Here is a 225668-nt window from a genome sequence, read left to right on the forward strand (position 1 = left end):
GGGGTGACGGCCGTTCTTCACCAGCCGTGATCCGCATACCAGACAGGTCGCCGAGTTCGACGGAAGATCCACGACTAGGCCGTGTTGCTAAAGGCTGAGTTCGGCTCTTATCTGGCTGCTGGGGCAGGATTGGGGCGTGAGTGTTTCGCTTCGCCCGTGGACCAGTGGGGATGCGTCCGCGCTGAGTGAGGCGTTTCGGAGTGCTTCCGATCTGGCGACTCAGTTCGGGGGCGCCGATCTGTCGACTCGGGCAGCTGCCGAGGCGTTCATCGACCAGTCCTTGCGCTTCGACGATTGCGTGAAGAACTGGGCTGTCGTCGAGGACGGTGTTGCGATCGGAAACGTCGGAGCGTCCGCGATCGAGTTTCGGCACGAGACCGCGTGGATGTACTACTGGCTTGCAGCCGAAGCGCGCGGTAAGAGATACGCGACAAGTGCGCTCATCGCGGTGGCCGAGTGGGCCTTCGAGAACGGGCTGTATCGGCTCGAGCTCGGGCACCGGGTGAATAACCCCGCGTCATGTCGAGTGGCGACTGCGTCGGGATTTCTCGCCGAAGGGGTCGAGCGGGAGAAGCTCCGCTACGGCAGTGTTCGCTACGACGTTGAGACGCATGCGCGGCTGGCGACCGACCCCGCCCCTGCACCGAATCTCGTGCTGTCGATCGCGGAGTGAGCGACGGCACCGCTGCTGAGCCAGTGGAGTGTCGCGGCGAGGCTGAGGCCGGCGTGGTAGTTGCGGGCGGTCTTGTCTGAGCGCATCGCGATCCCGCGCCATTGCTTGAGCTTGTTGAAGCACCGTTCGACGACGTTGCGGCCACGGTAGCGGGCCCGCTGCTGGTCGCCGAAGTCGATCGGGCGTCCGCGTCGCTTGCGGCGGTGGGCGATCTGATCGTCGCGCTCGGGGATCGTCGCGGCGATCCCGTGCTCGCGCAGCCAGGCGCGGTTCGCCTTCGACGGGTAACCCTTGTCCGCGAGCACCCGATCCGGCCTCGACCGCGGCCTGCCGCGAGCGCCCGGGACGCGGATCTCGCTCAGCGTTGCGGTCAGCATGCTGGTGTCCGCCGTCTGCCCGGGCGTGAGGATGAACGCGAGAGCACGTCCCTTCCCGTCGCAGACCAGGTGGTTCTTCGTCGTCAACCCACCGCGGGAGCGGCCGATCGCGTGATCCGTTGGCTCGTCACCGAATTTCTTGTAGTTCGATAGAGCCCTCTGTGACGCGGGGAAGGGTGGCACCGTGCTGATGCACGCGCACGATTGTGGAGTCGATCGACGCGATTCAGTCCAGGTCTCCGGACTGCTGCGCAAACGACTGCGTCCTCTCCAACGCCCGCGCCCACACGCCCTGCTCGGACCACCGATTGAAGTTCTTGTAAATCGTGTTCCAGTTCCCGAACCGCTCCGGAACGTCCCGCCACGGCGCACCAGTGCGAAACCGCCACGCCGTCGCCTCGACCACCGTGCGCCGATCCACCGGCGGCCGCCCCGTCGGCTTCGCAGCCGGGAACAGCGGGCCGATCACAGCCCACGCTTCATCCGAGATCACATCACGCGACACGCGTCCAAGACTCGCCCACGACGCACCAGCGGGGGTTTAGCAACACGCCCTAGTTAGATAGGCGATCTAGCTATGCAGATGGAACAAGCGGACGGCGCGGATCACGTCGCGGAGTGGCCGAGCGACTGGATGCGGGCGATCCTCGGCGTGCTGACGCTTCGCGCTCTGGAGCACGGGCCTTCGTACGGGTACGCGATCATCGCCGATCTCGAAGCCCACGGCATGGGCACGGTCAAGGGCGGCACGCTCTACCCGCTGCTCACCCGCTACGAATCGGCTGGGCTCGTCGCGGTCGAGTGGCGCCCTGGTGAAGCAGGGCCGGGGCGAAAGTACTTCTCGTTGAGAGACGCGGGACGCAGCGAACTCGAACGGGCACGCGCCGAATGGTCGCACTTCACCACCATCAGCAATAGCTATCTCACGGGAACACAAGCAAGGACGGACACACCATGAGCGCGACGATGACCGACAAGAGCTGGATTGACCTGTTCATCATCGAACTGCGCGTTCGTCGGGTATCTGGCACGGTGATCGGGGATGCCGTCGCCACGGTGAGAGAGCACCTCGCCGATTCCGGGCAGGGCGCAGATGAACCGCGTTTGACTCTGCAGCGCCGGTGAGTCACCGCCGCGTCGTGGAAGCCCGCCGCGCCAGAACAGGCAATAGGCGCCAGAACAGGCGCTTTGCCGCCGAAACGGCCTGTTCTGGCGCAGAGCCGGTGCGGGCCGTGAGGTGACCGCCGCGAACCGCTGGGGGAGGTGGTGTCAGGCCTGAGCTCTCCGGCCCTCGGCGCCGTCGAGGATGAGCGACAGTTTTCGGCTCAGCCAGTCCCGGGGCGGCATGAGAACGGCGTCGCGCATCGCCGCTCGTGCACGGTGCAGCGGCCCTGCATCATCGCCGCGGGGCTCCCACGACGACGCCATCTCGGCGCGCGAGGCCCCGGCTTCCGGCGTGTGGCCATCGAGTTTCTCCATGCCGAGCCGATGGTCGACGACGGTGTCGATGACGGTGTCGATGACGAGCATGGCATCGAGCATCGTGAATCCTTCGCGTTCGAGGTGCACGGCGAGGGCGAGGAGGATGTCCATGGTGCGTTCCGGCATGAGCCCCGGGGAGAGTGCCGTGACGACGCCAGGGTGCCCGGCGAGGGCATCCCACAGGCATTGCGCGTGGGCGAGGAGCACCACACGCCAGCTGCCCTCGACCGCTGGCCACGGGATCGTGTCGACCACGCGGTCCCAGGCGAGAGCGAGCATCGTCGGGCGGTCGGGGATGTGGCGGTAGACGGTCGCGGTGGTGACGCCGAGACGTTCCGCGACGAGCGGCACGGTGACATCGGCAAAGCCGATCTCGAGCACCGCGGTGAGGATGTCGTCGCGGGTGATCTTCGGGGGGCGTCCGATCAACGGTCCGCCGGTGGGCCGTCGCCGTTCGGTGGGCATGCTGTCAGTCCATCACAGTCACAAGCGCTTCGATAAGCGCCACCCCTCGCTCGCCTGACGCAGCCGCCAGAACGCGGCATAGGCGCCGCCCTGTGCGCGAAGCTGGTTGTGCGTGCCCCGTTCGACGACACGGCCGCCGTCCATGACGATGATCTGATCCGCCGCCGCGATGGGGGCGAGCCGGTGGGTGATCAGCAGGATGGTGCGTTCGCCGCGCAGCGCCATCAGGGTGCGCATCACGTGGGCCTCGGTCTCCGGATCCAGCGCGCTGGTCGGTTCGTCCAAGACGAGGATCGGGGCGGGGGAGAGCAACGCACGGGCGAGGGCGACGCGCTGCCGCTCCCCGCCGGAGAGCTGTCTTCCGCCGGCGCCGACGGCGGTGTCCCATCGGTCCGGCAGCGCGTCGAGCAGCGCAGCGAGGCCGGTTCTCTCGGCCACGTCGGCGAGTTCGTCGTCGGCGGCGGTGGGGCGGCCGACGATGACGTTCTCGCGGAGGGTGCCTGCGAACAGCACGCTCTCTTGGGAGACGAGCGCGACGTGCGAGGCGACGCGCTCTGCGTCCATCGTGCGCAGGTCGGCGCCGGAGATGGCGATGGTTCCGGCAGCCGGGTCGAGGTGGCGGGCGAAGAGGGCCGCGAGAGTGCTCTTGCCGCTGCCGGATCGGCCGACCACGGCGGTCAGGGAGCCCGCTTCGAGGCGGAGCGTGACGCCGTCGAGCACCGTCGACGTGTCGTAGCCGGCACGCACGTCTGTCGCGGCGAGAACCGGCGACGACGACGATGGCGACGGTGCGTGCGTCGCCGGTGGGGCGACCGGGAGCGGCTGCGCCGTCAGCAGCGCATCGATCTCGTCGAGGTGCCCGGTCGCCATCCGGATCGCTGCTCCGTATGTCCCCGCTTCCGCGAGGGGGCGCAGGGCGAGGAACACGGCGACCAGAGCGCCGACGGTCGCTGCCGTGCTCCCGCCCGGCTGTCCTGCGGCTGCTGCCGTGCCGGCGCCGACGAGAAGAACGATGAGGAAGGCGAGCTGCGTGATCGAGTGCGTCGAGGCGATCGCCGGGATGACGCTGCGCACCTGAGCGCGCTCGGCCCGGCGGTGCCGGTGGAACGCGGTGCTCAGCCGATCTCCATCATGTTGAGGGCCGCGTACTCATCGAGCACCACGATCTTCTGGGGGTCGACCGGCACGTTCTCCGTGGTCCCCGTCTCGTGGGTGACCGTGTACGTCTCGCCGGCGGGTTGTGTGTCGTCGGAAGAGCCGGGGTCGGCCGAGCATCCGGCGAGGAGGAGTGCCGAGACGCCGATGACAGCGAGAAGCCGGGGGGAACGGTGGCGCATGTGCTGTGGACCCTTCTGAGGGGCGCGACTTATGAGGCGCGCATATCGAAACAACTAAGGGATACCTTACCTCCATCGCGGGCGCGTGACGTATCCGCGCGGCGAGGCTCTCTCAGGCCGTCGCGCACCGACGAGATTGCACGGTTCGCCCGCGATGCCGACCCCGGGGATCGGTTCCGCCGGCTCGCGGGAGAGCCTCGTCAGCCGTAGCGCTGCCGGTAGCGTCGTTCGGCCGCAGGATGCAGGGGGACCGGGCTGGTGTCGATCAAGTTCGCCGGGGTCAGGTACTGGATACCCACGGACTCGGCGGTCGCGAGTTCTCTGCTGTCCTCGATGAGCGTGTCGACGAGCGTGCTGACGGTCGCGGCGGGAAGATCGGGGCGGACGACCAGAAGGTTCGGCATGCCGACGGTCGGTGTCGCCTCACGCACGCCGTACGTGCCCGGGGGGATCGCGGTCGAGATGTAGACGTGCGGGAACGCCGCGTTGAGCTCCGGCAGCGCGGCCCCGATATCGACCAGCGCCACGGGCACGCGTCGGGCGAGCTGATCGACCTCGGGGGTCGGAAGCCCACCAGACCAGAAGAAGGCCGCGATGCTTCCGTCGGTGAGCGCAGCGACCGAAGCGTCCAGCTCCAGCTCTGTTGCGATAACGGCCGCCGGCCCAGCGTCGAGACCTGCTGCGTGAAGGACGCGTCGCGTGGTGGCCGCCGCGCCAGAGCAGGAGGCTCCGATCGACACGGGGAGTCCCGCCAGGTCGGCGAGCGTCCTCACCTGACCTGTCGCGAGCGTCACGCACTGGAGGTAGTTCTGGTACACGCGGCCGATGGCGACCAGGCCCCGCTCTGTGGCGGTGACCGCATCGGCCTGGGCGATCGCGAGATCGGCGGTGCCGTCCGCGAGGAGCTCGAGATTCTCGATGCTGCCGTTCGTGGTGAGAAGCGTGAGCGTCACCCGCCGAGGTCGGAGGCTGTTGCGCAGGAGCTCACCGAACTGCAGGTAGTTGCCGCCGCGCGCACCGCAGCTCATGGTGACGGCCGGGGTCGCCGGAGCTCCGCAGCCGACGACGGAGAGGACCATCGTCGTGCCGACGCCGAGCAGAAGCCCCCGGCGGGTGAGGCCGTTCATGACGCGGCCCAGATGAGGCGAATGCGCAGGCCGCCCTGCACTGCGCGGTCGATCGTGACCTCGGCGTGGTTGGCGCGCGCGAGTTCGAGCACGATCGCGATGCCGAGGCCCGTTCCGGGGGCAGCGCTGTGGGCGGCGGAACGCCAGAACCGGGTCCCGACGGCGGCGAGGTCGGCCTCGGACAGCCCGGGGCCGGAGTCGGCGACCTCCATGACGACGCGGTGCGTGTCGCGCGCGAGGGAGAGCCATACCGTTGCCCCCGCACCGGCGTATTTGCGCGCGTTATCGAGGAGGATCTCGACGGCCGCTTCCAGGTCCCGTCGTCTGCAGGGCACCCGGACCCCATCAGCACCCGTCGCGACCAGGTGGACACCGGCGTCGCGAAGGGCATCGCGATGCGGCACGGACAGCGCTGCGGCCGACGTGCGGCACGCGCGGGCATCCGCGCCGGGGGATTCGTCGACGATCTCATTGGACCGTGCGGTCGCTCGGTGCTCCGCGTTGGCCAGCACGAGCATGCGATCCACGGTGTGCTCGAGCCGGTCGAGGTCCGATTCCACCGCGAGCAGGTCGGCGGCGTCGGCCGGATCGCGGGGGAGGGCATCGATGCGGAGACGGATCGCAGCGAGGGGGTTGCGGAGCTGGTGGGAGGCGTCGGCGACGAAGCCGCGTTGCTGTTCGAGAGCCTCCTGCACGGCGTCCGACATCCTCGCGAACGTGACGCCCAGGCGTCGCAGCTCCGGGGGCCCGGTCGGCATCGTCCGCCCGGGCTCTTGCCGGGTGGCGAGGGCGTTCGCCGCGGCGTCCAGTGCGAGCACCGGCCGCAGCACCCACCGTGTCCAGAACAGCGACGCCGCCAGGAGCGCGGCGAGCAGCGCCGCGCCGATCGCCGCGATCATGAGCCATCCGCGGGCGACGTCCGCCTTCGCCGCGGTCAGGTCGGCGGCGAGCACCACCACTCCGGCGGTGGGAGCCCCCTCGATCGCGAACGGCTCGGCGACGAGGGCGGTGTCGTCGCTCCAGGGCAGCACGGTCGGCACAGACCACTGCGGAACGGCGCGGGCCGCCGCGCGGATCAGGGGGACGACCGCGCCGTCGATGGTGAGACCTCCCGCCTCGGCGATCACGTTCTCTGTGCCGTCGAGGACCACGACCACGGCCTCCCCGTAGGTTTCGTTGAACCGCTGGAGATAGCTCTCCAGCGGCCCGCGGTCGTCCTGAGCCAGAGCCTCACGCGCATGCTGCACGATCAGGTCCATCGAGCTGGCGCGCTGGATGACCAGCTGCTGCGTCCGCGAGGTGGCCAGCGCGCCGCCGACGGGCACGAGGATCGCACAGACGGCGAGCAGACCGAACAGCAGGAGCGGCACGAGCACGCGCGTCCTCACCGGTCGTGCTCCAGCCGGTAGCCGAAGCCGCGGATCGTGGTGATCGTCACGGCTGGCACCTTCTGCCGGACCTGGCCGAGGTGCACGTCGAACGAGCGCGAGGTGGCCGCATACGCATCACCCCAGACCTCGTCGAGGATCTGCTGACGACTCACCGCACGGCCGACGCGCTGGGCGAGAACGGCCAGGAGGTCGAATTCGAGCGGCGTCAGTGCGATCTCCTCGCCGCCTTCGAGCACACGACGCGCATCGAGCTCCACTCGGATGTCGCCGATCTGAACGCTCGGCGTCGGCGTCTGCGGTGTGTACCGGCGAGCGACCGCGCCCAGGCGAGCCAGCAGCTCATGCAGGCGCACGGGCTTGACGAGGTAGTCGTCGGCGCCCAGCTGCAACGCCCGCACGGTGGAACGCTCGTCGCCCCGCGCCGTCACGACGATCACCGGCACGTCGCTGACGACGCGAAGCTGCCGGAGCACGTCGAGGCCGTCCATGTCCACCAGGCCAAGGTCCAGCAGGATGAGCTCGGCGTCCCGGTGGCGGAGCAGCACATCGCTGCCCCGAGCGACCCTGGTGCAGGCGTGCCCGGCCCGGGTGAGCGCGGACGCCAGCGCGGATGCCACCGAGCCGTCATCCTCCGCGATCAGCACCCGCATGAGTGACATCGTGTCACAGCGGCCTGATCTCTGGCCGGATGGGCGTGATCCGCGGGGCCACGGTCGGATGTGACAGGCGTGTGTAAAGGGGATGTAAGGTTTCGGCCCGTCGTGTCTCCGGGCCGTCAGGATGACCAACGGGCGCCCTCGACGATGCGGAACGCACGCGCATGCCGGGTCCGCCTCCCCTCGACAACGATCGGATCCTCCATGTCAACGACGACCACAATCCCGACGAGCCTGCGGCGTTCCGTCTCGAACACGCTGAAAGGCTCCGCCGGCAATCTCGTGGAATGGTACGACGTCTACGTCTACTCCGTGTTCGCGACCTACTTCGAGTCCCAGTTCTTCGACGCGGACGACAAGAACTCCACCATCTACATCTGGGCGATCTTCGCCGTCACCTTCCTGATGCGCCCGATCGGGTCGTGGTTCTTCGGACGGTTCGCGGACCGGCATGGCCGTCGCCTGGCGCTGACCGTCTCCGTGACGCTCATGGCGGCGTGCTCCCTGATCGTCGCGTTCGCCCCGACGGCGGAGAGCATCGGCGTCGGCGCCGTGGTGATCCTGGTGTTCGCGCGGCTGCTGCAGGGGTTCGCCACCGGCGGTGAGTACGGCACCAGCGCGACCTACATGTCCGAGGCGGCGCTGCCCGGACGTCGCGGATTCTTGTCCTCGTTCCACTACGTCACGCTGGTGGGCGGACACGTGCTCGCGCAGCTGACCCTGCTGATCATGGTCCTGACGCTCTCCCACGAGGCGATCGCCGACTGGGGATGGCGCGTCGCGTTCGGCATCGGCGGCGTCGCCGCCGTCGTGGTGTTCTGGCTGCGTCGCACGATGGACGAATCGCTCCAGACGACGGTCATCGAGGCCGCGAAGTCGGGCCGTTCCCGGCAGTCGGGCTCGATGCGCGAGCTCTTCGTCCACCAGTGGCGCCCGCTGCTGCTGTGCTTCCTGGTCACGATGGGTGGCACGGTCGCGTTCTACACGTATTCCGTCGTCGGCCCCAACATCATCAAGAGCGGGTTCGCGGGAGACGATGTCATCACCGGCACGATCATCAACCTCGTCGCGCTGACCACCCTGATGCTTCTGCAGCCGGTCGGCGGATGGCTCGCAGACATCGTCGGCCGCAAAACCCTCCTCGTCTTCTTCGGGGTCGGCGGTGTCCTGTACACCTGGTTCCTGCTGACGGCCCTGCCCCAGCAGGACAACGCGATCGGCGCGTTCGCCATCCTCGTCGCCGGCTTCGTGATCCTCACCGGGTACACCTCGATCAACGCCGTCGTGAAAGCCCAGCTCTTCCCCACGCACATCCGCGCCCTGGGCCTCGGTTTCGGTTACGCGCTCGCGAACTCGGTCTTCGGAGGAACAGCGCCGCTGCTGTACGCCGGTGCCATCGAGAGCGATCAGGTCGCGCTGTTCATCGGCTACGTCACCGCCGTCATCGCGGTCTCTCTCGTGGTGTACATCGTGTTCCTGCGGAACAACGCACCGAACTGGCTCGACGATGAGCTCGTCATGCAGGAGCGTGCTGAGGCGCGTGAGTCCCGGAGCTCTCGGGAGCGGTCGGCGGTCTGAGGAGCCACGCAGACGACGTCTGCGTCACCGCGGAGACCGCGTTCCCCGCGGTGCCCCCCACGCAGGGACACCGCGGGGAACGCGATCGGGTTGTCCTCCGCCTCGTCGCGGCCCTGGGTGGGCGTGGCGTCGGGGCGCCGTCGGAACCTGCGCCTGCACGCGCCCGATCTCGCCGGGAGGCCCGGTCGGCCGCGATCATCCGGCGGGGAGGGTGATCACGTCGTCGCCGCGGATGGCGGTGCGCGTCCAGCCTGTGCCGTCGCGCTGGTACACGATTCTGACGTGCCGTCGATCGGGGGAGCCCTGCCAGAACTCCACCCTGGCCGGCTGCACGCGCCAGAGCTGCCAGCCGTGCGGTGATGTATCAGCGCGGGCCGCGGCGCCGCGCGCGGCGTGATCGGCTTCGCTGTCGGCCCGGCTCGCCTCGATCACCTGCCCGCGAACGCGGACCGCGCGGACGATGGGCTGCCACCAGAAGTTCAGGGCCGCAGCAGGGCAGGCCGACAGCTGGGCGGCCTTTCGGCTGGAGGACGGACCCGCCACGGCCCAGCCGCGCTCGTCGACATCCTTGACGATGAGGGTGCGGGCGTCCGGAACCCCCTCGGCATCGACGGTTGCGAGCGTTGTCGCGTGCGGCTCCGGAACCCCGGATGCGATTGCCGTATCGAGCCAGAGATGGAACAGTGTCACCGGGTCATCCGGCAGGCGGGCCAGGTCCAGATCGGGTGCAACGCCGGTGAGGGCGGGGATGGCGCGGAGGCGGGCCGCGGACGCGCTGGTCATGGGTCCAGCCTGCCGCATCGCCGTCGAACCTCGGCCAGTGCACGGCGGAACCCATCGCCTGCACGACGAGATCGCCCGGCACGACCGGCCCGACGTCAGCTCGGCGCGCCGGACGGCGGTGGACGATTCTGGTCGTGTGCGCTCTCGCGGTGTTCCTCGTCGGGCTGGACACCACGATCGTCACCGTCGGGCTCGACCAGATCGGCCGCGGAATCGGCGTGGGCGCCGGGACGCTGCACTAAGCGACTGAGGCTGGACCCACTTTCTGGACATTGTGCCAAATTTGCCTGTTTCTGCGCGCGGACTCTGCAACTTGGGACGGGAATCGGCACGGGGTTTCGCACCAAGGGCCTGGCGGGTTAAACCTTCGAATGACACCGCGGTGCCATATGTCTCCCAAGCAGCGCCGCTCGATCAAGGAAGACACCATGAAACAGTTCGTTGCCTCAGGGGCACGCCAGGTCACGATCCTCACGATTGCGGTACTCGCTGCGGTTGCACTCGCCGTCGGGGTCCTTGTTGCCACGAACGTTGCCCGCGGTACGCAACCGACAGCGTTGGCCGCCACGGGATTCCAGTCACCGATCTCAGCGACCGCTGCAAGCCCCGGCGAGAAGATCTCCCAACTCACCTCGAACACGCAGCTCACCGAGGATCCGAAGACCCAGGAGCTTTTTGCTCTCCCGAATGTGGACGAGTCCACGGCAACGCTCAGTGGCAAGGGGCTGGACATCGATGGCGCGTACACGCGTGAGACCGCGAACGGATCGTTGATCCTCCACGTTCCCTTCGATGCGGCATCAAGCATTCTCGAGATCTCGGGCTCCACCGTAATGTTCGCCCCGAACAGCACGATCGCTTCGACCGGCGAGGTCGTGTACGAGCAGTCCAGCGAGGAATCGGGCCGCGTTGCGCTCTGGCAGGACGGCGAGTTGCTCACAACCCAGATCACCACCGCACCGGCAGAAGAAAACACGGGAGGCGCTATCAGATCGACCGCGGGTACATGCGTGGCGAAAGCCATGGAGGCGTGACAGGATTACGTCCCGTGAGCACCATCCGAAAGGCCCCGCTGAGAATTCGCGTCACTCTCGTTGCGATGATCCTCGTCGCCATGTGTTTGCCTCTCATCGCCCACATTGAACCGCTTCATGAGTACACCTGGTTGCTGTGGCTTGGCATGTTCGCACTACTCATCGCAGCGCTCGTGGTGGCGGTTCGTGACCTTCAACATCGACGAGCTATCGTTCAGAAGAAGTAGACGCCGAACCCACGACAGGATCTGAACCGGGGCCGGATTTTCCCGTCACCCGGAGGCGGAGGGGAGCCTGCACCAGAAATGGTTCAGGCTCCCCTTCTCGTCCCATTAGCCACCATTGCGGTGGGTGTATCCGGAGAAGTCAGCAAGTCCGCGAGCGGACTGTTCAGTCGATGGCGGGGTCCCGTCGCCGATGAGGTCGGCCAGGATCTCGCTAGACGCTATGAGTGGTTGAGCCGGGGGCCTTCGCTCGCGTAGACCGTGGGTTGCGGGCCGATCACACCCCAGATCTCATCAGAGATCTCCGTACGCGCCCTGCCTCAAGCAACGCCCGCATGCCACACATCAGCCTTTGGCAACACACCCTAGTGCAGCTCCACTCCGCGGGTCTCGGCGATCCGCGTCACGGTGAACGCAGAGACCAGCAGCAGCAGCACCGCGTAGCACGAGAACACGGTTGTCCCCGCGTCGCCGAACCAGCTGTTGAAACCCGCCTGGAGGAAGGCGGCGGTGCCGCCGAACGCCGCCACGGCGATCGCGTACGGCACCGCGACGCCCGTCGTGCGGATTCCGGTGGGAAACATCTCGGCGAACACCGCGGGCAGGATCGAGGCGGCGGCGCCGATGAAGATCAGCATCGACACCATGGCGACGAAGAGCTGCCAGGTCTCACCCTGCACAAGCCAGGTCAGGGGGAACTGCAGGATGGCAGCACCGACGCAGGCGATCAGCAGCACCGGCTTGCGACCGATGCGGTCCGACACCCAGCCCCAGAACGGCAGGATCGCGATGAAGCAGACGTTCGCCGCGACGCCGACCCACAGCGCGCTCGCCGGCTCCATGCCCAGGTGGGCGATCGCATAGGCCGGGGTGGACACGGACCAGACGTAGTAGCACACCGTCAGGCCCACGTTCAGGCCGATCACCTTGATTGCCTGTCTCCGGCTGCGCCAGACCTCCACCAGCAGCGGCGTTCGCGCGTGCGGAAGGGTCAGCGACTGCGTGTCGGTGAACTGCTTCGTCTCGCGGAGCCGCAGCCGCATGATCAGCGTGTAAAGCCCGAGCGCGCCGCCGATGAAGAACGGGATCCGCCAGCCCCAGGCGTCCATCTGCCCCGCGTCGAGCGCGACCGCCAGGATCGCGCCGAGCAGCGTGCCGAAGACGATGCCGCTTGTGCCGGACACGTAGATCAGCGAGCTGTAGAGGCCACGCTTGCGCGCAGGGGCGATCTCCGCGATGTAGGTCTGGGCGGCGGGCATCTCGCCGCCGTGGGCGAGGCCTTGAATGATGCGCGCGGTGACCAGCACGACGGAAGCCCATACTCCGACCGTCTCGAAGGTGGGGGCGATCGCGATGAGGAACGAACCCACCGAGGCGAACGCCACCGCGAGCGTCAGCGCGCTCTTGCGCCCGACCCTGTCGCCGAGGGCGCCGAACAGCAGCGCGCCGATCGGCCGGGCGGCGAACCCGACCGCGAACACGGCCAATGTCGCGAGGAAGGAACTCGCCGGGTCCTCGCGCGAGAACAGCTGAGTGGAGATGAACGAGGCGAACGTCGCGTAGATGGCCCAGTCGAACCACTCGACGGCGTTGCCGGCGCTGATCCCGAACAGGGTGGATCTCTGCCGAGTCGGTGGGGCCGGCGGAGTGTCGCTCCGCGCGGTGCTGCCGGGCGTCTGATTGGTCATGATCGGGGGCCTTCCTGCGCGTGGGACGACGCGGCGGGCGCGTCTGCGGGGAGCGTGCGCCCGCACTCCAGGCGCTGCATCGCGAGGGCCGCGTAGAGGGCGGCGCCCCGGGGGAGGGCGGCGTCGGAGAACAACACGTCCGGGGCGTGGTTGAACGATGCCTCGTCCGGTGCCAGGCCCTCCGCGAGCGCGGAGAGGAACAGGTAGGCGCCCGGCACGATGTCGAGCACCTGCGAGAAGTCCTCCGACGCCCCGAGCGGCTGCGTCATCTCGGTGTATCCGGCTGCGCCGAAGTGGTCGAGAACGGTCGCCACGGCGAACGCGGTCTCTCGCGGATCGTTCGTGGTGACCGGGTACTCCGGGCGGATCTCCACGCTGACGTCGAGCCCGTGGGCCTCCGCGATGCCGGCGATCAGGCGTGGAGCGGCGTGGGAGAGACGTTCTCTCGCTGCTGCGCTGAACGACCGGACGGTGGCCTCGATCCGCGCGGTCGGCGGAATGATGTTCCGCGCCGTGCCCGCGTGCAGCACGCCGACCGACACCACGACCGGGTCGAAGGCGCTGAACTCCCTGGTCACCATGGTCTGCAGAGCGGTGACCGCGGCCGCGGCCGCGGGGACGGGATCCTTCGCGCGCGCCGGAGTCGAGCCATGCCCACCGGCTCCGAGGAAGGTCGCCACGAGCGCGTCCGATGCGCTCAGGACGGGGCCGGGACGGGTCAGGAAGAGCCCGGTCGGTCCCACGTTGCTGAGCACGTGCAGCGCGTACGCGGCGTCGACGCGTCGCCCGGCGGCGTCCAGCACGCCTTCACGGAGCATATGTCCTGCCCCGTCGTAACCCTCTTCCCCGGGTTGGAACATGAAGACCACATCCCCGGCGAGCTCGTCGCGCCGCTCCGCCAGGAGCCGCGCCGCCCCGGCCAGCATCGCGGTGTGCAGGTCGTGCCCGCACGCGTGCATTGCGCCGGGGAGCTCCGAGGCGAAGGGGAGCCCGGGGGTCTCGGTCAGCGGAAGGCCGTCCATGTCCGCCCGGAGCAGGACGATCGGCCGGTCGGCCACGGGCAGTCCGGCGATGTCCGGCCGGGTCGAGCGGAGCACGGCGGTGACGGAGGAGAGCGCCTGGCCGGTGGAGATCTCGACCGGCAGCGGTTCGAGCCAGTCCAGAACCAGACGCTGGGTGCGGGGCAGGTCGAGCCCGATTTCCGGATGGCGGTGGATGGCGTGGCGTAGTGCGGACATCTCGTCCGTGAGGCGATTCGCCCCGTCACGGATCGAAAGGGAATCTGAGCGCATGTGACCTCCGTGTGACAGCGCGGGAGGGGCAGTGCAGCGCGGCGCACCCGCCGCAATCGACGACGACCGGGGCGGGTGCGACCGCTCTGACTTTCCCCCGTCCTTATCCTGAGATTCCCGCGCTTCTCGGCGCAAAAGACCGCGAATAATTGCGTAGTGCCACGTATGGAACGATAATTTCTGCATGGTTGACGCCTCGGTGAGCAGCATCGACCTGGATCTCGTTCACGCGCTCCAGATCGCTCCGCGCGCGAGCTGGGCAGACCTGGGGCGCGCTCTTAACTATCACCCGGCCACGCTGTCGCAGCGCTGGTCGCGGCTGCGGGAGCTCGGGCGGGCGTGGAGCCTGGGGCATCTCAGCGGCACGTACGGCCGGCAGTGCGCGGCCTACGTCGACATCGAAGCCGATCCGGCGACCCTCGAACGCACCCGGATCGAACTGTGTGCTCTGCCGGACGTCCGGTCCGTCATCTCGGGAACACGCCGGGCCGACTTCCTGCTGACCTGCATCGCCACCAGCTGGGAGGAGATGGCGACGCACGTGCTGCCGGCGATCAGCGGCGTCACCGGGGTGTGGCGGATGCACACCTCTCTGATGCTGCATCTGCACGCCGCGGGAGAGGATTGGCGGATCGACCAGCTCGATCCGCAGCGCCAGGCCAGGGTGCAGGCGCTGGTGCCCACACCGACATCGGAGAGCATCAGACGCACGCCCGCGCTGGACGCGCTCGTCGCGGTGCTCGAGGCCGACGGCAGAGCCCCGGTGAGCGCGATCGCCGAGCGCATCGGGTTTCATCCGTCCACCGCGGCCAGGGTGCTCAACGGTGCCCTCCGGGCCGGCTATGTGGCGGTCCGCTGCGAGGTCGCCCCCTACTGGGCCGGCTATCCGCTCACCGTTCTCTGGCGGGTCAGGCTCCCGCACGGCGCAGAGGCTGCGGCGCTGACGGCGCTCCGCTCTTTCCGCACCCTCCGGCTCTGCTCGTCGGTGACGGGGGAGGCGAACTTCCTCTTCATGATGCAGCTGCACTCGACACCGCAGATCGTCGAGATCGAGCGGCGTCTCCTCGAAGCGGTTCCCGAGGCTCGCGTTCTCGAGACCGCCGCCGGAATCACTCATCACAAACGCATGGGATGGATCCTCGATGCAGAGGGGCGCCCCACCGGGATGACGGCATCGCCAGCGCTCGGCCCGGAACCGCGGACGGCCCCCTGACAGCGGCACGCGATCCCGGGTGGGGCGCGGTGCGGGCAAGCGTTGCGCTGACCCTGCCGCGCGGCGGAATCGGACGCTTCCGGTGGGATACTGGGTCACGATGAGGGTCCACGAGACAGTGCTGCAGTGGGTGACGGATGAGCTGGTGAGCGGCCGTCTGCACATCGGCGACCACCTGCCGGGGGAGCGGACGCTGGCGGAGACCCTCGGTGTGTCTCGGAACTCCTTGCGGGAGGCGTTGCGCGTGCTGGAAGCACTCGGCACGCTGCACACGTCCACCGGGACGGGTCCCCGTTCCGGCACGATCGTCACGGCGGCCCCGGAGCAGGCGCTGAGCCTTGCGCTGAGCCTGCAACTGGCCACGCGGCAGGTCGAGCCCGAGCATCTCCTCCAGGTGCGCCTGCTGCTGGAGTCCTGGGCGGCCGGTCATTCGGACGCCGACCGGGTGGACTGGGCCCAGCCCGAACGTGTGCTGGACCGGATGGACGATGAGAACCTCGACGTGGAGGATTTCCTGCGCCTGGATGCGGAGTTCCATGTCCTGGCGTCCCGCGCGGCGGACAATCCGCTCATCAGCACGCTGATGGATGCGATGCGCATCGCGATCTTCGATCACACCCTGGTGCGGGCGCAACGCCTGCCCGACTGGTCCCGCACCGCGGCGCGGCTCCGCCGCGAGCATCGGGAGATCCTCGAGGCCCTGCGTGCGGGCCGGGGAGCCGAGGCGGCAGATCTTCTCGAAGCCCATATCCGGGGCTACTACCTCGAGACCGGTGACGAGTCGCCGCTCGACCACGCCGGCTGAGGGCGCTCGCATCGGCGACCCCCGGAGGGGGAGGCGTCCGTGCTGCCCCGGGTGTTGACGCTCGGGAAGGGCATGCGATAACTTCTTGTGGTCCGACCATGTGGTTGGACCACAGTTCCCGGTGGTCTCGCCCCGCGAACGATGCGCTTCGTCGCATCGCGGACCGGAGCAGGCCCGGTGTTCTCAAAGGGGAGAAAGAAGATGATGACGACGACGAATCAAGCGCCGGTGACGGGAGAGCCGCTCGCGGGCGACCAGCCTCCGCGCGGCCGGCTGAACTACCGGGTGCTCCTGGGGAGCCTCAGCGGCAGCACCATCGAATGGTTCGACTTCCTCGTCTACGGCACGGTGGCCGCCCTGGTGTTCAACCGGACGTTCTTCGTGACCGACAGCGAGTTCCTCTCGATGATGTTCGCGATGGCGTCGTTCGCGCTCACCTTCTTCTTCCGACCCGTCGGCGGTGTGATCTTCGCGCACATCGGCGATCGGATCGGCCGGAAGAAGACGCTGTTCATCACGCTCATGCTGATGGGCGGTGGCACGGTCGCCATCGGCCTGACCCCCGATTACAACGCGATCGGCATCGCGGCGCCCATCCTGCTGATCGTCTTCCGGATCCTCCAGGGCATCGGGATCGGGGGAGAGTGGGGTGGTGCGCTGCTGCTGGCATATGAGTACGCGCCCCGGAACCGTCGCGGCCTGTACGGCGCCGTTCCGCAGATGGGCATCAGCCTGGGCATGCTGCTCGCCGCCGGTGTGGTGTCGCTGCTCACGCTCATGCCGGAGGACCAGTTCATGGCCTGGGGCTGGCGCATCCCGTTCGTGGCGAGCGTCATCCTGGTGATGATCGGGCTGTGGATCCGGTCGCGCCTCGACGAGACCCCCGATTTCAAGAGGGTCAAGGAGTCGGGCGCCGTCGTGCGGCTGCCGATCGCCGAGGTCTTCCAGAAGCACTGGCGGGCGGTGCTGGTCTCCATCGGAGCGAAGGCGGCGGAGACCGGTCCGTTCTACATCTTCGGCACCTACATCATCGCCTACGCGACCAACTTCCTCGGCGCCCGCAACAACGTCGTCCTCACGGCGGTGGCGGTGGCGGCGCTCGTGGCGACCATCTGGATGCCGATCTTCGGCCGTATCTCGGACTCCGTCCCGCGGGCACTGCTGTACCGCGCGGTGACCATCGCCACGATCCTCTACGCCTTCCCGTACTACCTGCTGCTGAACACCGGCACGACCCTGGCGATCTTCCTGGCAACCGTGATCGGGTTCGGCCTGCTGTGGGGCAGCGTGAACGCCATCCTCGGCACCCTCATCGCCGAGAGCTTCAGCCCCGAGATCCGCTACTCCGGCGCAACGCTGGGGTACCAGCTGGGTGCCGCGATCTTCGGTGGAACGGCGCCGCTGATCGCGACCGCCCTCAACGAGGCCAGCGGCGGCGAGTGGTGGCCGATCTCGCTCTACATCATCTTCTGCGCATCCCTCGGGCTGATCGCATCGTTCTTCGTCAAGCACGTCGCCCACCGCGAGTCCTGACACCACCCCGGGCAAGGAGAATCACATCATGGTGAAACGGCAGCTCCCCAATCCACGCGACCTGTTCGAACTGATGAAGTTCCAGGCGCCCACCCTCGATTTCAAGAAGCGCCGTCTGGAGTCGGCGCTGACCATCGAAGACCTGCGGCGCATCGCCAAACGCCGCACGCCGACGGCGGCCTTCGACTACACGGACGGTGCGGCGGAGGGCGAGCTCTCGCTCGCACGTGCACGCCAGGCCTTCGACGACGTGGAGTTCCATCCGTCGATCCTGCGCGACGTCTCCGAGGTCGACACGTCGGTCACGGTGTTCGGCGGCCCGTCTGCGCTGCCGTTCGGCATCGCGCCGACCGGGTTCACCCGGCTGATGCAGACGGAAGGCGAGATCGCCGGAGCAGGCGCGGCGGGGGCGGCGGGCATCCCCTTCACGCTCTCGACCCTCGGCACCACGAGCATCGAGGACGTCACGGCGGCGAACCCGACCGGGCGGAACTGGTTCCAGCTCTACGTGATGCGCGAGCGTGACATCTCCTACGCCCTGGTCGAGCGCGCGGCGCGGGCCGGCTTCGACACCCTGTTCTTCACCGTGGACACCCCCGTGGCGGGGGCGCGGTTGCGAGACAAGCGCAATGGCTTCTCGATTCCGCCGCAGCTGACACTGGGGACGGTGCTGAACGCCCTGCCCCGGCCCTGGTGGTGGTGGGACTTCCTGACGACCCCGCCGCTGGAATTCGCCTCCCTCTCGTCCACCGGCGGCACCGTCGGTGAGCTGCTCGACTCGGCGATGGATCCCACGATCAGCTTCGAGGACCTGGCGATCATCCGCGAGCTGTTCCCCGGCAAGCTCGTCGTCAAGGGCGTGCAGAACGTCGAGGACGCTCAGCGCCTCGCCGGTCTCGGCGTCGACGGGATCGTGCTGTCCAACCACGGCGGACGCCAGCTTGATCGCGCCCCGATCCCGTTCCACCTCCTGCCGGAGGTCGTCCGCGAGGTGGGGAGCGATGTCGAGATCGCCATCGACACCGGCATCATGAACGGCGCAGACATCGTCGCGTCGATCGCGCTCGGTGCCCGGTTCACCCTCATCGGCCGTGCCTACCTCTACGGCCTCATGGCCGGGGGGAGGGCGGGCGTCGATCGCGCGATCGCGATCCTCGCCGACCAGATCGTCCGCACCATGAAACTCATCCAGGTCTCCTCGACGCAGGAGCTCGAGCCGCGCCACGTCACCCAGCTGGAACGCCTGGTGCCCCGGGCCGCTGCGGCCTCGACCGGTCGCGTCCCGTCGTGACCGCGCGCGTGGCGGCCCAGGTCCTGCGCCGTCACGCGCGACCCCGGCCTCACACCGCGTAGGCCTCCGCGACCGCCGGGTGATCGCCCGGACCGGACATCCGCGCCGTGTCCAGCGCCGCCCGGGGATCCCGCGCTACATAGGCCTCGGGGAGGCCGAGCTCGCGTCCGATCGCCTTGATCAGCCCGCTGCGGGTGGCGTACCCGGAGACGTGCGCGGCGACCGTCAGGTCATCACCCACCTGAAGCCGGCCGATCGCGATGTTGAGGCGGCTTCGCACCCGCCAGCGGCTGAACGACAGTCCCGTCTCCTGCTGGAAGACCCGCTGCACGTGTCGCACGCTCGTACCCTGGGCGCCGGCGATCTCATCGAGGGAGAGCTCGCTGGTCGCCGCTCGGGCGACGGCGCGCGCCACCGGGTGGGCCGGCAATGGCAGAGAGAAGTACGGGCGGACCATCGATTGCAACGTGCGGTCCAGGGCGAGCCGGAACGGACGCACCTGCTCCTCTGTCGCCGGTGCCGCCGCGAGCGCCGTGGTCATGATCTCGGTGAGCTCCGGGACCACGCCCAGGCGCAGTACCCGCTCGACCGGGGTCGTGGCGGGGGAGAGGAAGGGGCCGAGCACGACGCTGCTGGGGGCATAGCGCGCGGAGTGCGGCACCTCTGGTGCGAGCCACAGGTTCTCCTTGGCACGCAACCGCATCGGCGTCCCGTCGACGACGAGGTCGGCCGCGCCGGTCACGACGTGGATCAGGTGAGGGACGGCGTGGCTGTGCATGTCGTGCCCGATGAAACGGATCGAGTTCTCGGGGACCACCGCCGTCAGGTCCTTCGACGCTGTTCTCACCCGGCCCCCATTCCATGTCGTCTCCGGCGCGTTCGGATGTCGCCTGCGGAGCACCACGGACGTTCGTGGCGCTTAGGGTCACCTTATCTTCCTCTTCCGGCCGTCTGCCGTGAGAGAGCTCCACGACAGAAAGAAGTTCCATGCGTTCGCGCCTTCGTGCCCCGTTCCTCGCCGCTCTCGTCGCCGGCGCCGTCATCACTATGAGCGGATGCGCTTCTGAGCCCGCGCCGGAGCAGGCGACCGGGCAGGAGACCGAGGCGGCGGCGACGACCAGGGTCGTCGAGACCGAGCAGGGCGAGGTGACCGTGCCCACCGACCCGCAGCGGGTCGTGGTGCTCAACTACGCTCTGGCCGGGTATCTCTACGACCTCGACATCCCGGTGGTCGGCACGACCTCCGAGGACTTCGACCATGATGCAGCCTTCTCCGAGCTGTGGGGAGACGCGCCCGCGGAAGACGGGACGGAGCTCCTCAGCTGGGGCATGGACGGATTCGACTATGAGGAGATCCTCGAGCTAGAGCCGGACCTCATCATCGCGGGCGGACTCGGACTGCCCAACGGCCTGGCCGTGAAGGGATACGACCAGCTGAGCCAGATCGCCCCCACGGTGATCGTCGGCAAGACCCTCGCAACATGGCAGGATCAGTTCTCCTTCCTCGCCGAGGACGTGCTGGACCGTTCCGCTGATTACGACGCGTTCGTCGCCGCATACGACAAGCGTCTCGCCGAGGTGAAGGAAGCCATCACGGTGCCGGCGTCGCCGGTGGCGACGCTGACGATCACCGCGGACGGCACGCCGTTCGTGCTCTTCGAGGACCAGGGCATCGCCCAGACCCTGAGCGAGCTGGGCTTCGCGGCCGCCCCGGTCGTCGCCGACAACAACCTGCAGCCCTACACCGAGGGCGGCGACATGGCTGAGCTGTCGACGGAGCAGGTCGGCCAGATGCTCGCCAGCGTCCCCGGCCTGTTCATCACCGGCTTCAACGCGGACACCACAGACGTCGCGACGCTCTCCGCCCAGCCGGTGTGGGCTGCGCTGTCGGCGTTCACCGCCGGGCATGCCTGGGATCTTCCCTACTGGGCTGTGCGCAGCGACTACGACGAGGCCATGGCTCTGCTGGACGTCATCGAGAACCTGTTCTCCTGATCCGGACCCCGCGTACACGATGGCTCATCACCGTGTCGTCGCCCACCCGCTCGTCCTGCGCCAGGTGCAGGTCGAGCGGGTGCGCGACGTGACCCCCCGGATGCGACGCATCACCCTCACCGGTCCGCAGCTCGGCGCGTTTCATGCGAACGGCGTCGATCTTCCGGCATTCGCCACGCCCGGCTTCGACGACCACGTCAAGCTGATCTTCGCCTCAGACGGCGACATCGCCGGCGCGCTCCCTGTGCAGCTGGAGAACGGCATCGAATGGCAGGCGTCCGCCACGCGACTCGGACGCGACTACACGCCCCGCCGCTTCGACCCGGATGCGGGCGAGCTCGACCTCGACTTCGTACGACACGGCGAGGGGCCGGCAGCGCACTGGGCGCAGCATGCCCGCCCCGGCGATGACCTCTGGTTCGTCGGCCCGAAGTCGTCCACCCTGATTCCGGACACCTGCGACGGGGTGCTGCTCGTCGGCGATGAGACCGCGCTCCCCGCAATCGGACGATTCTTCGATGAGCGCCCGGTGGATGCCCCGGCGCGCGCGGTGATCGTGGTGGCGGATCCCTCGGCGCGGCAGAGCCTGGCCGTGCGGGACGGCGACGTCGTGGAGTGGGTGGTGGCCGACCCGCGGGACGAACAGGCACTCGCTGCGGCCGTCACCGCCGTCGAGCCCTGCGCGGATGAGCTGTATGTGTGGGCCGGTGCGGAGAGCCGTGCGCTGCTGCCCGTGCGCCGTCACGTCGCCCGCGTGCTCGGGGTGCCGAAGAGCCACAGTGACATCACGGGCTATTGGCACACGAGCGATCCCGCGACAGCGACGGCGGCACCGGGGCCGGCGGCAGCGGCGGGCGATGATTCTCCGGTGAGCTGGTTCGCGATCCGTGCGGCGTTGCAGATCGGCCTCGTCGATGCCCTCGATGAGGGCCCGGCCACGCTGGACGACCTCGCGCGCCGCGTCGGCGCCGACCGGGCCGCGGTGACCGTGCTGACCGATGCGCTGACCGCCAGGGGGCTGCTGACGCGCGATGAGGCCGGCCGCATCGCGCTGGGTGCGGCGGGGGAGGAGCTCGTCGCCGACGAGCACGCCAGAGAACGCTACGACGGCTTCCATGCCGAGCAGATCCTGACTCTCGCCGCGCTGCCGGCCGCCGTGGTCCGCGGCTCCTCCGCCTGGACGGCCGCCAACGGCCGCAGCCTCCGGGAGCACGTCGTCAGCGTGCCGGACGCCTACGAAGAGCTGATCGACGACGGTGCTGTTCTCGGTCAGCTCGTCACCGCGCTGCATCGCCGGGGTGTCTGGGAGCGCGGTCGACGCATCGGCGTGACCGGTCCTGGCGCTCTTCCGGTCGCCGACGCCCTGCGGGCGGGGACCGCGGCGGTCATGACGATCGTGGAGGACGCCCTGCCGCTGGGCCAGCTGCGCGATGCCGCGGGCGCGGCAAGCCCGCACGACTTCGTCGCGTCCTGGGGGTCGCAGGACGTCTCGGTGACGGCGCTCGCGCTGGCGCACCGTACCGATGCGGAGGCCGTCGCGCTGCTGACGGCGATGCGCGCCGCAGCCCCCCGCGCGGTGCTCATCGAGCGTTTCGCGCCGGATGCGCTCGATCCGACGGCCATGGCTCACGGCGCGCTGCTGCACCTGGCTGCGACGGGATCCGGCTATCCAACGGCAGAGCATCTCGCCGGCCTCGCCCGGCACGCCGGGTGGCGGATCGGCGCCCGGCAGGGGCTCGGGTGGGGCATCGAATGCGTCGAGCTGCATCCGCTCGACCGCAGCACATGACCGTGACGACGTCGTCGCGCACGCAGCAGCCGGTCGCTGCGACGGCCGCGCGGCGTCGCACCGCGCGGCGTCTGGTGTGGCTCGCCGTCGCGGTGATCGCGCTCGTGGTGAGCGCGGCTGCCAGCATCGCGGTCGGCTCCGCGCCGCTGCCGCTGTCGACGGTCTGGTCTGCGCTCACCGCCGGCGACGGCAGCATCGATCACCTCACGGTGCTCACTCTGCGCATCCCGCGCACGGCCCTGGGCATCCTCGTCGGACTGGCCCTCGCCGTCGCGGGAGCACTGATCCAGGCACTCACGCGCAACCCGCTGGCTGACCCCGGCATCCTCGGCGTCAACGCCGGCGCCGGTTTCGCGATCGTGCTGGGCGTGGCAGCGCTGGGCGTCACCCGCATCGACCAGTACCTCTGGTTCGGGTTCGTGGGGGCCGTCCTGGCCTCGCTGGCGGTGTATGTGATCGCCATGCGCGGACCGGGCGGGGCGTCGCCCGTGCGCCTGACGCTCGTCGGCGTCGCCCTGAGCGCTGTCCTCATGGGCGCTTCGCAGACCCTCGCCCTGATCAACCCGAAGACCTTCGATCGGATGCGATTCTGGGGCGCTGGCTCGATCGCCGATCGGCCGGAAGGCACCGTCGAGACGATCTGGCCGTTCATCGCCGTCGGCGTGCTGCTCGCCTTCGCGTGTCTGCGCGGGCTGAATGCGCTCGCCCTGGGTGATGAGCTGGCCAGGGCCGTCGGCGGACGCGTGCTCCTCACCCGGGCGATCGGTGTGGCGGCGGTCACCCTGCTGTGCGGTGCGGCGACGGCCGCCGCCGGACCCATCGCCTTCGTCGGGCTGATGATCCCGCACGCCGTCCGCTTCGTCACCGGCCCGGACATGCGGTGGATCGTGCCGTTCGCGCTCGTGCTGGGTCCGGTGCTGGTGCTCGTGTCCGACGTCATCGGCCGGCTGGTGATCTGGCCGGCGGAGCTGCAGGTGGGTGTCGTCACCGCGTTCCTCGGGGCGCCGGTGCTCATCGCGCTCGTCCGGAGGAAGGGGGCGAGCGCGCCATGAGCCGCCCGATCGTCATCGATGTCGGCGGCTTCACGCGCCGCACCACCCGCCGCGCCATCGTGGTGAACGGCGTGCTCCTTGTCCTGGTGGCGGTGTGCTTCCTCGGGGCGCTCATGCTCGGCGACCGGGCGCTCTCCCTGGGGCAGGTGCTCGGGGCCTTCGCTCCGGACGCTCCGGGGCTGGATCGGATGGTGGTCGTGGAATGGCGCGCCCCTCGTGCCACCGCCGCTGTGCTGTTCGGCGCCGCCCTCGGTGTCAGTGGGGCGATCTTCCAGTCGCTCACCCGCAACCCGCTGGGAAGCCCCGACATCATCGGGTTGAACACCGGTGCCTATACCGGGGTGATGACGGTGCTGCTCCTCGGCGGCGCGAGCTATCTTGCCCAGGCCACCGGTGCGCTCATCGGCGGGCTCGGCGCTGCGGCGATCGTCTATCTCCTGGCGTTCCGCGGCGGCCTGGGCGGTTTCCGCCTGATCATCGTCGGCATCGCCGTCTCGGCGATGCTCTCCGCGGTGAACACCTGGCTGACGGTGAAAGCAGACCTCGGGGTGGCCCTGCAAGCCGCCGCGTGGGGAGCGGGGACCCTGAACGGGGTGACCTGGCCGATCGTCGGCACCAGCGCGCTGGTGATGGCCGGGCTGGCGCTCGTGCTCCCGCAGACCGGCCGGTCGCTGCGGCAGCTCGAGCTCGGCGACGACGCGGCGGCCGCACTCGGGGTGCCGGTCGAGCGGAGCAAGGTGATCGCCGCGGTCGTCGGTGTCGCGCTGACGGCGCTGGTGACCGCCACGTGCGGGCCGATCGCGTTCATCGCGCTCGCCGCACCGCAGATCGCGCGTCGCCTCACCGGGCGGGGGAGCGTGGCAGACCCCCTCGGGGCGGCGCTCGTCGGCGCCGTGCTGCTGTCCGTCTCCGACGTGATCGCCCAGCATGCGCTGCCGGGCATCCTGCTTCCTGTGGGAGCCGTCACGGTGTGCATCGGCGGTGCGTATCTCGTCTGGCTCCTGATCTCGGAGAGCCGTCGCACATGAGAGGAACCACACGTTGATGACCACGTCTCGCGATGCGCGGCCGGAACTGGCCGGGAGCGGCCTGATCGCCGGATACGGCCTGGGGAAAGTGCTCGACGGCGTCGACGTGCAGATTCCGTCTGGCTCGTTCACGGCGATCATCGGCCCGAACGCCTGCGGCAAGTCCACGCTGTTGCGCGTGCTCGCGCGGCTGCTGCGTCCGGACGGCGGCACCGTGCTCTTGGATGGCACCGATATCCATGCACTGCCGACGAAGAAGGTCGCGCAGCGGGTGGGGCTGCTGCCGCAGTCGCCCCTCGCTCCCGACGGCATCACGGTGACGGATCTCGTCACGCGCGGGCGCCATCCGCATCAGACCGTTTTCGCTCAGTGGAGCCGAGATGACCGCCGGGCTGTCGCCGAGGCCATGGCGGCGACCGGCGTCTCCCCGCTCGCCGAGCGATACGTCGACGCTCTCTCCGGGGGCCAGCGCCAGCGGGTGTGGATCGCCCTGGCCCTGGCGCAGGAGACGCCGATCCTGCTGCTCGATGAGCCGACCACCTACCTCGACATCGCGCATCAGATCGAGATCCTCGATCTGATCGCCCGCCTGCGTGACGGCGACCGTACGGTCGTCGCGGTGCTGCATGACCTGAACCATGCGGCCCGGTACGCCGACCACCTCATCGCGATGCGTGACGGCCGGATCATGGCGCAGGGACGACCGACCGAGGTGCTCACCGCCGAGACCGTCGAGCAGGTGTTCGGTCTGCGCGCCAGGATCATCGCAGACCCGGACACCGGCTCACCGGTCATCCTGCCGCGTTCGCCGCGCGATGCGGGGGCGGAGGCGGTGCGCTGAGCGCAGCAGGGCGGAGCTCTTCGGCAGCGCGCATGACCACGGTGACCCCGTGCCAAGGCACGCGACCTCGGCGTTCGGAGAGACGGCGACGGCGCGGCGGCCCAGGGGCCCAGGGGAGCCGTTAGCGAGGAGCCGCCGTGCCGTAAGCCGTGCGGAGTGCATCGTCGACGGTCTGCTGCCACTCCCGCGCTGCCGGTGAGAGGGCGGTGATGCCCGGTGAGCCGTGCACGTGTCCGGGCATCACGTGAAGCTCGACGGCGCTGCCTGCCGCCTCCAGCCGGCGGGCGAGCAGCTCACCGCCGGAGCGGAGGAGGTCGTGTTCGGCGAGCATCAGCAGGGTCGGCGGGTACCCGCTCAGGTCCGCGGCGTCCGCGATGAAGGCATCCGCGTCCCTGGCCGGTGCGTAGATCTCCAGCAGGTGCGGGTATTCCGCGAGCTGGGCCGCGGTCTCGGGGTTGTCGGCGGCCTGTCGCTCGAGCTCGGAGACCGACACGGCCGGGACTTCGAGGGCAACGTGGTGCGGTGCTGCCGCACGGTCGCGTGCGAGCACGAGCGCAGCGCTCGCGGCCAGCGATGCGCCGGCGGAGTTCCCGCCGATGCCGAGCCGCCCGGCATCGATGTCCAGCTCCCCGGCGGCGCCCGCCAGGAACTGCATCGCCGCGACGGCCTGGTCGCGTGCCGCCGGGTAGGGATGCTCTGGCGCCAATGCGTATTCGAGGGAGACGATCCGAATGCCCGTCTGCGTGGCGCGACGGGAGAGGACGGCATCGTTGACCTGCTCGTGGGGTGAACCGAACACGAACCCGCCGCCGTGCAGGAACAGCTGGGTCGGCAGCGGGCCACCGGCGCCCCGCCGCGTGTAGACCCGCGCGGCGGTGTCGCCGAGTGCCGTGGGGATCGTGAGCTCGCCGATCTCGGCGTCCGGGTCGACGGGCAAAGAGCCCCGCTCTGCGAGCTCGTCTGCGACCTTCCTGGCGTAGGCGCGTTGTTCCGACAGCGGCGCCGTTGGCCCTGGCGCACCGTCGGCCACGCGGAGCGCTGCGGCCTGCTCCAGCCAGGAGGTGATCCCGGAGTCGAGCGAAAGCGGATCTGTCATGGGATCTCCCGCGTTCTCGAAGAGCTTTGATCGAATGTCTTCGACGCTAGCCGTCGACGCCGGAGGGGGCAACCCCCGAAGCAGCGCCTTCCGCCGGGCGTCGTGCCTCTGCGATCGTCTGCCAGCGGCGCGGCGGCTGGTGCAGACGGCGCAGCTCGGTGACGATCGCGTCGTGGGCGAGGGCCGCGCTGGGCACGAACCGGGCATGTCCTGCCCCGAAGTGCGTCTGGCCGATCAGGCGCATGCATGCGGTGGGCACGCCCGCCCGCATCAGGGCGTGCGCGTACGCCTCGCCGTCGCCGCGCAGCGGGTCGAACTCCGCCGTGAGGATGAGCGCGTCGGGAAGGTCGTGCAGGTCGGCGAAGAGGGGGGAGGCGAGCGGAGACGTATGCAGCGCCGGGTCAGCGTATGTCTCATGCAGTGAGCGCAGCACCGGCTCGGTGAGGAGACCGGGAACGTGGGCGATGGCGTGCGTATCGAGGGAGGCGGCGGTGAGATCGGTCGCGGGGAACTCGAGAATCTGCAGGCGGATCCGGGAACCCCCGCGGTCGCGGCGCATGATCGTCGCCGCCGCGGCGAGGTTGCCTCCGGCCGATGCTCCGCCGATCGCGACGCGATCGGCGGAGCCACCCAGCTCGGACGCGTGGGCCACGACCCAGTCCAGCAGGGCGCAGGCCTGTTCCGGCTGGGTGGGGAAGCGTGATTCGGGGGCCAGGGAGTAGGAGCCGAGGACGACGATGCAGTTCGCCTCATGGGCGATGCGGGAGCCGCGGGCGATGTGGACAGGATCATCGATCGAGCCCATCTGGAAGGCGCCGCCGAAGAACAGCAGGAAGACCGGCAGCCCGGCCGGTGCGGAGGAACGCTCTGCCGCCGGCCAGAGCACGCGTGCTCTGGCCGGGGGGTGGCCGGCGACGGGGACGTCGATGATCGCGGCGGCGGTCGGAGGCGCGGGATCACCCCACAGGGCGAAGAAGCGTTCCGCGTTCGCCGCGGACACACGACGGCGCCCGGCTGGATCATCCGGAAGCGTCTCCTCCGGGCGGGTGGCCACCTCGACGGCCTGCAGGCGGGGGTCTGGCTCGCGATGCATCGGATCTCCTTCGATCGAATAGCTTCGATGGAGACCAGCATAGGGTCGTCTTTCTGGCGGCGGAGTCCGCACCGGGCGGGAACGGCGGAAAGCGGGTGGCCCGTTCGATCGTGCCGTGCCGCGCCGTGCCGTGCCGTGCCGCGCCGGGCCGCGCGGCGCCGGAGAGGAGGAGCTCCCCGACGCCGCGCGGCGGAATTACGCCGGTCGCCGCGGCTCGGCCGACCGGAGCCTCTGGCGCGCCGTGCGACGCGCGGCCTGCTCGTCCGGATCGGGAACCGGACTGGCCAGGAGCAGGCACTGTGTGTAGGGATGCTCCGGCGCTGCGGTGACCTTCGCCGCATCTCCCTGTTCCACGATCTGGCCGCGATACATCACCGCGACACGGTGGCTGATATGGCGCACCACGTCGAGGTCGTGGGAGATGAACAGATAGGACACGTGGGTGTCGCGCTGGATCTCCAGGAAGAGATCGAGCACGCGCGCCTGCGTGGTCAGGTCCAGCGCCGACACGGGTTCGTCGCAGACGATCAGGCGCGGGGAGAGCGCCAGCGCGCGGGCGATGGCCACGCGCTGGCGCTGTCCGCCGGAGAACTCGCGGGGCAGGCGACGGGCCGCGTCGGCCGGGAGATGGACCCTGTCGAGCAGCTCGCGGACCCGCCGCTCGGCGTCCGCTCTGCTGATCCCCTGCGCGCGCAGGGGCTCGGCCAGCGTGTCGCCGATCTCCAGCGCAGGGTTGAGCGAGGTGTAGGGATCCTGGAACACCACCTGGATGTCTCGGCTCAACCGCCGTCGCTGCTCACGTCCCGCATACGAGATGTCCTGGCCGTCGAACGTGATCGTTCCGCCGCTGACCGGCGCCAGCCCGAGAACCGCCCGGCCGAGGGTCGTCTTGCCGGAGCCGGACTCGCCGACCAGACCGACCGTCTCGCCCGCGGACACCGCGATTGACACGTCGGTGAGCGCGCGGAACGGCTTCGCGCGCAGGCTCGTGCCCGGATAGGTGACGTCGAGCGCGTCGACGGTGAGAAGGGCATCGGGTGCGGGCATCAGCTGTGCTCCTCGCGGGTATGGTCCGATCCGCTGCGCGCCGGGTCGTCCGAGGTGAGCATCGTCATCGGCTCCTTGCCGCGCAGCATCGAACCGAGGAGGGCCTGCGTGTAGGCGTGGCGGGGCGCGCGGAGGATGTCGCGCACCGGCCCCTGCTCGACCAGCCGGCCGGTCTGCATGACCGCCACCCGATCGCAGAGGTCGGCGACGACGCCGAAGTTGTGCGTCACGATGATGACCGCAGCCCCGAGGCGGCTCTGCAGATCGCGGATGAGATCCAGCACCTCGGCCTGCACGGTCACATCCAGCGCCGTGGTCGGCTCGTCGGCGATGATGAGGTCCGGTTCACAGCTGATCGCACCGGCGATCAGGACGCGCTGCGCCATTCCGCCGGAGATCTCGTGCGGGTACGCATCCATCGTCCGTGCCGGGTCCGGGATGCCGACGGCCTCGAGGAGAGCGATCGCGCGGCGGCGCGCTTCGCCGCGTCCGATGCCGAGCACCTTCGTCATCGGGCGGATCAACTGAGCGCCGACGGTGAAGGCCGCGTCGAGGTTCGACATGGGCTCCTGCGGGATGTAGGCGATGCGCTTGCCGCGCAGCGGCGCAAGGACGGCCTGATCGATCCGCGCCGTCGCACGGTCGATCGTCGGGCGGCCGTCGATCACGATCGAGCCTGCGACGATCTGCGCTTCGGGAGGGAGCAGTCCGAGCACGGAGAACGCCGTCTGGGACTTCCCCGATCCGGACTCTCCGACGATGCCGAGGACCTCTCCGCGGTCGACGTGAAAGGAGACGTCCTCGACCACGCGCGCGACGCTCCCGTCCGGGCGCGGATAACCGACGGCCAGCCCGGAGACGGTCACGATCCGATCGGGGCCCGGCTCACCGGCGTCCTCCGTGACGAGAGGTTCGGAGACGACCGACACGGACGTGGTCGACTGCGGCGCGACGGGGCGGTTTCGCGCGGCCCGCCGCGGCTTCACCTTCTCTGCGTCCTCCAGCGCATCACGGATCGCGTTGCCGAGAAGCACCAGCGCGCCGATCGTGAGGCCGATCGCGAGCGCGGGCCACACCATCAGGAGGGGCGCGTTGTAGATGTTCGCGAACCCCACCGCCAGCAGCGCGCCCCACGTCGGGACGGTCGGATCGCCGAGGCCCAGGAACTCCAGGCCGGACTGGATCCCGATGGCGACACCGGTGATCGCGGCGGTCTGGATGATGATCGGCGCGCGGACCACCGAGAGGATATGGCGGCCGATGATCGCGACGTCGCCGAGCCCGGAGACGCGGGCGGCGTCGACGTAGAGCTCATCGCGAACGGAGCGCACCGCGGTGCGGGTGAGTCGGAAGTATGCCGGGCTGATGATGACGCCGAAGACGATCATCGACACCCACACGCTCGGGCCGAGTGCTGCCCGGGTCGTCAGCAGCATCACGATGGCGGGCAGGCTCATCAGGATGGAGACGACCCAGTTGGCCGCCGAGTCGAAGAACCGGCCGTAGTAGCCGGCGAGGAGCCCGGCGGGCAGTCCGATCGCGATCGCCACCGCGGCGCAGAGGAGCGCGGAGAGCAGCGTGATCCGTGTGGCGAAGACGAGTCGGGAGAACACGTCGCGACCCGCAGGATCGGTGCCGAGCAGGTTGTGGCCGTCCGCCGGGGCGAGGGTCTTGGTGATATCGGCGTAGTTCGGGTCGAGCGGCGCGATCAGCGGGGCCAGCAGAGCCGTGGCGATCACGAGCACGAGGATGGCCAACGCCACCACGCCGAGCGGGTTGCGCAGCAGGCGGCGCAACGGGTGGGAGCGCGCCGGACGATCGACTCCGGACGCACCGGGCAGGGTCTGGGCCGCGGCCTGGCTCATGCGACACGCACCTTCGGGTTGAGCCAGCCGTTCGCGAGATCGACCAGCAGATTGACGATGACGACGATGACGACCGTGTACATCACGACCCCCATCACGACGGGGATGTCTCCCTGGACCGTCGAGGAGATCGCGATGGCCCCCATGCCGGGGAGCGCGAAGATCTGCTCGATGATCACGGTGCCGCCGAGCATGCCGATGAACTGCAGGCTCAGAACGGTGAGGCCGGCCGGAGCGGCGGAGCGCAGCACGTTCTTGAAGAGGATCTCGCCCTCGCCGATGCCGCGACTGCGCAGGGTCCGGACATAGTCGCGCTCGCGCTGGGCGATGATGGCCGAGCGGATCTGCTGCGCACCGGCAGTGACGGCACCGACCGCGAGGGCGATCACCGGCAGCGTGAGAGAGGCGACCCAGGCCGCACTGCCTCCGCCCGGCCCGATCGTCGACGTCGCCGGGAACCAGCCGAGCCCGATGGCGAACACCGTCACCAGCAGGATCGCCAGGACGAAACCGGGGATCGCGTCACCGATCACCGCCCCGGCCTGGATGACGCGATCCACCCAGCCCCGCCGGACGGCTGCGGCCATCCCGAGAAGGGTGGCGCACACGGCGGTGATGAGGATCGCGCAGACGACCAGCGCGAGCGTCACCGGCAGACGCGTGAGCAGCGTCGAGGTCACGGCCTGGCCGGTGAACCACGACGACCCGAGATCGCCGGTGAACACGTCGCGGAGCCAGCCCAGGTACCGGAGCGGAAGCGGCTGGTCGAGACCGAGCTGCTGCTCCTTGAGGGCGATCTGCTCGCTCGAGGCCGCTTCGCCGAGGATGTTGCGCGCGATGCTGGTGGAGGAGAAGTACAGCAGGCCGTACGTCAGCATCGAGATCACGAACACGATCACGATCCCGGCGCCGAGCCTGCGCATGATGAAGGAAAACACCCGATCCCGTTTCTCTCTGTGGCCACGGTGACGGACGGGGCGGCACGCGGCCGCCCCGTCGTCTGCCTTAGTCCGCCGGGGAGAACCCGCTCAGCGAGGGGACGCTGTTCTGCGCCTGCATGACGACCGCGGTGGCGGCGTCGTGCGCGAAGATGTTCTGCGGGCGCAGCACGGGGGCGAACCACGCCTCGTCGACGAGCCACTGTCCGATGGTCTGGAAGGCGGCATCCTGCTCGGCCGGGTCGACGGCGTCGCGCGCCTCGGCGATGAGAGCGGTCAGCTGCGGATCCTCGACGCCGAACATGTTCCACGGAGCGGTCGGAGCCACCCAGGTCTGGATGTCCTGCCAGGCTGTCGCGGAACCGAGCATGAACACGAACATCGGGTACTTCGCGGACAGCAGGTCGGCGATCGCCGAGTTCGCCGGCAGCAGCTCGGTCGACACCCGGATCCCGATGTCGGCGAGTTGCTGCGTGTAGAACGCCATCAGCGGCTCCGTGCCGGGGAAGGTCGGCATCGTCACGTCGAATCCGTCGGCGTAGCCGGCCTCGGCCATCAGTTCCCTGGCGCGTTCCGGGTCGTAGCCGTAAGCCTCGTCGCGGGCGGGGGAGAAGGCCTGGCTCTGCGGGTTGAACACCTGGCTGGTCTTCTCGCCGTAGCCGCCGTAGATGCTGCTGGCGATGATGGCCTCGCGGTCGAAGGCGAGGTTGATCGCCTGCCGCACCCGCTTGTCGGCCAGGGCGGGGACGATCGTGCCCGCCCGGTCGGCGATGACGATGCCGGCCCAGTTGATCGAGAGCGTCTCGATGCCCAGTCCTGCGGCCTGCGCCTCAGCCGCGGTCTGCGGGTTGATCAGGGCGCCGTTGATCTGGCCGCTCTTGAGCGCGTTCAGGCGGGGCGTGACATCGGCGTAGGGACGGACGACGACGGTGTCGTAGGGGAACGCGTCGGCGTTCCAGTAGTCGGCGTTGCGGGTGTAGGAGTAGCTCGTTCCGGGAACGGAGCCGGCGGCGTCGAAGACATAGGGTCCGGACCCGACCGGGTTGGCGGCGAGGTCGCCGCGTTCGATCGCCGCCGGGGAGGCCATCGCCCCGCCGACCACGGCGAGGTAGCTCAGCTGGGCCGGGTTGGGCGCGCTCAGGTGAAGCTCGACCTCGGTCGGCGCGGTGACGACGACCTCGTCGATCGAGGCGACCATGAACTGGTTCTGCCCTGCGCCGGCCTTGATGTGCTCGATGTTGGCCTTGACCGCTTCGCCGTCGAACTTCTCGCCGTCGGTGAAGGTGATGTCGTCACGGAGCTCGAGCGTGAGCACGGTGTTGTCGTCGTTGTACGCCCACGCTGTCGCCATGTTGGCCTCGACCTCGGCGTCGGGCGTGAGCTTCAGCAGGGTGTCGTAGACCGGCTGCCAGTACTGGACGCGGTTGCCGATCTCGAGCTCTGCGGTGTCGAAGGAGTTGTTGTCGAGCTGGGCGCCCTGGACGAGCGTCGCGCCGGCGCCTTCGTCTGCGCCGGGACCCGGCGTCCCGGCGGCGCAGCCCGCGAGGAGGACCACGGCCGCGACAAGCGCGGCCAACGTTGAGATACGAGCCATCATGCTCCCTTGGATGATGTGGGCTGTGTTCGGCCGCTGTGCGACCGTGCGCAAACACTACCAACCGGCAGGTAGGGTATGCAAGAGATCCGTTCCGTCCCGCCGAGAACGGGTCAGCACCGGGGATCATGACCCAGCGCACCCGGGCACGAGGAGCGCGCCGGAGGCGGTGGGCACGCCGGCACGTCGCGCCGCGGCGCGACCAAGCGCCCGCGGCGATCAGCACCCGGGCCGTGCGAGACGATGCGATCGCGCCGGCGGGCGCAGCGTCGCCGGGGCGACTACTCCCGGAGGGAGTCGCGCAGATGTGCGCCCATCGCGTCGATGTACTCCGCGATCATCTCCCGCATGTCGAAGGATTCCTCGTTCAGCAGCAGCTGGATCTGCAGACCGTCGAGCACGGCCATCGTGAGGGACACGGCGCGACGAACGCGCTCGGGATCGGCGTTCGGAAACTCCTCCTCGAGCGTGGTCTGCGCCCCGCCCATGACCGCGGCGTACCGGGCCTGGAGGGTGTCCAGCGCGGGGTGCGTCTCGGTGAACGCCTCCGCGACCATGATCGTGAAGAACCGCGGCCAGGAGCGGTCGCGCTGGTTCTCCTCCACGGTGCGCTGGATCGTGGTGAAGAACGGGGTGTCGCTGGAGGTCGTCTGCCCGGCTCTGCGCAGCGCAGCGCGCTCGGCGAGAACAGCGCCAAGCAGCGCCTGCTTGGAGGGGAAGTGGTGGAGGAGCCCGGCCTTGGTGATGCCGGCGCGCTGGGCGATCGCGTTCAGCGACGACGACCGGAAGCCCTTGGTGGTGAACTCGGCCAGCGCTGCATCGAGGATCGCGTTGCGGCTCGCCTGCCCCTGGTCGGTCGTGCTGCCCAGCCTCACGGTGCCCCCTCCTGATTCGTCCGGTGCTGCTCGAACACAGTAGCAACGCGATGCCGGAGGGCGCTGAACCCGGCGGTCATGATCGGACCACGATCTCCTCGCTCGGGGCGAAGCCGATCCGCCACGCCTTGACCGTGACGCTGTGATCCGCCGGGACCTCGACCGGTTCCCGATAGAGGTGCCAGGAACGGCCGTCGCGCTCGATTCCGAGCATGTCGAACCATGCAGCGTACTCGGGAGGCACCGGGGCCTCCTCCGGCATCGTGTCGAGGGTCCAGCCGATCACGGCGCCGGGAGTGTCGCACGCGATCGCGAGGGAGCGCCCCTCCCGCACGACCTGTGGTGCTGCCGTGGTTCGCGGCTGCCCACCGGGCCGCCACTGCTCCAGCAGGTCTTCCTCCGGCACGAGTCCCAGGTCGCCGACCTCGTGCTGCCAGCCGTCGAGCGCCGCCGACATCCGCTCCGCGATCTCCGCGTACGCCGGGTCCTCAGCCAGATTGACCTGCTCGTGCGGATCGCGCTCGATGTCGTAGAGCTCGCGCGGAGGCTTGGTGGCGCTGACGAGGCTCCGCTGCAGCGGAGTGAGGGCCGCCGGTGTTCGGCCAGCGCCGATCTCTGCGGCCTCCTGCTTGCGGATCCTGCGCAGCTCGCCCCAGGTGGCGTAGTGGTCAGGGTAGTAGCAGTACTGCATCGGCGATCGGTCCGGGTGGTAGTTGCGGATGTACCGGTAACGGTGGTCGCGCACGGTGCGCGTGGTGTCCTCCTGCTCGTCCATGCGGTCGCGGCCGCCGAACACGTAGGTGTGCGGCTCCTCGCGCAGGCGGTGCTCGTCGTCCAGGAGGGTGGTTCCGTGCATATGCTCCGGCACCGCGAGACCGCACGCGGCCAGGGTCGTCGGCGCCAGGTCCATGAGGCTGACCACGTCGCGAGAGACGGTGCCGGGGGCGATCACGCCCGGCCACCGGATGAGCAGCGGCTCGCGCAGCCCGGACTCCGTCGCCCAGCGCTTGGCTCTCGGCATGCCCACGCCGTGGTCGCTCCAGAACACCACGATCGTGGAGTCCGCCAGCCCGTCCTCGTCGAGCTGATCGAGGATCCCGCCCACCCAGTGGTCCATCTCCGTGATCAGATCGAGGTAGCGCGCCCATGCCGTGCGGAACACCTCGGTGTCGGGGTAGTACGGCGGCACCGTGACCGCGTCCGGGTCGTGCCGGTCGGCCGCGGCGACGTGCGCGGTGGCCTGCGCGAACTCGTCGTCGGGGAGGTAGATCTGCGACTCGTGCGTGATGCTGCCGTGGAACTGCGCGAAGAACGGCATGTCGGGGTCCGGCCGGTTGCGCCAGTGCGCGGTCGGGCTGATGTCGTCGAACGTGGTCGGCGGAACCGCCATCTGGAAGTCGGTGAAGAAGTTGTTCACCGTGTAGTAGCCGGCATCACGGAAGTAGTCCGGGAGCAGCCGCACCTCCTCGGGGGGCACGGCACGCGAGCGCATGTGCATCGTGCCGATCGCGGTGGGGTAGCAGCCGGTGATGATCGAGGACCGCGACGGCGCGCAGACCGGAGCGGTCGCGAAGGCCTGGTCGAAGCGCACGCCCTCGCTCGCGAGGCGGTCGAGGTTCGGTGTCACGGCTTCCTCCGCCCCGGGCCAGACACCCCCATAGCAGCCCAGGTGCGGGTTGATGTCGTGGGTCGAGATCCAGAGCACGTTGTACGGCGTCATTGCGGCCTCCGAGTCGGTCGGGAGATCGGCGGGCGCCGGCGCCCGCGCAGAACTTCTTCCGTCATCATAGGCTACCAACCGGACGGTTATGTATGTCTCCCTGACGCGGCATGGTGGCCGCACCGCGGCGGCCCCGTCGTGCGCGCATCACAGCACCCGGCGCTGCGGCTACCATGAGCACATGCCGGCCGCGGGGAACCCGACGATCTACAGCGTCGCCGCGCGTGCCGGTGTGAGCATCTCGACGGTCTCGCTCGCGATCAACCACCCGCACCGCGTCAGCGCCGAGACCCGTCGACGCGTCGCGGAGGCCGCGGAGGCCGTGGGCTATCGCTCGCGAACGCGGGAGAGCTCCCGCAGAGGGGGATTGCGAACCATCGTCGTCGCAGCCCCGTTCTCGTCGTACCCGAGCTACTATCGTCGCCTCGACGGCGTTCTGGAACGCTGCTCCGTCGACGGAGTCCAGGTCGTGGTCCACGACCTCCCCGCGGCCAACACGCAGCCAGCGCCGCTCCTGGACGCGCTGCCCGTTCGCGACGACCTGGATGGCGTGATCGTGATGGGCGTACCCCTGGGTGCCGAGGTGCAGGACGCCCTGCGTCGGTCCGGACGGCCCGTCGTCGTCGTCGACGCCGAGAGCGTATCGTTGCCGAGCATCGTCTCGGACGACGAGCACGGCGGCAGCCTGCTCGGCGAGCACCTCGTCGCGCAGGGGCACCGCCAGGTGCTCTTCGCCCACGAGGGGCAGATCTCCTTCTCCTATGTCTCGGCGGGGATGCGGCGTCACGCCGGGCTGACCAGCGCGCTGCACGCCGCCGGGGGTGAGGTCGTCGAACACGTCGCCGACGCCGGGATCATCGAACGCCTGCGCCGGTCTCCGGTGACCGCGGTGGCCTGCAGCAACGACGCCGTGGCCGGCCGGATCCATCGGTCATTGCTGGCTGCGGGGATCCAGCCAGGTCGGGACATCGCGCTGACCGGCTACGACGGGTCCGACCTCGCCGAGGCGCTCGACCTCACGACCGTGAGCCAGCCTCTCGCCGACTCCGGGCGCACCGCGGGCGACCTCCTCATCGGGATGCTCTCCGGCACGGCTCCCGTTGTCCGCAGCATCACGATCGCCGGGACGCTCCTCGTCCGCGGCTCGACCTCACAACCCCTTCCCGCGGTCGTCGACCCCGCCTCCGGCGTGTAAAACGCTTTACATCGAACGCTTCACACGGCTGTTCCGCCGCTGCTTTACTGCCAGCTGATCGGGATCGTCCGATCGTTGCCCAGCGGCGCAACCCGAAGCCGTAACGACAAGGAGGTCGTCATGCCCCGTAGCGATCGTCGACGACGCACACTGGCATTCACCGCAGCGGTCACGGCCGCGATGATAGCGCTGGCCGGATGCGCGTCATCCGCCCAGGACAACACCGCAGGCGACGCGGACGGGAGCCGGGGAGGGACGCTGCGCATCGCGCTCGCCGCCCCGCCGACCAGCCTCGATCCGGCGAACATGGAGCAATCGACGAGCGCGTTCGCCCAGCCGGCCTACGACGCCCTCATCCGGGTCGCGGAGGACGGCACGCTCGAACCCGGTCTCGCCACGGAGTGGGGATTCGTGGACGAGGAGAACCGCGTCTTCGAGATCACCGTTCGCGATGGCGTGACGTTCTCGGACGGCTCGGTGCTGGACGCTGATGCACTGGTGGCGAGCCTGAAGCACTTCGACGAGGGCAGCAGCAACGTCGCGACGCTCATCAACGGGGGTGAATACACCGCGGTCGACGAGGATACGGTGCGCATCACCTGGGACGAGCCCCACCCGCTCGCGCCCCAGGCCCTCACGCAGCGCTGGGTGGCGGGAATGGTGGTCTCGGCACAAGCGCTCGAGAACGACCCGGAGGCCCTGGCCACTCAGACCGCCGGGGCCGGCCCGTACGTGCTCGATGCGTCGCAGACCGTGGCCGGATCGCGATATACCTACATCGCACGCGATGACTACTGGGACCCGGAGGCACAGCACTGGGATCAGGTGGTCATCACCGTGGTCGACAACGCCGAGCAGCGCCTCAACGCGATCCGCGCCGGGGAGTTCGACTACGCCGTCGGAGACCTGACGACCGCGACTGCCGCGGCCGACGCTGGCCTGCAGGTGCTCTCGTCGCCGACCATCTTCTATGGGCTCAGCCTGCTCGACCGCGACGGAACGCTGGGAACCCCGCTCGGAGACGTCCGGGTGCGGCAGGCGATCAACTATGCGATCGATCGCGAAGCCATCTCCGACGCACTGCTGGGCGACTTCGGGTTCCCGACCGAGCAGACGGTCGTGCCGGGCGAGCCCGGCTATGTGTCGGACCTCGAGGGCCACTACGCGATCGACCGCGACCGGGCGAAGCAGCTGCTGGCCGAGGCCGGGTACCCGGACGGCTTCAGCGTCACGCTCGTGTCGGCCACGGTGGAAGCGGCGGCGCTCATCTCGCAGGTCATCGCTGAACAGCTCTCCGACGTGGGGATCGCCGTCACGATCGATGCTCGATCCGGCGCGGACTACTTCACGGCGATGACCTCCGGGCAGTTCCCGATGGCCGTCGTCGGCTACGGCTCGCAGCCGATGCCGATGGAGTACGACGGGCTGTTCGGCCCCCAGGCGGTGTTCAACCCGCTCGGGACGCAGAGCGACACGATCGACGCCGAGCTGCAGGCGGCTCTCGTCGCCACGCCGGAGGACGCGGTCTCCCACTTCGAGACCATCCAGCGGGAGCTGGTGGAGGACGCCTGGTTCGCGCCCGTGGTCTTCGCGCCGGTGTTCTACTACGCCGGCGACGCGATCGCGCCGCTGCAGGTGAGCGCGGGACGGCCGCAGACGCCGCTCATCGACCTGCGTCCTGCTCTGTGAACGACGTCCGGGACGGGTGGGCCATCGCGCCCGTCCGCCCCGGACACAAAGAAAGGGAGCTACCGTGGCTCGAAGACTCGTGCGCTGGTTCATCACGAGCATCCTGCTGTTCTTCGTGATCTCGATGCTGACGTTCGTCCTGATCTCCCTCACCCCGGGGGATGCGGCGCGGGCCATCGTCGGCCCGACCGCATCCGTCGAGCGCTACGAACAGGTACGCAGTCAGCTGGGCCTGGACCTGCCGGTGCTCGAGCAGTACGGACGGTGGCTGACCGGCCTGCTGCACGGCGATCTCGGCAGGTCCGTCGTCAGCGGTGTGCCTGTCACGCAGATCCTGGCCGACCGGATCGAGCCGACTCTCGCCCTCATGCTCGGGGCCTTCGTGTGCGCATCCGTGCTGGGTATCCTCCTGGGCGTCCTCGGCGCTTCGCGGCCCGGGGTCATCGGAAAGGCCGCAGACATCGGCAGCGTGCTGGGTATGGCCGTGCCGAGCTTCTGGATCGGGCTCGTCCTGTCTGCCGTCTTCGCTGTGCAGCTGCGGCTGCTGCCGACCAGCGGCTACACCCCGTTGGTCGACGGCGTCGGCCCCTGGATGCAGCACATGCTGCTGCCGATCATCACCCTCACGCTGGGCGGCACGGCCCTCCTGGCCAAGCAGACCCGTGACGCCGTCGCCGAGCAGCTCGCGATGCCGCACATCATGCTGCTGCGCGCGCACGGCGTGAGCGAGCGGCGACTGCTCTGGGGGCATGCCCTGCGCGGCGCCGCGGTGCCGATCGTCACGATCCTCGGCATGAAGATGGTCGGCCTGACCTCGGGCACCGTCCTCGTGGAGAGCGTGTTCGTCATCCCCGGCTTCGCCGGATACGCGGTCAACGCGACGCTGCTGCACGACCTGCCCGTCGTGCAGGCGATCACCCTGGTTTTCACGATCGTCATCATCGTCACCAACCTCCTGGTCGAGCTGGCATACGGCCGACTCAACGTGAAGGAATCGTCATGACCGACGCACCGGCCATCGCCGCTCCGCCGCAGGACTCCCCGGCGAGGCCGGCGCGCGATCTGCGCGTGATGACGCCGCTCTGGCGACGGCTGCTGCGGCGCCCGCAGTTCGTCATCTGCCTGCTCATCCTGCTGGTGATCGTGACCGCCCTGGTCGCCGCGCCGCTCATCGCACCGTACTCGCCGTTCGCGCAAGACCTCACGAATGTCCTGCAGGGTCCCTCGGCCGCTCACCCGCTGGGAACGGATGGCCTCGGCCGGGACGTCCTCTCGCGTCTCCTGCACGGCGGCGGCTCGACGCTGCTCGGCGTCGTGCAGGCGCTCAGCGTGTTCCTCGTGCTGGGTACCGGGCTCGGCCTGGTCGCGGGAATGTCTCGTGGCTGGGTCGATGGCGTGATCGTCCGGGGAGCGGAGCTGCTCATGAGCGTCCCCAGCTTCATCATCCTGCTGGTGATGCTCTCCATCGTCCCGGGGAACATGACCTTCGCCATGCTGGCCATCGGCATCCTCACCTCTCCGCTGCTTCTGCGCGTCGTGCGAGCCACCACGATGGCCGTCCGGGAGGAGCTGTACATCAGCGGGGCGCGCGTGATGGGCCTGTCGGAGACGCAGATCACCCTCCGCCACGTCCTCCCGCGCCTGGCGGGGCCCATCATCGTCCAGGCGACGATCTTCGCCGGCGCGGTGATCATGACCGAGACCGGGCTCGGATACCTGGGGTTCGGTGTCGCCCTGCCGAACCCCAGCTGGGGGAACATGGTGCAGACCGCGAGCGAGAACATCACCCGCGCGCCCTGGCTGCTCGTTCCCACCGGCGGCACGATCATCATCACGGTGGTGGCCCTGACCCTCATCGGCGACGCTCTGCGGGACGCCGTGGCCGAGCAGTGGACCGGTGGTGGCGGGGTCCGTCGCCGGGCGCGGAAAGCGGTGCACCGGACCGAGCAGGGGCGGCGCACATCGCAGCCCGCGTCGGCCGCGTCATCGTCGTCGACGGCGGTGCTCACCGTCGACGGCCTCACCATGGTGCTCGACAGCACCGACGGGCCGGTGCCCATCGTCGAGGACGTCGCGTTCGCGCTGCACACGGGGGAGCGGCTCTGCCTGGTGGGCGAGTCCGGTTCTGGCAAGTCCGTGACAGCGCTGGCGATCCTCGGCCTCGCGCGCGGACTGCGACGCGCCGGCGGGCGCATCACCATCGCCGGCGTCGATCTGGACGACCGCAGACCGGAGGAACTGCGCCGGCTGCGCGCCGAGACCCTGGGATACATCACGCAGGATCCGCAGCCCTCGCTGGATCCGAACAAGCGCGTCGGGGATCTGCTCGCCCAGCTGGTCAGGCTCCACCAGAACGTGTCCAGGGCGCGTGCCAGGCAGATCGCTCTCGAGCTCCTGGAGCGCGTGCGCATCGATGACCCCGCGGCGGTCGCACGTCGTTACCCCCATCAGCTCTCCGGGGGAATGGCGCAGCGCGTCGTGATCGCCGCGGCGCTCAGCGCTCGGCCGCGGGTTCTGGTGGCGGACGAGCCGACCACCGCGCTCGATGTGACCGTGCAGGCAGAGATCCTCGCCCTGCTGCACGATCTCTGCGACGCCGACGACGAGATGGCGCTCCTTCTGATCACCCATGACTGGGGCGTCGTCGCCGACATCGCGGATCGGGTGATGGTCATGCGCGACGGGCGTATCGTCGAATCCGCCCCGGTGGAGACGGTCTTCACCGCGCCAGAGCACCCGCACACCCTGTCGATGCTGGAGAGCGATCCAGCGCGGCAGCCGGCGGCCCCGCTGCGTGGCAAAACGCCCGCCGTGCTCACGGTGCGGAACCTGTGCATCGACTACCGATCGCGCGACGGAGCGGGCAAGGCCGCGGTGACGCGCGTGGTCCACGGCATCGATCTCGACGTCGGACGGGGGCGGACGCTCGGCCTCATCGGCCAGTCCGGATCGGGAAAGTCCAGCGTCGGCAATGCGATCGTCGGCCTGGTCGAGCCGGCGTCCGGCAGCATCCGCCTCGGCGAGGAGGAGCTGGTCGGCACCAGCCGTGCGCGTCGCCGCGCCCTGGCGCGCGAGGTGCAGATCGTGTTCCAGGATCCGTTCGGCTCACTCAACCCGGTGCGGACGATCGGTTCCACGCTGTCCGAACCGCTGGTGCGCGCGCACGGGATGAGCGCTCGCGCGGCGTCGTCCGCTGTGCGGACCGCGCTCGAGCGCGTGGGGCTGCCCGCGAGCGCCGCCGACCGCTTCCCTGCACAGTTCTCCGGCGGGCAACGTCAGCGCATCGCGATCGCGCGCGCGGTCGTGCTCGAGCCGCGACTGATCGTCTGCGATGAGCCGGTCAGTGCGCTGGACCTGGCCGTTCAAGCCCAGGTGCTCGAGCTGCTGGCCTCCCTGCAGCGCGATCTGGGCGTGGGCTACCTGTTCATCTCGCATGATCTCTCCGTGGTGCGCACCTTCTGCGACGACATCGCCGTGATGCACCTGGGGCGCATCGTCGAGAGCGGAACGACGGCCGCTGTGCTGAGCAACCCGGAGCACGCCTACACGCGTTCGCTGCTCGACGCCGTGCCGCTGCCAGATCCCACGGTGCAACGCGGCCGGTCCCGCGCTGTCGTACGGTACGTCGTATGAGCAGGGGAGTGACCATCCACGACGTCGCGCGCGCCGCCGAGGTGTCGATCGCGACCGTCTCCAACGCGATGAACCGGCCCACCAGGGTCGCCGCCCAGACGCGCACACGGGTCCTGGAGGCCGCCGACCGACTGGGATACATCCCGCATGCGATCGCAGCACACCGCGCACGCACCCGTCGCGAGCGTATCGGCATCATCGCGCCCTTCACCACGCACCCGTCCTACGCCGATCGCACCCGCGGCATGCTCCCGGTGCTCGATGCCGACCATATCGAGGCGATCATCTACGATCACCCCTCAGCGAGCAGGTCTCCGTCCCCGCGGCTGGTGACGCTGCCGATCGCAGTCGAGCTCGATGGACTCATGATCATGGGCGTGCCGGTAGACGTCGGCCTCGCGGATCGGCTGCGGACGCGCGAGCTGCCGACGGTGCTCGTCGACTCACGGCATCCGCAGTTCACCAGCGTGGTGCTCGACGAGGACGTCGGCGCCAGAGCGGCCGCTCGGCATCTCACCGAGTGCGGTTATGAACGGTTCGTCTACATCACAGAAGGGCAGCGATCCAACGACTACATCTCCCCGGCGATGCGACGCGCGAACGCGTTCGTCAAAGAGCTCACCGAGGCCGGGGTGCCGGCCGACCGGATTCAGCTCATGACAGCGCGTGCGGGCGACGTCGCGGCAGGACGGGCGGCCGCGGGGGCCATCGCCGCACTCGCCTCGCGGGACAGGGTAGGGGTGCTCGCCGGGCACGACACGCTCGCGGCCGGCGTGGTCGCCGGCCTGCGCGAACACTTCGTCGCTGTGCCGGACCGGGTCGGCGTGGTCGGCTGGGACGGCGGGCCCCTGATCGAGGCGCTCGGGCTGACCTCCGTCCATCAGCCGCTCGTGGAGTCCGGGCGGATCGGGGCGACCCGGCTGCTCGCCCTGATGCGGGATCCGCAACAGCCGGTGGAACGGGTCATGCTCACCCCCACGCTCGTGCGCGGGACGACCACGTGAATCTGCCCTCCGAGCTGCGTGCCCTCGTCGATGCGGTCGTCGCCGACGCCGGCGGCGCTCCGCTGCCCGAGCCGCCGTACACGCCACGACCGGGTCAGGCGCGCCAGGCCTGGTTGCGCGAGCTGGAACGGGCGCGCCAGGAGCACGACGCGCTCGCGCTCCGACGACGCGCGGTGCTCGACGCGCACGCGGCCGCAGAGCGTCGGGACGATGAGCGCCGGAACGACCACGAAACGCTGCGCCGGGAACGGACCCTGGTCAGCTATCCCGTGCCGACCGGACTCCAGCTGCACGACCTGGTGCCCGCGCTGGAGGGCCGTGTGCCGCTGGGCCCCCCGGCCGCCTGCGGCGAGCCGACGACCGAGGTGACGCTGCGGATCACCTCCGGCGTGCGCTGCGGCACGGCTGCCCCCGCCGTCCTCCTGCTGCACGGTGGCGCGTTCTGGATGGGGGGCGGAGAGCTGAGCAGCGCGCTGGACCGGGTGCTCATCGGTCGCCTCGTCGATCGTCTCGGCGCGGTGGTCATCGACGTGGACTACCGGCTCGCCCCGGAGCATCCGTTCCCTGCGCCGGTGGTCGATGCGCTGATGGCGATCGATCTGGTCCGATCCCGGGCGACCGAGCTGGGCATCGACCCCGCCCGGATCGGGGTCGTCGGCACCTCTTCCGGAGGGAGCGCCGCGGTGAACGCGGTGCGGGCCGACGCGATGCGCGCGGGGGACCCGCCGCTCGCCGCGCTCGGGCTCGTCGTCCCATCGCTCGATCTCTCCCGGGGTCCGTTCCGCGGGGATCCGCAGGCGTGGGGGAGTCGCCTGCGGCAGATCGGCACGTATCTCGGTGATGTCGTCGGCCTCGACGATCCGTGGGCATCGCCTGCTCGTGCGCGTGTGCTTCCGGGAATGCCGCCGGTCTTCGCTGTCGTCGCAGCGTACGACGAGGTGGCGCGCGGAGCGGAGATGTTCTGCGATGCGGTGGCGGCCGGCGGCGGCCAGGCGGCCTACCGGCGCTATCCGATGACGCACACCATCGCGCCGCACCGGGTCGAGGCCGAGGCGCTGCGGGATCTGGTCGCGTTCCTCGGGCGCGCGCTCGCCTGATGATCATCGGCTCGGCAGTGGTGCTGCGCTCTCATGCGGTGATCGCGAAGCGCCCCCGTTCCACCTCGTGAGCAAGCGGCAGCCCGGCAGTGAGGCGGCGCAGTTCATCGAGCACAGATTCGGAGAGCCGGCGCAGTTCGGTTCCGAGGGAGCCGGCGATATGAGGCGTCAGCAGGACGCGATCGGACCGGAAGAGGGGGTGATCCGCGTCGAGAATCCACGGCACCGTGACATCGAGCACGGCGTAGAGCTCTTGGTGCAGGAGCCTCGCGGTGAGCGCATCCTGGTCGACGATATCTCCGCGTGCGGTGTTGATCAGGGTGCTGCCGTGGCGCATGAGGCCGACGCGGTGCGCGTTGAGCAGGTTCTCGGTGGAGGGGAGAGAAGGAGCGTGAAGGGAGACGACATCGGAGGTAGCGAGGAGCTCATCCAGATCGAGCGGTTCGACACCCAGGACGGCCGCCTCCGCGTGATCCAGGAACGGATCGTAAACGACCACCTCAAGTGCGTACGATCGCAGGAGCTCGATGACCTTGCGGCCGATGGTCGAGGCCCCGACGATTCCCACGCGTTTGCGGTAGTTACCCATTCCCGGCACCGCGGCTTCGACATCGAAACTGCTTCGCAGCGAACGGTAGCGTGAGGCGATGGGCAACACGCCCTTGTTGGCGAGGACGATCATCGCGACGGTGTACTCCGCCACCGGAATCGCGTTCGCCGTGGTCGCAGAGCTGATGCGGATGCCCCGGTCCAGCACGTGCTCCGTCACGTAGGCCTTCACCGAACCTGCTGAATGCAGGATCGCCTCCAGACGTGGAGTGGCGGCAAGCGCAGCCGCGTCCATGCGCGGAGCGCCCCAGCCGGTGATCAGGACATCGACCGAGGCGAGCACGTCGTGTGCGGCGTCCGACTCGTACTCGTGGAGGAAACCGGCGATATCGGCGACCTCCGCGAACGCCGCTTTCCGTTCGGCCGGGAACATCCGCGGCAGAACGGACTCCGACATGACGAACGCGACTCGCTTGCGGCCGGTCACTTGACACTCCCGGCCGTCAGCCCCGAGCGCCAGAAACGTTGCAGCATCACGAACGCGATCAGCAGCGGAACGACCGAGACGAAGGACCCCACGATGACGAGGGTTGCGAATCCCGGATTCTGCTGTACCTGACTCTGCCAGAGGAATATGCCGACGCTGACGGGGAACAGGTCACGGTTCTGCAGCATGATGAGGGGGAGCATGAAGTTGTTCCAGATGGCCACGAACTGGAACAACGCGATCGTCACGAACCCCGGAGCCAGCATCGGGAAACCGACCGAGACGAAGGTGCGCACCGCGCCGGCGCCGTCGACGCGCGCCGCCTCCAACGTCTCGTTGGGGATGTAGCCGGCGCTGAACACCCTGGCGAGGTAGACGCTGAACGGGTTGCAGAGCGTCGGGATGACGACGGCCCAGAACGTATTGGTGATTCCGGCGGCCGCGGCAAGCAGATAGAGCGGGATCACCGTGGCTGTGTTGGGGATGAGGACGCCGACGAGCACCGCCCCGTACCATGCACCCTTGCCACGGAACGCGAACTTGTCGAACGCGTACCCCGCCATGAGCGCGATGAAGCCACCGACGACAGCGCCGATCCCGGCATACAGAATGCTGTTTGCCAACCAGCGGACGAAGAGCCCGCCATCCTGTGCCAACAGCTGTCGGAGGTTCGACAGGAACGCGTCCCCGAAGCTGAACACGTTGCCCGAGTAGAGGCCTTTCGTGTCTTTTGTCGCTGCAAACACGAGCCACAGGAGGGGCAGAATCATATAGGCCGTGCCGACGAGGAGCAGGCCGTTGACGCTCGCAATCGCGGGCAGTCTGCGGAGATTGTGCTTGCGGGCGCGCTGCCCGTCGAGCGTCAGGCGGGGCCCGGACGCCGCGACGGTGCCTGGGGACGCCTCGAGTGCGGTGTCCATCAGGTGCGCTCCCTGGCGGTGAATCGAGTGACAGCCCACGACAGGAGACCGGCAAGGAGGGCCAGGATGATCGAGGCGGCCGCCGCCTGCGGCAAGTTGTTGCGGTTGAAGGCGGCATGGTATGCCCACATGTTCGGCACCCACGTCTCCGTGACAGCGGTCGTCGCCGACGACAGTATCTTCGGCTCCGCAAACAACTGCAGCGAACCGATGACGGTGAAGAGCAGGGCGACGCCCAGCGCAGGCCACACCAGCGGTGTCTTGATCGAGAATGCGGTGCGGATCTCACCGGCGCCGTCGACCCGAGCGGCCTCCAGAATCTCGCGCGGCACCGTCTGCAGCGCGGTGAACAGGATGATGACGTTGTACCCCGCCCACTCCCACACCGCGATGTTCACCATCGAAGGCAGCACCAGCTGCACCGAGAGGAAATCGATCGCTATCCCGCCGGAAGCGAGACCCTTGACGATCGGGCTCACCGCGGGCGTATAGAGGTAGGCCCAGATCAGAGCTGCGATCACCCCGGGCACGGCGTGGGGAAGGAAGAGGAGGAGCTGGAACGCACGCTGCGCGTAGCTCACACTCGCGTCGAGCAGCAGCGCGAGCAGCAGTGCAGTCAGGAGCAGTGTCGGCACGTAGAGCAGGCAGTACGCGGCGAGCCTGCCGAAGCCCTCCAGGAACGCTCGATCCGACATCACGTCGAGGTAGTTGCTGACCCCGACGAACTCGATCGTCGCATCGCCGAATCCGAGCCCGCCACGGCGTTCTGCGAAGAGACTCATGCCGATCGCATAGACGATCGGTGCGATCATCGTGATCGCGAAGATGGACAGGAACGGGATGAGGAAGATCGCTGCTGAACGACCGCCGGTGCCGGGTATGCTTCGGCGACTCAGCGGTGGTTCGCTGGCGCGTATGCGCAGAGCCATATTCTGGACCCTTCCGTGGAGTGCCGGCGGCGGTGCGACCGACTCTGCTGACGATCGTCGGGTGGCTATTCGGAGATCTCGAGGCCGAGCGAGGCCAGCGCGTCGACGGTGGCGTTCTGCGTTCGCTCCAACGCTGCGGTGAGCGTGGATGCCGTCGTCACGGTCTCCTTCAGCGCGGACCCCGTGGTTTCGTAGCTCGGGCCCCAAGCCCACGGACCGAGGTGCTCGGACGCCTCGTCGAAGACGGCATAGATGTCGTTGGCGTAGTAGTCGACGGGCGCGACGGAGGCTGCGACGTCGCTCAGCCCGGGGAAGGCGGGGTATGCGGTGCCGACGGCGCCGCGGGCTTCCACGGCCTCTGGGGACGTCGTCAGCCACTGGAGGAATACCGCCGCAGCGGCTGCGTTCGCGGAGTTCTTGGTGACGACGAAGCTCGTCCCGCCGCTGAGCGCTCCCTTTGGTGTCCCATCCCATGACGGCGGGACCGCCGCGATCCATTTGCCGGCCTGGCCTGCTCCTTCGGTCCGCGTCTTCAGCGCGGACGCACTCCACGAGCCGCCGACCCAGCTGTTGATGACGCCATTCGCGAGGTCGGCGGTCCACTCGTCGCTCAATCCGAGCTGCGCCTTCACCAGGCCTTCGTCGATGAGGCGCTGCCAGTAGTCGGCGACGGCCATCGACTCGGCGCCGTTGATGTCGATTTTCCAGCGATCGCCATCGATGCTGAACCATTCGGCCCCGGCTTGCCATGACAGCGGAGCCAGCTGAGGTTCGTTGGTGAAGAAAGCGGTGAGATAGGAATCAGGGTCGACGGCCTTGACCGCGCGCGCAGCCTCCTCGAACTCGGCCCAGGTGGTGGGAACATCGACGCCCGCGGTATCGAGCACATCCTGCCGATACCAGACCACGAGTGGCGGCGCGTCGTAGGGGAGTGCGTAGGTGGCATCCGCGAAGGACACCAGCTCTCGCACCTGCGGGTCATATGCCTCGAGGATGTCGCCCGCGACGAAGCCGTCGACCGGGAGGAGCTGATCTGAGGCGACGAAGCCAGGAAGGCGGTCGTATTCGATGCCAGCCACATCCGGGCCGGTTCCCGATGTGATCGCGGCCGACAGTTTGGTGTAGCCGCCGTTCTGGCCGTTCGGAATCTCTTCGAATGTCACCGTGATCGCGTCCTGACTCTCGTTGAACGCCGCCGCTACCTCCGCCATGCCGCTCAGAGACGACCAGAAGGTGATTTCCCCGGTCGGCGCGCTCGAGGGTGGAGAGGGCTCGGAAGCTGCCGGGGCGCAACCGGCCACGAGGGCGCCGGTTGCGAGGACGGCTGCGGCGAAGCGGCGCTGAGACATGATCGGTTCTCCTTTGAATCTGCAATCGTGCGTCCCGATCATCCGACCGCGGTTGTCGGCTCGGCAACCCCCAGGAGCTCAAACGAACAAGAACGCACATCACGCCAGGCGCACGGTCGAGTCCCGCACGACCAGGGTGGGCAGGAGCAGCATGCGGACCATCCGGTGCGAGGCGCCCGCGGGCTCGCGCAGCCGATCGACACAGAGCCGCAGGGCGGCGTGCCCGAGTTCGTGCTTGGCGGGCGCCACCGCCGTGAGCGGTACGCGCGCGAGCGCAGCGACCTCATCGTCGTAGGCGACGACCGCGAACTGTTCGGGAATTCGCAGGCCGCGCTCGAGCGCGCGGTCGGTGAAAGCCATCGCATCGGCGTCACCCAGGAGAACGGCGGCGGTCACGTCGGCTGCGATGCAGTCGCTGAGAAGGTCCTCCAGCTCAGGCCCGGTCACGCTTTCACCGATCGGTGGCGTGGACAGGACGCGGCGCAAGGAATGCGCGTCGATGCCGAGTTGTCCCGTCGCTCGCTCGAACCCCTCGCGCAGGCTCGTCGCCGTTGCCGCGGGCCGGGTGGCGAGCGCGATGCGGCGATGACCCTGCGCACTCAGATGCTGCACGGCAAGGGCGGCTCCGTATGCGTGGTCGGAGCGGACCCAGTCCAGCCCGCCTGCGCTGTCGTCCTCGACGGCGCGCTCGACGAACACGATCGGGATCCGTGCGGATTCGAGGAGCGCCCGCAGAGGCGAGGCTGCGGTGATCGCGTCGTGCGGGGTGATCATGAGCGCATCGATGCCGCCGGAGATGAGCCGTCGCGCCTGTCGCAACTCTTCCTCGGGTGAATAGTTCGTCGCACCAACCACGAGACGGCAGTTGAACTCGTTGGCAGCGCGATTTGCGCCGCGGATGATGTCAGGGAAGTAGTAGCCGGTGGTGGGCACGATCATCCCGATCGTCGCGACCGGACGCGAGGACCGGACGGATCGGTCGGGGGAAATGGCTGTTCCGGTCTCCTGTTGTTGCGCGACGGCGACCGACACGGCGCCGCCGTGTACCCGGATGAGGAGCCCCCGACGCTGCATCTCGTCCAGGTCGCGCCGCAACGTCATGGCGGAGACCCCCAGTCGTCCCGCGAGTGATGCGCTCGACAAAGCTCCCCGCATCTCGAGCTCCCGCAGGATCGCATCCCGTCGTGCCGCCCCCACCATGCTGCCTCCTTGGTCGCCTGATACCGAGCCGGAGCGCCGGAGCGCTCACCTGTCGCGCGCGATGGCCGACAGGGTACCCAAGCCTGCGCCGAGACGGTCAGCGGTCACTGTCGGGTGCCAGCCAGCGCACGAGTTCGCGCAGGAGCTCGCGATGCCCATCAGATTCGAACGACCCCGGGTCGTGCCCCAGTACGTCGACGGCGATGCGCGATCTCCCGAAGCGTCGTACCCACGCGGTCGGCTCTACGCCGTCGGGGCCGTCGTGCTCGGCGACGACCTGTCGATCGCCGATGAACTGCAGTCCGCAGTAGCGCTCATCATGAACCTCGAAGCTGTCGAAGCTGTCGAAGCGGACCGCGGTGGCACCGGGAGCCGGGCGGATCCGTGCCGGACCGGCGTCAGGGTGGAACGAAGCGCCGGGGATCCAGAGACCTCCGATGGCGGCACCCCACTCCGGGTATCCGCGCAGCGACCCTACCGCAGCGTGCATCGCCAGGATCGCGATGCCACGGTCGATCGCGGCCGCGAGACCCCGGACCGAGGCGATCGGCGGCCGTGCAGGGGCGGAGCTGCGCCAGGGATCGCCGGCGTTGACGACGAGAAGATCTGCGCCGTCGAGGCCTCGTGTCGCACGATCGACGTCGTCGTCGATCGAGACCGTGAACCCGTCCGCCATGAGGAGCGCGCCGATAGCCAGGCTGGTCTCGTCGAACCGGTGCCACGGGTCGCCGTAGGGGCCGGTGCCGCTCGCGATCACGACCTGGCCCCGCGGTTTGTTCGGAGGCACCTCGTGGGCGGTGCTGGGTTCGACAGGAAATCCCATGAAGGGAGGATAGCGCTTTCCGTCAGCCCTTCGACCGATGACCCCGGAGGTGCCGTGCACACGGAGGGCGTCCGGGCTGACGTGCGGGTGGCTGTGTGGCACGAGGTTGCGGAAAGCGAACTCCGATGTCACGATGGCTCGACCGGAAAGCGCTTACCCACCTTCCATCGTCCACCGGGACGATTTCATGACCAGGGAGATACACGATGTCAGAGTCAACGACCCTCGTCGCGGCACCCGCCGCGAAGCCCATCCGACCCCCGCATCTCGCCGTCCGTGAGGTCGGGATCATCATGAACGGCGTCTCCGGGCGGATGGGGTACCGTCAGCACCTGGTTCGTTCGATCCTCGCGATTCGCGACCAGGGCGGGATCGAGCTCCGCGACGGTGCGAAGATCACCGTCCGGCCGCTTCTCGTCGGCCGCGACGCCGTGAAGCTCGCGGAGATCGCCGCGCGACACGGCATCGAGGACTACACGACCGACCTCGATGGGGCTCTCGCCGACCCGCGCTGGGAGATCTATGCAGACTTCCTCGTTACGAAGGCTCGCGCTTCGGCGCTGCGCAGGGCGATCGCCGCGGGCAAGGCCATATACACCGAGAAGCCCACGGCCGAGTCTGTCCACGAGGCCGTCGAGCTCGCCCGGCTCGCCGCTGTCTCCGGCGTGAAAACGGGCGTCGTGCACGACAAGCTCTATCTTCCGGGCCTGCAGAAGCTCAAGCGCCTGATCGACTCCGGATTCTTCGGCCGAGTCCTGTCGGTGCGTGGCGAGTTCGGCTACTGGGTGTTCGACGGCGACGGTCAGCCTGCGCAGCGCCCGTCGTGGAACTACCGAGTCGAGAATGGCGGCGGAATCATCGTCGACATGTTCCCGCACTGGAACTATGTGCTGGAGAACCTGTTCGGCAGAGTCCGAACCGTCTACGCGCAGGCCGCTGTGCACGTCACCGACCGCTGGGATGAGAACGGCGAGCCCTATGTCGCGACGGCTGAAGACGCCGCGTACGGCGTTTTCGAGCTCGATAGCGGTGTCATCGCACAGATCAACTCGAGTTGGACGGTTCGGGTCAACCGGGATGAGCTCGTGGAGTTCCACGTCGACGGCACGCACGGCTCAGCAGTGGTCGGCCTGTTCCACGCCAAGATTCAGCACCGTGCTGCGACGCCCAAGCGGGTGTGGAACCCCGATCTGGCAGACGACCACGACTACGACGCGGACTGGGCACAGGTGCCGGCCAACGACGTGTACCGCAACGGTTTCAGGCAGCAGTGGGAGGAGTTCCTGGTCTCCTACGTCGAGGGCACCGAGTACCCCTTCGACCTTCTCGCGGGGGCGCGTGGGGTGCTTCTCGCGCAGGCGGGGCTGCAGTCGAGTCGCGAGGGTCGCAAGGTCGAGCTGCCCGCGCTGGCGCCGGGGTGATCCGAATGCTGCAGGACACCGCTGGCCCGACGCTCACGCTTCTGCGTGCCGACGGCTCCGTAACGACCGCGCCGCTGAACGAGGCGCCTCCGTATGCGAAGCCCGCGGGGCCGTTGCGGACGCGGGTCGCCTATGCGGCTGCGCATGTCGTGCCTCGTGCATGGGCGGACAACACCCCAGGGCGGCCGGCCGAAATCGACTGGGACGCCACGCTCGACTTCCGTCGCCATGTTTATTCGTGGGGGCTGGGCGTGGCCGATGCGATGGACACTGCTCAACGCAACATGGGTCTGGATCCAGCCGCGACGCGTGACCTCATCGCGCGGTCGGCGCGTGTAGCGCGGGAGGAGGGCGGCTCGGTGGTCGTCGGCGTGAATACCGACCACGTCGACGCGGATGTCCTGAGCCTCGCAGAGGTGGCCGACGCCTATAAAGAGCAGCTGCACTTCGCCGAGGACCAGGGCGCCGACACTGTCCTCATGGCGTCGCGGCACCTCGCCAGGTCGGCTGAATCGAAGACGGACTACCTTCGCGTCTACGGCGCTGTGCTCCAGGCGGCTTCGACTCCCGTCGTGCTGCACTGGCTCGGTCCGGTGTTTGACCCGCAGCTTGCGGGGTACTTCGGGAGTTCCGCATGGGCGACGGCGTCCGAAGTCCTCCTGCGCATCATCGCTGAAAACCCGGGGAAGGTCGCCGGAGTCAAGATGAGCCTGCTGGACGCGGCAGCGGAAGTAGCCGTGCGTGAGCGCCTCCCCGGCGGCGTGCGCATGTTCACCGGTGACGACTTCAACTATGTCGGGCTCATTGGCGGCGACGCACTCGCACCGTCTGTCGGGGAACGGCAACGCGGTGAACCGCGCCACGAGGCATCGACGCTGGCACAGGACTCGCATCCGGCCCTTTCGACGAAGGACGCCGGGCACTCCGACGCGTTGCTCGGCGCGTTCGCGGCGCTGGCGCCGACCGCGTCGGCGGCGATCCAAGCGCTCGATGATGGGGACCCTGCAGCCTACCTGTCGATTCTCGGTCCGACGGTGGACCTCAGCAGGCAGGTGTTCGCTGAGCCGACGTTCTATTACAAGACGGGCATCGCGTTCCTGTCGTGGCTGAACGGACACCAGCAGGCGTTCCAGATGGTGGGCGGTCTGCACTCCGCGAGGAGCCTGCCGCACCTGTCGTGCATCGTCGAGTTTGCGAACCGCGCCCATGCACTGGAGCAGCCAGAGGTCGCCAGGGAACGATGGCACGGGATGCTGCGATTGAACGGGGTGGACGCATGACGACCAACGTCGATCGGGCGGACCCGCGACTGTCAATCAACCAGGCCACGGTCAAGCGAGCAGACCTCGCGACCGCGCTTCGTGTCACGGCGGAGGCCGGCGTGCAGGCGATCGGCCTGTGGCGTGAGCCGGTGCACAGCGTCGGACTCGCGACCGCCGCGAGGATGCTGACCGATTCGGGCCTGCGTGTGACGACGCACTGCCGCGCGGGCTTCTTCACGATGTCCGAAGGGCCGGCACGGCGGGCATCGATCGATGACAGCCGTCGCGCGATCGAGGAGACCGCGACGCTCGCGGCGGCGGGAGCGCCCGGGTCGACGTCCGTCCTCGTTCTCGTCGCAGGTGGACTCCCGGACAGCTCCCGCGACATCGCAGGAGCACGGAAACGTGTGCGTGACGCGATCGGCGACCTTGCGCCGGATGCCGCGGCCGCCGGCGTCACGCTCGCGATCGAGCCGTTGCATCCGATGTACGCGACCGACCGGTGTGTCGTCTCCACGCTCGGTCAAGCGCTCGACATCGCCGCTCCATTCGCCCCTGCCGTCGTCGGCGTCGCTCTCGACACATTTCATGTCTTCTGGGATCCCGACGTTCTTGCCCAGATCGCGCGTGCGGGTCGGGAAGGCCGTATTGCCACCTATCAGGTCTGTGACTGGAGAACGCCGCTGCCCGCTGACGTCCTGCTCAGTCGGCACTATCCGGGTGCCGGCGTCATCGACCTCGGGACGCTGACACGCGCCGTGGTCGCGACCGGTTACGACCGAGACATTGAGGTCGAGATCTTCAACGAGCGGATCTGGGCGACCGACCCGCTCGAGGCCGTGCGTTGCGCGGCAGCTGGGTTCCGTGCGGCTGTCTCGCCCCACCTGGGAGCGCCGTAGACTCTCGTCGATGATCGAGTCGACCGTGGTGCCCCGCGCTGACCGTGCAATGCCGACCCTGCACGATGTTGCGCGCGCCGCCGGTGTCTCGCTTGCGACGGCATCCCGTGTGCTCAACGGCTCCACGCGGAACGTCGCAGAGTCCTACCGGGCGCGGGTCGAGATGGCCGCACTCGAACTGGGGTACACCGCCAACCTCTCGGCGCAGGCGACGGCGAAGGGGACAGCGGCGGTCGTCGCGCTTCTGGTCGCCGACATCGCGGACCCGTACTTCGGTCTCTTGGCATCCGGCGTCGCGCGCGGCGCGGACGAAGCCGGAATCGTGGTCACGATCGCGATGACCGGACGCGACACCGATCGCGAGGCACGTCTTGTCCGTGCGCTTCGCGGCCAGCGTCCGCGGGCGATCATCCTCGCGGCTTCGCGCAGCGCGGAATCGTCGGCGCCGGAGTTGCAAAGAGAGCTCGATGCGATTTCGGCGATGGGCGGTCGCGTCGTCGCAGTCGGAGCGGGCGCGGGCACCGCGCGTTCCGTGCTGATTGACAACTACGGGGGAGCACGTGCCCTGGGGGCGGCGATCGCCGAGCGGGGCTACCGTCAGGCCGTCGCGATCGGGGCGCCAGAGGGGGTCCGCACCTCGGACGAACGCATTGCGGGGTTCTCGACTGGTTTCGAGTCGGGCGGAGGGGTCCTCACGCGCGTCCACCGGAGCGGATTCACACGGGATGCTGGCCTCGCCGCGATGCGTGAGATTCTCGCGAGCGGCATCGCGCCGGGAACCGTCGTCTTCGGTATCAGCGACGTCGTCGCTATCGGTGCTCTCAGTGCACTGCGCGAAGCGGGCCGGGAGCCAGGCGCCGATATCGCTCTTGCAGGCTTCGATGACATCCCGCTCAGCCGCGACGTGACGCCAGCGCTCACGACCGTGCGCATTCCGCTCGAAGACGTCGGTTCCGCGGCGTTCCGCGCCGCGGTCGACGAGTCTTGGCAGCCCGACGAGGGCACGGTCGCGCTCGATGTCCTGTTGCGCGAGAGCACTCCGCCGCGCTGAGTGGCGCGGCGCGCCGGGCGGCGCCGGTGCTGTTCTACGGCATGACGAGCACGACCTTGGTGCCGGTCTCCGCGTGGCGGGCCTGGGCGAGGGCCGTCGCATAGTCGTCGAGCCGATACTCGACGGCGCGCGGTGGCCGGAGGCGTCCCGCCGCGACATCGCCCAGGGCGGCGGCGAGGGCGTCGCGGTATGCCGCACGCCGCGTCGCCACGATGAACGGTGCAGAGCACACGCGTTCGCTCACGGCCGACCGCCGGCGCAGCAGCGTGCCGACGAAGCCGGACGCCGTCGCGCGGCGCGGGTGCGCGGAGCCGCCGTCGAACGCGATGCGGACGATGCGCCCGCCCCGCGCGACGACACGGCGGAGGGCGCGGTCTCCGGTGTGGTCGATCGCCCCCGTGACGCCCCCGCTCGTCGCGGCGACGAGGGCTGCGGGCCAGTCCGGGTCTCGATAGTCGAAGACCGTCGCGCCGAGGCTCTCCGCGCGCGTCCGGGTGCGAGCAGAGGCCGTGCCGAAGACCTCGAGACCACGGGCGGCGGCGAGCTGAACGGCCCACGAGCCGACCGCACCGCCTGCGCCCTGGACGAGGACGTGACGGCCGCCGGGGATCAGGGTGTCCAGCGCGAATCGCGCGGTCACGGCGTCAAGCGGGACCGTGGCCGCGACCGCAGCGTCGAGCCCATCCGGCAGCGGGACCAGAAGCGATGGGGCGACGCGGATGTGCGTGGCATGGGCACCCATCCGCGGGAGGACGCCGGCCACCCGCTGGCCGTCCGCCGGCCCCGCGTGCTCCGAACCGGGATGCGCGATGACGCCGACGAAGTCGTAGCCGGGTGTGAATCCCGGCGCGGGCTGCATGAGATAGTCCCCGCGCACCGCCGCGGCATCGGTGCTCCCGATGGACGTGTGCGTCACGCGCACGAGCACGCCACCCCGCATCGTGCGCTCGCCTCCGGTGCGGGCGTGCAGGGTGGGAGTCGCTCCGAACCGGGCGACGCGCAGGGCCTCTGGGCGGTCGCCTCCGGCAGATGGGTGACATATCATGTTTCTAAGCCTACAAGAGGTAGATGATATGTCACACGATTCTTCGGACGCCGCGGTCCTGGCGTTCGCGTTCGAGCTCAAGAGCCTCACGACCGAGCTCAATGCCACCCTCTCGGCCTGCTTCCGTCCCCTCGGGATCACGTGCGTCCAGGCGGAGGCCATCATGGCTCTGGATGATCTGGGCCCGGCTACGCTCACGGAGCTTTCCCGTCACCTCGTGGCGGAGTCCGGACACCCGAGCCGTCTGGTGTCGCGGCTCGCCGATGAGGGCCTCGTCGCCCGATCGCCGTCGCCCGTCGATGGTCGTGCTGTGATGCTCGACCTCACCGTTCGCGGGCGGGAGCTCGCCGCACGGGCGCGTGAGGCCCGCGCGCCTCTTGTCGCGGAGTTCGCCCGGGCCTACGGTGCTCGCCTCGACGCCGCGACGACCCTCGTGCGCGATATCCGCGGTGCGCTCGCTCGCCGCTGACGCATGCCGGAGAGAAGCCGGCTGACCAGCGGGTCACGATCATCGTCCGGCCCGCGACCGTTCGTAGAGAGCGAGCGCGGCGGCGACCGAGACGTTCAGCGACTCGACGCCCGGGGCCATCGGCACCGTGAATCGGTGTGCGGCGAGCCCATCGAGCCCCGGCGAGACGCCGTGGCGCTCCGCTCCCAGCATGATCGCCATCCTCCCGCGCGGCACGCTGATGTCGCTGAGCGGCGATGAGGCGTCTGCGCTGAGGCTGGCGAGCGGGACGCGTGTTCGCCGGAGGAAGCTCCTGAGCTCATCGGGACGGGCCGTCACGACGGGAACCGTGAAGACGAGACCGCGGCTGGCCCGGATGAGACGACGGTCGAAGACATGGGGCAGGCCGCTGTCAACGAGGATGACACCGGATGCTGCGAAAGCGCATGCCGAGCGGACGATCGCCCCGATGTTCCCCGGCAGGCGAACGCCGTCGAGCACCACGAGATCGCCGGGCGATGCGGCCAGCGCCGGCCACGGCGTCGTCTTCGGTGCGCGGGCGAGCGCGAACATCCGGGACTGCTTGTCGTCGCCGAAGAGCGTCCGGCGGGCGGCGCCGCCGAGCACGTGAAGGTCCACGTTCGGCACGGCGGCACGCAGTCGGGCGGCCGCCGCGGTCCGCTCCGCGGCGTAGAGCGCCAGGATGCGCACGCCGGCGTGCTGTGCCGTGAGAATGTTCTCCGCGTCGTCGATCAGGATCGTCCGTGGCCGTGCGGCGCGGGTGCGCAGCACGTCGGAGACGCGGGCCGCAGCGGGATGGCGTGGATCGTCGATGACCATCAGGCCCGCTGGCGGTGCCGTGTGTGCGTCGATCAGGTTCCCGGTCATGAAACCAGCGTCTGGCCTGACGTCGCGTGAGGGTCAAGTCGACGGCGCAGGCCACGCCGCTGCCGCCGGGTCGACACCGTGGGTGCGAGCAGCGGCGTCGATCGCGTCCCGCAGCCACGCGCTGAGTGCGGGCTCGACCACGTCGATCGTGTCGCGGAAACGGTCGTCCTCGACGAACAGGCGCCCCAGCACGACGTGCATCGACGGGGTGCAGGTATACAGGTTCCCGATCAGTGCGCGATGCCGCTCGGCCAGTGCGCATCCGGCCGCACCCGATGGCGGCACGCCGGAGCGCATCGCGATCGCCATCTCCGTGTACAGCGTCTGGCCTTGCTGCTGGAGCTTCTCGCGATCAGCGGCCGTCAGGGCCGCGGCGTTGCGCTCGTACTCCCGCCACTGATCCGAACCGCCCCAGCGCTGGTGAGCTTCGTCGGCCCACTCCGGCCGCCACCATCGTCCGAACAGCTCCGCCTGTTCCTGCAGTGTGAGCGCGGCGCCGGCCTCTCGCCGGGCAAGGACCTGAGCGACTGCTTCTGCGGTGCGCTGCAGGCCGGCGATTCGGTCCTCCAGGAGGCGGTGCTGTCGCCGGAGGTGCTGCACCTCGTCCACGCGCGGGTCGTCCAGGAGCTCTGCGATCACGGCGAGCGGAAACCCGAGCTCGCGGTAGACGAGTACGCGGTGAATGCGGTCGACGTCCTCCGGGCGGTAACAGCGATATCCGGCCGGTGTGCGCGTCGTCGCGCTCACCAGGCCGATCTCATCCCAGTGGTGCAGGGTGCGGATGCTGACCCCGACCAGACGTGCGACGGCCCCGACTGTCAGGGTCTCGCGATGGGTCTGCTCCGACATCGTGTCTTCCTTCCCGCGGTCGTCTCATTGTCGCCTCTGCGCGGCGCGGTAACACCACCCGGATCTCTGCCGATCTCGGCATCGCCGGCCGGTGTGGCAGCACGCCGTCGAGGTCCCGCCCTAGCTCAGCGCCCTCGGGGCGAGCTCGGCGAGCCGGAGGCGCGCAGCCACGATCGCGCGGATGATCCCTGGCTTGCCGCGGGGGTGTTGCGGCAGCACGGCGGGAGTCAGGGCGGCACGTGTTCGCACGGCCTCGCTGAGAAGCCGCATCGCGGCGATCGCCAGTTCGGGAAGCGTGTCGAGTGCGCTATGCCCGTGGTCCTCGACTGCCAGGAGCACGGCGCCGGGAATACGGGCGGTGATCTCTTCCGCCGTCGTTCTCGGTGTCCGCAGGTCGCGGTCGCCGCTGATCACCACGGTCGGCCAGGTGAACGCCGAGATCTGTCCGGGGAGATCGAACGGCTCTCCCTGATACGCGGAGAACAGAGGGGCGGCAGCGCGGAAACCGGCTGTGGTATCCAGGGGGCCGACGTCATTCGCCGGCGCGTAGTCGAGCTCGCGGAACGCGATCTCTCCCACCAGATCGAATTCCATCAGGAAGGGGTGGGTCTTCATGATCTCCCGCGATCCAAGTGCCTGGACCCAGGCCCAGAACCGGCGCCCCTTCCCGCGCTCCAGCAGGCGGAGTGCCCGGTCGACGAAGGCTGCGCCGCCGAACTCGAAGAGGAACTGCAGCGGAAAGCCGGCGTCGTCGGCGACGATCATGCCGCTTTCGGCGAGCCCGCGGACCTGCCTCGCCTGGTCGTGCGTGCCCGCCGTCCCGGTCCAGAATCTCGCGCGCAGAACGTCGGTCGCGGAGTCCCCGGCGTGCGCGCCCAGCATCGCAGAGTCGAGCACCATACCGGCGACACGACTCGGATGACGCACGCCGAAGCCCTGGGCGAGATAGCTGCCGTAGGACGTGCCGTAGACGATGGCGTGGTCGATGCCCTCCGCGTCGAGCACCGCGGCGGCATCGTCGATCGCGGAGTCGATCGAGATCGCCGCTCGGGGAAGATCCCTCCCGTCGGACGTGGTGCGGGACAGCCCGATGCCGCGATGCTCGACCATGATGATGTCCAGGCCGGCCTTCGAGACCATCGATCGGAGCCGCCGGTAGGGCAGCACGGAAGCCAGGCCGGGGCCGCCCGGGAACACCAGAACGGGGGTGCGGGTGCGCGGCCCCGTGCGCGTATAGGCGAGATCGAAGCCACGCCCGTCCGGGAGCTCACGGCGCAGGCGTGTCACGCCGGGCAGGCGCAGCAGTCGCGCCGTGCGGCGTGGTATCCGGGCGTCCGAGGTGGCGGTGTCGATCATGGCGTGACCCCCGAGATCATGTCGTTCCTTCGCGGACCAGCGACCGGGCGGCGCGATCCACGAGCGCGCGGGCAGACTCGACGGTCATCCGCGCGCCCGGCGTGATGATCTCCAGACAGACGCCGGAGATGAGGGCGCTCAGCAGGAGGACGGAATCGTCGACCCGATCGCGTCGCACGGACCCTTCGTCGGCCAAACGCTCAATCCAGGATGTGAGCCGGCGATGCGAGAGCTCCGCGGTTGCCGCGAGGAGACTGGTTGCCATGCTGTCGGCATCCGGCGGCAGGGCGTGCCGGTACATCGCGAACCACATCTCGAGGAGATGCTGGGCGGTGACCCCGTCGGGCAGGAACTGCAGGACACACTGCGACAGACGGTCGCCAGGGTCCTGGGAGGATTCTGCGATGTCGAAGTCCTCGATGGTGTCTTCCATCACCTGCTGCACGACGGCGGCGTGAAGAGCGGCCTGCGTGGGGAAGTAGTGACGTAGAGTCCCCATCCCGATGCCGGCCTCCGCGGCCACCGCACGCACGGTCACGGCGTCCAGACCGGCCTGTGTGGCGAGCTGCGCGGCGGCTCCGACGATCGACTCGCGCCTCTCCGTCCTGGCCATGCCAGCACATTAGCACAGTGTGCTAATGCCGCTGTGCGACAGCGGAGACGCGGCGGGCGATGCGTTCGGGACGCACGTCGCGCCGAGATTAGGATCGTGCGACATGGACCCAAACTTTCCGGTGCGCCGTTTCGTGGAAGCCGACGCGGCGCCTCTCACGCGGCTGCTACATCTCGCCTATGCCGAGCTCGCGGACCGAGGCCTGAATTACACCGCGGCCGACCAGAGCGAGGCGACCACACGGGCTCGTGCGCAGGCCGGATGCTGCTGGGTCGTCGAGCACGACGACCAGATCGTCGCCACGCTCACGATCTCGTTTCCCCCCTCGCCGGCCCTGCGCGAACTCACCGCGACAGCGCGGGCGCCCCGCCGGGCGTGGCTCAATCAGGTGGGGGTCTTGCCCTCCCTTCGCCGGAGAGGGCTCGCGGCCGCTCTCTGGGGGGTCGGGCGGAGATGGGCGGTCGCGCAGGGGGCGACATCGGTCGGCGTCGATACCGCTGTCCCCGCTGAGCATCTCGTCGGGCTTTACCGCTCGTGGGGATTCCAGGCGCAGGACACCATCCACTGGCCGGGAAAGACCTACGACAGCGTCGTGATGGTGCGCCCCGGGAGCGAGGGGGACGCATGACAGACGGAAGCGCCGGCGACGCGGACTACGGCGTGATCGGAGCCGGCTATGCCCGGTACCGCCGTCCGGACCCCCGTTTCCAGGCCGCGATCGAGCAGGCTTTCGGCGCTGCTCGGACGATCATCAACGTGGGTGCGGGAGCCGGCTCCTACGAACCGGAGGGCCGCGCGGTGACGCCGATCGAGCCGAGCGCTGCGATGCGGGCGCAGCGGCCGGCGCATCGGGCCGTCGCCGTGGATGCGACCGCCGAGGCCCTGCCCTTCGCGAACGACGTCTTCGATGCAGCCCTGGCCTCGTTCACCGTGCACCAGTGGTCCGACCTCGACGCCGGGCTGCGCGAGATCCGCCGGGTGACGGCTGGCCCGGTCGTGGTTCTCACCTGCGACCCCGACGCGCTCTCCCTCTCGTGGCTCGCGGCGTACGCGCCGGAGGTGATCGCCACGGAGGCGCGCAGATACCCGCCGATCTGGCGCATCGCCGCCGGGCTGGGAGGTGAGGTCGAAGTCATCTCGCTGCCGATTCCGCAGGACTGCACCGATGGCTTCTCCGAGGCCTACTTCGGTCGCCCTGAGTCGCTCCTCGACCCGGGGGCCCGTCGTGCGAACTCGGCCTGGAGCTTCGTCGACGCCGCTGTCGAAAGACGGTTCGACACGACCCTGCGTGATGACCTCGCATCGGGGGAGTGGGATGCCGCGTACGGGCACCTCCGCACCGCCGACAGCTTCGACGGCTCCCTGCGCCTCATCGTCTCCCGCCCTGAGGGTGCCGGCTGGGCGGCGTTCCGGGCGGCAGTCGGCGGTGGGTGGTCGGATCCGGTCCTCGGCGACGAAGGCATCTGTGACGAACCGGTCGCCGGCGCCGTCCTACCGGAAACGGCATGATGGCCGTCACCGGAAGAGGAGTGGAGTTCATGATCGGTAAGAAGGATGTTCAGAAGGCCGCCAAGACGACCGCGTGGAACCCGGTGCAGGTCCTGGCGAACTGGGGTGTCCGCAGCGGGCACGCCTACACCGCCGGGTTCGTGTCGATCGGGATCGCCCTGCTCTCGTGGCTGGCCTCGCGCGGCAAGAACGACAGCAAGTCGCAGTCCGACCGCTGGGGGATCTTCATCGGCCAGTGGGCGCCGACGTTCTTCGGGCTGGGCATCGCGCTGAAGCTCGAGAAGGACTGAGTCGGTCCTCTGCCGGGTGGCGCTGCCCCCGGGGCAGCGCCACCCGGCAGAGGAGTGTCCGCCAGGATGTCCGGCGACCGTCTCGGCGATGCGGCCTGCCCGCTCCCTCGCGGCACGGTGCCGGCGCTTCCCGAGCGCTAGCTCCTCTTCCGCCGGGCGACGACGATGTCGAAGATGCTCCCGGCGCCGAGGCCGATGGCCAGGCCCAGGGCGATATGCGGGGCATCCCCGCCCAGCATCGCGCCGACCGCGAGTCCGAGGATGAGGCCGGTGCCGGATCCGAGTCCGGGCGGGATCGTCCTGCTGTTCTTTTCTGTCATGCCCACCACGCTATGAGCCGGTGCGGCGGGAGACATCCACCCTGCGGCGGACGTGCGGCCGGCGAGGTCCGTCGAGCGGCGGTCATCCCGATGCCCGGTCCCTGTCGCGTCCGCGCATCAGGGCTCGCTGTTGAAGCTCACCCATTCGGACCAGGTGAGAGCGGAGCCGCGCTGGCTCGCCGCTCCGACGGCCACCTGCCGGAGGCCGGCCAGATACAGGTCGAGCTGCCGCAGGTGCAGCGCGGTGGCGTTCTGCGGAGGAATGGCGAGGTGCGGGCGCAGCTGGGCGATGGCCATCATGATCTCCGCCGCCGTGTAGTCGTCGGGAATCACGCCGCGCCCGCGATCGGCCGCGATCAGGGCATCGAGGGCGTGGTGGAGGCGGTCGGCGGCGGCGTCGATGTCCGGCGTGGTCGGCAGGCGGCGGCCGAAGGTCGTGGCCAGAGGGTTGGCCGCCTCCTCGATGTGGCGGGTCAGGAATCGTGCGACCGCGGACTCGGTGTCTTCCTCGACGACCTCGTGGGCGATGCGGGTCACGTCCTCCAGTGCGAGGAGCCGCAGCGCGTGCACGAGGTCTTCCTTGCAGGCGTACCGGCGGTAGACGGACGCGATGCCGACGCCGGCGCGTTTGGCGATCGCGGAGGTGGGGGCGTCGAAGCCCTGCTCAGCGAAAACGTCGCGCGCGGCCTCCAGGACGGCGCGGTCATTCACCCTGGCCTCTTTGGCGCGGCCGCGGTCGGAGGGGGCGCTGGCGGGGTTCACGATCTCAGGGTAGCGAGGAAACCGGAAAGGACATAGATTGATCGGAGCGGAGCATTCCGCTCCGATCAAGAAGGAAGCCCATGACGTCCTCTGCCACCCTGACCGAGCCCGCTGTTCGCACCGGACGCGGCATTCTGCCCGCACTCGTGTGCGCGGTGCTGTCGTACTCCCTCATGCAGACCCTGCTCGTGCCCGCTCTGCCGGAGATCATTGCGGGCCTCGACCTCGATGTGACCGGCGGCGGGTGGGTGCTCACGTCCTATCTCGTCAGCGGAGCCATCGCAGCGCCGATTCTCGGCGCACTCGGCGATCGCTTCGGGCACCGTCGGCTGCTGCTCGTCTCGATGATGGTCTTCGTCGCGGGCAGCGCGCTGTGCTTCTTCAGCGTCACCTACCCGGTGTTCCTGCTCGGCCGCGTCCTGCAGGGGGCATCGACGGCGTCGTTCCCGCTCGCCCTCGCGATCGTGCGGCGGCATCTGCCGGCGACCGCCCAGCCCTCCGCCGTCGGCTGGCTGGGCGGTACGCTCGGTCTGGGCGCCGGTGCCGCCCTGGTGATCGGCGGCTTCATCGCCGAGATCTTCGGGTGGCGGTGGCTGTTCGCCGTCGGCGTGCTCCTCGGCGGGATCAGCATCGCCCTGGTGGCGATCTGGGTGCCCCGCTCGGAGCGCGCGGAGGGGCCGCACGGCCGGCCGGACTGGCCCGGGGCATCGTTGCTGGCGATCGGCCTGCTGTCCCTGCTGCTGGCGGTGGCGCAGGGCTCGTCGTGGGGCTGGGGGAGCCCGGCGGTGCTCGGGCTGGCGGTTCTGGCCGTCGCCGCGCTCGTGAGCCTGTGGCTCGTGGAGCAGCGGACCGTGAACCCGCTCGTCGACGTGCGTGTGCTCGCGCGACCGGCCGTCGCGGCGGTGAATCTGCTGACGCTGATCCTGGGCTTCATCCCGTATCTGTTCTATGTCGGGCTGCCGGTGCTGTTCCAGGCCGCGCAACCCCACGGCTTCGAGATGGACGTCGCCCAGACCGGGTTCGCGATGCTGCCCTCGGCGATCCTCGTCTTCGTGGGCGGCCGGCTCGCCCCGGTGCTGCTCGCGCGCATGCGGCCCGCGGTCGTCGCCGCCCTCGCGCTGCTGGCGATGGGGGTGGGGAGCGTCGGCGCTGCGCTGCTGCCCGGATCGCTGCCGGCACTGATCGTGTTCTTCGCGATGATGGGGATGGGCAACGGCCTCGGCTTCACCCTGGCCGCCGACCTCGTCTCTCGCCTCGTGCCCCGCGATGAGATCGCCGCAGCGGTCGGCGTCAATTGCGTGATGCGCACGGTGGGGTCGTCCTTCGGTGCCCCGATCACGATGCTCGTCCTGGGCGTCGGAGTCTCGCCCGGATCATTCCCGCTGCTGTTCACCGTCGCTGCCGTCGCATCGGTCGCGGGCGTCACACTCAGCGCCGCCATCCGCGAGCGGCCACGGGGTGCGGTCATTTCTCAGAAATGACCGCACCCCGTGGCCGCTCGCGGATGGGTGAGGGGTGGAGCGCGGTGATCTCCTCGCGCACGATATCGAGGGCCCATTCGACGTCGTCCGGGGCGGTGTGCAGCAGGTGGAAGGCGAGGCCGTCCACGAGCGCGTGGAGGCGGCGGGCCTTCTTCATGGTGGCCTCGTCGCGCTCGGGGCTCTGGGTGAGGAGCTCCACGAGCCCGGTGCAGGCCTCGCGAAGCTGGCGATGGGCGTGGTCGCGCACCTCGATGAGCGCCGGCTCGGCAGGACACTCGCCGAAGAGGGCGAAATTGACCTCGAGCTCGGCCCTGCTGTCGGCCTCGAGGGGGAGGAGCTGGGCGATGACCTCGAAGGCGTATGCGGCCAGGTCTTCACCGCGGGGAATGCTCCGCACGCGCTCGGTGGCGCGGCGGACCATGAGCTCTGCGGAGAAGACCAGCAGCTCCGCCCGTGTCGGGAAGATGTAGCGCAGCGAGCCCACCACGAGTCCTGCCTGCTCTGCCACGGTGCGCACGGACACCGCGCCGACGCCCTTGTCGAGCACCACCTGCCACACCGCCTCCGCCAGCTGCTCTCGGCGGGCCTCTTTGTCGATGCTCCTGCTCACGCGATCACAGTAGCACGGTCGTGCTACTGTGATCGCGTAGTACAACCGTGCTAGAAAAAGGCGACAGGGGAGGACGACGGATGCCGCACAGACGGATCACACGACAGGCGCTGCTTCTCGCAACGGTGACGGCGGGGCTTCTCGCGCTGTCCGGCTGCGGGGTCGTGCAGCACACCCTGGAGGGTTTCACCGATTCCCCCGCCGGAGAGCCCTCGGAGTCCACGGACGAGGCAGGGCTCGTGGTCGAGATCCGCTTCGACAGCGATGCGGCCACGATCGCCGCAGTGGACGTCGAGCTGGAGACATCATCGGACGCGGAGAGCGTGCGCGAGGACGCCCTGACCCTCCCGGTGAGTCTGGAGTTCCACGTCGCCACGGACACGTTCCTGCCGCTGCGCAGCGTGACTGCCTCTGCCGAAGCGGCGGAGGGAGCGAGCTTCATCAGCTGCGAGATCCTGGTCGACGGCAAGACGGTCGCCTCGGAGCGCGGCACCGGGAGCGCTGCGCGGGTGGACTGCGAACGACGCCTCCGCACGGGGCCGTCCTGATGGACACGGCCTCCCTCGGGGCGCTCGCCCTGCTCGCTCTCGTCGACGCCGGCAGCTTCGGCACCCTCCTGATCCCGATCTGGCTGCTCGCGGCTCCGGGCCGGCTGCGCGTCGGCCGGGTCCTCGCCTACCTGGGCACCGTCACGGCCGCGTACTTCCTGCTCGGCGTCGTCCTGCTGCTGGGGGCCGGTGCTCTCGCCGAGGCCTATCGCGACGCGGTCGCCTCGGAGGGCTTCCTGATCGCGCAGCTCGCGGCCGGCGTTCTGCTGCTCGTCGTGAGCCAGCTGATGGACACCAAGAAGGCCAGGGCGAACGCCGCCCGCCGGGCAGCCGCCGGCGGTGGCAGGCTGCTGAGCTGGCGGGGCAGGATCCTGCGCGGCGAGGATGGTGCCGGGTCGCTCACCGCCCTGATGGGGCTCGCGCTCACCGCGGTCGCGATCGAGGCGGCATCGATGCTGCCGTACCTCGCCGGGATCGGGATCATCACCGCCCGCGGACCAGGCTTCCCTGCATCGACGGTGATCCTGCTCGGCTACTGCCTGGTCATGATCGCCCCGGCGCTCGTGCTTCTCGTGCTGCGGATCCTCGCCGCGTCGGCCCTGGAGCGGCCGCTGCAACGCATGGACGCGTGGCTGACCCGGTACGCGCAGGCGACGACCGCGTGGGTGATCGGCATCATCGGCTTCATCCTCGCCGCGCGCGCTCTGTTCGCGCTGGGATGGTTCGGACTCGGGGGCTGAGGCCTGCGCCCGGCCGACGGATTCCCGTATCGCGCATCCGGAAGTTTTTTGTGACATCCGGTGATCGAGCCCCGTCTCATGTGTAGAGCGTTCTTCTTCGCTCGTTCCATGGTGCAGCTCGAACGGCTGCGTGATTATGCGGAGGTAGTTCTGATGGCTACGGATGAGACGAACACGGCTGTTGCGTCCGAGGGTGGCGCCGCCACCTCGCGGAGCGCGAACTCCGCCCCGGCGCATGCATCGCGGGTGGACCGTGTCTCTTCGGCTTCGCGCCCCAGCGGCGACGACGCCCACTCGGCAGGACGCACCACGATCGCCGAGGGCGTCGTGGCGAAGGTCGCCGGCATCGCGGCACGCGAGGTTCCCGGCGTGCACGCGCTCGGCGGCGGCGGAGCCCGTGCTCTGGGCGCGATCCGCGACGCGGTGAACGCCACCGACCTCACTCAGGGTGTCAAGGTCGAGGTCGGCGAGACCCAGGCCGCTGCGGACATCACCATCGTGGTCGAGTACCCGGCCCCGATCCAGGAGGTCGCTGAGAACGTGCGCAGCTCGGTCGCCAACGCGATCTCCCGTCTGGTCGGCCTGCAGGTCGTCGAGGTGAACATCGACGTGAACGATGTGCACCTGCCCAGCGACGACTCTGACGACGACTCCGAGTCCCGCGTCTCATGAGTGCGACGCTGGCCGGAGCGCTGGTCGGCGCCGTGCTGGCCTTCGCCGGGCTGATCTTCGGCTTCTGGGGCTTCCTGCTCGTCGTGCTCCTCATGGCGATCGGTGCCCTGGCCGGGCGGATGATGTCCGGAGAGCTGGACATCCGAGCGGTGGCAGCGGCGTTCACGGGTCGGCGAACCTCGTCATGAGCTCCGTGACCGTTGCAACCCCGGCGAACGCGACGCTCGGAGCCGTGTCACGACACCCCGGCGCCGTCCGGGTGCGTGAGCGCGTCATCGACAAGGTCGTTCGGGAGGCTTCGGCGGTCGCGATCGGTGTCCCTCGAGGTGATGTCGACGTCGAGGTGTCGGAATGGGGCGGGGGCCTCGCCGTGCGCGTCGCGGCGAGGCTGCCGATCCCCGACCTCGCCGACGTCGAGGCGATCCGCGCCGAGGTGCCGATCGTCGAGCGCATCCGTCGTCTCCAGTCCGCGCTCGCCGCGGAGTACGCACGCCTGACCGGGCGAGAGATCCGTCGGGTGTCTTTCACCGTGACGGGCGCGATCATTCCGGAACGGAAGAGGGTGAGTTAGATGACCAGCGCCGTGCTGAAGCGCGTGGTGCGTCGGGAGACGCATTCGCCGCGAACGGTGGCGACGGTGATCGTGCTGATCGTCGTCGCCGCGGCCGCCGTGTACGTCGGCATCGAGGTCGTCCTGCACCTCCTCGGCCTGAGCCCCCTCCTGGTGGGACCGGGGGTCGCGCTCGCGTGGATCCGCGACCTCCCCGAGTCGGGAGCGCAGGCGCCGATCGTGGCGGCCGGCGTCGTTGCCGCGATCGTCGGAATCGTCCTGGTGTGGCTGGCGCTCGCGCCCGGGCTGCGCCCCAAGCACCAGCTCGCGATCGGACAGCACGCGGTGATCGCCGACAACGGCGTGATCGCCTCGTCGATCGCCGAGCACGTCCGGCGTGAGCTCGATCTTCCCCGTGGGGGAGTGGTGGTCGGTGTGGGGCACCGTGGTGCCGACGTCACCGTTCGCCCGGAGCCGGGCCAGACCGTTGCCAAGAGCGACGTCCGCGCCATCGCGGAGGCCGAGGCCGCCCGCTATGACCTCTCGCCGCGCCTGAAGGTGCGTGCTCGCGTCCTGCGGGCCGCCGATATGGAGGAGCCATCGTGAATGCCACGAACCGGGGCGTCAACCGCGTCATCCTCTTCCTCGTCGGCATTGTCCTGCTGGCCGCGGGCGGCGCCGTCGTGACCGCTGCGGTATGGCCGGTCGCCGGAGACATCTGGCGTACCGGGATGTCGACGGCGGTGGACTGGATGATCGAGGCCGACACGGTCACCCGCGTCTCCGAGGCCACAATGCTGAGCTGGTTCACGATCGCCCTGCTGGCGGTGCTGCTGCTGATCGTCGTGATCGTCGTGGTCGTCATCGCCCGGCTCGGTGGCGGGCGGACCAGTGCCGTGATCCGGGAGGATCCCGGCCAGGGCGCTCAGGGGGCCGTGACGATCCGTCAGGCGTTCGCGTCGGACGCGATCACCCACTCTCTCGCCGGCCGCGATGAGATCCTCTCGTCGCGGGTGAACGCCCGCCGGGTGGGGGATGCCGAGGTGCTGCACGTGAGCGTCACCCCGCGGCAGAACACGTCCCCCGCCGAAGTCGCCGAGACGGTGTCGCAGTTGGTGGACAGTCTCGCGACCCTGACCGGCAGAGAGACACTCACGCTCGTGTCGATCCACTCCGGGATCCGTTCGCGGCTCGCGGCGGATCGGGCACGGGTGAGCTGACCCCCTCGGGGGCATGACGAAAGGAGCAGAGCGATGCGGAAGAACCTTCTGATGCTCGCGGTGATCGTTCTCGCTGGGTACCTGGTCGGCGTGGAGTCGGCGAAGTCGCGCGGCAAGAACTACGAGGATCTGCGGCACCAGCTCGAGCGGCTCTGGACGAGCCCCGAAGCCAGGAAGTCGCGCAGACGAATGGCGAAGAAGACCCGCAAGTCGATCGAGAAGGCTCGCAAGAGCCTCATCGGCAGCTGACGCGGATCGCACCGATACCTCAAGCGAGCCGCCCGCAACCCGTCCGGGCGGCCCACCACGAAGAAAGGAACACACCATGAGTGCTGGAGACAAGATCAAGGCCGCAGCCGACAAGGTCGCCGGTCAGGTCAAGGAGACCGTCGGCAAGGTCGTCGACAACGACAAGCTCGTCGCCGAAGGCAAGGCCGACCAGGCCAAGGGCCACGTCAAGGACACGGTCGAGGACGTCAAGGACGTCTTCAAGAAGTAAGAGCGCACAGTGCCGGGGCGGGGGTCCCGCCCCGGCAGCTCATCCCCATTCCCCTCGTTCGGAAGGACTGATCCCATGGGTTTCTTCAGTTTTCTGCTTCTCGGTCTGATCGCGGGCGCGCTCGCGAAGCTCATCCTGCCCGGAAAGCAGGGCGGCGGCTGGTTCGTCACCCTGTTGCTGGGTGTCGTGGGCGCCATGCTCGGCGGCTGGCTCGGCGGCATCCTGTTCAACGTCAACCTGGAAGGCTTCTTCCACTTCTCGACCTGGGCCCTCGCGATCGGCGGGTCGGTTCTGGTGTTGCTCATCTACGGCCTGATCACCGGCCGCCGCGCAAAGGAATAACGAAACCCCACAAGGGTCTGCGGGATCCGATGCCCGCGGGAGATGATGAGAGGGAGCGGGCGGCGGCGACCTCGCCGCCCGCCGGCCCTCACCGGAGAGGTGCCCTTCACGAGAGGGGAAACGAAGGATGAGCAGCGGAGGCAACAGTCGCCCGATGGAGGGCGCGGACGATCGGATCGTCGCCGGGCGCGCAGCCGACGGCGACACCGCGGCGTTCGCCGTCCTGGTACGCAGGTATACGCCGATGATGCGTGCGTATGCCCGTCGCATCCTGCCCGGCACCGCAGACATCGACGATGTCGTGCAGGACGCGTTCATCACAGCCTGGGATCAGCTGCCGCAGCTGGCCGATCCCAGCAAGGTGAAGAGCTGGCTGATGCGGATCACCAGTCGCAAGGCGATCGACCGTATTCGCGCCTCGCGCGTGCACGCCGATGTGACCGAGGTGCCGATCGTCGCCCCGGAACGGATAGCGCCCCCACGGCAGGCGGAAGCACGTGCCAGCCTCGCTGCATTGAGCGATGCTCTCCGGCAGCTTCCCGACGCCCAGCGCGAGTGCTGGGTGTTGCGGGAACTCGGCGAATACAGCTATGAAGAGATCGCGGACGAACTGGACATCCCGACCTCGACCGTCCGCGGGCTGCTCGCGCGGGCGCGCAAGGACATCATTGTTCGGATGGAGCAGTGGCGATGAACGAACATGACACCCTCGATCCCCGAGGCTTCGGACTGGAGCCGGAGGACCTGGACGGGCACACCGTCGAGGAGCTCTCCGACTACCTCGACGCGGGGCGCACCCCGCTGAACCCTGCGATCGAGCAGTCGGCCGGATGCCAGCTCGCGCTCGACGCGCTCGCGCGCCTGCGTGCACTCACCCCGGAGCTTCTCGCCGCGGACGCCGCCGCCGAAGCGGAGCCGGATGACAGCTGGGTGCAGAGCATCCTGGCCGGCATCGCCCTCGACGCACGCGCCGGCCGGCGCATCCCGATCACCGTTCCCGAGCCGGACACGGATCTGGGCATCACCGAGGGCGCGGTGCGCGGTCTCATCCGATCGGCCGAGGACGCCATCCCCGGTCTGCTGGTGGGCCGATGCCGGTTCCGCGGCGACGTGACCGTGCCCGGTGAGCCCATCGGCATCGACATCGACATCAGCGTCGCCTACGGCGACACGATCCCCGATGTCGCCGAGCGTCTGCGAGCGGAGATCGGTGCGCGTCTCGTGGCGCAGACGACGCTGAACGTCAGCGCGATCGACATCGAGGTGCACGACCTCCGGCAGCTTCCTGGCCCTGCGGAGGACGGCCGGTGACCGGGCGGCAGGACGCGGAGCTGGCCGCCGGGATAGAGGCCGCCGTGCGCGCGGTTCCTGGCGTCGCCGCGGTGTTCCCGGCGGGCGGTGTGGTCGCGCGCGTGATGGACGCGGGTGCTCGGCTCCTCGGGGCGGAGGACGCTCGCCCGCCCCGGATCCGGGTGGACCGGTCTCCGAGCGGAATCCGCGTCGAGATCCTGATCGGCGTCGATGCCACCGCGGGGGCGGTGCAGACCAGTCACGGGGTGCATGCAGCAGCCGCCGCCTTCTGCGCGGCGCAGGGTGCTCCGGCACGCGACATCGTCGTCACCGTCGCCCACGTCGAGGGTGCGCGGCAGAGCGACTCCTGACGGCCGCGGTCAGCCTCGCGCCGGCACGGGTTCGCTCGCTGTCCGGGCGGCGAGCACGGCGCTCATGTGCGTGGTGGCCCAGTCCTCCAGGGCACGCAGGGGCTCGCGGAGCGTGATGCCCAGGGCGGTGAGCTCGTACTCGACCCGCGGCGGGACCTCGGCGAAGACGGTCCGGGTGATCAGGCCGTCGCGTTCGAGGGCGCGCAGCGTCTGGGTGAGCATCTTCTGCGATACGCCGTCGACCCGGCGCGCGATCTCGGAGAACCGGAGCGCGCCGCCGTCCAGGGCTCCGATCACCAGAACCGTCCAGCGGTCGCCGATGCGATCGAGCAGCTGTCGCGTCGGGCAGTCCTGCACATAGGGGTCCCACTCCTGCACGATCGTTCCTCCGCACACTAGACCTGGTTACCCCCAGGTGCCTACTTCCCTAGGGTTTGCAACTCTCTTAGAGTAAGTATTGCAGAGGGGGAGGGACCGCCTCCACCATCGTGAATCGAGAAGGAGCACGCACATGACTCGCATCACCGTTCTGGGGGGGACCGGCTACGCCGGAAGCAACATCGTCGCGGCCGCCGCGCAGCGCGGCCACCAGGTCGTCTCGTACAGCAGGACGCTGCCGGAGACCACCGTCGAAGGCGTCGAGTACCGCACCGGCGACGTCTCGGACGACAGCGTGCTCACCGCTGCCCTGGACGGCACCGACGTCGTGATCTCGGCGCTCTCGCCGCGCGGGGCGCTGGAGGCGCCCGGTGCGCTGCGCACGATCGAGAAGAAGGTCGCCGATGCCGCAGCCGAGCGCGGCGTGCGTTTCGGCGTCGTGGGCGGGGCCGGCTCGCTCCTGGTCGCCGAGGGCGGCCCGCGGCTGGTCGAGACCGCCGACTTCCCGGACGCGTTCCAGGCGGAGGCGTCCGAGCTCGCGGGCGTTCTCGACGACCTCCGGGCCAGCGCCGATGCGCTCGACTGGTTCTTCGTGAGCCCCGCCGCGAGCTTCGGCGCGTGGGCGCCCGGCGAGGCCACCGGCTCCTACCGCGTCGGCGGCGACGTGCTGCTCACCGACGAGAGCGGTGAGTCCCGCATCTCCGGCGCAGACTTCGCTCTCGCGGTCGTGCAGGAGGTCGAGCAGCCCGCCCACCGCCGAGCACGCTTCACGGTCGCCTACTGAGCGGCCGCCCGCGAGCGGTCGCACGGGCCCGCTCCGGGACGGTGCTCGCCTGAGCGCACACCGTCCCGGAGCGGCCCGGCCGGAGCGGGCCGCCGACTCTGCCATCAGTCCGGCGCGAAGATCTCCGGGTGGGCGGCGATGAACTCGGCCTGCTCCGACGCCGACAGACCGACGACGCTCAGCACAACGCGAACGACGGTCGCATCCGCCTCGGCATCGCTCGTGGACGGGGGCATGCCGTGCAGGGCCGCGCGCGCGGTCTCCTCGATGAGGACCGCGAGCAGCTCGATCGGCATATCGCTGCGGAACGCGCCAGAAGCCACACCGGTGCCGGTGAGCTCGCGCACGCGGCGCCGCAGCGGTTCGAGGGCCACCGCGGTGTCCGCCAGGTGAGCGTCGTCGAGAGCGATGCTGGCGGAGGCCCGCACCGCAGACGCCTCCCGCCACAGGCGGGTCGCCATGCGGCTCAGTGCGACCAGCGGGTCGGGGTCGTCGGTGGCCTCCGCGATCGTGTTGAAGCGCTGTGCCCCCACGGCGATCACCTCACGCAGCAGGCTGTCCCGGTCGGCGAAGTGACCGTAGAGCGCGCGGCGGCTCAGACCCGCTGCGTGCGCGATCGAGTCGAGGGATGCGTGGGCGTTCTCGCCGAGCGCCGCCTGCGCCGCCTGCAGCAGAGCCTCACGATTGGCGAGGGCGTCTCGTCGACGTCCCCGCGGGGTCGCCGTGGTCACATCACATCCTTTCCGCGAACGCTACATCAGCTTCGTCGACTCGAGGGCCTCGACGAGTTTGCGGTTGTACGTCATCATCGGCCGGCGCAGCACCAGCCCGAGCAGCAGCGTCGGCACGATGAACAGGGCGAGGGCGCCCAGGGCGCGCCAGAAGTCCGCCTGGTAGACGCCGGCGATCGCCGAGCGGACCATCTCGACGGCGTAGGTCGCGGGAAGGAACGGGCTGATGTTCTGGAACCACTCCGGCAGCAGCTGCAGCGGGTATGCGCCGCCGGAGCCCGAGATCTGGATCACCAGGAGAAGCACGGCGAGCGCCTTCCCCGCGTTGCCGAAGGCCACCACCGCGGTATAGACGATCAGCGTGAAGACGGTCGAGGTCGCCCATCCGGCCAGGATCAGCAGGAGGGGATGGGCTGGCTCGATCTGCACGAACAGGATGAGACCGACGGTCAGGAGCGTGCTCTGCGCCAGGCCGACGAGAGCGAAGATCCCGTACCGGCCCAGGTACTTCTGCGTCGGGGTGAGCTCTTCGCGGTCGGGAAGGGCATCGGCGCTCACGTCCGCTCGGATCGTGACGGTCATCAGCAGCGCACCCACCCAGAGGGCGAGGATCATGTAGAGCGGTGCCATCGCGGCGCCGAACCCGATGACGGGGAACACGGCGATTCGGTCGACGCGCACCGGCTCGGCCAGCGAGGTGGCCAGCACTCCGGGCTCTGCGCCGATCACCGCGCTGATGTCGCCGGTGTCCGCCGCCGTGGCCAGTGCCTGCTGGACATCGGTGAACCGGCCGGCCATCGTGCGCAGCGAATCCGACAGCTGGCTCGTGGCGCCTTGCGCGCGGGAGAGGGTGGTGATCAGCGAGTCCGCGCCGCCCGAGAGACCGAAGGAGGCGTCTGCCAGGTCTGACCGGATGCCGCCCAGATCGGAGCCGAGCTGGGCCAGAGCGCCGGACAGGGCATCCAGGTGCGTCCGCAGTCCGTCGTCGTAGGCGCGCTGGGCGTCGGCGATCGCCTGCTTGGCCGCCGCGATCGAGTCCGTGATCTCCTGGTGCGAGCTCTGCGTGGCATCGTTGCCCGCGGCGACGTCCGCCGCGGCCTTGCGCAGCCTGTCCTCGAGCACCTGCTGGCGCGCGATCGCCTCGTCCAGGCGCGAGATCACGGTGTCCAGACCCGCCTGGGCCGGCTCCGGCAGTCCCGGTCTGACCTCGGTCTCCAGGGTGTCTCTGACCGCCGCATACTGGTCGATCTGCTGCTGCACCCGGTCGGCGAGCGTCGTGATCGCCTGCACCTGGCCGTCGCGCAGCGCCCCGGCCTCCGTGTACAGCTCGTCGATACGCTGCCCGACGGCGTCGTAGCTGCCGGATGTCGCGGCGAGAGCGTCCGACAGGGACTGGGCGGCCGTCTCGAGCGTCGATTGCAGCGAGCCGACCGCCGCGATGCCGCCGCCCAGAGCCCCCGATGTCTCCTCGAACGCATCTCCGGCGGCGCTGACGAGCGATGACGCGCTCTGCACCAGCGGCACGCTGGCGGCGATGAGGGATGTCAGGGTGTCTGCGGTCTGCGCTCCGGAGCGCAGCTGGTCGGCGACGCTGCCGACCCTGGCCTCGACCCGGGTGAGCGCCGCCTTCGTGTCGTCGTCGGTCAGGTAATCCGACATCGAGGCGATCAGGCCGAAGGCCACGTCGCCGAGCGTCTGGGCGAACTCCTCGCTGATCGCGGACGAGACGCCCTCCGCGCCCTGGCCGGTGATCTTCGGTGCCAGCGCGTTCTTCTTCTCATTGGTGTACAGGGCGATGTGGGTGCGCTCAGCGCCGTCGGCGTAGAAGGTGAGCATGTCGGCGCTGAACGACTCCGGCAGCACGATGGCGGCGTAGTACTCGCCGGACCGGGTGCCGTCGATCGCGTCGTGCTCGCTGGTCACCACCCAGTCGAGATCCTCGTTTCCGCGCAGTTCGGAGAGCACCTGCTCTCCGACGTTGATGCGGATGGGCATGAGGTCGCTCAGGTACCCGACATCGGTGCTGGCCACGGCGATCTTCAGGTTCTTGGTGTTCGCGAAGGGGTCCCAGCTCGCGATCACGTTGAACCAGGTGAACAGCGAGGGGATGCAGACCAGGCCGAACACGACGATGCAGGCCATCACGTTCTGCGTCGCGTGGCGGATGTCGCGGAGGGTCAGATGAAGGATGTTCTTCACGCGCGGTGCTCTCCTTCATCGGTCTGGGTGTCTTCGTCGCTCGCCCGGTCTGTATCGGTCTGCTCACCGGCGTCCTCGTGTTCGTCGCCCGGTGCTGTCTCGCGGGGATCCGACCGTCCGTCGTCCGGGGGAGCAGGGGGTTCTTCGCCGGTCGTCTGCGCGTCCTCCTGATCGACGGTCACGCCGACGGGCTCCGTCTCCGCCGTCGCGGCCGCGCCGTCGTCCGACGCGCTCTCATCGAGTCCTGGCGGGGTGTCGAACCATGCCGTGACGGCAGCGTCCGCGTCGGCCCCGGACAGTGGTGCGTCCGGATCCGCATCGTCGAGCGCCGGAAGGAGCGCCGTTGCGGCCTCGCCCGTGTCGAGCGATGCGGCCGGCAGCCGTCCGTGCGCAGCGAGGGGAGACGCGCCAGAGACGACCTCGTCGCCCGACAGCGCCGCCCGGCCGCCGGATCGGCCGGCGAGGGCGAGATAGCGCAGATCGTCCTCATCGAGCGATGCGACCTCCTGGCTGTTCTCGAAGCTGTGCTTGATGTACTCGATGGTGACGAGGAACCCGATCACGACCAGCAGCCACAGGGTCCACAACCCGAGCAGCATCGCCTTCGCGCCCGGCAGGGCCCACGCGACGACGGCGAGCACGGCGAGCCCGGCGACGCCGGCGAGGACCGTCGCTCTCAGCAGCGCCGGATAGTGACGCGTGAACGGCTGGGCGCGTCTGGCGAGGTCCTCCCGGAACTCGTGCCGGTCGGAGAGCGCGCGGATCAGGTCGGTCAGCCGGTATCCGCTTCCGACGACCTGCACCTTCTCTCCGATGAGCAGATCCGTCGCGGCGACCTGCTTGTTGAAGAGGAGGTTGAAGTCGGCCAGCCGGCGGCGCATCACGAGCCCGATCAGGAACGACAGCGCGACGAAAACGGCCAGCGCACCGAGGAATCGCCAGTAGTGGCCGCCGTAGAAGCCGGCGATGGTCTCCCGCATCGCGTCGATCCCGTAGGAGAACGGCAGGAGAGGGTAGATCGTGCGGAAGAACCCGGGCATCAGCTCGATCGGATACAGACCGGAGGCTCCCGGGATCTGCATGATCACCAGCAGAATGCACAGGCCACGGCCGACGTGGCCGAAGGCGACGCACAGGGCGTAGATGATGCTGACGTAGGTGAGCGCGATCAGGACCCCGGTGCCGACGAAGGCCAGTGCGCTGACGGTCTGCACGCCGATCACGAGGTTTCCGATGCACACGATGAGGGCCTGGCCCACGGCGAGGGCGGCGAACAGGAAGAACCGTCCGAAATATGCCTCCCGGACGGTGACGTCCTCGACGCCCTCGGTGTCGACCTCCACGCGGAAGATCACCATCAGCACGAACGCGCCGATCCACAGCGACAGATTCGTGAAGAGGGCGGCCATCGCCGATCCGTAGGAGTCGACGGGGAACACCAGGTGTTCATCGACCTCGACGGGGGAGGAGATGAATCGCGCGATCTGCGTGGCATCGAGCTCGGTCAGCGATCCGATCAGGCCCCACTCCGACGCGGCGCTCAGGGCGAGGACGTCGGTGCGAGACGTCCGCACGCCGTTCTCCATCGCCGCCAGGTCGCGGTCGAACTGTGTCAGAGCGTCGGAGGTCGCGATCAGCTGGGTGTCCAGCGCGGCGAGCAGCTGATCTGCCTGGGCAAGCACGCCCTGCTGGGTGCTCAGCGCGGCGGAGAACGAGCCGACGCTCGCGCCCAGCTGCGACATCGCGCTGTTCAGCGACGGCAGAGTCCTGGTGAGGATGTCGCGGGTGGCCGACGCGGCGTCGCGGGTCTCCTGCATCGCGCTGTCGATCGCCGCTGCGGTCGCCTGCACCGCGTCGATGGTGCTCGCCGTGGTGTCTTTGAGGGCCTGCAGGTCGGCCAGCAGCTGCTGGTCTGTGGCGTTGCGTTCCTCCAGCGCGGTGATGACGGCGGTCAGCTGCTGTCTCGTCGCCTCATCGAGGGCGCTGTCGTCGAGAAGGCTCTGCAGCCGGGCCGCGGCGGCGGCGTTGGCTTCCAGCACACTGGAGACGTCGTCGATGCCGGCGTCGATGCGCACGCCGGCCTGATCGAGGGCCTGAGAGAGACGGGTGATCGACACGGTGGCCTTCGACGAGGCATCGGCGAGCAGCGTCGTCCCGGTCACGAACGCCGAGGTGGCGGCATCGGTGAACGCGATCACATGCGTCTGCGTCTCGTCGAGGATCGCCTGGGTCTCGTCGAGGGCGATCTTCACGTCGTCGAGGGTCGTGTCGACCTGCCCGAGCACGACGCGGGCGGACGAGAGCGTGTCGCGCGACGACGCGATGCCGGTCTGCACGCCCGCGAGGTTCGCGCGCGCTGCCGCGAGCGTCTGCGCCGTCTGGTCGAAGGCGTTGAGGCTGTCGTCCTTGGCGTTCAGCAGCCGCAGCTCCGCGGAGTCGCCGACGTCCTTGAGGGCCGTCGTCGCGGCGCTGGCCACCTGCTCCTTGAAGGCCGTGGTGATCTGCTTGTCGAGCTCAGACGCTCCGACATCGGTGATCTTCGGTGCGATCGCGCCCGATTTCTCGTTGACGTAGTACTGCAGGGCTGGCTGGGTGAACTCCCCGCTGGTGATGCTGAGCAGATCCGTGCTGAACTCTGCGGGGATCACGATGGCGGCGTAGACATCGCCCCGGCGGAGCGCGTCCTGCGCTTCGTCCTCCGCCATGAACACCCACCCGAGCTGGTCGTTGTCCTGGAGCTGATCCGCGACCTCTCCGCCGATGTTGATCGATCCGGTGAGCTCGGAGGTCGCCCCTTCGTCGAGGTCGACGACGGCGACGCGGATGTTGGCGGTGCTCGCGTACGGGTCCCAGAAGGCGTTGATGTTGAACCACGCGTACAGCGCCGGGGTGATGAGCACCCCCACCACGATGATCCAGGCTTTGGGCACGCGTGCGAGGCGCCGGACGTCGCGCCGGAAGATCCGCCAGCTCTGATTCACAGAACGATCGTACTCAATACCTTCACACGAACGTGCAAGTTCGCTGGACGTCGTCCCGCCCCTCGGCGCCCGGGGGCGGCCGGTGCGACGGCGGGCCGCGGTGACGCCCGCTCAGGGGGTGCTGTCGCCGAGCGGCCGGTCGGCGGTGCCGCGGCGGCGCCGGCGTTCGATGTCGCGGATCAGGCGGCGGCAGCGGCGTTCGAGCACGCGCGTCGCGATCCAGAAGGTGCGGAACGCCGGATTGGTGGTCTGGCGGTGGTGATAGCGGTAGTACACCTGCTGGCAGATGCCGGCCAGCCGGAAGAGCCCGAAGACCTCGTAGAAAGCCCAGTCCGCCTCGGTGAGGACCACGCCGTCGCTGCGCTGGACGTAGCGGTCGACCACCTCGCGGCGCGTCATCATTCCCGGCAGGTGCGTCGGCTGGCGGCGGAAGGCCTGAAAGAGCCTGTCGTCGTCGGACTGGACCCAGTACGCCAGGGCGCTGCCGAGATCCATCAGCGGATCGCCCACGGTCGCGAGCTCCCAGTCCAGGAGAGCGATCGGGCGGGTGGGGTCGGCCGGATCCAGCACGATGTTGTCGAACCGGAAGTCGTTGTGGATCAGCACCTGCCCGCGGTCCTCCGGCTGGTTGGCGCGCAACCACGCGATCACCCTCCGGAACGAGCCGACGTTCCACGTCCGCGCCGCGGTGTAGCGCGTCGCCCACCCTTCCACCTGGCGGCGGACGTAGCCCTCTCCCTTGCCGAGGGTCTCCAGCGGCGTGCCTGCGATGTCGACGCCGTGCAGGTCGACCAGCATGTCGACGACCCGGTGGCACAGCGTCGCGACGGAGGCCGGATCCTGCGGCACCTCGGGGGGCATCCGCTTGCGTGCGATGGGACCGGCGACGCGCTCCATCACATAGAAGGTGGCGCCGAGCACCGTCTCGTCCTCGCACAGGGCCACGGTCGCGGGCACGAACGGGACATGGGGACGCAGCATCTCCTGGATGCGGTGCTCGCGTGCCATGTCGTGCGCACCGCGGGCCTTGGTCCCCGCGGGCGGGCGACGCAGGATCAGATCGGGTCCGTCCGGGTAGCGCAGCAGGTAGGTGAGGTTGGAGGCGCCGCCGGAGAACTGGCGGACCTCCGGCTGCCCGGTCAGCTGCGAGCGCCAGGGCTCCGCCGCGTGCGTCGCAAGCCACGCCGTCAGTGCCGGCACGTCAAAGGAGTCCTCCGTGCGGACGGCGCTCGTGTCGCGGTCCGCGGCGGGGCGAGACGATGTCATGCCATCCTCCGCACGATCGACAGCGGGAGCACCTTCATCGCAGCGGCCATCGGCACCCACGGCCATGCCGGCACATAGGCTCTGGTGCGCCGCTTCTCGATGGCCCTCACCATGGCGCTCACCCCGGTGTCGGTATCGACGAGGAATCGGGTGCGATCGCGGACGTGCGCGTTCATCTCGGAGGCGATGTATCCCGGGTAGATGACCGAGACGTCGATCCCGGAGAGCGCCTCGGCGCGGATACCCTCCGCGATCGCCGCCACCCCGGCCTTGCTCGCGGCGTAGGTGGTCATCGCCCGGCGCATGCCGCGGATCGCCGACATCGACGAGATCAGCACCAGGTGGCCGCGGCTGCGTGCCCGGAAGAGCTCCATCGCCGCGTCGGCCTGCGCCAGGACGCCGAGGAAATTGGTCTCGGCGGTCGTCTTGTTCTTCTCCCACCCTCCGGTGCCGAGGGCCGCGCCGACGCCGGTCCCGGCGTTGGCGATCACCCGGTCGATACCGCCCAGGCGTGCATCGAGGTCGCTGATCGTGGTGTGCACGGCGGCGCCGTCGGTCACGTCGAGCGTAGCGACCTCGATCTGCCGGCCGGGGTGGGCGGCGATGATCTCCGCACGCAGCTCGTTCAGGCGGTCCTCCCGTCGCGCTGCCAGGCCGAGGTCATACCCCAGGGCGGCGAACTGGCGGGCCATGCCGGCGCCGAGCCCTGAGCTGGCCCCGCTGATGAAGATCGCTCCCCGGCGGCCAGCGGCCGGGCTCATCGCGATGCTCCGTACCGGCCGAGCTCGAGCCGGGCGACCGTGTTGAGGTGCACCTCGTCCGGTCCGTCAGCCAGCCGGATCGCGCGCGCGGCGGTCCAGGCGTCCGCGAGGGGGAAATCCTGGCTGAGGCCGGCTCCGCCGTGCAGCTGCATCGCGAAGTCGATCACCTGCTGCGCCATGTTCGGCACCGCGACCTTGATCTGCGCCACCTCCGAGAGGGCATTCCTGGCACCGCCCTGGTCCAGCTTCCAGGCGGCGTTGAGCACCAGGAGACGAGCGGAGTCGATGGCGATGCGTGCCTGGGCGATGCGTTCGCGGTTGCCGCCCAGGTCGACGAGCGGCTTGCCGAACGCCGTGCGCGCGAGCCCGCGGCGGCACGCGAGCTCGAGAGCCCGCTCGGCGAGCCCGATCAAGCGCATGGCGTGGTGCACGCGTCCGGGACCGAGCCGGCCCTGCGCGATCTCGAACGCGCGTCCCGGCCCGCCGATGATGCTCTCCACCGGCACCCGGACGTCGGTGAACGAGACCTCGCCGTGTCCGTACGGCTCGTCCTGGAAGCCCATCGTGTCGAGCATCCGCTCGACCCGCACACCCGGTGCATCGCGCGGCACCAGCACCATCGAGTGGCGCTGATGCTTGGCGGCCTCCGGGTCGGTGACGCCCATCACGATGAGCACGCGGCAGTCCGGATGCCCGATGCCCGTGGACCACCACTTCCGCCCGTTGAGAACCACGTCGTCGCCGTCGACCACCGCGGACAGCTCCATGGTGGTGGCGTCGGAGGACGCCACACCGGGCTCGGTCATGCAGAAGGCGCTGCGGATCTCGCCGGCCAGCAGCGGGTCCAACCACGTGTCGCGCTGCTGGGCGGAGCCGTACTTCAGCAGCACCTCGGCGTTGCCGGTGTCCGGGGCGTTGCAGTTGAAGACGTAGGGCGCGATGAGCGAGCGGCCCATCGCCTCGGCGACGGGTGCGTAGTCCACGTTGCTCAGACCAGCCGCCCCGCGTGTGCCGTAGCGCTCGGCATAGGGGCCCTCGTGCCCGGCCGGCAGGAACAGGTTCCACAGCCCGGCAGTCCTGGCCCGCTCGCGAAGCTCGCCCAGGACGGGGAGCGGGGTCCACGGATCGCCGCCGTCGCGCCGGATCTGAGCCAGCTCCCGACGGTAGGAGGGCTCGACGGGGTCGACGTGGTCGGTGATGAACGCGCTGACCGCTGCAGTCAGCTCCGCCGCGCGGGGAGAGGGGGAGAAGTCCATGCCTCGACGCTAACCGCGAGACCCCCGCTATCCTTGACATATTGCGCCACAAGATTGATCTATCGCGTCATGGGGGTCGGGATGGCTTGGGTTCGCTCCGCGGGTCTCCGCGGCGTCCGCGCTGTCATCGCAGACCTCGGCGGCGACGCCGACCGCCTCGCGGTGCGATGCGGTCTGCCCGAAGGCGCGCTCGACGACGACGAGCTCCTGGTCCAGGACACCGCGATCGCGGCGATCCTCGAGACCGCAGCGCGGGAGCTCGGCTGCCCGGACCTCGGGCTACGGGTGGCCCTGCGTCAGGACCTCAGCCTCCTGGGTCCGCTCGGACTCCTGCTGCTGAACTCTCCGTCCGTGGCGGACTTCGTCGCCTACACCTCGAAATACCTCTTCGTCCACGCCCGCAACCTGGGCCTGGCGCTCGTGCCGGATCCGCGGGGCGTGCGCGGCGTGGTCGGACTGCGCTACGGCTACCCGCCGGGCGTCGAAGCGCCGCCGCAGAGCATGGAGATGGGCCTGCTCTTCATGCATCGTGCGCTCACCGACCTCGTCGGGCCGCGCTATGGGCTGCGCAGCATTGAGGTCCCTCACGAACCAGTGGCGCCCCTGGCGCGCTACGACGACCTGTTCGGCGCCCCGGTGAACTTCCGCCAGCCCGCCGCGGTGCTGCGGGTGCCGCACGCCTTCCTGCAGCGTCCCCTGGGCGATGGCGACCAGATCGTGCGCCAGCTGGCTCTCGCGCATCTGGAATCCCGCGTGCCGGAGATCCGGCGCCCGGTGACGGGCAGGACCCGGGCGGTCCTGACGCAGTCGCTCGGCACCGGGGAGACCACGGTGGCGGCCGTCGCCGGCTTCCTGGCGATGTCGCCGCGCACGCTCCAGCGCCACCTCGCCACGGAGGGGACCACGTTCGCCGCGGTGCTGGACGCGGTCCGCCGCGAGCGTGCAGCCAGCCTCCTGATCCGCACGGAGCTGCCGATCGCGCAGATCGCCTCGGTCGTCGGACTCTCCGACGCGGCCACGCTCAGCAGGTACGCGCGGCGCTGGTGGAGCACGACGGCACAGCGGGTGCGGACCGCGAGAGCGATCGAAGCGCCGGCCGCTGCCGGTCCCGGAAGCGCGTCCTGACCACGCCGCGCCGGGCCTATTCGGCGGAGCCGTGCTCCCACGCCGCCCACAGCCGCGCATACACCCCGCCGAGGGCGAGCAGCTCGTCATGTGCGCCGGACTCGGTGATGCGGCCGCGTTCCATGACCACGATCCGGTCACATGCGGCGGCCTGGGACAAGCGGTGCGCGATGACCAGCCCGGTGCGTCCATCGAGCGCCGCGTCTGCTGCGGCGTCCAGCATCCCGGCGTGCGCTGATCCTGCCTCCGCGGTCGCCTCATCGAAGATGGCCAGATGCGGGTCGGCGAGGACGACCCGCGCCAGGGCGATCTGCTGGGCCTGCGCGGCGGTCAGCTCGCGCTTGCCCGTGCCCACCTCGGTGTCCAGCCCAGCAGGGAGCACCTCCACCAGGGACGCCGCGCCGGTCAGGGCGAGCGCCGCGTGCACCTGCTCGTCTGTCGCGCCCGGGGCCGCGAGGGTCAGGTTCTCCCGCAGCGTGCCGGCGAAGACATGCGCCTCCTGCGTGATCACCGCGGTGCGCTCCGGCCGGTGCACGATGCCGGCCGTGGGCTGGTGGATGCCGGCGATCACCGCGGCGAGCGTCGTCTTGCCGGCACCGGAGGCGCCGACCACCGCGACGCGCTGCCCGCTTCCCACGGTGAGCGACACACGATCCAGGGCCGGAGGAGCATCCGCGGCGTAGTGGTGCGACACCCCGTCGACGTGCGCTGCGACCGCGGGGTCCGCCGGTGCGGCGACCGGGGGCGCCGTCGGCGGCGGCATCGTGATCACGCCGACCATCCGGTTCAGCGAGGCCAGGACCGACTGCAGGATGTCCACCACGATCAGGAGCTGGTTGATGGGGCCGAACAGCCGCAGGAACAGCAGCATCGCCGCGGTGGCAGCGCCGACCGTCGAGTATCCGGCCCCGATGAGCCAGAAACCGGCCAGGAGGATCCCCGCCATGCCGATGAACTCGGCGAGGTTGAGCCGGCCAGAGAACATGTTCTGCACGGTGTTGGCGCGCAGCGACGGGGCGACGACCCGCCAGGACGAGCCCAGCACCCGATGGTGGTGCTGCTCGCCGATCCCGAGCCCCAGGATCGTGGCGTGCCCGCGCTGGGACTCCACCAGCTGCTGGGCGCGACCGCTCATCGCGGCGCGCTCCGCGCGATACACCCGGGGCCCCGTCGCGAGATACCAGCGCACCGTGACGATGTAGAGCGGGATCAGGGCGAGCAGCGCGAGACCGTACCAGGGGTCGAGCGCCGTCACGCCGGCGAGGGTCACGAGGATCGTGAACACCACGGTGGTGAACGCCGGGATGATCTGCGGGGCGGCATCGGCGACCTGGGCGACGTCGTCGCTCGATCGGGAGACGAGGTCTCCCGTGCCCGCACGTTCCACGACCCCCTGGGGCAGGTGCATGCCCCGTTCGACCAGGCGTTCGCGCAGCTCGGCGAGCATCGCGTGATAGCTGCGCCCGGCGAGGACCACCGTGATCGCCACCCCGACCGCGCCCACCAGGGCGGAGACGGCCATCAGGGCGAAAGTCCGCACGACCGTGCCGAGGTCGGCGGTGCCCGACTGGGCCGCGTCGACGAGGAACCCGATGGCGGCGGGCGGGACGAGCCCGGCCGCGGCGCTGGCGATGCCCAGCACCACCACGAGCATGAGCTTGAGCCGGTGTCCGCGACTGAGCCGGACGATCTCCTGCCAGCTCTCCCGGCCGGACGCAACAGGGAGGGGCGTGGTGGTTGCGGTGTCGATCATGCGCGGCCCCCCTCGTGCGGCGTGCGCAGATCGACCACCCGGTCGCACGCCGCCAGCAGAGCGGGGGACGAGGCGACGAGAAGCGTCGAGCGGCCAGCGCGGATATCGTGCAGGCGAGCGGCGATGGCCTGCTCGGTGACCGAGTCCACCGCGGTGGTCGGATCGTGCAGCACCAGTACGGGGGCGTCCGCCGCGAGCGCGCGGGCGAGGGCCAGGCGCTGCCGCTGGCCGCCGGAGAGACGGTTGCCCATCTCGCCGATGGAGGCATCGATGCCTCCGGCGGCGCGGACGAAGTCGTCGCACGCCGCGGCGGTGAGAGCGGCGTCGATGAGCGGGGAAACGGTGTCGCCGGGAGAGAGGCTCTCGGCGATCGAACCGCTGAACAGCATCGCGTGATGGGGGGAGACCGCCACGGTGGCGCGATAGGCGGCGAGATCGCGCACCGGCGCCCCGTCAACGCCGACGACGACGTCGCCGGGGGTCTGCGGGTTCAGCAGGGCATCGACGATCGCCGCGCCGGTGCGCTCATCGGCGCGGATGCCGACCATCTCGCCCGGTGCCACCTGCACGCCATCTCCCGTGCCGAGCGAGACGGTCATGGTCGGCACCCCGGCGAGAGGGGTGCCGCCCTCCGGCTCCGCGGCGGGGGCGTTCTGCAGCGCCTCCAGCACCCGGCCGCTCGACGCGACAGCGGATGCCCAGGCCGGCACCGCGTTCATCGCCAGCATACGCATCGGGGCGAGGAGCGCCTGCGAGAGCCCGACCGCCGCGATCAGCCCGCCGATGCTGAGCTGCCCGGAGATCGCGAACCACCCGGCGGCCGCCGCGACCGCGGCGATGAAGACGCCGGCGATGGTGTTGCTGCTCACCAGGAACCGGCCGAGCGCGCCGACGTTCCGGTAGGCGCCCGCGAGGGTGTCGCGGCTGGCTTCGCGGTAGCGGCGGGAGGCCTCGCCTTCGGCGCGCACCCCCTTGATGACCCGATAGCCGGCCACGAGATCGGTCGCACGGCCGACGGTGTCGGCGAGCAGACCCTGATAGGCGCGGCTGGAACGCGCCAGCCGGCTGCTCAGTAACCCCATGACCCACACGACCAGCGGTGCTCCGATGAGCACAGCGAGGCCGAGCGGCCAGTGGATGACGAGCAGCGAGACCGCGATGAACAGCACGCCGGCGAACTCGGCCACCGGGTAGATCGTCAGGGCGACGGCCGCGGTGCGCATCACATCGTTCGTCATGAGCGACACGACCCGGCCGTCAGGGTTCTCCGCGCCGGGGCCGTCTGCGTGCAGGACGGCGCGCGACACCGTCACGCGCAGCCGATGCTGGACGAGCTCGGTGGCATGCGCAGACAGCTGCGACATGAAGCGGAACGACAGCGACAGCAGCAGGAACACCGCGCCGAGCACGATCACCCACAGCACGAGCCGCCCGGCGTCGCCGGTGGCGAGCGCCTGGTCGATCGCGACACCCATCACCACCGGGACGAGGGCCTCGCCGACCTGCCACCCGACGCCGAGGATCGCCGCGGGGATCGAGAAGCGCTTGAGGGACAGGATGACGTGGAGAAGGAACCGGCGGGGCGTCGTCGACTCGTCGACGCGGAACGGCTCCACCAGGGGAGGGGCGGCAGGCGCCTGCCAGAGCACCGGCATCCACCGGGTCAGGGGGCCTCTGCCGAGATCGGCGGGATCTGCGGCGCCGAGCGCGGTCATCCAGTTTCCTTCCCGGAGGGGGCGGGGTGGCGTGCGGTTCCCCGTGGCGCGACGCCGCCAGAGGTTAGGGTGCCCTTATCCGCACGGGAATGGCTAGCGTATCGCGGAGAAGAGGCGCGAGCGCCCGTCTGACGGTGCTCGCGTGTCGGGCCCGCCGTCAGCCGTCGTCCCGCCACGCGGGGGCGTCGGCTCCCCAGGGCGTGCGCGGCCGGTATATCGCCGGAGCACCGTGGAAGGCCAGCGCAGGAGCTGCGGAGGTCACCGTCACCGGTCGGGCGTGTGCGTCGAGCGACATCTCCTCGAACGTGACCGGCAGATCCTCCGGTGTCGCCGACGTCGCGTCTCCTGGTCCCGCGTCCAGCAGCTCCTGCGCCACGCGGGCGAGGGCGACCGCCACTCGTCCGGAGCCGCCGACGGTGCGCTGCTCGCGCAGCTGCACGGCGATCCCGGCGGCCAGGAGGTGGCCGGCGGAGTGATCCAGCGCCTGGACGGGGAGCGCACCCGGTGGCGCCGCCTCATCCGAGCGCTCTGCGAGCCCGATGCCGCTGGCCGCCTGCACCAGGCTGTCGAAACCGCGCCGATGAGCCCACGGGCCCGTCGTCCCCCAGGCCGAGATCTCGGCGACGATCAGGCCAGGATGTGCGGCGTGCAGATCCCCGGCGCTCAGTCCGAGGCGGTGGATGGCGTCCGGACGGTAACCGAGCACGACGACATCCGCGTGGGCCAGGAGCCGGTCGAACGCGGCGCGATCGGCCCGGGATGCAAGATCGAGCAGCGTCGAGCGCTTGCCCTGGCCGGTGTCCAGATGCTGCCAGGCGATCTCCGGGAGCCGGGGGGAGTCCATGCGCAACACGTCCGCTCCGGCGTGCGCGAGATCGCGGGTGGCGACGGGGCCGGCGATCACCCGGGTGAGGTCGAGCACCCGGATCCCGCTGAGCGGTGCGGGGGCGTGCGTCGGCCAGGCGCGCGGAGCGGCGCCGGGCAGGCGATGACGGGCGACGAGGGGCAGGCGCGCGACGGCCTCCGCCTGCGGGTGCCTCTGCCACTGACCGTGCTGGCGTACGGCGAACGCGAGAGCGCCGGCGTCATGCGCGCTGTCTTCGAGGTGTGCCGCATCCCATCCGGCGATCGCGCGCGCGATCTCCGCGCTTTCTGCGGCGGGTCCGAGGCCCAGGAGTCCGGCGAGGCGTCTCGCATGATGCGGATAGTTGCCGTGCGTGCGGACCCATCCGTCCGATGCGCGCCAGAACCCGGACAGGGGTGCCCAGAGCCGCGGGGCCTCGTCGTCGATGCGGAAGAGGCGGTCGCTGCCGTACGACGCCGCGACATGAACCGGGGAGACGCCGACGGGGTGCTCGGCTGGTGCTCCTGTCCGCGCGGCCGCGACGAGATCGACGGCGAGAGAGGCCACGGCGACGCTGTCACCGGCCAGCTCGCCCACTCGCAGCGCCGAGCGCCAGCCGGGTACCGGCCCGGCCGGGCGGACGCGTGCGGTCTCCGCGGGGGTCAGTCCGAGGTCGGCCGCTGCGCGACGGCCGGCGGCATGCAGGCCGGCGGCATGGTCGGGGTGCATGACCTCTCCTCGCTGGTGTCGGCGGAAGATGAAGAGGGCGTCGGTGTGCCCGGGGCTCGCGGTGGTCCGGAGTGGCGGGGCCTCAGCGGCCGATCTCGCTGCTGAGCGCGGTGGGCGGCATCTCCGAGCGGTGCTCGATGTCGACGCGGCGGCGACCGCAGCCGATGCAGCGGACGTACCGTAGGCGGCCCTCGGAGGTCCAGTGTGCGGACTCGGTCTCCCAGGCGTGTTCGTGGACCGGTGGCGGAGCGGCCTGCACCGGTGCGCTGGTTCGTGTGAAGGTGGTCATGACTCCACGGTGATGTAATGGCCTTATGCATCTCAACCCTTACGGCGAATACGCGGTCCTGATGGCGGCATCGCTCGCGAACGATTGGCCGGACGACCGCGACGCGGTCGTGGCGCGTACGCGTGAGCTCGGCATGACGATGGCTTTCGCCGAGGCGCCGGACGATCATGCCGGCGCGCGGGCTGTGATCGACCGTTGGCTGACCGTGGTCGATGCCGAGGATCCACGGGAGCGGGCCCGGTTGCTCAACGTGCACATGGCGGATGCCGCGGCCTATCCGCGTCTGGTCGATCACGACGACGAGGGCTGGCATCTGCACTACCGCGACGACGATGACCGCTTTCTGCCCCATGTGCTCGCGGCGGTCATCAGTGTGGGCACGGCGCTGCATCTCACGACCAGGGGTATGCAGCGGCTGCGCCGCTGCGCTGCGGGCGACACCCCGGGCGACCCCTGCCGCGCGGTCGTGGTCGATGTCACGCGCAACGGCCGGCAACGCTACTGCTCCGTGCGGTGCGCGAATCGCGCCGCCGTGCGCCGACACCGCTCACGCACGGCCGCCCGCTGAGGCGGCCGTCGCTCAGGCCACGTGGCGGCGGGCGAGGAGCGCGATGGTCAGCGCGGCGACATCGGTGGGGTGCGCGACGGAACGGCCGGTCATCGTCTCCAGGCGTCGCAGGCGGTAGAGCACGGTGTTGCGATGGCAGTGCAGTCGCTGCGCTGCGCGCGTGCTCGACGCGCCGGCGTCGATCCAGGCGCCCAGCGTGTCGAGCAGGACATCGCGATCGCCGGGGGTGAGGTCGTCGAGACCGCCGAGGATGCGGTCGGCCGCTTCGCGTGCGGCCTGGGGCTGTGAGACGACCAGGGTCTCGACAGGACGCTGCCCGAACCCGGAGATCCCGTTGTCGCCGGGTGTGATGCAGCGCATCGCGAGCGCCGCCTGCCGGGTGGCCTCCGGGGCCTGCTCGAACAGGGAGAACTCCTCGCTCACCCCGATCCGGCCGGTGATGCCGGTGGGCCACGGTACGGGCATCGGCGCCGAGGCGGAGAGGGCGATCAGCCCCATACGGATCCCGCCGCGGTCGGCCCAGTGCGCACGCCACGACGCCGGAACGAGCTGCTGCACGGCCTCGAGCGGCATGTCTGTGGCGGCGGCCACGACGAAACGGGCCGGTTCGGTGATGCCGAGCACGAACGCGGCATGCTCGCGGCGCTCGGGCGCTGCCACGCCGTCGAGCAGGTCGAACAGTGCGGCGATCCGAGACCGCTCGTCCCAGCGCCCACGAGCATCCGTCACGCGTCGATGCGCCTCGGCGGCCGCGGTGGACAGGTGATCGAGGATCGCCCACGCCTGGGCGCCGAAGTCGTAGAAGCGCTCCCCGGAGTCCTCCTGGCCGCCCAGCAGGTCGCCCGCTTCCCGCCACAGCAGCAGCCCGGCGATCCGATACGCGTGCATGACGCCGGCGAGCGGGATGCCGGCCTCCGCCTTGATGCGCCCGGCCTCCTGCGCGGGCCCCAGGTCGAGCGGTGCGCCCGATACGGCGCCCAGGAGTGCTGCCACGTTGTCGTGGACGATGTTCTCCAGCACGCTCCGCGGAAGCGCGCTCTCCGCGTAAGCGTGCTCGCCGAGCAGGATGCTCTCGGTGATCGTCGCCGAGAGCGCGCGGGCATCGAGTGCGGGCGGCAGAGCGACATCGGAGGGCGTCGGAGGCAGCGGGGAGAACATGACCCGACCCTAGGTCCGCTTTGTGCACTGGCACAAGAGGTCCGGGGGAGATGTGGGCCGTTGCCTATGTCATTCGCCTCAACTGTGGGGCAGAGTTGGTGCAGCGCACGATTTCGTGCGCGCCATCGTCAAAGGAGACACATGGCAACCCCCGTCGCACCCCCCTCGACACCCCGTGACCACGATCGTCTCGATGCGGCGGTCGAAGACCTCACCGCCGGAGCCCGCCGATGGGCGTCCCTCCCGCTGGCCGGCCGAGCGGACCTGATCGAGCAGACGCACGCCGCGATCGCCCGGGTCGCCGAACGCTGGACCCGCACCGCAATCGACATCAAGGGCATCTCCCCGGACTCGCCCCTCGTCGGTGAGGAGTGGACCTCGGGCCCCTACGCCGCTCTCGCCGGGTTCGGCACGGTGGCGGCCTCCCTCGCCGCTCTCGCCGCAGGACGATCGCCGATCGACGGGATCGCCCCGCGTCGCGCCCCGAACGGGCGCCTGGCGTGGCGGACGCTCCCGCACGACGCGCGCGAGGCGATCCTGTTCCACGGGTACGCCGCGGAGGTGTGGACCAGGCCGGGCGCCTCCGCGTCCGACGTCCGCCGCGACATCGGCGCCGGTGCGGAGCGCGTCGGCCACGACGGCGGCGTCTCGCTGGTGCTGGGTGCGGGCAACATCACCTCGATCGGCCCGCTCGACGTGCTCTCCGAGCTGGTCTTCCATCAGCGCGCGAGCATCCTCAAGATCAACCCCACCTTCGCCACCCTCCTCACCGTGTACCGAGCAGCGCTTGCCCCCCTCATCGACGCGGACCTGGTGCGTGTCGTCCAGGGCGGCGCCGCGGAGGGGGAGTACCTGTGCCAGCACGACGGCATCTCCCATGTGCATATCACCGGGAGCATCCGCACCCATGACGCGATCGTCTGGGGCACCGGACCAGAAGCAGACGCCCGCCGCAGCGCCGGAGAGCCGCTGCTGGACAAGCCGATCACGAGCGAGCTCGGCGGAGTCTCTCCTATCATCGTCGTGCCGGGGCGCTGGAGCAGAGCCGACCTGCGTTACCAGGCGGAGAACGTCGCGACGATGCGGCTGCACAACGCCGGCCACAACTGCATCGCCGGGCAGATGGTCGTGCTCGATGCCGACTGGCCGCAGCGCGACGAGTTCGTGCGCGAACTGCGGGCCGCTCTGGACCGCATCCCGGCGCGCGCGCCGTGGTACCCCGGCAGCGCAGCACGGCTGGAGGCCGCCGAAGCGGAGAACGCCGGTGCGGAATCCTGCGCTTCCGGCGAGCGGATGCTGGTCGTCACGCCGAACGAGGGGGAGCCGATCGAGCAGACCGAGTACTTCGCCCCGGTTCTCGGCGTCATCCGTCTCTCCGGCGGTCCGGAGCAGTCGTTCCTCGACCGGGCGATCGACTACGCCAATGATCGTCTGGCCGGCACGCTCGGCGCCAACATCATCATCGCCCCCGCCCAGCGCCGGGCGCTGGGGGGTGCCTTCGACGTCGCGCTGTCGCGGCTGCGGTACGGCTCGATCGGGGTGAACGCGTGGACAGGTCTGGCCTTCCTCACCCCGACCGCCACGTGGGGCGCTTTCCCGGGACACACTCTGGCCGACGCGCAGAGCGGCATCGGGATCGTGCACAACGGACTGCTCCTTCCCCATGTCGAGCGCACCGTCGTCTTCGGCCCGTTCCGCCCCTTCCCCCGTTCTGTGCTGCGCGGCGAGTTCGCCCTGTTCCCGAAGCCGCCGTGGTTCGTCACCGCGCGCAGCGCCGCCGCGACCGGACGCCGCCTCGCGGCGTACGCCGCGCGTCCGAGCTGGGGCAAGCTCCCCGGCATCTTCGCGGCGGCCTTCCGCGCATGATCGCGGCGCCGCTTCGCCCTCTCGACCCGGAACGGAACCCCTCATGAGCGAGACATTCGACTACATCATCGTCGGCGCAGGATCCGCCGGCTCTGCCCTGGCCAACCGGCTCTCCGCCGATCCGGCCGTCTCGGTGCTGCTGCTGGAGGCGGGCGGTGAGCCGCGCAGCGCGAACATCTCGATCCCGGCCGCTTTCTCTCAGCTGTTCAAGTCCGAGTACGACTGGAACTACGAGACCGTGCCTCAGCCGGGGCTCGACGGACGAACCGTCTACTGGCCCCGCGGCAAGGTGCTCGGCGGTTCCTCCGCCCTGAACGCGATGATGTGGATCCCCGGCTTCGCGGCCGATTACGACGCGTGGGGTGCGGCGGCAGGGCCGGAATGGAGCTGGGACGCTCTGGCCCCCCTGTTCGTCGACAACCGGATCAGCGTCTCGGAGCAGCGCGATCCGCGCCCTCTCACCGCCACCTTCCTGGAGGCGGTGCGCCAGGCGGGGCGCGTCGTGGAGAAGCCGAACGGTCCGCGTCCGGACGGATTCGCCCAGACGATGGTCACGCAGGACAAGGGTGCGCGGCACAGTGCGGCGAAGGCCTACCTCGACCCGGTGCGCTCGCGCCCCAACCTCACCGTCCGCACCGGCGCGCACGCCACCCGGGTGCTCTTCGACGGGCGGACCGCGACCGGTGTGGAATACCGGGCGGACGGCGCGATGCGCACCGCGACGGCCAGACGGGAGGTGGTGCTCAGCGGCGGCGCGATCAACACCCCGCAGCTGCTCATGCTCTCGGGCATCGGAGACCCCGCTCAGCTGCAGGAGCACGGGATCGACGTGCTCGTGGCGGCGCCGGAGGTCGGCGCCAACATGCGCGACCACCTGGTGTGCGGGTTTGTGAAGGAGGTGCCGGGCGGCACACTGAAGGACGCCACCGGCCTCGGCCAGGTGGCCCGTTACCTGCTGCGTCGCACCGGGATGCTCACCTCCAACGTGGCGGAGGCCTACGGTTTCGTGCGGTCAGACGACGCGCTCGAGCTGCCGGACATCGAGCTGATCTTCGCCCCGGTCGCCTACGTCGAGGAGGGTCTCAACGGTATTCCCGCGCACGGGATCACACTCGGCCCCATCCTGCTCCGGCCGGAGAGCCGCGGTTCGATCCGCCTGACGTCGGCCGACCCCTTCGCGAAGGCGATCGTCGATCCGCGTTATCTCAGCGATGCCGACGGCCGGGATCGTGCGGCGATGCTGAGCGGTCTCCGGATCGCCCAGCAGATCCTCGCGACGCCCGCGCTGCGCGCCGCGACCCTGGACGCCTACGTCGCCCCGCGCGGCGGAGAACGCCTGAGCGAGGAGGACCTGCTGACGACGGCGCTCGAGACCCTCTCGCACACCCTCTACCACCCCACGTCGACGGCCCGCATGGGCGCGGACGACGCCTCGGTCGTCGACCCGCAGCTGCGGGTGCGCGGCGTGGACCGGCTGCGCGTGGCCGACGCCTCGGTCATGCCGGAGATCATCCGGGGCCACACCCACGCGCCGGCGGTCGTGATCGGCGAACGCGCCGCGCAGCTCATCCAGGCCGGCTGACCTGCGGTCCATCCTGAAACCATCGTCACGAACTGCCACGAAAAGGAAGAAGACACCGATGCCCAACCTCTCCGCTCTTCTCGAGGACGCCGCCCGTGAGTACCCCGACCGCACCGCGATCGTCTTCGGCGATACCCGGCTGTCCTACCCGCAGGTCAACGGGGCTGCGAACCAGGTCGCGAACCTCCTCGCATCGCGCGGAATCGGACCGGGCGACACCGTCGCCCTGAGCTGCCCGAACCTGCCGTACTTCACGATCGTCTACTTCGGCATCCTCAAGGCCGGCGCCACCGTCGTCCCGCTCAATGTGCTCCTCAAGGGGCGCGAGGTGGCCTACCACCTGGCGGATTCGCAGGCGAAGGCGTACTTCGCCTTCCAGGGCACGCCGGACCTGCCGATCGGCGCAGAGGCATACGCCGGTTTCGAGGCGACAGAGGGGTGTGAGAACTTCTTCATCATCACCGCAGACCCCACCGCACCATCACCGTTCGAGGGCGTCGAGACCCTCGGCGAGGCGCTCGCCGGGCAGTCTCCGGTGTTCGAGACCGTCGATGTCGACGACGACGACACCGCGGTGATCCTCTACACCTCCGGCACCACCGGACAGCCGAAGGGCGCCGAGCTGCGGCATCGCAACATGCGTGACAACGCGGTGATCAGCGGCGACCTGTTCCGTGCAGAGTCGTCCGCCCCCGACACCTACCTCGCCGTTCTGCCGCTGTTCCATTCGTTCGGCCAGACCGTGGTGCAGAACGGCGCGTTCGCCTTCGGCGGGACCGTGGTGATGCTGCCCCGCTTCGAGGCGGCGGCGACCATCGGGCTGATGCTGCGTGAGCGGGTGACGTTCTTCGCCGGCGTGCCCACGATGTACTGGGGCCTCCTGAACGCCCTCACCCCCGAGACTCCGGTGCAGGAGCTGGCCCAGAACCTCCGCGTCGCGGTTTCCGGTGGATCGGCGCTTCCGGTCGAGGTGCACCGGCATTTCGAGGAGCGCTTCGGCGTGACGATCCTCGAGGGGTACGGCCTGTCCGAGACCTCTCCGGTGGCGTCCTTCTCCGTCATCGGTGAGGCGCCGCGGCCGGGGTCGATCGGCGTCGGGATCCCGGGCGTCGAGATGAAGCTCGTCGACGAGGACGGCGCAGAGGTCTCGGACGAGCTGGACGAGGACGGCCGCACCGCGATCGGCGAGATCGCCATCAAGGGGCACAACGTCATGAAGGGCTATTTCAACCGGGAGGAGGCCACCGCGAAGACCATCGACGCCGACGGCTGGCTGCTCTCCGGCGACCTCGCGCGGAAGGACGCCGACGGCTGGTACTACATCGTCGACCGCGCCAAGGACATGATCATCCGCAACAGCTACAACGTCTACCCGCGTGAGATCGAGGAAGTGCTCATGACGCACCCTGCGGTCAGCCTGGCAGCGGTCATCGGCGTGCCGGACGAGAGTCACGGCGAGGAGATCAAGGCGTTTGTGATTCCCCGGCCGGGTGCAGAGGTCACCGCGGACGAGCTCGTCGCGTGGGGCAAAGAGCAGTTCGCGGCGTACAAGTACCCGCGGATCGTGGAGATCGTCGAGAGCCTTCCGATGACGTCGACCGGGAAGATCCTCAAGCGCGAGCTGTCCTAGCCCGCGGGATCCCGTGTCGCCTTGTGCGCTTCGCTCGGAGGAAAGCCGTGGCTTCCTCCGAGCGGAGCGCACTTGTGGGTGCGACGTGCGCCGTTCCCTGGCTGGGCCGCAGCGGTCAGTCCGCCTCGGCCACATGCAGGCACGCCTCAAGGACGACCCAGGCGAGCATCGCGCACTTGACGCGCATCACGTACTTCCCGACGCCCTGGAACGCGGCGGCATCCCCCAGGCTCTCCGGCGGTTCTTCCGCCCCGCCCCCGCGCAGCATCGCACGGAACTGGGCGATCAGCTCCCGCGCTTCGGCGACGGGTACGCCGCGGACGAGATCCGACATCACCGAGGCAGAGGCCATCGAGATGTTGCAGCCATCGCCGCTCCACACCAGGTCGGTGATGACGCCGTCATCGAGACGGATCCCCGCGGTCACCTCGTCGCCGCAGGTCGGGTTCACCTCATGATGGTGAACCGGCAGCGCGAGCGGGTCGCCCGTGCCGTGCGGGCGACGGGCGTGGTCGAGCAGGACCTCGCGGTACAGGCTTTCCAGCTCAGCGCTCATCCGGCATGCCCCGCGACGCCGAAGAAGCCGCGGACCTCGCCGAGAGCCTCCCGGAAAGCCGTGACGTCGGCCTCCGTCGTGTAGACACCGGCGCTGGCCCGTGCGGTCGCGCGGGCGCCGAGCCGGGCGTGCAGCGGCTGCGCGCAATGGTGACCGGTGCGCAGCGTCACGCCGCGGTCGTCCATGAACTGGCCGACGTCATGCGCGTGCACCCCGTCGACGGTGAAGCTGACCAGTGGGCCGCGCGGCGCCCCGGCTGCGGGGCCGATCACGCGGACACCGGGAACGCTCCGGGCGGCTTCGGCGAGCAGCATGCCCATCCGGTCGGCATGGGCGGCGACGGCATCCATGCCGATCCCGGTGAGGAAATCGACCGCTGCTCCGGCGGCCACCACCTGGGTGACCGGTTGCGTGCCCGGCTCGAAGCGCTGCGGGGCGGGCAGGAACTCCGCCGATTCCATGGTGACCGTGGTGATCGCCGACCCTCCGGTGCGTGCGGGAGGCATGCGGTCGAGCAGTTCCGTGCGACCGTAGAGCACACCGAGACCGGTGGGGCCAAGCATCTTGTGCAGCGAGAACGCGGCGAAGTCGACACCGAGCGCGGCGACGTCGACCGGCATGTGCGGAACGGACTGGCACGCGTCGAGCACCGTGAGCGCGCCGGCGCGGCGGGCGCGATCCGCCAGCTCGGCGACCGGCGCGATCGCCCCGGTGACGTTGGACACGTGGGCGAACGCGAAGACCCTGGTGCGCTCGGTGAGCGCCGCCGTCGCATCATCGAGCGTCCACAGTCCGTCGTCGTCGACCGGGACCCACCGCAGGGTGGCACCGGTGCGGCGCGCCAGCCGCTGCCAGGGGATGAGGTTGGCGTGATGCTCGGCCTCGGTCACGAGGATCTCGTCCCCGGGACGCAGGGCGAGATCGTCCGGACCGAATCCCGTGGAGGCCTCCCCGAGACTCAGCGCGATCGTGTTCAGGGCGTCCGTGGCCCCCGCGGTCCACACGATCGCGCGCGGGTCGGCGCCCACGAGCGCGGCCATCCGCTCCCTGGCCTGTTCGAAGGCGGTCGTCGCCGAGCCGACGGCGATGCTCGAACCGCGATGCACGGCCGCATAGTCGGTCTCGATGAAGCGTCGCTCGGCGTCGATCACCACCGCCGGGCGCTGCGCGGTCGCGGCGGTGTCGAGGTAGACCGACCCCGGGGCGCCACGGAGGCGGGGGAAGAGCGCACGGATCTCGTCCGCTGCGGCTCCGGGGCGGGGGTTCGCGGTCATCATGCTCCGGGGTAGGGGAAAAGGCCTCTTCGAGCCTACCGGCGCGGGCCGACGGCTGGTCCGCGGATCGGGGGCTCAGCAGGAGCCGCGGACGGCGAGCTGCACGTGCGCCCAGCGCACCTCGCGCTCATCGGTGAGGGTGAGCAGCTCGGCGACCTCGCCGCCGTCGCAGCGGCGCAACTCGACGACCGCCGTGGTCTTCCCGGCGTGGCGGATCGTCCACGTGCCACCGGCGATCTCCCATCGGTCCACCGCCGCCGGGGGCTGGGCCAGGGGGCTCTTTCGCGTCCAGCCCACCTCGGCGCCCCGATCGTAGAAGTGCCGGTAGGCGTACAGCAGCGGGTGCCAGGCGGCCGGATCGAGGTGTTCCGTCCCTGCGACGGTGATCGCCTCGTCTGCATGCACGCGCACGACCTCGGCCTCGACCATCGCGTATCCACCGCCGACCCCAGAGGTGATGCGACGCACCCTGGCCTCGATCTGCAGCGGCGCCTCTGCCACGCGCGGCACATCGACCAGGTCCGAGGCGGCCGGGGTCAGGCCGGCGCGGGCGAACTTGTGCTGCTCGAACTCATACTGCCCTGCCTTGTCGGCGGGAACAGGATGGCGGCCGGTCACACCGGCGAGGCGCTCGACGTGCGCCCACTGCTCCGCGGCGGGGAAGTTCACCGTGAGCTGCGGATGCCGACGCGCGTTCTCCAGCGACTGCCCGCTCTCCTCGAGGCCGAGGACGAGCATCCGCCCCAGCGCGAAGTGGCTGGACGCGGGGGCGAGGTTTGCGGTGCCGTCGGGGTTGCGCGTCGCGACCAGATAGACCGGGGTGCCGACGTACAGCACGCTCGGCTCGATCACCCGGTGCGAATCGGCGCTGCCCATGGCCCCACGGTAGCGCTCATGGCGACGACGCCGGAACCGTGTGACATGTGCCGGCGCACCGGGGACGACCGCGGTCAAATCCGTAACCGATTCGTCATTCCCCCGTGACCCGGTGCGGGCTACCGTCAGAGGGTGCCCCACGACGACGCGAACATCGCCGCCTCCGCTCACCCCACCGGTGCCACCCACCCGCTCGCCATCGCCCCGGTCACGCCGCCGGCGAGCACGGTCGACGGGTTCGTCCGGGAGTTCCTGCACAATCTGAACTTCGATCGCGGCATCGCGCTCTCCGATGCAACGCCCAACGACTGCTACACCGCGCTCGCCGACACGGTGCGCGACTACCTCATGGCGCGCTGGCTGGAGGATCAGCGCCGACAGCGCGAGGCCCAGGCGAAGGGCGTGTGCTACCTCTCCGCCGAGTATCTCCTCGGCCGTCAGCTCGACAACAACCTCCTCGCCACCGGCCTGACCGACATCGCGACGGAGGCCCTCGCGGCCTGCGGCATCGACATCGACGAGCTGCGCCGCCTCGAGGTCGAGCCGGGGCTCGGCAACGGGGGTCTCGGCCGTCTCGCGGCGTGCTTCATCGACTCGCTCGCGACGATGGGCGTGCCCAACATCGGCTACGGCATCCGCTATGAGTACGGCATCTTCCGGCAGACGTTCGTCGCCGGCCAGCAGGTGGAGCAGCCGGACGCCTGGCTGACGATGGGCAGCCCGTGGGAGCTTCCGCGCCCGGAGGACGCCCAGACCGTTCACTTCGGCGGCCACACCGAGAGCGACGACGACGGCGGGGTCGTGCGCACCCGATGGGTGCCGGCCTGGGAGGTCCAGGCTGTTCCGTACAACTACATGGTTCCCGGCTACCGCAACGGACGGGTCAATACGCTGCGCCTGTGGAGCGCGCGGGCGACGAGCGAGTTCGATCTGCGCATCTTCAACGCCGGCGACTACGCCGAGGCGGTGCGGGCGCGCACCTTCGCCGAGAACATCTCCAAGGTGCTCTACCCGGAGGACTCCACCCCGCAGGGCAAGGAGCTGCGGCTGCAGCAGCAGTACTTCTTCGTCGCCGCCTCGATCGGCGACTTCCTCGACTCCGTCCTGCCGGAGGACTTCGATCTCACGCGGCTTCCCGAGCGGGTGATCTTCCAGCTCAACGACACCCACCCGGTCATCGGCGTGCCGGAGATGATGCGCGTGCTCGTCGACATCAAGGGCCTGACCTGGGACGCCGCCTGGGCGATCACGCGGCAGTGCTTCGCGTACACGTGTCACACGCTGCTGCCGGAGGCGCTCGAGGTGTGGTCGGTCGATCTGCTCGGGCGTCTGCTGCCGCGGCACCTGGAGATCATCTACCGGATCAACGAGGAGTTCCTCGCCGAGGTGCGCGAGCGCTTCGGCGATGAGGACGGCTCGATCCAGCATCGGATGTCGATCGTGGCAGACGGCGCGGTGCGCATGGCCTACCTCGCCACCGTCGCCGGCGCCAAGGTCAACGGCGTCGCGGAGCTGCACTCGCAGCTGCTGCGCCAGAAGGTGCTGCCGGACTTCGACGTCTTCTTCCCCGGCAAGTTCACCAACGTCACCAATGGCGTCACGCCACGGCGGTTCGTCAAGCTGGCGAACCCCGCCCTGTCCGCGCTGATCACGGAAGCTCTGGGCACGGGCTGGCTGACCGATCTCGAGCGTCTGCGCGAACTGGAGGCGCACGCGGAGGACCCGGAGTTCCGCGCGCGCTTCGCGGAGGTCAAGGCAGGCAACAAGGCCCGCCTGGGTGAGGTGCTGCGTCGCCGCGACGGTCTGGAGGTCGGCGAGGGACACCTCCTCGACGTGATGGTCAAGCGCCTGCACGAGTACAAGCGGCAGACGCTCAAGCTGCTGCACATCGTCACCGAGTACGACCGGATCATCTCGGGGGAGAGCCCTGCCTCCGCGATCACGCCGCGGACGTTCCTGTTCGGCGCGAAGGCAGCACCCGGCTATGACATGGCCAAACGCATCATCCACCTCATCAACGCGGTCGGCACCGTGGTCAACGACGATCCACGGGTCGAGGGGCGGCTGCGCGTGCTGTTCCCGCCCAACTACAACGTCACGCTCGCAGAGCGCGTGATCCCGGCCGCCGACCTGTCGGAGCAGATCTCGCTCGCCGGGAAGGAGGCCTCCGGCACCGGCAACATGAAGTTCGCCCTCAACGGTGCACTCACCATCGGCACAGACGACGGCGCCAACGTCGAGATCCGCGAGCTCGTGGGCGACGACAACTTCTTGCTGTTCGGGATGAGCGAGCCAGAGGTCGAGGCGCGATGGGCGGAGGGGTACCGCCCGCGGGCGTGCTACGACGGAGACGAGCGGCTGCGGCGCGCGCTCGACCTGATCTCCTCCGGCCACTTCTCCGGGGGAGACGGCCGGGTGTTCGAGCCCGTGGTGGGCAATCTCCTCTATGACGACCGCTTCATGGCGCTCGCCGACTATGCCTCGTACATCGATGCGCAGGCCAGGGTGGACGCCGCGTACGCCGATCAGGAGGCGTGGACGCGCTCGGCGATCCTCAATGTGGCGCGCTGCGGTTTCTTCTCCTCCGACCGGTCGATGCGCGACTACATCGACCGCATCTGGCACACCCCGCCGCTCCTCTGACCGCTCGCTGTGTCGAGTCCACCCCCTGCGCGTGCACGGCGAGGGCGGGTGCGGTGACTGCAGCGGGCGGAGGAGCGATCACGGCGCGGATGCCGATGCGGTGCGGCGTGGCCTGAACCGATGCGGAGGAATGCGCTTTGGGTCCGCGCTGTGCTGCCGTGCTTGACTCGGCGCATGGCGGGGGCGGACATCGTGTGGGCGGCGACCGGTGTTCTGGGAATCGTGGTCGTGGTGATGGCCATCCTCTTGCGCCGCAGCAGATCGCGAGCCCGCGCCGATGCGGCGGCAGCCGCCGACGCGCACCGTGACGAGCTCGTGGCGCTCGATGCAGCGCGCCACGCAGACCGGATCGCCCACGATCGGGAGCGGGACGAGTGGGCGAGGGCCGTCGGACGCACCGAGACGCTCGCGGAGAGCTACCGCCGCTTTGCCGCCCAGGGGATCGGGTGGGAGCTTGCCACCCGGCGGATGATCCTGGCGGCCTGCGAGCGGGCCGGCGTCAGCGGCGTGCTGGCGACCAACGTGATGTTCGTGCCGGAGGATGCGCCGGAGGATCGCCCATACGCCACCCAGATCGATCATGTGCTCCTGACGGACCGAGCGGCGCTCATCATCGAGAACAAGAACTGGCGGGGCGTCGTGTTCGACGGTGTGCTCCCCAGTGCCGTGCATCCGTCCTTCGGTGCTCTGATACCGGACGACCGGGTGAACACCCGGGCGCCGTTCGCGATCCGCGTCGCGTTCGACGCCGCGACCGGGCAGCTCGATCTCCTGCACTGCGCGGAGCGTCAGGCGCCGCGCACGCAGGTGCGTCGCCAGGCTCAGCGGCTCGCCGACCACATCGCTGCCCGGCGGGGTTCGTCGTGCTGGATCTCCACCTGCGTGCTGTACTCGCACCCGGATGCGCGCGTGCATGCCCTCGATCGTCCCCAGGGCGGCCGGTCCGCGGAGACGACGGTCGTGCACGGCGAACGCGGGCTCGTCCCGGTCCTCGCCCGGCTGCGGGGTGCACCCGAGGCGGGTACTCGGTCGCCGGCCGGCGAGATCGCCCCGTTGCTGGCGGCGCTCGGCGCAGACCTCCAGGGCGTCGGCTCGTTCGCGGGCACATGGACGTCGGGTCTTCCGGACGCACCGGCGGCGGGAGACCCCGTGTCCGCCGAGGGGAGAGGGGCCGCCGAGGAGACCCCGCTCCGCTGACGAGCGGCCGTGGTCGTGCGCCCGCCGCCTCGATCATCTCCGCGACAGCGTCAGCCGGGCAGGCCGCCCACCCAGAGCCCGAGCGCGGCGAGTGCGGTTGCGGCCACGAGCACGCCGAGGCCGTTGGCGGCGGCCGCGGCCCAGCGGCGCTCCTGGAGGAGGCGGACCGTCTCGACGCTCGCCGAGGAGAAGGTGGTGTATCCGCCGAGGAATCCCGTGCCGAGCACGAGCTGCCATGCGGGCGGCAGGAGCAGCGACCCGGACAGCCCGACCAGCAGGCCCAGGGCGAAGGATCCGGTGAGATTGATGATGATGGTGCCCCAGGGGAGGCGTTGTCCGAAGCCGGCACGGAGCACACCGTCGAGCACGAGACGGCACACTGCCCCGAGACCGCCGGCGACGGCGATGAGAAGGACCAGCAGGAACGTCGGCATCTCAGCCCTCCTCCGTCGGCGGCGTCGGGCGGCGTGCCGCGGCGACAGCGAAGCCGACCGCCGTCGTGACCGCGCCGACGAGGACGGTTGCCGTGCCGTAGAGGAGGCCGACACCGGGTGCCGGGGAAGACAGCAGCAGCGCGGTGTCAGCGGCCAGCGCGCTGTACGTCGTGAAGCCGCCGAGCGCGCCCGTTCCCAGGAGCAGCCGGAGCGACTGGCGCCGGCCCGCATCCGGGCCGCTGCGGGCGAGGCCCTCGAGCAGCAGGCCGAGCAGGAACGCCCCGATGATGTTTATTCCGAAGATGGCATATGGCACGCCGTTCACCGGGGGGAAGGTGAGGCTGAGCAGCTCGCGCGCCGCCGTGCCGAGGGTTCCGCCCACGCAGACGAGGCACAGGGATGCGGGCCTCAGGTGCACGGGCCGGCTGGTCGCGGCGGCTCTCCGCTGGTTCATGCGCATCATCTCCTACCTCAGGGCGCGCTCGCGCCGACCGGGTAGGGACCGTTGTCGGAGACTCCGGACGGAGAACCGAGGTTGGATGCGGCGAGCCCCACCGCCGCGACGTATGACGTCATCAGCATCATCGCACACTCCCGTGAGCGTCGGCCGGTTCCGCTCCGCTCCGGGAGGACATCGCACGGGTCGTCGCTTCGACCCGGTGCTCTGCGCGCGTGCGCCCCCGGGAGCTCAGGCGCCGGGCGGCAAGACCGGGGCCGCGATCATCCGGGTGGCCCGGCGCGAAGGCCAGGATCATGAGCGTGGAGGTCATGAGCGCCACACCGGCCCAGCCGGAGACGGTCAACCGTTCCCCGACGACGAGCACCGCGAGGACGGTGGCGACGGCGGGCTCCGTGAGCGTGATGGTGGTGGCGGTGCTGGCAGGAACTCGCGCCAAGCCGTATCCGAACAGCACATAGCCGAGGAACATCGGCACGAGCGCCATGTACGCGGCGACAGCGAGCTCGGGGGCACCCGCGATCAGGGGCGCCCCGGTGGCCAGCAGTACCGGTATCAGCAGGAGTCCGCCGCAGCCGAACACCGCCCCCATCGCCGCGCCCCGGGGGACGCCAGAGGTCATCAGGCGGCGGGCGGCCCAGGAGTACGCCGCGTAGGTCGCCCCGGCGATCAGGCCCAGCGCGATACCGGCGACGGTGGCGCCGGCCGGGCGATCGGCGCGTTCCAGCCCGGAGAGGCACAGGAGCACGCTGCCGACAGCGCCGACCACCGCGGAGAGCACCCACCATCGGCTGAGAGCTCGTCTGTCGACCACACGCTCGAGGAGCCCGGAGAACAGCGGCGCGGAGGCCAGCGACACGACCGAGCCGATCGCGACACCGGCCAGGTGCATCGCGCTGTAGAAGGCCAGCGGGTACACCGCGACGGCCAGGGCGCCGCCGATCACGGCGCCGCGGTGCGCCCGCAGCGCGCCCCGGGCCGCGCGCAGCTCGGGGAGAGCGATCAGGGCCTGCAGCAGACCGCCGATGCCGAGCGCCGCGGCACCGATCGCGAGCGGACCGGCATTCGGGGCGAAGGTCGCCGCCGTGCCGGTCGTGCCCCAGAGGAGGGAGGTCAGGGCGATCGCGGCGACCCCGACGAGGCGAGACCGCCCCGCGTCGCTCATGCCGTGCCCAGCAGTGTCGCGGCGATCCTCCGAGCGTGGACCAGACGGCGGGGGTCCGCCTCCAGGCCCGCGCGGCTCATCGCGCCCTCGAGGAGCAGGGAGAGATGGGGGGCGAGGTCGGCGGCACCCTCCTGGCCGCTGCTGGCGAGCTCGGCGCGCATGATCTCCTCGATCTCCTCCTTGTGCCGGCGCACGGCCTCCCGCCCGGGACTGCCGACCGGAAGCTCGGCGGCGGCGTTGAGCAGACCGCAGCCGCGGAATCCGAGTCCGGCCGCCGCCCGCGCGTGGTCGAGGTACGCGTCGAACACGGCCAGCACGCGGCCGGACGGGGTCTGCGGGGCCGCGGCGAGCCGTCCCCGGTAGAGCGTGAGCCACTCCGCGTGGCGGGCCTCGATGACGGCGAGCACGAGGTCGTCCTTCGAGGCGAAGTTGTTGTAGAGGCTCATCTTCGCGACGCCCGCTTCTGCGGTGATCGTGTCGATGCCGGTCGCCCCGATGCCGTGCGCGTAGAAGAGACGCCCTGCGGAGTCGAGGAGACGATCGCGGGCCGGCGCCCGCCGCGTACGGTCGGTCATAAGGTAGACCAGTCTACCTAGCCGACGCGGGCGTAGGATCGCTCTGCGTTGCGGCGCCCGCCGGATCGCAGCACGACGCGACGGAGGCGGCGGATGACGGAATGGTCGCGGCAGACCCTGCTGGCCCAGGCGATGGGGCGTATCGACGAGACGACGCGCGCGGTGACTCCGCCGATCCACATCACGTCCACCTATGTCCGCGACGAGGACAACCGTTATCGCTCCGGCAACATGTACGGTCGTCCCGACAACGAGACCGTCCGTGAGGCGGAGAATGTGATCCGGATGCTGGAGGGGGGCAGCAGCGCGATGCTGCTCGGATCGGGGATGTCCGCGGCGATCGCGGTGTTCCTCTCCCAGCGCCCCGGAGACCACATCGTCGTCCCGGACGTCATGTACTGGGGGCTGCGAGACTGGCTGTTCCGCGAGGGGCTGGCGTGGGGCCTGCGCATCGACGCGGTCGACACGAGCGACCTCGACGCGCTCCGCGCCGCGGTTCGGCCGGGGGAGACGACCCTGGTCTGGATCGAGACGCCGTCGAACCCGCTGTGGACGGTGACCGACATCGCCGCAGCCGCCGAGATCGCCCACGCGGCAGGAGCCCGCCTGGCCGTCGATTCGACGGTCGCCACGCCCCTGCTCACCCAGCCGCTCTCGCTCGGCGCAGACATCGTGATGCACTCGGCCTCGAAGTACCTCAACGGCCACTCCGACGTCATCGCCGGCGCCCTGTGCACCGCGCGGGAGGACGAGCTCTGGGAGCGTATCCGCCGGGCTCGCGCCACGATGGGTCTCATCCTCGGCCCGCTCGAGGCGTATCTGCTGCTGCGCGGAATGCGCACCCTCCACCTGCGGGTGCCGGTCGCGAGTGCCGCGGCGATGCGGATCGCCGAGCACTTCACCGCCGACCCGCGCGTCGTCGAGGTCCTGTATCCGGGCCTGACCGCTCACCCGGGCCATGAGGTCGCCGCGCGTCAGATGAGCGGCGGGTTCGGTGGAATGCTGTCCATCCGCGTGGCCGGCGGCGAGGAGGCGGCCATCCGCGCCGCCGCCAACGTCAGGCTGTGGAAGCGGGCGACCTCGCTCGGCGGGGTCGAGTCGCTCATCGAGCACCGCTCGTCGGTCGAGGGGCCGAGCACTCCGTGTCCGCCGGATCTGCTGCGGCTGTCTGTCGGGACGGAGAGCGTGGCCGATCTCATCGCCGACCTGGAGGCGGCCCTCCGCTGACCGGACTCCGGCACATTCGGCGCACGGCGCCGAAAACCCTGGCTTGCGAGGTCCGGGTGCCGAATGTGCCTGAGTTGGGCAATGACCGCCGCGACCGCGTCAGTCCAGGCAGCGCACGCGCACGGAGAGGCAGGTCACGCAGCCCTCGAGCTTCTCGTACTCCGAGATCGCGACCTCCGTCACGCCGTAGCCGAGGTCACGCAGCAGCTCCGCGGTGCGCGGTGCGGAAGCGGAGATGAGCAGCTCGCTGTCGCTGAGACACAGCACAGCCGCACCGTCCGGCTCCGGAACGGGGAGGAAGTGCGTGAAGATGTCGGGGTTGTCGACGTACTCCGGGTAGCCGATCACCGTGCCGTCGGGAAGGGCGGTGACCGCCGTCTTCAGATGCAGCACCACGCTCACCGGCACGGCGATCACGCGGGCGCCGAGCGGGGCGAGGATCCGGCGCAGCTGGCGAACGCCCTCCGCGTTCGTGCGTCCACCGCGTCCGACGTAGACGGTGTCGCCGATCTTCATGACATCGCCGCCGTCGAGGGTGCCTGGCGCCTGGATCTCGACGACCGGGCAGCCGAGCGCCTCCACGACCCGGCGTGTGCCGGCCGGCTCCGGCTTGCGCGTGTCATCCCCCGGGCGGGTGATCACCGCGACATTGCGGTACATCACGACGGAGTCCTCGACGAAGACCGCGTCGGGGCAGTCGTCGGCCGGGTCGACCTCGAGGGTGGTCCAGCCGTGCGCCTGGAGGGCGTCGACATAGGCCTGCCACTGCTCGCGGGCACGGTCGAGATCCACAGGCTCGCGCTCGATGTGCTCGACGAGGCCCTCGTTCAGGCGCGGGCCGGGCTGACGGACGAGGGCGATCCGAGACATGGAGTGCTCCTTGAAGAGGACACGCGGCGGCCGCTGCGTGGAGATGAACGGGAGAGCTCCAGCGTAGTCGCGCAGATGCCGCCATCTCCCGCTCTCCGGGCGTACACCTGATGGCAACCCGGCCTCAGCAGGGTGAGACGCGTCTGATGTCCTCGAACCCCAGGAGCCCATCCCATGAGTCCGCATCCGCGCCCCCGGCGCGTGCTGATCGGCGCGGTCGCCCTGTGCGCGATCGTCGCCCCCGTCGGCCTCGCCTCGCCGGCGGTCGCCGCGCCCGCCGGCGCCGATCTCGTCGTCATCAACGAGGTCATCCAGAACAACCCCGCGATCGACGACACGGTCGAGCTGATGAACACCGGCACGGAGCCGGTCGACGTCTCGGGGTGGATCCTCGCCGACGACAAGGACCGCGACCCGGCCCTGACGATCCCGGCCGGAACGGTCATCGAGGCGGCCGGTTTCCTGGCGATCCCGGTCGACGTCGCCGGCGACGACGCCGGCTTCGGCCTGGGCCGTGCCGACGAGGCTCGGCTGCTGCTTCCCGACCGCACGCTGGTTGATCGCTTCGCGTGGACGGAGCACGCCGTCACCTCCTACGGGCGCAACCCCGACGGGACAGGCGCTTTCGCGGTCACGAGTGAGGCGACCCCCGGCGCGCCGAACGTTTTCGCCGCCCCGGGGCAGGACACCGTGGTCATCAACGAGGTGGAGTCGAACAAGGGCATCCCGGGCGACTGGGTGGAGCTGTTCAACACCGGCTCAGCCGACGTCGATCTGGGCGGCTGGGTGCTGCGCGACGACAAGGACGCCAACGCGTATGCGATCCCGGCGGGCACGGTCGTCCCGGCCGGCGGTTTCGTCGTGCTGGAGGAGGCGCAGTTCGGGTTCGGGCTCGGCAGCGCAGACGAGGCGCGCCTGTTCCTCCCCGATGGCGTCACCCTCGTCGATGCGACGAGCTGGGCCGCGCACGCGCCCGAGACCTGGGGGCGCTGCCCGGATGGCGTCGGGGCCTTCCGGGAGACCGCGTCGGCGACCCAGGGCGCGCCCAACGACTGCGACCCGGCCGACGTGCCGGCCGTGGTGATCAACGAGGTCGAGTCCAACGGCGGCACGCCGGGCGACTGGGTGGAGCTGCTCAACACCGGTGCGGAGCCGGTCGATCTCTCCGGGTGGATCGTGCGCGACAGCGACATCCTGCATGTGTCGGTGATCCCTGCGGGCACCGTCATCGCTCCCGGTGCCTTCCATCTCGTCGAGGAGGCGGATCTCGGCTATGGGCTGGGAACCGAGGACGCCGCCCGGCTGTTCCTCCCCGATGGCGTCACCGTCGTCGACGAGACGTCGTGGGTCGGGCATGCGGCGACCACCTGGGGGCGCTGCCCGGACGGCACCGGCGATTTCGCCGTCACGACAGCGTCGACGAAGGGCGCACCGAACGACTGCGGCGTCGCCGTGCGCATCAACGAGGTCGAGTCCGACGGGGATCCTGCCGGCGATTGGGTGGAGCTGGCCAACGCCGGCCTGGTCGAGGTCGACGTCTCGGGCTTCACGCTGCGCGACAGTGCGCGCGACGGCGCTGTCGTGCTGCCCGCCGGCACGGTGATCCCCGCGGGCGGGTATCACCGGGTCTTCACCGCGCCCGTGTTCGGCTTGGGCTCGACCGACCTCGTCGAGCTGCGGGATGCCGCCGGAGCCGTGCTCGATGAGACGGCCTGGTCTGGTCACGCGGCCACCACGTGGGGGCGCTGCCCCGATCTGACCGGTCCCTTCGGGGAGACGCGCGAGGGCACCCCGGGGGCAGCGAACGCCTGCGACGGCGACGTCGTGGCGGGGCCGTGGCCGGGGGTGCAGGAGGTCGCTGTGGCCGATGAGGCCGGCTTCTTCGGCGGGGACATGAGCGGGCTCGCGTTCGATCCGTCGTCTGTTCCCGGGGCGGCGTCGGTCTGGGCGGTGCGCAACGGCGACGGTGCGCTGTTCCGGCTGGACTTCTCCGACGGTCGTGTGGCGACAGCTCCGGGCGAGGAGGGCGGCGTGATCCTGCGCTTCCCGGGCGGCTCAGGAACGGTCGACGCCGAGGCGGTGACCACGCTCGGCGGTGATGTGGTGTACGTCGGATCCGAGCGCAACACCGGTGCCGGAGATCGGGGGAGTCGCCCGTCGGTGCTCCGCTACGAGGTGGGCGCTGTGGCGGGTGAGGTCACCGCATCCCAGGAGTGGAACCTCACGGCGTTCTATCCGGGCATCGGAGCGAACGCCGGGATCGAGGGACTCGCGTTGATCCCGGATGCCGCGCTGGTCGCTGGCGGGCTCGTCGACGCCGCCACGGGAGCGGCATACGATCCTGCCCGCTACGGCCCGCACGGCGGCGGCGTGTTCTTCGTCGGTGTCGAGGCGACCGGCGTCGTCGCCGGCTATGTCCTCGAAGAGGACGGGCGGATCACCCGCGTCAGTGAATTCGAGACGGTCTTCCCGGGGATCATGGAGCTCGAGTGGGAGCCGGCCACGGGGGAGCTGTGGGCGTACTGCGACGAGGTGTGCGAGGGTCGGAGCGAGACCTTTGCGCTGGCCGGGCGCGGCTCGTTCGTCGCGCAGGCGGTGTTCGAGCGTCCCTCCGGCATGGCGAACATCGCCAATGAGGGCTTGGCCTTCGCCCCGCAGTCGTTCTGCGTCGACGGCAGCAAGCCGGCCCTCTGGGCGGACGACGCCGAGACCGATGGCCACGCGATCCGCGTCGGTGCGATCGACTGTGACGGGGGCGGCTCGACGGGACCGGGGACGGACCCCGGCACGGACCCCGGTACCAACCCCGGCACGGACCCCGGCACGGAGCCGGGGACGGAACCCGGGACAGACCCCGGCACGGAGCCGGGAACGGAGCCGGGAACGGAGCCGGGTGCCGGTCCGGGGACCGACCCCGGCACCGGTACCGGTGACGGCACGGGGCCCGGTGACGGCACGGTGCCCGGTGACGGCACGGTGCCCGGCAGCGGGACCAGCGGGGGATCGGGCAGCAGTCCGGGCGGCACGCTGGCCGTGACCGGCGGCGAGCTCGCCGCACCGCTCGGGTTCGCGGCCCTGGGCATCGCGCTCATCGGCCTGGGGACCGCGGTCATCCTGCGTCGTCGGGAGGCGTGAGCGCAGCCCCGATGGCCACACCGTCCCCCGTGTCATCCGGTTCGTCCGGCGGACACGGGGGACACGTGTAACACGCCGGTAACGCGGACGCGCCACCATGCGCTCATGGGTGCACTCTTCGAGGGGTATGAGAGCCCCCGCACCGGTCGTGGGCGACCGGCGTGGGACGAGATGTTCGCGGCGGGGTCCGGGGCGGCAGTCCGTGAGCCCTACCGAGACATGTATCCGGCGCTCGCACGCATGTCCGACGCCGAGCTTCGGGCGCGCACCGATGCGCTGGCGAACTCCTACCTCGCGCAGGGGGTCACGTTCGATCACGCCGGTGAGGAGCGCCCGTTCCCGCTCGACGTGGTGCCGCGGGTGGTCACCGCCGCGGAGTGGGGATACGTCGCCTCCGGCGTCTCGCAGCGGGTGCGTGCGCTCGAGGCGTTCCTCGCCGACGTCTACGGCTCCCAGCGCGCGATCCGGGACGGGGTGATCCCCGCGGCGCTCATCAGCTCGTCCGCCCACTTCCATCGGCAGGCCGCCGGCGTGCCGATGCCCAACGGCGTACGCATTCACGTCGCGGGTATCGACGTCATCCGCGACGAGGGCGGCGACTGGCGCGTGCTCGAGGACAACGTCCGTGTCCCCAGCGGTGTCAGCTATGTCCTGGCGAACCGGCGGGTGATGGCGCAGACCCTGCCGGAACTGTTCACGAGGATGCGGGTGCGTCCGGTCGTGGACTATCCGGGCAGGCTCCTCCAGGCCCTGCGCGCCGCCGCGCCGGAGGGCGTGGACGATCCGACCGTCGTCGTGCTCACCCCCGGCGTCTACAACTCCGCATACTACGAGCACACGCTGCTGGCGCGGATGATGGGGGTGGAGCTCGTCGAGGGGCGGGATCTGTTCTGCTCGAACGGTCGTGTCTGGATGCGCACCACCGCCGGGCCGACCCGGGTGGATGTGATCTATCGCCGCGTGGACGACGAGTTCCTCGACCCGCAGCAGTTCCGTCCCGACTCCGTGCTCGGCGCCCCCGGGCTCATGCTCGCGGCGCGGCTCGGGCATGTCACGATCGCGAACGCGGTGGGCAACGGTGTGGCGGACGACAAGCTGGTCTACACGTACGTTCCCGACCTGATCCGCTACTTCCTGGGGGAGGAGCCGATCCTCCCCAACGTCGACACCTGGCGCCTCGAGGAGCCGGAGGCCCTGGCGGAGGTGCTCGACCGGCTCGACGAGCTCGTGGTCAAGCCCGTCGACGGGTCCGGCGGGAAGGGGCTGGTGGTCGGCCCCGCTGCCTCCGCCGAGGCCCTCGCGCAGCTGCGCACCGCCTTGCGCGCAGACCCCCGCGGCTGGATCGCCCAGCCGGTCGTGCAGCTCTCCACGATCCCGACGCTCGTCGACGAGGGCTTCCGGCCGCGCCATGCCGATCTGCGGCCGTTCGCGGTCAACGACGGCGATGACGTCTGGGTGCTCCCCGGCGGGCTCACCCGCGTCGCGCTCCCGGAGGGGCAGCTGGTGGTGAACTCGAGCCAGGGCGGCGGGTCCAAAGACACCTGGGTGCTCGACGATCGCGTCACCACCGGCGCGCTGCCGGCACCGACCGCCGTCGCCGGTGGGGTCGCGGACGGCGCTGCAGAGGAGGTCTCCCTCGCGACGGGCGCGATCGCGGTGATCGCGCCCGCGCCCCGCGCCGACCGCGGCCCGGCCTTCCGCTCCTCGCCGCAGGACGAAGACCTCCGGGCTCGTCAGCAGCAGCAGCAACAGCAACAACAGGCACGGACCCGAGAGGCTGCGGTTGTCGTGCCGGAAGGAGCGGGCGCATGCTGAGCCGCATCGCCGAGGCCCTGTTCTGGATCGGGCGCTATCTGGAGCGGGGCGACGGAACGGCACGCATCCTCGACGTGCACCTGCACCTGCTGCTTGAAGACCCTTGGGTCGACGAGGACACGGCCTGCCGTGCGCTGCTGTCCATCATGGGCACGAGCGCCGACGCCGGGGCAGAGCTCAGCCGTGAGGACGTCGTGTCGATGCTCGCCGTCGACCGTGAGCACCCGGCCTCGATCGCTCACTCGGTCGTCGCGGTGCGGGAGAACGCGCGTCGCGCTCGCGAGATCATCTCGAGCGAGCTGTGGGAGACGCTGAACGAGACGCGGGCGGCCATACCGCGCTCGATCGCCTCGGACAAGACCCACCGCTTCTTCCGCTGGGTGCGCGATCGGTCTGCCCTCGCCTTCGGGGTGATCGAGTCGGCGACGATCCGCGATGAGGCGTGGCAGTTCCTCTCCCTCGGCCGCGCGATCGAGCGGGCCGATATGACAGCCAGGCTCCTGGCCACCCGATCGCTCGGCGACGGCGGTCCCAACGCGAGCACGCTCCTGCGCAGCTGCGGCGGGTATGAAGCGCATCTGCGCAGTCATCCCGGAATCCCCACGGCCGATTCCGCCGCGTCGTTCCTGCTGGTGGACCGCCTCTTCCCGCGCTCGGTGCTGTTCAGCGTGCTGCGCGCGGAGGAGTGCCTGCGCGCGATCGATCCGTCCGTCTCACCGCACGGCGCGCCCGATGCCGCGCAGCGGGCACTCGGACGGATCCGCGCGGAGCTGGAATACCGGCCGACGGCGGAGATCGTGCGCAGCCTCACCGCAAGCATGGAAGAGGTCCAGATCGGCGTCTCACAGGCGAGTGATGCGATCCGCGAACGCTACTTCCCCGCCATCGCCATGCCCGTCTGGATGGAGGAAGCGCTGTGAGCCGTCTGCACATCGTCCACCGCACGGGCTTCTCCTACGAAGAACCGGCGACCGCGTCCTACAACGAGGCGCGCATGCTGCCCCAGTCCCAGGGTCCCCAGCTCGTGCTGCAGGCCGGGCTGGAGATCTCCCCGACCGCGGCGCAGCATTCGTACGTGGACTACTGGGGAACGCGGGTGTCGACGTTCGAGGTTCTCATCCCGCATCGCCGGCTCGCCGTCACGGCGACGAGCACGGTCGACGTGCGACCGGTCGCCCGTGCCGCCGCCCCCGTCGCATGGCACGAGCTGCGCGCTCGCACGGCCCGCTCCGTCGAGCTCGTCGAGTGTCTGGCCCAGACGCGGGCGACGCTGCCGGACGGCGATCTCTCCGACCTTGCGGCGCGCCTGGTCTCCGAGGGCGGGGACATCGACGCCACGGCCCTGTCGATCTGCCGGGCCGTTGGCGAGGCGATGGCGTACATGCAGGGCGTCACCGGCGTGCACACCACCGCGCGGGACGCCTGGCAGGTGCGTACGGGCGTCTGCCAGGACATCGTGCACGTCGCCCTCGGCGCCCTGCGTGCGGCGGGCATACCCGCCCGCTACGTCTCCGGCTACCTGCACCCGGACCCTGCCGCCGGGATCGGGGTCGCCGTGACGGGGGAGTCGCACGCGTGGATCGAATGGTTCGCGGGGGACTGGCGCGGATACGACCCCACCAACCTCGTCGAGATCGGCGAGTCCCATGTGCGTGTCGGGCACGGTCGTGACTACGCCGACGTCGCGCCGCTGCGGGGCGTCTACGCGGGGTCGAGCGGATCCCGGCTGTTCGTATCGGTCGAGCTCACGCGGCTGATCTGACGGGCGGCTCAACAGCAACCGGATGCGGGCGTTTGTTGCAATGCGTGTCGGGCGGGATGGTCTCCGCGGCGGGCCGGCAATACCGTTGCGGAGAACCATTCCCGTGCATGAGCAGAGGAGACAGACCGTGACCAGCCTGCGCCCCGCCCTTCCGCCCCTCGAGGTGCGTGAGCGTGCGGCGTGCATGTGCGGCCACGGCGATGTGTGCTCGTCCTATGCTCCCGGGCACGCGCTGCACCTGATCCAGGCGCGCATGGCCGCGGCCACGCCGGCCGCGTGGGCTGACGCGATCGTCGAGTCTGCCGATGCCGGGAGCGGCGTGATCGTGCTGCGCACCCTCGATGGCGATGCCGTGTCGATCTGGCACGCCGGCAGCGCAGCCCTCGAGGCACCGCAGGGCACCCCGGTGGCCGTGCACCGTCGTTACGGCGTCCTCGCGGTCGGGCGCGTGCGCTTCAACGTCGCGCTCGGCTGAGGCCTCCGCGGGGCACAGCGACGCGGCGGCGTCAGGCGGCCGCCATCATCATCGACTTCATCGACATGCACGCGTCCATGCAGTCCTGGCAGGCCTGAGCGCACATCCGGCACACGTCGCTGTGCTCGGCGTGCGCCATGCACTCGTCCATGCACATCTGGCACATCGCCATGCAGGCGTCCAGCATCGACATCATCACGGCGGGCGTCATCCCCTGCATGCGCAGCATCGAGCGCATCATCGTGCCGCACATGTCGGCGCAGTTCATGCAGGCCGGGCCGCACGACATCATCTGCGTCGAGCACACGGTGCACGCCTGCTCGCAGGCCATGCAGGCGTCCATACAGGCCTGCATGACCGCCATGTCCATCGACTCCATGCCGGGCATCGACATCATGTCTGCCGACATCGCATCCATCATCTGGTTCATCTCGCACCTCGTCTTCTCGGGGATCGACGCGGGCGATGTGCCCGCCTGATGCCAGGCTAGACCCCGGTGCCCGGCGCGCGACAGGGGGCAGGGCAGGGGAATTTCGACTGCCGGGTCTCCCTTCCGCCCGGCCGCTGGCACTGTCCTCCGCAGTGTCGGGAGTCCTAGCATGGGGGCATGGTGAGGACGATCAGCATCGAGGGGCCCGCCGTGATCCCCGCCGGGCATCGCATCGGGGTCTCAGAACGCGACGGAGCCGACAGCCCGGCCGACGGCGGGATCGTCACCGGCGTGATCGATCTCGAGACCGGGGTGTGGTTCGATGCCCATCCGGCCGATGCCGCCGTGCGCCGCTGGGTGGGGCACGTCACCGGATGCACGCTCATCACCCGGGAGGGGCGGACACGGACGGAGCTGATCGTCGAGCCGGTCGCAGAGCCTGCGGGGGTCGTCGTGTCGGAGCGGGCCATCTCGTCGTCCGACTACGCGGCGACGCCGGGAGGCGAGGCCGCGAGCGAGGCGTTGTCCGCCGCCGACGCCGCGGCCATCGCCGCGCAGCGCCAGGCGGCCTGGTGGGGCGGGGGAGAACGTACCCCGGGCCCGCCGCCCGAGCGCTTCTGGTGACCGGCGACGGCCCGCGATCACCGGAAATCCCGTGACGACACCGCGATGCCGACCCGGAGATCCTCGAAGGCGTCCGCGATGATGTTCGCCACGCCCTCGGGAGAGCGCTCCAGGATGCCGCGGACGATGAGTGCAGGACCGTCACGGACGATGCGCCGATAGCGGCTCCACACCCCGGTCGAGCACACGACGTTCATCACACCGTGCTCGTCCTCCAGGTTCAGGAAGGTGATCCCGGATGCCGTCGCAGGACGCTGCCGGTGCGTCACCAGGCCGGCGACCTCGACCCGGCGCCCCGCTTCATGCGTCGCCAGGTCTGTCGAGGGCAGCACGCCGCGAGCATCGAGCACCGTGCGGAAGTGCGCGATCGGATGATCGTCGACGCTGACACCGGTCGCCCAGAGATCTGCGGTGAGCTGCTCATAAGAGCTCTGGTCCGGGAACAGCGGTGGCTGCACCGCGATCGCGGTGCCCGGGAGGTAACGGGCGCGGTCGGTGGCCGCGGCCCCGGCCGTCCAGATCGCCTCGCGCCGGGTCACCCCGAGGCATGAGAGCGCTCCGGCCGTGCTGAGCGACTCCAGATGGGCAGCGGTCACGTCGGTGCGGCGCACCAGATCGTGCATATCGCGGTAGGGGCCGTCCCGCCGTCGCTCCGCCACGATTCGCGCAGCCGTCTCCTGGCCGATCCCGCGGATGCCGGCGAGCCCCATGCGCACGGCGAAGCCGCCGTCCCGCCGATGCTCCGAGCTCAGCGGACCGCCGGCGGGCGCGGCATCCGCGTCGATCGCTTCCAGGGCCTCGGTCGTCTCGGACGCATGCAGGTCTGGCCGACGCACCACCACGCCGTGCCGACGGGCATCGGCGGTGAGCGTCGCCGGAGAATAGAAGCCCATCGGCTGAGAACGCAGCAGTCCGGCGAGGAAAGCCGCCGGGTAGTGCAGCTTCAGCCAGGAGCTGGCATACACGAGAGACGCGAAGGCCAGGGAGTGCGATTCGGCGAAACCGAAGTGCGAGAACGCCTGGATCTGCGCGTAGATCCGATCCGAGGCCTCCGCCGAGAGGCCGTGACCGGCCATTCCTCGATAGAGCTTCTCGCGGATGCTCTCGATGCGCTCCAGCCCGCGCTTGGAGCCCATCGCCCGGCGCAGCACATCGGCCTCCTCCGCGGTGCAGTCACCGAGGGCGGTGGCCATCTTGATCAGCTGCTCCTGGAACACCGGTATGCCGTATGTGCGCTTGAGGATCGGCTCCACCAGCGGGTGGGGATAGGTCACCGGTTCCTTCCCGGTCTTGCGCCGCACGAAGGGGTGCACGGCGCCACCCTGGATGGGGCCGGGGCGGATGAGGGCGATCTGGATCGCGAGATCGTAGAAGCACCGCGGCTGCAGCCGGGGGAGCAGCCCCATCTGCGCGCGAGACTCGACCTGGAACACCCCGATCGAGTCCGCCCGGCACAGCATGTCGTAGACCGCGCTCTCCCCCTGCGGGATGCTGTCCAGATCCCAGCTCTCGCCGAGGGCCTCGGCAACGATGTCGAAACAGTTGCGCAGCGCCGAGAGCATCCCCAACCCCAGCAGGTCGAACTTGACCAGGCCCATCCAAGCCGCGTCGTCCTTGTCCCACTGGATGACGGTGCGACCCGGCATCCGCGCGTGCTCGACCGGTACGACCTCGCCGACGGGCCGGGCGGTCAGCACCATGCCGCCCGAGTGGATGCCCAGGTGCCGCGGCGCCCTCATCAGCTCCTCGGCGTAGGACACCACGACGGCGGGGATGTCGTGGTCGGCGGTCTGGCCCAGGTCATGCCGCTCGATCTGGCGAGACCAGGCGTCCTGCTGTCCGGGGGAGTAGCCGAGCGCCCGCGCCATGTCGCGCACGGCGTTCTTGGGCCGGTACTGGATCAGGGTCGCCACCTGGGCGGCGTTCTCCCTGCCGTACTTCTCGAACACCCACTGGATGATCTCCTCACGACGATCGGACTCGAAGTCGACGTCGATGTCCGGCTCCTCGTCCCGGGTGGTGGCCAGAAACCGCTCGAACGGCAGGTCGTGGTAGATCGCGTCGACCGCGGTGATTCCCAGCAGATAGCAGACCGCGCTCGCCGCGGCAGATCCGCGCCCCTGGCACAGGATGCCGCGCCGGCGCGATTCCTGCACGATGTCGTACACGATGAGGAAGTACCCGGGGAAGTCCTTCTCCTCGATCACCCGCAGCTCGCGTGCGATGCGATCGCGGCCCTGCGCGGTGAGGCCGGGGTAGCGGCGGGGTGCCGCCTCCCAGACGAGATGGCGCAGATGCTCCATCGGCGTGCATCCGTCGTCCGCCGCGTAGCGGGGAAGATCGGGACGGGCGCGGCGCAGGGGGAAAGCGCAGGTGTCGGCGATCGCGACGCTGCGTGCCACAGCACCCGGATAGCGCCGGAACCGTGCGGCCATCTCCGCCCCGGACCGCAGGTGCGCGCCGTCGTGCGCCGGCAGCCAGCCGTCGAGCTCCGCCATGCTGCGCGTGGCACGAACGGCGGCGACCGCCTCGGCCAGACGCGCCTTCTCCGGGACGGCGTAGTGCACATTGCCCGTCGCCACGGTCGGCAGGCTGTGTGCGGCAGCCAGGGCAGCGAGGGCGTCGTTGCGGCGGGTGTCCTGGGGGTCGCCGTGATCGGTGAGCTCGACCACGACCTGGTCGCGTCCGAACAGGTCGATGAGCCGCCGCAACGGGGTCGCCGCGTCGCCGCGGGCGAGGCCCTGGCGAACGGCGCCCTTGCGGCATCCGGTGAGGACAACCCAGTGCCCTTCCGCGCGTGCGGCCAGGTCGTCGAGGTCATAGACGGGGCGGCCTTTCTCACCGCCGCGCAGGTGTGCGGCGGTGAGCGCGCCAGAGAGCCGGTGATAGCCCTCCTCGCCGCGGGCGAGGAGGAGCAGATGCTCGCCAGCGGGGTCCGGGACGCCGTTCTGCGGCCCGGGCAGCCCCAAGGACAGCTCGGCGCCGAAGACGGTGGCGGTCTGCGCGCTCTCGGCCGCCTCGGCGAAGCGCGCCGCCCCGTAGAGGCCGTCGTGATCGGTCAGCGCGAGAGCGTGCAGACCCAGGCGTGCGGCCTCCGCGACCAGGTCTGCGGGGGAGGAGGCGCCGTCGAGGAAGGACAGGGACGAGTGCGCGTGCAGCTCGGCATAGGGCACCGTGTCGGGAGGCGCCTCCACGGCGGCCGGGGCGTCGGCGCGGTCGGTCCGGGGTGACGCGGGCTCCTCCGCCGACCCCGTGCTCCGGCGCGGCGGACGGCCGCTGAGCGTGCGCTCCAGCTCGTGCCACGGCATCGCCGGATTGTGCCAGCCCATCAGCCGTACCGCCCCTCGGCCTGCCAGCGTTCATCCTCGAAGAGCACGAGCCAGGCGCGGTCGTTCTCGTCCACGAGCTGGAAACGGTGTCCGTGCCGGGCCCGCAGCGGGTCCCACGCGTGCTCGTGGAGGGGCCACGGACCGGCCCAGGCTCGGATGGCACGAGGCGGGGCGCCGGGCAGCTCGAGCTGCGCCGGCACAGCCGACAGCGCGGCCCTGGCGTCGACGTGCACCGTCCGGCCAGCGGCATCGGCGACGCGTAGCGGTCTCGGCGGCCGGAACACCTCGCTCGGCAACGGGGCGGGCAGGCTCGCGGGCCAGGGTGCCGCTGGGTCCTGTTCCGGCACGGCACGCTCACCCCAGGGAGTGAGCATCTCTCGATCGGTGAGCCGGCGGCCGCCGGAGCGCGACGCGGTGAGCACACCGCGGTGCCCCAGCAGCGTCTGCACCCGGGACAGGGCATGGTGCAGGCGATCGTCGTCGCCCTGGCCGAACAGCGCCTGACGGTGCTGCCGTGCGGGCTCGAGCCCCTCGGGCGCGATGCGCACCGCGACGATCCCCGCGGAACCGTCGGCCGCACCCTCCGCGCCCCGTTCCTCGGTCATGCCCTCCAGTTGCCAGCGCACCCGGTCGACGACATCGCTGGCCTCGAAGAAGGTCGGATGCAACCAGGTGCGCGTCCCGGTGCGCCCCCGGTCATCGGTGAGCTCGATGCGCATCTGCGTGGTCACCAGAAGAGCCTCGCCCAGCATCGCCATGATCTCGTCGACGGTCTGCCGCACGGCGAAGGCCACCTGATCCGCCTGCCAGAGCGGATCGGCGAACTCGATCCGTCTGGCGGGCTCCTCGGGGAGCATCGTCGCCGGAGGCAGGGGAGCCCTGAGACCACGGGCGAGGGCCTGCAGATGCGCGCCGCGCTCTCCGAAACGATCGCGGACGTCCTCGGGGCGCAGCGCTGCGAAGTCGCCCAGGGTGCGCACTCCGAGGCGCACGAGGAGAGGGACGAGGTCGGCGTCGTCGAGCACACGCACCGGGAGCCGGGAGAGGAAGGCCTCGGTCTCGCCGGGAGGGATGATCGTGCACGACGAAGCAGCGCCGGAGGGCGCAGGACCGTGCCGTGCCGCCTGCTCTGCGGCGAAGAGCCCGTCCGAGACACCGGCGCGCGCATCGTCCCAGCCCTGTGCGCTGAGCACGTCGAGCAGGTGCCGGGCGGCGCTCTCCTCCCCGCCGTAGAAACGGCAGACGCCGCGGGCGCGCAGCGACACCAGCCCCGGCCGGAGGACGGCCCCTCCTGGGGCATGATCCTCGAGCACGCGCAGCACCGGGCGGAAGGCCCGCTCGTCGCGATCGGCGTCGGCGGACAGCAGCGTGAGGGTCGGGATGAGGCCCTGCGCGACCCGGCGATGCTGGCCGCGGCGCACGCCCTGATCGCGCGCGGAGGCCGTGCAGGCGACGACGATGCCCCTGTGCAGGAGCGCGGCGGGCGGATGCGGCGGTGCGGACAGCGCGGCGCGCAGAGGCCAGTCGGGGAACCAGAGCACGAGACAGCGCTCCGACCGGTGCGCTGCGTCGCTCAGCCGGTCCGTGTCCACGCCGGCCCTCTCTCTCGAGCGGTGGGGTTGAGCGCGCGCAGGACGGGGGCCGACGCGCCCTCCTCCGTGGCCGGAAGCTCTTCGACAGCACCGGACGGGCCGGGCAGGCGCACGGTGACCCGGCGGGGAGCACCGGCTCTGGCGCCGGTGAAGCCCACGACGGTCGTACAGCCGTCGATCAGCCCGGAACCGTTCTGCAGTCCCTCCCAGCGGCGGGAGAGCACCCGGAGCTCTCCTTCGCTCTGCGGCCACGGCGTGGTCACCAGGAGCGTGCACCCCCGGTCGCGCAGACGTGCCTGCAGCCGGGATATCGCGGCATCGCCGGCGTGCTGTGCGGAGTGCACGGCGATGAGCGGCACCGCCTCGGCGAGTGCGCCGAGCACCGTCATCCAGCGCGGACCGGGATCCGGCACAAGGGCCAGCCGGTCGAGCCGCACCCCGTGCGCCGCCGCGGCCTCCGTGCCCAGCGTGGGGAAGCCCACGGCCGCGCACCAGGAGCCGGATGAGGACGCGGCGGCCAGAAGAGCAAGCACCAGATCGGCTGAGGGTGCGAGAGAGTAGGTGGTGCCGCGACGGAGCCCGCCGCCGGGGAAGAGCGGCGCCAGGGGGGAGAGCACGGGCAGGAGCGCGGTCTCCGCGCGCCGCCGCTGCATCCGTCCGATCTCACGCTGCAGGCGCAGCACCTCCGCGGCCCGGGCTGCGGAGGGCCGAGGAGGGGCATCGGAGAACGCGGTGAGAGCCATGGCTTTCCTCGAAGATAGTTTCGAATATCACGGGATGTATTCACGATGATAGTTCGTACATCCGACATCGTCACGTCGTCCGGGGATGTGTGATCCGCGTGCTCCGAACGCGTGATCTCTCCACAGATCGACGCAGACGCCCGCCCGCGGCCGGCCGGCGCTCTAGCCTGGCCGCATGGCGATGGGCATCCACGCGGCGATCGTCGCGATCGCGCACGTCGGCCTGCTGGCGGTCGCCGTTGCTCTCATCGAGATCGACATCCGCGAGCACCGTCTGCCGAACCGCATCGTCCTGCCCGCGCTGGCGGGGGTGCTGGTGCTCGTCGGGATCGAGGCGGCGGTGCGCGCGGATCCGGAGACGCCCGGGCGAACGGTCGGCGGCATGGTCGTCCTGAGCGCTCTCTACGCGATGCCGTGGCTGCTCGGCAGCGACGGCATGGGCGGGGGAGACGTCAAGCTCGCCGCTCTCGTGGGTGCCGTCCTGGGGTGGCACAGCTGGCGGGCCCTGCTGATCGGCGGAGCGGCGGCCTTCCTGCTCGGTGCCCTGTTCGCGGTCGCGCTCATGCTCGTGCGCCGCGCCGATCGGACCACGCGCATTCCCTTCGGTCCCTGGATGATCCTCGGCGCGGTGCTCGGCGTCGCGGCTTCCTGAGCGCGCCGGGCTATGGTGGTCCCATGGCAATCGCGCGACTCCATGGCGGACCGCTGGACGGTCAGGTCCTTCCCCTTTCCGACACCTCTGCGGACAGCATGATCGTGCCCTACGGCGCAACGCAGATCATCTACCGGCGGCAGGGAGACCCGACCAACACCGGCCCGTCCGACGGCCCGACGCAGGTGGCCTTCTGGTTCATCGAGTCCAGCGACGACATCGTCCCCACCGACGACTGAGAAGGTCCGGATACCCCTGTGAGCATCGATGACGCGTCCGCGTGGCAGTCGATCGAGATCGAGCGCAAGTACGACGCGGACGCCGATACCGCGACCCCGCGGTGGGATGCGGTCCCCGGGATCGATGAGGTCGAACCCCTCGGCGTGTTCGCTCTGGACGCGCAGTACTTCGACACGGCCGACCTGCAGCTGGCTCAGGCGCGCGTCGGCTTGCGTCGCCGGACCGGAGGTCCTGACGCTGGTTGGCATCTGAAGGGTCCCCGGCAGGGCGACGGGCGCCTCGAGACCGGTTGGCCCCTCGACGACGGCGAGGGGACCCCCCCGGCGGTCCTCGACGCGATCGCGACCTGGACGACCGATCCGCTGGTCCCGCTGGCCCGGGTTGAGAACACGCGTACGGCCTCGCTGCTGCGCGGTCCGAGCGGTGTGGTCGCCGAGTTCGTGGACGATCGTGTCCGGGGCACCGATCTGCGCACCGGCACCGTGCGGGTCTGGCGCGAGTGGGAGATCGAGCTCAAAGCCGGCGCGCCGACCGGATGGGCCGCGCAGGGTGCTTTCTTCGCGGCCGTCGAGGCCGCCGTTCTCGTCGCCGGCGGCCGGCTGCCCTCATCGGCGTCCAAGCTCGGCCGCACGCTCGGGCTCTGACGGTCGGCCCCGCCCGCCCGATCCGCGGACTCCGTCCCGTTCTGCGGGCGGATGACCGAAGTCTGCCCGCAGAACGGGACAAGCTCCGCAGATCGGGCGGGCCCGCAGATCGGGCGGGGCGGGTGCCGGCCCAGACGGTTGAGGCCCCCTCCGGGCGGAGGGGGCCTCAACCGTCATGGATCAGAAGTTGATCATGTGTCCCGCGAGGCCGTGGAAGCCCTCCTGCAGGGCCTCGGACAGCGTCGGGTGCGTGTGCACGTTGCGCGCGAGCTCGAGTGCCGTGAGGTCCCACTTCTGGGCCAGGGTGAGCTCGGGCAGGAGCTCGGACACATCGGGGCCGATCATGTGCGCGCCGATGAGCTCCAGGTGCTCGGCGTCGGCGATCAGCTTGACGAAGCCGACCGGCTCGCCCAGGCCGTGCGCCTTGCCGTTGGCCATGAAGGGGAAGGTCGCGACCTTGATCTCGCGGCCCTCGTCCTTGGCCTGCTGCTCGGTGAGTCCGAAGGAGGCGACCTGTGGGGAGCAGAACGTCGCGCGCGGCATCATGCGGTAGTCGCCCAGGGTCATGGTCTCTGCCCCGGCGATGGTCTCGGCCGCCACGACGGCCTGGGCCTCTGCGACGTGCGCCAACTGCAGCTTGGCGGTGACGTCGCCGATGGCGTAGACGCCCTCGACATTCGTGCGCATGTGGTCGTCGATGTCGATCGCCCCGCGCTCGGTGAGCTTGACGCCGGTGTTCTCCAGGCCATAGCCGGTGACGTTGGGTGCGAAGCCGATCGACATGAGCACCTTGTCCGCCTCGATGGAGCCGGTCTGGCCGTCCTTGGCGGTGTAGGTGACGGTGACGGACGAGCCGTTGTCGACGACGCTCTCGACCTTGGTCGAGGTGAGGATGTCGACCCCGAGCTTCTTGTACTGCTTCGCGATCTCCTTCGACACGTCGGCGTCCTCGTTGGGGAGCGCGCGGTCGAGGAACTCGATGATGGTGACCTTCACCCCGTAGTTCGTCAGGACGTAGGCGAACTCCATGCCGATGGCACCGGCGCCGACGATCACGATCGAGTCGGGGAGCTCTCGGCTGAGGATCTGCTCCTCATACGTCACGACGTTCTCGCTGAGCGTCACGCCCGGCAGCAGGCGCACCGTCGAACCGGTGGCGATGATGACGTTGTCGAAGGTCACGGTCTCGGTCGTGCCGTCCGCCTTCGTGACCTGGATGGTGTGGGCGTCGACGAAGGTGCCGCGGCCGTCGTACTCGGCGACCTTGTTCTTCTTCATCAGGAAGTGGATGCCCTTGACGCGTCCGTCTGCGACCTCGCGGCTGCGATCCCACGCCTTGCCGAAATCGAGCGTGAAGTCGCCGGAGATCCCGAAGAAGTCCTTCTTGTGGGTCAGCGTGTGCGCGATCTCGGCATTCTTGAGGAGCGCCTTGGAGGGGATGCACCCGACGTTCAGGCACACACCGCCCCAGTACTTCTCTTCGATGATCGCGGTCGAGAGGCCCAGCTGGGCGCTGCGGACAGCGGCAACGTAGCCACCGGGGCCCGCGCCGAGGATGACGACGTCGTAATGAGTCATGCTGACAGCCTAGTGCTCTCGCCCGGTCGCGGACGAGGGACGACGCACGCCGGAGAGGTCATTCCCCGCCAGGAATCCGACGGGTCTGAAGGCGTTCGTCATCCGTTAGTCTTAGGGGAGGAGGGTGACCGTGGCAGAGACAGACAACAACGACGCACTGCGCCGCGATGCCGGTGCGGATTCCGGCGTCACGCAGACGTTCGGGCACGATTCCGATCTGTCCTTCATCCCGTTCGGCGTCGAGCTGACGGATGCGGAGCAGGCGGCGATCGCGGCTCTGCCCGCCGGTACCGCCCTCCTTCTGGTGCGTTCCGGTGCTCTGGCCGGCGCGCGCTACCTCCTCGACGCCGATCTGACCACGGTCGGGCGGCACCCGGAGGCCGACATCTTCTTCGACGACGTGACGGTGTCGCGTCGGCACGCCGAGATCTCCCGTGCGGGGTCCGCGTTCGAGATCACCGATCTCCGCTCGCTCAACGGCACCTATGTCAACGGGGAGCGCGTGGACCGCAGCGAGCTGCGCAACGGCTACGAGCTGCGGATCGGGAAGTTCCGCCTCAACGTCTTCGCCTCGCCTGCTGACCTCGCCGCGGAGCGGTGATGGGGGCGGCCTCCGCCCGCGAACGATCCGCCGGCTCCGGGCTGCTCGGCATCGGCCAGGTGCTCGCCCGGCTCACGCCGGAGTTCCCGGAGTGCTCGGCCAGCAAGCTGCGCTTCCTGGAGGACAAGGGGCTCGTGACCCCGATGCGCACCGACTCCGGCTACCGTAAGTTCTCCGCCGCCGATGTCGACCGACTGCGCCTGATCCTCACCCTGCAGCGCGACCACTATCTGCCGCTCAACGTGATCCGCGAGCACCTCGCAGATCTCGACGCGGGCCGCGACCCGTCCACGGGGATCCCGGCCATCCCCGTGTCGATCGCGCCTCCGGCGCGCCGGCTGAAGCGCGAAGAGCTGCTGGCGGCGGCCGGGGCGGCGCCGCAGCTGCTCAACGATGCCATCAGCACCGGGCTCATCGCCCCCGCAGAGGCCTACACCGAGCAGACGCTCGGCCTGTTGCGCGGGCTCGTCGCGCTCGAGCGCCACGGCATCGAGCCGCGTCACGTCCGCGCCCTGCGGCAGAGCGCGGAGCGTGATGTGGCGCTGATCGAGTCTGCTCTGTCGACTCTGCTGCGCCGCACAGACGCCGTCTCGCGGGGAAAGGCCGCCGAAGCCGCGCCAGAGCTGGCATCGCGCCTCGACGAGGTGCGGGTGATCTTCGTCCGCGAAGGGCTTGCGCGGCTGCTGTCATAACGAACCGGTTTCGAAAGATGCGCCGCGCCGGGCGTGTGTCATTGCTGGTGCCCCTTGGCTGCTCTACCGTGGATGAGACAACGACCTGAGGAGGGGCATGAACGCCGACGAGCTTCGCGGTGAACCGCAGTTCACGAGCGACCTTCTCTTCACGGACGGTCTGCCGGCCATGGACGACGAGGTGGGCTATCGCGGTGCGGTCGCCGCCCGCGCTGCCGGCATCACCTACCGTCAGCTCGATTACTGGGCGCGCACCGAGCTGGTCGAGCCGACCGTGCGCGGCGCGAGCGGTTCGGGCTCCCAGCGCCTCTACGGCTTCCGCGACATCCTCGTGCTCAAGCTCGTCAAGGAGCTGCTGAACACCGGTATCTCGCTCCAGCAGATCCGCACGGCCGTCGGGCAGCTGCGGGCGGCCGGCATCCGTGACCTCTCCGGCACGACCCTCATGAGCGATGGTGCGTCGGTGTACCTGTGCACGAGCAATGACGAGGTCATCGACCTCCTGAGCCGCGGCCAGGGCGTGTTCGGCATCGCGGTCGGCAAGGTGCTGCGCGATGTGGAGTCGACGCTGGTCGAGTTCGACGCCACCTCTCCCGACCCGGTCGACGACCTCGCCGCGCACCGGGCGAAGAAGCGCACGGCCTGACCGCCGCGGCCGCGCGAGCGCGGCCTCGCCCGATCCGTTGAGGAGATCCGTTGAGGATCTGCGCGGTCCTGCGCCGCTCTCAGCTGCGGGCTTCTGCGGCGACGGGGATACGGCCGGTGCGGATGATGCGGTCGAGCAGCAGATCGAAGTCGGCAGCGAGCTCCTGCGCGGAGTCGCCGGGCCAGATGTGCAGCGGCTTGGCGGCACCCTGGGCCTGCTGCAGCGAGGTGCGCTCCGGCAGCTGAGGGGACAGCACGAGCGGGCCGAACATGTCGCGCAGCTCCTTGATACGGAACTGGTGCTCGATGGACTGCGGGCGGACGCGGTTGACGACGATGCCCAGCGGCTGCAGTCGGGAGGACAGACCGCGGCGGATCTCCTCGATGGCACGCAGCGCACGGTCGGCTGCCGCCACGGAGAACAGCCCCGGCTCTGTGACGACGAGCACCCGGTCGCTCGCGGCCCACGCGGTGCGCGTCAGAGCGTTGAGCGATGGCGGACAGTCGATGAGGACGAGGTCGTACTCGTTCTCGAGGATGGCCAGGGCCTCTTCGAGCTTCCAGACGTCGCGGATCGTGGGGTGCGGGCCGTCGAAGTTGATCGCAGACGGGCTGCCGATCATCACGTCGATCGTGCCGGGGTGCGCCTTTGCCCACCCGCTGGACGTGATCGCCTGACGGATCGTCTTCTCTTTCGGGTTCTCGAGCACGTCGGCGATGTTCAGCCGGCCGGCGACCTGGATGTCCAGGCCGGTGGAGACGTCGGACTGGGGGTCGAGGTCGACGACGAGCGTCCGGACGCCCCTGGCGAAGGCCGCGGAGGCCAGGCCGAGAGTCACGGTCGTCTTGCCGACGCCTCCCTTGAGGGAGCTGACGCTGAGTACGTGCACAAGCACAAGGTTACCGTCCCCTAGGCTGGGGGCACACTCAGCCTCAGCACAGGCGTGCAATCGCGCGCCTGCCTCCCCGGAAGAGGAGCGCATGTTCACCAAGATCCTGGTTGCCAATCGCGGCGAGATCGCCATTCGCGCTTTCCGTGCCGCCTTCGAGGTCGGAGCCCGCACCGTCGCCGTGTTCCCCTATGAGGATCGCGGTTCGCTGCACCGACTGAAGGCGGACGAAGCATACGAGATCGGCGAGCGCGGACACCCCGTCCGGGCCTATCTCGACGTCGACGAGATCATCCGCATCGCCGTCGAGAGCGGTGCGGACGCCATCTACCCCGGATACGGCTTCCTCTCTGAGAACCCGAACCTGGCGGCGAAGGCCGCAGAGCACGGCATCGTGTTCATCGGGCCGCCGGCATCGGTGCTGGAGATGGCGGGCAACAAGGTCGAGGCCAAGCGTCACGCGATCGAGGCCGGGGTGCCGGTGCTGCGCTCGACCGAGGCATCCGACGACGTCGACGCCCTCGTCGCGCAGGCCGACGAGATCGGCTTCCCGCTGTTCGCGAAGGCGGTCGCCGGCGGCGGCGGCCGTGGCATGCGCCGCGTCGAGACGCGCGAGGAGCTCGCTCCCGCTCTCGCCGAGGCCATGCGGGAGGCGGGAAGCGCCTTCGGCGACCCGCGGATGTTCCTCGAGCAGGCGGTGCTGCGTCCCCGTCACATCGAGGTGCAGATCCTTGCGGACAAGACCGGTGAGACCGTGCACCTGTTCGAGCGTGACTGCTCGGTGCAGCGTCGTCACCAGAAGGTCGTCGAGATCGCGCCGGCGCCGAACCTCGATGACGAGACCCGCGGAGAGCTGCACCGGCACGCGGTCGCCTTCGCACGCTCGATCGGCTACGAGAACGCCGGCACGGTCGAGTTCCTTCTGGAGACGGCGGGGCCGCGCGCCGGCGAAATCGTCTTCATCGAGATGAACCCGCGCATCCAGGTCGAGCACACCGTGACCGAGGAGGTCACCGACGTCGACCTCGTCCGTACCCAGATGCGCATCGCGGCGGGGGAGACGCTGGCCGAGCTCGGGCTGGAACAGGATCAGATCCACCTGCGTGGTGCTGCGCTGCAGTGCCGCATCACCACGGAGGACCCGACGCAGGGCTTCCGTCCGGACACCGGGCGGATCACGACGTACCGCTCTCCGGGCGGCGCCGGCATCCGCCTCGACGGCGGCACGGTGCACCAGGGAGCGCAGATCAGCCCCCACTTCGACTCGATGCTGTCGAAGCTCACGTGCCGCGGCCGTGACTTCGCCGCCGCGGTGTCGCGTGCGCGCCGTGCACTGGCCGAGTTCCGCATCCGCGGCGTCGCCACCAACATCTCCTTCCTGCAGGCGCTCCTTGATGACCCGGCCTTCGTCGCGGGAGACCTCAGCACGTCGTTCATCGACGAGCGCCCGGAGCTCCTCGCCGGGCGGCCGTCGAAGGACCGCGGCACGAAGATCCTGAACTGGCTCGTCGACGCGACCGTCAACAAGCCCAACGGTCCGCGACCGGTGACCATCGAGCCGCGCGCCAAGCTGCCCAGGATCGACCTGCTCGCGACGCCGCCGGCCGGCAGCCGCCAGCTGCTCGTGGAGCAGGGCCCTGAGGCCTTCGCCCGCTCCCTGCGCGAGCGCTCCTCGCTCGCGGTCACCGACACCACCTTCCGCGACGCGCACCAATCGCTCCTGGCGACCCGCGTGCGTACCCGCGACCTGGTGGCCGTCGCCCCGTACATCGCGCGGATGACGCCGCAGCTGCTGTCCGTGGAGGCCTGGGGCGGCGCGACCTACGACGTCGCGCTGCGCTTCCTCGGCGAAGACCCGTGGGAGCGTCTCGACAAGCTGCGCACGGCGCTGCCGAACGTGGCCATTCAGATGCTGCTGCGCGGCCGCAACACGGTCGGCTACACGCCGTACCCCACGGAGGTCACGGAGGCGTTCGTGCGGGAGGCGGCCGAGAGCGGCATCGACATCTTCCGTATCTTCGACGCCCTCAACGACGTCGAGCAGATGCGTCCCGCGATCGATGCGGTGCGCGCGACAGGGACCGCCGTCGCGGAGGTCGCGCTGTGCTACACGGGCGACATGCTGAACCCGGCAGAAGACCTCTACACGCTCGACTACTATCTGCGCCTCGCTGAGCAGATCGTCGACGCGGGCGCGCACGTCCTGGCCATCAAGGACATGGCCGGCCTGCTGCGTCCCGCCGCCGCGGCCAGACTCGTCTCCGCGCTGCGGGAGCGGTTCGATCTCCCCGTGCACCTGCACACGCACGACACCCCGGGGGGACAGCTCGCGACCCTCCTCGCCGCGAGCGCCGCCGGTGTCGACGCCGTCGATGCGGCGTCCGCGCCCATGGCGGGCACCACCAGCCAGCCGCCGCTGTCCGCGCTCGTCGCTGCACTGGCCAACACGGATCGGGACACCGGGATCGACCTGGACGCGGTGCTCGACCTCGAACCCTACTGGGACGCCGTCCGCCGCCAGTACGCGCCTTTCGAGTCCGGTCTTCCCGGCCCCACCGGCCGCGTCTACCGGCACGAGATCCCGGGCGGTCAGTTGTCGAACCTGCGTCAGCAGGCGATGGCGCTCGGCCTGGCTGACGATTTCGAGCTGATCGAGGACATGTACGCCGCGGCGAACGCGATCCTCGGTCGTGTGCCGAAGGTCACACCGTCGTCGAAGGTCGTGGGCGATCTCGCGCTGCACCTCACCGCGGTACGTGCCGATCCGGCCGATTTCGAGGCGAACCCCGAGAAATACGATGTCCCGGACTCGGTGATCGGCTTCATGGCCGGGGAGCTCGGCGACCTGCCGGGCGGATGGCCGGAGCCGTTCCGTTCGAAGGTGCTCGCCGGCCGCGAGGTGCGGCTGGGCGACACGGCGATCTCCGATGCGGATGCCGCGGCCCTCGCGGCGAGCAGCGCGGAGCGCCGCGATGCGCTCAATCGCCTGCTGTTCCCGGCGCCGACCACCGAGTTCCACCGGGTTCGCGAGCAGTACGGCGATCTGTCGGTGCTCGAGACCGGTGACTACCTGTACGGCCTCACCTGGGGCGACGAGCACCTGGTGGAGATCGAGCGCGGTGTGCAGCTCTATGTCGGTCTGGAAGCCATCGGCGACGTGGACGACAAGGGCATGCGCACGGTCATGACCACGCTGAACGGCCAGCTGCGGCCGGTCATGGTGCGCGACCGTTCGGTCGGCGTCGAGACTCACGAGGTGGAGAAGGCCGATACGTCCAAGCCCGGGCAGGTCGCGGCGCCGTTCTCCGGCGTGGTGACGCTCAAGGCAGAGGTGGGCACGGTCGTCGCCGCCGGGGAACCGGTGGCCTCGATCGAGGCGATGAAGATGGAAGCGGCCATCACCGCACCCGTCGACGGCGTTGTGGAGCGCCTCGCCATCGCCGCCACCCAGCAGGTGGAAGCCGGCGATCTGCTCCTGGTGATCAAGCCGGCCGGCTGACCGGGGCGGCGTCCGGTTGGCCGTATCGCCGCGCGCGCATTAGCCTGGTCGGCGGCCCTCTTCTGAGGGAAAGCCGCGGAAGCGACGAGCAGAAAGACGCATGTGACCCCCAAGGACACGCTGGGAATGGCCGACGGCGACGCCGCCGATGAGGCGTTGGCTCCACTGCTGGAGCCGGCGCCTCTCGAGACGACGTCGATCGACCTGCTGGGTCTGGCGACGGCGCAGGTGCAGGTGACGATGCCTGTCGCCGACGACGATCTCGACGAAGACGATGGCGTCGTCGACGACGAGCCGCTCTCCTATGAGCCGCTCGCCGTCGCCGACGTGCCGGACCTCGGCACGACCGAGGATGCGGACGCAGACGAGGAGTTCTCCGCGGAGGACGTCGTCGCTGGGCACCTCATCGAGGTGAGCGCGGACGATGAGGCTCCGGCGCCGGTCTCCGAGGAGATCGTGATCGAGCACTCCGGTGCCATCGATCTCCCGCCTTTCCCCGTAGAGGATCTCCCGCCTTTCCCCGGGGAGAGCGAGGACGCGGAAGCCGCCGAGGAGGCGGTCGTCGCCGAGGCCGAGATCGTCGAGGACGCGGAGGCCCATCATGATGAGGGCGTTGCCGACGGCGCCGCCGCGGAGCACGACGAGATCCTCCAGCCAGAGCCAGAGCCAGAGCCAGAGCCGGAGCCAGAAGATGGGGACGACGATCTCGGCGACGATGAGATCGACGACCACGAGGCTGACGATCGTCTCCGCGACGACGACCCGGGAGACGCGGTCGTCGAGCCGGCCGTCTCGTATCCGGTGAACGACGATCTCGATGACGCCGTCGTCGTGATCGAGATCCCCGAGTCCGCTGCGCCGGTCGCCGCGTCATCCTCCGCTGAGTCCGACGAGTCCGCCGCTCCGATCGCTGAGGCGAGCAGCGAGGAGCCGACAACAGACGAGGCCGACGACGAGGCTGCGTCCATCGCACCGGTCGAGGTCGGCGCCGACGGGCCCGCTGGCCCCGGTGAGGAGACCGCCGAGGGAGCCGCGGCGGATGCCGCAGCATCCGCCGCCGTCGAGCACGCCGACCCCTTCGCCGTCTTCACGCGCCCGGAGGAACCCTTCACGCGCGCGGACGAACCGGACGTGGCCGCGGAGCGTCACGACGCTCCGCTCGACGCCGCAGAGACGGCCGGCACGTCCGACCACGTCGCTGCCCAGCCCAGACACGACCAGACCGACGAGACAGCACCGGTGGAGCGCTCTCAGCCGACGGCAGCGGAGCTCTTCCAAGCGATTCTCGAAGGCACGGCCTTCAACGCGGCGCCCGCAGAGCCGGAGCCGGAACCGGAACCTTTTCCCGAGCCGCAGCCGATTCCCGAGCCCACGCCCGAGCCGCAGCCCGAGCCCGTCGCCCCGGCCACCCGTTCGGCACGGAACACCCAGATCCCGGAGGAGGCCCCTGTGGCTCGTGAGGAGACCCCGGCACCGTTCACCGCGAAGCGCCTCGGAGACCTGAGCGAGCAGGGCGGCCAGGAGAGCGCTGAGCTGCTCACGGCCGATCGCCTCCTCGACCCGCAGCGGATCGGCAAACCGGAGCCAGAGGGCACGTGGCCGCACTTCCTCTACCGCATCTCTGGCGGCATGCTGAACATCGGCGACAGCCGCCGGGTTCGCCGCGAGAAGGAGCTGACCGGCCGCATCCGCACCCCGTTGCAGGGTCACGCCAGCTTCGTGCCGGTGCTCTCGCGCAAGGGCGGCGTGGGCAAGACCACGATCACGACGTTGCTCGGGATGGCTCTGGCCGACGCGCGGGACGATCGCGTGATCGCGATCGACGCCAACCCCGATCGCGGCACCCTGGGCGAGCGCATCGAACGTCAGAGCGAGCGGACGGTGCGCGATGTGGCACGGATGCACGAACAGATCGCGAGCTATCACGATGTGTCTGAGCTCGTCGCCCGTGACGTCACGCGCCTCGATGTGCTGGGGTCGGACGCCGACCCGCACGTGTCGGCGGCCTTCGGCGACGCCGACTATGAGAACGTCGCGCGTGTGGCGGGGCACTATTATTCGCTGGTCCTCACCGACACCGGAACCGGCATCGTCCATGCTGTCATGACGGCGACCCTTGAGCACGCCGACCGGGTCGTGATCGTCGCCGGCCTCAGCCTGGACGAGGCGCGCCTGGCCTCGGAGACGTTGAGCTGGCTGGAGAACAACGGCTACGCCGATCTCGCGCGCGACGCGGTCGTCGTGCTCAATCAGACCACCCGCACGGCGCCACCGGTGCGGGTGGAGGAGATCGAGGCGCACTTCCGCACGCGCGTCACGCACGTGCAACGCATCCCCTTCGACCCCCAGCTGGCCGCCGGCGGTGCCGTTGACTTCGCCAACCTGCAGCCGGAGACCCGTGAGGCCGCTCGCACGCTTGCCGCGCTGGTCGTGGAGTCGCTGCGCGAACGGAGCCGCTGATGACGGTTCGGGAGATCCGGGTCTTCGGAGACCCGGTGCTGCGCACGGTGTGCGCACGGATCGAGCAGATCGACGACGGCGTCCGCGCTCTCGTCGCCGATCTGCTGGACTCCGTGGCGCTGCCGGGACGCGCCGGGGTGGCTGCCCCCCAGATCGGCGTTCCGCTGCGCGCCTTCAGCTACAACATCGACGGCCGTATCGGCTATGTGCTCAACCCCGTGCTCACCGAGGTGCGGGGCGACCCGGTTCCGACGGGGGAGGGATGTCTCTCCGTGCCGGGTCTGTGGCACCCGGCGCTGCGCCACCCGTGGGCGCGCGTCGAGGGCATCGACCTCGACGGTCGTCCGCTGGTGCTTGAGGGCGACGGAATCCTGGCGCAGGCGCTGCAGCACGAGACCGACCACCTCGACGGCAAGCTCTATCTCACGCGCCTCGATCCCGAGACGCGCAAGCAGGCCATGCGTGAGGTGCGGGAGAGCTCCTGGTTCTGAGCCTCGACACTCTCCGCCCTCCGGATACGGATTCGCCCCCGCAGCCATCGGCTGCGGGGGCGAATCCGTATCCGGAGCCGGCGGGCGTCAGCCCACCGGGACGGTGGTGGTTCCGGTCGGCTGGTCGTAGATCGCGGCCACGTCGTCGGCGAAGTCCGTCATGATCACGTGGCGCTTGATCGAGAGCTTCGGCGTCAGGTGCCCGCTGGCCTCGGTCCACTCCGTCGGCAGGATCCGGAAGGTGCGGATCGACTCGGCACGGGACACTCGCGTGTTCGCCGCGTCGATGGCCCGCTGCACCTCGGCCTTGACGGCATCGTTCTGGGCGGCCTCGGCCAGGGACATCTGGGGGTCGAGCCCCTGGTTCGACAGCCAGGTCGGCAGCATCTCGGGGTCGAGCGTGATGAGGGCCGAGATGAACGGCTTCTTGTCACCGACCACCACGACCTGCCCGACGATGGGGTTGGCCCGGATGGGATCCTCGAGAGCGGCGGGCGCGACGTTCTTGCCGCCGGCGGTGACGATGATCTCTTTCTTCCGACCGGTGATGGTCAGGAACCCCTCGGAATCGAAGGACCCGATGTCGCCGGTCTTGAACCAGCCGTCGTTGAACGCTTCCGCGGTCGCCTCCGGGTTGTTCCAGTACTCCTTGAAGACGTTGATGCCGCGGACCTCGACCTCGCCGTCCTCGGCGAGACGCACGCCGACGCCGGGCAGCGCGGGGCCGACCGTGCCGATCTTCGACTTGTCCCCGCGGTTCACCGTCGCCGGTGCCGTGGTCTCGGTCAGGCCATAGCCCTCGAGGATGACGACACCGAGACTGTGGAAGAAGTGTCCGAGGCGCGGGCCCAGCGGCGCGGAACCCGAGACCGCGTAGGCGATGTTTCCGCCCATGGCCGCGCGCAGCTTGCTGAAGACGAGCTTGTCGAACAGAGCGAATCGGAGCTTGAGGCCCAGCGGGACCTTCTTGCCCTCCTCGACCAGCTGCGAGTGCTCGATGGCCGCCGCCGCGGCGGCGCGGAAGATCTTGCCCTTGCCGCCGGCTTCGGCCTTCTGCTCTGCGGAGTTGTAGACCTTCTCGAAGACGCGGGGCACGGCGAGCAAGAAGGTGGGCTTGAAGGACCCGAGCGCGGGGAGCAGCTGGCTCGTGTCCGGCTGGTGTCCGGTGCGAACACCGGAGTGCAGCGTCAGGATCGAGATGAACCGAGCGAAGACGTGCGCGGTGGTGATGAACAGCAGCGTCGAGGCGCCAGGGGTCTCCACGACGTCCTTGAGCGCCACAGCGGAGTTGCGGGCGAGTTCGACGAAGTTGCTGTGCGTGAGCACGCAGCCCTTCATGGTCCCGGAGGAGCCGGACGTGTAGATGATGGTCGCGAGATCCGACCCGACGGCGAGCTTCCGCCGTCGCTCGATCTCCGCGTCGTCGACATCGGCGCCCTGCTGGGCGAGCTGGTCGAGCGCGCCGAGGTGCATCTGCCACACGTCGCGGACCAGGGGGAGGTCGCCTCGGACCTCATCGAGACGGGCGAAGTGATCGGCCGACTCCACGATCACGCACGTCGCCCCGGAGTCCGACAGGATGTGGCGGATCTGTGCCGGCGAGCTGGTCTCATAGATCGGCACCATGACGGCTCCGGCGTAGAACAGCGCGAAGTCGACCAGGGTCCACTCATAGGTGGTCTTGGCGAGGAAGCCGACCTTCTCGCCGGGGGAGATGCCGGCGGCGACGAAGCCCTTGGCGAGTGCGATCACCTGCTTCTCGAACTCGCGCGCACTGATGTCACGCCATCCCTCGCCCTGCGGAACCGAGAACAGAGCCAGGTTCGGGGTGAGGCGGACACGCTCGACCAGGAGATCGGCGATGTTCGCGTCAGGGTCTGAGGGAACGACGGCGGGCACTTCGAACTGGACCACGGCAACTCCTTTGGTACCGGAACGGGCGATACTTCTGGAAAGTCTAGGGCACGCGGGGCCGTGGACCACCGGAAATTACTGAAATCGAGTCGCACAATCTCGGAAACTCGGTTTCACGGTGACCGGCGGGTGGCGACTCGGCGATCCCGCGGTGGTCCCGCGGACGTCGCCGGGCGGCGGTAGGATTTGCCCGGTGTTCTACTGGCTGATGAAGTACATCGTGCTCGGTCCGGTGATCAAGGCGGTCTTCCGCCCCTGGATCGTGGGGCGCCGCAATGTGCCCACGACGGGCGCTGCGATCCTCGCCAGCAATCATCTGTCTTTCGCCGACTCCATCTTCCTTCCGCTGCTGATCGATCGGCCGGTGTCCTTCCTCGCCAAGAGCGACTACTTCACCGGCCGCGGTATCAAAGGGTGGGCGACGCGCGTGTTCATGAAGGCGACCGGTCAGCTGCCGATCGACCGCTCCGGCGGCAAAGCGTCTGAGGCGTCGCTCAACACCGGGCTGCAGGTGCTCGGCCGCGGCGACCTGCTCGGGATCTACCCGGAGGGCACGCGCAGCCCGGACGGCAAGCTCTATCGCGGCCGGACCGGCATCGCCCGGATGGCGCTCGAGTCCAAGGTTCCGGTGATCCCGGTCGTGATGGTCGACACCGACACGATGATGCCGATCGGACAGCGTGTCCCGCGGGTGGTGCGCGTGGGCGTGGTGATCGGCGAGCCCCTCGATTTCTCCCGCTACGAGGGCATGGAGAACGACCGATACATCCTTCGATCCGTCACAGACGAGATCATGGTCGCGTTGCAGCGGCTCGGTGAGCAGCAGTACGACGACATCTACGCCTCGACGGTCAAAGACCGCATCGCGAGCAGCTGACCCCGCGGCTCCGCTGGGTCCCCGGCGCGTGCGTTCCCGCCCTCCGGGGACAACTAGAATGGGGGGATGTCCACCTCCCTCGATGTGCTCGACACCTGGCGCGACCTCCCGATCAAGCAGCAGCCGCAGTGGCCAGACGCTGAAGAGGTCGCGGCCGTCTCGGCGCAGATCGCGTCGCTGCCGCCGCTCGTGTTCGCCGGAGAGGTCGACAACCTCCGCGACCGGCTTGCCCGTGCCGCGTCCGGGCGGGCTTTCCTGCTTCAGGGCGGCGATTGTGCTGAGACGTTCGCCGGCGCCACTGCTGATCAGATCCGCAACCGCATCAAGACGGTGCTGCAGATGGCTGTGGTGCTCACCTATGGCGCGTCGATGCCGGTGGTGAAGATGGGTCGTATGGCGGGGCAGTTCGCCAAGCCGCGATCGAGCGATTCCGAGACCCGTGGCGAGGTCACGCTGCCGGCGTACCGCGGCGACATCGTCAACGGCTACGACTTCACCGAGGGTTCGCGCCGGGCGGACCCGCAGCGCCTGCTGCAGGGGTACCACACCGCGTCCTCGACGCTGAACCTGATCCGCGCGTTCACGCAGGGCGGCTTCGCCGACCTGCGCGAGGTGCACTCGTGGAACAAGGGCTTCGCGCAGAACCCGGCCAACCAGCGCTACGAGCGCATGGCGGCCGAGATCGACCGTGCGATCAAGTTCATGGAGGCTGCCGGGGCCGACTTCGACGAGCTGCAGCGCGTCGAGTTCTACACCGGGCATGAGGGTCTGCTGATGGACTACGAGCGCCCGATGACGCGCATCGACTCGCGCACCGAGACGCCGTACAACACCTCGGCGCACTTCCTCTGGATCGGTGAGCGCACGCGGGAGCTCGACGGGGCGCACATCGAGTACTTCTCGAAGATCCGCAACCCCATCGGCGTCAAGCTGGGGCCCACGACGACGCCGGAGACGGCGATCGAGCTGATCGACAAGCTCGACCCCGAGCGGGAGCCCGGTCGTCTCACCTTCATCACGCGCATGGGTGCCGGCAAGATCCGCGACGCCCTCCCGCCGCTGCTGGAGGCGGTCCGCGACGCGGGCGCGACCCCGCTGTGGGTCACCGACCCGATGCACGGCAACGGCATCACGTCCGCCACCGGCTACAAGACCCGCCGCTTCGACGACGTGGTGGATGAGGTGCGAGGCTTCTTCGAGGCGCATCGCGCGGCCGGGACCTTCCCCGGCGGCATCCACGTCGAGCTCACCGGCGACGACGTGACCGAATGCCTCGGCGGCTCGGAGCGCATCGACGAGGAGGGCCTGGCCACGCGGTACGAGTCGCTGTGCGACCCGCGCCTGAACCACATGCAGAGCCTCGAACTCGCCTTCCTCGTCGCGGAGGAGCTGGAGAAGCGCTGAGCGCGACGAAACGCTGATGCCCGGAGCCGCTGGCTCCGGGCATCAGCGTTTCCGCGTGTGCCGTCGCCCGTACGCGCGCTGCCGGAGGGACGAGCTGAATGCCCGGGGCCGGCGCCCTCGCACGGGTCAGCTCAGCCGGAAGAAGACCTGCTCAACCGAAAGCCGTGATGATCAGGTTCACCCGAGACCCGGGCAGCACGAGGGAGCCGACCTCCGGATCGGTGTGGCTGACGTTGGTCAGGCCATTGGGGAACGGCTCCCACAGCAGCGAGTAGGACACCGAGAAACCGAGCGCCTCCAGCTGGGCGACCGCCTCGTCGCGATGCAGTCCCGTGACGTCGGGGATCGCGATCGGCTCCGGGCCGTCGGACACGATCAGCGTCGTCGAGTCGCCCGGCCGCCAGTTTCCGCCGCCCTCCCGATCGGTCATCCCGATGACCCGCCCCTTGTCGACCTCGTCGCTGTACTGGAGGATCGACTCGGTGGTGACGCTGATCTGCTTGCCCGCGAGCGCCGCCGCAGCGTCGACGGCGGTCATATCGTGCACATCGGGCAGCGAGCCGAGCGAGACCATGAGCGCGACGGTGTCGTTCTCGAACAGCGAGCACCCTTCGGCGCAGTCGTAGGAGTCGGCCCCCTCAGCCTGGGGAATGGCTGTCGCGTTGATCACGATGCCGTCCTCCGCGCCCGAGTAGAGACGCAGCGCATCGCCGATCTTCACGTTGTGCTCGGTGAGATACGCGGTCGCCTCCTCCTCGGTCATGCCGAGGAGGCTGTCGATGTCGTGCTGGGCGGGCCCGGTGGACACCAGGACGGTCACCTCGGTGCCTTTGTCGCGGCGATCGCCGGGCCCGGGGTCTGTGCTGATGACGATGCCGGGTTCGACGTCGATCGAGCTCGCCTCGCCCCGCACGGGTACGAACCCCTCGGCCTCCAGAACGGCGGCGGCGTCGTCGAAGGTGCTTCCCTGCACGTCGGGGACCGCGACCAGCGAACCGGGACCAGAACCGAACCACCAGCCTGCTCCGCCCGCGAGGGCGGCGAGCAGCAGCACGAGCAGGACCAGCACGCCGCCGCGGGTCTTGCGCTGTGCTGCGCGGCGGCGCAGCAGCATCGCGTTGTCCGCGGGCGGTTCGTGAACGGGGGCGGCGGTCGCCGTCATACCCGTGCTCGGGAGCACCTTGGTGAGGTCGGCGGAGTCCGAGCGCTGATAGGAGGCGGTGGCGGTGTGCGGCGTGGCCTGCGGGACCACCCCGAGTTCCTTCTCGATCTCGCGCAGGCGGTCGAGCATCTCCTGGGCATCGCGCGGGCGATCGTCCGGGGTCTTCTCCGTGGCCCACAGCACGAGCTCGTCCAGCTGCTCCGGCACGCCGGGGTTGCGGGCGCTCGGGCGGGGGACGGAGTCCGTGGCGTGCTGGAAGGCGATCTGCATCGGCTGCTCGCCGCGGTAGGGCTGCTCCCCGACGAGCATCTCGTAGAGCATGATGCCGAGCGCGTAGATGTCGCTGCGGGCGTCTGCGGTGCCACGGGTGACCAGCTCCGGCGCGAGATAGGCGATGGTGCCCATCAGCTGGGCTCCGCTGGCGGTGTTCGCCGATGTGGCGCGGGCCAGGCCGAAGTCGCCGATCTTGATGCGGCCGTCCTCGGCGAGGAGCACGTTCTCCGGCTTCACGTCGCGGTGCACGATGCTCGCGCGGTGCGCCGCCGCGAGACCGGAGAGCACTGCATCCATGATCGAGATGGTCTGCGGCACCGTCAGGCGGCGCTGCTCCCGCAGCAGCTCGCGCAGCGTGATGCCGGGCAGGTACTCCATCACGAGGTAGGCCAGCTCGCCGTCCTGCCCCTGATCGAAGACGTTGACCACGTGCGGATCGGACAGTCGGGCCGCCGCCCGCGCCTCCTGGATGAACCGGCTCTGGAACACCGAGTCGTCGCTGAGGTGCCCGTGCATGACCTTCAGGGCGATGCGGCGCTCGAGCCGCAGGTCGGTCGCGACGTAGACCGTGGCCATGCCGCCGCGGGCGATCCGGGCACGCACCCGGTAGCGGCCGTCGACGAGCCGCCCGATGAGCGGGTCGGTCTGCTGGCTGATGGTCACGGGGAAAGTCTAGGGATCGCAGGGTGAAAGCCGGGTGAACGGCTCGCCAGCGGGCGGGACTGATGCGATAGTGGACATGTGACCTCGTCTGTGACCGAAACCTCCTGGCTGACCATTCCCGACCTCGTCGAGGCGCTGGGGGAGCCGCTCGGACGTGTCCGCCGGCTCATCGACGACAAGCACCTCATCGGCTCGCGTCGCAACGGACCGTTCGCCGTTCCGGCGATTTTCCTTGAGGACAGCCGGCCCTTGCCGTCGTTGCGGGGCACCGTGATCGCGCTCCAGGACGCCGGATTCACCGACGACGAGGCGATCGACTGGCTCCTCGCGCCGGAGGAGACGATCGGCCGTTCTCCGATCGAGGCATTGCTCGACGGCCACAAGAGCGAGGTGCGGCGCGTCGCGCGCACGCTCGCCTGAGCACCGCTCCGCGGGCGGCGCTGCGGTGGCGTCCTGGGCGGTTCCTGGGAATACCGGGGAAGAATCGCCACGTCGGTTTCATAGGCTGCTGGTATGAGCACCTTCTGGAAACGATCCATCGCAACCACGACCATTGTCCTCGTCGCCGGCCTGGGCCTGACGGCGTGCACGTCCGCGGACACCGCGACCGACACCACCGGTTCGCAGACGCAGACCGAGAACCCCGCCGCGACCGGCGGCACGATGACCGCCGATGACTTCGCGCAGCGCATCAACGACGCACAGTACGCAGCAGGTACGACGCACTTCGTCCAGACCATGGAGATGTCGGGGCAGAAGGTCGAGACTACCGGTGACATGGTCATCGACAAGGACCCCGCGAAGATGCGCATGTCGATGAGCATGCCCGGCGGGATGGAACTGCGCTTCGTCGACGGTGACATCTACCTCAACATGGGCGAGCTGACCGGCGGCAAGTTCTTCCAGGCACCGGAGGACAGCAACTCGCCGCTCGTCGAGCAGCTGAGCGCGTCGGCTTCGCAGGCGAACATCGGCGAGCAGATGGAGACCCTCAAGGCCGCTCTGAAGGACTTCAAGGCGGAGGAGGGCGCCGAGACGATCGACGGCGTCGAGACCACCAAGTACACGCTCGTGCTGGACACCGCGAAGCTGCTGGAGGGCCAGGAGATCCCGGAGGGCTCTGGCCTCGGCGACACGATCGAGTACGTCCTCTTCGTGGGCCCGGATGACCTCCCGCGTCGCTGGGTCAGCGACATGGGCGCCTCCGCGGTGACCATGGAGTTCAGCAAGTGGGGCGAGGCCGTCTCGATCGAGGCGCCCGCGGCCGACGAGATCACCGACCAGGCACCCGGCATGTGACATCGACCTGAGTCACGACGAGGGCCCCGGAGCGACGCTCCGGGGCCCTCGTCGTGCCCTGGCTCTGCCCGTCCAGCCCGCCGCCCGGCGGACGGGATCCCCAACTCAGGCAGAACAGGCGTGACGGCGCCGTGGGCGCCGGAATCTGGGGCGGAAGGTGGGTTCTGCCTGAGTTCGGGAACGACGATGCCCCGCGCGCCGGAGCGCACGGGGCATCGGGGACGGGGGAGCGGAGCTCAGCCGAAGCGGCCGGAGACGTAGTCCTCCGTGGCCTTCACGCTCGGGTTGGTGAAGATCGTGCCCGTCTCATCGAACTCGATCAGCTTGCCGGGCTTGCCGGTGCCGGCGATGTTGAAGAACGCGGTCTTGTCCGAGACGCGAGAGGCCTGCTGCATGTTGTGCGTCACGATCACGATGGTGTACTCGCTCTTCAGCTCCGCGATGAGCTCCTCGATCGCGTAGGTCGAGATCGGGTCGAGCGCAGAGCAGGGCTCGTCCATCAGGAGCACGTCGGGGGAGACCGCGATAGCCCTGGCGATGCACAGACGCTGCTGCTGGCCGCCGGAGAGGCCGGAGCCCGGCTTGTCGAGGCGGTCCTTGACCTCGTTCCACAGGTTCGCGCCCTGCAGGGAGCGCTCTACCAGCGCATCGGCGTCGGACTTCGAGATGCGCTTGTTGTTCAGGCGCACGCCCGCCAGCACGTTCTCGCGGATCGACATGGTGGGGAAGGGGTTCGGCCGCTGGAAGACCATGCCCACCTGGCGGCGGACGGTCACCGGGTCGACGCCCTGGCCGTACAGGTCCTCGCCGTCGAGCAGGACCTGGCCCTGCACGGTCGCTCCGGGGATGACCTCGTGCATGCGGTTCAGAGTGCGCAGGAAGGTGGACTTGCCGCAGCCGGAGGGGCCGATGAAAGCCGTCACGCTGCGGGGCTCGATGGCCATCGAGACGTCTTCCACGGCGAGGAAGTCGCCGTACTTGACGTTCAGGTTCTTGACGTCGATGCTCTTGGACACGTTGTTCCTCTTTGATTCTTGCGGAGCTCAGCGGGCGGTCTCAGCGGCCCTTGGCCGGAGCGAAGACCTTGGCGATGATGCGGGCGATGAGGTTCAGCACCATCACGATGATGATGAGGGTCAGGGCGGACGCCCACGCGCGGTCGACATACGCCTCGGCGGGGATGCCCTGGTTGGCGAACTGCGTGTAGGTGAACACCGGCAGCGTCTGCATCTGGCCGTTGAACAGGTTGTAGTTCATGCTCGATGTGAAGCCGGCCGTGATCAGCAGCGGAGCGGTCTCACCGATCACGCGGGCGATCGCGAGCATGACGCCCGTGGTGATGCCGGCGATCGAGGTGGGCAGGACCACCTTGACGATCGTGAGCCACTTCGGCACGCCCAGCGCGTACGAGGCCTCGCGCAGCTCGTTCGGTACGAGGCGGAGCATCTCCTCGCTCGAGCGGACCACCACGGGGATCATCAGCACCGCGAGCGCGACCGCACCCATGATGCCCATGCGCACACCGGGGCCGAGGAACAGCGCGAACAGGGCGTAGGCGAACAGACCGGCCACGATCGAGGGGATGCCGGTCATGACGTCCACGAGGAAGGTGATGCCGCGTGCGATGCGCCCGTCGTTGCCGTACTCCACCAGGTAGATGGAGGTGAACAGCCCGATCGGGATCGAGATGACCGCCGCGGCGAGCGTGATCAGCACGGTGCCGGTGATCGCGTGCATCGCCCCGCCGCCCTCGCCGACGACGTTGCGCATCGAGAAGCTGAAGAACTCGGCGTCCATCCGGGAGATGCCGAACCCGATCACGGTGATGGTCACCGAGATCAGCGGGATGAGCGCGATCAGGAACGCGCTGGCCACGATCGCCGTGATGAAGCGGTCCATGGCCTTGCGGCCGCCCTCGACGATGCGCGAGAGGATCACGATGAGCGCGATGTAGACGACCGCGCTGAGCACGATCCATCCGGCGACGTTGAACGCGCCGGACTCGATCGCGAGGAGCCCGAAGACCGCGGCGACCGCGACGATCGAACCGGCCAGGAGCGCCCAGGGCGCCCACTTCGGCAGGCGTCCGCTGGTCAGCCGCGTGGACGCGGCGCGTCCGGGGGCATCGATGGCAGTGGCGGTGGTCATCTCAGTTCGCCCCCGAGAACTCTTTGCGACGGTTCACGATCATGCGGGCGACCGCGTTCACGGCGAAGGTCACCACGAACAGGATCAGACCGGTCGCGATCAGGATGTTGATGTTGATGTCGTACGACTCGGGGAACTTCAGCGCGATGTTCGCCGCGATCGTCGAGGGGTTCGTCGAGGTCAGCAGCTGGAGGCTGATGATGCCGGACGCGGAGAGCACCATGGCGACGGCCATGGTCTCACCCAGCGCGCGGCCCAGACCCAGCATCGAGGCGGACACGATGCCGCTGCGGCCGAAGGGGAGAACCGCCATGCGGATCATCTCCCAGCGGGTGGCACCGAGCGCGAGGGCGGCTTCCTCATGGAGAGCGGGCGTCTGCAGGAAGATTTCGCGGCAGATGGCGGTGATGACGGGAAGGATCATGACGGCGAGGACCATCGCCGCGGTGAGAATGGTGCGGCCGGTGGTGGACACCACGCCGCCGAACAGCGGGAACCAGCCCAGGTTGGCATTGAGCCACACGTAGACCGGTTGCACTGCAGGAGCCAGCACGAGGATGCCCCAGAGGCCGTAGACCACCGAGGGGACCGCGGCGAGCAGGTCGACGACGTATCCGAGTGCGGCGGCCAGACGGCGCGGCGCGAAGTGCGAGATGAACAGCGCCACCCCGAGCGAGAGCGGAACGGCGATGAGGAGCGCGAGAGCCGCGGCCCAGATGGTTCCGAAGAGGAGGGGGCCGACGTACTCCCAGAAGTTCCCGGTGAGCAGCGACGCGGATTCCGCTGTCGCGCCGAAGGCCGGGATGGACTGGACGATGAGGAAGATCGCCACGGCCGCGAGCGTGCCGAGGATCATGAGGCCGGCGAACAGAGCGGTTCCGGAGAACCAGATGTCGCCAGGACGGCGGACGGCCGGCGGCGCAGATGTGGAGGTGGTCATGCTGTCCTGATCGTCGAGGTTGACTCGGAGGCTGGGGCCGCCCGGACCAGGTCCGGACGGCCCCGGAGCATCACTTGATGACGGCGATCGCCGCGTCGATCTGCGTGCGCAGAGCGTCGGAGATCGGGGCGCTGCCTGCGGCCTCGGCGGCGGCCTTCTGGCCGTCGACGCTGGCTGCCTCGGCGAAGAAGGCCTTCACCAGCTCGCCCTGGGCGGCGTCGGTGTACTCCGCGCAGCCGATCAGGTAGCTGACGAGGATGATCGGGTAGGCGCCCGCCTCGGTGGTGGTGCGGTCGATCTTGAACGCGAGGTCGGTCGCGGCGCGGCCGTCCTCGAGCGAGGAGGCGTCGAGCGTCGCGGCAGCGGCCTCGGGCGAGTACGGCACGAACTCTTCGCCGACCTTGATCGCGACGGTGCCGAGCTTGCCGGCGCGCGATGCGTCGGCGTAGCCGATGGTGCCCTGGCCGCCCTCGACGGCAGAGATCACGCCGGAGGTGCCGTTGGCGGCCTCGCCGCCCTGGATCGGCCACTCCTCGACGGAGCCGTCGGTCCACACGTCACCGGCGGCCTGCGAGAGGTAGTCGGTGAAGTTGCCGGTGGTGCCGGACTTGTCCGAGCGGTGGACCGGGGTGATGGCCAGGTCGGGCAGGGTCGCGTCGGGGTTGAGCGCCGCGATGGCGGGGTCGTTCCACTTCGCGACCGTGCCGGTGAAGATGCCCGCGAGCGTGGCGGCATCCAGGTTCAGCGACTCGACGCCGTCGAGGTTGAAGACCACGGCGATCGGCGAGATGTAGGTCGGGATCTCGACGAGGTCGGAGCCCTCCGCGCAGGAGGCGAAGCCGCCCTCGGCGATCTCGTCGAGCTTGAACGCCCGGTCGGAGCCGGCGAACTGCACGCCGCCCTTGAGGAACGACTCGCGGCCGGCGCCGGAGCCCGACGCGGCGTAGTTGACGGTCAGGCCGTCATTGGCGGTCTGGATGCCGGCGGTCCAGGCCTGGACGGCGACCTCCTGCGACGACGCGCCTTCGCCGGCGAGGGTGCCGGTCAGCGCGGGGGTGGAGGCGGCGGGGGACTCGCCGGCCGGGGTCTCGGCCGGAGCCGACTCGTTTGCGGCACACCCGACGAGGGCGACCGACGCGAGAGCGCCGACGGCGCCCAGAGCTGCGATGCGGTTGAGCTTCACTGTGACGTTCCTTCTTCTTGGTGTGTTCAGCCCGGGGCAGGGCCGTGGCTGACGCTAGGGGGCGTGTGTGAATCGACGGCTGTGGCGCGGTGAACGCCAGGTGAACGGGCCGGTCAGGGCTCCGGGATCTCGGTGATCTCGACCACGTCGACGACCTCGACGACGGCGACGGGGGTGTCGGCCTCCGCGGCGATCTCCTCGAAGGTGTCCTCGCCGCTCCAGTCGCCGGTGGCCAGGTAGACGACCTTCTTCGCGACCGAGACGGCGTGGTCCGCGAAGCGCTCGTGGTACCGGCTGGCCAGGGTGGCGTCGACGGAGGCCTGCGCCTCGCCCTTCCAGTTGTCGCTGAGGACCTTCTCGAACACGCTGGCGTGCAGCTCGTCGATGAGGTCGTCGTCGTTGCGGATCTCATCCGCCACGCGCAGATCCTGGGTCTGCAGGAGGGTGGCGAGCTTGCGCGCGACCGACACATCGAGCTCGCCCATGCGGGTGAACGTCGACTTGAGGCCCTTGGGGATCGCGCGCTCCGGGAAGCGGTAGCGGGCGAGCTGGGCGATGTGCTCTGCCATGTCTCCCATGCGCTCGAGCGACGCGCTCACGCGCAGCGCCGTGACGACGATCCGCAGGTCGGAGGCGACCGGCTGCTGGCGTGCGAGCAGCTCGATCGCGAGCTCGTCGAGGGCGAGAGCGCGCTCGTCGATCAGCGTGTCGTCCGCGATCACCTGCTCCGCCACGGTGATGTTGCTGGTGGCGAACGCCTCGGTGGCACGTTCGATCGCGACGGCGACGAGATCGGCGATCTCGACGAGCCTGGTGTTGACTTCTTCGAGGGAGCGGTGGAACTCCTGGCGCATGGCGGCTGCCTTTCCTTGCGGTGCGCGCCGGTCGGCCGCGCGTGAACCACGGGCATTCTCCGGATCGAAGGTTAACGATTGGTGCCCCCGGTGTGAACTCTGCGGCGGCGGCGGCTTCCGTGGCAGGTGAACGGCAGGTGCTGACCCTACGCTGGAGGGCATGACCGCTTCGTCGCTCACCGTCCCGGCTCTCCTGCTGGGCATCGTGATCGGAGGCGTCGTCATCCTCCTGATCGTGTTCGCGATCCGGGTGCGTGCGCGCCATGAAGAGATGGTGCGCGGCGATGTCTCTCCGGAGCTCGAGGCGATCCTGTCCGGGGTCGAGGAGCCGGCCGCGATCGTCGACACCTCACTGTTCGTGCGCAGCGCGTCGAGCCAGGCCGCCGGCGTCGGCGTATCGGGCGGGCGCATGCTCGCCCAGCCGGAACTGCGCGAGCTGGTGCGCGATGCACTCGACGAGGGGGGGTCGGTGAGCAGGCCGCTGCGCATCCGCCGCAACCGGATCTCGGGGGAGACGCTCAGCGTTCAGGCGCGCGCGACCCTGGTCGGCCCTCGGCTGGTGTTCCTGGTGGTGCACGACCTCAGCGAACAGGAACGCGTCGAGCAGATGCGCCGGGACTTCGTGGCGAACACCTCGCACGAGCTCAAGACACCGGTCGGCGCGGTGATGGTGCTGGCTGAGGCGATCGAGGTGGCATCGGACGACCCGGAACAGGTGCGCTCCTTCGCCGATCGCCTTCTCGTCGAAGCGCGCCGGCTCAACGATCTGACCGGCCGCATCATGGATCTGTCGCGCCTGCAGGCCAGCGACGACTTCGCCGGTCTTGAGCCGGTCGCCATCGACGAGGTCATCACGACCGCGGTCGAGGCGCACGTCGTGCAGGCACAGGCCGCGCAGGTGGAGCTGGTGCGCAGCGACCTCAGCGGGGTGATGGTCGACGGTGACCGGAGGATCCTGGTCGACGCCGTCGGAAACCTCATCGCCAACGCGATCGCATATTCGCCCGCCGGCTCGAAGGTCGGTGTCGGGGTCACGCTCGACGACGACGTGGTCGAGATCGCCGTGTCCGATCAGGGCATCGGGCTGAGCCCGGAGGACCAGGAGCGGGTGTTCGAGCGCTTCTACCGCTCGGACGAGGCTCGCTCCCGTCGCACCGGAGGAACCGGGCTGGGGCTGTCGATCGTCAAGCACGCCGCGCACCGCCACGGCGGAGACGTGCGGGTATGGTCGCGGCAGGGCAAGGGGTCCACCTTCGCGATCCTGCTGCCGGTGGCCGCGATCGACGAGGGCATGCCGGTGCGGCGCAGCCGCAAGAAGGCCAAGCAGCTCCTCGCCGATACGGGGGCGTCGAGCCTGGTGAAGAAGAAGCCCTCCGGAAAGAAGGGCACGGACAAGAACAAGAAGAAGCCAGCGGCGGCGACCGCCGGCGCCGCGAAGAAGAACAAGAAGAAGGGCGGTGGCACGGCATGACGCACGTGCTCCTGGTCGAGGACGAGCCGGCTCTGGCCGAGCCCCTGGCATATCTGTTGCGGCGGGAGGGGTTCGAGGTCGACGTCGCCGATGACGGCAACACCGCGCTGGAGGTGTTCCGGCGCGGCGGGATCGATCTGATCCTGCTCGACCTCATGCTCCCCGGCGTGAGCGGCACGGAGGTCTGCCGGCAGATCCGCGCGGAGTCCGCCGTGCCGATCATCATGCTCACCGCCAAGGACAGCGAGGTCGACATCGTCGTGGGGCTCGAGATCGGGGCGGACGACTACGTCACCAAGCCCTATTCGCCGCGCGAGCTGCTCGCCCGCATGCGGGCGCTGCTGCGGCGCAGTGCGGGCAGCGAGGTCGAGGAGCGTGTGCTCGTCGGCGGCCGGGTGCGTGTCGATCTCGACCGGCACAGCGTCGAGGTCGACGGTGCGGAGATCAGCATGCCGCTGCGCGAGTTCGAGCTGCTCGAGCTCCTGATGCGCAACGCCGGCCGCGTGCTCACCCGCGGTCAGCTGATCGATCGGGTCTGGGGGAGCGACTACTTCGGCGACACCAAGACGCTCGACGTGCACATCAAGCGCATCCGCTCGCGCATCGAGGAGAACCCGTCAGCTCCGGCCATGCTGGTGACCGTGCGCGGGCTCGGGTATCGCTTCGAGGGGTGAGCCGGCGCGGTCACCCGATGAGGGCCGACGGCGTGAAGGCGACGGGGAAGGGAACAGCGACCTCGAAGCGTTCGGCTCCGCTGGCGCGAGCGACCTCGCGATAGGCGCCGTCGACGAGCTGCCACGCCACGATGGCCAGCTCGTCCGGATCGGCGACCCAGTAGTGCGCGCATCTGGCGCGCTGGAGACGATCCTTCTTCAACAGCAGATCGATGCCACGCGTGGAGGGTGACAACACCTCGATGGCGAGGAGGGGAACGGCGGGCAGGCTCGCCTCTGCGAAGGCCTCGCGCGGCGCCACGACCACGTCGGGCTGGATGACCGTGTCATCGGCGAGCACCACATCGAGGGGCGCGAAGAACACCTTCAGCCCGCCCGGCGCGGCGGAGTGGAGGATCACGAACAGGTTCGCGACGACCTCCTGATGGCGCACGCGGGGCGACGGGGTCACGATGAGGGTGCCGTCGATCAACTCGTACCGGTGGTCGTCATTGGGCAGAACGGCCAGATCGGCGTAGGTCAGCGACCGCCCAGCGGGCAGGAATCCGCGGGTCTCGGTGGCCATGACAGTCATGCTAGCCAGTGCGTTCGCGCAGCTGGCCCCGGTTGTGCGCGCTGCTCCGGCACGCGGCGGGAGCAGCAGACGCCGCCAGGCGCATCGGGGAGGGCCGGCTCGGCCTGACGGCGTCCGGCGGCACCGCGACGTCAGCGGGTGCGCATGACGGCCGCGCTGGCGAGGGCACGGAGGCCGTCGAGAGCCGAGGCATCCAGCGGCGCATCCGCGAGGGCGTGATCGGCCTGGGCGGCGTAGCCAGCGATCAGGTCCTCGACCCTGTCCAGCGCACCGGTGTCGACGATGGTCCTCTGGATCTGAGTGATCGCGTCCGCCGAGAGCGTCCGGTCGCCCAGCATCCGGTCCAGAGCCGCCCGTGCGGAAGCGTCGAGGCGTTCGCGCGCGAACGCGATGAGGACCGTGCGCTTGCCCTCGCGCAGGTCGTCGCCGGAGGGCTTGCCGGTCTCCGCCTCCGCTCCGAAGACGCCGAGCACGTCGTCGCGCAGCTGGAAGGCCATGCCGACCGGATGTCCGAAGGCGCGGAGGGCTGCGACCTGCGCTTCGTCTGCGCCGGCGACGGCGGCGCCGATCGCCAGGGGCTGCTCGACGCTGTAGCGCGCGGATTTGAGAGAGGCCACGCGCAGCGCGCGCTCGGCGTGAGCCTCGGGGTCTCCGGTGCTCCACGCCGACTCCTCGGCGATGTCGAGGAACTGTCCTGTGGTGACGTCGCGGCGCATGCGGGCGTAGGTGCGGCGAACCTCGCCAGCGTGCGGGAGCGCTGCGATGCCGTCTTCCAGCAGGTCGTCGCTCCACGCCACCAGGAGATCGCCGAGCAGGATGGCAGAAGACCTGCCGAAGGCGTCGGCGTCTCCCCACCAGCCGGCTGCGCGGTGGTCGGCCTCCAGCGCCCGGTGCGCGGCGGGGCGTCCGCGACGGGTGTCCGAGTTGTCGATCAGGTCATCGTGCACGAGGGCAGCGGCCTGGAAGACCTCGAGGGCGGCGCACACGCTCCACAGTGCTTCCGGCGCGGCGGCGTGAGCGGCGCCGGCGTGGGCGGCGGCGCGCCATCCGGCGTGGCAGAACCGCGCGCGCAGGCGTTTGCCGCCGCTCAGCGCCGCGGCCGCCGCTCGGATGAAGCCGGCGGCCTCCTGGCCGTACCCGGCGCTCTCGATCCGCATCCGGTCGACCAGGTCGGCCAGCCGCGCATCGACCGCGGCGACGACGGGTTCGGGATCGGACACGTCAGCCAGCTTAGAGTGTGCTGTCCGTGCTCGCCTTCGTCGCCGTGAGGGGCGTAGAATAAAGGTCCATCCGGCCTACCCGAGGGGGACGAATGCCACTCTCCGAACAGGAGCAGCGCCTGCTCGACGAGATGGAGCGCCATCTCCTCCACAACGATGCCGACGTGGTCAGCACCGTCACCGGTGATCGTGCTCTCAGCTACCGCAATCTGGTCTACGGCGCACTGCTCGTCCTGCTGGGAATCGGCGGGCTCATCGTCGGTGTGATGATCGGTGACGTCATCGGGATCGTGGTGGGCGTGGTCGCCTTCATCGCGATGCTCGGCGGCGCCATGCTCGCGGTCACGCCGGTGCGGCGCCCCGACGCTCTCACCGAGCCGGACGCCGCTTCGTCTCCGTCGGCCGCCCCGGCCAACGGAGCATCTTTCATGGATCGCATGAACGATCGGTGGGACAAGCGCCAGAGCGGACGCTGACCCGCCACCACATTCCTCCACTCAGACCCCCGCACATCGTGCGGGGGTCTTTTTCGTGTGCTCGATGCGGGGCTGACAGGCCCGGGAGCGGAATTTCCCTCCACCATCCTCCACGCCGATGTCTTGGTGAACTACCGCGAGAAATCAAGGCATTCGCTGTCAGTCGCGAGGCATACAGGATGCTCGCAGGCAACTTTCCCTCGGGAAGTGGGGGGAAGTGGAGTAATGTGGAGGCATCCGGGCGATCAGGGGAAGGAAGGGGGCGATGGCCGATGCTGTTGGGCACCCATTCCCCCAAGCTGGACGACAAGGGACGCATCATCCTCCCCGCCAAGTTCCGCGAGGATCTCGCGGGCGGCGTCGTCATCACCCGGGGCCAGGACCGTTGCCTCTACGTGTTCAGCACCACGGAGTTCGAGCGGGTGCACGAGCGCATCCGCGAGGCGCCGCTGAGCAACAAGGAGGCCAGGGCCTTCCTGCGCATGTTCCTGTCCGGAGCGAGCTCGGAGATGCCCGACAGCCAGAACCGGATCACCATTCCGGCACACCTGCGCAGCTACGCCGGGCTCAGCAAGGAGCTCGTCGTGACCGGGGTCGGCGCCCACGCCGAGATCTGGGACGCGGAGGCCTGGAACGACTACGCCGCTGACAACGAAGACACGTTCGCCGCTCTCGAGGAGGAGGTGATCCCGGGCCTGTTCTGATCCGGGCTGCGACTCCCCGCCGCTCCTGCCCCGGCACACTTCCCCGGTGCCGGGTCGAGCGGAGGGGGATCGGAACCCGGATCGGGTCTGAACATCATGAACGACATCCGCCGCATTCACACTCCGGTGCTCCTCGACCGTGCCGTCGAGCTGCTCGCTCCCGCGCTCAGCGGACCCCGGCCTGTGCTCGTCGACGCGACCCTGGGCATGGGCGGTCACACCGAAGCGTTCCTGGAGCGTTTCGAATCGCTGCGGGTGATCGGCCTCGACAGGGACACCGACGCCCTGCGCATCGCCGGGGAACGCCTCGCGCCTTTCGGCGACCGCTTCGACGGTGTGCACACCGTCTATGACGCGATCGGAGAGCACGCGCAGGGGGCTGATGCCATCCTGTTCGACCTCGGCGTCTCCTCGCTGCAGCTCGACGAGGCAGACCGCGGCTTCGCCTACGCCAAAGACGCGCCGCTCGACATGCGGATGGACCAGAGCACGGGCATCACCGCCGCAGAGGTCCTCGCCACCTACAGCGAGGGCGAGCTGCGGCGCATCTTCGAACGTTATGGAGAAGAGAAGCTCGCCGCCCGCTACGCCCGCGCGATCATCCGAGAGCGCGAGACGGCGCCGCTCCGACGCTCCGGCGAGCTCGTCTCGCTCCTCGTCGACGCGACCCCGGCCGCCGTGCAGCGAGCGGGGCACCCTGCCAAGCGGGTGTTCCAGGCGCTGCGCATCGAGGTCAACGCCGAGCTGAGCGTGCTGCGAACGGCGATCGACGCCGCGCTCGACGCCCTCGCGGTCGGCGGACGCATCGTCGTGATGTCGTACCAGTCGCTCGAGGACCGCATCGTCAAGCAGGCCTTCGCCGCGGCATCGTCCTCCACCGCGCCTCCTGGACTGCCGGTCGAGCTCCCCGAGCACGCCCCGCGCTTCCGTCTGCTCACCCGTGGGGCCGAGCAGGCGGGCGACGAGGAGCGGGCGCGCAATCCGCGCGCCATTCCGGTGCGATTGCGCGCCGCCGAGAAGATCCGAACCACCGAACGTCACCAGGGGAGCCCCGCATGAGCCTGGCCACACCGCTGCCGCCGCAGCACGATGAGGCTCCGCAGCGCGCACCGCGCCCACGGATCCGTCCGCTGCCGCAGCCGGCGCCGCGTCGTCGTCCCCGCACCGCCTACGCGGTGACGGCGCTGCTGGGGGCGGTGCTGATCGGCGCCGCGCAGATGGCCCTGTCCGTCGCCACGACCCAGGACTCCTACGTGCTCGCCGACCTGACCCAGCAGCAGCGTGAGCTGAGCTGGCAGGCCCAGGCCGCCGCGGACGAGGTGGCTGGCCTGAGCTCGCCGCAGCAGCTGGCCTCGGAGGCAGCGGGTCTCGGCATGGTCCTGGCCGGCTCGCCGAGCTACCTGCGCCTGAGCGACGGCGGCGTCGTGGGAGCGACTCTCGCCGCCGGAGCCGTCTCGACGGTCAACCCCGACGGGCCGGGAGCCGTCCCCAACGCCGCCCTCCAGGAGGTTCCGGTCGCCGCCCCGGTCGCGACCGCTGCCGCTCCTGCAGCGGAGACGCAGGACCAGGCCCCGGCCGACACGGCACCGGTTGTCCCGGCCGGGCCGCCTCCCGCTGATACCCTTCCCACGCCGCAGACGCGGTGATCCTCGAGCGATGACCACCCCCACCCCACGATGAGCCCGCGCGGCCGATCGGAGCGATGACCCCATGAGCACCCGGACCACGCGCAGCCCCCGGCGGCGGACCGCGGTCGCACTCGGCGTCATCCTCATCGTGATCGCGGCGTTCCTCATCCGCTTGATCGATATCCAGGTGGTCAACGCCGACGCGCACGTCGAGGACTCCCTCACCACCGGCAACCTCGGCGAGACACGGAAGATCGCCGGTGCTCGCGGTCAGATCGTCGACCAGAACGGCACCGTGCTCGCGTCGACCGTGATGATCTACGACTTCGCTTTCGACCCGCTCACCCTGCGCACCGTGGAAGCGGACACCGAGAACCCGCCGAAGATCCGGTGGGCGGAAGCCTCTGAGCGCATCGCGGCTGTGGTCGGGATGAGCGGAGACGAGGTGCGGGCGATCGTGGCCGACGCCCTGGAAGCCGATCCGAACAGCCAGTACGCCGAGCTTGCCCAGGGGCTGTCGACGGCACAGTTCCTCGCGCTCAACGAGCTCGATCTGCCCTATCTGTGGCCCTTCCCGCGCAGCACCCGCGTGTATCCGAACGGCGCCGTCGCCGGCAACATCGTCGGATTCCTCGCCGGTGACGGCGCAGGCATCGAGAAGATGGAGCAGACGTGCCTCGCGGCCACCCCCGGGGAGGAGAGCTTCCTGCGCGGTGCAGACGGGGTCGTCATCCCCGGCAGCCAGCGGGTGCGGCCCGCGGTCGACGGCGGCACCGTCCAGCTCACGATCAACAGCGAGCTGCAGTGGTACATGCAGCAGATGATCGCCGACGAGACGATCTACCAGGGCGCGCAGAGCGGCAGCGTCCTGGTCGTCGAGGTGGGCACCGGCAAGATCCGTGCCGCGGCGGAGTACCCCAGCGTCGACCCCAACGATCTCGACGCGAGCGATCCGAGCAGCTGGTACGGGCAGATGTTCCGTTACACCTTCGAGCCCGGCTCCACCTTCAAGCCGATCACGATCGCCGCCGCACTCGAGAAGGGCGGGCTCACACCGTTGAGCCCGATCGTGGCTCCTGACCGCGAGGAGTTCCCCAACGGTGCGGTCGTGAACGATCCGTTCGGCCACGGGGTGTACGAGTACACCGTCGCCGGTGCCCTGATCGACTCCTCGAACGTCGCCCTCTCCAAGATCGGTGAGACCGTCTCCGCGCAGGTGCGCTATGACTATCTCGCCGCCTTCGGCGTGGGTTCACCGACCGAGGTCGGTTTCCCCGGCGAGGAGGCGGGCCTGCTGCACCCGGTCGCGGACTGGGACGCGCAGTCGCTCTACACCACGACGTTCGGGCAGTACTACACCGTGACGGCCCCGCAGGTCGCGAGCGCCTATCAGACCATCGCCAACGGCGGGCTTCGCATGCCCCTGTCGCTGGTGGAGTCGTGCACGGCGGCCGACGGCACCGTCAGCGACGTGCCGGAGAATGAGCCCACCCGCGTGATCAAGGCCACGACGGCGGCTCAGCTGTCGGAGATGATCGAGAACGTCGCGGTGCAGGGCGGTCTCTCCGAGGAGCTGGTGATCCCCGGCTACCGCGTGGCGGGCAAGACCGGCACCGCGGAGAAGCCGGACGGCCAGGGCGGCTACAAGGCGAACCGCTACTTCACGAGCCTCGTCGGCTATGCGCCGGCCGACGATCCGCAGTACGTCGTGCTCGTGACCCTCGACGAGCCCACTAGGGTAACGTCGTCTGCGGCCACGGCGTCGGCCTTCACCAAGGCCATGACGCAGGTGCTCAAGACCTACCGTGTGATGCCTTCGGACACGCCTCTGGGGACGCTCCTGCCGAAGTTCGCCAGCGAACCGGAGGAGTGACCTCCGCCCGGCCGCCCATCCCGACCACCCGTGAACCGCACAGCTGTGCCAGGAGGACCGACATGATCGCGCTTTCGCTCGCCGAGATCGCACAAATCATCGGAGGCGACCTGCGTCCGTCCGGGAACGATGCGCCGGACACCGTCGTCTCCGGCGCGGTCGAGACAGACTCGCGAGAGATCACCGACGGCGGAATCTTCGTCGCCAAGCCCGGGGAGGTCACCGACGGGCACCGCTTCGTCGGCGTCGCCGCCGAGCGCGGGGCGGCCCTGGCGATCGTGGAGCGACCCGTGGACGACGCGATCTCGCAGATCGTCGTCGCCGACGTCGTCCAGGCGCTGGCAGACCTCGCCCGCGCGGTGGTGGCGCGGGTCCGCGCCGGAGGTCGCCTGCAGATCGTGGGCATCACCGGGTCCAACGGCAAGACGACGACCAAGAACTTCATCGCGCGGATCCTCCAGGACGAAGGGGAGACGGTCGCGCCGATCGCCTCCTTCAACAACGAGGTCGGCGCTCCGCTGACCATGCTCCGCGTGACCGACGAGACGCGCTTCCTCGTGAGCGAGTTCGGCGCCGGCGCGCCGGGCGAGATCGCCTCGCTCGCCGGACTCGTCGAGCCCGATGTCGCGGTGGTGCTCATGGTCGGGCTCGCCCACGCGGGCGGTTTCGGCAGCATCGAGCAGACCGCCCGCACCAAGGCGGAGCTGGTGCGGGCGGCACGCGACGGCGGTGTGGCCGTTCTCAACACCGACGACCCGCGCGTCTGGGCGATGAAAGAGATCGCCGCAGAGCGTCACATGCGGGTGATCGGGTTCGGCCAGGGCGAGGCGGCGCAGGTCCGCGCGTCGGACATCGATGTGCGCGCCGACGGCACGACCAGCCGGATCGCCGACGGCGGGGCCGTCGGCATCCCGTTGCGCCTCCAGGTGCTCGGCGCTCACCACGTCTCCAACGCCCTCGCCGCCATCGCGGCGGTGGGGGCAGTGGGCGTCGCGCCGGAGACCGCGATCGAACGTCTGGAGACGGTCGAGATCGCGGAGCGGTGGCGCATGCAGCCCCTGGGGTCTGAGCGCGTGCGCATCATCAACGATGCCTACAACGCCAGCCCCGACTCGATGGCCGCCGCCCTGCGCACGCTCGCGCAGATCGCGACCCCTGACCAGCGCACGGTCGCTGTGCTCGGTGCGATGGGCGAGCTCGGTGAGAGCTCGGGGGAGGAGCACGACCGCATCGGGCTGCTCGCGGTCCGGTTGAACATCCAGCGCATCGTGATCATCGGCGCCGATGCGCGCCGGCTCTTCCTGTCCGCCGTCGGCGAGGGGTCCTGGGACGGCGAAGCGGTCTTCTGCGCCGACACGGATGCCGCCTACGACTATCTTCGGGACGAGCTGAGGGACGGCGATCTCGTGCTTGTGAAGTCGTCCAAGACGGCGGGTCTGCGGCATTTGGGCGATCGTCTGGGAGAATTGTTCGCGTGAGGTCTCTGCTGACGGCTGCGGCCATTTCCTTCGCCTTCACCCTCTTCCTGACCCCGGTGTTCCTCCGGTTGTTCCGGAAGTGGGGCTGGGGACAGGTCATCCGCACCCCGGACGCCATCGAGAACCCGAGCCACCAGGCCAAGCGGGGAACCCCGACGATGGGCGGGACGATCTTCATCGTCGGCACGCTCGTGGGGTACTTCACCGGGGCGGCGGCGGGCGGCGTCGAGCCGACGATCTCCGGCCTCCTGGTGATCTGGCTCATGGTCGGGTTCGGTGTCGTCGGCTTCATCGACGACTACATGAAGGTGCGCTACGACAACAGCCTCGGCCTGGACGGCTGGCGGAAGATCCTCGGCCAGGTGATCGTGATGATCCCCTTCGGCGTGGTCTCCCTCACCGTGGTCAACCAGTTCGGCCAGACACCGGCAAGTCCCTACGTCTCGCTGTTCCGCGACATCCCCGTGCTGGACTTCTTCATGCTCGGCGTCATCGGCGGCTGGATCGCCTATCTCATCTGGATCTCGCTGATCGGCGTCGCCGCCTCGAACAGTGTCAACCTCACCGACGGTCTCGACGGTCTCGCCGCGGGGGCGGCGATCTTCGTGATCGGCGGGTACAGCCTCATCTCCTTCTGGCAGTTCAAGCAGTCCTGCGTCGCCCCCGGGCTCGACACCGATGTGCGCGGCGCGTGCTACGACGTGGTGAACTCGTTCGATCTGGCCATGATCTCCGCGGCGTTCATCGCTTCGCTGGTCGGCTTCCTGTGGTGGAACGCTCCCAAGGCGAAGGTGTTCATGGGCGACGTCGGGTCGATGTCCATCGGCGGCGTGCTCGCGGCGATGGCGATCCTCACGCGCACCGAGCTGCTGATGGTCCTCCTCGCCGGTGTGTTCGTGATGGCGTCCGGATCGGTGATCCTGCAGCGGGCCTACTTCAAGCTCACCCGCGGTAAACGGCTGTTCCTGATGAGTCCGCTGCACCATCACCTCGAAATGCGCGGCTGGCCGGAGGTCACCATCGTGGTGCGGCTGTGGATCATCGCCGGCATCCTCTCCGTCAGTGCCATGGGGCTGTTCTACGTGGAGTGGCTGGTACGCCAGTGACCGCACGCGATCTCGATGCCCTGACGAGCTGGTACGCAGACTGGCGAGGTCTGCGGGTCGTCGTCCTCGGGCTGGCGGCGACCGGGTTCTCCGTGGCGGATACGCTCACCGAGCTCGGTGCCGAGGTGCTGGTGGTCTCCGAGACCGCGGCAGAAGAGTATGAGCGTCTGCTGCCGGTGATCGGTGCCGGTCTTCATCTGGGCCCCCTCGACGAGGTGCCGGAGGACGTGCGCAGGTTCGCCCCTGAGGTCGTCGTCGCGTCCCCGGGCTTCCCGCCGGGGCACCGGATGATCCGCTGGGCGAAGGACAGCGGCATCGCGCTGTGGGGAGACATCGAGCTGGCGTGGCGGGTGCGCGACAAGGTCGTGCGCGCGGACGGCCGGCCGGCGGACTGGATGCTCATCACCGGCACGAACGGCAAGACCACCACCACACAGCTCGCCGCGGCGATGTGCGTGGCCGGCGGGCTGCGCGCCGCGCCCTGCGGCAACATCGGCGTACCCGTGCTGGACGCCGTCAGAGACCCTGCGGGATTCGACGTGCTCGTCGTCGAACTGTCCAGTCACCAGCTCTGGTACATCGGGCAGAGCAGCGCCGCCGGAGCGATCGTGCCCTACGCCTCCGTGTGCCTGAACCTTGCAGACGACCACCTGGTCTGGCACGGCACGGCCGCGGCGTACCGCGACGCGAAGGCGGTGGTCTACCGCAACACGGTCGTGGCCTGCGTCTACAACCGGGCGGACGAGGCGACGCGGGTCATGGTCGAGCAGGCGGACGTGGTCGAGGGAGCGCGCGCGGTCGGCTTCGGCCTGGACGTGCCGGGGCCCAGTGACGTCGGGGTCGTGGAGGGCATCCTCGTGGACCGCGCGTTCCTCGACGACCGCGCCAACCGGGCCCTCGAGCTGACCACCATCGCCGAACTCGCCGCGCACGGGCTGGCAGCGCCGCACATCGTGCAGAACATCCTGGCCGCCGCGGCCCTGGCCCGGTCGCGGGGGGTTGCCCCGGAGGCCGTCTCCGGGGCGCTCGAGACGTTCCGGCTCGACCCGCACCGGATCGAGGTGGTCGCCCGCTCCGGAGGCATCACCTGGGTGGACGACTCCAAGGCGACGAACCCGCATGCCGCGGCGTCATCGCTGCGCGCCTACCCCGGGGCGGTGTGGATCCTCGGCGGCGACCTCAAGGGCGTCGACCTCGGCGACCTCGTGGCCGGTGCCGGAACGACCGCGCGCGCTGCCGTGGTGATCGGGACGGACCGGGAACCGGTCATCGCCGCATTCCGGCGACACGCGCCGGCGGTGCCGGTGATCGAGGTCGATGACTCGGAGACTGAAGATGTCATGGCCCGCGTGGTGGAGCTGGCCGCAGGGATCGCGCAGGACGGCGACACCGTCCTCCTCGCTCCGGCAGCGGCCTCCTTCGACCAGTTCCTCAGCTACGCGGACCGGGGCGACCGCTTCGCCGAGGCGGTTCGACGGCTGATCGACCGGGGGAGCACGGATGACGCAGGAAGCGGTGCGGCCGGTCTCTGACGGTCGCCCGGGCGACGACCGTCCCGGCCGGGGTCTGGCGGCGCGGGTCTCGCTGGGTCGCGTGTTCACTCCGGTGGCACCCGAGTTCCTGCTGATCGCCTCTGTCGCTCTGCTGCTGACCGGCTTCGGCCTGGTGATGATCCTGTCGGCCACGAGCGCGCAGGAGAATCCCTTCGGGGTCGCCCTGCGGCAGGGCGTCGTCGCGCTCGTCGGGCTGCCGCTGATGTTCATCGCGAGTCGCATGCCGGTGATGTTCTGGAAGCGCACCGCATGGATCGCGCTCGTCGGGGCCGTGATGTTCCAGCTGCTGGTCTTCGTGCCCGGCATCGGCATCGAAAACGACGGCAACCGGAACTGGGTGCACATCGGCGGCCAGAATCTGCAGCCATCGGAGTTCCTCAAGCTGGCTCTCGCGCTGTGGATCGCCGCGGTGCTGTACCGCAAACGGGCGGTGCTCGGGATGTGGAAGCACGTCTTCATCCCCCTCGTGCCGGTCTCTCTGCTGGTGATCGGCACCGTCATCGCCGGACACGATCTCGGGACGGCGATGATCCTGTTCCTGATCTTCCTGGGAGCGCTGTTCTTCTCGGGGGTCAAGCTCAGGATCTTCGCGATCCCCATCATCCTGGCCGTCGCCGCGGTCGGTGCACTCGTGCTGACCAGCAGCCGGCGCATGAGCGAGATCCAGAACGTGCTCGGCACGGACTCGATCGACTGCTACTACGACACGTGCTATCAGCCGCTCCACGGCATCTGGGCGATGGCCAGCGGCGGGCTCTTCGGCCTGGGGCTCGGCAACTCCCGCGCCAAGTACGTTCCGCTCCCTGCGGCGGACAACGACTACATCTTCGCGATCGTGGGCGAAGAGCTCGGACTCATCGGCTGCATCGTGATCCTCGCGCTGTTCGGCCTGTTCGCGGTCGGCGTGTTCCGGATGATCCGCAAGACCGACGACGCGTTCATCCGCATCGCCGCAGGCGGCATCGTCACCTGGATCATCGGACAGGCGCTCATCAACATCGGCGTCGTCCTGCGCATCTTCCCCGTTCTCGGCGTGCCGTTGCCCTTCATGTCCCAGGGCGGCACCTCGCTTCTCTCCGTCCTCGTGGCCACCGGTGTGCTCCTGTCGTTCGCGCGCACGCTCCCGGCGGCAGCGCCGACCACGCGCGCGCAGCGGCGCGCCGCGCGCTGACACCGGAAGCTCCCGGGACGACCGGGTAGGGTCGCCGAGTGACCACGTACCTCCTCGCCGGCGGCGGCACCGCCGGACACGTCAACCCGCTGCTGGCCGTCGCAGACACGCTCCGTGCGCGCGATGCGGACGCCGAGATCCTGGTGCTCGGCACGGCGGAGGGCCTGGAGTCCCGGCTCGTGCCCGCACGAGGATATGAGCTGCTCACGATCGCGCGGCTGCCCTTCCCCCGGCGGCCGAACCGGTACGCACTGACCTTCCCCGGCCGATACCGCCGCGCGATCCGCGACGTCCGCGCGATCATCCGCGACCGCGGCGTCGACGTCGTCGTCGGTTTCGGCGGTTACGCCTCCGCTCCGGCATACCAGGCAGCGCGTTCGGAGGGGGTGCCCTTCGTCGTGCACGAGGCCAATGCCCGCCCCGGTCTGGCCAATGTGCTCGGTGCCCGGCGTGCCGCGGCCGTGGGCGTCGCGTTCCCCGGCACCCCCTTGCGCGATGCCGAGGTGGTGGGCATGCCGCTGCGTCGGGAGATCGTCGATCTCGACCGCGCGGCGTCCCGCGCGGAAGCCGCGGCGTTCTTCGGCCTCGACCCTGAGCGTCCCGTCCTGCTGGTCTTCGGCGGTTCGCTCGGTGCCAGGCGCCTGAACCAGGCCGTTGCCGGGTCCTATGCCGATGTGCTCGCCGCCGGGTGGCAGGTGCTGCACGCGGCGGGGGAGCGCGATGAGATCATGGATCCCGGCGTCGACGGATACGTGGTCCGGCCGTACATCGACCGGATGGACCTCGCCTTCGCCCTCGCCGACCTGGTGGTCTCCCGATCCGGCGCCGCGACGGTGAGCGAACTGAGCGCGCTGGGCATTCCCGCCGTCTACGTGCCCTATGCGGTCGGCAACGGCGAGCAGCGGCTCAACGCCGCCGCAGCGATCGATGCGGGGGCGGCCCTGCTGATCGCGGACGCCGACTTCGACGCCGACAGGGTGCGGGCCGACATCATCCCGCTGCTGCGCGACCCGGAGCGGGTGGCGCGGATGGCCGAGGCCGCGGGGGCGGTGGGAGAGCGCCACGGCTCCGAACAGCTGATCGCCCTCGTCGACCGCTCCCGGGGTCGCGTCGGCCGGTAAGTCGTCGCCACGGGGCTCCGGCGTGGCCGGGAGCGCCCCGCCGGAGCGCGACTTAGGATGAACGGGACATGATCAAGCCCGACCTCTCCCTTCCGATTCCCGCCTCGATCTCCGCCGCCCATTTCATCGGGATCGGCGGCTCCGGCATGAGCGGGCTCGCCGGCATGTTCCTGGACGCGGGCATCCCGGTCTCAGGCTCTGACCGTGCGGACAGCGCCAGTCTGCAGGCCCTGGCGGCGCGGGGCGCCCTGGTGCACGTCGGTCACGACGCCGCGTACCTCGGCGGCGCAGACACCGTGATCCACACCGGCGCCATCTGGCCGGAGAACCCGGAGTTCGTCACAGCGAAGGACCGGGGTCTCCACGTCATCCACCGGTCCCAGGCGCTGCACTGGCTGATCGGCGGGCGGCCCCTCGTGGCCGTCGCCGGCGCTCACGGCAAGACCACCTCGACCGGGATGGTGGTCACCGGGCTGCGCGCCCTCGGCGTCGACCCGAGCTTCGTCAACGGCGGTGTGATCGGGTCCCTCGGCGTGTCGAGCGGTTCCGGGGCAGACGACCTCTTCGTGATCGAGGCGGACGAGTCGGACGGCACGTTCCTGCTGTACGACACGTCGGTGGCGCTCATCACCAACGTGGATCCGGACCACCTGGACCACTACGGGTCCGATGAGGCCTTCCACGACGCCTTCGTGCGATTCGCCGACGGCGCCCGCGACGCGGTGGTCATCTCCTCCGATGACCCCGGTGCGCTCCGGGTGCGCGAGCGGATGACCCATCGCACGGTGATCTCCTTCGGCCTCGCCGAGGACGCCGACGTGCGCGTGAGCGATGTGACCACGGCCGGTCCGGTCGCGGCGACCATCACCCATGCCGGGGAGAGCGCCCTTCTGCAACTGGCTGTTCCCGGTGCGCACAACGCGATCAACGCCGCGGGTGCTGTGGCGGTGCTGCTCGCGCTCGGGCATGGGCTCGCGGAGTCCGTCGAGGCCGTCTCCGGTTTCGCCGGCACGGTGCGCCGCTTCGAGCTGCACGGTGTCGAACGCGATGTGCATGTCTACGACGACTACGCCCATCATCCGACGGAGGTCCGCGCGGCGCTGGAGGGTGCTCGGACGGTCGTCGGGAGCGGGCGGATCATCGCGATCCAGCAGCCGCACACTTACTCGCGCACCCAGCACATGTACCGGGAGTTCGCGCAGGTGCTCGAGGAGTGCGCCGACCACACCGTGATGCTCGATGTCTACGGCGCCCGGGAGGACCCCGTTCCCGGGGTCACCGGCGAGCTGGTCAGCGGGGCATTCTCCGATCCGTCGGCGGTGCACTTCGTCGCCGACTGGCAGGAAGCCGCGGACTACACCGCGTCGATCGCCCGCCCCGGCGACTACGTCATCACCCTCGGCTGCGGCAACGTGTACCTGATCATTCCGCAGGTGCTCGACGCGCTCCGGCGCGCGCCAGGGGTGTAGCCGTGCGTCGGCCATCGCCGATCCCGCGTCCGGCCCTGCCGCCGGAGCCGCCCGCCAGCGATCGTCCGCTGCGGCGCCGGCCGGCGGAGGACTCGGAGGAGTCCGCCGCGGCGGAACGGATCACACCGGGGGAGACGACGGTCTCACCGGATGCCGCAACGATCGACCTCGCCTCGGAGCTCGGTCCGCTGCGCTTCCTGAGACGCGGCCGGTCCGTCGCCGACGAAGACATGCCAGCGGAAGCCGCGCCCGCCGTGAGCGACGCACCCGCCGACCGGCGCAGCGCCCCGCGCGGGCTGCGCCGTATCACCGGCGATCGCGGCCAGGCGGACGAGGTTCCCGCCACGGCGGACGAGGAGCGTCCCGTCCGGGCGATCGAGGTCTGGCGCGCCGCCCGGGCGCGCCGGCGCGCCCTCCGCGCCGAGGTGCGCCGCTTCACCGGGCGCTCACGGCGGCGGCGGGCCATCGGGATCTCTGCGATCGTCTCCCTCGCGCTACTGATCGCCGGGAGCGTCGCGGCGGCGTACAGCCCGCTGTTCGCCGTGGAGAAGATCACCGTGGTCGGCGCATCGGCGCTGGATCGGGCGGCGGTGGAGGACGCCCTCGCCGATCAGATGGGCCGCCCCCTGGCCCTGGTGGACTCGAGCGACGTGAAGGCCGCGCTCGTGGCCTTCCCGCTGATCGAGAGCTACGCCCTGGAGGCGAAGCCGCCGCACGACCTCGTGGTGCGGATCACGGAGCGGGTTGCGGTGGGCGTGGTCGAGGGGGAGTCGGGCTATGCGCTCGTCGACGCCGCCGGGGTCGTGCTGAGCGTCTCCCCGGAGCGCCCGGAGGGATTCGCGATCATCGATCTCGAGGGAGGGACGGGGTCGGACCGCTTCCGCGCCGTCGGTCACGTGCTGATCTCGCTGCCCGCAGACATCCGCTCCCAGGTCGACGCTGTCACGGCCAGCTCTCCGGACGATGTGGTGCTGCGTCTGACCTCCGGGGTCGAGGTGACCTGGGGCGGCGCAGCGCAGTCCGCGCGCAAGGCCGAGGTGCTGGTGAAGGCGATGGCGGCGTGGCCGGAGATGACGACCTTCGACGTCTCCTCTCCCGAGGTCGGCGTCGTCGGCTGACCGCCGATCGGCGGCTGCCGCGCTCCCGCACGAGCGTTCGGAGCGAAACCCCCGGCCCGGGCTGGAGCAACACGCGTGTCGCTGCGCGTGCCGGGGGAACAGCCCCGTAGCGTCAGAACGAGAGAAAGCATTGCCGGGAAATACTTTAACCTTCTCCTTGAGGTTTAGGGTTCCCGATTCGAGGCTCGAATAATCGGAGGCCGGGATGAGCCAGAACCAGAACTACCTCGCCGTGATCAAGGTCGTCGGTGTCGGCGGAGGCGGCGTGAACGCCGTGAACCGCATGATCGAGCTCGGCCTGCGCGGCGTCGAGTTCATCGCGGTCAACACCGACGCGCAAGCGTTGCTGATGAGCGACGCCGATGTGAAGCTCGACGTCGGCCGGGAGCTGACCCGCGGGCTCGGTGCCGGCGCTGACCCGGAGGTCGGCCGCCGCGCCGCCGAGGACCACGCCGAGGAGATCGAGCAGGCGCTCACCGGCGCCGACATGGTCTTCGTCACCGCCGGAGAGGGCGGTGGCACGGGAACCGGCGGTGCGCCCGTCGTCGCACGCATCGCGAAGTCGATCGGCGCGCTGACGATCGGTGTCGTGACCAAGCCGTTCTCCTTCGAGGGGCGTCGTCGGCAGCAGCAGGCCGAGCTCGGTGTCGCCAAGCTGAAGGAAGAGGTCGACACCCTCATCGTCGTCCCGAACGACCGTCTCCTCGAGATCAGCGACCGCGGCATCTCGATGATCGAGGCGTTCGCCACCGCAGACCAGGTGCTCCTGGCCGGTGTGCAGGGCATCACCGACCTCATCACCACGCCGGGGCTGATCAACCTGGACTTCGCCGACGTGAAGAGCGTGATGCAGGGTGCCGGCTCCGCGCTCATGGGCATCGGATCGGCCCGCGGCGCCGACCGCGCGATCAAGGCGGCTGAGCTGGCGGTGGAGTCGCCGCTGCTCGAGGCCTCGATCGAGGGGGCGCACGGTGTGCTGCTGTCGATCCAGGGCGGATCGAACCTCGGCATCTTCGAGATCCATGACGCTGCGGAGCTCGTCAAGGAGGCAGCGCACCCGGAGGCCAACATCATCTTCGGAACCGTCATCGACGACACCCTCGGCGACGAGGTGCGCGTCACGGTGATCGCGGCCGGATTCGACGGCGGCGAGCCGGCGCTCCGGCTCGACCCGATGATCGTGTCCCGGCCGGCGCGTGAGGACGAGCCCGTTGCGGCGCCTCCCGTGCCGGAGCGCACGCCGGAGCCCGCACCGGCGCAGCCGATCGCGCCGGTGGCGGCCCCGACGAGCATCGAGCCGCCGTTCACCGACGACGGCGACATCGACATCCCGGAGTTCCTGCGCTGAGATGAGCGACCTCGCTGCGCGGCTGTCCGCGATCGACGACCGTATCGCTGACGCCGCGCGGCAGGCCGGGCGCGACCCCGGCGAGATCACGCGGATCGTGGTGACCAAGTTCCACCCCGCCGCGCTCGTGCGCGACCTGCACGCTCTCGGCGTGCGCGACGTGGGGGAGAACCGGCAGCAGGAGCTCGCTGAGAAGGTGCCGCAGCTCGCCGAGCTCGACGACCTCCGCTGGCACTTCATCGGGCAGGCCCAGACCAACAAGGCCGCGGCGATCCGACGCGTCGCCCGAGCCGTGCACTCGGTCGACCGGGAGCGGCTGGTGGGCGCACTGGATCGCGCCGCGGTCTCGGACGCCGATCTGCTCGATGTGCTGATCCAGGTCAACCTCACAGACGATCCCGGACGCGGCGGCGTCGACCCCGCCGGTCTCGAGCGACTCGCGGAGGCGGTCGCCGCCGCGGGTACGCTCGTCCTGCGTGGCGTGATGGCCGTCGCCCCGCTCGACGAAGAACCGGCATCGGCCTTCTCCCGGCTACGCGGCTACGCGGACCGGGTGCGCACGGTCGTGCCCGGTGCCGACTGGATCTCCGCCGGCATGACCGGCGACTTCGCCGAGGCCATCGCACAGGGCGCGACACACCTGCGGATCGGCTCGGCAATCACCGGCCCGCGCCCCGCGCAGGGTTAGCCTCGAAAACAGACCACCCGCACCCCGCTACCCTCCGGAGGACACGATGGGGAACCCGCTGAAGAAGACCATGGTGTACCTGGGCCTTGCCGACGAGGAGGCCTACGAAGAGGAGGCTGCGGCCCCCACCCGCGCCGAGCAGCGTGAGGCACGAGAGGAGCGCGTCGTGCGCGATGAGCCCAAGGCCACGGCGCCGGTGACCCCGCTGCGCCGTCCCACGGCTGTGCACCAGCCGGCATCGGGTGCGGTCAACGAGATCCTCACGGTGCACCCCAAGCAGTACCGTGATGCGCAGCTCATCGCCGAGAGCTTCCGCGAGGGCGTGCCGGTGATCATCAACCTCACCCAGATGAGCGACTCCGAGGCGCGCCGCCTGATCGACTTCGCGAGCGGTCTCTCGCTGGGCCTGTACGGCCGCATCGAGCGCGTGACGAGCAAGGTCTTCCTGCTCTCGCCGGAGAACATCGCGGTGTCGGGGCACGGCGGCATCGCCGCCGAGGGCGACGCCGCCCCGCTCACCCAGAACTGACGGGTGTCGGTCGTCTCCGCCATCGCAGCAGTTCTCCATCTGCTGCTGATGCTCTACCTGATCGTGCTGCTCGTGCGCCTCGTGCTCGAGTGGATGCCGATCCTCAACCGCGAATGGCGGCCGCGGGGTGCGGTCCTGGTCGCGGCGGAGGCCGTCTACACGATCACCGATCCGCCGATCCGTTTTTTCCGACGCCTGCTGCCTCCGCTGCGCGTCGGGCCTGTCGCGCTCGATCTGGCCTTCATGTTCACCATGCTGTCGGTGTTCGTGCTGATGTCGATCGTGCGCATCTTCCTGCGCTGATCCCGCTTCGGCGGGAGTTTTCAGCATCCAGCGTTGACGCGAGATATGCTGGACCGGTGAAGTCCCCCCGTTCTTCCGGGAGGTCTTCTGTTCTCGAACGTACTGAAAGAGGAGCCACCCATGGCACTGACGCCGGATGACGTTGTCACCAAGCAGTTCCAGCACGTCCGGTTCAAGGACGGATTCGACCCGGATGAGGTGGACGACTTCCTTGACGAAATCGTCGTCGAGTGGCGCAAGACGATCGAGGAGAACGTCGAGCTGAAAGCCAAGCTCGCCGCCTACGAGTCTGGTGAGACCCCCGCGCCGGTCGCCGCCGTCGCTGAGCCGGTCATCGAGGCCGCCCCGGTCGCCGCAGCAGAAGCTCCCGCAGCGGGGGGCGCGAACGACGCCGGTGCCGCCGGCATCATCGGTCTCGCGCAGCGTCTGCACGACGAGTATGTCGCCGACGGCGTGGCCCAGCGCGACCAGCTCATCTCGGACGCCAAGGCGCAGGCCTCCAAGATCCTCTCGGACGCCGAGGTCAAGCAGCGCGAGGAGATCGCCCGCGGCCAGCGCGAGCGCGATGTTCTCGAGACCAAGATCGCCGAGCTGCGCAACTTCGAGCGCGACTACCGCGCTCAGCTCCGCGGGTACATCGAGGGTCAGCTGCGCGACCTCGACAGCCAGGAGTCCGGCACCAGCTCGACCCCGGTGTCCTCCATCGGGCAGTAAGGCGTCCCCTTGCCAGGACGTCGTCCCCTTTCTCGGTCGGCGGCCGGTACGATCATCGCGGCACTCGCGGTGATCGTGCTGGCCGCCGATCAGCTTGTCAAGCACCTCACCATCGAGCACCTGCCGCTGCACGAGTCCGTCCCCGTGCTGGGGGAGTTCTTCCAGCTCTACTACGTGCGCAACTCCGGCGCGGCCTTCTCGCTCGGCGCCGAGGTGACGTGGGTATTCACGATCGCGCTCACGATCGTCGCCGCCGTGATCGTCTGGAAGGCCGTGACTGTCCGCTCCCGGCTATGGGCCGTCGTCCTCGGCGCGCTCCTGGGCGGGGTGCTCGGGAACCTGACAGACCGGCTGCTGCGTGCGCCGGGCTTCGGCGTCGGCCACGTCGTGGACATGATCTCGATGCCGTGGATGATGCCGGCGGTGTTCAACGTCGCCGATGTCTTCATCGTGACCGGCATGATCTCGGTCGCGCTCCTGGTACTCGTGGGGGTCGGCCTCGACGGAACGCGGGAGGGCACGGAGCGCAAGGCCGCGCCGGAGAACCCCGGGACGCCGGGGGGCGCGCCGCTCGCCGAGAAGGACGCCTGAGCGTGGAGCACCGCAGCCTGCCCGTCCCGGACGGACTGGAGGGCGCGCGCGTCGATGCCGCGCTGGCGAAGATGCTCGGCTTCTCCCGCACGTTCGCCGCCGAGGTGGCCGAGGCCGGGGGAGTCGTTCTCGACGGCACCCCGCTGGGCAAATCCGATCGGCTGCGCGCCGGGGGCTGGCTCGAGGTCGAGTGGCGTCCGAAGGAGGAGCCGCGGGTCGTGCCGATCGCGGTCCCCGATCTCGGCATCGTCCACGACGACGCAGACATCGTCGTGGTCGACAAGCCGGCCGGAGTGGCCGCCCATCCTTCGCTGGGGTGGGAAGGGCCGACGGTGGCCGGCGCCCTGGCCGCCGCCGGGTTCCGCATCGCGACCTCCGGTGCACCCGAACGGCAGGGCATCGTCCACCGCCTCGACGTCGGCACGAGCGGGCTGATGGTGGTGGCGAAGACCGAGCACGCCTATTCCGCGCTCAAGCGTGCCTTCAAGGAGCGCGAGGTCGACAAGATCTATCACACCGTCGTGCAGGGTCACCCCGACCCGCTCGCGGGCACGATCGACGCGCCGATCGGCCGTCACCCGAGCCACTCGTGGAAGTTCGCCGTGACGCCGGAGGGCAAGGACTCTGTCACGCACTACGAGACGCTCGAGGCATTCCCGGGGGCGTCACTTCTCGAGGTCCATCTGGAGACCGGGCGGACGCACCAGATCCGGGTGCACATGGCAGCGCATCGGCATCCCTGCGCCGGAGATCCGCTCTACGGCGGAGATCCGACGCTCTCGGCCCGGCTCGGTCTCACCCGGCAGTGGCTGCACGCGCACCGGCTGGCATTCGCACATCCGGACGGCGGAGAGTGGGTGTCGTTCACCTCCGCGTATCCGGCGGAGCTGCAGAACGCGCTCGACGTGCTCCGCGGGGGGTGACGGCACCGGCCGATGTCGGTGGCCGGGTGCACGATGTGCGCATGAGCATCGAGGTGCGCCCCGCCACCGTCTTCGACGACGTCGCCACGCTCGTCGGCCCGAAGAAGCCGACGTCGAACGTCTGCTTCTGCCTGACCTACCGCGTCGGCAACGCGGAGAACAACGCGCTGCGGGGCGCGCAGCGCGCGGCGCGCGTCCGCGAGCTGTGCGCGCAGGATCCCCCTCCCGGCGTGATCGCGTATCTCGATGGCGATCCCGTCGGCTGGGCGGCCGTGCATCCGCGGCGGGAGACGAGCTTCGCCCGCAGCCGCCTGATCCCGCACGTCGACGACCAAGACGTGTGGTCGTTGTGGTGCCTGCGCGTGCGGCCGGGGTACCGCGGGCGCGGGCTCATGCATGCTCTCGTGGCGGGTGCCGTCCGCCACGCGCGGGAGAGCGGCGCGCCGGCGATCGAAGGATATCCCGTTGACAATCAGGGGCAGCCGGTCAATCAGACGATGATGTACGTCGGCACGCGAACGCTGTTCGAGAGGGCAGGATTCGAGAAGGCGGCGGACACCGGCTCGGTCATCTCGGGCTTTCCGCGTCTGCTGATGAGGCTCGACCTCGCGTGACCAGGCGCCTCAGCCGCGCGGCGGGCGTCCGCCGCGGAAGCTCGCCGGATCGTCTTCGGCGACGGCCAGCGCGATCTTGCGGACATGGGTCTGATCCACCTCGCCCATCGCGCCGAGATCGTAGAAGCCGACCTCGGTCAGCTCCCCGTCCGCGGGGTGCGGCTCGCCAGAGACCCACGAGCAGCGGAAGACCAGACCCAGGTAGTCCACCTGGTCCCCGTTGACGTGGGTCACGCGGGGAAGCTGCTGCACGAGAGCCAGACGTTCCACGCGTACGATCACGCCCGCCTCCTCGCGGCATTCGCGTGCTGCGGCGTCGGCGGGCTCCTCCCCGGGGTCCACGATGCCGGAGACGGGACACCAGGCGCCGTTGTCCGCGCGGCGGCCGAGCAGCACCTTCTCGTCGCGGAACACGATCGCGGTGACACCGACGAGGGGGAGCGGAGCATGCCCGATCCTCTCCCGCAGCGCGAGGACGAAGTCGGGAGTTGCCATGTCCCCAGGGTATCCGGCGGATCTCGGCGTGGTGTGTCGGCGAGGAACGGCGTGAACCGAACACGGACGAACGGGGAATACCGGATGTGAGCACAGACAGCGAGATCATCGCGCGATCCATCGGCGAGCCGGGGCTCTTCTCGGAGATCTTCGATCGGCATGCGCGGCCGGTGGGCGGGTATGTTCGTCGGCGTATCGGAACGGACGCCGTCGACGACGTTCTGAGTGAGACATTCCTCGTCGCCTTCCGGCGGCGCGGAGCGTTCGACACCGACGTGCGCTCCGCCCTGCCGTGGCTCCTCGGCATCGCGACACGACTGATCGCGAAGCATCGGGCGGACGAAGCGCGGCAGTGGCGCGCGTTCCAGGCGTCGAGCGGCACGGCGCCGGCGGAGGCGGACGGGCATGCTGCGGCAGAGGACCGGATGGACGCCGGAGCGGCGGTGCGCGAGCTTGCTCCGCGCATCGCGGCGCTGTCGGCGAAGGACCGCGACACCCTCTTGCTCTACGCCTGGGCGGAGCTCGGTTACGAGCAGATCGCGCAAGCGCTGGGCGTGCCGGTCGGGACCGTGCGGTCGCGGCTGAACCGGGTGCGCCGCAAGCTCGCACCGCCGGGATCGCACGGTGCGAGCCGGCTGACCTGGATGAGCCCGGAGTTGACGAAGGAGGAGAGCGATGCTGCTTGTGGAACAGGTGCGTGAGATCGGTGCGGATCAGGCGCTGATCGACGACGCGACGACGGACAGGGCCCGTGCGGTGCTGACGCGGGAGATGGCCGGGCAGACGCGCGACCGCGAGTCACGGTCGGCGCGGCGATGGTGGGGGATCGGCGGGTTGGCTGGAGCGACCGCCGCCGCGGCCATCGTCGTCTGCTCGGTGCTGGCCCCGACCGGAACACCGCCGGCGTCGGCGGCCGAGGTGCTGAACGAAGCGGCCGAGACGACGCTCACCACTCGTGCGCTCGACCCGGCAACCGGACAGTACATCAGAATCCAGGAGATCGCGACGCAGACGCTGGGCTGGACAGCCGCCGCCGATAGCCCGGACGGCGGCTGGTGGGACAGCCGCGGCTCGGCGACAGAGGCGACGGTGCGGCAGACGAGCTCGCTCTATGTGCCCGCAGACCGATCGCAGGACTGGATCGAGGTCTGGCGGGAGGACGTCGAGATCCTGTCCGTCTCCGGTCCGCACGCCGACGCCGCGCGCGCGGTGCTCGCAGCGGAGAGCACCCCGGCACGCGCTGTCTATCCCGCCGGCGTGGAGGAGGTCACCGGTGTGGGGGCGGAGGGGGTTGACCCCGCGGATGTCGTGCGTTTCCACCGCAACGCGCTGGACTGCTACTACGACGAGATGCCGCGTGATCCGGCAGAGCTGGTGCGCTGGCTCGACGCGTACGAGCACGAGTATCTCTCGGCGTGTGCGCCGCCGCGGCTGGGGGAGCCGATCGAGTTCAACCTGGCACCCGCCGATCTGCGCGCGGCGATGCTGCGGGCGCTCGCGCTGATCGACGGCGCTTCCGTGGTCGGCGTCGACGGTGACATCACGACGATCGCCTTCCCGGAGGGCGGGCAGAGCGACGGAATGCAGACGGTCGACGTCGACACCGCACAGGGACTGATCGTCGGGCGCGGCACGGTCGCCGACCCGGACTGGTCCTCCCGCGTCGTGGTCTCGATCGTCCAGGAGGTCCCGTAGCCCCCGGCGCCGCGTCCACCTTCCGCCCGCCGCGGCCATGCCGCTGGGATGCCCGCGACGGGCGGACGCAGCGGACGGGAGGTGCATGGGGCCATGAGGGATGGGCGGGCGGGAGGGGATGTCGGGGTCGAACGTAGACTCGGGGGCATGGCATCCGACTCCTTCGTCCACCTGCACGTGCACAGCGAATACTCGATGCTGGACGGCGCCGCGAAGATCAATGCGATGACCCAGGCCGCTGCCGAGTACGGGATGCCGGCGATCGCGGTCACCGACCACGGCAACACCTTTGCAGCATTCGAGTTCTACAACGCCGCCAACGCCGCCGGCGTCAAGCCCATCATCGGCCTCGAAGCGTATGTCACACCCGGCACCCATCGCAGCGACAAGTCGCGGGTGGCCTGGGGGTCGCCAGACCAGAAGAGCGACGACGTCTCCGGCGCCGGGGCATACACCCACATGACGATGTGGAGCCAGTCCACGGAGGGCATGCACAACCTCTTCCGCCTCAGCTCACTGTCGAGCATCGAGGGGTACTACTTCAAACCGCGCATGGACCGCGAGCTGCTGCAGACCTACGGAAAGGGCCTGATCGCGACGACCGGTTGCCCGTCGGGCGAGGTGCAGACACGCCTGCGGCTGGGACAGTACGACGAGGCGAAGAAGGCGGCAGCCGAGTTCCAGGACATCTTCGGCAAGGAGAACTACTTCGCCGAGATCATGGACCACGGCCTCAGCATCGAGCGCCGGATCATGAGCGATCTCCTCCGGCTCGCCAAAGAGCTCGCGATCCCGCTCGTGGCGACGAACGATTCCCACTACACCCACCAGCACGAGGCCGACGCCCACGCGGCCCTGCTGTGCGTGCAGTCCGGCTCGACGCTCGACGACCCGAACCGCTTCAAGTTCGACGGCGACGGCTACTACATCAAGACCGCCCAGGAGATGCGCCAGCTCTTCCGCGACCACCCGGAGGCCTGCGACAACACCCTGCTGATCGCGGAGCGGTGCGAGGTCGCGTTCGACACCTCGGCGAACTTCATGCCGCGCTTCCCTGTGCCGGAGGGCGAGACCGAGGACAGCTGGCTCATCAAGGAGGTTGAGAGCGGTCTCCACTACCGCTACCCGAACGGCATCCCCGACCGGGTGCGCAAGCAGGCAGAGTACGAGGTCGGCATCATCCTGCAGATGGGCTTCCCCGGCTACTTCCTCGTCGTCGCCGACTTCATCAACTGGGCCAAGGACAACGGCATCCGGGTGGGTCCGGGGCGTGGTTCCGGTGCGGGCTCCATGGTGGCCTATGCGATGAGGATCACCGACCTCGACCCGCTCGAGCACGGCCTCATCTTCGAGCGGTTCCTCAACCCCGACCGCGTCTCGATGCCCGACTTCGACGTCGACTTCGACGACCGTCGCCGCGGCGAGGTGATCGACTACGTCACCGAGAAGTACGGGGACGCGCGCGTCGCGCAGATCGTGACGTACGGCACGATCAAGTCGAAGCAGGCGCTCAAGGACGCCGGCCGGGTGCTCGGTTTCCCCTTCAGCATGGGGGAGCGGCTGACCAAGGCCATGCCGCCGCCCGTCATGGGGAAGGACATGCCGCTGGAAGGCATGTTCAATCCCGACCATCCGCGCTACAAGGAGGCGAGCGAGTTCCGTTCCCTCATCGAGACAGACCCTGAGGCGAAGACCGTCTTCGACCGCGCGATCGGGCTCGAAGGCCTCAAGCGCCAGTGGGGTGTGCACGCGGCGGGCGTCATCATGTCGTCCGAGCCGCTGCTCGACATCATTCCGATCATGAAGCGCGAGCAGGACGGCCAGATCGTCACGCAGTTCGACTACCCCTCGTGCGAGGCGCTCGGCCTCATCAAGATGGACTTCCTGGGGCTGCGCAACCTCACGATCATCTCCGACGCACTCGACAACATCCGCGCCAACCGCGACGAGGAGCTCGACCTCGAGCACCTGGAGCTCGACGATCGCCCTGCGTACGATCTGCTGTCCCGTGGCGACACGCTGGGGGTGTTCCAGCTCGACGGCGGGCCGATGCGCTCACTCCTTCGCCTGATGAAGCCCGACAACTTCGAGGACATCTCCGCCGTCATCGCGCTGTACCGGCCGGGTCCGATGGGGGCGAACTCGCACACGAACTATGCACTGCGCAAGAACGGCCAGCAGCCGATCACCCCGATCCACCCCGAACTGGAAGAGCCGCTGCGCGACATCCTCGATACGACCTACGGCCTGATCATCTATCAGGAGCAGGTCATGGCGATCGCGCAGAAGGTGGCCGGATTCAGCCTCGGACAGGCCGACATCCTCCGGCGCGCGATGGGCAAGAAGAAGAAGTCAGAGCTCGACAAGCAGTACGAGGGCTTCTCGGGCGGGATGAAGGAACGGGGGTTCGGCGAGGCCGCGATCCAGGCGCTGTGGGACATCCTGCTGCCCTTCTCCGACTACGCGTTCAACAAAGCGCACTCGGCGGCGTATGGTCTGGTCTCCTACTGGACGGCGTATCTCAAGGCCCACTATCCGGCCGAGTACATGGCCGCGCTGCTCACCAGCGTCGGCGACTCGAAGGACAAGATGGCGATCTACCTCAACGAGTGCCGTCGTATGGGCATCCGGGTGCTGCCGCCGGACGTCTCGGAGTCCGGCAATTTCTTCTCCGCCGTCGGCGAGGACATCCGCTTCGGTCTGGGGGCCGTGCGCAACGTCGGCAGCAACGTGGTCGACGGCATCGTGCAGGCCCGCACGGACGGAAAATACACCTCCTTCCACGACTTCCTCGACCGGGTGCCGCTGCACGTCGCGAACAAGCGCACCGTCGAGTCGCTCATCAAGGCGGGGGCGTTCGACTCGACCGGCGACACCCGTCGTGCGCTCGTGGAGATTCATGAGGACGCGGTCGAAGCAGCCGTCGACCGGAAGAGGAACGAGGCGCAGGGGGCGATCGGCTTCGACTTCGACAGCCTGTACGACGGTATGGAGGAAGCCCCGCCGACGAAGGTGCCAGAGCGACCGGAGTGGGTCAAGAAGGACAAGCTCGCCTTCGAGCGCGAGATGCTCGGCCTCTACGTGTCTGATCACCCGCTGGCCGGGCTCGAGGTGCCGCTGGCGAAGAATGCGTCCATCTCCATCCACAACCTGCTGCAGTCCGAGGACATCGCCGACGGGGAGCAGGTGACGATCGCCGGGCTCGTCACGAGCGTGCAGCATCGCGTCGCCAAGGCGAGCGGCAACCCCTACGGCATGATCACCGTGGAGGACTTCGACGGCGAGATCACCGTCATGTTCATGGGGAAGACGTATACCGAGTTCCAGCCGCTGCTGCTGGCGGATGCGATTCTCGTGGTGCGCGGGCGGGTGTCGCGCCGTGACGACGGCATGAACCTGCACGCGCAGTCGGCCTTCTCTCCGGATCTCGGCACGATCGATGAGTCCGGTCCGCTGACCCTGGTGGTGCCGGAGCAGCGGGCGACCGAGCAGGTGATCGGCGACCTCGCCGACGTGCTGCGCCGGCACCGGGGCGACACCGAGGTGACGCTGCGGATGCACCGGGGCGGCACGGCGAAGGTGTTCGAGGTGCCGATGCCGGTGGCGATCACCGGCGACCTCTTCGGCGAGCTGAAGTCGATCCTCGGTCCGCAGTGCCTGGGGTGATGACAGCGGGGGAGACCGACCTGGCCCGATGATCGCTGCCGCATCCGCCCCGGTACGATGGGGGGATGCTTCGCACGATCGACCTGCGTGGTCGCACGCTGTCCGTCGCCGACCTCCTCGCCGCGGTGCCACGCGCGCACGCGGCGCGCAACGAGGCGCTGCAGGCCGCGGAGCGCCTCGTCGATGACGTGCGGGTCGAGGGTGAGGCCGCACTGCGCGAGCAGGCGTCCCGCTTCGACCGCGTCGAGGGGCACGCCGTCCGGGTTCCGCAGGAGCACATCGACGAAGCGCTCGCCGGGCTCGACGACGGCATCCGTCTGGCACTGGAGTCGGCGATCGCCCGGGTTCGTCAGGGGTCTGCCGCGCAGGTGCCCGATGCGCGCACCACCGACATCGGGCCGGGCGCGCGCATCACCCAGCGCTGGCAGCCCGTCGACCGGGTCGGCGTCTACGTGCCGGGCGGCAAGGCCGTCTACCCGTCGAGCGTCGTGATGAACGTCGTGCCGGCCCAGGTCGCCGGCGTGCGCCAGATCGCGCTCGCATCGCCGCCGCAGGCCGATCACGACGGGCGCGTGCACCCCACGATCCTGGCCGCCGCCGGCCTGCTCGGCGTCACGGAGATCTATGCGATGGGCGGTGCCGGAGCGATCGGGGCATTCGCGTGGGGCGTCGACAGCGTGGGGCTCGACCCCGTCGACGTCGTGACTGGACCCGGGAACAACTTCGTCGCAGCGGCGAAGCGCGCGGTCTCCGGGGTCGTCGGGACGGACGCCGAGGCCGGGGCGACCGAGATCCTGGTCGTGGCGGACGATGGCGCCGATCCGCTGCTGGTCGCGGCGGACCTCGTCAGCCAGGCTGAGCACGACGAGCAGGCCTCCGCCGTGCTCGTGACGGACGCGCAGCGCCTGGCAGACGCCGTGGTCGCGGCCGTCGCGGATCGCGCGTCGCGCACGCGCCACACCGACCGCATCCGCGCCGCCCTCGCGGGACCGCAATCGGCTGTTGTTCTCGTCGATGACATCGCCACGGCCGCCGCCTTCAGCAACGCCTACGCACCAGAGCACCTGGAGCTGCACATCGCCGATGCGGCCGCCGAGGCGTCCCGCTTCACCAGCGCAGGAGCGGTCTTCGTGGGGCCCTACACGCCCGTCAGCGTCGGCGACTACCTCGCCGGGTCCAACCACGTCCTTCCCACCGGGGGCCAGGCGCGATACGCAGCCGGACTGGGCGCGTACACGTTCCTGCGTCCGCAGCAGGTGATCGAGTATGACAGGGCGGCGCTGCAGGCGGTCGCCGCCGAGGTGGTCGCCCTCGCGGACGAGGAGGTCCTGCCCGCGCACGGCGAGGCTGTGACGGCGCGCTTCGACGCCGCGCCGGAGTCGAACGGAAGGGCGTAGTCTTACCCCGATGTACTGCCCGTTCTGCCGCCACCCCGATTCCCGTGTGATCGATTCCCGCACGAGTGACGACGGGCTCTCGATCCGCCGCCGTCGGCAGTGCCCCGAATGCGGCGGCCGCTTCTCGACGACCGAGACGGCCAGCCTCAACGTGATCAAGCGCTCGGGCGTCATGGAGCCCTTCAGTCGCGAGAAGGTCATCTCCGGCGTTCGCAAGGCCTGCCAGGGACGCCCGGTGACCGAGGCAGACCTCGCGGTTCTCGCTCAGCGAGTGGAGGAGACGGTGCGCCAGACCGGTGTCTCGCAGATCGACACCAATGAGATCGGTGTGGCGATCCTGGGGCCGCTCCGCGAGCTCGACGAGGTCGCGTATCTGCGTTTCGCGAGCGTCTACCGCGCTTTCGAGTCTCTCGACGACTTCGAGGTCGCGATCGACGAGCTGCGCGCCGACCACGAGCGTGCCGAGAGCAGCCCGTCCGACCGGTAGCCTGGAGCGGATGTATCCGCTCCTCTTCCGCCATGTGCTCGCCCGGATGGATCCGGAGAACGCGCATCACGCCGCGATGGCCGTGATCCGCGTGCTCGGCGTCCGCCCCTTCTCCTGGGTCGCCCGCCGATTCACGCGCCCCGCCCCTGAGCTGCGGACGGAGGCCCTCGGTCTCACGTTCCCCTCGCCGTTCGGCGTGGCTGCGGGTTTCGACAAGAACGTCGTCGGTGTCCGCGGTCTCGCCGCGCTCGGTTTCGGCCATGTGGAGGTGGGTACCCTCACCGCGATCGCGCAGGAGGGCAACCCGCGCCCGCGCCTGTTCCGCCTCATCGCCGATCGCGCGGTGATCAACCGGATGGGCTTCAACAATGCCGGTTCGGACTCGGCCGTGTTGCGGCTGCGCGCTCTTCGCCGCCGCATGCCCGATGCCGTGCTGGGCGTCAACATCGGCAAGAGCCGCGTGGTCGAGGTCGAGGATGCCGCGGCGGACTATGTCCGATCCGCGACACTGCTGGCGCCGTTCGCCGACTATCTGGCCGTCAACGTGTCGTCGCCGAACACACCGGGGTTGCGTGGGCTGCAGGCCGTCGAGACGCTCGCGCCGCTGCTCCGCGACATCGCCGCGGCCGCGGGAACGACGCCGCTGCTGGTGAAGATCGCCCCGGACCTGCCCGACGACGAGGTCACCGCCATCGCGGAGCTCGCGGTGCGCGAAGGCCTGGCGGGGCTCATCGCGACGAACACGACGATCTCCCGCGAGGGACTGGCCACGCCGGCGGCCCAGGTCGAGGCCATGGGTGCCGGTGGCCTCTCCGGTGCGCCGCTGAAGGAACGCTCGCTCGCCGTGCTGCGCCTGGTGCGCGCGGCGGTACCGGACGAATTCTGCGTGATCTCCGTCGGGGGCGTCGAGACCGCCGCCGATGTGCGCGAGCGTCTCGACGCCGGCGCCGATCTGGTCCAGGGATACACCGCGTTCCTCTACCGCGGTCCGCTCTGGGCGCGGCAGATCAATCGCGGCCTCGTCTGAGGCGCAGACGCTCCGTCCCTGCCGTTCGCCCTAAACCGAACTCAGGCACAACGGCGCGCGCGGCCTCCGAACAGCGGTTTGCGGGGCCCGGGCCCGGATTCTGCCTGAGTTGAGGTCGGCGGGCGGCGGGGCCTACGCCGGCCGATCGCCGCGCTTGACCTGCGGCTTCGGCAGGCGCATGAAGCGCATCTGCGACGAACGCATCGCGGCGTACCAGCCCAGGCCCTTCTCCGTGCGCTCCTCGCCGAACTTCGCCCTGGCGGCCTTCTTCACCGAGATGGAGAGGATGACCATGTTGCCGATGACGAACATGATGTAGATCCACAGCCCGACGAACGTCCACGTGGTGATCTGCGCGGGCAGGAACGCCGCGAGGATCACCAGAACCATGAGCGGCATCAGCCACTCGCCCAGGCTCCAGCGGGAGTCGACGTAGTCGCGGACGAAACGCCGCTGCGGACCGCGGTCGCGGACCGGAAGATATTTGTCCTCGCCGTTGGCCATGCCGACACGCGCACGGTCCTGGCGGGCGCGCAGATCGGCTTTGGCCCGTGCTCTGGCCTCCTTGGAGTCCACGACGAGCGGGCGACGGCGGGCGGCCTCGCGCTCGGCGCGCGTCGGGGTCGGGCGTCCCTTGCCGGCGGCGCGGTCCTCGACGCTGTCGTCGGCGGACTCGGTGGCGGGGGATTCGGCCACGGCGGGGCTCCTTCTGATGGCGGCACCGCACGGGTCGCGGTGAGGTGATCGCCTTAAGATTACCCGTATGACCTCTCCCGCTCCCTCCGTGACCGCTTCTGCCGACCGCGAGGCCGCCGTGACCGAGGCCGTGAGCCTCGGGGTTCCGCGTGCTCTCGCGGATCTCGGCGACCTGGTGCGCATTCCGGGCATCGCCTGGCCGGCCTTCGACCAGGACCAGCTCGGACGCAGCGCCGCCGCCGTCGCGGCCCTGGCGGAGGACACCGGCGTGTTCGACGCCGTGAGCGTGCAGCGGGCAGCGATCCCCGGCACCGATGAGCTCGGCCAGCCGGCTGTGCTTGCCACGCGGGCGGCGCGCAACGGCCGCCCGACGATCCTGCTCTACGCGCACCACGATGTGCAGCCGCCCGGCGATGACGCGCTCTGGGGGACGCCTCCCTTCGAGCCGACGGTTCGCGACGGGCGTCTGTACGGGCGTGGGGCTGCGGACGACAAGGCCGGAGTCATGGCGCACATCGGCGCGCTGCGCGCCGTCGCCGAGGCCGTCGGCGACGATCTGGACCTCGGCATCGCTCTCTTCGTCGAGGGGGAGGAGGAGTACGGCTCCCGCTCGTTCGGGCAGTTCCTCCGGGACAATGCCGAAGCCCTGCGGGCCGACGCGATCGTGGTCGCGGACTCCGGCAACTGGGACTCCAGCACCCCGGGCCTGACTGTGTCGCTGCGCGGTTTCGTCAGCGTGACGCTGCGCGTGCGCACCCTCGATCACGCATCGCACTCCGGCATGTTCGGGGGAGCGGTCCCCGATGCGATGATGGCGACCATCCGCCTGCTCGACACCCTGTGGGACGACAACGGCGCCGTGGCCGTCGCCGGGCTCACGCGGCGCACCGCCGACACGCCCGCGTACACCGAGGACACCCTGCGCTCCGAGGCCGGCCTGTTGCCCGGTGTCTCTCCCATCGGCGACGGCACGATCCTGGATCGGATCTGGAATCAGCCCGCGATCACGGTCACCGGCATGGATGCCACGCGCGTCGAGGCGGCCTCCAACACGCTCGCGCCCACGATGGACGTGGTGCTGAGCGTTCGCGTCGCCCCCGGGCAGGCCCCGGCCGACGCGTACACGGCGCTCGAGGAGCACCTGCGCGCGCACACGCCGTTCGGCGCGGAGATCTCCCTGCACGACGTCGACCTCGGCAAGAGCTTCCTCGTCGACGACTCCGGCTGGGCGGTGGGTCTTGCCCGTCGGGCGATGGCAGACGGCTACGGGGTCGCTCCCGTCGACCTGGGCGTCGGGGGCTCGATCCCGTTCATCGCTGAGCTGGTCGAGGAGTTCCCGGAGGCGCAGATCCTCGTGACCGGGGTGGAAGACCCCCACTCCCGGGCGCACAGCCCGAACGAGTCATTGCACCTGGAGACCTTCCGCCATGCGACCCTCACCGAGGCGCTGCTGCTGACGCGGATGAACGAGATCGTTCTGTGACCTCCCGGGCAGGGGCCGGATGTCGCGACATCGATCTCCCGCCCGCCGACACCGGGCGCCAGGGCGACGGTAGAATCGGAGTGGGTCCGACGCATCCACGCGCCCGCATCCGCCCACCCATGGAGGACTGACATGACCAGCACTGCGAACCCGGTCGAGACCACCCCCGCCCACGGCGTCTCCCTCACGGAGGCCGCCGCCGCCAAGGTCAGGAGCCTGCTCGAGCAGGAGGGCCGCGACGACCTGCGGCTGCGCGTCGCCGTGCAGCCCGGCGGATGTTCCGGCCTGATCTACCAGCTCTACTTCGACGAGCGCTTCCTCGAGGGCGACGAGACGGTCGACTTCGACGGCGTCGAGGTCATCGTCGACAACATGAGCGTCCCGTATCTGGACGGGGCGGCGATCGACTTCAAGGACACGATCTCCGAGCAGGGGTTCACGATCGACAACCCCAACGCCCAGGGCTCCTGCGCCTGTGGTGACAGCTTCCACTGACGTTTCGCTGACCCGAACCTATGACCCGCCTGGACGGATGTCATGAATCGGGTGTGAGAGTCCCCTAGACTGGACCCCAGGTTCCGTTCACGATCTGAAAGGTGCATCGTGCCTTCGAAACGCCGCCTTCGCTGGTCCGCCATCCCCCTCGGGATCGGCGCAGCCATGGCTCTAGCCGGGTGCACTCCGACCGAGTTGCACGGCTACCTGCCCGGATTCGTCGAGGACGGCACGCCCGTGACGAACCACACCGAGCGCATCGCCGGAATGTGGGTGAACTCGTGGATCGTGCTCCTGGTGATCGGCCTGATCACCTGGGGCCTGATGGGCTGGGCGGCAGTCGCCTACCGCCGTCGCAAGGGCCAGACCGGCCTGCCGGTGCAGATGCGCTACAACATGCCGATCGAGATCTTCTACACGATCGTGCCGTTCATCTTCATCGTCGGCATGTTCGCCTTCACGGCGCGCGACCAGGCGATCATCGAGACGCAGTACGAGGACCCCGACGTCAACGTCGTCGCGATCGCGAAGCAGTGGGCGTGGGACTTCCAGTACAACGGCGACCAGGAGGACGGCTCGGACGCCGTCTGGACCATGGGCATCCAGGCGCAGCCGGACAAGGACGGCAACATCGACCAGGAGCAGCTGCCGACGCTGGTGCTCCCGGTCGACAAGGAGGTCCGGATCGACCTCCGGTCGCGCGATGTCATCCACTCCTTCTGGATCATCGACTTCCTCTACAAGAAGGACATGTTCATCGGCAAGGACAACTCGATGTCCTTCATCCCGACCCGCGAGGGCGAGTACGCCGGCAAGTGCGCCGAGCTCTGCGGCGAGTACCACTCGATGATGCTCTTCAACGTCAAGGTGGTCAGCGAGGCGGAGTACGAGGACTACCTCGACACGCTGCGCGAGTCGGGCAACACCGGCGACATCACCGACGCATACGACCGACTGCACAACTACCCCGGAACCGGGGCGAGCAACAACGAGGAAGGTGAGTGACATGACGACGACCCTTCCCGGGCAGACGGACGCGCCCAGCGCGCGCTCGACCGTGCTGCCTGCGCGACAGGCGGCGCTGATGAGCTCCTCTCGCGTGGAGCAGAAGGGCAACATCCTGGTCAAGTGGATCACGTCCACGGACCACAAGACGATCGGGTACATGTACCTCATCGCCTCGGTGATGTTCTTCCTGCTCGGCGGCGTGATGGCGCTGATCATCCGGGCGGAGCTGTTCGCGCCGGGCATGCAGCTGATCCCCACCAAGGAGCAGTACAACCAGCTGTTCACCATGCACGGCACGATCATGCTGCTGATGTTCGCGACCCCGCTCTTCGCGGGCTTCGCCAACGCGCTGCTGCCGCTGCAGATCGGTGCCCCGGATGTGGCGTTCCCGCGTCTGAACGCCTTCGCGTTCTGGCTGTTCCTCTTCGGGTCGATCATCGCGATCTCCGGCTTCCTCACCCCGCAGGGCGCCGCGTCGTTCGGCTGGTTCGCATATCAGCCACTCGCGAACGCGACCTTCTCGCCGGGCGCCGGCGGAAACCTGTGGATGCTCGGCCTCGGCATGAGCGGTTTCGGAACCATTCTCGGTGCCGTCAACTTCATCACCACCATCATCACGATGCGCGCACCGGGCATGACCATGTGGCGGATGCCGATCTTCAGCTGGAACACGCTGATCACGAGCCTGCTGATCATCATGGTGTTCCCGGTTCTCGCGGCGGCGATCCTCGCGGCAGCGGCCGACCGCGTGCTCGGTTCCCACATCTACGACCCGGCCAACGGCGGCGTGCTCCTCTGGCAGCACCTGTTCTGGTTCTTCGGTCACCCTGAGGTCTACATCATCGCGCTGCCCTTCTTCGGCATCGTGTCGGAGATCTTCCCGGTGTTCAGCCGGAAGCCGATCTTCGGTTACAAGACCCTCGTCTACGCGACCATCTCGATCGCGGCCCTGTCTGTCGCCGTGTGGGCCCACCACATGTACGTCACCGGCTCGGTGCTGCTGCCGTTCTTCGCGCTGATGACGATGCTCATCGCTGTTCCGACGGGTGTGAAGATCTTCAACTGGATCGGAACCATGTGGCGCGGCTCGATCACCTTCGAGACCCCGATGGTCTTCGCGCTGGGCTTCCTGGTGTCGTTCGTCTTCGGTGGTCTGACCGGTGTCATTCTCGCGTCGCCGCCGCTGGACTTCCACCTCAGCGACTCGTACTTCGTGGTCGCCCACTTCCACTACGTGGTGTTCGGCACGGTCGTGTTCGCGATGTTCGCCGGGTTCTACTTCTGGTGGCCCAAGTGGACGGGCCGGATGCTCAACGAGCGTCTCGGGATGATCCACTTCTGGATCCTGTTCATCGGCTTCCACATGACCTTCCTCGTGCAGCACTGGCTGGGTGTGGACGGCATGCCGCGTCGTTACGCGGACTACTCGGCGGCCGACAACTGGACCTGGGGCAACCAGCTCTCCACCGTCGGTGCGGTCCTGCTGGGTCTGTCGATGCTGCCGTTCTTCCTGAACGTCTGGATCACGGCCCGCAAGGCGCCGAAGGTGACGGTGAACGACCCGTGGGGCTACGGAGGGTCGCTCGAGTGGGCCACCTCGTGCCCGCCCCCGCGTCACAACTTCACCTCGATCCCGCGCATCCGTAGTGAGCGCCCGGCGTTCGACCTGAACCACCCCGAGGCAGCCGAGAGCCACGAGGCTCCCGTGAAGACAGAAGGAGAGGCGAAGTAAGCGATGCGCTCCAATATCGCGATCTGGTGGATCCTCACCGCCTTCTTCCTGCTCATGGCGGTGGTGTACACGGCGTGGAACATCATCGCGCACCCTGACCGTCCGCTGCTGACGGCGATCGAGTGGGTCGGCACGGTCGCGCTCCTCCTGTCCGCGGCCATGGGAGCCTTCATCAGCTTCTATCTCCAGAAGCTCTACAAGTCCCAGCAGGGCGTGGAGCTGCCGGAGGACACCCTCACCGCCGACATCGACGACGGCGACCCGGAGCTGGGCGAGTTCAGCCCCTGGTCATGGTGGCCGCTGGTTCTCGCGTTCTCCGCGAGCCTGTTCATCATCGGCCTGGCCGTCGGCCAGTTCCTGCTTCCGATCGGCATCGCGGTGTTCCTCGTCGCGATCGTCGGCTGGGTCTACGAGTACTACCGCGGGAACTTCGCCCGCTGATCCTCCGCACAGAGGGCCCGCACCCGAAAGGGCGCGGGCCCTCTGTCGTGGGTGGAAGCTGTGGTGCGCGCCGCGGATGTCGGACGCCACCAAGGCCGGTGTCCGGGACATCGCGGGTCTGCAGCGCGCGGCCGGATCCGGCTGACGCTCTCAGCGTGATCTGAGACCGGTTTGTCACGGCGAGCGGGGCCCCCCGGGTTTCGCCGGAGCGGCGTGCCGGTCTATTCGGGACGGCCCGTGTCGACGGTGCCGCCACATGGCGGATGCGGGACCACCCGTCCCCGGAGACGTGGAACGTCGAGCGTCGGCACTCGCTCCGTGTGCCGACCGGGCGCGGTGCTCGTCTGCGAGGTGTCCGCTCGACCGGACGGACGCACGGGGGTGCTCGATGAGACGCGACCTCTTGTGCAGTCGTCGCCCTCGACATCGGCGAGGCGGCGATGAGCGTGCCGCTGGCGAGGGGCGGTGCTGCGATCACACGGAACACGGGGCGTGGGTGATGCCGCCGACGCAGCGGAAAGGGCCTCCGCGGTCTTGACCCGTGGCGACCTCGCGTCGGGCGCCGTCTCACCGTTCCCTCCCCGAACGAGGAGGAAGCATGAGGCGCCGGCGTCTCCCTCTCCTCCGTCATGCAGGAGCGAGGAGTGTCCCCGGCATCATGGCGGGTTCACACGGTGGTCGCGACATCCCACGGCGGGGGAGGGCGGGTCGCCGAGCGGGCCGATCGGGGCGCCCTGGAGGACGCCGTCAGTCCTGCGGCCATCGAGACCGGTTCTCGGCCAGGGAACGCCGCAGAAGCTCTCTGAGGGCTTCCTGATCGACCCGGGCGAGCCGGGTGAGGTACAGACACGCCTTGCTGGCGCGATGCGGGCCCAGCGTCACGAGCAGATCGGGCCACTGTTCGGCGAATCCCTCGGTCAGATAGATCGTGTGGCGGGCCGCGCCGGTGGCGAACGCGAGCTCTGGTGCGCGTCCGCCGCGGCCGCTCTCGTAGCGGTAGCGGTAGGTGCCGAACCCCACAATGCGTCCTGCCCAGATCACCGGTTCGGCGCCGCTGATCGCGCGGTGCATCGCGATCAGCTCGTCCGCCTCCTCGCGCCGGGGACCGCTCACGCGAGCGAGCACCTCGTCGACGGACAGGTCCGACGGGGACATCGCGGGCTCCGTCGCGGCCATGGGCATCCTCTGCTTCCGGGGCGGTGGGGGAGAGCGGGGCTGAGAAGCGGCGCGGATCAGCGCCGACCTGCTGAGATCCTACGGAACCCGCGAACCAACGACCAGGGCCGAATCAACGACCAGGGCCCCGTCCGCCGAAGCGGACGGGGCCCTGGTCGAGAGCCACGGCTCAGTGCTTACACGGCTCAGTGCTTGTCTGAGCCCTCGACTTCGCCGTGCTCCTCGCCGTGGTCGACTCCGTGAGCGCTGTGCGCGTCGGCGGCGTCGATGTCGGTCTGGGTGAGCGGCACGAGGCGGTCCTCGAAGAACCAGCGCGACAGGGCAGAGCGCACGTTCTGCGTCCACGGGATGCGACCGTTGTCGTTCGGACGCACCACGAGGGGCTCGTAGGTCTCGTAGTCGATGAGCTTCCAGCGGTCGTACACGTCGACCGGCTGGTGCACCTCGATGAACTCGCCACCGGGGAGACGCACGATCCGACCGGACTCGTAGCCGTGCAGCACGACCTCGCGGTCCTTCTTCTGCAGACCGAGCGCGATGCGCTTGGTCACGAAGTAAGCGAGCACGGGACCGACGAAGAGCAGCGCCTGGAGCGCGTGGATCACACCCTCCATCGTGAGGTGGAAGTGTGTCGCGATCAGGTCGGACGACGCGGCAGCCCACAGCACGGCGTAGAACGTCATGCCGGCAACGCCGATGGCGGTGCGGGTCGCGGCGTTGCGCGGGCGCTGAGCGATGTGGTGCTCGCGCTTGTCGCCGGTGATCCACGACTCCAGGAACGGGTAGATCGCGATGGCGACGATGAACAGACCGAGCACCATCACCGGGATCAGGATCCCGAGGGACAGCGTGTGGTTGAAGATCACGAAGTCCAGGTTCGGCGGAGCCAGGCGCAGCGCACCGTCGGCGAAGCCGATGTACCAGTCCGGCTGCGTTCCGGCCGACACGGGCGACGGGTCGTACGGACCGTAGTTCCAGATCGGGTTGATCTGGAAGAAGGTCGCGATCAGCACGATCACACCGAAGGTGATGAACAGGAAGCCGCCCATCTTCGACATGTACACCGGCATCATCGGGTAGCCGACGACGTTCTCGTTCGTACGGCCGGGGCCGGCGAACTGGGTGTGCTTGTTGATGATCATCAGCATGAGGTGGATCGCGACGAACGCGACCACCAGGGCGGGCAGCAGCAGGATGTGCAGCGTGTACAGCCGGCCGACGATGTCGACGCCGGGGAACTCCCCGCCGAAGAGCAGGAACGACGTCCAGGTGCCGATCAGCGGGAGGCCCTTGACCATGCCGTCGATGATGCGCAGACCGTTGCCGGAGAGCAGGTCGTCCGGCAGCGAGTAGCCGGTGAAGCCCTCCGCCATCGCCAGTACGAACAGCACGAAGCCGATCACCCAGTTGAGCTCGCGCGGCTTGCGGAAGGCGCCGGTGAAGAACACGCGGAGCATGTGCACGACGATGCCGGCGACGAACACCAGAGCGGACCAGTGATGGATCTGACGCACCAGGAGGCCGCCACGGACGTCGAAGGAGATCCGCAGGGTCGACTCCATCGCGGCCGACATCGGGATCCCGACCATCGGCTCATAGGCGCCGGTGTAGTGGGTCTCGACCATCGAGGCCTGGAAGAAGAAGGTCAGGAAGGTTCCCGAGATCAGGACGACGACGAAGGCCCAGAGGGCGATCTCGCCGAGCATGAACGACCAGTGGTCGGGGAAGATCTTCCGTCCGAGCTCCTTGATCAGCCCAGAGATGCTGGTGCGCTCGTCGATGTAGTTCGCTGTCGCGCCGACGAAGCGCCCGCCGAGGGGCTTGTCGTTCTTCGTCGCCTTTTGGGCGGTTGCGGTACTCAATGGCGCTCCCAGAAGCTCGGGCCGACGGGTTCGGTGAAGTCGCTCTGCGCGACGAGGTAGCCCTCGTCGTCGACGGTGATCGGCAGCTGCGGCAGCGGCCGAGCGGCCGGGCCGAAGATGACGGCGGCGCCATTGGCCACGTCGAACTGCGACTGGTGGCACGGGCACAGCAGGTGGTGGGTCTGCTGCTCGTACAGCGCCACAGGGCAGCCGACGTGCGTGCAGACCTTCGAGTACGCCACGATGCCGTCGTACGTCCAGTCGAGCTTGTTCGTCGCCGGGTCGAGCTGCTCCGGGCGCAGGCGCATGAGCAGGACGATGGCCTTGGCCTTCTCGTTGAGGAAGCCGTCGTCGTGGCCGAGGTCGTGGAGGTTCTCCGGGATGACCTGGAAGGCCGAGCCGATGGTGACGTCAGCGGCGCGGATGGGGGTCCCCTCCGGGTCGCGGGCCAGTCGAGTGCCGGTCTCCCACATGGTCCGCTCGAGCAGCGCCACCGGGTTGCCGGCGATCGGGTTCTCGGGCGAGTTGAAGGGCGCCAGGCCGCGGAACAGCGTCACGCCGGGGACGATCGAGGCGACCAGGGCGGCGAAGAGCGAGTTGCGGATCATCTTGCGACGACCGAAACCGGACTCCTCGTTCGCGTCTGCGAACACCTTGATGGCGCCCTCACGCGTCGGCTCGGCACCACGGGTGGGGTGGCGCAGCTCGACGTGCTCCTTGTCCGACATCAGCGTCTTCGACCAGTGGATCGCGCCGAGGCCCAGCGAGAGCAGGGCGAGGCCGATGCCGAGGCCGATGAACATGTTGTTGTAGCGGATGTCGATGAGACGACCGCTCTCGATGGGGAAGAGCATGTAGGCGGCGACCGCCCAGATGCTTCCGGCCAGCGAGAGGTAGAACAGCGTGTAGACAGTGCGGGCCGCGGCCTTCTCCGCGCGGGGATCCTTGTCCGTCATCCGCTCGCGGTGCGGCGGCAGGCCCGGGTTCTGCACGGGATCGCTGACTGCGACGGCCAGCCCGGAATCAGGCTGATAGGCCCTGTCGAGAGCCTGCGAGTCGTCGTCGTGTGCCATGGTGCTCCTCGTACGTTCCTCTTCGATAAAAAGCGTCAGTTGGACTTCGCGGTGATCCACACCGTGATGGCGACGAGAGCGCCGATGCCGAAGATCCACACGAACAGACCCTCGGAGACCGGTCCGAGCGAGCCGAGCGTCATGCCGCCGACCTGGGTGGCCTCCTGCTGGTAGAGCAGAGCGGAGATGATGTCGCGCTTGTCCTCGGGGGAGAGGTTCATGTCGCCGAAGACCGGCATGTTCTGGGGGCCGGTGGCCATGGCGGCGTAGATGTGCAGCGCGCTGGTCTCCATCAGGCCGGGGGCCCACTTGCCCTCCGTGAGGGCGCCACCCGCTCCGGCGACGTTGTGGCACATCGCGCAGTTGATGCGGAACAGCTCAGCACCGCGGGCGACATCGCCGCCTCCGTCGATGTAGTGCTCTGCCGGGTACATCGGTCCGGGCGCGACGGACTGCACCCAGGCCGCGATCGACAGGATCTGCTCCTGCGTGAACTGCGCGGGCTTCTGGGGAGCCTGGGGCCCCTGGGCCTGCAGCGGCATCCGGCCGGTGGTCATCTGGAACTCCACCGCGAGCTCGCCGACGCCGAAGAGGCTCGGTCCGTTCGGCGTGCCCTGCATGTCGAGGCCGTGGCAGGTGGCGCAGTTCGCCTGGAACAGCTTCTCGCCCTCTTCCGCGGAGACCTGCGCGGTCACAGCGGACTGGTCGGTCGCTCCGAAGGCGGCCGCCGCACCGGCGTACACGCCACCGGTGATCAGCAGACCGACGCCGATGAGCGCGGCGGCGGCCAGGGGGCTGCGGCGTCCGTTCGAACGGCGCTTCTTCTCTCGTGCCATGTCGGGATCAGCTCCGGTCTTATTTCAGGAAGTAGATGACGGCGAACAGCACGATCCAGACGACGTCGACGAAGTGCCAGTAGTAGGACACCACGATCGAGGAGGTCGCCTCCTTGTGCGTGAAGTTCTTGACCGCGTACGCCCGCCCGATGACCAGGAGGAAGGCGATGAGGCCGCCGGTGACGTGGAGGGCGTGGAAGCCCGTGGTCACATAGAAGGCCGACGCGTAGGAGTCCGCGGTGATGGGCATGCCCTCGGCGACGAGCTGGGCGTATTCCCAGACCTGCCCGGAGACGAAGATCGCGCCGAGCGCGAAGCTCAGCCAGAACCACTCGACCATGCCCCAGCCGAGCATGCCGCGCTGCTTCTTCGAGTACGGCTGCATCCGCTCAGCGGCGAAGACGCCCATCTGGCAGGTCACGGAGGACAGCACCAGGATGATCGTGTTGATCGTCGCGAACGGCACGTTCAGCAGCTCGGTGCGCTCCGCCCACAGTTCGGGGGAGGTGCTTCGGAGGGTGAAGTAGATCGCGAAGAGACCCGCGAAGAACATCACCTCGCTGCCGAGCCAGACGATGGTTCCGACGGAGACCGGGTTGGGCCTCTTGATGGTTCTCGCCGCGGGGGCATACGTCGCTGAGGTCATCACTCCTCCATTATGGCTGATTTCGGGACCGGATCACGCCCACGACGAACCCCATGTGCCAGGGCGAGCACTTAGTAGAACCTAAGAGCTGGCCGTGAATCCCCTGGGGAAACCCAAAGGAACAGCGATGCCCGAGCCGTGTGCGCGTGGTTTCGGTGTCCGTCGTCCGGCGTGTCGCGTCGGTAGGATCTGAGCCATGTCGCATGCGCTGACCTGGCCGGATGTCCTCACCACCCTCCTCAACGGCGGAGACCTCAGTGTCTCAGACGCCACCTGGGCGATGCGTGAGGTGATGGCCGGGAGAGCGACCCCCGCCCAGCTCGCCGCCTTTCTCGTGGCGCTCCGGGTGAAGGGGGAGACGATCGACGAGGTGGTCGGGTTCCGCGATGCGATTCTGGACGCTGCGACGCCGTTGCCGGTCTCCAGCGATGTGGTGGACATCGTCGGGACGGGCGGGGACCGGATCGGGACGGTGAACGTGTCGACGACGGCGGCCGTGGTGATCGCCGCCGCGGGCGTTCCGGTGGTCAAGCACGGCAACAGGGCCGCAAGCTCCGCCTCGGGATCCTCTGACGTGCTGGGCGCCCTCGGGCTGCAGCTGGCGCTTCCTCCGGAGGGCGTGGCCGAGATGCTCGCCCGCGTCGGCATCACCTTCGTGTGGGCCGGCTCCTTCCACCCGGGCTTCCGCCACGCCGGCGCTGTGCGCGCAGAGCTGGGCGTGCCGACGGTGTTCAACATGCTGGGTCCGCTGTGCAACCCCGCCCGCGCGGAGGCGAACGCCGTCGGCGTCGCGCAGCTCGACCGGGTGCCGCTGATCACCGGCGTCTTCCGCACGCGCGGCGCGACGGCGCTGGTGTTCCGCGGCGACGACGGCCTCGATGAGCTGACGACGACCGGCCACAGCCGCATCTGGGAGGTCACCCGCGGCGACATCCACGAGCATGACCTGGACCCGCGCGACCTCGGCATCCCGCGAGCGGAGCTCGCCGACCTGCTCGGCGGCGATCCGCAGCGCAACGCCCGGATCCTCCGCGACACGCTGGCGGGAGAGCGCGGCGCGGTGCGCGACATCGTGCTCCTCAACGCCGCAGCCGGGCTGGTCGCCTATGAGCTCTCGCACGACGCGTCGCAGGCGCAGCGACCGATCGTCCAGCGTCTCGCTGAGGCGATGGAGCGCGCGGAGGCCGTGATCGACGACGGCAGCGCAGCGACGAAGCTCGACGAGTGGATCCGCGTCTCGCAGGAGCTGTCCGCCGCCGAATGACGACCCTGCGCGCGTGCGCTTCCCTTGGCCCGAAACGGGGGAGCAGCCCGAGCCGGGGGCACATGTGCGAGCGAAGCGTGGGTGCCGCCTAGGCGGTGTGCGCGACGGCGTCGAGTGCGCGCTGCATCGAGGCGCCCAGGCCCCAGCGCTCGGCGAGAGCCAGCGCAGCATCCGCGTCCGGGCGGGCGGGCTGCCCGTCCGGCGGGTCCAGCGGGAGATCCGTGACCACCCGCACGACAGCGGGGGCCACATCGAGGTAGTCGGCGGCGCCCAGCACCTTCGCCGCGACGCCCGCCGTCATCCCCTCCCCGCGCTCGGCCGCCGCGCGGATGCCGTCGAGGTCTCCGTGGGCGGAGAGGAGCGAGGCGGCGGTCTTCTCCCCGATGCCGGGGACTCCGGGGAGGCCGTCGGACGCGTCGCCGCGCAGAACGGCGAAGTCGGCGTACTGATATGCGTGCACGCCGTAGCGCTCGACGAGGGTCGTGTCGGTCATCGTCTCGAGACGGGACATGCCCTTCGTGGTGGAGATCACACGCACGGCGCGTTCGTCGTCGATCAGCTGGAAGAGGTCCCGGTCGCCGGTCACGATGTCGACCGGCGCGTCGGCGCGGGCGGACAGGGTGCCGATCACGTCGTCCGCCTCGTGCTCTGCGGCACCGACGATCGGAACGCCGAGCGCGCGGAGGGCGTCCCGGATCACGGGTATCTGAGCGACCAGGGGGTCGGGTGTCTGCTCGACGTCCGGGCCGCCGGAGATCTCCTCGATCACGCGGTGCGCCTTGTACGAGGGGATCAGGTCGACGCGCCACTGCGGGCGCCAGTCGTCGTCCCAGCAGGCGATGGTGCTGGTCGCCTCGCTGAGCGGCACGAGGCGCGCGATCATGTCCAGCAGTCCGCGCACCGCGTTGACGGGCATGCCGTCCGGCGAGCGGACCGTGTCCGGCACGCCGTAGAACGCGCGGAAGTACAGGGACGCGGTGTCGAGGAGCAGAAGCTTGTCCGTGCGGTCTGGCATGCCGCGATTCTCCCAGACGGACGTTCGGAGAGAAGTGGTCATTGCGGCCCCTCGCCTGCTAATCTGAAGTGTCTGTCGTGACGCGGTTTCACGCGCCTGTCGACGGATGACATCCCAAATCCACTCGCTCCGCCCTCCGCAGGCTGCCTCGTGGCAGGGTCGGCGGGGCCCGACTCACCCTGAACAAGGACAACCCACTACATGACTAACGCAACGACCGCCCCGGCCGCCAAGCAGGTCGCCATCAACGACATCGGATCTGCTGAGGACTTCCTGGCCGCGGTCGAGAAGACTCTGAAGTTCTTCAACGACGGCGACATCATCGAAGGCACGATCGTCAAGATCGACCGCGATGAGGTCCTCCTCGATGTCGGGTACAAGACCGAGGGCGTCATCCCCTCCCGCGAGCTCTCCATCAAGCACGACGTCGACCCCAACGAGGTCGTCTCCGTCGGCGATCAGGTCGAGGCCCTCGTTCTCCAGAAGGAGGACAAGGAAGGCCGTCTGATCCTCTCCAAGAAGCGCGCGCAGTACGAGCGCGCCTGGGGCGATGTGGAGAAGGTCAAGGAGAACGACGGTGTCGTCACCGGTCAGGTGATCGAGGTCGTCAAGGGTGGCCTCATCGTCGACATCGGCCTCCGTGGCTTCCTCCCCGCCTCGCTCATCGAGCTGCGTCGCGTCCGCGACCTCACCCCCTACCTGGGGCAGGAGCTCGAGGCGAAGATCCTGGAGCTCGACAAGAACCGCAACAACGTCGTTCTCAGCCGTCGCGCTCTGCTCGAGCAGACGCAGTCCGAGTCGCGCACCACGTTCCTCAACAACCTGCACAAGGGTCAGGTCCGCAAGGGCGTCGTGTCGTCGATCGTCAACTTCGGTGCGTTCGTGGACCTCGGCGGCGTTGACGGCCTCGTGCACGTCTCTGAGCTGTCGTGGAAGCACATCGAGCACGCCAGCGAGGTCGTGGAGGTTGGCCAGGAGGTCACCGTCGAGATCCTCGAGGTCGACCTCGACCGCGAGCGCGTCTCCCTGTCGCTCAAGGCGACGCAGGAGGACCCGTGGCAGGTCTTCGCCCGCACCCACGCGATCGGTCAGATCACGCCGGGCAAGGTCACCAAGCTGGTTCCGTTCGGTGCGTTCGTCCGCGTCGCCGATGGCATCGAGGGCCTCGTGCACATCTCGGAGCTGTCCGCGAAGCACGTCGAGCTGGCCGAGCAGGTCGTCTCGGTGGGCGAGGAGGTGTTCGTCAAGGTCATCGACATCGACCTCGACCGTCGCCGCATCTCGCTCTCGCTGAAGCAGGCCAACGACTCCGTCGACCCGTACGGCACCGAGTTCGACCCGGCGCTGTACGGCATGCTCGCCGAGTACGACGAGAACGGCGAGTACAAGTACCCCGAGGGCTTCGACGCGGAGACCAACCAGTGGCTCGAGGGCTTCGACGAGGCCCGCGAGAAGTGGGAGCAGGAGTACGCCGCTGCTCAGGCCCGCTGGGAGGCGCACAAGGCCCAGGTCGTCAAGGCCGCAGAGGCCGAGGCCGAGGCCGGCGAGACCTTCAGCCCCGCGCAGACGTTCTCGAGCGACTCCGCTGGTGCCGGCACCCTCGCCGACGACGAGGCGCTCGCGGCTCTCCGCGAGAAGCTGTCTGGCGGCAACGCCTGAGCTGAGAAGCTCACAGCCCAGCGAACGGGCCGTCACCTCCGGGTGGCGGCCCGTTCCGCGTTTCCGCGTCGGTCGTTCATGACAGGATCGATGACATGCCTCTCATCGCACTCACCGGTGGCATCGCCTCGGGCAAGTCGACCATCGCGCGCCGCCTCGCCACGCACGGCGCCGTCGTCATCGACGCCGACCAGATCGTACGCGATGTGCAGGCGCCCGGAAGCGTGGTTCTGCGCGACATCGCGGAGGCATTCGGCGACGACGTCATCGCCGCAGACGGCTCCCTGGACCGTGCTGCGCTGGGTGCCCGTGTCTTCGGTGACGACGAGCGCGTCGCGACGCTCAACGGCATCGTGCACCCGGCGGTCCGCGCCGAGGCCGCCCGCCGGCTCGACGCCGTGTTCGCCGCTGACGCCGATGCCATCGTGGTCTACGACATCCCCCTCCTCGTCGAGACGCGCTCCGACGACCACTGGGACCTCATCGTCGTCGCAGACGCGCCGGCCGAGCAGCGCGTCCGTCGTCTGGTCGACCTGCGCGGTCTGGACGAGCAACAGGCGAGAGCGCGCGTGGCGGCGCAGGCGACCGACGCGGAGCGGCGGGCCGTGGCCGACGTGATCATCGACACCTCCGGGACGCTCGAGAGCACCCTCGCGCAGGCCGACGCGCTGTGGGCACGGCTTTCGGTATAGCCGGCTGCGCCCGGCCGACGGGGCGGCGCGCCGATGCCCGGGAGGCGGCGCGATGGTGACGGGTGCCCCGCCGGGCGACGGCTTCACCGGGCACGAGCGGGGGAGCAGGGCGTACCGCCGCCTCATCCTCGGCCTCTTCTGCGCGGGTATCGCGACGTTCGCGCAGCTGTACTCGCCGCAGGCTGTGCTTCCGCTTCTCGGACCCGACCTGGGGGTGTCTCCGGCAACGGCGGCCCTGGCGGTGTCCATGGCGACCCTCGGGGTCGCGATCGGTGTCATTCCGTGGTCGGTGGTGGCAGACCGCGTCGGTCGCGTGCCGGCGATGGCGGTCGGAATCGCGGTGGCGACCGTGCTCGGGCTCGTCGCTCCCTGGAGCGGCACCATCGCTGTTCTTCTCGGGATGCGATTCGTGGAGGGGATCGCCCTCGCCGCCGTGCCGGCGATCGCGCTCGCCTATCTCAGTGAGGAGGTCGCGGCCGGGCACGCCGCGGCCGCAGCAGGCAGCTACATCTCCGGCACGTCGATCGGCGGTCTCGCCGGTCGTCTCATCGCCGGTCCCCTCGGCGATGCGATCGGCTGGCGTGCCGGGATGGGCGCGGTGTCCCTGGTGTGCGCGGTGGCCGCTGTGCTGTTCCTGATCCTCGTGCCGCGGTCACGCGGTTTCGTGCCAGCTCGGATGCGCGAGAAGGGCGGCAGCGTCGTCGCACGGCTGACGGGCGCGATCCGCGCGCCCGTCCCGCTGGGGCTGTACATCATCGGCTTCGTGCTGATGGGGGCGTTCGCCGCGATGTACAACTACCTCGGTTTCCACCTGGAAGCGCCGCCGTTCCTGCTGCCGACCGCGGCCGCGACACTGCTCTTCCTGGCCTACCTCGCCGGGACGATCACCTCATCCTGGGCGGGCGCCCTCGCCGTGCGGCAGGGGCGCCGCCGCGTGCTGCTCGCGGCGATCGGCGTCACCGCGGCGGGCGCGACCGTGCTGCTGGTGCCATCGATCCCGGTGATCCTGGTCGGGCTGGTGGTGTTCACCGGGGGGTTCTTCGGCGCGCACAGCATCGCCTCGGGGTGGGCGCCCGCTGCCGCGGCCCCGGCGAGCGGCCTCGCTGGCTCTGCCACGGCCACCGTCCCGGCGTGGGGACCGCCCGATCCGCGGTGTTTGTCCCGCTCCGCGGGCGGATGCCGGGAAGCCGCCCGCAGATCGGGGCAACCTCCGTAGATCGGGCACTTCCGGCCGGCGTCCAGGTCCGGTGTCCGAGGCGCCTCGTAGGCTGATCACATGCAACCAACGCGCAGCGTTCGTCCCTTCGAGGTCGTCAGCGAGTACGAGCCCAGCGGCGACCAGCCGAAGGCCATCGCGGAGCTCGCCGCGCGCATCAACGCTGGAGAGACGGACGTCGTGCTGCTCGGCGCGACCGGAACCGGCAAGTCTGCCACCACGGCGTGGCTCATCGAGCAGGTGCAGCGCCCCACGCTGGTCCTGGCGCACAACAAGACCCTGGCGGCGCAGCTCGCGAACGAGTTCCGCGAGCTGATGCCGAACAATGCGGTCGAGTATTTCGTCTCCTACTACGACTACTACCAGCCAGAGGCTTATGTGCCGCAGACAGACACCTTCATCGAGAAGGACTCCTCGATCAACGCGGAGGTGGAGCGGCTGCGGCATTCCACGACGAACTCCCTGCTGAGCAGACGGGATGTCGTGGTGGTCTCGACGGTGTCCTGCATCTACGGCCTCGGTGCTCCGGAGGAGTACCTCCGGGCGATGGTCGCGCTGCAGGTGGGTGAGCGCTACGACCGGGATGCGCTCATCCGGCAGTTCATCGCGATGCAGTACAACCGCAACGACGTCGATTTCTCCCGAGGCAACTTCCGGGTACGGGGCGACACCATCGAGATCATTCCGGTCTACGAGGAGCACGCGATCCGCATCGAGCTCTTCGGCGACGAGATCGAGGCGCTGTACTCGCTGCACCCGCTCACCGGCGAGGTGATCGCTCGGCTCGATGCGGTGCCCATCTTCCCCGCTTCGCACTATGTCGCGGGAACCGATGTCGTCCAGCGTGCCATCGGCACGATCGAGACCGAGCTCGAGCAGCGCCTGGCGGAGTTCGAGCGGCAGGGCAAGCTGCTCGAGGCCCAGCGACTGCGCATGAGGACGACGTTCGACCTGGAGATGCTGCAGCAGCTCGGCTTCTGCTCCGGCATCGAGAACTACTCGCGGCACCTCGACGCCCGGCAGCCTGGTGAGCCGCCGCACACACTGCTCGACTTCTTCCCCGATGACTTCCTGCTGGTGATCGACGAATCGCATGTGACGGTGCCCCAGATCGGGGCGATGTACGAGGGCGACGCCTCGCGCAAGCGCACGTTGGTCGAGCACGGGTTCCGGCTGCCCAGTGCGATGGACAACCGCCCGCTGCGCTGGGACGAGTTCAAGGAGCGCATCGGGCAGACGGTTTATCTCTCGGCGACCCCGGGCAAATACGAGATGGGGATCGCGGACGGAGTCGTCGAGCAGATCATCCGTCCGACCGGACTGGTCGACCCGCAGATCGTCGTCAAGCCGTCCAAGGGCCAGATCGACGACCTCCTCGAGCAGATCCGTCTCCGCGTCGATCGCGATGAGCGTGTGCTCGTCACGACCCTGACGAAGAAGATGGCGGAGGAGCTGACAGACTTCCTCGGCGAGCACGGCGTCCGCGTGCGCTATCTCCACTCGGACGTCGACACTCTTCGCCGGGTCGAGCTCCTGAGCGAGTTGCGTGCCGGGGTCTATGACGTGCTCGTCGGCATCAACCTGCTGCGGGAGGGGCTCGACCTGCCGGAGGTTTCTCTCGTCGCGATCCTCGACGCCGACAAGGAGGGGTTCCTGCGCTCCGGCACCTCGCTCATCCAGACGATCGGCCGCGCCGCACGCAACGTCTCCGGCGAGGTGCACATGTACGCAGACACGATGACCGACTCGATGCGCAACGCCATCGAGGAGACGGATCGGCGCCGGGAGAAGCAGCTCGCATACAACGCCGAGCATGGCATCGATCCGCAGCCTCTGCGCAAGCGGATCGCCGATATCACCGAGGTCCTTGCCCGCGAGGGCGCAGACACGGCGGCCTTCATGGAGCAGCGTGGCAAGGGCGGCGGGAAGAAGAAGAGCCCCACCCCGCGTCTGCGCCAGGGCGGGATCGCTGCGGAGGGCGCTCAGCAGCTCGAGGGAATGATCGCCGATCTGAGTGAGCAGATGCTGGCGGCTGCGGGTGAGCTGAAGTTCGAGCTGGCCGCGCGGCTGCGCGATGAGGTGCAGGACCTGAAGAAGGAGCTGCGGGCGATGGAGCGCGCCGGTCACGCCTGACCGGCGTTGCGGCGACGGGTGCGGCGGAGCCGGTCAGATCGGGGGAGGGTGACGGCATGGACGAGGAGAGAGCGGCCCTGGCCGATCGTATCCGCGCGCTGCTTCCCGGGCGTGGGCCGGGCGGCTACGAGGAGAAGCGGATGTTCGGCAGCCTGGCGTTCCTCGTGGACGGCCGCATCCTGGTGGCGGCCTGGGGAGCGGGCGACGTGCTCGTGCGGGTCGATCCCGAGCGCAGCGCGGAGCTTCAGCTGCTCCCCGGTGCGCGCATCGCCGAGATGGGGCCGTCGCGACGGTCGATGGGGGCGGGCTGGCTCGCGGTGTCTGCCGACGCGGTGGCCGATGACGAGCGGTTGCTGTTCTGGATCGACGTGGCGCGCGAGTTCCACGACGCGAATGAACCGGAGGTCGGTCTCAGGGGCAGTGCATGAGCGGCTTCGGGCCGCTGCGATCAAAGGTGTGCGCCGACATCGGGTGCTGGCACAGCGGACAGGGGCGTTCGGTGCGTACCGGTTCCGGCTCCGTCTCGTAGGGCCCGACCGAGGGCGGTCCGGCGAACTTGACCAGGCGCGTGTTCAGGTAGGTGTAAAGGCCGCCGGCCTCGCGGATGCGTTCGCGGAGGGGTGGGCGTTCGCTGTCGCTCATAGTGTTTAGTGTACTAATGATTCGTGCATGATGGTATTTCCAGTAGAATCACGGGGTGGACGAGCCGACCCCGGACGAGCTGCTGCTGCTCGACAACCAGCTGTGCTTCGCCGTCGTGACGGCGGCGCGGAACATCGTGTCGATCTACCGCCCGATCCTCGAGCCCCTCGGGCTCACGCATCCGCAGTACCTCGTCATGCTCGCTCTCTGGGAGGAGTCGCCCCGGTCGCTCGGAGAGCTCGCCGCCGCCCTGGCGTTGGACCCGGCGACCGCATCGCCCCTCGTGAAGCGACTCGAGGCCGACGGCCTGATCGTGCGGGCCCGGAGCGCGGCCGACGAACGGCGCCTGGACATCGCCCTCACACCGCAGGGGCGCGCGCTGCGCGAGCGCGCCCTCGACGTTCCGCGTCAGGTGATGGCACGCGTCGGGATGAGCGTTGCGGAGGTCGCCGCGGTGCGCGACGGCCTGGGCCCCTTTGCGGGGCCGCAGCCGCAGTGAGTCACACCCGGTGCCGCCGATCGGGTTCGGCCGATGCCGTTCCGCGCACCGCGAACAGCCCGGCCGGCCGGCGCGAGGCCGATGTCGGTGGCCCCTCCTAGACTTGTCTGGTGCCGATCGTTCCTGTTGCAAACGCTGGAAAACTGAGTGTCCGCGGGGCCCGCGTCCACAACCTGAAGAACGTTGATCTGGAGATCCCGCGGGATGCTCTCGTGGTCTTCACCGGGCTGTCGGGCTCTGGCAAGTCGTCGCTCGCGTTCGACACGATCTTCGCCGAGGGCCAGCGTCGTTACGTCGAGTCGCTGAGCGCTTACGCGCGGCAGTTCCTCGGCCAGGTCGACCGGCCGGACGTCGACTTCATCGAGGGTCTGAGTCCTGCCGTCTCGATCGACCAGAAGTCGACGAACCGCAACCCGCGGTCGACGGTGGGAACCATCACCGAGATCTATGACTACATGCGCCTCCTCTGGGCGCGCATCGGCGTGCCGCACTGTCCCGAGTGCGGCGAGCGCATCCAACGGCAGACGGTTCAGCAGATCGCCGACCAGCTCATGGACCTGCCAGAGCGCACGCGCTATCAGATCGTCGCCCCGGTGGTGTCGCAGAAGAAGGGCGAGTTCGTCGATCTCTTCCGTGAGCTCGGAGCCAAGGGCTACTCGCGTGCCATCGTCGACGGCGAACTCGTCCAGCTCGCGGAGCCGCCGACCCTGAAGAAGAGCTACAAGCACGACATCGCGGTGGTCGTCGACCGCCTGGTCGCCAGCGGAGACAACCTGGGGCGCATCACCGACTCCGTCGAGACGGCGCTCGGCCTGACCGGCGGCATCGTCCAGGTCAACTTCGTCGACGAGGAGGGCGAGGCCGCATGGCAGTCGTTCTCCGAGAAGCTCGCCTGCCCCAACGGGCACCCGATCGCCCTCACCGAGATCGAGCCGCGCACGTTCTCGTTCAACGCGCCCTTCGGCGCCTGCCCGGCGTGCTCCGGGCTCGGTACGCGGATGTCCGTCGACGTCGAGCTCATGCTCGGCGACGAGGACCTGTCGATCCGCGAGGGCGTCATCATCCCGTGGACCACGCAGGGCAAGGGGCTGTTCCAGTACTACGAGCGACTCCTCGAAGGCCTGGCGCGTGATCTGAGCTTCGACCTCGACACTCCGTGGCGGGATCTGCGCGTCGACGTGCAGGAAGCTGTTCTCCACGGCGACAACTACAACGTGACGGTCAAGTGGAAGAACCGCTATGGCCGGGAGATGCGCTACACCTCCGGCTTCGAGGGCGTGGTGCCCTACATCGAGCGCCAGTACATGCAGGCCGAGAGCGACAATCAGCGCGCCCGCTGGGCCGAGTATCTGCGTGAGGTGCCGTGCCCGGTGTGCGAAGGCAACCGCCTCAAGCCCGAGGTGCTCGCCGTCCTGGTGCAGGGGCGCTCGATCGCCGAGGTCTCCCACCTCAGCCTCGTCGATGCGGAGAGCTTCATGCGGGAGCTGACGCTCACCGATCGCGAAGCGAAGATCGCCGCGCAGGTGCTGCGCGAGATCCAGCTGCGGCTGCAGTTCCTGCTCCAGGTGGGCCTGTCCTACCTGAACCTCAGCCGCTCGGCGGGATCCCTGTCGGGCGGCGAGGCGCAGCGCATCCGGCTCGCGACCCAGATCGGCTCTGGTCTCACCGGCGTCCTCTACGTTCTCGACGAGCCATCGATCGGCCTGCATCAGCGGGACAACCGGCGGCTGATCGAGACCCTGCTGACCCTGCGCGGTCTGGGAAACACGCTGATCGTGGTCGAGCACGACGAGGAGACCATCGAGGCGGCCGACTGGATCGTCGACATCGGGCCCGGCGCGGGCGAGGGCGGCGGCGAGGTGGTCCACTCCGGCCCCTATGCAGAGCTGCTCGCCGAGACCGCCTCGATGACCGGCGACTACCTGGCGGGGCGTCGGGGCATCGCCCTGCCGGCAAAACGGCGCAAGATCGACCGCAAGCGGATGCTGACCGTTGTCGGGGCGCGGGCGAACAACCTGAAGAACGTGACAGCCGAGTTCCCCCTCGGCGTGCTGACGGCGGTGACCGGCGTCAGCGGGTCGGGGAAGTCCTCCCTGGTCAATGACATCCTCTACCAGGTTCTCGCCTCGCGCCTCAACGGCGCCAGGACGGTCCCCGGGAAGCACACCAGGGTCACCGGAATCGAGGAGCTCGACAAGGTGGTGCATGTCGACCAGGCGCCGATCGGTCGCACCCCGCGCTCCAACCCGGCGACATACACCGGCGTCTTCGATCGCATCCGCACGCTGTTCAGCGAGACGCCGGAGGCCAAGGTGCGCGGATATCTGCCCGGTCGCTTCAGCTTCAACGTGAAGGGTGGCCGCTGCGAGGCCTGTTCCGGCGATGGCACGATCAAGATCGAGATGAACTTCCTCCCCGACGTCTATGTGGACTGCGAGGTGTGTCATGGCAAGCGCTACAACCGCGACACCCTGGCCGTGCACTACAAGGGCAAGAACATCGCCGAGGTGCTGGAGATGCCCATCGTCGAGGCCGCGGAGTTCTTCGAGCCCATCCAGGCGATCCACCGCTACCTCAAGACCCTCGTCGACGTCGGCCTGGGCTACGTGCGGCTCGGACAGTCGGCGACAACGCTGTCTGGTGGCGAGGCGCAGCGCGTGAAGCTGGCCACCGAGCTTCAGCGTCGCAGCAACGGACGCAGCATCTATGTCCTCGACGAGCCGACCACCGGCCTCCACTTCGAAGACGTCCGCAAGCTCCTCGAAGTGCTCAACGGCCTGGTGGACAAGGGAAACACCGTCGTGGTGATCGAGCACAACCTCGACGTGATCAAGTCCGCGGACTGGGTCATCGATCTGGGCCCCGAGGGAGGGTCGGGGGGAGGCGAGGTGATCGCGGTCGGCACCCCGGAGAAGATCGCTGCGAGCGAGCGGAGCCACACCGGACGCTTCCTCGCCGAGATCCTGGCGAAGGAGGGCGGCACGCGCTGATGGCCCAGGAGCTGGCGTACAAGCCGCGGCCGGGTGAGATCCCCACCGACCCCGGCGTCTACCGCTTCCGCGATGCCGACGGACGCGTGCTCTACGTCGGGAAGGCGAAGAACCTGCGGCAGCGGCTGTCGAACTACTTCGCCCCGTTGCGCACGCTGCATGAGCGCACCCGTCGGATGGTGATGACCGCGCGCAGCGTGGAGTGGACCGTCGTCGCCACCGACGTCGACTCGCTCCAGCTGGAGTACATGTGGATCAAGGAGTTCGATCCGCCCTTCAACGTGCGGTACCGGGACGACAAGTCCTATCCGTTCATGGCGGTGAGCCTGGGCGATGAGGCTCCCCGGGTTTTCGTCACCCGCAATCGACGTATCCCGCGCGCGCGGTATTTCGGCCCGTATCCGAAGGTGTGGGCCGTGCACGACACGATCGACCTGATGATCAAGGCATTCCCCATCCGCACCTGCACGGACGCCAACTACAAGCGCGCCATGCAGACCGGGCGGCCGTGCTTCGCCGGCCAGATCGGCAAGTGCGGCGGACCCTGCTCGATGAAGGTCACGATCGAGGAGCACCGCGCCATCGTCGACGACTTCGTGTCATTCATGGCCGGTGGGGACGAGCGCTTCTCGCGCGAGCTCACGCGGCGCATGCAGGAGGCGTCTGCGGCGATGGACTACGAGGCAGCCGCGCGGTACCGTGACCAGCTCTCCGCGATCGAGGCCGTGCTCGGCAAGAGCGCGCTCGTGCTCCCCGCCGACGAGGACGCCGACCTGTTCGGGATCGCCGAGGACGAGCTCGCCGCCGCCGTTCAGCACTTCACCATCCGGGGCGGGCGGGTGCGAGGCGTGCGGGCCTCCACGATCGAGAAGGAGATCGACATCGGCGGCGCCGATCTCGTCGACCAGATCCTCCAGCGGGCGTACGGTGACGCCTCGGGCGGGGACATCCCGCGTCGGATCCTGGTTCCGGTCCTGCCGGACGATGCGGCAGAGCTCGAGGAATGGTTGCGCGAGCGCCGCGGCAAGCGCGTGGAGATCCTGGTCGCGCAGCGAGGCCAGCGCGCTGAGCTGATGCGCACCGCGACGATCAACGCCCAGCAGGCTCTCGTGCGTCACAAGACCCGGCGCACGAGCGACTACGCGGCCCGCACGGAGGCGATGAACGACCTGCAAGAGGCGCTCGGGTTGGCGGAGGCGCCGTTGCGGATCGAGTGCTACGACATCTCGCATCTCGGCGGCACGAACGTGGTCGCGTCGATGGTGGTGTTCGAGGACGGCCTGCCCCGGAAAGACCAGTACCGGACGTTCGGCATCGCTGAGACGACCGACGACACCGACTCGATGTACCAGGTGCTGCGTCGCCGCCTCGCCCACCTCGACGCCCCCGCTGACGACGGTGAGTCCGCCGAGGAGGGGAGCGATGCCGCTGCACCGCGCAAGCGGCGTTTCGCCTATCCGCCCCAGCTGCTGCTGGTCGACGGCGGCAGGCCGCAGGTCGAGGCAGCTGCGCGGGCGCTCCGCGATGCCGGCCACACGGAGATCGCGCTGTGCGGCATCGCCAAGCGGCTCGAGGAGGTCTGGCTGCCGGGGGAGGAGTATCCGGTCATCCTCCCGCGCACGAGCGAGGCGCTCTACCTGCTGCAGCGCTTGCGCGACGAGGCCCACCGGTTCGCCATCACGCACCAGCGCAAGCGTCGACGTCGGGACATCTCGACCGTGCTGGCAGAGGTTCCGGGCCTCGGTCCCGCACGCATCAAGACCCTGCTGCGCCACTTCGGGTCCGTGAGTGCGCTGCGCGCCGCGGGCGAGGAGGAGATCCGTGAGGTGCCGGGGGTCGGGCCGGCTCTCGCGACCGCGATCCGCGCACACCTGACGGGGTCGCCTCCTGGCGAGGCGCCGAGCGTCCGCACCCCCTAGGCTGGGGGGCGAGGAGGGACCATGAGCAGCGCGGGTGAGGGCGAGTTCCTGATCGTGACCGGGATGTCGGGGGCGGGACGATCGACGGTCGCCAACGCGCTCGAGGATCTCGGCTGGTATGTGGTCGACAACCTGCCGCCCGCGATGCTGCGGCCGCTGCTCGATCTCACCGACACCGCCGAGGCTGCGCATCCGAAGGTCGCCGCCGTCGTGGACGTGCGCGGACAGAACCTCTTCGACGACTTCCCCGAGGTCGCGCGTGCCCTGCGGTCCGATCGTGCGGTGCGCATCGTCTTCCTCGACGCCTCCGACGACGTCCTGGTGCGCCGGTTCGAATCGGTGCGCCGTCCGCACCCCCTTCAGGGAGAGGGGCGTCTGCTCGACGGGATACACCTCGAGCGTGAGCGCCTGGCACCGGTCCGCGAGGCGGCGGACATCATCATCGACACCTCGAACTTCAACATCCACAAGCTCGCGACCCACGTCTCCGAGCTGTTCCGGGAGGCCTGGCAGGCCCGCCACCGGGTGAACATCATGAGCTTCGGGTTCAAGTACGGACTGCCGACGGACGCGGATCTGATCGCTGACATGCGCTTTCTTCCGAATCCGTTCTGGATCGAGGAGCTGCGCGGCCAGACCGGGCAGGATGAGGACGTCCGAGACTACGTGCTCTCCCGCCCCGGCGCGACGGACTTCCTCGACGCCTATGCGGCCGCGCTCGTTCCGGTTCTCGAGGGATATCAGCGGGAGAACAAGAGCCACTCCACCGTGGCGATCGGGTGCACCGGCGGCAAGCACCGCTCGGTGGCGATGTCGGAGGAGCTGGGGCGCCGGCTCGCCGACGTCCCGGGCGTCGCGGTACGCGTGCTGCACCGCGACCTCGGACGCGAGTGACTCGCATACGCGTCTGACGGCGAGCACCGGCCAAGCCGGGTAGGCTGATCCACTGTCATTTCGCCGCTCTCGCGGCGGCCGTCTGCGCAAGAGGAGTCCCGTGTCACTGACCACCGACGTCAAGGCCGAGCTGGTCGCCGTCCGCAACGCACCGCCCATGGTCCGCGCCGCGGAGGTCACCACGATCCTCCGCTTCGCCGGTGGGCTGCACTCGATCGCCGGCCGCGTCGCGGTCGAGGCAGAGGTGGACGCCGAGACCCTCGCCCGCCGGGTGGCGCGCGACCTCGCCGGACTCTTCGGCGTGCGCCCTGAGATCGCCCAGGTCCAGGGCAGCTCCAGCCCGACCGGCGCACGCTGGGCCGTGCGGGTGATCGATGCGGGGGAGACCCTCGCCCGCCAGACCGGGCTGCTCGATCAGCGCCGACGTCCCGTCCGCGGTCTCCCCAACCGCCTGGCGACCGGCTCCCGGGAGGAGCTGGCCGGAATCTGGCGGGGGGCTTTTCTGGCCTCCGGCAATCTCAGCGAGCCGGGGCGGTCCGCCGTGCTGGAGATCGCCTGCCCCACGAGCGAGGCGGCGATGGCCCTCGTCGGAGCGGCGCACCGCCTGGGCGTCGCTGCGAAGGCGCGCGAGGTCCGCGGGCTTCCGCGTGTGGTGATCCGCGAGGGGGAGGGGATCCGTGCGATCCTCAGCGCGATCGGCGCTCAGCGTGCCGCGGCGGCATGGGAGGAGCTCCGCCAGCGGCGCGAGGTCCGCGCGGGCGTGAACCGTCTGGTCAACTTCGACGATGCCAACCTCCGCCGCTCCGCACAGGCCGCCGTCGCCGCGTGCGCCCGCGTCGAGCGCGCCCTGGAGATCCTGGGCGATGACATCCCGGAGCACCTCCGTTCCGCCGGCGAGCTCCGGCTCAGCCACCGTGACGCGAGCCTGGATGAGCTGGGCCATCATGCCGACCCGCCGCTGACGAAGGACGCTGTCGCCGGCAGGATCCGCCGCCTGCTCGCGATGGCCGACAAGCGCGCGCAGCACGAGGGCGTCCCCGGAACGGAAGCAGCCGTTCCGATCGCCCTCGACGACTGAACGGGGCGGCGAAAAGCTCCGGAACAGGGCGTCACGAACCCGCCGGATCCGGGCCAGCCGTCGGTCGCCGTCGATAGGATGGAGCCGTCTGCTCCCTCCGCACAACCGCGGGGACCGGAGATCATCAGCAAGCGCATTGCGCGGATTGGATGAAAGCGAAATGGCGAAGTACACGCTCCCCGAGCTCGGCTATGACTACGCGGCTCTTGAGCCCCACATCAGTGCCGCCATCATGGAACTCCACCACGACAAGCACCACCGGGCCTATGTGAACGGCGCGAACACCGCGCTCGAGCAGCTCGCCGAAGCCCGTGAGAAGGGCGACTTCGCGAACGTGAACAAGCTCGAGAAGGACCTGGCGTTCAACCTCGGCGGTCACACCAACCACTCGATCTTCTGGACGAACCTCTCGCCCGAGGGTGGCGACAAGCCGACCGGTGAGCTGGCGGCGGCGATCGACGAGAACTTCGGCTCCTTCGAGAAGTTCCAGGCGCACTTCACCGCAGCGGCGCTCGGCGTCCAGGGCTCCGGCTGGGCCGGCCTGTTCTGGGACTCCATCGGCGAGAACCTGATCATCCAGCAGTTCTTCGACCAGCAGGCGCAGTTCGCCGCCGGCACCGTCCCGCTCCTGCTGCTGGACGTGTGGGAGCACGCGTACTACCTCGACTACAAGAACGTCCGCGCGGACTACGTGAAGGCATTCTGGAACATCGTCGACTGGGCAAACGTGCAGGAGCGTTTCCTCGCGGCCCGGGAGAAGACTTCTGGCCTCCTGGTACTTTCCTAACCAACGGGCGTCCCGGCGGCTCGCCCGCCGGGACTCCCTCGGTCCCGGTTCACTCTCGACACGCGTCTCCGCCGCGCGGGAAGCATGAGGAAACCAGTGACCACCAGGATCGCAATCAACGGCTTTGGTCGCATCGGACGTGATGTGTTCCGCGCGGTGCGAGCCCAGGGCGCCGACCTCGAGGTCGTCGCAGTCAACGACCTCACCGACAACAAGACCCTGGCCCACCTCCTGAAGTACGACTCGATCTGGGGTCGTCTCGACGCAGAGGTCGACGACAGCGACGATGCGATCATCGTCGATGGCGTGGAGATCAAGGCATTCTCTGAGCGGGACCCGGCCAACCTCCCCTGGGGTGAGCTCGACGTCGACATCGTCATCGAGTCGACCGGCCACTTCACCGATGCCGCCAAGGCCCGTGCTCACATCGAGGCGGGGGCCAAGAAGGTCATCATCTCGGCTCCGGCCACCGACACCCCCACCTTCGTGATGGGCGTCAACGAGGAGTCGTACGACCCCGAGAAGGACGACGTCATCTCGAACGCGTCCTGCACCACCAACTGCCTCGCGCCGCTGGCGAAGGTGTTCAACGACGCGTTCGGCATCGAGCGGGGTCTGATGACCACCATCCACGCCTACACCGCCGACCAGAACCTCATGGACGGACCGCACCGCGATCTGCGTCGTGCGCGTGCCGCTGCCCTGAACATCATCCCCACCTCGACGGGTGCCGCCAAGGCCCTCGGACTGGTCCTTCCGGAGCTCGCCGGCAAGCTCGACGGCTTCGCGCTGCGCGTCCCGGTCCCCACCGGTTCGATCACCGACCTGACGGTGACCGCCTCGCGCCCGGTGACGGTCGACGAGGTCAAGGCGGCCTACAAGGCGGCGGCGGATGGCCCGCTCAAGGGCATCCTGAAGTACACCGATGACGAGATCGTCTCCAGCGACGTCGTCGGCGACTCGCACTCGTCGATCTTCGACGCCGGCCTGGTCCGCGTGATCGACGACCAGGTGAAGCTGTCCAGCTGGTATGACAATGAGTGGGGCTATTCCTGCCGCCTCGTCGACCTCACGGAATACGTCGGCGAACGACTCTAAGGAGAGAGATGACGCTGCGCACCCTTGATTCGCTCGGGCCGCTCCAGGGGAGGAGGGTGATCGTCCGATGTGACCTCAACGTCCCCCTGCGGGACGGGGAGATCACGGACGACGGGCGCATCCGCGCCTCCCTGCCCACCCTGAACGCACTGATCAATCAGGGTGCGCGCGTCATCGTCTGCTCGCACCTGGGCCGACCAGACGGCGAGCCGAACCCCGCCTACAGTCTCGAGCCGGTCGCCCAGCGGCTGTCCGAGCTGCTGGGGCAGCCGGTCGCGTTCGCACGCGACACCGTGGGGGAGTCGGCCCAGGAGGCGGTCGCCGCCCTGGAGGACGGCGGCGTCGTCGTGCTCGAGAACCTGCGCTTCCACCCGGGGGAGACCTCGAAGGACGCCGCGGAGCGCGCCGCCTTCGCCAACGGGCTGGCCGCGCTGGGCGATGCGCTCGTGTCTGACGGCTTCGGCGTCGTCCACCGCAAGCAGGCGAGCGTGTATGAGCTCGCCGAGATCCTGCCCTCCGCAGCCGGTCTCCTGATCGCCGCGGAGCTCGAGGTGCTCGACCGCCTCACCGAGCGCCCGGAGCGCCCCTACACCGTGGTTCTGGGCGGGTCGAAGGTGAGCGACAAGCTCGGCGTGATCTCCCACCTGCTCCCGCGGGTCGACCGGATCCTCGTCGGTGGCGGGATGCTGTTCACGTTCCTCGCGGCAGAGGGCAAGGCCGTCGGGGCGAGCCTCCTCGAGGAGGAGCAGCTCGACACCGTGCGCGGCTACATCGCCGAGGCCAGAGAGCGCGGCGTGGAGCTAGTGCTCCCGACCGATGTCGTCGTGGCCGACCGGTTCGCGGCAGACGCGGCGCACGAGGTGACGACGGTCGACGGAATCGAGAACACCGCGGCGGGTGCAGCGGGCATCGGCCTGGACATCGGGCCCGAGACGGCGAAGCACTTCGCCGAGCTCATCGCGAGCTCGAAGACGGTGTTCTGGAACGGGCCGATGGGCGTGTTCGAGTTCCCCGCCTTCGCCGGTGGCACGCGCGCGGTCGCGCGCGCGCTGACCGAGGTCGACGGCCTCGGGGTGGTCGGGGGCGGAGACTCCGCCGCCGCGGTACGGCAGCTCGGCTTCGCCGACGACGACTTCGGTCACATTTCGACCGGCGGCGGCGCGAGCCTGGAATTCCTCGAGGGCAAGAAGCTGCCCGGTCTCGAGGCACTGGGATGGGATGCATGATGACTTCGGAGGTCAGCGTGAGCAAGCGCACACCGTTCATCGCGGGGAACTGGAAGATGAACCTCGATCACCTGCAGGCGGTCGCCTTCGTGCAGAAGCTGCACTGGGCACTCAAGGACGCCAAGCACGACACGGACTCCGTCGAGGTCGGGGTGTTCCCTCCCTTCACCGACCTGCGCAGCGTGCAGACGCTGATCGATGCCGACCGGATCCCGTTCGCGCTCGGTGCGCAGGATTTGTCGCGCCATGACAAGGGCGCGTACACCGGCGAGATCTCCGGTGTCTTCCTCGCGAAGCTGGACGTGCGCTACGTCATCATCGGCCATTCGGAGCGGCGCGAGTACCACGATGAGGGCGATGACGTGGTGGCCGACAAGGTCGCCGCCGCGCTGCGGAACGGCCTCGTCCCGGTGATCTGCGTCGGCGAGACCGCCGAGGACCTCGAGAAGCACGGCGCCAGCGCCGTGCCGGTCGCGCAGCTGCGCGCTGCCCTGTCCGGCGTCGCCGCATCGGCGGACATCGTCGTCGCCTATGAGCCGGTGTGGGCGATCGGCTCCGGCCAGGCCGCGACTCCGGCGCAGGCGCAGGACGTCTGCGCTGCGCTGCGCGCCGTGGTCGCCGAGGAACTCGACGAGGATGCCGCCGCGCGCACCCGCATCCTGTACGGAGGATCGGTGAAGGCCGCCAATATCGCGAGCTTCATGCGGGAACCCGATGTCGACGGGGCTCTCGTCGGCGGCGCGAGCCTGGTGGTCGACGAGTTCGCGTCGATCATCCGCTACCGCAGCCACGTCGGCGTCTGACGCTTCGGACGGCGTCGCCTCCGGCAGGGGGCGGCGCCGTATCCGTATAATGGATCACTACGCGGGTCGTCCGGCCCGAGCGAAAGGCCAATCTCCGTGCAGATTCTTGAGTTCGTGCTGCAGGTGCTGCTGGGCATCACCAGCGTCCTGCTGACCCTCCTCATCCTCCTCCACAAGGGACGGGGCGGGGGACTGTCCGACATGTTCGGTGGCGGCATGTCGTCCGCCGTCGGCTCGTCCGGGCTCGCCGAGCGGAACCTCAACCGCTTCACGGTGGTGCTGGCGCTGGTGTGGTTCGTCGCGATCGTGTCTCTGGGTCTGATTACGAAGTTCGAGGTGCTCTGATGGCAACAGGCGGCAGCGCAATTCGCGGTACCCGGGTCGGTTCCGGGCCGATGGGCGAACAGGACCACGGCTACCACGCCGACCGCATCGCGGTGTCCTACTGGGACGGTCTGGGCAATGAGACGGTCCGTTACTTCGCGGCCGGCCTGCCGGACGAGGAGATTCCGGAGGTCATCGACCACCCGCACTCCGGTCTGCCGGCCGGCCGGGACAAGAGCAATCCTCCGGCGATCGCCAAGGCGGAGCCCTACAAGACGCACCTGGCGTATGTGAAGGAGCGCCGCACCGACGAGGAGGCAGACCAGCTCCTCGACGACGCGCTCACGGAGCTGCGCGCGCGCCGCGGTCAGTCCTGACCTCGATCCTCAGAAAGAACCCCTGCCGTCCGGCGGGGGTTCTTTCGCATGGCGCCCGTGCGCTGCGCCGATACACGTGCGTCGTCCCGTGCTTCGTGTCGCGGGCAGCCGTTGACGTGCGGGGCATCGGCGTGCGGGCCGGGAGACACCGTGGCGCACGTCGGCGCCCGGTCCTGGCGCGTCATGACGCCCGGACGCGCCAGGACGGCGGTCGCGAGCGGGAAGGGTGGAGGGGCAGACGGGAATCGAACCCGCGTAATCAGTTTGGAAGACTGAGGCTCTACCATTGAGCTACTGCCCCGCGGCTGCCTCCGCGGAAGCGGGGCAACCGGATAAGCATAGCGGACGTCGACGATGTTCATGTCCGCCGGGGATGCTCACGTCCGTTAGACTCGTGGGGGCCTTCCCGCGTGCGGGCTGATCCGGGGCGTAGCTCAGTTTGGTAGAGCACCCGCTTTGGGAGCGGGAAGTCGCAGGTTCAAATCCTGTCGCCCCGACCACGGCCCTACGTCTTGCGGTCCGGAAGTTTCCGGCCGGACAACCACAAGGAGAACACAGCAGTATGGCGAACAGCACCGTCGAGCAGCTGAACCCGACGCGGGTCAAGCTCACGATCACGGTCACCCCTGAGGACCTCAAGCCCAGCATCGAGCACGCCTACGAGCACATCGCTCAGGACGTGCAGATCCCCGGCTTCCGCAAGGGCAAGGTTCCGCCGCCCATCATCGACCAGCGCATCGGTCGTGGCGCGGTCATCGAGCACGCCGCGAACGAGGGCCTCGACGAGTTCTTCCGCGAGGCGGTCGCCGAGCACAAGCTGCGCGTGATCGGCCGCCCGACCGCCGACATCACCCAGTGGCCCGACGAGAAGGACTTCTCGGGCGACCTGCTCGTGGACATCGAGGTGGATGTCCGCCCCGAGATCCCGATGCCGGAGCTCGACGGCATCACCGTCACGGTCGACGCTGCCGAGGCGGACGAGGCGGCGCTGGACGCCGAGCTCGACCGGCTGCGTGCCCGCTTCGGCACCCTGATCCCGGTGGACCGCCCGGCCAAGACCGGCGACTTCGTCGAGCTCGACCTCGTCGCGACCATCGACGGCAACGAGATCGATCGCGCCGAGGGCGTGTCCTACGAGATCGGGTCCGGCGAGCTGCTCGCCGGCATCGACGAGGCGGTCGACTCCCTCACCGCGGGCGAGGACACCACCTTCACCTCCACGCTGGTCGGCGGTGACCACGCAGGCGAGGACGCCGAGGTCTCGGTGAAGGTCACCGGCGTCAAGGAGCGAGAGCTGCCCGAGGCCGACGACGACTTCGCCCAGATGGCCAGCGAGTTCGACACGATCGCTGAGCTGCGCGACAGCCTCCGCGAGCGCGTCGAGCAGCAGGCCCTCATCGGGCAGGCCAACGCCGCGCGCGACAGCCTCATGGAGACGCTTCTGGAGAAGGTCGACATCCCCGTGCCGCCGCAGCTGGTCGAGGACGAGGTGCACAGCCACCTCGAGGGCGAGGGGCGTCTGGAGGACGACGAGCACCGCGCCGAGGTGACCCTCGCCACCGAGCGTCAGTTCCGCGTGCAGGTCCTGCTGGACACGATCGCCGAGAACACCGACGTGCAGGTCTCGCAGGAGGAGTTCACCCAGTTCCTCATCCAGACCGCCGCGCAGTACGGACTCTCCCCGCAGGACTTCCTGCAGGCGGTGCAGTCGAGCAACCAGCTGCCCTCGCTCGCCGGTGAGGTCGCCCGCAACAAGGCGGTCGCGATCGCACTGAGCAAGGTGGCCGTCGTCGACAGCAACGGCAAGGCCGTCGATCTCACCGAGGTCCTGGGCCTCGCCGAGGACGCCGCTGAGGAAGACGCCGCGGAGCAGGCTCCGGCCGAGGAGCCCGCCGTCGAGGAGGCCTCGGCGGACGAGGCGCCCACCGAGGAGAAGCCCAAGCGCACGCGCAAGCCCAAGAAGGCAGCGGACGCCGACGCGGTCGAGTGAGCCAATCGAGAAGGGGCGGATGCCGAACGGCATCCGCCCCTTCTCGTGTCTGCGCGCGACGCCCTCGCCGCGCGCTATGCCGAGGGCGAACACGGGGAGTCGCCGGCCGGCGCGCCGGTAGATTCGAATCACCGAACATCGGAACAGGAGCTCACATGGCTGCAGAACCCCTCGTCGCGACGAGTGTCTTCGACCGGCTGCTCAAGGACCGCATCATCTGGCTCGGCTCAGAGGTGCGGGACGAGAACGCCAATGAGATCTGCGCGAAGATCCTTCTTCTCGCCGCGGAGGACCCGGAGAAGGACATCTATCTCTACATCAACTCTCCGGGCGGATCGATCACCGCAGGAATGGCGATCTACGACACGATGCAGTTCGTGCCGAACGACATCGTCACCGTCGGGATCGGCATGGCGGCCTCGATGGGTCAGCTGCTGCTCACCAGCGGCACCAAGGGCAAGCGCTACATCACCCCGAACGCACGCGTGCTGCTCCACCAGCCGCACGGCGGCTTCGGCGGGACCTCGAGCGACATCCAGACCCAGGCCCAGCTGATCGTGTCGATGAAGAACCGCCTCGCGGAGATCACCGCCGCTCAGACCGGCAAGTCCGTCGAGCAGATCAACGAGGACGGTGACCGCGACCGGTGGTTCACCGCAGAGCAGGCGCTCGAGTACGGCTTCGTCGATCACATCCGTGAGCACGCGAGCGACGTCTCCGGCGGCGGCGGAACCGCGGCGAAGTAAGGCAGGAGAGAAGAGCACATGTACACACCCACCTTCCGTGCGGCAGGTTCCCTGCCCTCCAGCCGGTACATCCTTCCGCAGTTCGAGGAGCGCACCGCCTACGGCTTCAAGCGCCAGGACCCCTACAACAAGCTCTTCGAGGATCGCGTGATCTTCCTGGGTGTTCAGGTGGACGACGCCTCGGCCGACGATGTGATGGCGCAGCTGCTCGTGCTGGAGAGCCAGGACGCCGAGCGCGACATCACGATGTACATCAACTCGCCCGGTGGCTCGTTCACGGCGATGACCGCGATCTACGACACCATGCAGTACGTCGCGCCGCAGATCCAGACCGTCGTGCTCGGTCAGGCGGCCTCCGCGGCTTCCGTGCTGCTTGCTGCGGGCAGCCCCGGCAAGCGTCTGGCGCTCCCCAATGCCCGGGTGCTGATGCATCAGCCGGCGATGGGCGAGGCCGGTCACGGCCAGGCGTCCGACATCGAGATCCAGGCGGCTGAGATCCTGCGCATGCGCACCTGGCTCGAAGAGACCATGGCGCGCCACACCGGCAAGCCGGTCGAGCAGGTCAATCGCGACATCGATCGCGACAAGATCCTCTCCGCGCAGGAGGCGCTGGAGTACGGGATCGTCGACCAGGTGCTCACCACACGCAAGCGCCAGGGCTGACAGCCTGACGACGGCGGGAGCGGCGGTTTCCGCTCCCGCCGTCATCGCCCCCGTCCCGCCGTCCCCGTGCGAAACCTTCCTCCAGGAGGACTCATGACCGCCGATCTCGCCCGCATGATCGACCACACGTTGCTCAAGCCCGAGGCCACGCGCGCCGATGTCGATGCCCTCGTCGCCGAGGCCGCCGAACTCGGCGTCTACAGTGTGTGCGTCTCGCCCTCGATGCTCCCGCTGACTCTTCCCGATGGTCTGAAGCTCGCCGTGGTCGCCGGATTCCCGAGTGGCAAGCATCACTCGGCGGTCAAGGCGCTCGAGGCGCGCACGGCCGTGGCGGAAGGGGCGGACGAGGTCGACATGGTGATCGACGTCGGCGCGGCCATCGCAGGGGACTACCGCGCCGTGGAGGACGACATCCGAGCCGTGCGTGACGCCGTGCCGGCGCCGACCGTGCTCAAGGTCATCATCGAGTCCGCGGCGCTGCCCGACGATGCGATCGTCGCGGTCTGTCGTGCCGCCGAGGCCGCGGGAGCCGATTTCGTCAAGACGTCGACGGGTTTCCACCCCGCCGGCGGAGCGACCGTTCATGCGGTCGAGCTCATGAAGCAGACCGTCGGCGACCGCCTCGAGGTGAAGGCGTCCGGCGGGATCCGCACCCGGGAGGCCGCCGAGGCGATGGTCGCCGCGGGTGCCACCCGCCTGGGCGTCTCGGGGAGCCGGGCGCTTCTCGCGGGCGGACCGGCCGCCGGCGGATACTGACGGTGACGCTGTGCGCCGCACGGCGAAAGTCGGACGTGGCGATCCGCGTCGCTGTCAGAGGGTGCGGTTAGGCTCGGTTCCAGGAGACGTCTGCAAGGAGGACGACCATGGCCCGAATCGGTGAGAGCGCCGATCTGTTCAAGTGCTCCTTCTGCGGCAAGAGCCAGAAGCAGGTGCAGCAACTCATCGCCGGTCCCGGCGTCTACATCTGCGACGAATGCGTCGAGCTCTGCAACGAGATCATCGCCGAGCGCATGGCGGAGTCCACGGCGACGGAGGGCGAGGAGTTCGAGCTTCCCACCCCGCGGGAGATCTTCTCGTTCCTGGAGGAGTACGTGGTCGGCCAGGAGCCCGCCAAGCGTTCCCTCGCGGTCGCGGTGTACAACCATTACAAGCGCGTCCGCGCCCGTAGCGCCCTTCAGCCGGCCGAGCAGAAGGCCGAGGAGGTCGAGATCGCCAAGAGCAACATCCTGCTCCTCGGCCCGACCGGCTGCGGCAAGACCTACCTGGCGCAGACTCTGGCGAAGCGCCTCAACGTGCCGTTCGCGGTGGCCGATGCCACCGCGCTCACCGAGGCCGGCTATGTGGGCGAGGATGTCGAGAACATCCTGCTCAAACTCATCCAGGCTGCCGACTACGACGTGAAGCGCGCCGAGACCGGCATCATCTACATCGACGAGGTCGACAAGATCGCGCGGAAGGCCGAGAACCCCTCGATCACCCGGGATGTCTCCGGCGAGGGCGTGCAGCAGGCGCTGCTGAAGATCCTCGAGGGCACGGTCGCCTCCGTACCGCCCCAGGGGGGACGGAAGCATCCGCACCAGGAGTTCCTGCAGATCGACACGACGAATGTGCTGTTCATCGTCGCGGGAGCCTTCGCCGGACTGGAAGAGATCATCTCGGCCCGCGTCGGCAAGCACGGCGTCGGCTTCGGAGCACCGCTTCACGACAAGAACAAGGACCTCGATCTCTTCGCTGAGGTCTTGCCGGAGGACCTGCACAAGTTCGGCCTCATCCCGGAGTTCATCGGGCGGCTGCCGGTCGTGGCCTCGGTGTCGCCGCTCGACCAGGACGCCCTCGTCGACATCCTCACCGGGCCCCGGAACGCGCTCGTGAAGCAGTATCAGCGGATGTTCGAGATCGACGGCGTCGAACTCGATTTCGAGGAGGACGCGCTGCGCGCGATCGCCGATCTCGCGGTGGCGCGCAAGACCGGTGCCCGCGGGCTGCGGGCGATCCTCGAAGACGTGCTCGGTCCGATCATGTTCGAGATCCCGTCGACGCCGGATGTCACCGGCGTGGTCGTCACGCGCGCGGCCGTCGAGGAGGGCGCCCCGCCCACGGTCGTGCTCGCTCGGAAACGACGCAGCGCCTAGGGGAACCCCGCTCGGCGTCCCGCGCCGGTCGACTCGTTCACCGCGGGCGCCGAACGGTGCCGCCGTTCGCATGCGCGAGGATGTCGGAGGCTCGGCGTAGCCTGCGACACATGACGCGTTTCCTGTTCGACACCGCCTCATCCCTCGACGGCCGGATCGCCGATGAGCACCATTCGCTGGACTGGCTGTTCGCCGTGGAGGGCGGTGCCGAGCCCGACCCGTCGCTTCTGCCGCAGAACGCGGGAGTGATGGTCGAAGGATCGACCACCTATGAGTGGATGCTGCGGGAGACCGGTGCGCTGGCGCATCCAGATCGCTGGGCCGAGATCTCCGCTGATCGCCCCACCTTCGTCTTCACGACGCGCGACCTGCCGGTTCCGGCCGGAGCGGATGTGCGATTCGTCCGTGGAGCGGTGGCGGATGCACTTCCGGACATCCGCGCGGCCGCGGCGGGCCGTGACGTCTGGATCGTCGGGGGCGGCGAGCTCGTCGGGCAGTTTGCCGATGCCGGAGCTCTCGACGAGGTCGCCATTTCGCTCGCCCCGGTTGTGCTGGCCGCGGGGGTGCCGCTTCTTCCGCGACGGATCGGCGCCGATCGGCTGCGGCTCGTGTCAGCCCGTGCTGTCGGCCAGTTCGCACGAGTGGTCTACGCGGTATCGACAAAGAGCGGACCTGCGCCGGGCGCGGCCGCTGATGTCGCCGCGTAGCTCCGTCGCGGCCGTGCGCGCGGGCCGCGTCCGGCGGCCAGGGTGATCCGCGTTCGGGGGAATCAGGTGTCGAGGCCTCTGCGCGCGAGCAACGGGGCGATCTCCGCGTCGCGTCCCCGGAAGTCACGGTAAGCCTCGAGCGGGTCCTGGGATCCGCCGACGCCGAGGAGACGGCGGCGGAAGCGTTCCCCGTTCGCACGGGTGAGGCCGCCGTTCTCGCGGAACCATTCCACGGTGTCGGCGTCGAGCACTTCGCTCCAGATATAGGCGTAGTATGCCGCACCGTACCCGCTGGAGAAGATGTGCGCGAAGTAGGCCGTCGAATAGCGCGTCGGCACGGCCGGGTTGTCGAGCCCGACCTCGGCCAGCGCCGCCTCCTCGAAGGCGTCGACGTCGATCTCCTCCGCTGCCTCCGTGGCCGAGAGCGAGTGCCAGGCCTGGTCCAGCCAGGACGCGGCGAGATACTCGCTCGTCGCGAAGCCCTGGTCGAACGTCTCCGACGCCCGCAGCCGATCGACGACATCCGCCGGAAGCGGGGCATCGGTGTCGACGTGGCGTGCGTAGGCGGTCAGGATCTCCGGCCAGAGGATCCACATCTCGTTGACCTGGCTGGGGAACTCGACGAAGTCGCGGAACACCGCGGTTCCTGCGAAATGCGGATACGTCACTTCCGCGAAGAGCCCGTGCAGCGCGTGCCCGAACTCGTGGAAGAGCGTGGTCACCTCATCGAGCGTCAGAAGCGTCGGGGTCCCGGGAGCCGGCCGAGACACGTTCAGGTTGTTGACGACGACCGGTTGCGTGCGCCTCAGCCGCGACTGCGAGACGATCGCGTTCATCCATGCTCCGCCGCGCTTGCTGTCCCGCGTGTAGAGGTCCAGAAGATAGAGGCCGAGAGGATCACCGTTCTCCTCGAACACCTCGAAGACCCGGACATCGGGGTGGTAGCCGGGCAGCTCAGGGCGTTCGACGAAGGTGATGCCGTACAGTTCCGTGGCAGCACGGAACACGCCGTCCTGCAACACCCGCTCGGCCTCGAACCACGGACGCAGTGCTGCGCGGTCGATGGCGTACTCGGCGGCGCGTACGCGTTCGGTATAGAACGCCCAGTCGTGCGCCTCAAGGGGGAAGGGCTCTGCCTCGGCGTCGATCACCGCCTGCAGAGCGGCCTGCTCTCGTCGGGCATTGGCTGCCGCCGGTGCAGCAAGGCGGCGCAGCAGGTCGTGCACGGCAGCCGGGGAACCGGCTGTCTCGTCGCTGGTGATGTATGCCGCGTGCGTGGGGTGTCCGAGGAGTTCGGCACGCTCAGCGCGCAGCCGGACGATCTCCCGCAGCACCGCGCGGGTATCGTGCTCACCGCCGCGCGAGCCCCGTGCGCGGGAGGCCGCCAGCAACCGCCGCCGGCTCTCACGCCGCGTGAGCGCGGACAGATACGGGTGGCCCGTGAACAGCGTGAGCGTGACAAGGTAGCGTCCGTCCAACCCCCGCTCGGCGGCGCTTCGCGCGGCGGCGGAGAGCTCACCAGCGGTGAGGCCGTCCAGCTCAGCGGGGTCGTCGAAGACCACGGCGAGCTCATTGGTGTCCGCCAGGAGCTTCTGCTCGAAGAGCGTGATCAATCGGGAGAGGCGCTGGTTGAGCCGGGTGAGGCGCTGCTTCGCGGCATCGTCGAGGCCGGCCCCCGCGTGCGTCGCCTCGCGATGCCGACGTTCGAGCAGATACCGGCTCTCCGCGTCGAGATCGAGCTCGTCGATCCGGGCGTGCAGGGCGTCGAGCCGGCCGTACAGTGCCGGATCGAAGAGGACGGCGTCCCGGTGGGCGGACAACTGCGGCGCGAGGGCCTCCTCGACCTCCTGGATCGGCGGGGTCGCGTCGGCGTAGGACACCGTCGCGAAGGTGTTCGACACACGCTCGAGCAGCTCACCCGCCCTCTCCAGGGCAAGGACGGTGTTCTCGAACGTCGGGTCCTCGGGGTTGTTCGCGATCGCCGCGACCTCCGCGCGGTGTGCGGCGAAGGCTTCCTCGAACGCGGGCAGGTAGTGCTCCGGCCGGATGAGGCGGTAATCGGGAAGACCGTACGGGAGCGTGCTGGGGGAGAGCAGGGGGGTGACCGCGGGATCCGTCATGCGACCCAGCCTAGGCGGCCCGCGAGAGCCGGCGCGTGGTCCACCGCGATCCGCAGCGCAGCGGGTCCCGATGGGGTCAGAGCGGGGTATCGCGGTTCGCGGCGCGGCGGACCTCGGTCTCGCGCACGACCTTCAGAGCCGGATAGATCGACAGGAAGATCGCCATCGGGGCCCGAACGGCGACCCCGGTGATGTCGTGGGCGCGGTAGGTGCGCTCGAAGCGCATCACATAGTCGAAGTACTCGCGCGGGGAGTCGTCCAGGCGCCGGGCAGACATACCGGCGACCATCTGGGACGAATAGGAGATCAGGCGGCCGGCGCGGTGCAGGTGGATCGAGATGTCGATGTCCTCGTGCATCTCATCCGCGTCGTCGCGGCACACGCACGTGCGCAGGTCGCGCCAGGCCGAGGTGCGCAGGGCCATGTTGCTGCCGAAGAGCAGGCGGAACTCGTGGGTGATGCGGATCACCGCGCGGCGCAGCGCGTCATCCGCTTTCTGCCCGAACCTCCGCCACGGCATGTCGTGGTAGAGCACCGGCCCTGTGGCGGCGTCGACCGCCGGGTCGGTGAAGACCTCCTGGACAGCGGCGACCCAGCCGGGCTCGAGGAGAGTGTCTGCATCGATCCTGCCCACGACCTCTCCGGTCGCGCTGTCGAGCCCGAGGTTGCGGGTGGGGATCAGTCCCTGCTCGGCGTCCTGCCGCAGCAAAATGATCGGGGCGCCAGGGTGCGCCACCTGAACCGAGCGCACCTCGTCGCGGGTCGCATCGGTCGACCGGTTGTCGACGACGATGATCTCGTGCGCCGGGACCGTCTGGGCGAGTGCCGCGCGCAGACAGCGAGCGATCATCGTCTCCTCGTTGTAGGCCGGGATGACGATCGAAACGCTGGGCGCCTCTGTCATGCGTCGTCTTCGAAGGGCCGGGCGAAGACGCTTCCGTCAGCGTCGACGCCGACCTCCCAGCCGACGTCGAGCTCGGCGATCGGCCGCCCCTCCAGCCAGGTAAGGGTCCAGGCGGAGCCGGCGGCGTCGAGCGCCGCCTCCCGCTCCGCGATCGCAGGACGCAGCACCGCCGGGACAGACCGGGGCGGTTCAGCCCCGGCGGCCCAGCGGGTGCCCAGTTGCATCAGGCGTCCTCGGCCGGAGCCAGGACGATCTCGGTGACGGTGAGCTCGTCGCCCTCGGTGAGCACGAGCTCGGCGATCCGGCCGACCGCGCGCAGGTCGTCTGCGGCAGCCTCGAGAGCCGCGCGCTGCGCGGCGGGGGCCGCGATCACAGCGCGGGCGACCGGGGTCTTCTGCGAGGCCTTCGCCTCGGTCTTCGCGCGGCGGATGCCGATCAGAGCGGCGCTGGCGGTCGCGAGCACCTCAGGGTCGCCCGCGGAGCCACGCGGCACCGGCCAGGCAGCGGTGTGCACAGAACCATCCTCGAACCAGGACCAGGCCTCTTCTGCGGCGAAGGCGAGAACCGGCGCCAGCAGTCGCAGCAGCGCGGACAGCGCGGTGCGCAGCGCCAGCGCCGCCGAGGCCTGCCCTGCATCGCTTCGGTCGTAGGCGCGCTCCTTGACGAGCTCGAGGTAGTCGTCGCAGAAGGTCCAGAAGAAGGCCTCGGTGATCTCCAGGGCCTTGGCGTGCTCGTACGTTTCGAAGGCCGCGGTCGCGGCCGTCACGACCCCGTCCAGGGTCGCCAGCATGCTCGCGTCAAGCGCATGCGTGATCTCGGCGTCTTCGGGAACGGGGAAGGACAGCACGAACTTCGCGGCGTTGAGCACCTTGATCGCCAGGCGCCGGCCGATCTTCACCTGCGTGGGATTCTGCGGGTCGAATGCGGCATCGGCGCCGAGCCGGCTCGATGCGGCCCAGTAACGCACCGCGTCGGTTCCGTGCTTGTCGAGGATGTCCGCCGGGGTGACGACGTTGCCCTTCGACTTCGACATCTTCTTGCGGTCAGGGTCGACGATGAACCCGGAGATCGCGGCATCCCGCCACGGGGAGCGGTCGTCTTCGAGAACCGAGCGCAGCATCGTGGAGAACAGCCACGTCCGGATGATGTCCTGACCCTGCGGGCGCAGGTCGAATGGTGCCACCAGCGCCCACAGCTCCTCATCGCGCTGCCAGCCACCGGCCAGCTGCGGCGTGAGCGAGGAGGTCGCCCAGGTGTCGAGGATGTCGCTCTCCGCCTCGAAGCCGCCCGGGATCCCGCGCTGTTCAGCGATGTAACCGGCGGGCACGTCGCTGGTCGGGTCGACCGGCAGCTGCGCGGCCTCCGGCACGATCACGCGGTCGTAGTCGCGCTCGCCGTTCTCGTCGAGCGCGTACCAGACCGGGATCGGAACACCGAAGAATCGCTGGCGCGACACGAGCCAGTCGCCGGTGAGTCCGCCGACCCAGTTCTCGTAGCGCACCCGCATGAACTCGGGGTGCCAGTTGAGCTCCGCGCCCTTCGCGATCAGCGCGGCACGCAGGTCGGTGTCGCGCGCGCCGTTGCGGATGTACCACTGGCGGGTCGAGACGATCTCGAGCGGCCGGTCGCCCTTCTCGAAGAACTTCACCGCGTGCTGGAAGGGCGGGGACACCGACACCAGCGCGCCGGACTCCTCCAGCAGCTCGACGACGCGCTTGCGGGCGCTGAACACGGTCTTCCCGGCGATCTCGTCATAAGCGGCCCGGCCGCCGTCGGAGACGATCGCATCGGGAGCATCGGCGATCACGCGACCGTCCTGGCCGAGGATCGTGCGGTTGGGGAGATCGAGCTCACGCCACCACACGATGTCGGTCACGTCGCCGAAGGTGCAGATCATCGCGATGCCGGAGCCCTTGTCCGGCTGGGCGAGATGATGGGCGAGCACGGGCACCTCGACGTCGAACAGCGGGGTGCGCACCGTGGTGCCGAAGGACGCCTGATAGCGCTCGTCGTCGGGGTGGGCGACGAGCGCGACGCACGCCGCGAGCAGCTCGGGCCGGGTGGTCTCGATCTGAATGTCGCCGGTGCCGTCAGTGCGGGGGAACGCGAGACGGTGGAACGACGCCTGCTGGTCACGATCCTCGAGCTCCGCCTGCGCGATCGCCGAGCGGAAGTCGACGTCCCACAGCGTCGGCGCGAGCGACTGGTAGGCCTCACCGCGCTCGAGGTTGCGCAGGAAGGCGATCTGGCTCTGCCGGATCGTCTCGTCCGAGATCGTGCGGTAGGTCTGGGTCCAGTCGACGCTGAGCCCGAGCTGTCGGAAGACCTCCTCGAACTTCTTCTCGTCCTCGACGGTGAGGCGCTCGCACAGCTCGATGAAGTTCCGTCGGCTGATCGGCTGCTGGTCTGCGGCGCGGCTCGACTTGTTGTCGCCGCCCTCGAAGGGGGGCGTGAAGTCCGGATCGTACGGCAGCGAGGGATCGCAGCGCACGCCGTAGTAGTTCTGAACCCGGCGCTCTGTGGGAAGGCCGTTGTCGTCCCAGCCCATCGGGTAGAACACGGTGTTGCCGCGCATGCGCTCGAAGCGCGCCTTCAGGTCGGTGTGCGTGAAAGAGAACACATGACCGATGTGCAGCGAACCGGAAGCCGTCGGCGGCGGGGTGTCGATCGAGAAGATCCCCGCGCGGCCGACCTGGGCGGCGCGGGCCCGGTCGAACAGGTAGGTGCCCTGCTCGGCCCAGGCGGCATCCCACTTCGCTTCGAGACCTTCGAGTGCGGGCTTGTCAGGGATCGTCATGGAGGTCTCCTCGCGATGTATGCGGCACCGTGTGAGCGTGCCTGAGTGTGGAATCTCGGCCAGTCTACCCGTGGGTGTCGTTCCCCAACTCAGGAGAAAGGGGCGGCTACGCCCCCGAAACCCCCTTCTCCGGGCATCTGCGTCGATTCGTCCTGAGTTGGCTCTCCTTCGAGCGTGACGTCCGCGCGTTCCCGCGCGCTGCGCGCGTGCCGAGTCACCAGGGTTTTCAGGTCCGGGCCTCCGGCCCGGACCTGAAAACCCTGGTGACTCGGCGGAGTGAGCACAGTGAGGCCCGGGGCGCGAAGGATTCTGGACGCTGTCCAACACCATAGGATGGGGTGTTCCCATCCCCAGTGAGAGGTATCTCCATGGCCGCATCACGCCGGTTCGCCGTCGCCGCCGTCCTCGCCGCCGCGCTTGCGCTGAGCGCCTGTTCCACCCCGGCTGAGGAGAAACCCGTGCAAGACGCCGCTCCGGCGGGCGGCGAGATCGTCTGGGCGATCGAGGGAGCCAACCTCTCGTCCAGCCACATGGATCCCCAGACCAGCCAGCTCGATGTGTCGGCGATGGTCCAGCGCAACGTGCTCGACTCGCTCGTGTTCCAGGAGGCGGACGGCTCGTTCTCGCCCTGGCTCGCGCGCGCCTGGACAGTGTCCGACGACAGCACCGTCTACACGTTCGAGCTGCGGGAGGACGTGACCTTCCACGATGGCGAGCCCTTCGACGCAGCGGCCGTGAAAGCGAACTTCGACCGCATCGTCGACCCCGAGACCGCGTCGGCCCAGGCCGCGAGCATGCTCGGCGGCGAGTTCTACAGCGGCACCGAGGTGATCGACGCGCACACCGTTCAGGTGCGTTTCTCGCAGCCCTATGCGCCGTTCCTCCAGGCCGCCAGCACGGCCCAGCTGGGCTTCTACTCGCCCGCGGTGCTGGCCAGCAGCGCCGATCTGCTTGCGGCCGGCGGCCCCGACATCAACGTCGGCACCGGTCCGTTCGTCCTCACCGAGTACACCCCAGACCGCGAGATCGTCTACAGCCGCAATGACGACTACACCTGGGGTCCGAACGGACAGGGCGCCCCGGCGATCGACACGCTGCGCGTCGAGCTGCTTCCGGAGGCGTCGGTGCGCGCCAGCGTGATCGCCTCGGGAGAGGCCGATGTCGCGTCCCAGCTGCCCCCGAACGTGATCGCCGACCTCCCCGAAAACCTCACCATCGCGTCGGTCGAGTACCCCGGGCTGCCCTACGCGCTGTACCTGAACGAGAAGCACGGTGTCTTCGCCGATCAGAAGGTGCGGGAGGCGTTCTCCCGGGCGATCGACATCGATACCGCCGTGGAGACCATCTTCTACGGGCAGTTCCCGCGGGCGTGGAGCATCCTCGGCTCGACCACCCCCGGCTACGACGCCGCCCTCGAAGGCACCTGGCCGTTCGACCAGGATGCCGCCAACGCGCTCCTCGACGAAGCGGGGTGGACGCAGCGCGACGCCGACGGCATCCGGACCAAGAACGGCGAGCGCCTCACGGCGCGCTGGATCGCGTGGACCCCGGTCCCCGACGACCGTGCGGCCCTGGGCAACGCCATCCAGTCGGACCTGGCCGAGGTGGGGTTCGAGATCCAGCGGGAGATCCTCGAGCCCGGCGCGTACAACGAGCAGTACGGGCCGAAGACCTTCGATCTCACCGACTGGGGCTTCTCCGGCGTCGACCCCGACCTGCTGCGGTCCCACCTGCACACCGACGGCTTCCAGAACGCCTCCCAGGTGAGCGACCCCGACCTCGACACTCTGCTGGAGAAGGCCGTCGCGCTGAGCGACGTCGGCGATCGTCTCGACGCCTACCGCGAGGTGCAGCAGTGGAATGCCGCGCACAACGCGATCGTGCCGCTCTACAGTCCCTCGCTGATCACCGCGGTCTCCGAGCGCGTCCACGGTCTCACCTACGACCTCTACGGCCGACCGCTCTTCGCCGGCGCATCGGTCGACTGACCGCTGCGCGGAGCAGACCAGGTGCCGGCGCCGTTGATGCGCGCGATCCCCGTGATCGCGCGCATCGCGCTGTCGGTCGTCGTGGTGCTGTGGGGAGCAGCGACCTTGGCGTTCTTCGCGTTGCGGATCATCCCCGGCGACCCGGTGAGCGTGATGCTCGGCCCGCATGCCCGCGTGAGCGAAGCGGTCAAGGACGGGATCCGAGCGGACCTGGGGCTCGACCAGCCGCTGGGAGTGCAGTATCTGACGTACCTCGGCCAGCTGCTGCAGGGGGATCTGGGCACGTCCTACCAGCTGCGGATGCCGGTGGCCGACGTGGTCGGAAGACAGCTGGGCGCCACGCTGCAGCTGTCCGCTCTCGCACTGCTGCTGGCGGTCGTGCTGGCTCTGGCCGCCGCGCTGCTGGCGCGGGGACGGGTGTCGCGCGGCGTCGTCGCCGCGGTCGAGCTCGTGATCCTCTCATCGCCGGTGTTCTGGGTCGGTCTGGTGCTGCTGAGCGTCTTCGCCTTCGGCCTCGGATGGTTCCCGGTGGCCGGTTCGCGCAACCCCGCCACGATCGTCCTGCCCGCCGTCACCCTCGCCCTCCCGGTGGCGGCCCTCCTCGGCCAGGTGCTGCGCGACGGCATCGAGGCGGCGGAGCGAATGCCCTTCGCCCTCACCGTCCGGGCGCGGGGGGCGGGGCCCCGGCGTCTTCTCCTGCACCACACGCTGCGCCACGGCGCGGGGCCCGCGATGACGTTGGCGGCATACCTGGTGGGCTCCCTTCTCGGCGGGGCGGTCCTGGTGGAGACCGTGTTCGCGCGCCCCGGGATCGGCCGCGTGACGCTCTCGGCGATCACCGATCGTGATCTCCCCGTGGTGTCCGGCGTGATCCTGCTCAGTGCGCTGGTCTTCGTCGTCGTCAACACGCTCGTCGAGCTCGTTCTGCCGCTGCTCGATCCGCGGCTGGCCGACCGGGCGGCGCCCCGCGCCGCGCGCGAGGTCGCAGAATGAGCGCGCTCCGTCGCGTCCTGCTGGGGGCGGCCCTGGTCATCCTCGCCGTCGTGGCGGTAGCGGCGCTTGCTCCGGGACTGCTCGCCGCCGGGGACCCGTTGCGCACCGACCTCACCCAGACCCTGGCTCCGCCGAGTGCGACGCACCCCTTCGGGACGGACCAGAGCGGCCGGGACGTCTATACCCGCGTCGTGCACGGGGCCGGCCGTTCGATCGGCATCGGGGTGCTCGCCACTCTGCTCGCTGTCTCCGCCGGGCTCGTGATCGGATCCCTCGCGGGAGCAGCGCCCCGGGCCATCGATGCGGCCGCGCTGCGGTTGACCGACATCCTGCTGGCGTTCCCGGAGTTCCTCGTCGCGCTCGTCGTGGTCGCGATCCTCGGACCCGGACCGACGAACATCGCGATCGGCGTGACCCTCGCCGCAGTGCCGGTGTACATCCGCCTTGCGAGAACCCAGACGCGCGGTCTGCGACGCGCGGAGCACGTCGAGGCCGCGCGCATCCTGGGCGTGTCCGCACCCCGCGCGTTCCTCCGGCACGTGGTGCCCGGGGTGCTCGGCTCGCTGAGCGTGCTCGCCACGATCGGCATCGGTTCGGCGATCCTCGCCGCATCGGGGCTCGGCTTCCTCGGGCTCGGGGTGAGCGAGCCGACGCCGGAATGGGGCGTCATGCTCGCCGGGGGGCGCAACGTCCTCGCCAACGCCTGGTGGATCTCGGTCTTCCCTGGCGCGGCCATCACGCTCACGGTCATCTCC

General features: G+C 69.5%; 211 protein-coding genes, 2 tRNA genes and 1 pseudogene (1 of these 214 running past the window's edge). 132 read left to right on the forward strand and 82 right to left on the reverse strand.

All coding sequences use genetic code 11. From position 1 onward, the window contains the following. The first annotated feature begins 136 nt into the window (after window positions 1-136). Window positions 137-673, forward strand: coding sequence for a GNAT family N-acetyltransferase (locus tag AC3RXY_RS02960; protein ID WP_491509408.1), 537 nt, complete (start codon window positions 137-139; stop codon window positions 671-673). Between the two features lie 14 nt (window positions 674-687). Here the strand turns inward: AC3RXY_RS02960 and AC3RXY_RS02965 are convergent. Next, window positions 688-1555: pseudogene (locus tag AC3RXY_RS02965) on the reverse strand (IS5 family transposase); the annotation flags it as partial. Window positions 1556-1627: 72 nt separating this feature from the next. On the opposite strand from AC3RXY_RS02965, the gene AC3RXY_RS02970 reads away from it, so the two are divergent. Together AC3RXY_RS02970 and AC3RXY_RS02975 are read left to right on the forward strand one after the other, a co-directional pair. Then, window positions 1628-2008 (forward strand): PadR family transcriptional regulator, encoded by a 381-nt coding sequence (locus AC3RXY_RS02970; RefSeq protein ID WP_491509409.1) that lies wholly within the window; start codon window positions 1628-1630, stop codon window positions 2006-2008. Continuing rightward, window positions 2005-2175 (forward strand): hypothetical protein, encoded by a 171-nt coding sequence (locus AC3RXY_RS02975; protein WP_491509410.1) that lies wholly within the window; start codon window positions 2005-2007, stop codon window positions 2173-2175. Before AC3RXY_RS02970 ends, AC3RXY_RS02975 begins: the two co-directional genes overlap by 4 nt. Before the next feature lie 144 nt (window positions 2176-2319). Here the strand turns inward: AC3RXY_RS02975 and AC3RXY_RS02980 are convergent, their stop codons facing one another. The 6 genes from AC3RXY_RS02980 to AC3RXY_RS03005 all read right to left on the reverse strand — a co-directional run bounded on the left by AC3RXY_RS02980 (window position 2320) and on the right by AC3RXY_RS03005 (window position 7502). Next, window positions 2320-2997: a TetR/AcrR family transcriptional regulator gene (locus tag AC3RXY_RS02980; RefSeq protein WP_491509411.1), complete on the reverse strand. Its 678-nt coding sequence runs from the start codon at window positions 2995-2997 to the stop codon at window positions 2320-2322. Window positions 2998-3015: 18 nt separating this feature from the next. Next, window positions 3016-4071: an ABC transporter ATP-binding protein gene (locus AC3RXY_RS02985; protein WP_491509412.1), complete on the reverse strand. Its 1056-nt coding sequence runs from the start codon at window positions 4069-4071 to the stop codon at window positions 3016-3018. Window positions 4072-4112: 41 nt separating this feature from the next. Next, window positions 4113-4334 (reverse strand): ABC transporter substrate-binding protein, encoded by a 222-nt coding sequence (locus tag AC3RXY_RS02990; protein WP_491509413.1) that lies wholly within the window; start codon window positions 4332-4334, stop codon window positions 4113-4115. A 200-nt stretch (window positions 4335-4534) separates the two neighbouring features. After that, window positions 4535-5461: a TAXI family TRAP transporter solute-binding subunit gene (locus AC3RXY_RS02995; protein WP_491509414.1), complete on the reverse strand. Its 927-nt coding sequence runs from the start codon at window positions 5459-5461 to the stop codon at window positions 4535-4537. Beyond that, window positions 5458-6837 (reverse strand): sensor histidine kinase, encoded by a 1380-nt coding sequence (locus AC3RXY_RS03000; protein WP_491509415.1) that lies wholly within the window; start codon window positions 6835-6837, stop codon window positions 5458-5460. Before AC3RXY_RS03000 ends, AC3RXY_RS02995 begins: the two co-directional genes overlap by 4 nt. A gap of 8 nt (window positions 6838-6845) precedes the next feature. Then, the gene (locus AC3RXY_RS03005) at window positions 6846-7502 is read right to left on the reverse strand and encodes a response regulator transcription factor (RefSeq protein ID WP_491509416.1); all 657 of its coding nucleotides are present in this window, start codon (window positions 7500-7502) and stop codon (window positions 6846-6848) included. A 210-nt stretch (window positions 7503-7712) separates the two neighbouring features. Between AC3RXY_RS03005 and AC3RXY_RS03010 the strand changes: the two genes are divergently transcribed. Beyond that, a complete protein-coding gene (locus tag AC3RXY_RS03010; protein WP_491509417.1) occupies window positions 7713-9086 on the forward strand; it encodes an MFS transporter in 1374 nt (457 codons plus the stop codon). 195 nt (window positions 9087-9281) lie between these two features. Here AC3RXY_RS03010 and AC3RXY_RS03015 read toward each other — a convergent pair whose 3' ends face one another. Beyond that, a complete protein-coding gene (locus AC3RXY_RS03015; protein ID WP_491509418.1) occupies window positions 9282-9869 on the reverse strand; it encodes a pyridoxine/pyridoxamine 5'-phosphate oxidase in 588 nt (195 codons plus the stop codon). 428 nt (window positions 9870-10297) lie between these two features. On the opposite strand from AC3RXY_RS03015, the gene AC3RXY_RS03020 reads away from it, so the two are divergent. Then, entirely contained in the window at window positions 10298-10903 is a 606-nt protein-coding gene (locus AC3RXY_RS03020) for a hypothetical protein (RefSeq protein ID WP_491509419.1), read from the forward strand. Between the two features lie 14 nt (window positions 10904-10917). After that, window positions 10918-11130 carry a cytochrome c-type biogenesis protein gene (locus AC3RXY_RS03025; RefSeq protein WP_491509420.1) on the forward strand — a complete coding sequence of 71 codons (213 nt, stop codon included), beginning with the start codon at window positions 10918-10920 and terminating at the stop codon, window positions 11128-11130. A gap of 362 nt (window positions 11131-11492) precedes the next feature. Here AC3RXY_RS03025 and AC3RXY_RS03030 read toward each other — a convergent pair whose 3' ends face one another. Then, entirely contained in the window at window positions 11493-12815 is a 1323-nt protein-coding gene (locus AC3RXY_RS03030) for an MFS transporter (protein WP_491509421.1), read from the reverse strand. Further along, window positions 12812-14053 carry a M20 metallopeptidase family protein gene (locus AC3RXY_RS03035; RefSeq protein ID WP_491509422.1) on the reverse strand — a complete coding sequence of 414 codons (1242 nt, stop codon included), beginning with the start codon at window positions 14051-14053 and terminating at the stop codon, window positions 12812-12814. The genes AC3RXY_RS03030 and AC3RXY_RS03035 overlap by 4 nt, the downstream gene beginning before the upstream one ends. Window positions 14054-14291: 238 nt before the next feature. On the opposite strand from AC3RXY_RS03035, the gene AC3RXY_RS03040 reads away from it, so the two are divergent. From AC3RXY_RS03040 to AC3RXY_RS03055, 4 genes are all read left to right on the forward strand, one after another. Further along, window positions 14292-15320 carry an Lrp/AsnC family transcriptional regulator gene (locus AC3RXY_RS03040; RefSeq protein WP_491509423.1) on the forward strand — a complete coding sequence of 343 codons (1029 nt, stop codon included), beginning with the start codon at window positions 14292-14294 and terminating at the stop codon, window positions 15318-15320. A gap of 100 nt (window positions 15321-15420) precedes the next feature. Further along, entirely contained in the window at window positions 15421-16125 is a 705-nt protein-coding gene (locus AC3RXY_RS03045) for a FadR/GntR family transcriptional regulator (RefSeq protein ID WP_491509424.1), read from the forward strand. Between the two features lie 204 nt (window positions 16126-16329). Next, the gene (locus AC3RXY_RS03050; protein WP_498224378.1) at window positions 16330-17658 is read left to right on the forward strand and encodes an MFS transporter; all 1329 of its coding nucleotides are present in this window, start codon (window positions 16330-16332) and stop codon (window positions 17656-17658) included. Window positions 17659-17686: 28 nt separating this feature from the next. After that, a complete protein-coding gene (locus AC3RXY_RS03055; protein ID WP_491509426.1) occupies window positions 17687-18949 on the forward strand; it encodes an alpha-hydroxy acid oxidase in 1263 nt (420 codons plus the stop codon). A 49-nt stretch (window positions 18950-18998) separates the two neighbouring features. Here the strand turns inward: AC3RXY_RS03055 and AC3RXY_RS03060 are convergent, their stop codons facing one another. Next, window positions 18999-19796: an AraC family transcriptional regulator gene (locus tag AC3RXY_RS03060; protein ID WP_491509427.1), complete on the reverse strand. Its 798-nt coding sequence runs from the start codon at window positions 19794-19796 to the stop codon at window positions 18999-19001. Window positions 19797-19936: 140 nt separating this feature from the next. Here AC3RXY_RS03060 and AC3RXY_RS03065 point away from each other — a divergent pair, with 140 nt between their 5' ends. From AC3RXY_RS03065 to AC3RXY_RS03085, 5 genes are read left to right on the forward strand one after another with little or no spacing between them, the layout of a single operon-like run. Beyond that, the gene (locus AC3RXY_RS03065; RefSeq protein WP_491509428.1) at window positions 19937-20944 is read left to right on the forward strand and encodes an ABC transporter substrate-binding protein; all 1008 of its coding nucleotides are present in this window, start codon (window positions 19937-19939) and stop codon (window positions 20942-20944) included. Between the two features lie 19 nt (window positions 20945-20963). Continuing rightward, on the forward strand, window positions 20964-22733 hold the full coding sequence (locus tag AC3RXY_RS03070) for a siderophore-interacting protein (protein WP_491509429.1): 1770 nt from the start codon (window positions 20964-20966) through the stop codon (window positions 22731-22733). Then, a complete protein-coding gene (locus AC3RXY_RS03075; protein WP_491509430.1) occupies window positions 22730-23785 on the forward strand; it encodes an iron chelate uptake ABC transporter family permease subunit in 1056 nt (351 codons plus the stop codon). The genes AC3RXY_RS03070 and AC3RXY_RS03075 overlap by 4 nt, the downstream gene beginning before the upstream one ends. Then, window positions 23782-24813 (forward strand): FecCD family ABC transporter permease, encoded by a 1032-nt coding sequence (locus AC3RXY_RS03080; RefSeq protein WP_491509431.1) that lies wholly within the window; start codon window positions 23782-23784, stop codon window positions 24811-24813. The genes AC3RXY_RS03075 and AC3RXY_RS03080 overlap by 4 nt, the downstream gene beginning before the upstream one ends. A gap of 16 nt (window positions 24814-24829) precedes the next feature. Next, entirely contained in the window at window positions 24830-25654 is an 825-nt protein-coding gene (locus tag AC3RXY_RS03085; protein WP_491509432.1) for an ABC transporter ATP-binding protein, read from the forward strand. A gap of 121 nt (window positions 25655-25775) precedes the next feature. Here AC3RXY_RS03085 and AC3RXY_RS03090 read toward each other — a convergent pair whose 3' ends face one another. From AC3RXY_RS03090 to AC3RXY_RS03125, 8 genes are all read right to left on the reverse strand, one after another. Then, window positions 25776-26750, reverse strand: a complete 975-nt coding sequence (locus AC3RXY_RS03090; protein ID WP_491509433.1) for an alpha/beta hydrolase — start codon at window positions 26748-26750, stop codon at window positions 25776-25778. Between the two features lie 46 nt (window positions 26751-26796). Beyond that, window positions 26797-27843: an alpha/beta hydrolase gene (locus AC3RXY_RS03095; RefSeq protein ID WP_491509434.1), complete on the reverse strand. Its 1047-nt coding sequence runs from the start codon at window positions 27841-27843 to the stop codon at window positions 26797-26799. Between the two features lie 195 nt (window positions 27844-28038). Continuing rightward, the gene (locus AC3RXY_RS03100) at window positions 28039-28890 is read right to left on the reverse strand and encodes an ATP-binding cassette domain-containing protein (RefSeq protein WP_491509435.1); all 852 of its coding nucleotides are present in this window, start codon (window positions 28888-28890) and stop codon (window positions 28039-28041) included. Continuing rightward, the gene (locus AC3RXY_RS03105) at window positions 28890-30755 is read right to left on the reverse strand and encodes a dipeptide/oligopeptide/nickel ABC transporter permease/ATP-binding protein (protein ID WP_491509436.1); all 1866 of its coding nucleotides are present in this window, start codon (window positions 30753-30755) and stop codon (window positions 28890-28892) included. Before AC3RXY_RS03105 ends, AC3RXY_RS03100 begins: the two co-directional genes overlap by 1 nt. Further along, on the reverse strand, window positions 30752-31678 hold the full coding sequence (locus AC3RXY_RS03110) for an ABC transporter permease (protein WP_498224381.1): 927 nt from the start codon (window positions 31676-31678) through the stop codon (window positions 30752-30754). Before AC3RXY_RS03110 ends, AC3RXY_RS03105 begins: the two co-directional genes overlap by 4 nt. 82 nt (window positions 31679-31760) lie before the next feature. After that, window positions 31761-33287: an ABC transporter substrate-binding protein gene (locus AC3RXY_RS03115; protein WP_491509438.1), complete on the reverse strand. Its 1527-nt coding sequence runs from the start codon at window positions 33285-33287 to the stop codon at window positions 31761-31763. 281 nt (window positions 33288-33568) lie between these two features. Next, window positions 33569-34162: a TetR/AcrR family transcriptional regulator gene (locus tag AC3RXY_RS03120; protein WP_491509439.1), complete on the reverse strand. Its 594-nt coding sequence runs from the start codon at window positions 34160-34162 to the stop codon at window positions 33569-33571. 76 nt (window positions 34163-34238) lie between these two features. Continuing rightward, entirely contained in the window at window positions 34239-35882 is a 1644-nt protein-coding gene (locus tag AC3RXY_RS03125; RefSeq protein WP_491509440.1) for a sulfatase family protein, read from the reverse strand. A gap of 181 nt (window positions 35883-36063) precedes the next feature. On the opposite strand from AC3RXY_RS03125, the gene AC3RXY_RS03130 reads away from it, so the two are divergent. The 6 genes from AC3RXY_RS03130 to AC3RXY_RS03155 all read left to right on the forward strand — a co-directional run bounded on the left by AC3RXY_RS03130 (window position 36064) and on the right by AC3RXY_RS03155 (window position 44500). Next, complete coding sequence (locus AC3RXY_RS03130) at window positions 36064-37077, forward strand: LacI family DNA-binding transcriptional regulator (protein WP_491509441.1); 1014 nt, start codon at window positions 36064-36066, stop codon at window positions 37075-37077. 120 nt (window positions 37078-37197) lie between these two features. Next, entirely contained in the window at window positions 37198-38766 is a 1569-nt protein-coding gene (locus tag AC3RXY_RS03135; protein ID WP_491509442.1) for an ABC transporter substrate-binding protein, read from the forward strand. A gap of 64 nt (window positions 38767-38830) precedes the next feature. Further along, window positions 38831-39769 carry an ABC transporter permease gene (locus tag AC3RXY_RS03140; protein ID WP_491509443.1) on the forward strand — a complete coding sequence of 313 codons (939 nt, stop codon included), beginning with the start codon at window positions 38831-38833 and terminating at the stop codon, window positions 39767-39769. Next, on the forward strand, window positions 39766-42399 hold the full coding sequence (locus AC3RXY_RS03145; protein WP_491509444.1) for a dipeptide ABC transporter ATP-binding protein: 2634 nt from the start codon (window positions 39766-39768) through the stop codon (window positions 42397-42399). Before AC3RXY_RS03140 ends, AC3RXY_RS03145 begins: the two co-directional genes overlap by 4 nt. Continuing rightward, the gene (locus AC3RXY_RS03150) at window positions 42396-43403 is read left to right on the forward strand and encodes a LacI family DNA-binding transcriptional regulator (RefSeq protein WP_491509445.1); all 1008 of its coding nucleotides are present in this window, start codon (window positions 42396-42398) and stop codon (window positions 43401-43403) included. Before AC3RXY_RS03145 ends, AC3RXY_RS03150 begins: the two co-directional genes overlap by 4 nt. Next, window positions 43400-44500, forward strand: coding sequence for an alpha/beta hydrolase fold domain-containing protein (locus AC3RXY_RS03155; RefSeq protein ID WP_491509446.1), 1101 nt, complete (start codon window positions 43400-43402; stop codon window positions 44498-44500). Before AC3RXY_RS03150 ends, AC3RXY_RS03155 begins: the two co-directional genes overlap by 4 nt. Window positions 44501-44531: 31 nt before the next feature. Here AC3RXY_RS03155 and AC3RXY_RS03160 read toward each other — a convergent pair whose 3' ends face one another. The 6 genes from AC3RXY_RS03160 to AC3RXY_RS03185 form a co-directional block, all read right to left on the reverse strand. Next, entirely contained in the window at window positions 44532-45536 is a 1005-nt protein-coding gene (locus AC3RXY_RS03160) for a hydroxyacid dehydrogenase (RefSeq protein ID WP_491509447.1), read from the reverse strand. Further along, on the reverse strand, window positions 45533-46456 hold the full coding sequence (locus AC3RXY_RS03165) for a carbohydrate ABC transporter permease (protein ID WP_491509448.1): 924 nt from the start codon (window positions 46454-46456) through the stop codon (window positions 45533-45535). The genes AC3RXY_RS03160 and AC3RXY_RS03165 overlap by 4 nt, the downstream gene beginning before the upstream one ends. Next, window positions 46456-47385: a carbohydrate ABC transporter permease gene (locus AC3RXY_RS03170; protein ID WP_491509449.1), complete on the reverse strand. Its 930-nt coding sequence runs from the start codon at window positions 47383-47385 to the stop codon at window positions 46456-46458. The genes AC3RXY_RS03165 and AC3RXY_RS03170 overlap by 1 nt, the downstream gene beginning before the upstream one ends. Before the next feature lie 65 nt (window positions 47386-47450). Next, entirely contained in the window at window positions 47451-48734 is a 1284-nt protein-coding gene (locus tag AC3RXY_RS03175; protein ID WP_491509450.1) for an ABC transporter substrate-binding protein, read from the reverse strand. A 99-nt stretch (window positions 48735-48833) separates the two neighbouring features. Then, window positions 48834-49934, reverse strand: coding sequence for a LacI family DNA-binding transcriptional regulator (locus AC3RXY_RS03180; RefSeq protein ID WP_491509451.1), 1101 nt, complete (start codon window positions 49932-49934; stop codon window positions 48834-48836). A 97-nt stretch (window positions 49935-50031) separates the two neighbouring features. After that, a complete protein-coding gene (locus AC3RXY_RS03185; RefSeq protein ID WP_491509452.1) occupies window positions 50032-50757 on the reverse strand; it encodes a ThuA domain-containing protein in 726 nt (241 codons plus the stop codon). A 206-nt stretch (window positions 50758-50963) separates the two neighbouring features. On the opposite strand from AC3RXY_RS03185, the gene AC3RXY_RS03190 reads away from it, so the two are divergent. From AC3RXY_RS03190 to AC3RXY_RS03205, 4 genes are read left to right on the forward strand one after another with little or no spacing between them, the layout of a single operon-like run. Beyond that, on the forward strand, window positions 50964-52178 hold the full coding sequence (locus AC3RXY_RS03190; protein ID WP_491509453.1) for a Gfo/Idh/MocA family protein: 1215 nt from the start codon (window positions 50964-50966) through the stop codon (window positions 52176-52178). A gap of 5 nt (window positions 52179-52183) precedes the next feature. Then, window positions 52184-53458 carry a DUF993 family protein gene (locus AC3RXY_RS03195; RefSeq protein ID WP_491509454.1) on the forward strand — a complete coding sequence of 425 codons (1275 nt, stop codon included), beginning with the start codon at window positions 52184-52186 and terminating at the stop codon, window positions 53456-53458. After that, window positions 53455-54339: a sugar phosphate isomerase/epimerase family protein gene (locus AC3RXY_RS03200; protein WP_491509455.1), complete on the forward strand. Its 885-nt coding sequence runs from the start codon at window positions 53455-53457 to the stop codon at window positions 54337-54339. The genes AC3RXY_RS03195 and AC3RXY_RS03200 overlap by 4 nt, the downstream gene beginning before the upstream one ends. Before the next feature lie 10 nt (window positions 54340-54349). Next, window positions 54350-55390, forward strand: a complete 1041-nt coding sequence (locus tag AC3RXY_RS03205; RefSeq protein WP_491509456.1) for a LacI family DNA-binding transcriptional regulator — start codon at window positions 54350-54352, stop codon at window positions 55388-55390. 34 nt (window positions 55391-55424) lie between these two features. Here AC3RXY_RS03205 and AC3RXY_RS03210 read toward each other — a convergent pair whose 3' ends face one another. After that, window positions 55425-56435, reverse strand: a complete 1011-nt coding sequence (locus AC3RXY_RS03210; protein WP_491509457.1) for a quinone oxidoreductase family protein — start codon at window positions 56433-56435, stop codon at window positions 55425-55427. Between the two features lie 28 nt (window positions 56436-56463). Here AC3RXY_RS03210 and AC3RXY_RS03215 point away from each other — a divergent pair, with 28 nt between their 5' ends. Then, window positions 56464-56904 (forward strand): MarR family winged helix-turn-helix transcriptional regulator, encoded by a 441-nt coding sequence (locus AC3RXY_RS03215; RefSeq protein ID WP_491509458.1) that lies wholly within the window; start codon window positions 56464-56466, stop codon window positions 56902-56904. A 39-nt stretch (window positions 56905-56943) separates the two neighbouring features. Here AC3RXY_RS03215 and AC3RXY_RS03220 read toward each other — a convergent pair whose 3' ends face one another. From AC3RXY_RS03220 to AC3RXY_RS03235, 4 genes are all read right to left on the reverse strand, one after another. Beyond that, window positions 56944-57771, reverse strand: a complete 828-nt coding sequence (locus tag AC3RXY_RS03220; RefSeq protein ID WP_491509459.1) for a TrmH family RNA methyltransferase — start codon at window positions 57769-57771, stop codon at window positions 56944-56946. A 33-nt stretch (window positions 57772-57804) separates the two neighbouring features. Further along, a complete protein-coding gene (locus AC3RXY_RS03225; protein WP_491509460.1) occupies window positions 57805-58620 on the reverse strand; it encodes a MerR family transcriptional regulator in 816 nt (271 codons plus the stop codon). Window positions 58621-58740: 120 nt separating this feature from the next. After that, on the reverse strand, window positions 58741-59976 hold the full coding sequence (locus AC3RXY_RS03230; RefSeq protein ID WP_491509461.1) for an alpha/beta fold hydrolase: 1236 nt from the start codon (window positions 59974-59976) through the stop codon (window positions 58741-58743). A 16-nt stretch (window positions 59977-59992) separates the two neighbouring features. Further along, the gene (locus AC3RXY_RS03235; protein ID WP_491509462.1) at window positions 59993-60589 is read right to left on the reverse strand and encodes a TetR/AcrR family transcriptional regulator; all 597 of its coding nucleotides are present in this window, start codon (window positions 60587-60589) and stop codon (window positions 59993-59995) included. A 103-nt stretch (window positions 60590-60692) separates the two neighbouring features. On the opposite strand from AC3RXY_RS03235, the gene AC3RXY_RS03240 reads away from it, so the two are divergent. From AC3RXY_RS03240 to AC3RXY_RS03250, 3 genes are read left to right on the forward strand one after another with little or no spacing between them, the layout of a single operon-like run. Beyond that, complete coding sequence (locus tag AC3RXY_RS03240; RefSeq protein ID WP_491509463.1) at window positions 60693-61217, forward strand: GNAT family N-acetyltransferase; 525 nt, start codon at window positions 60693-60695, stop codon at window positions 61215-61217. Continuing rightward, window positions 61214-62098: a class I SAM-dependent methyltransferase gene (locus AC3RXY_RS03245; protein ID WP_491509464.1), complete on the forward strand. Its 885-nt coding sequence runs from the start codon at window positions 61214-61216 to the stop codon at window positions 62096-62098. The genes AC3RXY_RS03240 and AC3RXY_RS03245 overlap by 4 nt, the downstream gene beginning before the upstream one ends. 29 nt (window positions 62099-62127) lie before the next feature. Beyond that, window positions 62128-62388: a hypothetical protein gene (locus AC3RXY_RS03250; RefSeq protein ID WP_491509465.1), complete on the forward strand. Its 261-nt coding sequence runs from the start codon at window positions 62128-62130 to the stop codon at window positions 62386-62388. A 137-nt stretch (window positions 62389-62525) separates the two neighbouring features. On the opposite strand, the gene AC3RXY_RS03255 is transcribed toward AC3RXY_RS03250, so the two are convergent. Next, the gene (locus AC3RXY_RS03255) at window positions 62526-62708 is read right to left on the reverse strand and encodes a hypothetical protein (protein WP_491509466.1); all 183 of its coding nucleotides are present in this window, start codon (window positions 62706-62708) and stop codon (window positions 62526-62528) included. Window positions 62709-62825: 117 nt separating this feature from the next. Continuing rightward, on the reverse strand, window positions 62826-63470 hold the full coding sequence (locus AC3RXY_RS03260; RefSeq protein WP_491509467.1) for a TetR/AcrR family transcriptional regulator: 645 nt from the start codon (window positions 63468-63470) through the stop codon (window positions 62826-62828). A gap of 80 nt (window positions 63471-63550) precedes the next feature. Between AC3RXY_RS03260 and AC3RXY_RS03265 the strand changes: the two genes are divergently transcribed. Then, a complete protein-coding gene (locus AC3RXY_RS03265; RefSeq protein ID WP_491509468.1) occupies window positions 63551-64951 on the forward strand; it encodes an MFS transporter in 1401 nt (466 codons plus the stop codon). On the opposite strand, the gene AC3RXY_RS03270 is transcribed toward AC3RXY_RS03265, so the two are convergent. Next, a complete protein-coding gene (locus AC3RXY_RS03270) occupies window positions 64935-65561 on the reverse strand; it encodes a TetR/AcrR family transcriptional regulator (protein ID WP_491509469.1) in 627 nt (208 codons plus the stop codon). The two genes, AC3RXY_RS03265 and AC3RXY_RS03270, sit on opposite strands and share 17 nt — an antisense overlap. A gap of 80 nt (window positions 65562-65641) precedes the next feature. Here AC3RXY_RS03270 and AC3RXY_RS03275 point away from each other — a divergent pair, with 80 nt between their 5' ends. The 13 genes from AC3RXY_RS03275 to AC3RXY_RS03335 all read left to right on the forward strand — a co-directional run bounded on the left by AC3RXY_RS03275 (window position 65642) and on the right by AC3RXY_RS03335 (window position 71793). After that, window positions 65642-66109, forward strand: a complete 468-nt coding sequence (locus tag AC3RXY_RS03275; RefSeq protein WP_491509470.1) for a hypothetical protein — start codon at window positions 65642-65644, stop codon at window positions 66107-66109. Then, entirely contained in the window at window positions 66109-66849 is a 741-nt protein-coding gene (locus AC3RXY_RS03280; RefSeq protein WP_491509471.1) for a GAP family protein, read from the forward strand. Before AC3RXY_RS03275 ends, AC3RXY_RS03280 begins: the two co-directional genes overlap by 1 nt. Before the next feature lie 153 nt (window positions 66850-67002). After that, window positions 67003-67521 carry an Asp23/Gls24 family envelope stress response protein gene (locus AC3RXY_RS03285; protein WP_491509472.1) on the forward strand — a complete coding sequence of 173 codons (519 nt, stop codon included), beginning with the start codon at window positions 67003-67005 and terminating at the stop codon, window positions 67519-67521. Beyond that, window positions 67518-67709, forward strand: coding sequence for a DUF2273 domain-containing protein (locus AC3RXY_RS03290; protein WP_491509473.1), 192 nt, complete (start codon window positions 67518-67520; stop codon window positions 67707-67709). The genes AC3RXY_RS03285 and AC3RXY_RS03290 overlap by 4 nt, the downstream gene beginning before the upstream one ends. Further along, complete coding sequence (locus AC3RXY_RS03295; protein ID WP_491509474.1) at window positions 67706-68092, forward strand: NTP pyrophosphohydrolase; 387 nt, start codon at window positions 67706-67708, stop codon at window positions 68090-68092. Before AC3RXY_RS03290 ends, AC3RXY_RS03295 begins: the two co-directional genes overlap by 4 nt. Next, complete coding sequence (locus AC3RXY_RS03300) at window positions 68093-68677, forward strand: DUF6286 domain-containing protein (RefSeq protein ID WP_491509475.1); 585 nt, start codon at window positions 68093-68095, stop codon at window positions 68675-68677. It abuts the gene before it with no gap. Beyond that, window positions 68674-69291: a hypothetical protein gene (locus AC3RXY_RS03305; RefSeq protein ID WP_491509476.1), complete on the forward strand. Its 618-nt coding sequence runs from the start codon at window positions 68674-68676 to the stop codon at window positions 69289-69291. Before AC3RXY_RS03300 ends, AC3RXY_RS03305 begins: the two co-directional genes overlap by 4 nt. A gap of 33 nt (window positions 69292-69324) precedes the next feature. Then, the gene (locus tag AC3RXY_RS03310) at window positions 69325-69540 is read left to right on the forward strand and encodes a hypothetical protein (protein ID WP_491509477.1); all 216 of its coding nucleotides are present in this window, start codon (window positions 69325-69327) and stop codon (window positions 69538-69540) included. 76 nt (window positions 69541-69616) lie between these two features. Continuing rightward, window positions 69617-69790 (forward strand): CsbD family protein, encoded by a 174-nt coding sequence (locus tag AC3RXY_RS03315; protein WP_491509478.1) that lies wholly within the window; start codon window positions 69617-69619, stop codon window positions 69788-69790. A 75-nt stretch (window positions 69791-69865) separates the two neighbouring features. Beyond that, on the forward strand, window positions 69866-70132 hold the full coding sequence (locus AC3RXY_RS03320) for a GlsB/YeaQ/YmgE family stress response membrane protein (protein ID WP_491509479.1): 267 nt from the start codon (window positions 69866-69868) through the stop codon (window positions 70130-70132). Window positions 70133-70286: 154 nt separating this feature from the next. After that, window positions 70287-70826 carry an RNA polymerase sigma factor gene (locus AC3RXY_RS03325; RefSeq protein WP_491509480.1) on the forward strand — a complete coding sequence of 180 codons (540 nt, stop codon included), beginning with the start codon at window positions 70287-70289 and terminating at the stop codon, window positions 70824-70826. Then, window positions 70823-71443, forward strand: a complete 621-nt coding sequence (locus AC3RXY_RS03330) for an Asp23/Gls24 family envelope stress response protein (RefSeq protein WP_491509481.1) — start codon at window positions 70823-70825, stop codon at window positions 71441-71443. The genes AC3RXY_RS03325 and AC3RXY_RS03330 overlap by 4 nt, the downstream gene beginning before the upstream one ends. Then, window positions 71440-71793: a hypothetical protein gene (locus AC3RXY_RS03335; protein ID WP_491509482.1), complete on the forward strand. Its 354-nt coding sequence runs from the start codon at window positions 71440-71442 to the stop codon at window positions 71791-71793. The genes AC3RXY_RS03330 and AC3RXY_RS03335 overlap by 4 nt, the downstream gene beginning before the upstream one ends. Before the next feature lie 9 nt (window positions 71794-71802). Here the strand turns inward: AC3RXY_RS03335 and AC3RXY_RS03340 are convergent, their stop codons facing one another. Then, on the reverse strand, window positions 71803-72171 hold the full coding sequence (locus tag AC3RXY_RS03340) for a winged helix-turn-helix transcriptional regulator (protein WP_491509483.1): 369 nt from the start codon (window positions 72169-72171) through the stop codon (window positions 71803-71805). 133 nt (window positions 72172-72304) lie between these two features. Between AC3RXY_RS03340 and AC3RXY_RS03345 the strand changes: the two genes are divergently transcribed. Continuing rightward, window positions 72305-72955, forward strand: a complete 651-nt coding sequence (locus AC3RXY_RS03345; RefSeq protein ID WP_491509484.1) for an NAD(P)-dependent oxidoreductase — start codon at window positions 72305-72307, stop codon at window positions 72953-72955. Between the two features lie 104 nt (window positions 72956-73059). Here AC3RXY_RS03345 and AC3RXY_RS03350 read toward each other — a convergent pair whose 3' ends face one another. The 6 genes from AC3RXY_RS03350 to AC3RXY_RS03375 form a co-directional block, all read right to left on the reverse strand. Further along, window positions 73060-73686: a TetR/AcrR family transcriptional regulator gene (locus AC3RXY_RS03350; protein WP_491509485.1), complete on the reverse strand. Its 627-nt coding sequence runs from the start codon at window positions 73684-73686 to the stop codon at window positions 73060-73062. Between the two features lie 21 nt (window positions 73687-73707). Further along, entirely contained in the window at window positions 73708-75885 is a 2178-nt protein-coding gene (locus AC3RXY_RS03355) for a YhgE/Pip domain-containing protein (RefSeq protein ID WP_491509486.1), read from the reverse strand. Further along, window positions 75882-78866 (reverse strand): YhgE/Pip domain-containing protein, encoded by a 2985-nt coding sequence (locus AC3RXY_RS03360; protein WP_491509487.1) that lies wholly within the window; start codon window positions 78864-78866, stop codon window positions 75882-75884. Before AC3RXY_RS03360 ends, AC3RXY_RS03355 begins: the two co-directional genes overlap by 4 nt. Before the next feature lie 111 nt (window positions 78867-78977). After that, window positions 78978-80132 (reverse strand): phosphotransferase family protein, encoded by a 1155-nt coding sequence (locus AC3RXY_RS03365; RefSeq protein WP_491509488.1) that lies wholly within the window; start codon window positions 80130-80132, stop codon window positions 78978-78980. Next, complete coding sequence (locus AC3RXY_RS03370; protein WP_491509489.1) at window positions 80129-80893, reverse strand: SDR family oxidoreductase; 765 nt, start codon at window positions 80891-80893, stop codon at window positions 80129-80131. The genes AC3RXY_RS03365 and AC3RXY_RS03370 overlap by 4 nt, the downstream gene beginning before the upstream one ends. Then, window positions 80890-82149 (reverse strand): acyl-CoA dehydrogenase family protein, encoded by a 1260-nt coding sequence (locus AC3RXY_RS03375; RefSeq protein WP_491509490.1) that lies wholly within the window; start codon window positions 82147-82149, stop codon window positions 80890-80892. Before AC3RXY_RS03375 ends, AC3RXY_RS03370 begins: the two co-directional genes overlap by 4 nt. Before the next feature lie 81 nt (window positions 82150-82230). Between AC3RXY_RS03375 and AC3RXY_RS03380 the strand changes: the two genes are divergently transcribed. Then, complete coding sequence (locus AC3RXY_RS03380) at window positions 82231-83274, forward strand: AraC family transcriptional regulator (protein WP_491509491.1); 1044 nt, start codon at window positions 82231-82233, stop codon at window positions 83272-83274. Between the two features lie 16 nt (window positions 83275-83290). Here the strand turns inward: AC3RXY_RS03380 and AC3RXY_RS03385 are convergent, their stop codons facing one another. From AC3RXY_RS03385 to AC3RXY_RS03400, 4 genes are all read right to left on the reverse strand, one after another. Then, a complete protein-coding gene (locus tag AC3RXY_RS03385) occupies window positions 83291-85027 on the reverse strand; it encodes an ABC transporter ATP-binding protein (protein ID WP_491509492.1) in 1737 nt (578 codons plus the stop codon). Then, window positions 85024-86742: an ABC transporter transmembrane domain-containing protein gene (locus AC3RXY_RS03390; protein ID WP_491509493.1), complete on the reverse strand. Its 1719-nt coding sequence runs from the start codon at window positions 86740-86742 to the stop codon at window positions 85024-85026. Before AC3RXY_RS03390 ends, AC3RXY_RS03385 begins: the two co-directional genes overlap by 4 nt. A gap of 157 nt (window positions 86743-86899) precedes the next feature. Further along, a complete protein-coding gene (locus AC3RXY_RS03395) occupies window positions 86900-88315 on the reverse strand; it encodes a CoA transferase (protein ID WP_491509494.1) in 1416 nt (471 codons plus the stop codon). An 82-nt stretch (window positions 88316-88397) separates the two neighbouring features. Then, the gene (locus tag AC3RXY_RS03400; protein WP_491509495.1) at window positions 88398-88604 is read right to left on the reverse strand and encodes a hypothetical protein; all 207 of its coding nucleotides are present in this window, start codon (window positions 88602-88604) and stop codon (window positions 88398-88400) included. Between the two features lie 25 nt (window positions 88605-88629). Here AC3RXY_RS03400 and AC3RXY_RS03405 point away from each other — a divergent pair, with 25 nt between their 5' ends. Then, entirely contained in the window at window positions 88630-89172 is a 543-nt protein-coding gene (locus AC3RXY_RS03405) for a CGNR zinc finger domain-containing protein (RefSeq protein WP_491509496.1), read from the forward strand. Window positions 89173-89184: 12 nt separating this feature from the next. Here the strand turns inward: AC3RXY_RS03405 and AC3RXY_RS03410 are convergent, their stop codons facing one another. Further along, the gene (locus tag AC3RXY_RS03410; protein ID WP_491509497.1) at window positions 89185-90330 is read right to left on the reverse strand and encodes a PucR family transcriptional regulator; all 1146 of its coding nucleotides are present in this window, start codon (window positions 90328-90330) and stop codon (window positions 89185-89187) included. 141 nt (window positions 90331-90471) lie between these two features. On the opposite strand from AC3RXY_RS03410, the gene AC3RXY_RS03415 reads away from it, so the two are divergent. Genes AC3RXY_RS03415 through AC3RXY_RS03425 form a run of 3 tightly spaced genes read left to right on the forward strand, consistent with a single transcriptional unit; the run spans window position 90472 to window position 95408 of the window. Further along, window positions 90472-92196: an aldehyde dehydrogenase family protein gene (locus tag AC3RXY_RS03415; protein ID WP_491509498.1), complete on the forward strand. Its 1725-nt coding sequence runs from the start codon at window positions 90472-90474 to the stop codon at window positions 92194-92196. Between the two features lie 43 nt (window positions 92197-92239). Continuing rightward, complete coding sequence (locus AC3RXY_RS03420) at window positions 92240-93778, forward strand: GMC family oxidoreductase (protein WP_491509499.1); 1539 nt, start codon at window positions 92240-92242, stop codon at window positions 93776-93778. A 58-nt stretch (window positions 93779-93836) separates the two neighbouring features. Further along, window positions 93837-95408 carry a long-chain-fatty-acid--CoA ligase gene (locus AC3RXY_RS03425; RefSeq protein ID WP_491509500.1) on the forward strand — a complete coding sequence of 524 codons (1572 nt, stop codon included), beginning with the start codon at window positions 93837-93839 and terminating at the stop codon, window positions 95406-95408. 115 nt (window positions 95409-95523) lie between these two features. Here the strand turns inward: AC3RXY_RS03425 and sufU are convergent, their stop codons facing one another. From sufU to AC3RXY_RS03440, 3 genes are all read right to left on the reverse strand, one after another. Then, window positions 95524-95964: a Fe-S cluster assembly sulfur transfer protein SufU gene (gene sufU, locus AC3RXY_RS03430; RefSeq protein ID WP_491509501.1), complete on the reverse strand. Its 441-nt coding sequence runs from the start codon at window positions 95962-95964 to the stop codon at window positions 95524-95526. Further along, on the reverse strand, window positions 95961-97241 hold the full coding sequence (locus tag AC3RXY_RS03435; protein WP_491509502.1) for an aminotransferase class V-fold PLP-dependent enzyme: 1281 nt from the start codon (window positions 97239-97241) through the stop codon (window positions 95961-95963). Before AC3RXY_RS03435 ends, sufU begins: the two co-directional genes overlap by 4 nt. A 72-nt stretch (window positions 97242-97313) precedes the next feature. Next, window positions 97314-98114, reverse strand: a complete 801-nt coding sequence (locus tag AC3RXY_RS03440; RefSeq protein ID WP_491509503.1) for a flavin reductase family protein — start codon at window positions 98112-98114, stop codon at window positions 97314-97316. A 198-nt stretch (window positions 98115-98312) separates the two neighbouring features. Between AC3RXY_RS03440 and AC3RXY_RS03445 the strand changes: the two genes are divergently transcribed. Then, window positions 98313-100757, forward strand: a complete 2445-nt coding sequence (locus AC3RXY_RS03445; protein ID WP_491509843.1) for a glycogen/starch/alpha-glucan phosphorylase — start codon at window positions 98313-98315, stop codon at window positions 100755-100757. A 174-nt stretch (window positions 100758-100931) separates the two neighbouring features. Continuing rightward, window positions 100932-101954, forward strand: a complete 1023-nt coding sequence (locus AC3RXY_RS03450) for a nuclease-related domain-containing protein (RefSeq protein WP_491509504.1) — start codon at window positions 100932-100934, stop codon at window positions 101952-101954. A 50-nt stretch (window positions 101955-102004) separates the two neighbouring features. Here AC3RXY_RS03450 and crcB read toward each other — a convergent pair whose 3' ends face one another. From crcB to AC3RXY_RS03470, 4 genes are all read right to left on the reverse strand, one after another. Next, window positions 102005-102388 carry a fluoride efflux transporter CrcB gene (gene crcB / locus AC3RXY_RS03455; RefSeq protein WP_491509505.1) on the reverse strand — a complete coding sequence of 128 codons (384 nt, stop codon included), beginning with the start codon at window positions 102386-102388 and terminating at the stop codon, window positions 102005-102007. Between the two features lies 1 nt (window position 102389). Beyond that, window positions 102390-102842, reverse strand: a complete 453-nt coding sequence (locus AC3RXY_RS03460; RefSeq protein WP_491509506.1) for a CrcB family protein — start codon at window positions 102840-102842, stop codon at window positions 102390-102392. A gap of 127 nt (window positions 102843-102969) precedes the next feature. Further along, window positions 102970-104010 (reverse strand): DMT family transporter, encoded by a 1041-nt coding sequence (locus tag AC3RXY_RS03465; RefSeq protein ID WP_491509507.1) that lies wholly within the window; start codon window positions 104008-104010, stop codon window positions 102970-102972. After that, window positions 104007-104585, reverse strand: a complete 579-nt coding sequence (locus AC3RXY_RS03470; RefSeq protein WP_491509508.1) for a TetR/AcrR family transcriptional regulator — start codon at window positions 104583-104585, stop codon at window positions 104007-104009. The genes AC3RXY_RS03465 and AC3RXY_RS03470 overlap by 4 nt, the downstream gene beginning before the upstream one ends. Before the next feature lie 93 nt (window positions 104586-104678). Here AC3RXY_RS03470 and AC3RXY_RS03475 point away from each other — a divergent pair, with 93 nt between their 5' ends. After that, window positions 104679-105812 carry a trans-sulfuration enzyme family protein gene (locus AC3RXY_RS03475; RefSeq protein WP_491509509.1) on the forward strand — a complete coding sequence of 378 codons (1134 nt, stop codon included), beginning with the start codon at window positions 104679-104681 and terminating at the stop codon, window positions 105810-105812. 99 nt (window positions 105813-105911) lie between these two features. Here the strand turns inward: AC3RXY_RS03475 and ddaH are convergent, their stop codons facing one another. After that, complete coding sequence (gene ddaH, locus AC3RXY_RS03480; RefSeq protein WP_491509510.1) at window positions 105912-106682, reverse strand: dimethylargininase; 771 nt, start codon at window positions 106680-106682, stop codon at window positions 105912-105914. Between the two features lie 174 nt (window positions 106683-106856). Here ddaH and AC3RXY_RS03485 point away from each other — a divergent pair, with 174 nt between their 5' ends. The 5 genes from AC3RXY_RS03485 (at window position 106857) to AC3RXY_RS03505 (ending at window position 113869) form a co-directional block, all read left to right on the forward strand. Next, window positions 106857-109817, forward strand: a complete 2961-nt coding sequence (locus tag AC3RXY_RS03485) for a lamin tail domain-containing protein (RefSeq protein ID WP_491509511.1) — start codon at window positions 106857-106859, stop codon at window positions 109815-109817. 105 nt (window positions 109818-109922) lie between these two features. After that, window positions 109923-111632: a circularly permuted type 2 ATP-grasp protein gene (locus tag AC3RXY_RS03490; protein ID WP_491509512.1), complete on the forward strand. Its 1710-nt coding sequence runs from the start codon at window positions 109923-109925 to the stop codon at window positions 111630-111632. Next, window positions 111626-112552, forward strand: coding sequence for an alpha-E domain-containing protein (locus AC3RXY_RS03495; RefSeq protein WP_491509513.1), 927 nt, complete (start codon window positions 111626-111628; stop codon window positions 112550-112552). Before AC3RXY_RS03490 ends, AC3RXY_RS03495 begins: the two co-directional genes overlap by 7 nt. Next, window positions 112549-113394, forward strand: a complete 846-nt coding sequence (locus AC3RXY_RS03500; protein WP_491509514.1) for a transglutaminase family protein — start codon at window positions 112549-112551, stop codon at window positions 113392-113394. The genes AC3RXY_RS03495 and AC3RXY_RS03500 overlap by 4 nt, the downstream gene beginning before the upstream one ends. Before the next feature lie 127 nt (window positions 113395-113521). Further along, window positions 113522-113869, forward strand: a complete 348-nt coding sequence (locus AC3RXY_RS03505) for a hypothetical protein (protein WP_491509515.1) — start codon at window positions 113522-113524, stop codon at window positions 113867-113869. A gap of 31 nt (window positions 113870-113900) precedes the next feature. On the opposite strand, the gene AC3RXY_RS03510 is transcribed toward AC3RXY_RS03505, so the two are convergent. Beyond that, window positions 113901-114233, reverse strand: a complete 333-nt coding sequence (locus AC3RXY_RS03510) for a four-helix bundle copper-binding protein (protein ID WP_498224393.1) — start codon at window positions 114231-114233, stop codon at window positions 113901-113903. Here AC3RXY_RS03510 and AC3RXY_RS03515 point away from each other — a divergent pair. Together AC3RXY_RS03515 and AC3RXY_RS03520 are read left to right on the forward strand one after the other, a co-directional pair. After that, the gene (locus AC3RXY_RS03515; protein WP_498224395.1) at window positions 114223-114348 is read left to right on the forward strand and encodes a hypothetical protein; all 126 of its coding nucleotides are present in this window, start codon (window positions 114223-114225) and stop codon (window positions 114346-114348) included. The genes AC3RXY_RS03510 and AC3RXY_RS03515 overlap by 11 nt on opposite strands. Before the next feature lie 128 nt (window positions 114349-114476). Further along, on the forward strand, window positions 114477-114923 hold the full coding sequence (locus tag AC3RXY_RS03520; RefSeq protein WP_491509517.1) for a hypothetical protein: 447 nt from the start codon (window positions 114477-114479) through the stop codon (window positions 114921-114923). 17 nt (window positions 114924-114940) lie between these two features. Here the strand turns inward: AC3RXY_RS03520 and AC3RXY_RS03525 are convergent, their stop codons facing one another. From AC3RXY_RS03525 to imuA', 3 genes are read right to left on the reverse strand one after another with little or no spacing between them, the layout of a single operon-like run. Next, the gene (locus AC3RXY_RS03525; protein WP_491509518.1) at window positions 114941-118252 is read right to left on the reverse strand and encodes an error-prone DNA polymerase; all 3312 of its coding nucleotides are present in this window, start codon (window positions 118250-118252) and stop codon (window positions 114941-114943) included. Further along, complete coding sequence (locus AC3RXY_RS03530) at window positions 118252-119844, reverse strand: DNA polymerase Y family protein (RefSeq protein ID WP_491509519.1); 1593 nt, start codon at window positions 119842-119844, stop codon at window positions 118252-118254. Before AC3RXY_RS03530 ends, AC3RXY_RS03525 begins: the two co-directional genes overlap by 1 nt. Continuing rightward, window positions 119826-120587 carry a DnaE2-dependent mutagenesis accessory factor ImuA' gene (gene imuA', locus AC3RXY_RS03535; RefSeq protein WP_491509520.1) on the reverse strand — a complete coding sequence of 254 codons (762 nt, stop codon included), beginning with the start codon at window positions 120585-120587 and terminating at the stop codon, window positions 119826-119828. Before imuA' ends, AC3RXY_RS03530 begins: the two co-directional genes overlap by 19 nt. 175 nt (window positions 120588-120762) lie before the next feature. Here imuA' and AC3RXY_RS03540 point away from each other — a divergent pair, with 175 nt between their 5' ends. The 3 genes from AC3RXY_RS03540 to AC3RXY_RS03550 are packed head-to-tail and all read left to right on the forward strand — an operon-like array spanning window position 120763 to window position 122123. After that, on the forward strand, window positions 120763-121239 hold the full coding sequence (locus AC3RXY_RS03540) for a prepilin peptidase (RefSeq protein ID WP_491509521.1): 477 nt from the start codon (window positions 120763-120765) through the stop codon (window positions 121237-121239). 23 nt (window positions 121240-121262) lie between these two features. Further along, window positions 121263-121478: a response regulator gene (locus AC3RXY_RS03545; protein ID WP_491509522.1), complete on the forward strand. Its 216-nt coding sequence runs from the start codon at window positions 121263-121265 to the stop codon at window positions 121476-121478. A gap of 18 nt (window positions 121479-121496) precedes the next feature. Further along, window positions 121497-122123: a CYTH domain-containing protein gene (locus AC3RXY_RS03550; protein ID WP_491509523.1), complete on the forward strand. Its 627-nt coding sequence runs from the start codon at window positions 121497-121499 to the stop codon at window positions 122121-122123. A gap of 180 nt (window positions 122124-122303) precedes the next feature. On the opposite strand, the gene lpdA is transcribed toward AC3RXY_RS03550, so the two are convergent. Further along, window positions 122304-123701, reverse strand: coding sequence for a dihydrolipoyl dehydrogenase (gene lpdA, locus AC3RXY_RS03555; protein ID WP_491509524.1), 1398 nt, complete (start codon window positions 123699-123701; stop codon window positions 122304-122306). A gap of 130 nt (window positions 123702-123831) precedes the next feature. On the opposite strand from lpdA, the gene AC3RXY_RS03560 reads away from it, so the two are divergent. The 3 genes from AC3RXY_RS03560 to AC3RXY_RS03570 all read left to right on the forward strand — a co-directional run bounded on the left by AC3RXY_RS03560 (window position 123832) and on the right by AC3RXY_RS03570 (window position 125640). Further along, window positions 123832-124302, forward strand: a complete 471-nt coding sequence (locus AC3RXY_RS03560; RefSeq protein WP_491509525.1) for an FHA domain-containing protein — start codon at window positions 123832-123834, stop codon at window positions 124300-124302. Then, complete coding sequence (gene ftsR, locus AC3RXY_RS03565; RefSeq protein ID WP_491509526.1) at window positions 124302-124994, forward strand: transcriptional regulator FtsR; 693 nt, start codon at window positions 124302-124304, stop codon at window positions 124992-124994. Before AC3RXY_RS03560 ends, ftsR begins: the two co-directional genes overlap by 1 nt. A 97-nt stretch (window positions 124995-125091) precedes the next feature. Next, entirely contained in the window at window positions 125092-125640 is a 549-nt protein-coding gene (locus tag AC3RXY_RS03570; RefSeq protein ID WP_491509527.1) for a MerR family transcriptional regulator, read from the forward strand. 79 nt (window positions 125641-125719) lie between these two features. Here the strand turns inward: AC3RXY_RS03570 and AC3RXY_RS03575 are convergent, their stop codons facing one another. After that, window positions 125720-126529, reverse strand: a complete 810-nt coding sequence (locus AC3RXY_RS03575; protein ID WP_491509528.1) for a ParA family protein — start codon at window positions 126527-126529, stop codon at window positions 125720-125722. Window positions 126530-126620: 91 nt separating this feature from the next. Here AC3RXY_RS03575 and AC3RXY_RS03580 point away from each other — a divergent pair, with 91 nt between their 5' ends. The 3 genes from AC3RXY_RS03580 to AC3RXY_RS03590 all read left to right on the forward strand — a co-directional run bounded on the left by AC3RXY_RS03580 (window position 126621) and on the right by AC3RXY_RS03590 (window position 132979). Next, the gene (locus tag AC3RXY_RS03580) at window positions 126621-130028 is read left to right on the forward strand and encodes a pyruvate carboxylase (protein WP_491509529.1); all 3408 of its coding nucleotides are present in this window, start codon (window positions 126621-126623) and stop codon (window positions 130026-130028) included. A gap of 102 nt (window positions 130029-130130) precedes the next feature. Continuing rightward, on the forward strand, window positions 130131-132488 hold the full coding sequence (locus AC3RXY_RS03585) for a MinD/ParA family ATP-binding protein (RefSeq protein ID WP_491509530.1): 2358 nt from the start codon (window positions 130131-130133) through the stop codon (window positions 132486-132488). Then, window positions 132488-132979: a peptide deformylase gene (locus AC3RXY_RS03590; protein ID WP_491509531.1), complete on the forward strand. Its 492-nt coding sequence runs from the start codon at window positions 132488-132490 to the stop codon at window positions 132977-132979. The genes AC3RXY_RS03585 and AC3RXY_RS03590 overlap by 1 nt, the downstream gene beginning before the upstream one ends. An 87-nt stretch (window positions 132980-133066) precedes the next feature. Here the strand turns inward: AC3RXY_RS03590 and AC3RXY_RS03595 are convergent, their stop codons facing one another. Continuing rightward, a complete protein-coding gene (locus tag AC3RXY_RS03595) occupies window positions 133067-134893 on the reverse strand; it encodes an AMP-dependent synthetase/ligase (protein WP_491509532.1) in 1827 nt (608 codons plus the stop codon). Between the two features lie 193 nt (window positions 134894-135086). On the opposite strand from AC3RXY_RS03595, the gene AC3RXY_RS03600 reads away from it, so the two are divergent. Both AC3RXY_RS03600 and AC3RXY_RS03605 read left to right on the forward strand, forming a co-directional pair. Further along, on the forward strand, window positions 135087-135770 hold the full coding sequence (locus AC3RXY_RS03600; protein ID WP_491509533.1) for a lysophospholipid acyltransferase family protein: 684 nt from the start codon (window positions 135087-135089) through the stop codon (window positions 135768-135770). A gap of 66 nt (window positions 135771-135836) precedes the next feature. Then, window positions 135837-137174 (forward strand): class II 3-deoxy-7-phosphoheptulonate synthase, encoded by a 1338-nt coding sequence (locus AC3RXY_RS03605; protein ID WP_491509534.1) that lies wholly within the window; start codon window positions 135837-135839, stop codon window positions 137172-137174. A gap of 151 nt (window positions 137175-137325) precedes the next feature. On the opposite strand, the gene pknB is transcribed toward AC3RXY_RS03605, so the two are convergent. Next, window positions 137326-139272: a Stk1 family PASTA domain-containing Ser/Thr kinase gene (gene pknB, locus AC3RXY_RS03610; RefSeq protein ID WP_491509535.1), complete on the reverse strand. Its 1947-nt coding sequence runs from the start codon at window positions 139270-139272 to the stop codon at window positions 137326-137328. A 78-nt stretch (window positions 139273-139350) separates the two neighbouring features. Here pknB and AC3RXY_RS03615 point away from each other — a divergent pair, with 78 nt between their 5' ends. Together AC3RXY_RS03615 and AC3RXY_RS03620 are read left to right on the forward strand one after the other, a co-directional pair. Then, on the forward strand, window positions 139351-139692 hold the full coding sequence (locus AC3RXY_RS03615; protein ID WP_491509536.1) for an Rv2175c family DNA-binding protein: 342 nt from the start codon (window positions 139351-139353) through the stop codon (window positions 139690-139692). 93 nt (window positions 139693-139785) lie between these two features. Next, on the forward strand, window positions 139786-140571 hold the full coding sequence (locus AC3RXY_RS03620; protein WP_491509537.1) for an SCO4651 family lipoprotein: 786 nt from the start codon (window positions 139786-139788) through the stop codon (window positions 140569-140571). 236 nt (window positions 140572-140807) lie between these two features. On the opposite strand, the gene pstB is transcribed toward AC3RXY_RS03620, so the two are convergent. The 5 genes from pstB to phoU form a co-directional block, all read right to left on the reverse strand. Next, entirely contained in the window at window positions 140808-141587 is a 780-nt protein-coding gene (pstB, locus tag AC3RXY_RS03625; protein WP_491509538.1) for a phosphate ABC transporter ATP-binding protein PstB, read from the reverse strand. A 40-nt stretch (window positions 141588-141627) separates the two neighbouring features. Beyond that, complete coding sequence (gene pstA / locus AC3RXY_RS03630; RefSeq protein ID WP_491509539.1) at window positions 141628-142719, reverse strand: phosphate ABC transporter permease PstA; 1092 nt, start codon at window positions 142717-142719, stop codon at window positions 141628-141630. A 1-nt stretch (window position 142720) separates the two neighbouring features. Continuing rightward, on the reverse strand, window positions 142721-143659 hold the full coding sequence (gene pstC, locus AC3RXY_RS03635) for a phosphate ABC transporter permease subunit PstC (RefSeq protein WP_491509540.1): 939 nt from the start codon (window positions 143657-143659) through the stop codon (window positions 142721-142723). Window positions 143660-143729: 70 nt separating this feature from the next. Next, window positions 143730-144842, reverse strand: a complete 1113-nt coding sequence (gene pstS / locus AC3RXY_RS03640; protein ID WP_491509541.1) for a phosphate ABC transporter substrate-binding protein PstS — start codon at window positions 144840-144842, stop codon at window positions 143730-143732. 113 nt (window positions 144843-144955) lie between these two features. Then, window positions 144956-145696, reverse strand: a complete 741-nt coding sequence (gene phoU / locus AC3RXY_RS03645) for a phosphate signaling complex protein PhoU (protein WP_491509542.1) — start codon at window positions 145694-145696, stop codon at window positions 144956-144958. Window positions 145697-145856: 160 nt separating this feature from the next. Here phoU and AC3RXY_RS03650 point away from each other — a divergent pair, with 160 nt between their 5' ends. Together AC3RXY_RS03650 and AC3RXY_RS03655 are read left to right on the forward strand one after the other, a co-directional pair. Continuing rightward, window positions 145857-147167: a sensor histidine kinase gene (locus tag AC3RXY_RS03650; RefSeq protein ID WP_491509543.1), complete on the forward strand. Its 1311-nt coding sequence runs from the start codon at window positions 145857-145859 to the stop codon at window positions 147165-147167. Then, a complete protein-coding gene (locus tag AC3RXY_RS03655; RefSeq protein ID WP_491509544.1) occupies window positions 147164-147841 on the forward strand; it encodes a response regulator in 678 nt (225 codons plus the stop codon). The genes AC3RXY_RS03650 and AC3RXY_RS03655 overlap by 4 nt, the downstream gene beginning before the upstream one ends. A 10-nt stretch (window positions 147842-147851) precedes the next feature. Here the strand turns inward: AC3RXY_RS03655 and AC3RXY_RS03660 are convergent, their stop codons facing one another. Both AC3RXY_RS03660 and AC3RXY_RS03665 read right to left on the reverse strand, forming a co-directional pair. Then, on the reverse strand, window positions 147852-148406 hold the full coding sequence (locus tag AC3RXY_RS03660) for a Uma2 family endonuclease (protein ID WP_491509545.1): 555 nt from the start codon (window positions 148404-148406) through the stop codon (window positions 147852-147854). Window positions 148407-148546: 140 nt separating this feature from the next. Continuing rightward, window positions 148547-149635 carry a polyprenyl synthetase family protein gene (locus tag AC3RXY_RS03665; RefSeq protein ID WP_491509546.1) on the reverse strand — a complete coding sequence of 363 codons (1089 nt, stop codon included), beginning with the start codon at window positions 149633-149635 and terminating at the stop codon, window positions 148547-148549. 92 nt (window positions 149636-149727) lie between these two features. On the opposite strand from AC3RXY_RS03665, the gene AC3RXY_RS03670 reads away from it, so the two are divergent. The 20 genes from AC3RXY_RS03670 to AC3RXY_RS03765 all read left to right on the forward strand — a co-directional run bounded on the left by AC3RXY_RS03670 (window position 149728) and on the right by AC3RXY_RS03765 (window position 169042). Beyond that, window positions 149728-150111: an SCO2097 family morphological protein gene (locus AC3RXY_RS03670; protein ID WP_491509547.1), complete on the forward strand. Its 384-nt coding sequence runs from the start codon at window positions 149728-149730 to the stop codon at window positions 150109-150111. Window positions 150112-150383: 272 nt separating this feature from the next. Then, window positions 150384-150815, forward strand: a complete 432-nt coding sequence (mraZ, locus tag AC3RXY_RS03675) for a division/cell wall cluster transcriptional repressor MraZ (RefSeq protein WP_491509548.1) — start codon at window positions 150384-150386, stop codon at window positions 150813-150815. Between the two features lie 96 nt (window positions 150816-150911). Next, window positions 150912-151874, forward strand: a complete 963-nt coding sequence (rsmH, locus tag AC3RXY_RS03680) for a 16S rRNA (cytosine(1402)-N(4))-methyltransferase RsmH (protein WP_491509549.1) — start codon at window positions 150912-150914, stop codon at window positions 151872-151874. After that, on the forward strand, window positions 151871-152461 hold the full coding sequence (gene ftsL / locus AC3RXY_RS03685; protein WP_491509550.1) for a cell division protein FtsL: 591 nt from the start codon (window positions 151871-151873) through the stop codon (window positions 152459-152461). The genes rsmH and ftsL overlap by 4 nt, the downstream gene beginning before the upstream one ends. A 64-nt stretch (window positions 152462-152525) precedes the next feature. After that, window positions 152526-154316, forward strand: a complete 1791-nt coding sequence (locus tag AC3RXY_RS03690; protein ID WP_491509551.1) for a peptidoglycan D,D-transpeptidase FtsI family protein — start codon at window positions 152526-152528, stop codon at window positions 154314-154316. A 62-nt stretch (window positions 154317-154378) separates the two neighbouring features. Further along, entirely contained in the window at window positions 154379-155794 is a 1416-nt protein-coding gene (locus AC3RXY_RS03695; RefSeq protein WP_491509552.1) for a UDP-N-acetylmuramoyl-tripeptide--D-alanyl-D-alanine ligase, read from the forward strand. Continuing rightward, window positions 155791-156900, forward strand: a complete 1110-nt coding sequence (gene mraY, locus AC3RXY_RS03700) for a phospho-N-acetylmuramoyl-pentapeptide-transferase (RefSeq protein WP_491509553.1) — start codon at window positions 155791-155793, stop codon at window positions 156898-156900. The genes AC3RXY_RS03695 and mraY overlap by 4 nt, the downstream gene beginning before the upstream one ends. Then, window positions 156897-158432 carry a UDP-N-acetylmuramoyl-L-alanine--D-glutamate ligase gene (gene murD, locus AC3RXY_RS03705; protein WP_491509554.1) on the forward strand — a complete coding sequence of 512 codons (1536 nt, stop codon included), beginning with the start codon at window positions 156897-156899 and terminating at the stop codon, window positions 158430-158432. Before mraY ends, murD begins: the two co-directional genes overlap by 4 nt. Continuing rightward, the gene (locus tag AC3RXY_RS03710) at window positions 158401-159624 is read left to right on the forward strand and encodes a peptidoglycan glycosyltransferase FtsW (RefSeq protein ID WP_491509555.1); all 1224 of its coding nucleotides are present in this window, start codon (window positions 158401-158403) and stop codon (window positions 159622-159624) included. The genes murD and AC3RXY_RS03710 overlap by 32 nt, the downstream gene beginning before the upstream one ends. 38 nt (window positions 159625-159662) lie before the next feature. Then, window positions 159663-160745, forward strand: coding sequence for a UDP-N-acetylglucosamine--N-acetylmuramyl-(pentapeptide) pyrophosphoryl-undecaprenol N-acetylglucosamine transferase (locus tag AC3RXY_RS03715; protein WP_491509556.1), 1083 nt, complete (start codon window positions 159663-159665; stop codon window positions 160743-160745). A gap of 68 nt (window positions 160746-160813) precedes the next feature. Next, the gene (gene murC / locus AC3RXY_RS03720; protein WP_491509557.1) at window positions 160814-162214 is read left to right on the forward strand and encodes a UDP-N-acetylmuramate--L-alanine ligase; all 1401 of its coding nucleotides are present in this window, start codon (window positions 160814-160816) and stop codon (window positions 162212-162214) included. Window positions 162215-162216: 2 nt separating this feature from the next. Beyond that, entirely contained in the window at window positions 162217-163332 is a 1116-nt protein-coding gene (locus AC3RXY_RS03725) for a cell division protein FtsQ/DivIB (protein ID WP_491509558.1), read from the forward strand. Between the two features lie 205 nt (window positions 163333-163537). After that, window positions 163538-164680, forward strand: a complete 1143-nt coding sequence (gene ftsZ, locus AC3RXY_RS03730; RefSeq protein WP_491509559.1) for a cell division protein FtsZ — start codon at window positions 163538-163540, stop codon at window positions 164678-164680. A gap of 1 nt (window position 164681) precedes the next feature. Next, window positions 164682-165368, forward strand: coding sequence for a YggS family pyridoxal phosphate-dependent enzyme (locus AC3RXY_RS03735; protein ID WP_491509560.1), 687 nt, complete (start codon window positions 164682-164684; stop codon window positions 165366-165368). Window positions 165369-165414: 46 nt separating this feature from the next. Further along, window positions 165415-165897 (forward strand): cell division protein SepF, encoded by a 483-nt coding sequence (locus tag AC3RXY_RS03740; RefSeq protein ID WP_491509561.1) that lies wholly within the window; start codon window positions 165415-165417, stop codon window positions 165895-165897. 3 nt (window positions 165898-165900) lie between these two features. Then, a complete protein-coding gene (locus AC3RXY_RS03745; RefSeq protein WP_491509562.1) occupies window positions 165901-166200 on the forward strand; it encodes a YggT family protein in 300 nt (99 codons plus the stop codon). A gap of 120 nt (window positions 166201-166320) precedes the next feature. Further along, window positions 166321-166914 carry a DivIVA domain-containing protein gene (locus tag AC3RXY_RS03750; RefSeq protein WP_491509563.1) on the forward strand — a complete coding sequence of 198 codons (594 nt, stop codon included), beginning with the start codon at window positions 166321-166323 and terminating at the stop codon, window positions 166912-166914. Between the two features lie 9 nt (window positions 166915-166923). After that, window positions 166924-167505 (forward strand): signal peptidase II, encoded by a 582-nt coding sequence (gene lspA, locus AC3RXY_RS03755; RefSeq protein WP_491509564.1) that lies wholly within the window; start codon window positions 166924-166926, stop codon window positions 167503-167505. A 2-nt stretch (window positions 167506-167507) separates the two neighbouring features. Then, window positions 167508-168428 carry an RluA family pseudouridine synthase gene (locus AC3RXY_RS03760; RefSeq protein ID WP_491509565.1) on the forward strand — a complete coding sequence of 307 codons (921 nt, stop codon included), beginning with the start codon at window positions 167508-167510 and terminating at the stop codon, window positions 168426-168428. Window positions 168429-168469: 41 nt separating this feature from the next. Continuing rightward, the gene (locus tag AC3RXY_RS03765) at window positions 168470-169042 is read left to right on the forward strand and encodes a GNAT family N-acetyltransferase (RefSeq protein ID WP_491509566.1); all 573 of its coding nucleotides are present in this window, start codon (window positions 168470-168472) and stop codon (window positions 169040-169042) included. 9 nt (window positions 169043-169051) lie between these two features. On the opposite strand, the gene AC3RXY_RS03770 is transcribed toward AC3RXY_RS03765, so the two are convergent. Then, window positions 169052-169537 (reverse strand): NUDIX hydrolase, encoded by a 486-nt coding sequence (locus AC3RXY_RS03770; RefSeq protein ID WP_491509567.1) that lies wholly within the window; start codon window positions 169535-169537, stop codon window positions 169052-169054. An 86-nt stretch (window positions 169538-169623) separates the two neighbouring features. Between AC3RXY_RS03770 and AC3RXY_RS03775 the strand changes: the two genes are divergently transcribed. The 6 genes from AC3RXY_RS03775 (at window position 169624) to AC3RXY_RS03800 (ending at window position 177809) form a co-directional block, all read left to right on the forward strand. Beyond that, window positions 169624-170238: an RNA polymerase sigma factor gene (locus tag AC3RXY_RS03775; RefSeq protein ID WP_491509568.1), complete on the forward strand. Its 615-nt coding sequence runs from the start codon at window positions 169624-169626 to the stop codon at window positions 170236-170238. Beyond that, entirely contained in the window at window positions 170213-171232 is a 1020-nt protein-coding gene (locus AC3RXY_RS03780; protein WP_491509569.1) for a hypothetical protein, read from the forward strand. Before AC3RXY_RS03775 ends, AC3RXY_RS03780 begins: the two co-directional genes overlap by 26 nt. Window positions 171233-171379: 147 nt before the next feature. After that, a complete protein-coding gene (gene dnaE / locus AC3RXY_RS03785; protein WP_491509570.1) occupies window positions 171380-174898 on the forward strand; it encodes a DNA polymerase III subunit alpha in 3519 nt (1172 codons plus the stop codon). 65 nt (window positions 174899-174963) lie between these two features. Next, window positions 174964-176295, forward strand: a complete 1332-nt coding sequence (gene hisD, locus AC3RXY_RS03790; protein ID WP_491509571.1) for a histidinol dehydrogenase — start codon at window positions 174964-174966, stop codon at window positions 176293-176295. Window positions 176296-176305: 10 nt separating this feature from the next. Next, window positions 176306-176782: a transcriptional regulator NrdR gene (gene nrdR, locus AC3RXY_RS03795; RefSeq protein WP_491509572.1), complete on the forward strand. Its 477-nt coding sequence runs from the start codon at window positions 176306-176308 to the stop codon at window positions 176780-176782. 10 nt (window positions 176783-176792) lie between these two features. Next, entirely contained in the window at window positions 176793-177809 is a 1017-nt protein-coding gene (locus AC3RXY_RS03800) for a quinone-dependent dihydroorotate dehydrogenase (protein WP_491509573.1), read from the forward strand. Between the two features lie 132 nt (window positions 177810-177941). Here AC3RXY_RS03800 and AC3RXY_RS03805 read toward each other — a convergent pair whose 3' ends face one another. Further along, window positions 177942-178505, reverse strand: a complete 564-nt coding sequence (locus AC3RXY_RS03805; RefSeq protein WP_491509574.1) for a DUF3043 domain-containing protein — start codon at window positions 178503-178505, stop codon at window positions 177942-177944. Window positions 178506-178572: 67 nt separating this feature from the next. On the opposite strand from AC3RXY_RS03805, the gene AC3RXY_RS03810 reads away from it, so the two are divergent. The 5 genes from AC3RXY_RS03810 to AC3RXY_RS03830 all read left to right on the forward strand — a co-directional run bounded on the left by AC3RXY_RS03810 (window position 178573) and on the right by AC3RXY_RS03830 (window position 183664). Continuing rightward, on the forward strand, window positions 178573-179988 hold the full coding sequence (locus AC3RXY_RS03810) for a dipeptidase (protein ID WP_491509575.1): 1416 nt from the start codon (window positions 178573-178575) through the stop codon (window positions 179986-179988). Between the two features lie 132 nt (window positions 179989-180120). Then, complete coding sequence (gene erpA / locus AC3RXY_RS03815) at window positions 180121-180483, forward strand: iron-sulfur cluster insertion protein ErpA (RefSeq protein WP_491509576.1); 363 nt, start codon at window positions 180121-180123, stop codon at window positions 180481-180483. A gap of 108 nt (window positions 180484-180591) precedes the next feature. Next, the gene (ctaC, locus tag AC3RXY_RS03820) at window positions 180592-181488 is read left to right on the forward strand and encodes an aa3-type cytochrome oxidase subunit II (RefSeq protein WP_491509577.1); all 897 of its coding nucleotides are present in this window, start codon (window positions 180592-180594) and stop codon (window positions 181486-181488) included. Between the two features lies 1 nt (window position 181489). Next, on the forward strand, window positions 181490-183223 hold the full coding sequence (gene ctaD, locus AC3RXY_RS03825; protein WP_491509578.1) for an aa3-type cytochrome oxidase subunit I: 1734 nt from the start codon (window positions 181490-181492) through the stop codon (window positions 183221-183223). A 3-nt stretch (window positions 183224-183226) separates the two neighbouring features. Next, window positions 183227-183664, forward strand: a complete 438-nt coding sequence (locus AC3RXY_RS03830; RefSeq protein WP_491509579.1) for a cytochrome c oxidase subunit 4 — start codon at window positions 183227-183229, stop codon at window positions 183662-183664. 747 nt (window positions 183665-184411) lie between these two features. On the opposite strand, the gene AC3RXY_RS03835 is transcribed toward AC3RXY_RS03830, so the two are convergent. From AC3RXY_RS03835 to ctaE, 5 genes are all read right to left on the reverse strand, one after another. Continuing rightward, entirely contained in the window at window positions 184412-184840 is a 429-nt protein-coding gene (locus AC3RXY_RS03835) for a DUF1801 domain-containing protein (protein ID WP_491509580.1), read from the reverse strand. Between the two features lie 185 nt (window positions 184841-185025). After that, window positions 185026-186702 (reverse strand): cytochrome bc1 complex cytochrome b subunit, encoded by a 1677-nt coding sequence (qcrB, locus tag AC3RXY_RS03840; RefSeq protein WP_491509581.1) that lies wholly within the window; start codon window positions 186700-186702, stop codon window positions 185026-185028. After that, window positions 186699-187775, reverse strand: a complete 1077-nt coding sequence (gene qcrA / locus AC3RXY_RS03845) for a cytochrome bc1 complex Rieske iron-sulfur subunit (RefSeq protein ID WP_491509582.1) — start codon at window positions 187773-187775, stop codon at window positions 186699-186701. The genes qcrB and qcrA overlap by 4 nt, the downstream gene beginning before the upstream one ends. A gap of 35 nt (window positions 187776-187810) precedes the next feature. Then, on the reverse strand, window positions 187811-188611 hold the full coding sequence (gene qcrC, locus AC3RXY_RS03850; protein ID WP_491509583.1) for a cytochrome bc1 complex diheme cytochrome c subunit: 801 nt from the start codon (window positions 188609-188611) through the stop codon (window positions 187811-187813). A 19-nt stretch (window positions 188612-188630) separates the two neighbouring features. Beyond that, window positions 188631-189257: an aa3-type cytochrome oxidase subunit III gene (ctaE, locus tag AC3RXY_RS03855; RefSeq protein ID WP_491509584.1), complete on the reverse strand. Its 627-nt coding sequence runs from the start codon at window positions 189255-189257 to the stop codon at window positions 188631-188633. A gap of 196 nt (window positions 189258-189453) precedes the next feature. Between ctaE and trpD the strand changes: the two genes are divergently transcribed. Next, the gene (gene trpD, locus AC3RXY_RS03860) at window positions 189454-190521 is read left to right on the forward strand and encodes an anthranilate phosphoribosyltransferase (RefSeq protein ID WP_491509585.1); all 1068 of its coding nucleotides are present in this window, start codon (window positions 189454-189456) and stop codon (window positions 190519-190521) included. An 88-nt stretch (window positions 190522-190609) separates the two neighbouring features. Here the strand turns inward: trpD and AC3RXY_RS03865 are convergent, their stop codons facing one another. Beyond that, the gene (locus tag AC3RXY_RS03865) at window positions 190610-191536 is read right to left on the reverse strand and encodes a 5'-3' exonuclease (protein ID WP_491509586.1); all 927 of its coding nucleotides are present in this window, start codon (window positions 191534-191536) and stop codon (window positions 190610-190612) included. Window positions 191537-191737: 201 nt separating this feature from the next. On the opposite strand from AC3RXY_RS03865, the gene rpsA reads away from it, so the two are divergent. The 5 genes from rpsA (at window position 191738) to AC3RXY_RS03890 (ending at window position 197664) form a co-directional block, all read left to right on the forward strand. Beyond that, the gene (rpsA, locus tag AC3RXY_RS03870; RefSeq protein WP_491509587.1) at window positions 191738-193195 is read left to right on the forward strand and encodes a 30S ribosomal protein S1; all 1458 of its coding nucleotides are present in this window, start codon (window positions 191738-191740) and stop codon (window positions 193193-193195) included. A 95-nt stretch (window positions 193196-193290) separates the two neighbouring features. Further along, window positions 193291-193887 (forward strand): dephospho-CoA kinase, encoded by a 597-nt coding sequence (coaE, locus tag AC3RXY_RS03875; protein ID WP_491509588.1) that lies wholly within the window; start codon window positions 193291-193293, stop codon window positions 193885-193887. 52 nt (window positions 193888-193939) lie between these two features. Continuing rightward, window positions 193940-195103, forward strand: coding sequence for an MFS transporter (locus AC3RXY_RS03880; RefSeq protein ID WP_491509589.1), 1164 nt, complete (start codon window positions 193940-193942; stop codon window positions 195101-195103). 60 nt (window positions 195104-195163) lie between these two features. Then, a complete protein-coding gene (uvrB, locus tag AC3RXY_RS03885) occupies window positions 195164-197236 on the forward strand; it encodes an excinuclease ABC subunit UvrB (RefSeq protein WP_491509590.1) in 2073 nt (690 codons plus the stop codon). A 56-nt stretch (window positions 197237-197292) separates the two neighbouring features. Continuing rightward, a complete protein-coding gene (locus AC3RXY_RS03890; RefSeq protein WP_491509591.1) occupies window positions 197293-197664 on the forward strand; it encodes a TfoX/Sxy family protein in 372 nt (123 codons plus the stop codon). On the opposite strand, the gene AC3RXY_RS03895 is transcribed toward AC3RXY_RS03890, so the two are convergent. After that, window positions 197648-197878 carry a hypothetical protein gene (locus AC3RXY_RS03895; RefSeq protein ID WP_491509592.1) on the reverse strand — a complete coding sequence of 77 codons (231 nt, stop codon included), beginning with the start codon at window positions 197876-197878 and terminating at the stop codon, window positions 197648-197650. The genes AC3RXY_RS03890 and AC3RXY_RS03895 overlap by 17 nt on opposite strands. Window positions 197879-197933: 55 nt before the next feature. Between AC3RXY_RS03895 and AC3RXY_RS03900 the strand changes: the two genes are divergently transcribed. From AC3RXY_RS03900 to AC3RXY_RS03950, 11 genes are all read left to right on the forward strand, one after another. Then, on the forward strand, window positions 197934-198377 hold the full coding sequence (locus AC3RXY_RS03900) for a MarR family winged helix-turn-helix transcriptional regulator (RefSeq protein ID WP_491509593.1): 444 nt from the start codon (window positions 197934-197936) through the stop codon (window positions 198375-198377). A 110-nt stretch (window positions 198378-198487) separates the two neighbouring features. Beyond that, window positions 198488-201367 carry an excinuclease ABC subunit UvrA gene (gene uvrA, locus AC3RXY_RS03905; protein WP_491509594.1) on the forward strand — a complete coding sequence of 960 codons (2880 nt, stop codon included), beginning with the start codon at window positions 198488-198490 and terminating at the stop codon, window positions 201365-201367. Continuing rightward, window positions 201367-203286 carry an excinuclease ABC subunit UvrC gene (uvrC, locus tag AC3RXY_RS03910; RefSeq protein WP_491509595.1) on the forward strand — a complete coding sequence of 640 codons (1920 nt, stop codon included), beginning with the start codon at window positions 201367-201369 and terminating at the stop codon, window positions 203284-203286. Before uvrA ends, uvrC begins: the two co-directional genes overlap by 1 nt. A 21-nt stretch (window positions 203287-203307) precedes the next feature. Next, window positions 203308-204180, forward strand: a complete 873-nt coding sequence (gene rapZ, locus AC3RXY_RS03915) for an RNase adapter RapZ (protein ID WP_491509596.1) — start codon at window positions 203308-203310, stop codon at window positions 204178-204180. A 100-nt stretch (window positions 204181-204280) separates the two neighbouring features. Beyond that, a complete protein-coding gene (whiA, locus tag AC3RXY_RS03920; RefSeq protein WP_491509597.1) occupies window positions 204281-205258 on the forward strand; it encodes a DNA-binding protein WhiA in 978 nt (325 codons plus the stop codon). A 160-nt stretch (window positions 205259-205418) separates the two neighbouring features. After that, a complete protein-coding gene (locus AC3RXY_RS03925) occupies window positions 205419-206045 on the forward strand; it encodes a superoxide dismutase (protein ID WP_491509598.1) in 627 nt (208 codons plus the stop codon). A 96-nt stretch (window positions 206046-206141) separates the two neighbouring features. Beyond that, window positions 206142-207143, forward strand: a complete 1002-nt coding sequence (gene gap, locus AC3RXY_RS03930) for a type I glyceraldehyde-3-phosphate dehydrogenase (RefSeq protein WP_491509599.1) — start codon at window positions 206142-206144, stop codon at window positions 207141-207143. 8 nt (window positions 207144-207151) lie between these two features. Beyond that, complete coding sequence (locus tag AC3RXY_RS03935) at window positions 207152-208369, forward strand: phosphoglycerate kinase (protein WP_491509600.1); 1218 nt, start codon at window positions 207152-207154, stop codon at window positions 208367-208369. Further along, the gene (gene tpiA, locus AC3RXY_RS03940) at window positions 208366-209172 is read left to right on the forward strand and encodes a triose-phosphate isomerase (protein WP_491509601.1); all 807 of its coding nucleotides are present in this window, start codon (window positions 208366-208368) and stop codon (window positions 209170-209172) included. Before AC3RXY_RS03935 ends, tpiA begins: the two co-directional genes overlap by 4 nt. Window positions 209173-209268: 96 nt before the next feature. Beyond that, window positions 209269-209517 (forward strand): preprotein translocase subunit SecG, encoded by a 249-nt coding sequence (gene secG, locus AC3RXY_RS03945; protein ID WP_491509602.1) that lies wholly within the window; start codon window positions 209269-209271, stop codon window positions 209515-209517. Continuing rightward, window positions 209517-209873, forward strand: a complete 357-nt coding sequence (locus AC3RXY_RS03950; RefSeq protein WP_491509603.1) for an RNA polymerase-binding protein RbpA — start codon at window positions 209517-209519, stop codon at window positions 209871-209873. Before secG ends, AC3RXY_RS03950 begins: the two co-directional genes overlap by 1 nt. Window positions 209874-210100: 227 nt before the next feature. Here the strand turns inward: AC3RXY_RS03950 and AC3RXY_RS03955 are convergent. Next, window positions 210101-210174, reverse strand: a tRNA-Gly gene (locus AC3RXY_RS03955). A 122-nt stretch (window positions 210175-210296) separates the two neighbouring features. Here AC3RXY_RS03955 and AC3RXY_RS03960 point away from each other — a divergent pair. The 7 genes from AC3RXY_RS03960 to AC3RXY_RS03990 all read left to right on the forward strand — a co-directional run bounded on the left by AC3RXY_RS03960 (window position 210297) and on the right by AC3RXY_RS03990 (window position 216111). Then, window positions 210297-210373: transfer RNA gene (locus AC3RXY_RS03960), tRNA-Pro, on the forward strand. Window positions 210374-210435: 62 nt separating this feature from the next. After that, on the forward strand, window positions 210436-211863 hold the full coding sequence (gene tig, locus AC3RXY_RS03965) for a trigger factor (RefSeq protein ID WP_491509604.1): 1428 nt from the start codon (window positions 210436-210438) through the stop codon (window positions 211861-211863). Window positions 211864-212018: 155 nt separating this feature from the next. Continuing rightward, complete coding sequence (locus AC3RXY_RS03970; RefSeq protein ID WP_491509605.1) at window positions 212019-212609, forward strand: ATP-dependent Clp protease proteolytic subunit; 591 nt, start codon at window positions 212019-212021, stop codon at window positions 212607-212609. A gap of 18 nt (window positions 212610-212627) precedes the next feature. Continuing rightward, window positions 212628-213272, forward strand: coding sequence for an ATP-dependent Clp protease proteolytic subunit (locus AC3RXY_RS03975; RefSeq protein ID WP_491509606.1), 645 nt, complete (start codon window positions 212628-212630; stop codon window positions 213270-213272). 93 nt (window positions 213273-213365) lie between these two features. Beyond that, complete coding sequence (gene deoC, locus AC3RXY_RS03980; protein WP_491509607.1) at window positions 213366-214028, forward strand: deoxyribose-phosphate aldolase; 663 nt, start codon at window positions 213366-213368, stop codon at window positions 214026-214028. A gap of 107 nt (window positions 214029-214135) precedes the next feature. Beyond that, window positions 214136-215404 carry an ATP-dependent Clp protease ATP-binding subunit ClpX gene (gene clpX, locus AC3RXY_RS03985; protein ID WP_491509608.1) on the forward strand — a complete coding sequence of 423 codons (1269 nt, stop codon included), beginning with the start codon at window positions 214136-214138 and terminating at the stop codon, window positions 215402-215404. A gap of 110 nt (window positions 215405-215514) precedes the next feature. Continuing rightward, a complete protein-coding gene (locus AC3RXY_RS03990) occupies window positions 215515-216111 on the forward strand; it encodes a dihydrofolate reductase family protein (protein ID WP_491509609.1) in 597 nt (198 codons plus the stop codon). Window positions 216112-216173: 62 nt separating this feature from the next. On the opposite strand, the gene AC3RXY_RS03995 is transcribed toward AC3RXY_RS03990, so the two are convergent. The 4 genes from AC3RXY_RS03995 to valS all read right to left on the reverse strand — a co-directional run bounded on the left by AC3RXY_RS03995 (window position 216174) and on the right by valS (window position 221932). After that, complete coding sequence (locus tag AC3RXY_RS03995) at window positions 216174-218231, reverse strand: M3 family metallopeptidase (RefSeq protein WP_491509610.1); 2058 nt, start codon at window positions 218229-218231, stop codon at window positions 216174-216176. Window positions 218232-218307: 76 nt separating this feature from the next. Continuing rightward, complete coding sequence (locus AC3RXY_RS04000) at window positions 218308-219135, reverse strand: glycosyltransferase family 2 protein (protein WP_491509611.1); 828 nt, start codon at window positions 219133-219135, stop codon at window positions 218308-218310. Continuing rightward, window positions 219132-219359: a hypothetical protein gene (locus AC3RXY_RS04005; protein ID WP_491509612.1), complete on the reverse strand. Its 228-nt coding sequence runs from the start codon at window positions 219357-219359 to the stop codon at window positions 219132-219134. Before AC3RXY_RS04005 ends, AC3RXY_RS04000 begins: the two co-directional genes overlap by 4 nt. Further along, window positions 219359-221932: a valine--tRNA ligase gene (valS, locus tag AC3RXY_RS04010; protein WP_491509613.1), complete on the reverse strand. Its 2574-nt coding sequence runs from the start codon at window positions 221930-221932 to the stop codon at window positions 219359-219361. Before valS ends, AC3RXY_RS04005 begins: the two co-directional genes overlap by 1 nt. 368 nt (window positions 221933-222300) lie before the next feature. On the opposite strand from valS, the gene AC3RXY_RS04015 reads away from it, so the two are divergent. The 3 genes in view from AC3RXY_RS04015 to AC3RXY_RS04025 are tightly spaced (at most 21 nt apart) and all read left to right on the forward strand, a layout consistent with a single transcriptional unit that may run on beyond the window. Then, on the forward strand, window positions 222301-223920 hold the full coding sequence (locus AC3RXY_RS04015) for an ABC transporter substrate-binding protein (protein WP_491509614.1): 1620 nt from the start codon (window positions 222301-222303) through the stop codon (window positions 223918-223920). Window positions 223921-223941: 21 nt separating this feature from the next. After that, the gene (locus tag AC3RXY_RS04020; protein ID WP_491509615.1) at window positions 223942-224913 is read left to right on the forward strand and encodes an ABC transporter permease; all 972 of its coding nucleotides are present in this window, start codon (window positions 223942-223944) and stop codon (window positions 224911-224913) included. Beyond that, on the forward strand, window positions 224910-225668 hold the 5' portion of the coding sequence (locus AC3RXY_RS04025; protein WP_491509616.1) for an ABC transporter permease. The gene runs 54 nt beyond the window's last position; 759 of the gene's 813 nt are visible here — the first part of the coding sequence; the start codon lies at window positions 224910-224912; its stop codon lies beyond the right edge, outside the window. Before AC3RXY_RS04020 ends, AC3RXY_RS04025 begins: the two co-directional genes overlap by 4 nt.

It is taken from the genome of Microbacterium longlingense, from assembly GCF_058349825.2.

Coding starts and splice junctions, on each gene's coding strand:
- AC3RXY_RS02975 (WP_491509410.1), top strand. CDS start 2,005: ATGAGCGCGACGATGACCGACAAGAGCTGGATTGACCTGTTCATCATC.
- AC3RXY_RS03650 (WP_491509543.1), top strand. CDS start 145,857: ATGACCGCTTCGTCGCTCACCGTCCCGGCTCTCCTGCTGGGCATCGTG.
- AC3RXY_RS03315 (WP_491509478.1), top strand. CDS start 69,617: ATGAGTGCTGGAGACAAGATCAAGGCCGCAGCCGACAAGGTCGCCGGT.
- rapZ (WP_491509596.1), top strand. CDS start 203,308: ATGAGCAGCGCGGGTGAGGGCGAGTTCCTGATCGTGACCGGGATGTCG.
- AC3RXY_RS03735 (WP_491509560.1), top strand. CDS start 164,682: ATGAGCGACCTCGCTGCGCGGCTGTCCGCGATCGACGACCGTATCGCT.
- tig (WP_491509604.1), top strand. CDS start 210,436: ATGGCGAACAGCACCGTCGAGCAGCTGAACCCGACGCGGGTCAAGCTC.
- AC3RXY_RS03380 (WP_491509491.1), top strand. CDS start 82,231: ATGGCTTGGGTTCGCTCCGCGGGTCTCCGCGGCGTCCGCGCTGTCATC.
- AC3RXY_RS03405 (WP_491509496.1), top strand. CDS start 88,630: ATGCATCTCAACCCTTACGGCGAATACGCGGTCCTGATGGCGGCATCG.
- AC3RXY_RS03030 (WP_491509421.1), bottom strand. CDS start 12,815: ATGACCAATCAGACGCCCGGCAGCACCGCGCGGAGCGACACTCCGCCG.
- AC3RXY_RS03080 (WP_491509431.1), top strand. CDS start 23,782: ATGAGCCGCCCGATCGTCATCGATGTCGGCGGCTTCACGCGCCGCACC.
- AC3RXY_RS02980 (WP_491509411.1), bottom strand. CDS start 2,997: ATGCCCACCGAACGGCGACGGCCCACCGGCGGACCGTTGATCGGACGC.
- qcrC (WP_491509583.1), bottom strand. CDS start 188,611: ATGGCACGAGAGAAGAAGCGCCGTTCGAACGGACGCCGCAGCCCCCTG.
- ftsZ (WP_491509559.1), top strand. CDS start 163,538: ATGAGCCAGAACCAGAACTACCTCGCCGTGATCAAGGTCGTCGGTGTC.
- AC3RXY_RS03195 (WP_491509454.1), top strand. CDS start 52,184: ATGCTGCAGGACACCGCTGGCCCGACGCTCACGCTTCTGCGTGCCGAC.
- erpA (WP_491509576.1), top strand. CDS start 180,121: ATGACCAGCACTGCGAACCCGGTCGAGACCACCCCCGCCCACGGCGTC.
- AC3RXY_RS03655 (WP_491509544.1), top strand. CDS start 147,164: ATGACGCACGTGCTCCTGGTCGAGGACGAGCCGGCTCTGGCCGAGCCC.
- AC3RXY_RS03895 (WP_491509592.1), bottom strand. CDS start 197,878: ATGAGCGACAGCGAACGCCCACCCCTCCGCGAACGCATCCGCGAGGCC.
- AC3RXY_RS02995 (WP_491509414.1), bottom strand. CDS start 5,461: ATGAACGGCCTCACCCGCCGGGGGCTTCTGCTCGGCGTCGGCACGACG.
- AC3RXY_RS03165 (WP_491509448.1), bottom strand. CDS start 46,456: ATGGACACCGCACTCGAGGCGTCCCCAGGCACCGTCGCGGCGTCCGGG.
- AC3RXY_RS03015 (WP_491509418.1), bottom strand. CDS start 9,869: ATGACCAGCGCGTCCGCGGCCCGCCTCCGCGCCATCCCCGCCCTCACC.
- AC3RXY_RS03605 (WP_491509534.1), top strand. CDS start 135,837: ATGTCCACCTCCCTCGATGTGCTCGACACCTGGCGCGACCTCCCGATC.
- AC3RXY_RS03050 (WP_498224378.1), top strand. CDS start 16,330: ATGACGACGACGAATCAAGCGCCGGTGACGGGAGAGCCGCTCGCGGGC.
- AC3RXY_RS03750 (WP_491509563.1), top strand. CDS start 166,321: ATGGCACTGACGCCGGATGACGTTGTCACCAAGCAGTTCCAGCACGTC.
- AC3RXY_RS03310 (WP_491509477.1), top strand. CDS start 69,325: ATGCGGAAGAACCTTCTGATGCTCGCGGTGATCGTTCTCGCTGGGTAC.
- AC3RXY_RS03695 (WP_491509552.1), top strand. CDS start 154,379: ATGATCGCGCTTTCGCTCGCCGAGATCGCACAAATCATCGGAGGCGAC.
- AC3RXY_RS03005 (WP_491509416.1), bottom strand. CDS start 7,502: ATGCGGGTGCTGATCGCGGAGGATGACGGCTCGGTGGCATCCGCGCTG.
- deoC (WP_491509607.1), top strand. CDS start 213,366: ATGACCGCCGATCTCGCCCGCATGATCGACCACACGTTGCTCAAGCCC.
- AC3RXY_RS03225 (WP_491509460.1), bottom strand. CDS start 58,620: ATGTCGGAGCAGACCCATCGCGAGACCCTGACAGTCGGGGCCGTCGCA.
- AC3RXY_RS03525 (WP_491509518.1), bottom strand. CDS start 118,252: ATGGGCTGGCACAATCCGGCGATGCCGTGGCACGAGCTGGAGCGCACG.
- AC3RXY_RS03280 (WP_491509471.1), top strand. CDS start 66,109: ATGGACACGGCCTCCCTCGGGGCGCTCGCCCTGCTCGCTCTCGTCGAC.
- AC3RXY_RS03370 (WP_491509489.1), bottom strand. CDS start 80,893: ATGAGCCCGGCCGCTGGCCGCCGGGGAGCGATCTTCATCAGCGGGGCC.
- AC3RXY_RS03275 (WP_491509470.1), top strand. CDS start 65,642: ATGCCGCACAGACGGATCACACGACAGGCGCTGCTTCTCGCAACGGTG.
- AC3RXY_RS02990 (WP_491509413.1), bottom strand. CDS start 4,334: ATGCGCCACCGTTCCCCCCGGCTTCTCGCTGTCATCGGCGTCTCGGCA.
- AC3RXY_RS03770 (WP_491509567.1), bottom strand. CDS start 169,537: ATGGCAACTCCCGACTTCGTCCTCGCGCTGCGGGAGAGGATCGGGCAT.
- AC3RXY_RS03975 (WP_491509606.1), top strand. CDS start 212,628: ATGTACACACCCACCTTCCGTGCGGCAGGTTCCCTGCCCTCCAGCCGG.
- AC3RXY_RS03460 (WP_491509506.1), bottom strand. CDS start 102,842: ATGAACCAGCGGAGAGCCGCCGCGACCAGCCGGCCCGTGCACCTGAGG.
- AC3RXY_RS03085 (WP_491509432.1), top strand. CDS start 24,830: ATGACCACGTCTCGCGATGCGCGGCCGGAACTGGCCGGGAGCGGCCTG.
- AC3RXY_RS03325 (WP_491509480.1), top strand. CDS start 70,287: ATGGAGGGCGCGGACGATCGGATCGTCGCCGGGCGCGCAGCCGACGGC.
- AC3RXY_RS03420 (WP_491509499.1), top strand. CDS start 92,240: ATGAGCGAGACATTCGACTACATCATCGTCGGCGCAGGATCCGCCGGC.
- AC3RXY_RS03285 (WP_491509472.1), top strand. CDS start 67,003: ATGGCTACGGATGAGACGAACACGGCTGTTGCGTCCGAGGGTGGCGCC.
- AC3RXY_RS03440 (WP_491509503.1), bottom strand. CDS start 98,114: ATGGGCAGCGCCGATTCGCACCGGGTGATCGAGCCGAGCGTGCTGTAC.
- AC3RXY_RS03710 (WP_491509555.1), top strand. CDS start 158,401: ATGACGCAGGAAGCGGTGCGGCCGGTCTCTGACGGTCGCCCGGGCGAC.
- imuA' (WP_491509520.1), bottom strand. CDS start 120,587: ATGGCTCTCACCGCGTTCTCCGATGCCCCTCCTCGGCCCTCCGCAGCC.
- AC3RXY_RS03515 (WP_498224395.1), top strand. CDS start 114,223: ATGACCGCCATGTCCATCGACTCCATGCCGGGCATCGACATCATGTCT.
- AC3RXY_RS03150 (WP_491509445.1), top strand. CDS start 42,396: ATGAGCAGGGGAGTGACCATCCACGACGTCGCGCGCGCCGCCGAGGTG.
- phoU (WP_491509542.1), bottom strand. CDS start 145,696: ATGCGCCAGGAGTTCCACCGCTCCCTCGAAGAAGTCAACACCAGGCTC.
- AC3RXY_RS03125 (WP_491509440.1), bottom strand. CDS start 35,882: ATGACGCCGTACAACGTGCTCTGGATCTCGACCCACGACATCAACCCG.
- AC3RXY_RS03620 (WP_491509537.1), top strand. CDS start 139,786: ATGAGCACCTTCTGGAAACGATCCATCGCAACCACGACCATTGTCCTC.
- AC3RXY_RS03190 (WP_491509453.1), top strand. CDS start 50,964: ATGTCAGAGTCAACGACCCTCGTCGCGGCACCCGCCGCGAAGCCCATC.
- AC3RXY_RS02970 (WP_491509409.1), top strand. CDS start 1,628: ATGCAGATGGAACAAGCGGACGGCGCGGATCACGTCGCGGAGTGGCCG.
- AC3RXY_RS03040 (WP_491509423.1), top strand. CDS start 14,292: ATGGTTGACGCCTCGGTGAGCAGCATCGACCTGGATCTCGTTCACGCG.
- AC3RXY_RS03670 (WP_491509547.1), top strand. CDS start 149,728: ATGCCACTCTCCGAACAGGAGCAGCGCCTGCTCGACGAGATGGAGCGC.
- AC3RXY_RS03145 (WP_491509444.1), top strand. CDS start 39,766: ATGACCGACGCACCGGCCATCGCCGCTCCGCCGCAGGACTCCCCGGCG.
- valS (WP_491509613.1), bottom strand. CDS start 221,932: ATGACGATCCCTGACAAGCCCGCACTCGAAGGTCTCGAAGCGAAGTGG.
- AC3RXY_RS03245 (WP_491509464.1), top strand. CDS start 61,214: ATGACAGACGGAAGCGCCGGCGACGCGGACTACGGCGTGATCGGAGCC.
- clpX (WP_491509608.1), top strand. CDS start 214,136: ATGGCCCGAATCGGTGAGAGCGCCGATCTGTTCAAGTGCTCCTTCTGC.
- AC3RXY_RS03495 (WP_491509513.1), top strand. CDS start 111,626: ATGCTGAGCCGCATCGCCGAGGCCCTGTTCTGGATCGGGCGCTATCTG.
- AC3RXY_RS03590 (WP_491509531.1), top strand. CDS start 132,488: ATGACGGTTCGGGAGATCCGGGTCTTCGGAGACCCGGTGCTGCGCACG.
- AC3RXY_RS03780 (WP_491509569.1), top strand. CDS start 170,213: ATGCTGCTTGTGGAACAGGTGCGTGAGATCGGTGCGGATCAGGCGCTG.
- uvrC (WP_491509595.1), top strand. CDS start 201,367: ATGGCCCAGGAGCTGGCGTACAAGCCGCGGCCGGGTGAGATCCCCACC.
- hisD (WP_491509571.1), top strand. CDS start 174,964: ATGCTTCGCACGATCGACCTGCGTGGTCGCACGCTGTCCGTCGCCGAC.
- AC3RXY_RS03465 (WP_491509507.1), bottom strand. CDS start 104,010: ATGAGCGACGCGGGGCGGTCTCGCCTCGTCGGGGTCGCCGCGATCGCC.
- pstC (WP_491509540.1), bottom strand. CDS start 143,659: ATGACCACCTCCACATCTGCGCCGCCGGCCGTCCGCCGTCCTGGCGAC.
- AC3RXY_RS03215 (WP_491509458.1), top strand. CDS start 56,464: ATGTCACACGATTCTTCGGACGCCGCGGTCCTGGCGTTCGCGTTCGAG.
- AC3RXY_RS03320 (WP_491509479.1), top strand. CDS start 69,866: ATGGGTTTCTTCAGTTTTCTGCTTCTCGGTCTGATCGCGGGCGCGCTC.
- AC3RXY_RS03175 (WP_491509450.1), bottom strand. CDS start 48,734: ATGTCTCAGCGCCGCTTCGCCGCAGCCGTCCTCGCAACCGGCGCCCTC.
- AC3RXY_RS03200 (WP_491509455.1), top strand. CDS start 53,455: ATGACGACCAACGTCGATCGGGCGGACCCGCGACTGTCAATCAACCAG.
- AC3RXY_RS03935 (WP_491509600.1), top strand. CDS start 207,152: ATGACGCTGCGCACCCTTGATTCGCTCGGGCCGCTCCAGGGGAGGAGG.
- AC3RXY_RS03240 (WP_491509463.1), top strand. CDS start 60,693: ATGGACCCAAACTTTCCGGTGCGCCGTTTCGTGGAAGCCGACGCGGCG.
- AC3RXY_RS03385 (WP_491509492.1), bottom strand. CDS start 85,027: ATGATCGACACCGCAACCACCACGCCCCTCCCTGTTGCGTCCGGCCGG.
- AC3RXY_RS03540 (WP_491509521.1), top strand. CDS start 120,763: ATGGCGATGGGCATCCACGCGGCGATCGTCGCGATCGCGCACGTCGGC.
- rpsA (WP_491509587.1), top strand. CDS start 191,738: ATGACTAACGCAACGACCGCCCCGGCCGCCAAGCAGGTCGCCATCAAC.
- murC (WP_491509557.1), top strand. CDS start 160,814: ATGATCAAGCCCGACCTCTCCCTTCCGATTCCCGCCTCGATCTCCGCC.
- AC3RXY_RS03045 (WP_491509424.1), top strand. CDS start 15,421: ATGAGGGTCCACGAGACAGTGCTGCAGTGGGTGACGGATGAGCTGGTG.
- AC3RXY_RS04015 (WP_491509614.1), top strand. CDS start 222,301: ATGGCCGCATCACGCCGGTTCGCCGTCGCCGCCGTCCTCGCCGCCGCG.
- AC3RXY_RS03800 (WP_491509573.1), top strand. CDS start 176,793: ATGTATCCGCTCCTCTTCCGCCATGTGCTCGCCCGGATGGATCCGGAG.
- AC3RXY_RS03435 (WP_491509502.1), bottom strand. CDS start 97,241: ATGATGACCGCGAACCCCCGCCCCGGAGCCGCAGCGGACGAGATCCGT.
- AC3RXY_RS03490 (WP_491509512.1), top strand. CDS start 109,923: ATGGGTGCACTCTTCGAGGGGTATGAGAGCCCCCGCACCGGTCGTGGG.
- AC3RXY_RS03470 (WP_491509508.1), bottom strand. CDS start 104,585: ATGACCGACCGTACGCGGCGGGCGCCGGCCCGCGATCGTCTCCTCGAC.
- AC3RXY_RS03130 (WP_491509441.1), top strand. CDS start 36,064: ATGCCGGCCGCGGGGAACCCGACGATCTACAGCGTCGCCGCGCGTGCC.
- AC3RXY_RS03250 (WP_491509465.1), top strand. CDS start 62,128: ATGATCGGTAAGAAGGATGTTCAGAAGGCCGCCAAGACGACCGCGTGG.
- AC3RXY_RS03105 (WP_491509436.1), bottom strand. CDS start 30,755: ATGAGCCAGGCCGCGGCCCAGACCCTGCCCGGTGCGTCCGGAGTCGAT.
- AC3RXY_RS03375 (WP_491509490.1), bottom strand. CDS start 82,149: ATGGACTTCTCCCCCTCTCCCCGCGCGGCGGAGCTGACTGCAGCGGTC.
- AC3RXY_RS03180 (WP_491509451.1), bottom strand. CDS start 49,934: ATGGTGGGGGCGGCACGACGGGATGCGATCCTGCGGGAGCTCGAGATG.
- AC3RXY_RS03300 (WP_491509475.1), top strand. CDS start 68,093: ATGACCAGCGCCGTGCTGAAGCGCGTGGTGCGTCGGGAGACGCATTCG.
- qcrA (WP_491509582.1), bottom strand. CDS start 187,775: ATGGCACACGACGACGACTCGCAGGCTCTCGACAGGGCCTATCAGCCT.
- sufU (WP_491509501.1), bottom strand. CDS start 95,964: ATGAGCGCTGAGCTGGAAAGCCTGTACCGCGAGGTCCTGCTCGACCAC.
- AC3RXY_RS03765 (WP_491509566.1), top strand. CDS start 168,470: ATGAGCATCGAGGTGCGCCCCGCCACCGTCTTCGACGACGTCGCCACG.
- AC3RXY_RS03485 (WP_491509511.1), top strand. CDS start 106,857: ATGAGTCCGCATCCGCGCCCCCGGCGCGTGCTGATCGGCGCGGTCGCC.
- AC3RXY_RS03220 (WP_491509459.1), bottom strand. CDS start 57,771: ATGACCGGGAACCTGATCGACGCACACACGGCACCGCCAGCGGGCCTG.
- AC3RXY_RS04005 (WP_491509612.1), bottom strand. CDS start 219,359: ATGCAACTGGGCACCCGCTGGGCCGCCGGGGCTGAACCGCCCCGGTCT.
- uvrB (WP_491509590.1), top strand. CDS start 195,164: ATGCAACCAACGCGCAGCGTTCGTCCCTTCGAGGTCGTCAGCGAGTAC.
- AC3RXY_RS03865 (WP_491509586.1), bottom strand. CDS start 191,536: ATGCCAGACCGCACGGACAAGCTTCTGCTCCTCGACACCGCGTCCCTG.
- AC3RXY_RS03330 (WP_491509481.1), top strand. CDS start 70,823: ATGAACGAACATGACACCCTCGATCCCCGAGGCTTCGGACTGGAGCCG.
- AC3RXY_RS03020 (WP_491509419.1), top strand. CDS start 10,298: ATGAAACAGTTCGTTGCCTCAGGGGCACGCCAGGTCACGATCCTCACG.
- AC3RXY_RS03100 (WP_491509435.1), bottom strand. CDS start 28,890: ATGCCCGCACCCGATGCCCTTCTCACCGTCGACGCGCTCGACGTCACC.
- AC3RXY_RS03115 (WP_491509438.1), bottom strand. CDS start 33,287: ATGGCTCGTATCTCAACGTTGGCCGCGCTTGTCGCGGCCGTGGTCCTC.
- nrdR (WP_491509572.1), top strand. CDS start 176,306: ATGTACTGCCCGTTCTGCCGCCACCCCGATTCCCGTGTGATCGATTCC.
- pstA (WP_491509539.1), bottom strand. CDS start 142,719: ATGACCACCGCCACTGCCATCGATGCCCCCGGACGCGCCGCGTCCACG.
- AC3RXY_RS03235 (WP_491509462.1), bottom strand. CDS start 60,589: ATGGCCAGGACGGAGAGGCGCGAGTCGATCGTCGGAGCCGCCGCGCAG.
- lpdA (WP_491509524.1), bottom strand. CDS start 123,701: ATGACTCATTACGACGTCGTCATCCTCGGCGCGGGCCCCGGTGGCTAC.
- AC3RXY_RS03835 (WP_491509580.1), bottom strand. CDS start 184,840: ATGGCCGCGACGGAGCCCGCGATGTCCCCGTCGGACCTGTCCGTCGAC.
- AC3RXY_RS03365 (WP_491509488.1), bottom strand. CDS start 80,132: ATGACATCGTCTCGCCCCGCCGCGGACCGCGACACGAGCGCCGTCCGC.
- ftsR (WP_491509526.1), top strand. CDS start 124,302: ATGGGGGCGGCCTCCGCCCGCGAACGATCCGCCGGCTCCGGGCTGCTC.
- AC3RXY_RS03210 (WP_491509457.1), bottom strand. CDS start 56,435: ATGATATGTCACCCATCTGCCGGAGGCGACCGCCCAGAGGCCCTGCGC.
- AC3RXY_RS03510 (WP_498224393.1), bottom strand. CDS start 114,233: ATGGCGGTCATGCAGGCCTGTATGGACGCCTGCATGGCCTGCGAGCAG.
- AC3RXY_RS03390 (WP_491509493.1), bottom strand. CDS start 86,742: ATGACCGCGCTCGGCGCCGCAGATCCCGCCGATCTCGGCAGAGGCCCC.
- ctaE (WP_491509584.1), bottom strand. CDS start 189,257: ATGACCTCAGCGACGTATGCCCCCGCGGCGAGAACCATCAAGAGGCCC.
- AC3RXY_RS03925 (WP_491509598.1), top strand. CDS start 205,419: ATGGCGAAGTACACGCTCCCCGAGCTCGGCTATGACTACGCGGCTCTT.
- AC3RXY_RS03230 (WP_491509461.1), bottom strand. CDS start 59,976: ATGATCGACACCGCCACCTCGGACGCCCGGATACCACGCCGCACGGCG.
- AC3RXY_RS03135 (WP_491509442.1), top strand. CDS start 37,198: ATGCCCCGTAGCGATCGTCGACGACGCACACTGGCATTCACCGCAGCG.
- AC3RXY_RS03395 (WP_491509494.1), bottom strand. CDS start 88,315: ATGCACCCCGACCATGCCGCCGGCCTGCATGCCGCCGGCCGTCGCGCA.
- AC3RXY_RS04000 (WP_491509611.1), bottom strand. CDS start 219,135: ATGACAGAGGCGCCCAGCGTTTCGATCGTCATCCCGGCCTACAACGAG.
- AC3RXY_RS03110 (WP_498224381.1), bottom strand. CDS start 31,678: ATGCGCAGGCTCGGCGCCGGGATCGTGATCGTGTTCGTGATCTCGATG.
- trpD (WP_491509585.1), top strand. CDS start 189,454: ATGTCGCATGCGCTGACCTGGCCGGATGTCCTCACCACCCTCCTCAAC.
- AC3RXY_RS03255 (WP_491509466.1), bottom strand. CDS start 62,708: ATGACAGAAAAGAACAGCAGGACGATCCCGCCCGGACTCGGATCCGGC.
- AC3RXY_RS03950 (WP_491509603.1), top strand. CDS start 209,517: ATGGCAACAGGCGGCAGCGCAATTCGCGGTACCCGGGTCGGTTCCGGG.
- AC3RXY_RS03990 (WP_491509609.1), top strand. CDS start 215,515: ATGACGCGTTTCCTGTTCGACACCGCCTCATCCCTCGACGGCCGGATC.
- AC3RXY_RS03185 (WP_491509452.1), bottom strand. CDS start 50,757: ATGGGATTTCCTGTCGAACCCAGCACCGCCCACGAGGTGCCTCCGAAC.
- AC3RXY_RS03065 (WP_491509428.1), top strand. CDS start 19,937: ATGCGTTCGCGCCTTCGTGCCCCGTTCCTCGCCGCTCTCGTCGCCGGC.
- AC3RXY_RS03170 (WP_491509449.1), bottom strand. CDS start 47,385: ATGGCTCTGCGCATACGCGCCAGCGAACCACCGCTGAGTCGCCGAAGC.
- AC3RXY_RS03205 (WP_491509456.1), top strand. CDS start 54,350: ATGATCGAGTCGACCGTGGTGCCCCGCGCTGACCGTGCAATGCCGACC.
- AC3RXY_RS03425 (WP_491509500.1), top strand. CDS start 93,837: ATGCCCAACCTCTCCGCTCTTCTCGAGGACGCCGCCCGTGAGTACCCC.
- AC3RXY_RS03290 (WP_491509473.1), top strand. CDS start 67,518: ATGAGTGCGACGCTGGCCGGAGCGCTGGTCGGCGCCGTGCTGGCCTTC.
- AC3RXY_RS03830 (WP_491509579.1), top strand. CDS start 183,227: ATGCGCTCCAATATCGCGATCTGGTGGATCCTCACCGCCTTCTTCCTG.
- AC3RXY_RS03400 (WP_491509495.1), bottom strand. CDS start 88,604: ATGACCACCTTCACACGAACCAGCGCACCGGTGCAGGCCGCTCCGCCA.
- mraZ (WP_491509548.1), top strand. CDS start 150,384: ATGCTGTTGGGCACCCATTCCCCCAAGCTGGACGACAAGGGACGCATC.
- crcB (WP_491509505.1), bottom strand. CDS start 102,388: ATGCCGACGTTCCTGCTGGTCCTTCTCATCGCCGTCGCCGGCGGTCTC.
- ddaH (WP_491509510.1), bottom strand. CDS start 106,682: ATGTCTCGGATCGCCCTCGTCCGTCAGCCCGGCCCGCGCCTGAACGAG.
- AC3RXY_RS03090 (WP_491509433.1), bottom strand. CDS start 26,750: ATGACAGATCCGCTTTCGCTCGACTCCGGGATCACCTCCTGGCTGGAG.
- AC3RXY_RS03095 (WP_491509434.1), bottom strand. CDS start 27,843: ATGCATCGCGAGCCAGACCCCCGCCTGCAGGCCGTCGAGGTGGCCACC.
- AC3RXY_RS03970 (WP_491509605.1), top strand. CDS start 212,019: ATGGCTGCAGAACCCCTCGTCGCGACGAGTGTCTTCGACCGGCTGCTC.
- AC3RXY_RS03580 (WP_491509529.1), top strand. CDS start 126,621: ATGTTCACCAAGATCCTGGTTGCCAATCGCGGCGAGATCGCCATTCGC.
- AC3RXY_RS03890 (WP_491509591.1), top strand. CDS start 197,293: ATGGACGAGGAGAGAGCGGCCCTGGCCGATCGTATCCGCGCGCTGCTT.
- AC3RXY_RS03410 (WP_491509497.1), bottom strand. CDS start 90,330: ATGTTCTCCCCGCTGCCTCCGACGCCCTCCGATGTCGCTCTGCCGCCC.
- ctaD (WP_491509578.1), top strand. CDS start 181,490: ATGACGACGACCCTTCCCGGGCAGACGGACGCGCCCAGCGCGCGCTCG.
- ftsL (WP_491509550.1), top strand. CDS start 151,871: ATGAGCCTGGCCACACCGCTGCCGCCGCAGCACGATGAGGCTCCGCAG.
- AC3RXY_RS03035 (WP_491509422.1), bottom strand. CDS start 14,053: ATGTCCGCACTACGCCACGCCATCCACCGCCATCCGGAAATCGGGCTC.
- AC3RXY_RS03740 (WP_491509561.1), top strand. CDS start 165,415: ATGGGGAACCCGCTGAAGAAGACCATGGTGTACCTGGGCCTTGCCGAC.
- AC3RXY_RS03995 (WP_491509610.1), bottom strand. CDS start 218,231: ATGACGGATCCCGCGGTCACCCCCCTGCTCTCCCCCAGCACGCTCCCG.
- AC3RXY_RS03010 (WP_491509417.1), top strand. CDS start 7,713: ATGTCAACGACGACCACAATCCCGACGAGCCTGCGGCGTTCCGTCTCG.
- AC3RXY_RS03475 (WP_491509509.1), top strand. CDS start 104,679: ATGACGGAATGGTCGCGGCAGACCCTGCTGGCCCAGGCGATGGGGCGT.
- AC3RXY_RS03415 (WP_491509498.1), top strand. CDS start 90,472: ATGGCAACCCCCGTCGCACCCCCCTCGACACCCCGTGACCACGATCGT.
- AC3RXY_RS03810 (WP_491509575.1), top strand. CDS start 178,573: ATGACCTCTCCCGCTCCCTCCGTGACCGCTTCTGCCGACCGCGAGGCC.
- rsmH (WP_491509549.1), top strand. CDS start 150,912: ATGAACGACATCCGCCGCATTCACACTCCGGTGCTCCTCGACCGTGCC.
- AC3RXY_RS03690 (WP_491509551.1), top strand. CDS start 152,526: ATGAGCACCCGGACCACGCGCAGCCCCCGGCGGCGGACCGCGGTCGCA.
- AC3RXY_RS03070 (WP_491509429.1), top strand. CDS start 20,964: ATGGCTCATCACCGTGTCGTCGCCCACCCGCTCGTCCTGCGCCAGGTG.
- AC3RXY_RS03345 (WP_491509484.1), top strand. CDS start 72,305: ATGACTCGCATCACCGTTCTGGGGGGGACCGGCTACGCCGGAAGCAAC.
- AC3RXY_RS03570 (WP_491509527.1), top strand. CDS start 125,092: ATGAACGCCGACGAGCTTCGCGGTGAACCGCAGTTCACGAGCGACCTT.
- AC3RXY_RS03545 (WP_491509522.1), top strand. CDS start 121,263: ATGGCAATCGCGCGACTCCATGGCGGACCGCTGGACGGTCAGGTCCTT.
- tpiA (WP_491509601.1), top strand. CDS start 208,366: ATGATGACTTCGGAGGTCAGCGTGAGCAAGCGCACACCGTTCATCGCG.
- AC3RXY_RS03880 (WP_491509589.1), top strand. CDS start 193,940: ATGGTGACGGGTGCCCCGCCGGGCGACGGCTTCACCGGGCACGAGCGG.
- AC3RXY_RS03660 (WP_491509545.1), bottom strand. CDS start 148,406: ATGGCCACCGAGACCCGCGGATTCCTGCCCGCTGGGCGGTCGCTGACC.
- dnaE (WP_491509570.1), top strand. CDS start 171,380: ATGGCATCCGACTCCTTCGTCCACCTGCACGTGCACAGCGAATACTCG.
- AC3RXY_RS03265 (WP_491509468.1), top strand. CDS start 63,551: ATGACGTCCTCTGCCACCCTGACCGAGCCCGCTGTTCGCACCGGACGC.
- coaE (WP_491509588.1), top strand. CDS start 193,291: ATGCCTCTCATCGCACTCACCGGTGGCATCGCCTCGGGCAAGTCGACC.
- AC3RXY_RS03295 (WP_491509474.1), top strand. CDS start 67,706: ATGAGCTCCGTGACCGTTGCAACCCCGGCGAACGCGACGCTCGGAGCC.
- AC3RXY_RS03055 (WP_491509426.1), top strand. CDS start 17,687: ATGGTGAAACGGCAGCTCCCCAATCCACGCGACCTGTTCGAACTGATG.
- AC3RXY_RS03520 (WP_491509517.1), top strand. CDS start 114,477: ATGGTGAGGACGATCAGCATCGAGGGGCCCGCCGTGATCCCCGCCGGG.
- AC3RXY_RS03075 (WP_491509430.1), top strand. CDS start 22,730: ATGACCGTGACGACGTCGTCGCGCACGCAGCAGCCGGTCGCTGCGACG.
- AC3RXY_RS03450 (WP_491509504.1), top strand. CDS start 100,932: ATGGCGGGGGCGGACATCGTGTGGGCGGCGACCGGTGTTCTGGGAATC.